A 226128-nucleotide genomic window follows, 5' to 3' on the forward strand; every position below is an offset into this window, starting at 1 on the left:
ACGCCGCGCCTGATGGCGATGCCGGAGTCAGCGCTAGAGGACGCGCGCGCGATCATCCTGGCCGCCCCGCCGCCCGAAACCGTGCGGGCGCAGCGCCGGTCGTCGCCGGACCTGCTCGATCAGCTGATGGCGGCCAAGTCGGCGGCGCTGGAAATCCGCCCCGAACCGGCGGAGCCGCAAATCAGCGCCGAGGACCTGGCAGAGCGGCGTGAGCGCGTCGACCGTGTCCTGCGCGCCATCCTGGCGCAGCCCGACGCGGGTTTTCGGGTGATCGGCGTGCTCTATCAGGAGTTCGTGGTCCGCTGCCGCATCGAGGGCTTGGCCTCGGTGGTGCCTGACCTGCCGGAGTTCCGCCGCATGCTGACGCGCGCCCGCGCCGGGCTGGGCTCCGACATGACAGCGGGCGATGACGCCCGGCAGGACGTCTCGGTGCGCGCCTCGCTGCTGCCCGACGACATGCAGGGCGTGTTCATGATGATCGCGCGCGCGGCGAAGGAAGGCTGGCCATGCCCGAGCGACGCCGCCATCGCCCGCGCCTATGGCTCGCACTCGCTGCGCCGCGCCCGGCGCCTCTTGACCTATATCGAGGAGCAGGGCCTCATCGTCTGCCAGCTAGACGGGACCGGAAGGCGCACCGTGACGCTGGTGGAACTCGCCTGGGCGACAGCACCGGGCGATCCCAATGCCGGGGAGGTGGAGCAGGGGAGTTTGGCACTGTGAGGGATAACAGGAAAATACCCTCAAGCCGTGGCAAACGGCAAATGCAGCGCCAAAATCTGCTTTGTGCCAGAAGCGGTCATTGACGAGCAGATGTTCTGATGTCGCCTTTGGGCACGAAGGCGGACTGGCGGCTCCCGGGCCGAAGTTACCGACAAGGAGCCGTGCCGCTGACGACCTCTTTCGGTCATTCAACGGATCCGCCGACAAACTGCTCGACCGAGTCAGACGTCCTTTTCTCCCTCGATGCCCCGTCCTGAACGAAGTAAGCCAAACGCCAAACAGCCGTCGAAACATGACATCCTGCTAGCGGCAGATGGGGTCATTCGCGGCTTTGGCCGCCGCATTCTATCCTTGACGGCCGGTGGACCCGACTCGCAGCTGACGAAAACGGCCAGCTGACTTGGGTTGAACCCTATTTTTTGGTGACCGCCACTCCCAATTCCGAATCGACCTCATCTTCAAATGCGCGCTTCTTGCTGGCGATGAACTCGCGATAACCCTCGGGATCCACCCATGCATTTACCCCCTCGGTGGCGGCGCGCTTGAGCTTGCCTTCCATGTTGAAGTACTCGGTATGGAAGCCAAACCAGATGTCTGGTTTCAGCATCTCGTGAAAATGATGCGTGCGGCGGAAATCATCGGCAATTCCCGGGTAATCGGCCTTCGGACCGACGAGACGATAGCCGGGGTTGAAGCCACCTCCGTCGGGAAAAACAACCTCATAAGTCTTGCCTGCTTCTGTGACGTGCGTGATCCAAGTCGTCGATCCCCGGGTATGTCCGGGCGTGTTGTAGCCAGTCAAAGTGACGTCGCCGAGGCTGACCCGATCGCCGTCACGTAACACGCGATCGACGTGGACCGGGTCCTGTCCCATCACTTCCCAGTCCTTGCCGTAGTGAAAATCGCTCTTGCCGCCGTCCTCGATCATTGCCACGTCTGGCTCCATGATCGCGAGTTGTGCATCGGACAATTTCTTCAGGTAGGCGAATCCGCCTGCGTGATCCGAATGGCCGTGACCATTTATCATGATCTTGATGTCTTCGGGCTTGAAGCCAAGCTTTTTGATGGAGGCCTCGATCATCGGGCCCGATTTGGTATCGCCGGTGTTGAGCAGAATATCCCCCTGAGACGTTACGAAAAGGAACGAACTCAGGCCGCGCGTGCCGACAAAATAAAGCGGCCCGGCAATGTGAAAGGGCTCCTGCGGTTCTTGCCAGTGCAAAAATTTTGTCGCGAGGGTGATGAAGAGCTTGTTGTCCTGGGCCAGTCTTTCCTTGGTGATTCCCTCCTTGGCGATATCCTCGGCAGTGAGTTTCTCTTCGCTGGAGATGTCTTGAGCCATCGCGATGCAAGAGATCATTGAAAAGCAAGCTATTAGAATGGAAAGCGGCATTTTGAACATGATCTTCCCCTTTCGGAGTACGTGAAGCATGATCGTGTTTGTGCCAGCGGGATCATCGCGTCCCGGACTATTCGCGATGCAATCATACCAGAGTATATAGCTCGGGACGAGTACACGCTCGATGGCATTGAAGTTCAGCAAACAACGCGAATGCTTGGCGAGGCAGTAGTGCTGGACCACGCTCGGAGCGACCACGCGCGTGGCTTAACCTCCAGCTGCGCGCACCGGGCTCTGTGAACTGGGCCTAGACGCAGGGCCTAAAGACGCCGACATCAACCATCATTGACTGGGATCGGCTTCAGCCGCACATTTAGTCTCGCCTGTCTCAGTGAGCTGTTTCACACCGGTGTCTTGCTGGTTGCAGTATTCAATGGCAACCAGGGCTGGAGAGTCATCGACTGGCAGCTGGAACAACCGCGGCTGGGATTATGAGATGGCTAGACTTGCTGTTTCCGACCTGAGGCGAGGAGTTTCAATCCTCCAGGCGAATCCGTCCGATCCCCCGGCTGATGTGCCGGCGCCCGCTGGTTTCGGCCTTCCGTATGGCTTGGCCCGCATTCCGGACGGACGGTTGTTGACAGCCGACCGCAGCCAAAGCCGGATCATCGCCTGCGCCGAAGACGGCACGAATTGGGAAAGTTTCGGGTCGCAGGGTGCCGGGGTAGGCCAGTTTCAAAACCCGATGGGAGTTGCCGTCTCCGACGAGGGACGGATTTTCGTCGCCGATACCGGCAATTTCCGAATAGTCGCCATGGATGCCTTTGACGGAACCGGTTGGCACACTTACGGCCAGAAAATTGCCGCAGGCTCGGTCGGGCCGGGCAGGTTCGCAGGTCCGGCCTGCATCCAGCACGGACCGGGTGGGCTGGTAGTGGCGGATCCAGCGGCGGCGCGTATCGTGCAGCTTGCTCAGCTCGACGATGCTTCTTGGGATGTGAGTTCGCAGGGCACGTTCCGAAATCCCGCCGCGGTCGCCGTGCTGCCCGACGGTACGATCATTGTGGGAGACCTGACACGCGAAGGACTATCCATCATGGCCTCGCCGTCAGGCGGGATCACGGAGACGATCCTCGGGGATGTCCTGCGCTATCCGGCGGCACTTGCCGTGACAAGCGCGGATTCCTTGGCTGCATTCTGCCTTCCTACGCTTGCGCTCTGCTCAGTTGTTCGCGACGCCTCGGGCTGGAATGTGTCCCTCGATGCCAGGCTCGATCAAGTCGGCATTCGCCGGCCAACCGCCCTCTGCCAGCTACCTTGAGGACAAGATGAGCGCGTCGATCAGAGTTCTGACCTACAATGTCCAGATGCGGTCGTGGGCCATGGAAGCCGGCGCGCAAGGATCCCTGACGCCATACGAGAACGTCGAGGACCGCGCCAAGCTAATCTCGAAGAGGGTTCTCGGCAGCGAATGGGACTACGACGTCTTGTGCTTCCAGGAAGTATTCGACGAGGACGGACGCGATGCGTTGATCTCGCATCTCAAGGGCAAATACCCGTTCCGCGTCGAGAAGGCGCAAGGTGACTCGGTTTCAACCGTGTGCGCGACGCTTTTGGGTGTTGCCGGCTATGCGGCGACCATTCCCGGCGGCGCCGCGCTGTCGATTGTCGCAGGCGTCATCGGACTGATCCTTATCCCTTTCAGCAAGTTCGAAGACTCGGGTCTGATGATTTTCAGCCGCATTCCGTTCGACGGCATACCGGTCCCAGCCGAGTTGCAGGACATTGTTGGACAGGACAAGATCCCCATCGTCGCGTTCGTGGAATACGAAGACTCGGTTTGGGACGATTCCGCCGCCTCCAAGGGAGTGCTGTACGCCAAGCTCGTGCAGGATGGGAAAGCATTCCATCTGCTGAACAGCCACACACAGGCCGACGCGACCGACAATGTCGAGGCACACAAGGACATACGCCGCAAGCAGCTCAACCAGGCCTTCGATCTCATCAAAACAATGACGGGCAACGTCGAGGATGCCGAGATCCTGATGTGCGGCGACCTCAACATCGACGGTATGAGCCATCCGACCACTGGTTTCCGGCAGGAGTGGACCGAGCGCTTCGACACGCCCGGCGCCCCTTTCACGAAGGTGCTGCACGACTCGTGGATGCACGAACAGTCGCCGGGCGACGTGCGCCTCGGCATGCTGACTTTGCCTGATTGGTTCGACCGGGGAATGACGGTGCACAACCAGCGACTCGACTACGCGTTGCGCGGCCGTGGCCCACTGAACGGACGGCGGGCGATGCAGCATATGTGCATCGCCTATGACATTGCGACAGACGCGACGAATCCGACGTCCTATGTTAGCGACCATCTTCCGGTCCGCATCGATCTCGACCTTGACCGACCCTTCGCGTCGATCGCCACGTCCGAGCAGATCAACATGCCGATCGGAAGCGGCGACAAGATATTCAACGGCTTCCTCGTTGAAGGCCAGATGCACTGGATCTGCATCAAGGATCCCGGCGGCTATGCGATCGACCTTACGCTCGGCGGCCCCGACGTGAGGATGGACATCTTCACCGCCGACAATCTTTCGGTTCCGGTGAAACCATTCAGCATCCAGGACGAAGGCGGGCCGCGCCAGGAAAAGATGACGCGCTTCGCATTGCCACTTGCTCCGTTCCTCATCCGCATCGCCCATCCAAGTCGGCGCGGCGAACGACGCTACAGGGTGCGCGTCCATCGCTATGCTGGCACGAGCCGCCTGGACGCCATTCCCCTGCAGCGCAACGTGCCGTTTGTTGCCCAAGCCAAGGTCGGTGCACCGCACTCGCTAAATGACCCGTCCACGCCCGATTTCGATGAGATGGACACGGTCTGGTTCTGCGCGGCGCTCGACACCGAGCCGGATGGCAGCCTGAACGCCAACTCGACCATATCTATAAGCAATTCGGACATGGATGCATTCGGCCTGCTCGTGGTCGCTTCCAAGCCCGGATCGACCGACTTGGCTCTATTGGACAAAGTGGATGCCGGTCCTGCTGTCGTCTCTCAGGTAGGCTATGACCGCCCGCTGAACGGCTATTTTCTGGCGCAACGTCGCGATCCAAGCTTTACTGCAGAGCGCTTCACCATCACGCTGAAGTCGAACGTCAGCTACCTCTACGGCAACCCGAACAACGCCGGCTCCCGCGCCCGGACGATGGCGCGCCTTTTCTGCCGCGACGAGACGGACGGCTTCCTGGGAAGCGAGGCTGGTTCCGATGACATCCAGATCAATGTCAGCGTTGGTGGTCAGCTTCGCGTTCATATCCCAAACAGCGACGAATTGGAGTTCGACGACGATTCGTTCCGCGACCTGCCTCAGATCAACATGGTTCGGTACATCGATTCGGCCGAATTCGAGTTGGTCGAACTGGACGACCTCAGCCCGGCTGACCGGACGTCAATCCAGATACCTTCCTTCGACATGCTGGCCAACACGGATAAAGTTCTGGAGGGAATAGGGGCCAGTCTCACAGTTCAGCTTTCCCTGGTCTTCAACCCGGCTGAAGACGACGATGACGACGATGACGGGGTATACGACCTTCAGATCACCGTATCGTGCGAGCCGCCCCCATAATTGGCGGCGAGTTTCCGTCTTTACCCCATAGACCGTCATCCCGCGGTAATCGCGGAGCGTTCGCTTCTGGGCGCGATCAAAGTTCAACTGAATGTCGGACTTGAGGCGCATTGCCGCCGGCACCATTGGGGCCGGGTGCAGACCGTCGACTTCAAGACGCGAATGAGTCCGAGGCGGGTGTTGAGGCACCCCGCCTGCATAGCCGTGAATGACCCGAAGCGGTCCTTGCGGATGCCAATTTGCTGCGGGGTGGCGGAAGAAAGATAAGTTCAGTCGAAGAAGCCCGCATCCTCTTCCCTGAGATACTTCCTGGCGGCTTCGGCGTCGATATCGAGGCCCAGCCCCGGCGCTTCCAGCAGGTCCACCATGCTGTCCTTCACGATCTGGGGCGGCAGGCCGATTACGAGGTCCTCCCACCAGGGGTCGGAGGCGCTCGGGTATTCGAAGGCGACGTAGTTGGCGGGCAAGGTGGCGCAGACATTGATCAGCGCGCCGAGACCGAGCAGGCCGTTCGCGGTGCCGTGCGGCGCCATCAGGATCGAGTGCATGTAGGCATGCTCGGCGACCCATTTGAGCTCGGCGATGCCGCCAATATCGGCGGGATCGGGGCCGATGACGCGCACCGCCTGCGTCTCGATCAGCTCCTTGAAATTGTGCCGCAGGTAGATCTGCTCGCCGGTGTGGATTGGCGTCGAGGTGGAGGTGGTCAGCTCCCGATAGGCCTGCGGATTGACCCACGGCACATAATCGCCGGTCAGCATGTCCTCCAGCCACATCAGATTGTACTTCTCGACCGCGCGAGCGAACTTGATCGCATCGGGCAGCATCCAGCCCGGGCCGCAGTCGAGCGCCAGGCTGACCTTGTCGCCCAGCACTTCCTTCATCGCGATCACGCAGTCGAGCATGTGATTGAAGCCGCGCTCGCTGATCACGCCCTGATCCATGGCACCGTGATAGCCGGCCTTCTTCTGCGTCACGCCGTAGTGGAAGCCGTCGACGGTGTCCTTCATGTTGGAGTGGAACGAGATTCCTTGCTTGACCATGAAGAAGTTCTGCGGCTGCTCCATCATCCATTTGACGTCGGCGGCATAGTCCTCCGGCCGGTCACCGGTGCGCTTCTGGCGGATCGAGCCATTGTAGACGCGCACCTTGTCGCGCACCTTGCCGCCAAGCAGTTTGTAGGCCGGAACGCCCGCCGCCTTGCCGGCGATGTCCCACAGCGCATGCTCGATGGCGGAGACGGCGGCGCCATAGGGCTTGAACGAACCGCGCTGGCGGATCTTCAGCATGACCCGCTCGACGTCGGTCGGATCCTCGCCGATCAGCGCCTCGCGGAAATGCAGCACGAAGGGCTTGAGGTAGGTCTTGGTGAACTCGACTTCGCCAAGGCCATAAAGGCCCTCGTCGGTCACGATGCGGACGATGGGATGCTTGCCGATGACGGCGCAGCGGAGGTCGGTGATCCTCATGGCGCGGTCCTATTTCACAGACGAGAAAGCTGTCGGCGTGAGCAGCTGGCTGCTGATATTGGCAATGATCTGCCCGTCGCGCTCAGACTCGTCCCGGGCCCTGTGCCATGCCGGATCGGTGACGAAGGCCGCCCATTTCGCCTCACGCTCGGCCAGCGATTCCCAGGCGAGGAAATAGGTGAGGCGATTGCTGTTTTCGCCGATCGTCGTGGTGAAGAACCCGGCTTGGCGGATGCCATGCCTCTCCCAGATGGCCAGCGTCTGGTCGGAAAAGCGCTTGAGCAAAGCCGGCAGCCTGCCCGGCAGGCAGTCATAGATACGCAGTTCGTAGATCATGGTTTCGTCCGTTTCTTTCTTTGCCTCTCCCTTGGGAGAGGTCGACACGAATGCTCGGTCGTTGGCCCTGTGGGCCTGGGGGAATGAGGGAAGGGGGTCTGGGCTAACTCCAGGTCCGGTCCCAGCTATATTCATTGTCCCAATGCTCGGTGGATTGCCATATCCCCGTGACACCCGGTTGCAGGTGCAGCGAGATTACCTCGTCGACCACGTCGTCGATCCCCAGGCCCGGCTTGTCCGGAACAGTGATAAAGCCGTCCTTAACGAGCGGCTTGGGCAGGCCGGTGACGATATCGTCCCACCAGTCGACATCGGCGGAATGGTATTCGAGCGCCATGAAGTTCTCGGTCGCGGTGGCGACATGTGCGGCGGCCATGGCAGCGATCGGGCTTTCTGCCATGTGGATCGCCATGGCGACGCCGTGGTCCTGCGCCATATCACCGATCTTCTTGGTCTCGAGGATGCCGCCGCTGGTGAGCAGGTCCGGGTGGATGACCGAGAGGCCGCCGCTCCTGAGCAAAGGCTCGAACCCCTCCTTGAGGTAGATATCCTCGCCGGTGCAGATCGGCACCGTGGTGGCGTCCTGCAACTGTCGGTACTGCTCGGTGTATTGCCAGGGAATCACATCCTCGAGCCAGGCAGGGACGTATTTCTCGATACGGCGCGACAGGCGTATGCCGTCCTGCAGCGAGATGTGGCCGACATGGTCGATGGCGAGCGGGACCTCGTATCCGATGACCTCGCGAACCTCGTGGATATACTGCTCGAGCAGGTCGATCCCCTTTTCGGTGAAATGCAGGCCCGTGAACGGGTGCTGCACGTTCTGCGCATCGTAAGCGAGATTGCGAGCCTTGCGCTCCTCGAGGGTGCCGCCACGGCCGCGTGGATTGGCGTGAAACCCTTCGAGCACGCCGGCGGGCGCGACCACGGCGCCCGGGACATGGGCGATCTGCATCAAGCCCAGGTCCATCTTGAGGAAGGTGAAACCGCGGTTCATGCGCTCCTTGAGGCGCTTTCCGGTTTCGGTGCCGCTCGGTTTCTCGGCGTCGGTATCGCAATAGACGCGCACCTTCTCGCGAAACTTGCCGCCGAGCATCTGGTAGACAGGGACGCCATAAGCCTTGCCGGCGAGATCCCACAAGGCGATCTCGACCGCCGAGACGCCGCCGCCTTGCCGGCCATGCCCGCCGAACTGCTTGATGCGGCGAAACAGGCGATCGATATCGCAAGGGTTCTCGCCAAGCAGCCGGCTCTTCAGCATCAGCGCGTAAGTGGCGCTGGCGCCGTCGCGCACCTCGCCAAGCCCGACGATGCCCTGGTTGGTGTAAATCTTGAGCAGCGCCGAGGTGAACGGCGCGCCGACGATCTCGGCTACCCGCATGTCGGTGATGCGAAGCTGGGAGGGCTTGGAGTTGGTGTTCACCCGATTGAGCGCCGCGTCGGCTCCACCCGTCTTTGGCATGACTTATCCTCCTTCTGGTGGCTTCTGGTGGCGAGGCTTGTCGCCCGCACGCTGGCGGCACAGAGCGTTGTTAGCCCAGCTCAATCTCGTGGGCCTGCAGGTACTCGCGGTTCATCTCAACGCCGAGACCAGGCTTCGACGTCAGCTTGAGGCTGCCGTTCGAAACGTCGAGCGGTGTGTCGATCAAGTGATCGTATTTGCCCAGGTTCCACTCCGACGTTTCGAGTTTGTAGAAGTTGGGAACGGTCATCATCACCTGCGCTCCCGCAACCACGTTGATCGGTCCCGCGGCGTCATGCGGCGAAACCGGGATGTAGTAGGCTTCGCACAGGGCGGAAATCTTCTTGAGTTCGGTAATGCCGCCGGTCCAGGTGACGTCAGGCATGATGTAGTCGGCGAGCTTGTTTTCGAGCACCGGCACGAAATCCCACTTGGTGTGGCCGCGTTCGCCCCACGAGATCGGGGCACTGACCTTGTCACGAACCTGCTTGAGGGCGTTCAGGCTCTCGGGCGGGCAAGGCTCCTCGAACCAGTCGATCTGGCCGGCTTCCTCGAGGCTCCGACAGAGGCGAATGGCGGTGGGAACGTCGAAGCGGCCATGCGCATCGATCAGAATATCGACATCGGGCCCCGCCGTTTCACGGATCAGCGCCGTGAGTTCGGCGGCCTCGCGCTCGTCCTTGCGGGTCATGCTGCCATCGAGATAGCCGTCGCGCTGTTCGCGGGACAGGCCATCGGCGGTGCGGCCCTGGTGCGGGAAAGGATCGAACTTGAGCGCGGTGTGTCCGGACTCGACGATGTCCAGGATTTCGCGGACCACAGCCTCCTTGCTGGTGAACTTGGCCTGGTTGGGATGGGTGTAGAGCGCGATTTCCTCGCGTACCGGTCCGCCCAGCAGCTCGTAAATCGGCTGGCCGAGGACTTTGCCGCGGATGTCCCAGAGGGCTATATCGATGGCGCTCACGCATTCGACGGCGGCGCCGCGGCTGCCCATATAGGTGAAGCTGCGGAAAATCTTGTGCCACAGATGCTCGATCCGCGCTGGATCCTCGCCGGTCACGGCGGCACCGATCTGCCGCAGGATCGTGCAGAGAGCGCGGTTGGCGAGCTTGGTGGTGGTGGTGATCTCTCCCCAGCCACTCACCCCCTCATCGGTCGTCACTTCGACGAACAGGTACTCTCCCCAATAAGAAGCATCGGATTTGATCAGCCACGGCCGAATGCTCGTGATTTTCATCTCTCAACTACCTTTATCTGATGGTCAGGCTAACGATGTCCTGAGGGGAAATTCTATCCGGCCCGAGCGGCGTTGCGCGCACGCATCTGTTCGAGAACATGCCGGCCGGAACCCTCGACATGACGGGAAATGAGTTCGGCGGCCTTGTCTGCCTCTCCCGCCTTGACGAGGGCGATGAGTTCGCGGTGCTCGCGCATGATCGCGGCACGCCGTGCGAGCGTGAAATTGAAACGACGGCTCACGGCTCGCAGCACTTCGCGATGCTTCCACCAAAGCTCGGCGGCATGGCGGTTGTAGTGCCGCTGGTACATCACCGTGTGGAAGGCGGTATCCAGCTCGCTGTGCCTGAACGTGTCGGCGAAGTTGTTTTCTTCGATCAGGCCCTGGAGACGTTCGAGTTCGGCGATGTCCTCGCTGGTGGCCATGTTCACGAACCATCGCGTCAGGGACGGCTCGATCAGAACACCGATCTCGTAGATATCCCGGACAAAATCCTGATCTATGGGCCGGACGCGCGCCCCGCGGTTGGCGACAAAGGTGACAAAGCCCTCTCCGCGTAGCAACTGCAAGGCCTCGCGGACGGGGTTGGTCGAGGTGCCGTGACGCCGGGCGAGGTCGGTGACCACAAGCCGTTCGTTGGCGGCGAGCCGCCCCTCGATGATGTCTTCCCTGATCCGTTCATAAAGCGAGGCGCCCTCGCTGGAGGCCCCGATAGGGTCAATCCCCGCCGGTGGCTTGGCTTTAAAATAACTTGTTTCGGCCAAGGCCCCGGCTCCCCAATTAATACATACTCTGCCCGATATCACACACGGTTTTCACAAACAATGTACGATCTAACGCGTTGACAGGCAATCTACGATCTGAAAACGTACGAAGTGATCGAAGGGATACATCGAAAGGAAACGTTGAGCAGAAAGACGCGTCCCCGCGGTTGAACAAGCAAGGACCGCTCGCCTCGATGCAGAGCGGCATGGGAGAGAACCTGGAGGATACCTATGACGAGGATTACACTCGGCGGTGCCGTCCTGCGCGGCACTGTCTCCGCTGCTTTAATGGTATCGCTTATGTCCGCGTCGGCGCTGGGTGCGGCGCCGGTCGATTTGAGCAAGTGGTCGCCGGAATATGTGCGCTCCATTGCGGGCACACAGGATTTTGATACGGCGGCCGATTGCGGCAAGGTCACCCCGCTCGACTACAAGGGGCGGCTGACTTTCTGGTATCAGGGCGTGTTCGAAGGCGACCCCGATCTCCTGCGCCAGTATTACAAGGAGTTCTTCGAGACCTTCCGCAAGACCTATCCGAACATCCAGCTCGAGGAACAGGCGCTCACCTACAACGACCTTCTCGACAAGTTCCGCACGGCGCTCCTGGGCAATGCCGCGCCGATGGCGGTGCGCCTGCAAATCCTGGGCGGTACCGAGTTCGCCGCAAAGGGCTATCTGCAGCCGCTGAAGCCCGAGGACGTGGGGTATTCGACCGAGGACTTCTGGCCCGGCGCCTTGAAAGCCGTGACCTGGGACGGGGTGAGCTACGGCATTCCGACCAACAACGAGACGATGGCGTTCATCTGGAACGCCGACATCTTCAAGCGCGCGGGCCTCGACCCGGACAAGGCTCCGGCAACCTGGGACGACGTCGTCAAGTATTCCAAGCAGATCCACGACAAGCTCGGCATTGCCGGCTACGGCCTCGTGGCCCGCAAGAATGCCGGCAACACCCCGTACCGCTTCATGCCGCAGCTGTGGGCCTATGGCGGCGGCGTCTTCGACGAAGCCACCGCGAGCCCGACCTACAAGGAGGTTCAGCTCGACAGCCCGCAGAGCAAGGCGGCGCTGCAAGCCTCCTACGACATGTATGTTCGCGACAAGTCGGTTCCGGTTTCGGCACTCACCAACCAGCAGGCCGATAACCAGCCGCTGTTCCTCGCCGGCCAGCTCGGCATGATGATCTCGCACCCGTCCGACTACAACGTCATGCTCGACCTGCAGAAGAAGGCGACGGGCACCGACAAGGACAAGGCGCAGACCGTCATCGACAACATGCGCTACGGGCTGATTCCGACCGGGCCCGACGGCAAGCGCGCCGTCGTCTTCGGCGGCTCGAACATTCACATCCTGAAGCCCGAATATGTCGAGGGCGGCAAGGTGGACGAGCCGGCTGCGAAGGCCATCATCTGCATGTGGACGAGCCCTGAATGGTCGCTCAAGATGGCCTACGCCGGCTCGAACCCGGGCAACCTCAACGGCTTCAAGACCAAGTGGATGAAGGAACGCCTGGACAGCATCAAGTTCCTTGATGTCACGACCTCGATGCTGCCTTACGGCATCCCGTTCCCAGCGCTGCCGCAGTCTCCCGAGATCATGAACATCATCATCCCGGACATGCTGCAGAATGCCCTGACCGGCGCGATGACCGTCGATCAGGCAGCGGACGACGCGGCCCAGAAGGTAAAAGACCTGATGGGCGGACTCTAGTCCGAGCCGGACCCACGATCTGACCGGCTGCGCCGAAGGTGCGGCCGGTTCGTTCCGAAGAACAAGGGCACGCCACAGTGACGATCGTGACCGGCAAGACCGAGGCTCGCCGAAGATTGCAACCCGGTATGTCCGGCGTGCCGCGGAAGATCTGGGAGCATCGCGCTGACTACGCGTATGTGCTGCCTGCGATCGCCATTATGCTCATCGTGATCGCCTATCCGATCTACTACACGATCGAGCTGTCGTTTTTCAGTACGCCGCCCGGCCTGCAACTCCGCGACAAGACCTTCATCGGCTTCGACAACTACACGGCCATCCTGACCAGCGCGGTGTTCTGGAAGGTCACCTGGAACACCCTGATCTGGACGGTGGGATCCACCTTGATCTCCTTTGTCCTGGGGTTCGCCGCCGCGCTGGCGCTCCACCGCGACTTCATCGGCCGTGGCGTCCTGCGCGCTATCCTGATCATTCCTTGGGTCATCAGCGCGGTCGCCGCCTCCTATATCTGGAAGTGGATCTACCATTCGGACTTCGGCATCATCGGCGCGGTGCTGGTCGGCCTCGGATTGGCCGATCGGCCACCGAATTTCATCGACAGCGTCAGCACGGTGCTGCCCTCCCTGATCGTCGTCAATATCTGGCGCGAATTTCCGTTTGCCATGATCATGATGATGGCCGGCCTGCAGACAGTCCCCGACCAGTTGCTGCGCGCCGCCAAGGTCGACGGGGCCAATGCGTGGCAGCGCTTCTGGCACGTCACCTTCCCACATCTGAGCAATGTCTCGACAGTGACGATCCTGCTGCTCGCAGTCGCCAACTTCAATTCCTTCATCATCCCCTGGATCATGACCGGCGGCGGGCCGTCGAACGCATCGCATATCTGGATCACCCACATTTATGAGCTTGCCTTCGGCCGGCAGCGCTGGGGGGTGGCATCGGCCTATTCGGTGCTCCTGTTCCTCATCCTGATGACGCTGGGCTACTTCTACGTCCGTGCGCTGAGCGGCAACGAGCGGAAAGAGGGGGGCGCATGAGCACGATTGCCGAGACAGCCCCGCGAGGCCAGACCCGCCGCCGCATGCGCGTCGACGGATGGCGGTGGGCCGGGCGCATCTTCCTCGTGTTCATGCTGCTTTACACCGCGTTGCCGATGATCTGGATGCTGATCACTTCGATCAAGTCCGGATTCGCGGCGATGCAATTCCCGCCGCAATGGTGGCCTGACGAGCCTACCCTTGCCAGCTACCAGAAGCTGCTCGATCCGCAGAACAGCGTCGGCCAGGACTTCCTCCGCTTCTTCTGGAACAGCCTTTACGTCTCGACCGTCACGACAATCCTGTCGGTGATCGTGGCTGTCCCCGCGGCCTACGCGTTTTCGCGCTTCACTTTCCCGGGCCGGAACTTCCTGTTCTTCGCCGTGCTGCTGCGCAACATGTTCCCGGCGGTGATCTTTCTGGTGCCGCTTTTCATCCTGATGCGCGCGCTCGGGCTGGTGAACACGCATGGCTCGCTGATCTTGACCTATCTCACCTTCGGCCTGCCGCTGGCGATCTGGCTGCTCAAGGGCTTCTACGACAACATCCCGGTGCAGCTCGAGCAGGCGGCGCGCATCGATGGGGCAACGCGGTTCCAGGCCTTCATCCTGATCGTGATGCCGCTCTCGACGCCTGGAATCATCGCCACGGCGATCTATTCCTTCATCGGCGCGTGGAACGAGTACATCTACGCCTACACCTTCCTCTCCAAGAACGAACAGTTGACGCTGCCGGTCGGCATCCAGCGCTTCTTCTCGGAAAATACAACGGACTTTCCAGGCCTGATGGCGGCCAGCTTCATGATGAGCGTGCCCGTCGTGGTGCTGTTCCTCGTCCTGCAACGATACTTCGTACGCGCCCTTACGGAAGGCGCGGTCAAGCATTAGGGAGTCCCGCCGATGGCCCACGTGGTCCTCAAAGATCTCGTCAAGACCTATGGCAATTTCAAAGCTGTCAACAACGTCTCGCTGACGGTCAATGACGGCGAGTTCGTTGCGCTCGTCGGCCCTTCAGGCTGCGGCAAGACAACCACGCTCAATCTTGTCGCCGGGCTGATCCCGATCACATCGGGCGACATCGTCATCGGGGACCGGGTGGTCAACGACCTCGACCCCAAGGACCGGGACATCGCGATGGTGTTCCAGAACTACGCGCTCTATCCGCAGAAATCGGTTTACAAGAACCTGGCGTTCCCGCTGCAGATGCGCAAACTGCCCAGGGACGAGATCGACAAGAAGGTCAGGGAAGCGGCGCGCGTGCTCGACATGACGCAGCTGCTCGAGCGCAAGCCACGCGAACTTTCGGGCGGGCAACAGCAGCGCGTGGCCCTGGGCCGCGCCCTCGTTCGAGATCCGGCGGTGTTGCTGATGGACGAACCGCTCTCCAATCTCGACGCAAAGCTGCGCGTGCAGATGCGGTCCGAAATCAAGCGGTTCCATCAGGACCTCAAGGCGACCATCATCTATGTGACGCACGACCAGCTCGAGGCCGTGACCATGGCCGACAGGATGGCCGTGATGAACGGCGGCTATCTGCAGCAATACGATTCGCCGGCGCAAGTTTTCGCCCATCCCGTCAACATGTTCGTCGCGAGCTTCATAGGCAGCCCGGCGATGAGCCTTATTCCGCTGGAAGCATCGACGGCAAACGGCAACACCGTTCTGACGAGCGCGGAAGGCTGGAGCCTCGAGCTGTCGCAACTCAACGCGCGCAAGGTCCAGAAAGCGACCACCAGGAAGGTCGTGCTCGGTGCGCGACACTCGACGATCAAGCTGCACAAGAGCGCGGTCCCCGGTGCCATTCCGGCCAAGGCCTATACGGTGGAACCAACCGGAGACGTCACCTTCGTGCAGGCGTTCCTCTCCGGCGCCATCGTCAACATCAGCGTGTCCCCCAACATCGCCGTCAAACCCGACGAGCAGATCTGGCTCGAGTTCGACCAGGAGCGGATACACCTGTTCGACGGCGAAACTGAAATGGCTCTCGAGGCCTCCTGAGACAGGGTGGATGCGTTTGGGACGGGGGGCGTGGATGACGACGAGGCTCAAGATCACCGCGATCAAGCCTTATCCAGTGTGGGTGGGAACGCGCAACCAGATGCTGGTCAAGGTCGAGACCGACCAGGGCATCTTCGGCTGGGGGAGAGCGGCTTGAGCGGCCGCGAGAGGGCCGTGGCCGGCGCGGTCGAGCACTATCGCGAGTTTCTCATCGGCCGCGACCCGATGCAGATCGGCCGGATCTGGCAGGAGCTCTATCGCAGCCAATACTTCGAAGGCGGGCGCGTTCTGCAGGCGGCGATTTCGGCCATCGACATCGCGCTGCACGACATCAAGGCCAAGGCGCTGGGGGTGCCGGTCCATGAACTGCTGGGCGGCAAGCAGCGCGACCGCGTCCCCACCTTCGCCTCGACCGGTGACGAGGCCGAGGGCGATGTTGCCATCGAGCGAGCCCGCGAGCTGCACGAACAGGGGTGGCAGGCGATCCGCTTCTTTCCCTTTGGGCAAAACAGCAAGGACATCTTCGAGCCGCGCGAGTCGATCGGCGCGACCGCGAGGATGCTGAACAAGGCACGCAAAGCGCTGGGCGACGACGTGGTCCTCGGCCTCGACTACCATCATCGGCTGTCGGTGGCAGAGGCGGCGAGCTTCTGCAACAAACTCGGCCGCGGCGTTCTCGATTTCCTCGAGGAGCCGATACGCGACGAGACACCGGAGGCCTACGAATCCCTGCGGACGATGACCGACATTCCCTTTGCCATCGGCGAGGAATTTGCCAGCAAGTGGCAGTTCCTGCCCTACATCGAGCGCGGCATCCATCAGTTCAACCGGCTCGATGTCTGCAATGTCGGCGGGCTCACCGAGGCGATGAAGGTCGCCGGCTGGAGCGAGGCGCACTATGTCGACCTGATGCCGCACAATCCGCTTGGTCCAGTGTGCACGGCCGCGACCGTGCATCTCGCCGCCGCGGTCCCCAACTTCGCGTGGCTGGAGACCAGGGTGCCCGAAACAAAGCTGGGCTTCGACAATTCCGACTTCTTCCCCGTGCAACCACGGCTCGACGGGACCGACTATCCGGTCGGCGATCTGCCGGGGCTCGGCGTCGAGGTCAACGAAGCGGCTGTCCAGGCGCAGAGCTTGCGTTTCTGGGAAGCGCCTCACCTCAAGCGCCGCGACGGTTCCGTCACGAACTGGTAGTTCCCTTTCAACCGGAGTCCGATAATGACGCATACCCCCGACATCACCCGGCCGCCCAAGGACCTGATCGACGCGCTAAGGGAGATCGGCGCCGCGACGGTTGCCGGCACGCTTGGCCACATGGGATTCCGCAATCCGCACATGGTCGGTCCGGTGGCGCAGAACCACGGCAAGTCGATCGTCGGGCCGGCGCTGACGCTGCAGTTCCTGCCGCAGCGGCCGGACCTCTTTAGCGAGGGAGAATATGCCGATCCGGAGACGCAACTGCACCGGCACGTGCTTTATCACGCGCGGGAGGGCGATGTGGTCGTGGTCGACGCGCGCGGCGACATGAGCTCTGGCGTCTTCGGCGATATGATGTCGACCTATTTCAAGGGCAGGGGCGGCGCGGGCATCGTCATCGATGGGTGCATGCGCGATCGGCCCAATGTCGAAAAGCTCGATCTGCCCCTGTGGCTGCGCGGCTGGACGCCCAACTACCATGTACAAACCAGCATCTATCCGAACGCCGTCAACGTTCCAATTGCCTGCGGCGGCGTCACGGTGATCCCCGGCGACATCATCGTCGCCGACGACGACGGGGTGGTCGTGCTTCCCGTCGCAATGGCCGCCAAGGTGATCGAAGAATCCCAGAAGCATCACGACTGGGAGGAATTCTCGCGAATGAAGCTCATGCAGGGGGCGCCGTTGCAACGCTATTATCCGCTGCATGACGATGCCCGCGGGGAGTACGAGGAGTGGCGCAAAACAAACCGCTTGGACAACGCAAGCTAGCGCATGGGTCACCCGGCCGTCGGGCGTCAGTTTCGATCTCGCGGCCGGGATAGGTGTATTGCCACCCGCGGCTTTTGGGCCGTTTGCGGACTGTCCGTCTTCGGGCATAGCGAGATTGGAAAGCGGACCGACGCGTCCAGCGTATTGCGCACCGCAACGCACCGGCGCCGGAGATAGCGCCCGATAATCTTCAGTTGCTGTGCTATTGCCCGGTTGGGTGGCAGGGCAACTTGCTGGCCGCCCCGCCACCTGGAAGAACAGTCATCGACGGGGCCGTCTCAGCCCGCTTTGCTGAGTTGGAGTTCGTCGGCAAGCACGCGTTCGTTGGGATCGATCGGACCCAGGTTCTTGACGACCCGGAAGCGACCGCCCTGCGCCTGCGCGATGTACATGTTCATGCGAACGTGGTGCTGGCCGGGAACCATTTCGGCGGGGCCACCCGGTCCCTCGCTGATCCGCGCGTGATCGAGCGCCCGGATGACCGTATCGCGCTCGACCGTGCCGGCCTCATTGACAGCCGCTTCCCACATCTTGATCGCCCGGTAGTGGCCGGTGCAGCCGCTGCCCGCTGTCAACATGGCGCTGCCGGGGAATCGGTCCTGGTAGCGACGCAAGAGCGCGCGGCCGAACGGATCCTCGAGTTCCTGATAGTAGTCGAGGCAGCTGTAGAGGCCCTCGATCTGCTCGGACGGCACGAGATTGAAGAAGTTTTCGTCGAAGTAGGTGCAGATGATCTTGCCGCCGCGTTTGCCGAAACCGGCCTTGTGCAGCTCCTCGAGGAACGGCGTCAGGCCCGGCGGGACGAGGGTGTTGAATACCACGTCGGCGCCGCTCGCCATGATCTGCTCGACCGTGCGCCGGAAATCGACTGTATCGAGCGGGAAATACTCCTCACCGACGATCTCGCCGCCGCTTGCGCGCACCACCCGGCTCGCCGCCTTGTTCAGCAGATGGGGCCAGATGTAGTCGGCCGATGGCAAGTAGAACTTCTTCGCTCCGGTGCTCTTCATGAACCATGGGATCAGCGGTTCGACCTGCTGCGCGGGCACCGGACCGGTGCAGAAGATCAGCGGATCGTTTTCCTGTCCCTCATACTGCTCGGTGTAGATGTAGAGCGTCCTGCCGCGCGCGACCGCCTCGCTCTTGATGGCTAGGCGGGTCGAGCTGTAGATGCCGCCGACGACCAGGTCGACCTTGTCGACATCTATCAGTTTCGCGGTCCTTGCCTTGGCGGCGCTGTCGTTGGTCTCGCCATCCTCGATGATGACTTTCACCGGCCGGCCCAGCAGGCCGCCTTTGGCGTTGATGTCGTCGACGAGCATGGTCGTCAGGTTTGCGTTGGCGACGCCCATGAAGGACAACGGGCCGGTGAGTTCGGCGATAAGGCCGATCTTGATGGGTTTCGGATCCATTTGATTTCTCCAAATCTGGGGGTTCGTCGGGGAGGCGCCGCCGCCGGTCGGCAGGCGGCGCGCAGTGCGGGACCTCAAGCCTCGTAGTGGCCGAGCAGCAGTGCCGCCTGTGGCTTGCCGACATGGCCGGCTTCCTGCAGGATCGCGGGCACCTCCGGATCCGACACGAAATTCTTCCAGCCCTCGGCGTCCCAGTCGAAGATCGCCCAGACGCGGTCGGGCTCGCTGGGGTCGCGGAAGACGGTTGCGCCGTTCGAGCCGTGCAGCCGGCGCTTGTCGGCGCCCTTGGTCGAAAAGATACGGATGAAGCGGTCGACGTCCGCCACCTTGGTTGTTGCGAGAAGCATCTGATTTCCTCCTGTCGGTCGCGGCCACCATCGGTCCGTCGACAGGATCACGATGCGCGCCCCGGAGCGGGCGCACATGGGGTGTATTCCCTATGCCTGCGTCTCGCCCGGCCGGACAAGGCCGTGCTCGACCGCGTAGAGTGCCGCGGCGGCGCGGGTGGTCACGCCGATCTTGGCATAGACGCTCTGGATATGGTGGTCCGCGGTCTTGGGCGAGATATCCAGCTTGCGCGCCGCTTCCTTCGCCGTGAGTCCAGCGGCGATCAGGCGCAGCACCTCGATCTCACGCGGCGTCATTCCGGCCAGCGGCCGGGGCGGCGCCCGGCGCGACGGCTGTCCGGCGAAGGACAGCACGGCCTCGGCGGCATCGGGGCAGATACAGCCCTCGCGAACGGCAGCGCGCAGCTGCGTTGCCGCCGCCCCGCTGGACAGCGCCTTGCGGTGCGGACGTTCCTCTCGCCACGTCTGGAAGGCTTCGGCAGCGGCCAGGATCCTTGCCGCCGGCGACAGGTCGGAGCCGTGAACCTTGCGGTGATAGCCCGAGCCATCCAGGCGTTCGTGATGGCGAAGGACGAGGGCGGCCATCGCATCGCCCTCGCGGCCGAACGAGGCCAGCGCCCGCTCGCCATAATAGGCGTGCAACTGCGCCGCGTCGCGCTCGCGGACCGACAGCGGACCGTTGCGCATCCAGGTCGCCACCGGCACCACGAGCTCGCCGATGTCATGGATGCAGCCCGACCAGCGCAGCGCGCGGACGTCAGGGTCGGGCAGCCCGATCCGCTTGCCCGCGCCCGTGGCCAGTTCCGACACCATCCTCGAATGGCCCTGCGTAAACGGCATGCGCATGTCGATCATGTCGGCGATGGCGAGGAACGCCTCGTCGCAAGCCTCCTCGTCCAGCGTCACCGGAGGATCGGGCTCGAGCGCCAGGATCGTCTCGCGGTCGACCGTCGCGCCGATGCCATCCATCAGCGCCGGCGCGTTGGCCGAGACGAGCCGGGCCAGTTCCGCTTCATATGGGCCGTCAGCACGGCTGGCGATGGTTTCGGCCATCCCTTCGATGCCGACGGCATCGCAGAGCGCAATGGCGTCCTGCGCCAATGTGATCAGGCGCACGGCTGGCAGGACATGCTCGCCGCTCAGCCCATGCGGCAGGCCCTTGCCGTCCCAGCGCTCGTAGATCTGTCCAAGATTGCGTCGTATCTCCTCCGACAGGCCCAACCGCTCGCCGATCCGCTGCGCGACCTCGCAATGCGCGGTCAGGACCGGGCGAGCCACGGCGATCGCCTGCGATAGCCCAGCCTCGATCGCCTTGGCCTGCACGTCGGGCTCAAGATCGTAGTAGAGCCGCTTGAAAGCCTGGACGAAAACCCTGCCCAGTTCCGCCCGGTTGCCCATATCGAGACCGACAAGATCCTGGCGGAGCGCAATTTCGTCGCCGAAGGTGGCCGACAGCAGGTCCGTGTCGGCATTGCAACCGACATAGCGGAGCATGGACTGGTGGTAGGCGTTGCGCCGAACCTCATCGGAAACGCCAGCAAGATCGGCGATCCGCATCGCAAGCACGCAGGATTTCAGTGCGAAGTCGCGAGAATGGCCGGTGGCAAGGTCCGAAGCATAGGCGAGGACCATCATGAAATCCGCCCGGCGGATCGAGACGTCTGTCATCGCCCACCTCCCAGTGGCTCTACGCTAGCCCCGCCTGCCGTTAATGCCTAGGGAAAAATCCCACCCTGGTTGTGCTACCCGACGAGAAACAGAACGTTCCGTGTTTGGGCCGATTGCAGACCGTCAGCTCTGGGCCGCGGATCTTCAGGAGCGGATATTCAAGTTGGGGTGGGCATCGTGCGGCCTGGCCCTTGGCAATATTGACGGCGTGCCGACGGACTGCGCGGTCCGCGAGATCTACCGCTCCGTGAAAGCGCGAGCGAAGGAATCGAGCATCGGCCGTGCGAGATACTCGAAGAAGGTCCGGTCGTCGGTGCTGATGAACGCCTCGACCGGCATTCCAGGGTAAAGCTGCTCCGCTTTCACGCCGGGCGGCAGGTCGGGGGCAATCTTCAGCCTGGCACGGAAATAGGGTTCATGCGTGGCCTCGTCGATAAGCCGGTCCGCGGAAACCTGTGTCACCTCGGCTGAAATCTCAGGCGTGAGCCGCATGTTCAACGCGGACAATCGCAGTTTTGCCGGCTGGCCGACACGAACCTGATCGATATCCTTCGTCCGCAGCCGTGCATCGACGATCAGGCCCGATGCCGTGGGCAGGATCTCCATGATCTTCTGTCCGGGGGCAATCACGCTTCCCTTGGAATTGTAGGTCGACGAAACCACGATGCCCGCGGCCGGCGCCTTGATCGTTGTCCGCCTCAGCACCGCCTCGGCTGCCCGGATCTGTTCCTCTATGTCGGCCAGGTTGGTACGGACGTCGTCCAGCTTGGTCAGCGCTTCCTCCACGCGTTGCGTGGTCGCACGCTCGATCTGCGCCTGCGCTTCGACGATCTGCGTGGCGGTCGCCGCAACATCCGCCTCCAGCGCCCCTGCCTGCCCGACCAGATCGGCCTCGCTGCGCAAAAGCTGCGAATATTCGCTGCGATTGGTGAGGCCCTTGTCCAACAGGCTGGTCTTGATGCCGAGCTCTTTCTTCACGATTTCGGCCTGTTGCTGGATGGCGAGTTTCTGGGCCTGCAATCCCACGACCGACTGGCGATGCATGGCAACCCGTTGCGTGAGGATCGATTGTTCCGATCGAAAGCGGGCGAGCCTGGCGTCGAATTCCTTCTGCTGTTCTCGAACCAGAGTCTCGAAATCGTGCTGGAACGGTGCCGGCGCGGTCCCTGTGACTGGCGCAAGCCGGTCCAATCCGTCGCGTTCCGCCTCGAGCCGCGAGGCGCTCGCCTTGAGCGCGATCGACTGTCTCGTCAGCCGGTTGAACTCGGCCTGCGCGGCTGTTCGATCGAGCAGGATCAGATCCTGGGCCTGTTGCACGCGATCACCTTCATGGACCAGCAACTCCTGGATGATGCCGCCTTCGGGGTGCTGGATGAGAATGTTTCCGCCCGTCGCCGAGATCGTGCCTTGCGTGATCACCGCTCCGGCCAGGGGCGCGCTGACGGCCCAATAGCCGAAGCACCCCGCCAACATTGCCGTTGCGGCGTAGCCAGTGAGGGCCACCCGTCGGATGTCGGTGCGTGGTCGGCCTTCCCAGGCCAGGCTCTGCGCCGCCATTCTCACGATCCAAAGCGGACGTTGTGCGAGGTGCCGCGGATCGTCGTGGCGAACGACCCTGTCACCACCGTGTTGCGCTGCGGGGGAAGGCCCTTGCCGGCGGTCGACTGCCGCAACACGTCGCCGCCTGGGCCGAAGGCTTCGACCACTCCACCGCGCAGAAGCATCACGCGGTCGCAGGCCGCGGCGATCGCAGGGCGGTGCGTTATCACGATTGTCGTGACGCCCGCCGCCTTGGCGGCGGAAAGCACCGCTTCGAGCGCCACTTCGCCGCTGCCGTCGAGATGGGTACTGGGCTCGTCCAGAACGAGAATGCGCGGATTGCCGTAGAAGGCGCGCGCCAGCCCGATCCGCTGGCGCTCGCCACCCGACAGCGTCGTGCCGGATGGACCGATGGTGGCCTGGTAGCCGTCGCGCAGCGCCAGGATCAACTCGTGCGCCTGGGCGCGCCTGGCGGCCTCGACGATCGCGGGGTCATCGGCATCGGGGTCGAAGCGGGCGACATTCTGCGCGATCGATCCGGGAAAAAGCTCCACTTCCTGCGCGAGGTAGCCGATGTGCTTTCCGAGCTGGTTTTCGTCCCAGGTCCTGAGGTCGGCGCCGTCGATCCTGACCGAGCCGCCGGTCGGCTGGAGCGCGCCGACAAGCAATTTCGCCAGCGTCGATTTGCCGGCGCCGCTCGGGCCGATGATTGCTACCGCCTCGCCGGCGCCGATCACAAAATTCAGCCGCTTGAGGATGGGTTCCGTGCCGAAGGAGGCATTCGGCGCGATGAAGAAGAGGTCCTGCGCGGTGATCGCGCCGGAGGGGTCCGGCAATGTCAGCTTCCGCGCTTCCGCCGGACGGGTCGCAAGCGCGGTCTCCAGCCGCTTCCACGAACGCCTGGCGTCGACGATCTGCCGCCAGGATCCGATCAACTGGTCGAGTGGCTGCAGCGCGCGCGACGACACCAGCGAGGACGCGAAGATCATGCCGGCTGTCATCTGCCCCTGCAGCACCAGCCATGCGCCGGCGCCCAGTATTGCCAGCTGCAGCATCATGCGCAGCGCCCGCGACGCCGCGCTGAAGATGGCGTTGGCGCCCGATGAACGGTCATGCAGGGCGAGCGCTTCCGCGACGTGCCTGCCCCATACCTCGGAGGCGTCTCGCACCATGCCCATGGCGCGCAGCGTTTCGGCATTGCGGGCAAAGGCCTGCTCCGCCTGGCTCGCGGCGGCCGAGCGTTCCGCCGACAGGGCATCGTTCCTGCCAATGGCAAGCTGATTGGCCACGACCAGAAGAAACAAAAGCACCGCGCCGGCGAGCGTCAGCCAGAACAGCACCGGATGGATGAGATAGAGCAGGGCGAGAAAGACAGGAGCAAAGGGCAGGTCGAACAGCACCGCCACGCCGCGCGACCTGATGAAGGCGCAGACCGAGGCAAGGTCGCGCAGCGGCGACAGGCCGCCGCCGGCATATTTGGCGCCAAGCGAGGCGGCGAATGTCGTCGCCCCCAGCTTCTGATCGACCGCAGCGGCGACGCGCTGCGTGTAAAAGGCGCGCACCGCGTCCAGCAAGCCGAGGAAGGCAAGCGCGACAACCGCCATGGCCGACAAATAAAGCAGCGTCTCGACGCTGGAGGATGGCAGCACGCGATCATAGACCTGCAGCAGATAGAGCGGGATCACCAACAGCAGGATGTTGATCAGCAGCGAGAAGACGCCGATATCGGCAATGGCGCGCATGAACACCGGCCGCAGGCCCTGCTGCCTCGTCGCATCCCTCAATGGCGCATGATCCCGCAACATCGCACTGGTCGCCTAGACCGTGTGCTCGCCTGTTATGCTCAGATGGTTCTGCTGCACATCGTCCAGCGTGTAGGCGCGGATATAGTCGATCTTCATTTGTGCCGGCGTTGCCAGATGGTCGGGAGGCACGCCGGCGAAACCGCCGACCGCGAGATCGACCAGCATATACATGGGGCTATGCATGTCCGACGGCGTCGCGGCTTCGGCGACCTTGACGCCATCGTAGGTCCAGATCAGCTGGTCCGGCGTCCACAGCAGGCCGTAGGTGTGGAAGCCGTCGGTGCTCGAAACATTCACCGAGGACGAAATCTTGGTGTGCTGTCCCGTCTCGTTGGTGTGCGCCGTCATCTGCAGCGTGTTCGGTTCCTGGCCGCGCATTTCGAGCACGTCCAGCTCCGGCGGCCACGAGCCGTCTTCCGGCAGCAGCCAGAAGGCCGGCCATGCTCCGGCGGTTTCGGGCAGGTCGGCGCGCATTTCGAAATAGCCATAGGTCTGCGAGAAGGTGTCGTGCGTCGTCAGGATTCCGGACGTGTATTCGTAGTTGTTGATGAGCGGCTTGATGTCGTCCGGGGCCTGCGCCGCGGTGATGGTGAGAACGCCGTTCGCCACGCTGAACGGGTGGACAGAGCTCGTCGGGCCGTAATTGGCGTCGATGTACCATTGCAGCTCGCCGTTCTGGGTCAGCGTGCTGCCGTTCGGAGCGCCCCACCAGAAGTTGGAATCCCAGGTGCCGCTGTGGCCGTTCCAGAGGCTCAGCGTGTTGAAGTAGTCGACGAAGGACACCGTCATGCCTGTTTTGTCGATCGGCAGTTCGAATTGGGCGGGCTGAAACTTGTCGATCGTGGTGTTGTTGAACACCAGAACCTCGCTGGAGCCGAGGTTGAGCTGCACATTCGCTCCCGCCTGGACCATGGCGACCTGCACGGCCTCGAACGAGGTGAGGGCGTAGCCATTGAGACGCACGGTGTCTGTCGCGCCGAAATCGAAGATCAGGTCGCTTCCATTGCCCTTCGAGACGATGAAGACATCGGCGCCGTCGCCGCCGATGAGGACATCATTGCCCTTGCCGCCATCCAGCGTCTGGCTGCCGGCGCCGCCCGTGATGATGTTGTTCAGCGTATTGCCGAACGCGTAGCGGCCATCGCCGGTGACGACGAGGTTTTCGAAATTGGCGGGCAGCTTGTAGCTCATCCAGGTGTCGATCGTGTCGACACCTGCCCCAGGATTTTCGACCGCCTTGTTGATCGTGGAATAGAGATGGTAGTAGTCGTCGCCCGCGCCACCATACATCGTGACATTGACACTGCTGTCTCCCCAGAAGGAGTCGTTGCCGGGAGTGCCGTACAGTTCCGGTCCGGACCCTGTCGCCGAGTACCAATGGGTGGAAGCACCGGTGTAGGGAAGAGGGATGCCTTTGGCGTTCGTGACGGTGCTCATCAGAAATCCTTCCTCGTGGTGCCTGGCCTGCTCAAATCATTCGATAAGAGTCCCGGCGACCGCTTCCCGAGCAACGTTGCAACGAACAATATCGTTCCAGGGAATCGTCACTCGATTCACCATAGCATTGGCTCTTCGGAAGACATACCCTGAATAAGTAGCAAAGAGTCAGCCCTGTTGCCGACAGCAAGACATAATGACCAGAAAGATATTTATTAAAATTTTGCATATCATGCCAAAATTATAGGCAGATTTGCTTGAACGAGGCCAATTAATATTAGTCTATGCTAACACTTTGAGGCGCACGTATCTGCGGTGGAGCAGGGGAGTTTGGCGGTGTGAGGCGAGGGTGCATTGGAAAACCACGCCTCATCAAAGGGAGTACTCCGCAACGTTGCCCTCCTCTGGTTCTCCAATCTTCCTGGCGAGGGATCGCCCGCGATCAGCAGTCCAGGCAGAAGTCCCGTCCCCATCTCGCGGGCTAAATTGTACGGCTCACGATAGGATCGTGCACCGCGTTCAGCCAGCCGCCCATCCGCGAAGGGTCGCCCTCCACCCGCATCTCCCCCGTGCTCAAAAAGCCCTGGAGCGCGGCGGTATAGTTCGGATCGGCACTACGCAATGTGTTCAGCTCGCGCGCCGCTGCGGCCGTTATCTCGATCATCACGTCCGCCCGCTCGTCCCGCCGCGCCCCGACCCTGAACGACGGCTTGCCACCGAGGATGTCGAAGCGAAGGCCTTGAACAAGGCCTTCGGACAATTCGACGCCGTCAGTGTAGCGCTCAACCAGCGACAGACTGAGTTCTGGCGAAAGTCCGGACTGCGAAGCCGCCTCGCTCATCAACGTTCCCACCATCTCGAACCAAGCCGTCGTTCCCTGGCAAACCTTCGCGTCCATGGTCATCAAACCGCTTCTTTCATCAGGTGTCACTTTCGCGACGAGGCGTCAGTCAAAGGACGATCCTTCAAGCTTCGGCCTTCAATCCACGTTGAGCACGATCTTGCCTTGAATGTGCCCTTGGGCCGCCCGCTCGTGCGCCTTGCGAGCGTCGGCGAGCGGATAGATGCTGTCCAGGACGACGCGAATTGTCCCGTCATCGAGCAAATGGGCGACTTCCCTCAACTGAGCCTCGCTCGAACGGACCTGGGTAGCCGAAACCGTGACGCCCAGCCTCTCGGCCTCCTCGGCACCGGAGAAGCCCAGGGGAAACACTGGGAACAATGCGCCGCCGCGCTTCAGCGTGCGCAGGAAACGACCGGTGCTCGGTCCGCCGAGGGCGTCGATGACAAGATCAATGTCATGCGCCAGGTTCTCGGGAGGCGTTTTTGTGTAGTCAATGAACTCGCCAGCACCGAGATCGCGCAGAAGTGACTCATGTTTAGCCGATGCCACGGCGATGACGTGCGCACCTTTCAGCTTCGCTATCTGCACCGCGAAGTGCCCCACACCGCCTGCGGCGCCGTTTACGAGGACGGTCTTCCCCTCGAGCGGCACCGGCTCATGCTGGTTCGGCTGAAGCGGGTTCGGCTCATTGTGCCCCAACTCCACCAGGAACTGCCACGCGGTGAGCAGCGACATCGGTGCTCCAGCGGCATGCACATGATCGATGCCGGTCGGTTTGAGCGCGACATCCGACGCTGGCGCGCTGACGTACTCGGCATAAGCCTTGCTGTCCCCCGCAAGGCCCACGGGGAAGCGAACCATTGAATACACTTCGTCTCCGACGGAGAAATTCTCAACATCGTCAGCGATCGCCTCGACAACGCCCGATATGTCTGTTCCCAGAATGACGGGGAACGACACCTGCGGTTGCCACTCGGGAGGGAGCATCTTGTACCCGTCGCGCAGATACCAGTCGGGGGGATTGATACCGATCGCGTGAACGCGGACGAGCACCTCGCCCGCCTTCAGCTCAGGTTTCGGCGCATCCTCGTAGCGCAGCACCTCGGGACCGCCGAATGCATGTAATCGGATCGCCTTCATCATATCGCTCACTAGAATCTCCGCGAGAACGCATCATTGCTCCAGCGGTCATATATGCCGTCACTATGGGGTTGATAATTGCAGCCAATTTCGTTTCAATAATGCCATGAAGGAACAAATGGCTTTCGAACGATTGACCGGCTTGATCGCTTTCGCGCGCGCTGGGTCGATGGGAAGCTACACCGCCGCCGCCCGGTCCCTGTCGATCTCGCCCTCGGCCGTCAGCAAGAGCGTGCAGCGGCTCGAGCAGCATCTGGGCATTTCGCTCTTCACCCGCACGACCCGCTCGCTGACGCTCACGCCAGAGGGCCGCGAGCTGCATGAGCGCGCGCTCAGACTGCTGCGCGACGCGGAAGAGATCGAGCAGGCGGCGATGACGGCGCGCTCAGAGCCGTCGGGTACCTTGCGGATAGCAGCGCCGTTGCCGATCGGCGTCCATGTGATAGCGCCCGCGCTGCCGTCGTTCCGCAAGCTCTACCCCAAGGTGATGGTCGATCTGCGGCTGAACGACCAGATCGTAGATATCATCGAGCAGGGGATCGACATCGCGGTACGCATTGGCGACCTCGCGGACTCGCGGTTGTTGTCGTGCCGGCTCGCACCGCATCGGCTCTGCGCCTTCGCTTCGCCAGCCTATCTGGCAGCGCGTGGCACCCCGATGCACCCGGACGAGTTGGAGGGGCACGACACCGTCAACCTTCGCTACCAGAGCACGGGCCAAGCCTTGCGCTGGCCTTTTCGGATCGGCGACCGGGTGATCGAGATCGTGCCGCGGTCCGGCCTCGTCGTCGACGTGAGCGATGCGCTGGTCGCGACACTCGTGGCCGGCGGTGGGATCGGCATCAGCGCGACCTTTATCGCGGCGCCCTATGTGGCGCGTGGCGAACTGGTCCCGGTGCTGTCCGAATTCGCCGTCGAGCGGCACAATATCACCGCGCTCTGGCCGGAAAGCCGCCGCACCAACCCCGCCGTGCGGGCCTTCCTGACCCGGTTGCAAGAGGTCTTTCAAGAGCGGATGAAGGCCGCGGCCAGAGTGTCGGTCTGACCGCGGCCTTGTCAGAGAGCGGGCAGTCCAACACTCGTTGCTGCTCAGTTGGCGCTGCCTGAACGGAAGGCAGCTATCAGGGTCTCGCGCGCCGAGCGACGGAGATGCCGTTCGCGGCGGCCTGGCTCAAAACCAGCCCTTCATTCGGCCCCCTACCGCTCCTCCACAATCCGCAAATACGCCGCCGTGACGAACAGCACGATCAGCCCGAACAGGATCCGCCTTGCCCCTTCGGGCATTTGCAGGATGGTCAGCAGGGTCGTCAGCACGGTGAGGATGAGGGCGCCGATGATGGTGCCGGTGTAGCCGCCGCGGCCGCCGAAGATCGAGGTGCCGCCGATCACGGCGGCGGCCACCGAGGGCAGTACCAGCGGTTCGGCGAGCGACAGAGAGGGGGCCTTGATCAGGCCGATATAGAGCAGGCCGGTGATGCCGGCGAGCAGGCTGGAGATGATGTAGAGCGCCGATATCACCTGCCAGTAGCGCACGCCGGACAGGCGCGTGGCATGCTCATTGTCGCCGACGGCGTAGAGCAGGCGGCCGAAGCCGGTGCGGCTGAGCGTGAAGACGATGAGGGCGGCCAGCGGCACGAACAGCAGCAGGGCGTTGGGGATGCCCCAGCTCAGCCCGGTGCCGAGCCAGGCGAGGAAGTCGGGGATCTTGGCGCCCGAGGCAATTACCGTGCGCTGGTAGACCTGCAGGCAGCCGGTGCCGATCAGGCTGGTACCCAGCGTCATGATCAGCGGGTGGACGCGGAAGACGCCGACGCCGATGCCGTTGACGAGGCCGATCAGCACCGCCGGCATCATCGCCAGCAGGAAGGCCACCGCCGGGTCCTGGTTGACCACTTGCGTGGCCATGATGAACGCGCTCATCGTCGCCACCGTGCCGACCGACAGGTCGATGCCGCCGGTCAGCATGGTCATGGTCTGGCAGCCGGCGAGGATCGCCAAGGGAATGGCGAACTTGATGGTGTTGGCGATCCAGCGCTCGTTGACGATGCCGGGGCGCAGGATCTGCAGGATCACCACCAGGATGACGAGCAGGATGATCAGCGGGATCAGCGGCCGGTCGGCCATGAAGCGTTTTACGCGGCGGCCGAGGGGGACGGGCGATGGCGTGATCGCGGTGGTGCTCATGGGGTTTGCTCGATGTGCTGGGAGGATTGTGCTCCACGGCGCCCCTCTCTGGCCTGCCGGCCATCTCCCCCACGGGTGGGGAGATTGGCAGCTTTGGCGCCGGCGCCCTTCTTGCGCCTTTGCAGATTGGCAAAAGCCGTGATGACATCCGATCTCCCCCTTGTGGGGGAGATGTCCGGCAGGACAAAGGGGGGCGCCGTAGAACGCCAACTTCATGCTGCTTTGCCACCCTCATTGTTGCCGCCCCCTCATGGTGATGAAGGCGCCGAACATCACCACGGCGACCATGATGGCGCCTTCGATGATGGCGGTGACGTTGGGGTCGATAGCGAGCAGCGTCAGGTCGGTGCGCACCAGGCGCAGCACGAAGACGGCGACGATGGGGCCGAGCAGGCCGCCCTTGCCGCCGCCGAGCGCCACGCCGCCCAGCACCACCGCCGCGACGCTGGCGAGCAGATAGGGGCCGGGGATGGGGGCGCCGATGCCGGTGCTCATGGTCAGCGCCAGCCCGCCAAAAGCGGCGAACAGGCCAGACAGCGCATAGGCGATGATGCGGGTGCGGGCGACTGGCACGCCGCTGCGGAACGCCGCCAGCTCGCTCGAGCCGATGGCGTAGATGGAGAGGCCGAGCTTTGAGCGCCGGAGCGGGATCCAGATGATGCAGATGCAGATGATGAGCAGCAGCAGCGCCTTCGGGATCCAGGCGTCGATGCCGTCGGGCAGGCCCGGTATCGGCACGGTGCCCGAGATCAGCGCCTTCAGCCATTCGGCGGCCGCACCGCCCGGCGCGTCGAGCACCAGCAGGGCAGCGCCCTGCAGCACGAACAAAGTGGCGAGCGTGACGACGATGTCGGGCACGCGGGTGACGACGATCAGCAGGCCGTTGACGGCGCCGATCACCAAACCCATGGCCAGCACGAAGGGCACCACGAACAGCGCGTATTCCTCCGAGGCACCATTCATCATCGAGGCGGCGGTGACGCTGGTCAGCGCCATCATGGCGGCGACCGACAGGTCGATGCCGCCGGCGATGACGACGACGGTCTGGGCGGCCACCGCGAAAGCGTAGGGCAAGACGGCGCGCACCAGCGAGCCGAAATCGCCACTGCCATAGGCCGGCTGGATCAGCCTGGTGATGACGAACAGGACGACGAAGAGGGCGAACAGGCCGGCGACCCAGCCCGGCGGCGCAGGAAGTGGCTCATGGAGTAGCCCCCGGCGCGGTCGAAGCGTTCGAGGTTTCCGGGGAAGAAGAGTGGGGATCGGCCAGAATGCCGATATCCGCCTTGGCGCCGCGCGGCAGGCCGTAGGCGGCGCGCATCAGCGCCGGTTCATCGGCCTCCTCGACCGGAAAGATATCGACGACGCGGCCGCCGAAGATGACGATGACGCGGTCGCAGACACGCTGCACCTCTTCGAGTTCGGAGGTGTAGAACAGCACCGACTTGCCGTTGCCGGCGAGCTCGCGCAGCAGCTTGTAGATTTCCTGCTTGGTGCCGACATCGATGCCGCGCGTCGGGTCGAAGCACAGGATGGTGCGCGCGTCGGCCGCGATCCAGCGGGCGATGGTCACCTTCTGCTGGTTGCCGCCGGACAGGCGCTGCACTTCCCCTTGCGCGCGGGTGTCGATCCGCAGCCGCTCGATGGCGCTGACCACTTTGGCGCGCTCCTGGCGCATGTTGATCGGGCCCCAGTTGCGGAGCGCGGCGCTGAAGGGCAGGGCGATGTTCTCGCGCACCGAGCGCTGCATGGCGAGCGCCTCGGCGCGGTCGCCCGGCACATAGGCGAGGCCGGCGCGGATGGCGTCGATCGGATGCGTGAATTTCACCGGCTGGCTGTCGACCTCTATTGTGCCGCCGGATGGTCGGATCGAGCCGGCAAGGGCGGCGAACAATTCGTCCTGGCCCTGGCCTTCGAGCGCGACGACGCCGGCGACTTCACCGTCAGCCAGATCGAAGGAGACGTCGTTGAGCTTGGTGCCGACGCGCAGATTGCGAACGCCGAGGCGCGGGCGGCTGGCGGCGGTCGCTGCGGCCTGACTGGTGCTGCGCGCCGCGACATGGGTCTTGACGATGCGGGCGCCGAGCATCAGCTCGACGATCTTTTCCTCCACGCCGGGCACGATGTCGACGACGCCGACGGTCTCGCCGTCGCGCAGCACGGTGGCGCGGTCGCACAGCGCCGAGATCTCGACGAAGCGGTGCGAGATGAAGATCACGGCGCGGCCGCTGTCGCCCTGGCGGCGCACGACTTCCAGCACCTTTTCGGCAAGATTGGCGGGCAGGGCCGCGGTCATCTCGTCAAGCAGCAGCACGTCGGGCTCGACGGCCAGCGCGCGGGCGAGATCGAGCACGCGCAGCACGGCCAGCGGAATGTCGCGCGCGGTGTCGCGGATGTCGAGGTCGGGAATGCCGAGTTCACGCACCCAGGCGCGGAACGGCTCGACCGGCGTGCCGGTGAGGCGCAGGTTGGAGAGCACGTCGAGATCGGGAATCAGCGACGGCTCCTGGTAGACGGGCAGCAGCCCGGCGCGGCGCGCGGCGGCGGGCGAGCGCACGTCGCGCGCCTCGCCACGGATCAGGATGCGCCCGGCGGAGGCAGGAACCGCGCCGGTCAGGATCTTCACCAGCGTCGACTTGCCGGCGCCATTGGCGCCCATCAGCGCATGAACTTCGCCCGGCAGCACCGACAGCGACGCGTTGCGCAGCGCTGCCACCGCGCCGTAATTCTTGGCGACGCCTGACGCGTCGAGGAGGGGGGTGCTGGTCAAATCGGGTTGTTCTCGATTCATGAGGCAGGGTTATCGCGTGTGGAGAGGCCCCCTCATCCGGCCGCTTCGCGTCCACCTTCTCCCCGTGGGGGAGAAGAGGTTGGCGCTTGTGCCGGCTCCCTCCTCTCCCCTCGGGGAGAGGTCGGATTGCCCCGAATTGCCCTTTGCAATTCGGTTGGCAATCCGGGTGAGGGGGCCTTTGCCATATGTGATATCCCCAACCCTTCTAAGGCAGGGGATATCGAGACTTACTCGCCCGGGCCCTTGCACGCCACGATCTGGTCCTTGGTGTAGGTGGTCCAGTCCGGGATCGAGATCGACACTGGCCATTCGGGGCTCAGCGACGGGTCGGCCGCCGCCTTCAGCTTGGCCTTGCCTTCCTCGGTGGCGTTCTCCCACAGCTGCGGCTCGACCAGCACGGTCTGCTGTGCCGGCTTCTTGCCGTCGAGGATCTGCAGCGCGAGCGTCACGCCGGCACCGCCGATCGAGCCGGGATTGGTCACCGCCGCGCCGACGAGGCCCTTGACCGAGCTGAGCTGGCCGACGAAGCCGGCATTGTCGGCGCCGACGATCGGCACCAGCGGCGCCTGCGATTCCACCAGCGCGTCGACGATGACGTTGTCGATGCCGGAGGTCCAGATGCCGTTGATCGGCGTTCCCGTCGACAGGAAGGAGAGGATCTGCTGCTTGGCCTGGTCCTGCTGCCAGCCGGTGAACACCTCCTGCGCCACCTTCACATCGGGGAATTCGGCCAGCGCCTTCTTGAAGCCCTTGTCGCGGTCGCTGTCGGCGGACGCGCCGGCGGCACCACGCATGTAGAACACCTCGCCCTTGCCGCCCATCTGCTGGAACAGCCACTTGGCGCCGAGATAGGCGTATTGCTCCTGGTTGTTGGAGATGATGTAGGCCGACGGTTCGGTGACCGCCTGGTCGACGGCGACGACGACGATGCCGGCCTTGGTGGCTTCCTCGAGGCCAGCCTTGATGCCGGCCGGATCGGCCGGGTTGACGACGATGGCGTCTACCTTGGCGCTGATCAGGTTGCGGATGTCTTCCAGCTGGCCGGCCGCGTCGGTGTTGCGGTGGGCGATGTTGAGCTTGGCGACTTCGCCGGAGGCCAGCGCCTGCGCCTTCATGGCGCAGACCATCTCCTCGCGCCAGCCATTGCCCTGCACGGTATTGGAGATGCCAATCGTGTATTTGCCCGCGGCGGACGAGGCGCCCACCGAAGCCATAAAGGCCGCGCCGGCAAGCAGCGGGACCATGGTCAGGTATTTCTTCATTTCAGACTTCCTCCACATTGATTTTCAGTTTCAATTCCAAGTCGTTGAAGCGCGTCGCTTAGAAAGAGAGTCAGGCGCCGTATTCAAGTCGTTGTCCTCCCCATGTCGTCGCCGACATGCGTTTTCCTCACCCATGTCGTTGTCCCAAAACCGCAATGCACTTTTGGGCGACATGCATATCCGCCGTCACTTGACGAAGGGACGCAACACATCGCGGGCGAGCAGGAATCCCCGCTTCACCTGATCGTCGCTGCCTTCGAACCGCCGGTCCTCGTGCTCGATGATGATGGGGCCGTCATAGCCGGCCCGGTAGAGGCCGGAGAAGAAGCCATTCCAGTCGACATCGCCGAGCCCCGGCATTCGCGGCACCTGCCAGCCTATGCCAGCCGAAAGGATTCCGCGCTCATAGAGTCCATCATGATCAATCATCAGGTCCTTGGCGTGGGCATGCAGCATGTAGGGGCCGAATTCCCGGATGAAGCGGGCCTGGTCGATCATCTGCCAGACCAGATGCGAGGGGTCGAAATTCATGCCGACTTCGCCGCCCCAGGCTTCGAGGATGCGGCGCCAGACCTGCGGCGAATAGGCGATGTTGTGGCCGCCCGGCCACTCGTCCTGGCTGAAGATCATCGGGCAGTTCTCGAAGGCGAGCTTGACGCCATGGTCGCGCGCATGGGCGACAATTTCGGGCCAGACCTTGAGCGCCTCCTGCCAGTTGACGTCGACGGTTTTCGAGGCGTCGCCGCCGCAGAAGGTGTTGACGACAGGCACGCCCATAGTGGCGGCCAGCACGATCACCTTCTTCAAATGGCCGATCACCGCCTCGCGGTGGGCGGCGTCCGGGTGAAGCGGATTGGGATAGTAGCCGAGGCCCGAGACTGACAGGTTCTTCGCCGCCAGCGAGGCGACGATCTCCTTCGCCTGCGTGGCGGAAGTCGAGGCGGCGTCGATATGGCTGGTGCCGGCATAGCGGCGGCTGGCGCCCGATGATTTCGGCCAGCAGGCGATTTCCAGCGCCTCGAAGCCGGCACCACTTGCCCAGCTGGCGACCTCGCCAAGCGGCGTCTGCGCGAATGGCGCGGTGAGCACTCCAAGTTTCATCGTGCCTCCCCTTGTCGTGAATTCACGGCCGATACCGATAATGCCGATTGTGAGGGCGGCTTCAACCGTGCGGCCTCGCCCTGTTTCAGACTATGCCTGACGGCTGCCATCGGATCGTTCGAAAGCAGCCCGTCGAGCGCTGAGGTGACGGCCCCGCGGAACGTCTCGTTCGCGGCGAGGCCGGGGTCGAAAATGGTGTCGATGGCAAGGATGCCGGCGGCCAGTGCCTTCGCGTCGTGGCCGGTCGCGTCGGCGATATCAGCGACCTTGCCGGCATAGGGGTCCGAAACCGGCCAGCGTGTGCCGAACCGTGCCGAAGCCTGGATCAGATAGGCCATCCAGCCGGCGACCGGCACCGACAGCAGCGCGATGCTTTCGCCCTGGCGCAGCCGGTCGCGGATCGGGTTGAGCAGGCGCTGCACGATCTTCTGCGAACCGTCGGTGGCGATCTGGTGGTTGCGGTGGCGGATCGCGGTGTTGCGCAACCGGCCGAGGCTCTGCTCGACATAGGCCAGCGGTGAAACGCCGGGCACCGGCGTCAGCGTCGGCAGCGTCTCTTCGACAAGCATGCGGCGGACGAAATCCGCCAGCAGCGGATCGGCGATGGCATCGAATGTGTGTTCGAGCCCGGCCAGCACGCCGAGCGTGGCGAGCGTCGTCTGGGCGCCATTGAGCACCCGCATCTTGAGATGCTCGTACGGCGTGACATCATCCACGAAACTGGCGCCGACCAGGTCCCAGCGCGGCGTGCGGCCGGCGAATTTCTGCTCGATGACCCACTGCCGGAACGGCTCGCCGACGACGACGGCTGCATCGCGGTAGCCGAAACGCTGCTCGACGCTGTCGAGGTCGGCCTGCGTGACCGCCGGCGCGATGCGGTCGACCATGGCCGAAGGGAAGGCGGCGTTGGCCGATATCCAGTCGGCAAGGCCATTGCCGCGCCGCTTGGCAAAGGCCTGCACGACATTGGCCAGGATGACGCCGTTGGTCGGGATGTTGTCGCAGGACAGCAGCGTCAGCGGCTGGCCGTGCGTGGCCCGGCGCAGTTCCAGCGCCCTCGCGAGGATGCCGGGCACGCTGCGCGGTGTCTCGGGGCTGGCGAGATCATGAACGATGTCGGGATGGTCGAGATCGAGTTCGCCGCTCGACGGGATGTGGCAATAGCCCTTCTCGGTCACCGTCATCGTCACCAGTTCGATGTCGGGTGAGGAGAGCACGTCGAGCGCGGGGACGGCACTGGACTGGCTGTCGACCACCTTGACGATGCTGCCGATGACGCGTGCCTCCATGCGTTGGTCTTCGCGGATCAGCCTTGTGTAGAGCCCGCCTTGCCGGCCAAGCGTGTCGGCGAGGCTGGGTGGCCGGATGTTGATGCCGACCACGCCCCAGCGGTCGAACCGGAGCGAGAGCAGATCGTCGGTGTATTCGGCCTGGTGGCAGCGGTGGAAGGCGCCGACGCCGAGATGCGCCATGCCGGGCGCCAGCGCCGCGCGGTCATAGGATGGCTTCTGGACAGCGGCAGGCAACCGGTCGAGCAATGCCGGCCCGAGGGTTTCCAGCGATGCGGAAGCACCGATCACCGGTTCGCCCCGATCACCGACTGCTCCTGGTCGATCACGGCGCCGGTCATCGGGCCGGCCGCGTCGGACAGCAGGAAGACGGCAAGGTTGGCGACGTCGCTTGGCGTCAGCAGCCGGCCGAAAGGCTGCGCGGCGTTTGCCGCATCGAGCCAGCCGGGACCATTGCCCAGCTTCTCGGCCTGCATGATGCGTTCAGCCGGTGTGTCGGTCCAGCCGACATTGATGCCGTTGACGCGGATGCGGTCGAAGCGGTGGGCGTTGGCGGCATTCTTGGTCAGCGTGGCGAGCGCGCCCTTGGTGGCGGAATAGACGGCAAGCTCGGGCGAGCCGCAATGGGCGTTGATCGACAGGATGTTGACGATGGCGCCGGGCTCCCCACGCTTCCTCATGTCGGCGATGGCAGCCTGCATCAGGAAGAACGGCGCGCGCGCGTTGACGGCGAACAGCGACGCCCAGTCGTCGAGGCTGGCATCGAGGAAGGAGGCGCGGTCGGTCAGTCCGGCGGCGTTGACGAGACCGTCGATGCGGCCGAAGCGCTCGATGCAGGCTTGTGCCAGCAGGGCGGGCGCTGTGGGGTCCCCCAGATCGGCGGCGACGAAGAGTGTCGGCGTACCGAGCCGCGAAAGCTCCGCCGCCACCGCGTCGCCGCGCGCCTTCTCGCGGCCGGTGACCAGAAGGCCAGCGGCACCGGAGCGCGCCAGCGTCTCGGCGATCGCGCGGCCGATGCCTTGTGTCGCGCCGGTGACCAGCACGACCTTGCCTTGAAGATGAAGCTCCATTCCTCCTCCCGGAACAAAGTTTCTATTTTTCCAAATATGGAACGGTAATTCCCGATAGTCAATTGTGCCAGCAGCGCCTCATGTGCCGCGGCGCGCGACGACGCCATGGACCAGTGCCATGCCGACGGCCAGCGACGCGGCCAGCGAACGGAAGCCGGCAAAGTCGGACTCCACCACCTCCAGCCAGCTGTCCGACAGCTTGATCAGCGGGCTGAAGGTGCTGTCGGTGATGGTGACGATGCGGGCATTGCGTTCATGTGCCACCGCGACGAGGTCGGGCGTGATCGAATTGTAGGGGCTGAAGGAGACCGCCAGCACGGCATCCTGCCTGCCGATGCAGCCGACCTGGTCGAGCGCGGTGGAGCCGACATTGTCGACCAGCACATTGCGCACGCCTTGCTGCGAGAGCGTCAGCGACAGATAGGTGGTGACCGGAAAGGCGCGCTTGGAGCCGATGACATAGATCAGGTCGGCGCCCGCCAGCAGCGCCACCATCTTCTCGAAGCTCTCGACGTCGAAGCCGCTCTCGATACGGCCAAGCGAGGCCTGCGAGGCGCCGACCATGCCGTGCAGGAAATGCAGGTCGGCATTGGGCTCGGCCGCCGTCCGTTCCTGGCCGCGTCCTTCCGGCCAGGACCCCTTGACGTGGTCCTTGAACAGGCCCTGGAAATCGGAAAAGCCGGAATAACCGAAGATCTGGGCAAAGCGCACCAGCGTCGACGGCTGCACGCCGGCCTGTTCGGCCACCTGGGCGATGGTGCCGAGCGCGACGTCGCTTGGATGCTGCCACAGGAAGATCGCGACCTGGCGCAGCCGCTTGGGGAAATGCACGGTGCCGGACGACAGCACCGCGCGCAGTTCCTCATAGGTTTGCGGCTTGATGTAGCCGAGGGCGGCAAGCGAGCGTCCGCGTTTGCGGGTCGCCGCCTCGTCGGCAGCCGATCGTCCCGATGATTTGCGCGCCCCACTCATGATTTCAGGCTAGCGCGATACGATCGTTTTACAATATGGAAATTGGAAATCCTGTTCGAAAGTGGTAGGGGGCTTGGTAGCGCGGAAGGTGGATTGGAGAATACTGTTGTCGCCGTACGCAGGGTTGGCGAAAGCCCTTCTGACGTCGTCATCCTAGGGCGAAGCAGGAGCGTAGCTCCGTCGCGGAGACCCTAGGATCCATGCCGCGACGGCTGTCGAGGAATGCGGCGGAAGAGAAGATTCTGCACGGCCACAACGCCTTGAAGCCACGGCATGGATCCTGGGGTCTCCGCGTCGCTGCGCTCCTTGCTCCGCCCCAGGATGACGAAGCGATAGGTGGAGGAGTTTGAAAATGGTCTATGCAACATCGGACGGATCGGCGCGCAAGCGCCTGAGGGTCGGCATGGTCGGCGGCGGGCGCAACGCCTTCATAGGCGCCGTGCACCGGTTGGCCATGCGCCTTGACGACCAGATCGCGCTGGTGGCCGGCGCGCTGTCCTCGGATCCCGACAACGCCGCCGCCTCGGCCGCCGAGATCGGCATCGCGCCGGAGCGCAGCTATGCCGACTATCGCGTGATGGCACGGGCGGAAGCGGCGCGGCCGGACGGCATCGAAGCCGTCGTCATCGTCACGCCCAACCATCTGCACGCGCCGATCGCCACCGCCTTCCTCGAGGCCGGCATCGACGTGATCTGCGACAAGCCGCTGTCGACGACACTGGCCGACGCGGAGGCACTGGTGGCGCTGGCGCGGGCGAGAAAGCGCCGCTTCGTCGTCACCCTCAACAACACCGGCTACGCCATGGTGCGGCAGGCGCGCGAGATGGTGGAGGCGGGCGAGCTTGGACGGATCGTGTCCGTGCACGGCGCCTACATCCAGGACTGGCTGACTAGGCCGATCGACGCCGAGGGCCAGAAGCAGGCGGAATGGCGCACGGATCCGGCACGCGCTGGGCAGTCGGCGGTGCTGGCCGATATCGGCGTGCATGCCTTCAACCTGGCGAGCTTCATCTCGGGCTGCGAGGCCGAGGCGGTGTCGGCCGACCTGTTTACCGCCGTGCCGGGGCGCCGGCTCGACGATAACGCGCATGTGATGATGCGCTGGACGGGCGGCGCACGCGGCACGATCCTGGCCAGCCAGACATCGCCCGGCCACTACAACGATCTCTCGGTGCGCATCTATGGCGACAAGGCGGGGCTCGAATGGTCGGGCGCGCGGCCGGAGGAACTGCGCTTCTCCCGCTATGGCGAGGAAACCCGCACGCTGGTGCGCGGCGGCCATGGCTCGACTGAGGAAAGCCGGCGCGTGTCGCGCATGCCGGCGGCGCATCCCGAGGGCTATATCGAGGCCTTCGCCAATTTCTATCGCGACGCCGCCGACATCATCCGCGCCCATCGCTCGGGCGGCGTGGTCGATCCGGTCCGCGCGGCGCAGGTGCCCGATGTCGTCGACGGCGCGCGCGGCGTGAAGTTCGTCGCGGCGGCTGTGGATTCGAGCGCGGCGGGCGGGGCGTGGACGCCGGCGCGGTTTGCCGGATAACAATACGATCCGGCCCTCACAGCGCCGACTGTCCCCGCAAATCCTTTGGCGTGGGCTTGCGCCGGGTGACTGCGATGCTATGTCAGGTGCACCTGCATTGCTCCTCAGCCGCCGGGCTGGCAATCTGATGCCATCTTCTGTTGGCGGCACCGAAAGCTAGGTGAGGCGTCTCGGATGCAACTCGGTCTTATTGGCTACTACAGCGACTTCGTGGTCTATCCGCTGGTGATCGCCGTGCTGGCGGTGGCCGGCCTGATCGAGGCCGGCGAAGAGAGTGCGCCAGGCTGGATGGGCACGGTTCTCGCCTGTCTTGGCCTGTGGACGTTGATCGAATACGTCCTGCACAGGTTCGTCCTTCATCACATCCCCTACATCAGGGACTTGCATGACCGCCACCATGTCGAGGAGCGCAGTTCGGTGGGGACGCCGACCTGGCTCAGCCTCGGGGTGCATGCGCTGGTGGCGTTTTTGCCGGTATGGATGGTGTCGGATTTCGCTACCGCGAGCGCGGCCAGTTGCGGGCTGATGCTGGGCTACCTCTGGTACATCAGCATCCACCACATGATCCATCACTGGCATCCCACCCATCCGAGCTATCTCTACACGCTCAAGCGCCGCCACGCCGTGCACCACCATGTCGACGAAACGGCCAATTTCGGCGTGACGTCAGCCTTGTGGGATCGGGTTTTCGGCACGGCGCGGCTCTAAGGGCAGTAGGCAGTAGGCAGTAGGACGGTCGTTCAGCGCCGCTTGCCGCGCACGGCGGGAGACTTGCCGCCGCGGGGCCCGCTCTGAACCGGCGTGTTGTGCTGGTTTTCGTCGGACAGTTTTCGCCAGCGGGCGAGGCGCTCGGGATCGAGCGTACCAGCCTTCAGGGCAGCCTGCACTGCGCAGCCCGGTTCGTGGACATGGGTGCAGTCGCGGAACTTGCACAGCGGGGCAAGCTCGGTGATTTCGGCGAACAGCGTGTCGATGCCGGAGGCTACGTCGCTGACATGCAGCGTGCGCATTCCCGGCGTGTCGATCACCCAGCCGCCACCGGCAATGGCGTGCAGCGATCGTGCGGTGGTGGTGTGGCGTCCCTTGGCATCGTGCTCGCGGATGCCAGCGGTCTGTTGCGGCAGTCGCTGCGCCGCGCCGGCCAGCGTGTTCACCAGCGTCGATTTGCCGACGCCGGAGGAACCGACCAGCGCGACCGTCTGTCCCGGGCCGCACCAGGCGGCCAGCGCAGCCGCGGCATCCGATGTGCGCGGGTTCAGCGTCACGACAGGCAATCCGCGCTGCAGCGCGCTCGCCTGCCTTTGGTATGCCTCGGCGTCTTCAGCGGTATCGGCCTTGGTCAGCAGGATCACCGGGGTCGTTCCAGCCTCGTTGGCCAGCGCCAGGTAGCGTTCGAGCCGGGCGATGTTGAAATCGGCATTGCAGGAGGTGACGATGAACAGCGTGTCGACATTGGCCGCGGCAAGCTGCGGCACCCTGCCGCCCTGGGTGCGGCGCTCCAGCACCGTCTTGCGGGTCAGGCGGCGCCGCAGCAGGTGGCTATGCGGCTCGACCAGCACCCAGTCGCCGACGGCATAGTCGCCGGTGTTGGCTTGCGGCGGCAGTGTCAGGTCCGTTTGCCCGGTCTGAGACAGGCCGCTCAGGCGGTCACGATGCACCATGGCAATGCGTGTCGGGACGAGGGTCGCCTCATCCGGATCGAGCTGATCGCCGAAAAAATCCGACCATCCGAGGCTTGCAAGCGACAGTGACGGGGTGTCGGGAGAGGGCTTCACGGCTTTGACCAAGGGTAGGGCGTCGCAGACATCGGACAGTATCCCCGGCGAAATGAGAGAGGGCGCGGACCTCTCGGGATAGGCGATCCACCCGAGAGGCTGTATGGGCGGCATGACGGGATTTGGCAAGCATTGCTGGCGAGAAGGGGCGGCTGGGATGGTTGGGTGAGGGGCGGGGCGAGACGTGGATCCGCCTCCCATGCAGACCTAACCGCTTCAATTCGGGCCAGAAAGACCAGGGACTAACGGCCGATGCCGGCTAGGGACCAGAATCCATTCCATCCCGATGGAATCGGGATGGGTTCTATCAAGGATCGCAGCCGTGCCGACCCTCGCCTCGCTCAGCCTGTCGAAGGGGCTGGCTGCGCCCCCGCCGTCTTGAAATAACGGGCTGCGTCATTCGCCATCCGGCCAGTGCACCAGCGTGCGTATGCATTCGCAAAGATCAGGCCAAGCCAACGGGCCGGCGCCGCTTCCGGCAGGTCGTATTCGATGAAGACCCGAAGCCGGGACCATTTCGCCTCGGGTACTATTTCAAAGCCCATCCGATAGCGGCCGACTACCCAGAGATTTGGTGTTCCGATGATCTCCCAGACCTTCAGTCTGGGAGGCATCCGGACTGTGACCACCTGTTCCGCAGACAGTGCAATTCCAAGTATTTTTCCATGGAAACCGAACTTGGAGCCGACCAAACGAGCTTTCCCTGCGTCGAACTCGTAGTCCATTTTCGAACCGAGCATCATCCAGGACGAGGCGCTCATGTGAGCCCCGAGGTGCCTGTGGTCGTCGAGATAGGCGAACACGGTCTCAGCCGTGGAGTCTATTGTGGCAGTAGCCTCGGTGGAACGCGAGAATGCCGGCATAATCTCACCTCCGGTTCATCCCCACATTTCAGGGAAACTTGGGAAAAATCCGATCCTGTCGAATGAGACTTGGCAAACTAGCGCTACCCAAGGTGCACGGCATTGATTTGTGTCAAGCAGCGATGCGCAATCGGTGCCGTGCTGAACAGTGTTCTCGGCTTGGTGTGTCGGTGGCCTCATGGCGGCGTCTTGTACGTTGCTCATGAGCACCCGACTGGCGCGCTCAGGGCACGGCTCACAATTCCTTCTCCGCCAGTTCCCTGAACTCGTCGGGCACCGAGCGCGCCGCCTCCAGCGCAACCGTGCCGTAGCCGACCGCCTGCTTGCCGAAGCGTTGGCGGATTTTGTCGATGGCGCGGTCGGCGCCGAAGCGCGCCAGGCCCTTGCGCGTACCGGGCCGGCGCTTCTCGTCGGCGAGGCCGAGCGGCAGTTCGAGCTGCAACTCGGCGCTTTCCTCGAGATGCGAGACCGAGATTGCCAGCAGCGAGATCGTTTTCTCTCGGCGGTGGTCGGCGAGCACGCCGCGCACCAGATCGCCGGCGATCTCGGCCAGCATCGTTGTCGCCGAGATCGGCTGGTCAAGCGTGATCGAACGGGTAACGGCGCTGAGATCGGCGAAGCGCACGCGCACCGTCACCGTGCGGCCCGGCCGCGCCTTGGCGCGCAGCCGGCTGGCGACACGGTCGGCCAGATGCAGCAGAGTGGGCACGTAGACGTCGGCCACGGCCGGTTTGCGGCCGAGCGCCGACTGGGCGCCCGCGGAGCGCGCCCTGCGCTTCGTCTCCAGCTTTCGCGGGTCGCGGTTCCAAGACAGCGCGGCGAGCTTTTCGCCGGCCGCCGGACCGAGCAGGCGCGTCAGCGCGCCGCTGTGCGTCCGGGCCAGCTGGCCGATGGTCTCGACGCCGATGTCGGCCAGCCGCGCCTTGGTCGCCGGGCCGACGCCCCACATCAGCGAGACCGGCAAATCATGCAGGAAGGCCAGTTCGGTGCCGGGATCGACCACCACCAGCCCGTCGGGCTTGGCGACCTGCGAGGCGATCTTGGCCAGATGCTTGGTGCGCGCCACGCCGATCGAGATCGGCAGTCCGAGTTCGGCGCGGACGCGGCGGCGGATGTTTTGGGCAATCTCCCGCGGTGAACCGAACAGATGCGTGCAGCCGGCGACATCGGCGAAGGCCTCGTCGATGGAGATGCGCTCGACCACGGGCGTGAAATCGTCGAGCACCTTGATCGCCGCGTCGCCCAGCCGCTGGTAATCGCCAAAATTGCCGCCGACGAAGATCAGTTGCGGGCAGAGCTCGCGGGCCTTGCGGCCTGGCATGCCGCCACGCACGCCGAAGGCGCGCGCTTCGTAGGAGGCGGCGAGCACGACGCCGCCGCCGACCGCGATCGGCTTGCCGCGCAGCGACGGATCGAGCAGCTGCTCGACCGAGGCATAGAAGGCGTCGAGATCGGCATGCAGGATGGTGGCTGTCGTTTCCATGCCGACCATTCGCTCGCGGCCGCACCGGCCGCATATCCGGAGTTGCTTATGAATATGAACAAATAGAGAACAAAGATAGCTCGCTGTCAAGCAGATGAGACCGGCGTTGGCGGGCTCGGCGGTTCATTTCCTCCGCGAGGGGAGGTGCAGTGCCTCAGCCTGTCGACTGGCCGACATGCTCGGTTCGCAACGCCATTTTCATGCGATCGAGCGCTGCCTCGCCACCCGCCGCCAGGTCGTCGGCGATCCGGGCGAGCCTGTCGTCGGCGTTGCGGTGCTTGCTCCCCCAGGCGCCGAGCGTTGCGAGCACGGGCAGAAGGTCGATGCCGGCCTCGGTCAACCGGTAGACCGTCTTCAGCCCATGCGTCGGGTCGTCGCTTCTGGTGAGGATACCTTCGTCCTGAAGCGTCTGCAGCCGCTCGGCCAGCGTGCGCGAGGAGATGCCCTCGTCGGACTGCAGGAATTCGCGAAAATGCTTTTTCCCGGCAAAGACCAGGTCGCGGATGATGAGCAGCGTCCAGCGGTCGCCGAGCAGTTCGAGCGACAGGTTGATCGGGCAGCCGGACTTTCCCCTGGTCGACATCCATATGCTTCCATTTGTAAATCACTTTACTATTGACACCATTACCGGCACGCGTCAAATGGTTCCAAAAGTAAATCGTTTCCAACCGTGACGGCTCGCCAGGAGCACAATTTCGCGCGCCCCCTTTTGATCGCAAACCGAACGAGGAGAATGGACGATGAGAAAGCTCATCCTTCAGATGCAGATGTCGGTCGACGGCTTCGTCGGCGCCTTCGAGGACCATCACTGGCAGCTGTGGGAATGGGGCGACGACAGCGCCTGGGACGACGAGCTGAAAAAGGACTTCAACGCCGTCTTCGCCGGTATCGACACCATCCTGCTGAGCCGCAAGATGGTCGAGGAGGGCTATCTGACCCATTGGGGCAACGCGGCGAGGAACTATCCGCGAGACCCTTTCCATGCCTTTGCGCAACGTGTCGTCGAGGTCGACAAGGTGGTGCTGAGCGACAGGCTCAAGGTCTCGCGGTGGGAACGCACCACGGTCGCCAGCGGCGACCTGCCGCGCGAGGTGGACGCGCTGAAGAAGACCAACGGCGGCGATATCGCGGTGTTCGGCGGGGCGGGGTTTGCGTCGGCGCTGATCGCGGCCGGGCTGGTCGACGAGTTTCAGCTGTTCATCAACCCGGCGGTGCTGGGCGAGGGGCGCCGGATCTTCGACCTGCGCGGTTTCCAGAAGCTGCGCCTGCTCGGTTCGAAGGCCTATGCCTGCGGCATGGTGGTCAACCGCTACGCGCCGGCCGGCTGATACGGAATGCCGCGCGAAGGCATCGCGCGGCGGAAAATAGTGTTTGGGTGGAATCGCTTGCCCGCTTTCCTTCGTTTTCAAGATGCGGTCGCCGTAAGGGCGGCCGCGTCGGATCGCGGAGGCCACTTACCTCGCGTCGTGAAAGATGATGCCGACGGTGTGGCGCATGCCTGAGCGCAGCCGGCTGACGCCGTGGCGCAAATTGACGCGGTAGCTCCCTTTCGTTCCCTGCACCGGCCGGTTGTGGACGGCGAAGGCAACGGCGTCGCCCTGGCGCAGCGGCACCACTTCGACCCGGCTCTGCATGCGCGGCCGCTGCTCGGTCAGCGCGAACTCGCCGCCGGTGAAATCCTCGCCCGGTTCGGAGAGCAGGATCGCCACCTGCAGCGGGAAGGCGAGGTCGCCATAGAGGTCCTGATGCAGGCAGTTGAAGTCGCACGGCACATATTGCAGCAGTAGCGGCGTCGGCCGCGTCTGGCCGGCGGCATGGCATTGTTCGAGAAACTCGGCATGCGTCGCGGGGTAGCGCATGGCGAGGCCCATGCGTTCGTTCCACCGGTTGGCGACCTCGGCCAGCCTGGGATAGAGCGCGCTGCGCAGGCCGCCGAGCAGGTCGGGCAAGGGATAGCGGAAATAGCGGTACTCGCCCTTGCCGAAGCCGTGCCTGGCCATATGGATGTGGCTGCGGAAATGTTCTTCCTCGGAATAGAGGCCGGCGATCCGCCGGCATTCCTGCGGCGAGAGCAGCTTTTCCATCACCGCGCAGCCGAAGCCGTCGAGTTCGGCGGTCAATGCCGGCCAGTCGTAACCGGCGACGCGTGTTTCCGCTGCCTCGACGACGGACGCGGCAACCTCGGTGTGGGTGTTCATATGGTGGCCTCCTTGTCGAGCAGAGCGCGCTTGCGTTCGGCACCCCAGCGGTAGCCGGCCAGCGTGCCGTCGGTGCGCAGGACACGGTGGCACGGAATGCCGAGCGCGATCGCGTTGGCGGCGCAAGCCGTCGCCACGGCGCGGGCGCCGTTCGGCTGGCCGAGACGCCGGGCAAGTGCCGTGTAGGTGATGGTGGCGCCGCACGGGATGGCGCGCAGCACGTCCCACACACGCTGCTGGAACGGCGTGCCGTGGCGCATGTCGAGCGGCAGGTCGAGACCGACGCCGGGCGTTTCGATGAAGCGGGCTATTGTCGCGAGATCGTCGCGCAACCCGGCCTCGTCCTCGACCAGCATCCAGCCGGGGAAGTGGTTGGCGAGGTCCTGCTCCAGCGCGTCGGCGTCGGAGCCGATCAGGATGGCGCAGACGCCGATATGGCTGCGGGCCGCCAGCACTTTTCCGATCTCGGATTCGCCGATGGCATAGGCGATGGTGTCGATGGGGGCAGCGTAGGGGGCAGCCGCTTTCCCATTGGTTTGCATGAGGTTCATTGCCTTCACTCCTTTGTGTGTGCCTGAACCCTAGCCAGGTGCCGGCCGGCCCTCACTCCGGTGCTTGCTTTCAAATTCAAATCTCAGGCTCTAAGGGTGAGCGGCAAGGCGCTGATTTTGAACCGTTCGCACTTCGCCCAAGGTGCCTCACGCGATACGAGTGACGGAGACCTCGCCGAGCAGGAACACTTCGCCGGTCAACAGCCGCAGCTCGATCTCGCCGGTCGCGGTGCGGTTCCACTCGGCTTTGCCGTCATCGACAAGCGCGCCGATGGTGGCCATCACCAGGGACTTCGCGTTGGAGGCGCGCCGGCTGCCGGCGGCTTGGGCCTGGCTCGTCGCATCGGCGCTGCTCTCGGGAGACCTTGCCATCGCGCCCATTGCCGCCAGACCCTCCTGCTCTCAGGCCCGTGAGGAGCGATATGCGTCATCGGGTGCCTTCACCGATCCGCCGGGCGCGGCCTCACGGTCGAGCAGCGCGCGCTTGCGCTCCGCTCCCCAAGCGTAGCCCGACAGCGCGCCGTCCTTGCGGATCACCCGGTGGCAGGGAATGGCCACGGCATGATTGTTGGCGGCGCAAGCGGCGGCGATGGCGCGGGTCGCCCTTGGCGACCCGATGCGCTGTGCGATCTCGGCATAGGAGACTGTCTGGCCGACCGGGATATCCTGCAAGGCTTGCCAGACACGCTGCTGGAACGCCGTGCCGCGCACGTCGAACGGCAGGTCGAGACCGAGCGCCGGCGCCTCGACGAAACCGACGACGCGAGCGACCAGCGCTTCATAGTCGCGGTCGCCGCCGATCAGACGCGCCTTGGGGAAACGGTCCTGCAGGTCGCGCACCAGCGCGTCGGGATCGTCGCCGAGCAGGATCGAGGCGACGCCCTTCTGACTCGACGCGACCAGGATGGCGCCGAGCGAGGATTCGCCGACGGCGAAGCGGATCTCCTGTTTGGCGCCGCCGGCGCGATAGCGTGTCGGCGTCATGCCGAGCATGCCGGTCGATTTCTCGTAAAAACGCCCGCTTGAATTGAAGCCGGCATCGTAGATCGCCGTTGTCACGCTGGCGCCGTCTTCCAGGCCCTGGCGGACCCGGGCGGCGCGGTGGGCGGCGGCATAGTCCTTCGGCGTCAGCCCGGTGACGGCCTTGAAGATGCGATGGAAATAGCCGGCGCTACGGCCGGCGGCGTCGGCCAGTTCGCCGAGCGACGGTTCTTCCTCGCTCTGTTCAATCAAGCGGCAGGCATCGGCGACCATCGCGGCGTTGCCGGCCTCGAGCGAAGGGCCATCCGGATTGCAGCGCCGGCACGGGCGAAAGCCGGTCGCCCGGCCTGATCCAGCGTGTCGTGCAGTTGGACATTCTTCGGGTTGGCGCGCCGCGACGGGCAGGAGGGCCGGCAATAGACGCCGGTCGTCGCCACCGAATACCAGAATTGTCCGTCGGCCGATTTGTCGCGCGCGACGATGCGCGCCCAGCGCGGATCCTCGGCAACCGGCAGCGGCTTGGCTTTCAGGTCTCTGGCCAGGATGATGAACATGGCCGCATTGAAGCCGCCAGAAGCCGGCCTCGCCACCCGTTTCCTGACAAGCGCCCCTCGGCTCTCCTACGCCGCGCGCTTGGGCTCGATCGCGAAGGGGCTGAGGCCGAGCCAGGTCTGCATCTTCTTGCCGATACCCTGGTCGCCGGTCAGGGAAACCTTCGCCCCAGCCTTCTCGACCGTAAGCAAGCCCATCCAGATCGCCGTCATCGTGTGCAGGTCGGTCGAGACGTAGAGGTCGACATCGAAGCCCGGATCGTACCAGCACAGATCGACCTCGCCGTGCTTTTCGACGATCAGCCACCACGACCGTTTGGACGCCGGCAGATCCTGATACAGAAATTGTATCACCGTGCGCCCCTCGGGCAGCGGCGAGGGGTTCAAGTTGCGCCGCATGTCCCACATCAGCAGCGACGGATCGAGGTTCTTGAGCGACAGCCGGGACTCGACCCATTTCTGCCCCCAGAAGCCCATCGCCTCGACGGCGCAAATCGCGGCCGGCCTCGGTCAGCCGATACTCGGAGATGCCTTTCTCGCCCGGCACTTCCTTGCGCTCGATGATCCCCGCCAGTTCGAGCTCCTTCAGCCGTTGCGACAGAAGGGTGGGCGACATTTTGGGCACGCCGCGGCGCAGGTCGTTGAAGCGAGTCGAACCCGCCACCAGTTCGCGCAGCAGGACCATCGTCCAGCGTGTGCACAGCACCTCGGCGGCCATCGATAGCGGGCAGAACTGTTTGTATCCGTGCTGGGCCATGATTTGTGGTCCTCCCTCGAAGCAGGGCCGAACATTAGCCCTTCATGATTGAGGCGGCGAGTACAGAAACTGTACCAGCCCAGTACAGATCGCGGACTGGTTGGCGCGGGCCCTGCCATGCGAGCCCTTTGGCCGGTTGCACGGGATATCCTGTGCGCCGCAACCAGGAGACCACCATGACCACTTACGTTATCGCAGACATCAAGATAAACGACCCGCAGTGGGTGCCGGCCTATGCCGCCTCGGTGCACGACCTCGTCCACAAGCACGGCGGCAGATATCTGTCGCGCAGCGGCAATGTGAAGACGCTTGAAGGCAAGCCGCTCGACACCACGCTGATCGCCCTGATGGCATTCCCGTCGGAAGCGGCGGCGCGCGCCTTCACCAACGATCCTGCCTATGCGCCTTTCGTTTCGGCCCGTCAGGATGGCAGCGACAGCCGTTTCCAGATGATCGACAACACCGATCTGGCCGGAACGATCCCGTATCTGCCGAAGGGATGATCGGCATTCGTCGCATCGGGATATCCAAGCAACAACAGCCACGGCGCTTGCCTGCCGGGCCTCCGTATTTTCGGCGGCCGGCCCGCTGTGCTTTTTCAAGAAGAATGGAATGAACATGATAACAAACTTTCGCAACAGGCTTCTCATGGCGGGGGCCATGCTGGCCGTCTGCACCACCTTCGCTCAGGCGCATCAGGAAGCAGTTGCGCCCGCAGCCGGCGCCAGTCCGCTGGCCGATAAGGTGCGTGCCGCCAACAGTCGGTTTCTCGACGTCAAGGCCGCGACGGCCGAGGGCTATGCGCCCATTCCCTGCGCCAGCGGCATCACCGGCGGCGCCATGGGCATCCACTACGTCAACGGCCAGTATCTTAAGGACGACAAGATCGACATCGCCCGCCCCGAGGCGGTGATGTACGAGCCGATGGCCGACGGCACGTTGCAATTGGTGGCGGTCGAATACATCACCTCGAAGGGGCCGGCGTCGCTGGAGGGACAGCTGTTCAACTTCAACAGCGCGCCCAACCGTTACGGCCTGGGTGAATTCTACGAACTGCATGTCTGGGCCTGGAAGGGCAACCCGACCGGTACCTTTGCCGACATGAACCCGAAAGTGTCGTGCGAACACACGATGGCGCCGAGCCAGTAGCCGGCAAGGCCAGGCGGCCAATGCCGTCTGGCCACTCTTCCACAGCCAACGGCGTCAGCTGAACTCGCTCACCGCGGCGCCGGGGTCGGGAAGCGCCAATCCCGCGTCGGCGGCGCCCCGGCTCGCTTGCGGCAGAACGAAACGCCCGGTCAGGTACCAGAGCAACGACACGACAAGGATCGAGAGGTAGCCATCCACGGCATAGTGCCAGCCGGCGTAAACCGAGCCGAACAGGATGAGCGCCGCGAAGGACCAGCCGGCCATGGCCCACCGGCGTCCGAAACCGGTCAGGAACAATGCGTTGAGCGTGACGAAGGCGACATGCATGCTTGGCATCGCCGAGATGCCGGTGCCCAGTTCCGGGCGGCCACTTTCGTAGGTTGCAAGCAGGTAGTTGGCATAGGCATGGACCGGCATGGCGTGGCCGTTCTGCGCCAGGGCGATTTGCAGCCCGGCAAACCGGTCACCGCCGTAGAGCTGGTCGTAGAATATCGGGCCAGCGGACGATAGCAGGGTGGCCAGAACGGTACCGCACAGGATCGTGGTCAGCGCGAACGCCCATAGATAGCGCAGGCGCCTGGCCGGGCTGTTCCAGAAGGCGACGAAGAGCAAGGTGCCGAACCATTGGGCGAACCAGCCAAACCCATAGCTGGCAAAAATTATGGCCGAGACCGGTTCTGGAACGAGGCCGTGCGCCCACGCCCAGGGATCGGTGCCATGCAGCCGAAGATCAAGCCCGGCCAGGACCCGGTCGGCATAGAATGGCACGATGTCGGGGATGGCGACCTTCAAGGTGGTGAAGGCGGTGATGCCGAGAAAGAACAAGACGATGACCGGCGCGGCGCCCAGCCAACGCTGCGTGAGCATGTCGAGCATGAACCTTGTTGGAGCATGCCGGGCAAATATCAGCGCCGCCACGCCAAGGCCAGCCGCCAGCAGCGAGGGCAAGAAGAAGACGAACGGCTCGGCATAGGACTGCGCCAGATGCAGGTAGCGATGCGGCTGCAGACAAAGAGCGGCCACGGCATAGGTCAGACACAGAGCAACCAGCAGCCAACCGCCCCTGGTTGCCGCCACGTCAAGATCAAGAATGGAGGCTGAGCGGCCATTGCCACCCCGCTGCTCGCCATACGCACTCATCGAAGGACATCCCGCCAGCTGTCCAGAAGACTGTTATGGGTATTTCACAGGCAATGTATTACCATCTGGTTACACTTGAAGTTTTGTTAAATTTCTAATATTTTTAGTCGATAATATTTTGTTTGACACCAACGAACCGTTGATGAAGAGGTTGCGTGGCAACGCAACAGCAACATTCGTGGCCGCCGCGATTTTCAACTGTAGAGCGGCCTTGTCATCGGGCTTCGACCGCGATTGAAAGTGGGCCATCGCCTGGACGGCGATGGCCCCGCAATCACGCGGCCTTGATCAGGCCGAGCTGGGTGAGGGCGGCAACGCCGTCGTCGAGGCCGATCTCCTCGACGATCCGGCCGTCGACAAGCTTCAGCACGGTGGTGCCGGTGAAGCGCATGGTGCGGCCGGTGCCGGCGGGCAGCGAGCCGACGAGGAAATCGCTGAACGCCGGGCCGGTATGCGTACCACCACCTTCCCACTGGCCGACGACATGGTCGCCCTCGGCGATGAGGTCGGCGGTGGCCCAGAAGTTGAGGTCCGGGAAGGCGGCGCGAAAGTCGGTCATGAAGGCCTTGATGTCGTCGCGGCCACGGCGCGGTTCATGCAGCGAGTATTTCAGCAGCATGTCGGGCGCGGCGATGTCGTCGACCACCGACAGGTCGCAGGTTTCACCCCAGAAGTCGGTGAACCATCTGACGACGACGGCCTTGTTGTCTTCCTGTTTGGTCATTGGGAGGTCCTCTTGTTGCTGTCCGGGATCGCCGGCTGGCCGGCGACCCCGGGATCACCGGACTTACCGGCGACCTCGGGCATCACTAGGACGATCCAGTGGCCGCAAAACTCCGGTTCTTGCCGGCCAATCGAAAGGCGAACGATGAGGATGGTGGAGGAGAGGCCGGGTCTGCCCTCCGTCCGCGACCAAGTAACGCTTTCTTCTCTGGTTTTGCTGCAGATTGCCGCTTGATGGAGGTGAGCGAAACAGAAGATGACGGGTCAGGACAAGAAAAATCGCAATGGGGCCTTCTGGGCGAAGGCGCTGGAACGCGCCCATCTCGGCGTCTGGGACTGGGATCTTCGGACCGGAGAATGCTTCTATTCCGCGACCTGGGCGCGGATGCTGGGCTATGATGAAAGCGAACTTGCCAACACCAGCGACCTGTGGCTGCAGCTGACCCATCCCGATGATCGCGAGCGGGCGCTGGCCAGCGGCGACCGTCACATCGCCGGACAGACCGACGCCATCGAGACCGAACTGCGGCTCCGGCACAAAGCCGGCCACTGGGTGTGGGTGCTCGATCGCGGTGGCATCGTCGAGCGCGACGCGTCCGGGAAACCCGTCAGGCTGATGGGCGTGCAGACCGACATCTCCAAGCAGAAAGCCGCCGAAGCCGAGCTCGAGCAGGTCAATGTGCGCTTCCGCCTGGCGCTCGCCGCCAGTGGCACCGGCATCTGGCATCACGACCTAGACACCAACAAAAGCTACTGGGACCAGCGCACGCGCGACATCTTCGGGCTGGTCTCCGATACCGACGAGGTGACCGACGACCTCTGGCATACGTTCCTGCATCCCGAGGACAAGGCGGTGACCGAGCAGGCGCATCTGGCACCGATCGGCACGCAGGACGTCGTCGCCGTGCAATACCGCATCATCAAGCGCGACGGCGAGGTCCGCCATGTCGAATCGCTGGTGCGGTTCATCGCCGACACGCAGTCGGCGGGCCAGATCCTCGGCACCGTGCGCGACATCACCGAGGAAAAACTGCGCGAGATGGAGCTTGCCTATGCGGCCCGTCATGATGCGCTGACCGGCCTGTGGAACCGCTCCGCCTTCGATCGGCTGCTCGCCGACCATATCGCGGCGGGTGCGCCGCTGGCGGTGTTCTATGTCGATCTCGACTACTTCAAGGCGCTCAACGACTTTGCCGGCCACGCGGCCGGCGACCAGGCGTTGAAGAGCGTTGCCGCTGGCATCCGCGCCAGCCTGCCGCGGGCGGCGCACGCGGCACGGCTGGGCGGCGACGAATTCGCGCTGCTGGTGCCGCATTGCGATGCCTCGCAGGCCGAGCGGATCGCAACCGCCGTGCTCGGCGCGGTGCGTGAGGCCGACCTTGGCACGGCCGCGTCGGCGCGCAAGCTGGCGGCCTCGATCGGCATCGCCTTCATCGACGACGCCACCACCACGGTCGCCGACGCCCTGGCTTGCGCCGACGACGCCTGCTACGCGGCGAAGGCTGCCGGGCGCAATCGTTTCGCGGTGTTCTCCGCGACGGTGGAATCGGGGTCCGGCGGGCTCAACGCGGCGCGCGTCGCCGCCGACACGGTCGACGCCATGGAAGACGGACGGCTGAAACTGTTCGGCCAGGAAATCCATCTGCTCGGCAGGCCCTGGCAAGAGAGCCGCCATGTCGAAGTGCTGGCCAGGCTTGTTGGGCGCAACGGGCGTCTGGTGCCGCCAGGCGAGTTCATTCCAGTTGCCGAGCGGTTCGGCATCGCCTCCAGGCTCGACCGCTGGATCATCCGCACCGTTCTGTCGCGGCATGGCGCGGCCCTGCGCTCGGGTGCGCTGACACTCGGTTTCAACCTGTCGGCGCAGACGCTGAGCGATCCGCAGCTCTGGGAGTTCGTCGACAGCGTCATCGACGAGACCGGCGCGCCGCATTCGGCCATCGGCTTCGAGATCACCGAGACCGCCGCCGTCACCAATTTCGACGCCGCCGAGCAGTTCGTGCGCAAGGCGCGCGAGCGCCGCTGCCGGGTCAGCCTCGACGATTTCGGCGCCGGCATGAGTTCGTTCGAATATCTCCGGCGCTTTCCTGTCGACACGATCAAGATCGATGGCTCTTTCATCCAGCACATCACGGAAAGTCGCTTCGACCGTGAGATCGTGCTGGCCATCACCAGCATCGCTCGCAGCCTCGGCTGCAATGTGGTGGGGGAAAAGATCGAACGGCACGACACACTGACGATGCTGAGCGACATGGGCGTCGCCTTCGGCCAGGGATTTTTGCTGCACCGGCCGGAGCCTCTGGAGCAGATTGTCGCGCGCGCGACCGGGGTGGCGACGGCCCGCAAGGCCTCGTGACCCGCGGCGTGTCGAGGTTCAGGTGAGGCCGGCCTCACCTGAACACGTTTCAGCCGGCTTGCCGCGCCGGCGATAGCGGAAACTCCAGCACACCGGCCTTGGGTCGCATGTGCTGGGCTTCCGTCACCGTTTCGATCAACAGATCGAGGGCGTCACATGCCGCGCGGCTCGTTTCGTCGTCGCCACGCAGATAGTAATAGGCTCGTTCGAGGTGGACACGGGCTGCCGAAAAATCGCTGGTCAAGGGTCCCTCCATGATCCCGCCCTAATATAGGTTGCCGGACGGGGCGGAACGCGAGGTAAATATCCACAGGCGGCTTTTATTCAAATGCCACCAAATCTTGCCAGGCCTGTCAGGAGTGGCGCCACCCAACTCTTTGCCGTGCCTTGCCGCGCGGCTAGAGTGCGGTCACTCTTGACCGAGGCGAGATCAATGATTGTCCAGGCCTGCATCAACGGCGCGCGCCCGCGTGATTTCCACCCGAGGCTGCCGCTCGACGCACAGGCGATGGCCATCGACGCGGCGGCCTGCGTCGCCGCCGGAGCGGCAGAACTGCACATCCATCCGCGCGGCGCCGATGGGCGCGAAAGCCTGGCGGCTGTCGATGCGACGGTCCTGGCCGTGCGTCAGGCCTGCCCGGGCACGCTCATGGGCGTGTCGACCGGCGCCTGGATCGAGAACGATGTCGAGCGGACCCGCGCGGCGATCGCCGGCTGGCGGGAACTGCCCGACTACGCCTCGGTCAATCTGTCGGAGGCCGACGCGCCCGGGGTGATGGAACTGCTGCGGCAGCGTGGCGTCGGTATCGAGGCCGGGCTTGCTTGCGTCGCCGATACCGAGCGCTTCGTCGGCCTTGCCGACCACGACCGGGTGCTGCGCATCCTGATCGAGATCGATATTCAGGACCTGCCGGCCGCGCTGGACGAGGCGCACGGCATCGCCGCCGTGCTCGAACGCGCCGGGGTGCGGCGGCCGATCCTGCTGCATGGCGTCGACGTTACGGTCTGGCGGTTCGTCGAGCTTGCGCGCCGCAAGCGCTGGTCGACGCGCGTCGGGCTGGAGGACGGCAAGACGGTCGCCGATGGCGGGACGGCGAGAGACAATGCGGCAATCGTTGAAGCGGCCGTGGCGATTTTTCGCGGCGCGCCGGCGGGCTGAATGGTGGTCTGCTTTAGTTGTGCCCGCTGGCTGGTGCTGTCCAGGTGTACAAAATGTGTTTCTGGATCTTGCCGGATGCGGTGCGGGGCAGGACATCCGTGATCAGGAATTCCTTCGGCACTTTGTAGCGGGCGATGCGGGTGCCGCAATGGCTGACCAGCGCCGCCGGATCGACAACACGACCTGGCTTCAGCACGACGAAGGCGCGCCCGACTTCGCCCCAGCGCCGATCGGCGACACCGATCACGGCTGCCTCGGCGATGTCGGGATGGTCGAGCAGCACCATCTCGATTTCGACCGGATAGACGTTCTCGCCACCGGAAATGAACATGTCCTTGCGGCGGTCGACAAGGGTGACGAAGCCTTCGTCGTCCCGCCGCGCGATATCGCCGGTGCGGAACCAGCCATCGGCAGTGAAGGCGGAGGCCGTCTCTTCCGGCCGGTTCCAGTAGCCTGATGTGATGGAGGGACCGGACAGCCATATCTCGCCTGGCTCGCCGGCGGCGACGTCGCGGCCATCCTCGTCGACGATGCGCAGGCCGATCGTTGGCGCCGGCAGGCCGGCCGAGCCCGCCTTGCGGGCGATCCGGTCGGCCTCGACCGGCATGCCAAGCACCGTGCCTGCTTCCGTCATGCCGAAGCCGTCGACCATGCACACGCCCTGTTCCAGCCACGAGTTGATATTGGCGGCCGGATTTGGCGCGCCGCCGGTGAAGATGGCGGTGAGCGATGTCCAGCGCGCCGGCGCAAAGTCCGGGTGTTCACGCAGCATCCTGGCCATCTGCGGGACACAGAAATAGTGGGTGACGCCAAGGGTCGGATCGGCGAGGCGACGGTTGGTGAGGCCGGCATCGAAGCCGGGTGAGATCAGCACCGTGCCGCCCTGCAGCAGCGGTGGACGCAGGCTGGTGATGAGGCCGATGACATGGAACATCGGCGCGTCGCAAAGGAAGACGCTGGCATTGCCGACCCGCCCCAGCACGCCGAAATTGACCGCGGTCGCCAACGCATTGCCTTCCGTGACGATGACGCCCTTTGGCCGACCCGACGTGCCCGATGTGTAGAGGATGATCGACGGCGCGTCGCTGGCCGACAAGGGACGGCGCGGCGCCGGTGCCCGCGCCGCGACCGCTTCAGCGAAGGCCGGGACTTCGATTGGCATGCAGCCCCTGGGCAACGCCATCTCGGGCGCGGCGTCATGCAGCAGCAATACCGGATCGCAGTCCTCGAGGATCGCCCGCTGTTCCGCACTGGCGAGCCGCCAGTTGAGCGGCACGAAGATGGCGCCGAGCCGCATGGCGGCCTGTTGCAGGATCAGGAGATCGGCGCTGTTGCGGGCAAGCGTGGCGATCCGTTGCCCCGGTTCGATGCCGTAGCGGGTTTCGAGAACGCTGACGGCGCGCTGGATGGCCTCGTCTAGCGCGGCATAGGTCCATTTTCGGCCCGATGCCAGGTCGACGCAGGCGACATGATCCGGCTGCGTCCGGGCGTGCAGGGCCACGGGATCTGGCGTCGTCCAGGCCGGCATTTCGCATCTCCTCCCAGATTGCGGCCACGGGTTTTTGTGGCGTCATCGGGCCTTGTCGTAAGCGCCGAGGCCCGGCTTGTAGCTCTTTTCGTCGATGAACTGGCGGATGCCTTCCTTGCGGCCCGAATTGTCATGGAAATTGGCCGCCTCCTGCGCCCGCACCAGATAATCCTCGGCATTGTCGTAGGTCATCTCGGCGACGCGACGGATGGCATCCTTGGTCGCCTTGAGCGCAATCGGGTTCTTCTTCAGCAAGATGTTCGCGACCTCGGTGACGCGCGCCTTCAGGTCGGCCAGAGGCAGGCTTTCATTGACCAGCTTCCAGGCGGCGGCCTTCCTGCCGTCGATGAGTTCGCCGGTCAGCGCGTGGTACATGGCATCGCGCATCGACAGCAGGTCGACAACCACCTTGGTGGCGCCGCCGCCCGGCAGGATGCCCCAGTTGATCTCGGACAAAGCGAACTGCGCCTCGTCGGCGGCGAAGGCGAGGTCGCAGGCGAAGAGTGGGCCATAGCCGCCGCCGAAACACCAGCCATTGACCATGGCGATGGTCGGCTTGCCGTACCAGCGCAGGCGCCGCCACCAGCCATAGGCTTCGGACTGCGCCTTGCGGACGGCGCCGAGCCCCTTGGCTTCGGTCTCGCGGAAATACTCCTTCAGGTCCATGCCCGCCGACCAGGCGCTGCCTTCGCCCGACAGTACGAGCACGCCGACATCGTCACGGAATTCCAGCCCGTCGAGAACCTCCATCATGCGCCGGTTGAGCGCCGGGTTCATGCAATTGCGCTTGTCCGGCCGGTTGAAGCGCACCCAGGCGATGCCATTCTCGACATCGAAGGCAACGGTCTCTTCGGTCATGGTCAGCGTCCTCCCGTTTCGCATCGACATTGATGAAAATCGCTATGCAGCATAGCTATCACGATTGCTATGTCGCATAGTCTTTTTCGCTTGACAAGAGGAGGCGATCGCGGTGATCGATTATACCATGGATGACACAGAGGTTCACGCCAGTACAGCCGCGCGGGGTGCGATGGCCGAGGACGCGCTCGACGCGCAGATCGGTTACAATCTGAGGCGCGCCTCGGCCTTCGCCTTGAATGATTTCGCGGTCGAGCTGGCCGATGCGGCGCTGCGCCCGGTCACTTATGGCATGCTGGCGCTGATCGACGAGAGGCCCGGCATCCGCGCCGCCGAACTGTGCCGCCTGCTCGGCATGAAGAGCGCCAACATGGCGCCGCTGCTGGCCGAGCTCGAGGAGCGCGGGCTGGTCGAGCGCGACGACCATGCCGAGGACAAACGCGTACGGGTGCTGACCCTGACGCCGGCCGCGAGGGAGGCTATGCCCAGATGGCGGCAACAGGTTCGCCGGCACGAGGATCGGTTCCTCCATCGGCTGACGAAAAAGGATCGGGCAACGCTGCTGCGCATGCTGCGCCTGATCTGGACGGACGAAGGCTGAGGAGCTGCCGCATTGCCTTCGATGTCGCTTGAGGAACGATTGAAATAGGGGCACGGTGCGGAGAGATCGTCCGCCGCTGCGTTCAGGAGTTCTCGCATGTCGCTATCTGGTACCGCAACCCGCTACGGAGGCCTCGCCCAGGCGCTTCACTGGCTGACGGCGCTGTTCGTGCTCATCGCCTTCCTGGTCTCGGAAGGTGGTCCTCCCACGCGCGTCTATTCAGCTGCCAACGCCTCGACGCTGCTGCTTCACGAGTCGCTCGGCTTCGCTGTTTTCTGGTTGCTGGTCATCCGCCTGATCTGGCGTTTGTTCGACCGCATTCCGGACGCCCCTCCCATGCCCGGGTGGATGGACATCGCCTCGAGGGCGACACACTGGGCGCTCTATGCGCTCCTGTTCGCGGTTCCGGCGACCGCCATGCTCGGCGCATGGTTTGGCGGCCACCCGGTGACGGTCTACGGCCTCGGAGCGATCGGCCCGTTTTCCGGCACATGGGGCACGTCGCTGGCGGAAATCCATGGCACGCTTGGCGACATCATCCTGTGGCTCGCGGGACTGCACGCCGCGGCTGCCATCTACCACCATGTCATCCTTCGCGATCGCGTGCTGAGCCAGATGGTGCCGGGCCTGGCCAACCCCTCGTCCGGGCTGGGGCGGCAAGCGCGGCCCTGATGCCCGCCCCGGAATGTCGAGAAGTGCCGGAACGGGATATTCCAACAGCTCCATCCCTTCGTCCTGACCCAATTCCGGACGGAGAACCGCTCACGCTTTTCCTGGGATTGCCTAGGCCACAGCCACGATTACATGCGCCTGAATCTTGGCGGCAACCTCGCCGCTGCCATGTCTGTCCGCAATCGCGGAGGCGGCATAGTCTGTTGCAGCTTCCAGCTTTCCCGGGTCCCTGGCCTCGATTTCGCTTCGAAGAACGGTTCCCTGGCAGTAAGCAACGGCCGGAAGGCGCGGCGAGGATGCTCGGCTTTGTTCGGCTCTCGTCTCGATCACCACGCGCGAGAAACCCGCGTCTTCCAGATCGCTGCGGATCAGTGCCGTATCGTGGTAGCCGTGCGGCGTGCGTGCCAGAAAGCGCGGCGGATCGTCCGGAAAAATCCTTGCGAGAGCATTCGTCACATCGTCCGCAAAGACATTCTCCTCGATGCGATCCCACACGTTGAACAAGAAATGTCCTCCGGGCTTCAGGACTCGCTTTGCCTCGCGGTAGGCGGATGTGCGGTTGGGGAAGAACATCGCGCCGAACTGACAACAGACGAGATCGAAGGCCGCATCTTCAAACGGCAGCGCCATGGCGTCCGCCTGGCGCCATTCGATGCGACTGTCGGGCGCTTGTCGCGAAGCGGCGTAGTCGAGCATCGGCTGGTTGAGGTCGGTCACGACATAGCTTGCGCCAGGGGACAGTCTTGGCGCCAGTGCGCGGGTGACAACCCCGGTGCCCGCGGCGATTTCCAGGACGGCGCCGGGCGACAAGGACGCTGCTTGTCGTGCAAGATCCGCGGCGAACGGCTCGAAAATCAACGGCACCATATAGCGGTCGTAGTTTTCCGGAATCGAGCCAGCAAAAACCTTGTCCGCTTCCAACATCGCTATCCTCCGCCGTCCGTTCGATGGCTCGCGAGATTAACATATAAATATTGCCCTGGGTCGCTTTCGACCGAAAGGCATCCAACAGCATAGGCGGCCATGTCGGCGATAACTCCGCGAAGGCGTCCGGGAGACCTACGCATCGATCGCCCATGTGAAGCCGGACGCCTTGTCGCCGATCCAGCCAGAGCATGATCCCGAGAGTGGGGGCCGGTTTTCGGAAAAGCTCAAACAGGCAGAGAGCAGGGGCTCACGACAAAGGCTGTTTCTCTCCCGCATCGAGCAGCCATTGCCGCACGGCCTGCGTCGGCTCGGGATGCCGCTGTTTTCTTGGCATCACGACGTGGAAATCCTGCGTGCCGCGCATTTCGCCGCTCACCGGCTGGACCAGCCGGCCGGCGGCGAGATCGGCGGCGACCAGGAAACGGCTGGCCAGCGCGATGCCCTGGCCGGCGATGGCGGCGTCGATGGCCAGGCTCGTCTGGTTGAAGCGCATGCGCTTCAGTTCGGTCGTCATCTTCAGGCCGACCACCTTTTCCATGAATTCCGGCCACAGATTGTGCGCGTCGTGCAGCAGGACATGATGCTGGATCTCGGCCGCCGCGATCTCGACGGCGCCGTGCGGCAGCAGGGCCGGGCTGCAGACGGCGATGATCTGCTGCGCGAACAACAGGTCGACGATCAGGCCGGCGCCGAAGGGCGGGCGGCCTTGCCGCACCGCGATGTCGACGCCATCGGCCTGAAAACTCGAAAGGCTTTCGCTAGCCAGGACACGCAGGTCGACCAGCGGATTGTGCGCCATGAAGTCCTGCAGCCTGGGGATCAGCCATTTGGTGGCGAAGCTCGGCGTCACGCTGATCGTCAGCCGCGCCGGCTCGGGGCGCAACAGCAGCGTCGCCTCCGAGATCAGGTCGAAGGCGCGGCGGATGTTGGGCACATAGGCGCGGCCCTCGTCGGTCAGCGCCAGGCCGCGCGGCAGCCGCTCGAACAGTTTTGTGCCGAGATCGGCCTCCAGCCCGCGAATGTGCTGGGCCACCGCGCCTTGCGTGACGTTCAATTCCTCGGCGGCGATGCGGAAGTTGAGATGGCGCGCCGAGGCCTCGAAGGCGCGCAGCGCATTCAGTGGCGGCAGGCTCAGGAAGGCTTCGGGCATACAGGAGTTTTTCTACAGGCTGATTTCAGGCATTCTGGTTCGAACTGGGCGAGAAAACCAGCTATATCACCGCCCGGATCCCGAACACACTGCTGGCAGAGTCCTGCCAACCCCGAGAGGAAAATCCAATGAGTGTAGAAAAAGTGGCTGTTGTGGTGGCTGGCGGCAGCGGCATGGGGGCGGCGGCGGCGAAGCGCCTGGCGGCGGACGGCTTCAAGATTGCCATCCTGTCCTCGTCGGGCAAGGGCGAGGCGCTGGCCAAGGAGTTGGGTGGGCTCGGCGTCACCGGCTCCAACCAGTCGAACGACGATTTGCAGCGCCTCGTCGACCTGACGCTCGAGCGCTTTGGCCGCATCGACGTGCTGGTCAACAGCGGCGGCCACGGGCCGCGCGCGCCGATCCTCGAAATCACAGACGAGCAATGGCACACCGGCCTCGATGTCTATCTGATGAATGTCATCCGGCCGGTGCGCATCGTGGCTCCCCACATGGTCAAGCAGAAGGGCGGCGCCATCATCAACATCTCGACGGCCTGGGTGGTCGAGCCGAGCCCGATGTTCCCGACCTCGGCGGTGTTCCGCGCCGGCCTTGCCGCCTACACCAAGATATTCGCCAATACCTATGCCGCCGACAATGTGCGCATGAACAACGTGCTGCCCGGCTGGATCGACAGCCTGCCGGCCACCGAGGAGCGCCGCGACAGCGTGCCGATGCAGCGCTATGGCACGAGCGAGGAAATCGCCGCGACCATCGCCTTCCTGGCCTCTGAAGGCGCCGGCTACATCACCGGCCAGAACATTCGTGTCGACGGGGGCATCATCCGCGCTATTTGATGGCAAGCCAATGACAGGTGCCGCATGTCGGCGGGCACTGACATCAAGTAGTGGTCGGACCTGGTCAATCGGCAGTCGGCCATTGCGTGACATGCTTCGAACCGTCATCCTCGACTCATGATGAGGAGGGGCCATGTCCGACACGTTTCTGCGCCTGGTGCCGAATGAACCGCACTGGCATCCCGACGAGACGGCTGCCACGGCGGCCGTGAAGGTTGCACGCGGTTTGTTCCCGATGGCCGAACATGTCGCCGTCGAATATGAGGAAGGCGTGACGTTCTTCGACGCCGGAGCCAACACGGAAAGCGTTCATTGCCCGTTCTGCGCCAGCGATCTGGAAGATTGGTGGGGTGAAGCGATGAATGAAGCCGCGGCGTCCCGCTTCGAAGATCTGTCCGTCACCATGCCATGCTGCCACAGGAATACCTCGCTGAACGACCTGCGGTATGTCTGGCCGGCGGCGTTCGGCGTCTGCGCTCTTACGGTCGTCAGCCCTGGGGTGACCTCCGTTGCCAGTGAGCAATTGCGGGCGATCGAGCAAGCCTTGGGCTCGCCGTTGAAGGTGATCTGGCAGCACCTTTGAGACGGCGAATTCCGATATCCTCAGGGAGCAAAAAAATGCGGCTTTTGATACTCGGCACCGGCTGGATGGCGCAGGAACATGCCCGCCGCTTCAGCGCCATCGAGGGCATCGACATCGTCGGTGCCGTCGATGTCGATGCGGCGCGCGTCGGCGAATTCGCCGACAGTTTCAAGATTCCCAACCGCTTCACCTCGCTGGAGGCGGCGCTGGAATGGGGTGCCTTCGACGCGGTGGCCAATGTCACGCCGGACCGCATCCATCACCCGACCACCATGGCGCTGATCGCCGCCGGCAAGCCGGTGCTGTGCGAAAAGCCGCTGGCCGAGAATTTCGGCAAGGCCACCGAGATGGCCGATGCTGCCGAGGCCGCCGGCATCGTCAACATGGTGAACCTCACCTATCGCAATGTCGCGGCGCTGCAGAAGGCCCGCCAGATGGTGCAGGCGGGCGAAATCGGCATGGTCCGCCATGTCGAGGCCTCCTACCTGCAGAGCTGGCTGGTGTCGAAATTCTGGGGCGACTGGCGCAGCGATCCGAAATGGCTCTGGCGCCTGTCGCGCGGCCACGGTTCCAATGGCGTGCTCGGCGATGTCGGCATCCACATCCTCGATTTCGCCAGCTACGGTGCCGCTCTCGACATCGATCACGTCTTCTGCCGGCTGCGCGCCTTCGACAAGGCACCCGGCAACCGCATCGGCGAATACGGGCTCGACGCCAATGACAGCTTCGCCATGACGCTGGATTTTTCCAACGGTGCCTTCGGCGTGGTGCATGCCAGCCGCTGGGCGACCGGCCATCTCAACGAACTTCGCCTGCGCATCTATGGCGACAAGGGCGGCATCGAGGTGGTGCACAATCTCGACGGTTCGGTGCTCAAGGCTTGCGTCGGCGAGAATGTCGAGAACGCCAAATGGGAAGTGCTCGACGCCGGCACGGTGGCGACCAACTACCAGCGTTTCGTCGAGGCGGTGAAGAGCGGCGTCCAGGCCGAGCCGTCCTTCCGCCATGCCGCCGGGCTGCAGAAGGTGCTGGACCTGGCGGTGGTGTCGGATGAGAAGCGCGCCGAGCTGAGGGCCAACGCGGATACGCAGTAGCTCCTTTCCTCGCCCTCGCCAGAGGCGGGGGAGAGGTGGCCGCGAAGCGGACGGAGAGGGGGCTTTCGTAGGGCGCGGCCCCTCTCCGTCTCGGCTTCGCCGAGCCACCTCTCCCCCACTTCGTGGGGGCGAGGAACCAGCTCCCGTGCAGCGCCGCGCAATTCTTTCAATCATTTCTTGAAACGGGGGCCGGTCGTTTCATGATTTGATGACGCTTGCCAATATGGGAGGCGTCATTGACCGACTTCATCGGACTGCCGAAGGCCGAAGTGCATATCCACGTCGAGGGCTGCTTCGAGGCCGACGATGTGATCAGGAACTGCGAGGAGGCCGGCATTCCGCTGCGTGCGCCGCGCGACAGGCTCTTCGAAGCCCATGACCTCAAGAGCTTCCTCGAGATGCTCGACTGGTTGTGCGGCACATTCCGGACGCGCGAGCAACTCGCCACCACGGCCTACAAGTTCGCGCAGCGCATGGGCCGAAGCGGCGTGCGTTACGCCGACGTCATCGTCAACCCGACGCACTGGCCGCATTGGCACAAGAACATCCCCGGGATGATCGACGCATTCGATGCCGGTTTCGCGGCCGCCGAAAAGGACGGGCACCCGCCGGTCGGACTTTGCGTCAGCCTGCTCCGCACCCAGTCGGCGGCGGAAGCGATCGAACTGGTGGAGTTGCTGAGTGCGATCAGGCACAAGCGCGTCGTTGCCCTGTCGATCGACGGCAACGAAGCGGCTGCCGGCCGCACCGGACCGCGCTTCGCCGAGGCGTTTCGCCGTGCCGGCGCGGCGGGCCTGCGGCGCACCGTTCATGCGGGCGAGTCGAGCGGCCCGGAAGGTGTTCGCGACGCGATCGAACTGCTTGGCGCCGACCGCATCGACCACGGCGTGCGGTCGATCGAGGACCCGGAACTCGTCGACTTGCTGGCGCGCAAGCGGATTCCCCTGGGCGTCTGTCCGATCTCCAATCTGGCGCTCGGCGTCTATCCGTCGCTTGCCGAACATCCGCTCGACGCCCTTCGCAAGGCCGGTGTCCTCGTCTCGATCAACACCGATGATCCGTCGCTGCTCGACACCACGCTCGAAGCCTCCTATGCCGCCTGCGCCGAGGCCTTCGCCTGGGACAGCGAAACCATCCGCCAACTCGCCGCGACATCCGTGCATGCGAGCTACGCCGACCCCGCGTTGAAGGCGCGAATCCTGGCCGATCTGGCGGTCTGGCGGAGCTAGGGGGCCGCTACCGGTTCCGGTTCCTGGCCATCCCGGCAGGAAGGACCTTGCCGTTCTTCCAGCCCAACCGGCCAGGATTCAATTCGCCGGTACCGCCTCGGCCTGCTGGTCCGCGTCGGTCAGCGTTTGCAGAAACGCGACGATGGCATCGATCTCGGGGTCGGTCAGTGCAGGCTTGTCGCTGGGCTTCCCGCCGAAGGGCGGATCCTGGTTGAGATTGGGCCAGTAAGCCTTTGGCAGATCGTCATATTCGCGCACCGTGCCATCGGCGTTTTTCGGGTACCAGCGGCCGGGATCGCTGTCGCGGCTGGCATAGAAGGCGACCGCGTCGCGCAGCGTGTGGAAGTATCCGTTGTGGAAGAAGCTCTTTCTCAGCGCGACGTTGCGCAGCGTCGGCGTCTTGAACAGGCCGCAATAGTCCGCCCGGCCGAGGAAGTCGGTGCGCAGCGGTCCGCACAGGCCAAGATCGAAATGAGTGGGATCGGCATTGGCCGATATGGCCGGGTTGCGCGGCACGGCGACGGCGATCAGGCCATAGTCGGTGAACTGCGGTGGTTCGCCGTCATTGGCGGGTTCGCTCAGATGGCAGCTGGCGCAATTGCCCTTGGTCTCGTCCTCGAACAGCGCGCGGCCGCGCAGTTCCTGCGCCGTGAGCCGCGCCTTGCCGGCGAGGAAGGCGTCGTAGCGGCTGGAGTAGGGATAGAAGTCGGCGGCACTCTGCTCGAAGGTGCCCAGCGCCTCGGCGGCGGCGTCGAAGGCGTCGTCCGGGTGGTCGAAAACCTGGTCGCCGAAAGCAGCCTTGAATGCACCGGCATAGGCGGCCTTGCGCAGGGCAGCGGTGACGGCGGCGGCGTCCTTGTTGGCCATCTCGAACGGCGACAGCAGCGGAATCTTGGCCTGATCCTTGCCGCGGTCGACGCGGCCGTCCCAGGTCAGGCCGCCGGTCGGGCCGTTGTCAACGCTCTCGTCGCCCTCGTCCTCGGAATCATGGAAATGCTCGGTGAAGGCGGGCACCGCCTGCAGGTAGCGAAGCGAAGGCACGGCGCGCAGCCCCGGCTGATCGAGACGCGGCCCGCCCATCTCGACCGGTGCCGCCGAGGCAGGGCCGAAGGCATGATGCGGGTCATGGCAGGACGAGCAGGCCTGTTTGCCCGAGGCAGACAGCGACGGGTCGAAGAACATTTTACGGCCGAGCGCCGTCAGGGCCTGCGCCCCGGCGAAGGCATCGGCTCGCGACATCGGCCCGGGATGGACGCTGCCGATCCCGGCGCGGCCAATGCTTGCCGAGGAAATCGCGGCGATGCCGAGCATCGATGCGGCGATGATGAGCCTCTTCCATTGTCCTGCCGCCATGTCGTCCGGTCCGCCTTTTTCGCCCGGGACTTAAGGCCGCACTGCTACGGATTCATGACCGGTCCGCCCGCTCACGCAACCGTGTTCGCAGGCAAGGCAAATGTCACAAAGGTGACAAGGCACCGAACTAACGTTTTTCATCCATGGCTCGTCGAGCGACCATGCACTGCCCCTCCAGCCATCCCCAAGCCACGAGGCAACCCGATGACGACGTTGAAGTTCCTTACCTCGCTATGCCTCGCCGGTACGGCGCTGGCCTCCGTTCCGGTCGTCGCTTCCGCGGCACCCCCCAACTACGACAAGATCGACACCGTCGTCGTCATCTATGCCGAGAATCGCAGCTTCGATAATCTCTATGGCGGCTTTCCCGGCGCCAACGGCCTGGCCAATCTCTCGGCCGACCAGGTGCGCCAGCTCGACCGCGACGGCAAGCCGCTCGCCGAACTGCCGCCGGCCTGGGGCGGCCTGACCGCCAAGGGGGTGACACCGCCGGTGACCGAGGAGCAGTCGGCGCACCGGCCAATGCCAGCTTCGCCATCGACGATCCCAAGGGCTTCAACGAACAGACCTCGGTGATCACGCGCGATCTCTGGCACCGTTTCTACCAGGAGCAGATGCAGATCGATGGCGGCCGCAACGACAAGTTCGTCGCCTGGGCCGATTCAGGCAGCCTGGTGATGGGCCATTATGACGGCTCCGGTTTGCCGATGTGGGCGGTGGCGAAGAAATACGTGCTGGCCGACAATTTCTTCCAGGGCGCCTTCGGCGGCTCCTTCCTCAACCATTTCATGCTCGCTTGCGCCTGTGTGCCGGTCTATCCCAATGCAGACACCAGCCCGGTCAAGGGCCAGATCGCCGTCGTCGAGGCCGACGGCACGACGCTGAAGGTCGCCGACAACTCGCCGGCCTCGGCGCTTGGCGGCGCGCCGAAATTCGTCAATGACGGCGCCATCACGCCCGACTTCCATGCCGTCAACACCATGCAGCCACCCTATCAGCCAAGCAACAACAAGCCGGCCGCGGGCGGCGATCCGGCCATGGCCGACCCGTCCGCGGCGAGCACGCTGCCGCCGCAGCACGACATCACCATCGGCGACCTGCTGTCGCTGAAGGGCGTCGGCTGGGCCTGGTATGCCGGCGCCTGGCAGGCAACGCTCGACGGCAAGAACGCGACGCCGGTGCCGAACTTCCAGTTCCACCACCAGCCTTTCAACTATTTCGCGGCTTACGCGCCTGGCACCGCCGCGCGGGCCGAGCATCTGCGGGATGGCGGCATGGACGGTGCTGCCTTCATCAAGGACATAGACGACGGCAAGCTGCCGGCCGTCACCTTCTACAAGCCGCAGGGCAACCTCAACGAACATGGCGGATATGCCGATGTGGCGAGCGGCGACCAGCATCTCGCCGATGTCGTCTCGCATCTCGAGAAAAGCCCGCAATGGAGCCACATGCTGGTGGTCGTCACCTATGACGAGAATGGCGGCTTCTGGGACCATGTCGCGCCGCCGAAGGCCGACCGCTGGGGGCCGGGCAACCGCATCCCCGCCTTCATCATCTCGCCCTACGCCAAGATGGGTACAGTCGACCACACGCAATACGACACGACATCGATCCTGCGCTTCATCACGGCGCGCTACGACCTGCCGGTGCTTCCCGGCATCGTCGCGCGCGACAAGGCACTGCGCAACAACGACCAGCCGCCGATGGGGGATCTCTCCGCCGCGCTCGACCTTAGCCGGTAGGGGCGGGCGGGCCTTTGGCACGATGTGTTTCTAGCCGCCATTCACCAGGGCGAGAATGAGCTTCTGGAGATTGCCGCCCTGGCCGAACTCGACGCGGTCGAAATCGCGGCTGGCCTGCCGCTGCGCCTGCGACAGTTCGGACAGGCGCCGGGTCATCTCGACCCGGATCTTGCTGCATTTGGGATCGTCGGCAACGCTGAGGCCGACGGTCGCCGCCTCGATCTTGCGTACCATGTCGACGATGGTCTCGCCGTGCACCTTCTCGTGGGCGCTGACGCCGGCGATGAAAACCTCCCAGTTCTTCTGGATGGCTGGCGGCAGGGGCGCGGACGGGCTGGGCAAGGTGTAGGTGATGATGAGCTTCGGCCTCGCCGACACCAGCACGCAGGCTTCGGCTCGTGCCTGATAATCCCTGGTCCAGGTCAGCTTGAAATTGGTGTGGGCGATGGCACGGACGACACCGAGCTTGGGGCCGTTCTCGCCGATCGATTGATAGAGCTCCGGCCCGGACTGGCCTGATATGGCGTAGGTCTCGACCTTCTCGACCGGCTTCCAGTCGGCACGGGCGGCCAGCGGCAAGGCCAGCAGGGCGGCCAGCAACAGACACAGACGAACACAGGCTCTCAACACCGCTCTCCGCGAAATCAGGACGACCCTGCCGCAGCGGGCAATGCCATCGGAAGACTTTTGCTATATGCTGCCAAGGGGTGAGGCCGCAAATGGGGAGGGGGAAAATCATGAGAGCGAACTGTCTCATAGTCGCCGGTGCGGTGGCGGCGCTGCAGGCCGCGCAGCCGGCGCTTGCCGCGTCGTGCAGCGGCTGGAGCGCCAAGATGGAGGAAGACGAGGGCGGCAAGGTGCTGACCGCTTCCGTCTGCGGCGGGCCGAAAGGCGATGCGCATCTGATGCTGGCCTGTTTCGACAAACCGGTGCTGAGCTACGACCTCGGCACCGCCGGCCAACAGTTGGAGCCCGGCATCAGCGGCGCGTTCGAGTTCAAGGCCGACGGCAAGACGGTGACGAAAACGCTGCAGCTGGAGGCCATGTACAACTATTTCACGGTGGACCTGGCCCGGGCCGATCCGCTGCTCGACCTGCTGCGTTCGAAGGGCGCGGTGAGCGTCAGCGCCGCCAAATACGGCCAGGCCAGCTTTCCGCTAAAGGGCTCGAGCGCGGCAATCGGCAAGGTGCTGGCGCAGTGCGGCAAGGCCAAGCCTGCGGATGGGGACTGATTGGCGGGCCTTCCGGCACCGCCAACGCCTCGTGTGACGAGGCATCTACCGCCTGGTCTCGCCATGCGCCGCGACATGGTCGATATCGGATCGGCTGATGCCGATGTCCTTCAGCATGAAGTCCGGCATCGCCTCCAGGTGACGCCGGTCACGACGGTGGCGCCAGCGGCGCAGCAGGCGGGCCAGCAAGATTGAGGCAAAACGCCATTGTCCGGCGCGGCTCGGAACGCTTTCGGTTTGGGTCATGGCTTCCTCGAAAATCCAGCGCGAAGGGTTTGCCGGCGTGGCGCCGGCAAGCCCTGACGGCTTCAATCGCCCATCTTCATCGCGTCGCACGACACGTTCGGGTTCATGTCGGCGAAGGTGCCGGTCGGGTTCTTCTTCCAGGCCCAGACATGCAGCTCATGGAACGGGCCGAGGCCGTAGCGGTTGGGGGCGCTGTTGAAGTTGAACAGCTGCCCTTCCAGCGACGCCGGGCCTTTCGAGGTGATGTATTCGACCGCCACGAGCTTGAGCTTTCCGTCGGCCATCGGCTCGTACATGACGGCCTCGGGCTTGGCGAGCTCGACCGCATCGTCCTTGAGATAGCCGGCATTGACATAGTGGATGCCCATCGCGCCGCCGGTGATGCCGCTGGCGCAGGGGATCGGTGCATAACCCTCGGACGTGGCCGTCGCCACGTTCTCGAAGCGGCCGTTGGCGGCACGCACCTTTTGCGCCAGGACATTCGTGTCACCCGCTACAGAGGTGTTGGTGTCATGGGCATGAACCGCCGTCGCCGCGACTGCGAGGGCGGACAGGAGGAACGGGGCGGCAAGGCGCCGGGTCCAAGGAAAGATAATCATGTTAGCTCCATAAGTTTGCTATCGCGCACCGCCCTCTTGGCCCGGGCGCCCCTGTCGTGGACGGACGCGTGGTCCGCCCGGATGCTGGTCAGGCTTCGGCGGTCCGCGGACCGATGAAGGCGGCGATCTCGGTCACCTTGTTGGCGGGAAAGCCGCCCTCGCGGGCATGCCTCTCGACCACGTCGGCGCTTTCGGCCTCATGAATGCAGTAGATCTTGTCGCCGGCGACATAGGAGGTGAGCCATTTGTAGGGCACGCCGAGCCCGGCCACGACCTCGTTGGACTTGGCCGAGATCTCCTTGAGTTCGCTGGCGCTCAATCTGTCGGCGCCAGCGATTTCGCGTTCGATGATGAAAGTTGGCATTGTCGGTCTCCGTTGTGATTGACGGCCCGATAAAACCGATCGACGTTGGACCCGGCGTGCCGCTCGCCAAGGAAACAGCGCGAGGATGGTCACACGCTTCGTCCCACGGCGGCGGCGCATGCCCCGTACGAGGATGGGCAAGCGCATATGGTGGGACAATTGGGTGGTACGATCAGGCTTCTCGGCGAACCCGCCATTCTCGATGCGGATGGGCGGAGCCAGCCGGTGCGTGGTCATCAGGCCTGGGCGCTGCTCGCCCGCGTGCTTTTGGCGCGCACGCCGCTCGACCGACGCGCACTCGCGATCGAGCTGTTTCCCGAAACCGTCGATCCGCTGGGTTCGTTGCGCTGGTGCCTGGCCTCGCTGCGCAAGGCGCTCAACACCTCCGACTGTCTGAATGGCGACCCGATCGAGGGTGGCTTTGCCGATGATATCGACATCGACGTTTTGCGGCTCGACCGCGACGATTTCGACATCGAGGCCGCCGGCCCGCTGCTCGGCGCGCTGGAGCCGCGCTGCAGTCCGGAATTCGCCACTTGGCTGCTGGTGGAGCGCGCGCGCATCGCCGGCATCGTCGAAGCCCGCATCCGGCAGGAAACCATCCGCGCCATGTCGGTCGAGGATCATGCCCGCGCCACGCGGCTGGCCGAACTTGGCGTGCGGCGCAATCCCTATGACGAAAGCGCGCATATATTGCTGGTGAAGAGCCTGGCGCTGGCCGGCCGCTACCAGGCGGCGCTCGATCAGGTCGAGGCGACCGAGGCGGTGTTCATGGCCGAGCTCGGCGAAAAGCCGTCCGCCGCGTTGCGCAGCGCCGCACGCCGCACCATCTCGTCGCCGCCCAGCGGCATCTCGCGCCAGGCCTTCGTCACCTCGCTCATGCAGTCGGGCCTGGCCGCGCTTTCGGCGGGTGCGGTGGATGCCGGCATCGATTGCCTGCGCCGCGCCGTTCGCGACGCGGAGAAACACAAGGACGCGCAACTGACGGCACGCGCCATGTTCGAACTGGGCACGGCGCTTGTGCATTCGGTCAAGGGCTATGATGACGAAGGCTCGGTGCTGCTGCGCCGGAGCACGGAACTGGCGCGCCAGGCGGGCAACGTGGCGATCGCCTCGGCGGGGTTTCGCGAACTCGGCTATGTCGAGGCGCTGGCGGGGCGGCGCCCGTCGGCCGCGACCTATCTGGCGCAGGCGCTGGAACTGGCCCTTGGGGGCGAGAATCTTGCCGGCATCCATGGCGTCATCGGTTTCAACCTGGTCGACTGGGGTCGGCTCGGCGAGGGGCTCGACCACTACGCGCTGTCGCTGGAGCATGCGCGCTCGGCCGGCAACCGCCGCCGCGAGATCTGGTCGCTGGGGCTTGGCGGCTGGGGTCTGCTCGCCGCCGACCGGCTGGAGGAGGCCGATCGCTGGCTGGAGGACTGCCTGGCGCTGGTCGAGGAGCAACGCTGGATATCGTTTCGGCCCTGGCCGGTGGCGGTGCTCAGCGAAGCCCGCACGCGACGGCAGGCGCGCCCGGATGATCTGCGTCCCCGGCTGGAGGAAGCCTTCGCCCTGAGCTGCCAGATGAACGATCCCTGCTGGGAAGGGGCGGTCGCCCGCGCGCTCGCGCTGACCTACGCGGCGGAAGGGGCATTCGTGCCGGCCATGGAATGGTTGGGCGAGGCGCGCCGGCGCTGCATGCGCGACACCGACAGCTATGCCGGGCTGCAGGTGGAGATCCTGGCGAGCCAGGTGGACATCAATCTGAAGCTGGACCGGCCTGAGATGGCCGACGCCATCGCGCGCGAATGGCTGGCGCTGGCGGCGCGCACGCATCGCGACGCGCATGTCGCCCGCGCCGCCGCGTTTATCGCGCGGCGCAACTGAACCGGCAGCCATCCCGGCTGCAAGATGACTTTACAGGCGCTCGCGACCTTCTGCCGGTTCCGGGCCGGCAGCGACTGGCGTATACCGGAAGTCGCTCAGGCTCTATTCAAATTGCCGGGGAGGGCTGATATAGGTCAGTCAGGTTGACCTATATCCAGTTGTCGCGGGAGGCGCGCTTTGACCTTGATGAATCTGCTGGCTTCGCGCTCGTCGCGCATGAAAGCGTCCGAAATCCGCGAGCTGCTGAAGCTGCTCGACCAGCCCGACATCATCTCGTTCGCCGGCGGCATTCCCGATCCCGCGCTGTTTCCGACCGAGGCGATCCGCGATGCCTATGCTTCGGTGCTGGGTGGCGGCGAGGCGGGGGCGGCGCTGCAGTACCAGGTCTCGGAGGGCTATCTGCCGTTGCGGCGCTGGCTGGCCGGGCAGATGGGCAAGCTCGGCGTTGCCTGCGACGAGGCCAACATCTTCATCACCTCCGGGTCGCAGCAGGCGCTGGATTATCTCGGCAAGCTGTTCCTGTCGCCGGGCGATACCGCACTGGTGACATGGCCGACCTATCTCGGCGCGCTGCAGGCCTTCAACGCCTACGAGCCACGCTACGACCGACTGCGGCCAGAAGGCGGCAACATGACGCCCGATGCCTATCGCGCGGCGGCGGCAGCGAATGGCGGCAAGGTCAAGTTCGCCTATCTGGTGCCGGATTTCGCCAACCCGACCGGCGAGACCCTGAACCGCCAGCAACGCGAGGCGGTGCTCGACCTCGCCGGCGAACTCGACATCGCCGTCATCGAGGATGCCGCCTATCGCGCGTTGCGCTACGACGGAGAGGGCGTGCCGCCGATCCTGGCGCTCGATTGCGCCCGCTCCGGCTCTATCGACAAGGCGCGCACGCTCTATTGCGGCTCGTTCTCGAAAATCCTGTCGCCGGGCATGCGCGTCGGCTGGGTGTGCGCGCCGCGCCACGTGGTCGAGAAGCTGGTGCTGATGAAGCAGGCCTCCGACCTGCACAGCCCGTCGATCAACCAGGTGGTGATGCACCGCGTGGCCGAGGCCGTGTTCGACCGCCAGGTGGACAAACTGATCGGCGCCTATCGCGAGCGCCGCGATGGCCTGCTTGCGGCACTCGAGGCCAACATGCCGAAAGGCGTGACCTGGAGCCGCCCGGAAGGCGGCATGTTCGTCTGGGTGACGCTGCCCGAAGGCTCCGATGCCACCGCGCTTCTGGCACGGTCGGTGAAGGAGGCGCGCGTCGCCTTCGTGCCCGGCAACGCCTTTTATGCCGACGGCAGCGGGCGCAACACGCTGCGGCTGTCGTTCACGCTGGCCGACCGCCGCGCGGTGAGCGAGGGCATCCCATGGCTGGCCGCCATCCTGAAGGGGTAAGGCCTGGTCTAGATGATGCGCCTCCGGTTTGTGCTGGGGGACGAGCTAATAGCCGAAGTTGGCGCCGCCCCTCATCGCCCTGCCGGGCACTTCTCCCCGTATAGTGACGGGGAGAAGGGGCTGGTCGCAACATTGGTGCCCTTCTTGCACCGGTTGCGATTGGCAAACCATCGATGGCAGCCCCCCTCTCCCCGTTCTACGGGGAGAGGATGCCGGCAGGCAGGTGAGGGGCAGCGCAAACGCCCGGAGATGACGAAGTCGCCCTGGCCCGCTAGTTCCCGCATTGACGGCGCCCCGTCCGAACCTAAATTCGCAGCCTTGCGAGGAGGAATTTGCATGGAAACCCAGGAACTGCATCGCGGCCGTCTCATCGATCATATCCATCTGGTGGTCAGGGATCTTCCTGCCAGCCGGCGTTTCTACGAGGCGGTCTTGCGGGCGCTCGATGTTCCGATCGGTGGTGTCGGCGAGGACTATTTCTGGGCCGATGAACTGTTCGTCTCCAGTGCCGACAGCCGGGCGGCCCCGGGACAACTCACCGGCCGCCACCATCTGGCGTTCCGGGCCGGGGACCGCGCCATGGTCGATGCCTTCCACAAGGCGGGGCTCGCCGATGGCGGCAAGGACAATGGCGCGCCGGGCGAGCGACCCTATCATCCCGGCTACTACGCCGCCTTCCTGCTCGATCCGGACGGCAACAACATCGAGGCCGTCCATCACGGGCCAGCCACGCGCAGCGCGGCCTCGGTGAAGATCACATTCTGAGGGACTGTTGGAAATTCCACTCCGGCGGAGCGGCGTTTTCCGCGCTTCCGGTTTCGTGCCGACTGAAATTCACCTCAGCACGGTCAGGTCGGGAAACGGTGACCCCGGAATTCTCTCGATTGGATGTTGCGCTCGACCGTCCAGCAGCAGACGCTATTGTGAACGATCACTTCAGGATTCCGGGAGGAAAGAGCCATGAACCCCATTGATCCTCCAATAGAGCGACGCTCACACCCACGTGGAATTGTTCTGAAGGATGCGACCATCATCACCGATGACGCGAGGATCAGCTGCTCCGTGAGAAATCAGCACCTTCACGGCGCGGAACTGAAGGTGGACCCTAGCGTGACAATTCCCGATCGCTTCGTCCTTCACGTGCCTGCTGATGAGGCCAACTATCGTGCCGTGGTGCGGTGGAGAAAGAACGGACGGCTTGGCGTGCAGTTCTATGGTGCCGACAATGGCCGTGGCTGAGAAGGACCAGGAACGCATCACATGGGCGTGGATGTGTGGTGCGCAGGCGCGCGTATGGCGAGGACTTATCTGCCGGCCACAAATGCCATCCGGCGTGCAGACGGCGCAGGTGGTCGCGCTCTGAGATAGGAGCGTGACAACACGACGGACGTCATGACGATCTGATAGGCGGTAACAATGGCGCCGACGACCGGCAGAACCAGGGACAGGGACCCTGGATTCTTGGCATCGATGCCCAACAGGGAGAACAGCAGCATCAATGTCGCTATGAACAGGACAGTGATCAGGCCGAACGAGATGAGCAGACGCGGAAACGCATAGCCGAACACCTTGGAACCGCGCTTGCCGGCAACCGCAAGTGTTTGATCATCATCGGCAATGACGGCAGGCAACATCGTACCCCATTTTGCGAACGCAGCGATGCCGGAAAAAACCCAGACAAGAAGTGCCGCCAACAGGGCGACGGACGGATGAACGCCGCCGACGACCATGGCAATCCCAACCGCAATGGGAGCTATCGCGCCGAGGAAGCCGAGCAAGAGGCAACGTCTTACGAAACTGAAAAATGCCTTAGGCCTTTCCTTCAGCCAATTGGATACCTGGTCGGCATCAAGCTGCGTCAAAACGGCGATGTGGGCAGGAATAGCCAAGAAGGTCGACGTCATTACGCCGATGAAGATTGAAGCTCCGGAATTGACTTTCACGAAGCTTTCAAGCGCCGCCAACCCGCCAGCCAAAACGATGTATCCGAGAACCCATTTCCGGTTGCGGATATAAATTTTGAGCGAAGCCACCCAGATATTGTCTTCGACCATCACCTAATCCCCCCTAGTCACCCCTGACGTGCAAGCAGTATCGGCACCGCGTTGCAGTTTTCTTAATTGCACGGACGAATCTTTATCTTTGCAAAAGGAGCTAATTAGGGACGGCTAACTAATACTACTTGCCGCGAATAAGTGGATAGGGCATTACTTTTTCACTGGACAGTCTCTACCGAACAATCCTCGTCGCCATCGGGCACTACGATGCCGGCACTCCCGAGTGATGCGGCCCAGACCTGCCGCGTTTCGCTGCGCTGGTGGCTTTTCACCAATCTCGTATTCTCGTATACGAGATTGAATTGAGCCCCAAGGAGCATGAAGCCCCTGACTGAAACCGTGCCGTTTTTCAGCCAGTGGGAAACTTCGGACCTGACGCTGGACGTGCTCGCCGAAGGCGCCGAAGTTGCCCTCAGGCGCGATCCGCTGTGGCGGGGTTCAGGCGCCGAAACGCTCGACGAATACGCGGCCTGGGCCGCAAACATCTGCGGCATGGCCTGCTTGAAGATGATCCTGGCGACGCGCGGCGAGATCGTTCCGACCATCGAACTCGCCAGGCAATGCACCAGATATGGCGGCTACGTCGTCAACGAGGGATCGATCAAGGGGCTGATCTACGCGCCCTTCGTCAGCTTCGTGAAGGAGGCCTTCGGCCTGCGGGCCGAGGTGATGACCAATATCGCGGTCTCGGACGTACCGGCGATCCTTTCACGATCGCGCTTCTTCATCGCTTCGGTCAGCAGCTGGATCCGCTGGCCCGAGCGCGAGCCGCCGTCGAAGGGCGGGCATCTGGTGCTGGTCACTTCCGCCTCGGACGAGGCTTTCCGCTTCCACAATCCATCCGGCCATATCCGCGCCACACAGGCAAACGCAGTGTTGGCGCCAGCCGATTTCGACCGTTTCTTTGCCAATCGCGGCATTGCGGTCGCCATTTGATTTTTTGAGGGATTTTCGATGAAGGACAAGACAAGCGTTGCCATCCTCTATGGCGGGCGCTCGGCCGAGCATGACGTGTCGCGCCTTTCGGCCGCCAATATGCTGAAGGCGATCGACCGGACGCGCTACGAGATCGTGCCGATCGCCATTTCCAGGGATGGCAAATGGCTGCTGCAACAGTCGTCGGTGGCAGCCGGTGACGGGGCAGGGGCTCCAGTGTCAGAGGATGGTGTAGAGGTCGCCTTGCTGCCTGGCGGCAAGGGCAGGCTGGTGGCCGCGCCGCATGGTGGCAAACAGCCCGATCTGCCGCCGGTCGATGTCGTCTTTCCCGTGCTGCACGGGCCGTTCGGCGAGGACGGCTCGGTGCAGGGCTATGCGGAAGTCGCCGATGTCGCCTATGTCGGCTGCGGCATCCTGGCCTCGGCCGCCGCCATGGACAAGGATGTCGCCAAGCGACTGCTGCGCGAGGCCGGGCTTGCCGTTGCGCGCTCCGTCACCTTGCATCGAAACGAGACGCATTCCTTCCAGGAGATTGCCGGGGCGCTTGGCCTGCCGTTCTTCGCCAAGCCGGCGCGCCAGGGCTCATCCTTCGGGGTGAGCAAGGTGAACGACCGGGACGGTTTCGAGGACGCTGTCGCAACGGCTTTCCGCTATGACGGCAAGGCGCTGATCGAGGAGTTCGTCGACGGCCGCGAGATCGAGTGCTCGGTGCTGCAGCGGGCCGATGGCTCGCTGACGGTGTCGCTGCCCGGCGAGATCATTCCGGCCGGCAAGCATGGCTTCTACACCTACGAGGCCAAGTATCTCGATGCCGACGGCGCGGTGGTGAAGGTGCCGGCCGATGTCCCGGCCACGGTCGCCGACAAGGCGAAGGAAATGGCCGCGCGGGCTTTCCGCGCGCTCGGCTGCGAAGCCATGGCGCGCGTCGACTTCTTCCTGCGCGCCGACGGCAGCCTGCTGGTCAACGAGGTCAACACGCTGCCCGGCTTCACCGACATCTCGATGTATGCCAAGGCGCTGGCGGCTATCGGCATCGGCTACAGCCAGATCATCGACGTGCTGATCGAGCACGCACTGGCAAGGCACGCAGCGCGCTGAGCTGCCCTGTCCAATCGCCGAGGTTTCCGTCAGCCTTGGAACGTCAATCCCGATGCGCAGCAGACTCATTCTTCTCCATTCCCTCGGACGGTGGGAACATACCGACCGGCCCGGCATTGAAGGTAACCAGCGGTTCGGCTGCAAAGGTTGCAAGCCGGCTCAATATGCAAGACCATGGCCGCCGGCAGGGGGAGACATCAAGTGGCGGCCAATCGTCGAAACGGCACGGCGTCTCCGGCACATGGGCTGGAGGAGATTCTTTCGGCCGCCGCGCCTCACCCGCGAACGTCATTGCCCACTGTGGCGACCATCGTCACGACGGTGGCGGCGCTGTATTTCGGGCGTGAGGTTTTCCTGCCGATCGCGATCGCGCTGCTGCTGACCTTCGCGCTCGCGCCCCTTGTGTCGGCGCTCAAACGGATCGGCATTCCCCGGATCGCCGCTGTCATCGCCAGCGTGCTGGGCGCTTTCGCGGCACTCGCCCTGTTCAGCTTCATTGTTGTGACGCAAGTCAGCGAACTGGCGCAGAACATCCCGGTCTACCAGACCAACATCGTGGCCAAGATCCGTTCGCTCAAGGAAACCGGGGTCGGGGGAGGGATCATCGCCAGACTGAGCCGCGTGGTCGAGCGTGTCGGCCAGGAGATCGACCGGCAGGATGCTTCGCTGCCGGCGGCCACCCAGGACAAGCCGCCGCGCGAGCCGATGCCCGTCGAGATCATCGCGCGCGAAAGGCCGCTCGAGGTGCTGCAGAACATAGTCGGTCCGCTGATCAGCCCGCTCGGATCGGCCGGGCTGATCATCGTCGTCGTCATATTCATGCTGCTCGAGCGGGAGGATTTGCGCGACCGTTTCATCCGGCTTGTCGGTTACGGAGACCTCCACCGCACCACCGAGGCGCTTCAGGATGCCGGCAAGCGGGTGGGCCGCTATTTGCTCATGCAATTGGTGGTCAACATCGTCTACGCCATACCGATCGCGATCGGGCTGTGGGTCCTGGGCATTCCAAATGCGCTGCTGTGGGGGTTGCTGGCGCTGGCGCTGCGTTTCGTTCCCTATATCGGCCCGGCCATAGGCATGCTGCTGCCGCTGCTCCTGGCGCTGGCCGTGGCGCCCGGCTGGTCGCTCGTGCTGTGGACGGCCGCTCTGTTCGTGGTGATGGAGCTGGTCACCGGCAACGTCGTCGAACCCTGGCTTTACGGTTCAAGAACGGGGCTGTCGCCGCTGGCGATCATCGTTGCGGCCATCTTCTGGACGTGGCTCTGGGGGCCGCTTGGACTGGTCCTGTCGACACCGCTCACCGTCTGCCTGGTGGTGCTGGGCAGGCACGTGCCGCAGTTTGAATTCCTCGACGTGCTGTTCGGCAACGAGCCCGTGCTCGAACCCCATGCGCGCCTCTACCAGCGGCTGCTGGCTGGCGATCCGGACGAAGCCACCGACCACGCCGAGGAGATGCTGGAGGAGAAATATCTAGTCGAATTCTACGACAAGGTCGCCATTCCGGCGCTTCTGCTGGGCGAACGGGACCGTGCGCGCGGCGTCATGGGCGACCTGCAAAGACGGCAGGTGGCGGCCAGCGCGCTGACGCTGGTGGCCAACCTCGACGACGACGCGCAAGAGGAAGCGGACGAGGAGGATATCCCGCCCGTGGAGGCGGGCGACCAAGGCGATGCCGCCGGCGAGGAAGAGGCCGACCTGCCCGATGGCACGGGTATGTCGGTGCTTTGCGCCGGCGGGCGTGGCGAACTCGACGATGCCGCCGCCGCGATGCTGGCGCAGGTGCTGGAAGTCCAGGGCGCGACAGCGACGAAGGCTGGCTTTGCCGATATGGAACCCTCGAACATCCGCCGCCTTGGGCTCGAAACGGTGAACACTGTCGTGGTCGGCTTCCTGAACCGGGATTCCGTCAAGCACGCCCGCTTCCTGGTTCGCCGGCTGAAGCGTGCGAAGGCGGCGCTGCGGGTGGGAATCGTGTTCTGGTCTGAGGCCGGAAACGGGGACAAGGAAACGGCCGCCAGGCTGGCCCATGACATGAACGCGGATTTCGTGGCGAATGGCATGGTGGATGCCGTGGTGGGCGCGCTGTCGAACGAGCCCCCCGTCACCCTCAAGCTCATCGCCAAACGCCGCGTGCGACGTCAGCGGGCCGCGCCGAAGAAGGTTCCGGCCGCGGCCGCGAGTTAGGGCACGCCTGCCGTCCGATCGTCGCCATGGTGCTTGGCGGCCGGTCGATCGGCTTCACGCAACAGGGCGGCGGATTTTCCGCCGCCCTGTTTTACCGGTCACGAATGATGGACATGCCCTTCGGCATCGACTTCTCCAACCGTGAGGCTCTGGAAGCCCGGCATGAGCTGCCATATGGCTGCAAGGCCGATGATCAGATAGGCCATGCGGGCCAGGGTGGCACCCCCGAAAGCCGTGCCGATTATGTCATAGCCGGTTAGGCCCATGGACAGCCAGTTGAGACCGCCAAGGATGATGAGGGCGAGAGTGACGAGGTTCATGATGCGCATAAACGCCTCCTGAATGTTGCCTGACAAAACGCCTGCCAAAAACGCCTGTCGTAAAAAAAACGCCTGTCGTTTCAGGCGGTTCCGTCGATCACAACATTGTGAACGGCGCAGACGTGCCGTGAACGCAGGCTCGCTTGATCAAGCTCATTCGAGAAGGATATGCGCCTCGCGCGCGGCCTCGACAAACGCCTCCCTGGCGACATCGGGGGCGACGTCGCCGCTTGTCGCCCGGCGGCAGGCGCGCAGCGCGGACTGATGTTTCTGGCTGCCGGTGTCGCGCCAATGTGTCGTGAGCAGTTCGATGGCCTGCTGTGTATTGGACAGATGGCGAATGGAGCCCGTGACGCCGACCGAAACCACCACGGGTTTGGAAAACCATGCGGTTTGGATTGGAACCTCGACTGCGTTGCAGTCGTAAAACGCCCCTCGCGACGCAAGGTTTCATCCCGGCCAATCACTGTGGCGTGAGGCCGCCGACATCCGCCGGCGGCGAAGGCATCGTCCCAAGCCGGCTAGGGAGAGGCATATCAGGCCGCCTTTCGACGGCCTCGCGCAATCACTCACATATTCGAAGCGACGTCACGGGCGGATTTCGGCTTGGGCTTGTGGACTGGACGCTGCCTTGTCGTCCGTTCGGCGAGGCGGGGAGCGGCCTTGACCGTCTTCACGTCGACCGTCTTCACGTTGTCGGGTGCTTGCGCCTTGCGGCGCTTCAGCCAGTTCGAAGACATTTCGACAAGGAGCCTGCGCAGGTCTTTCACGACGTCCTCCGCTTCCAAGACGCCATGGTAATTTCCGAAGACCGGGGTTGTTCCACGCCGGCATATATCAAGCGCTCGCCTGCGCGTACTGGCTCCGTCGCTCGGTTATTGCATCGAGGCTGGTTGAGGGAAATCGAGCGGGCCGGTTGCGTGCTCGTCACCATCCTCGACGAGGCCATCTCCAAGCAGAGCCAAATCGTTGCCCAGGCCGTCGAATTCGATTGCCGCGCCAATGAGTTGTGCCGCCTGCAGGACGAGGTGTTCGATGTCCTCGAGGGCAACATTCTCGGCCAGATTCCTGACCCTGACCTGCTCCGCGACCATGGTGATGTTGACGATGCCCGCTGTCTTGCACGCCCTCTGGACCGAGGAAATCACGTCTTGGCGCAGGCACTCCGAGTAATCATACCGCATTGAAACCTCCCTGGGGGAATGGGCTCTTTCCAGGTTCCAGCTTGCCTCTGTCGCTACGAAATGGCAAGTAACAATATAAATATTATCCAAATAAATCAACTAGTTAGCATAGTGATCAAAATGCGGGGACAACGCTTGATGCTCATCCTGTGCGTGATGCGCTCTTCACGCATCGCAGGCTCTTGACGCATTATGAGTAATTTCCTAATTTTGAGCTGAATGAGTTAAATACTAACTCGATGTATTTTTGGTCCTGAGCGAGGAAACGCACATGGCTGAACTGGAACGCCCGGAACGATTGCAGATCATGCTGACTTCGGATGAACTGGCGGCTCTGGAAAACTGGCGCTACGACAAGCGCATGCCGAGTCGCTCGGCCGCGGTGAGGGAGCTGTTGAGGCGCGGTCTTGCCTCCGACGGCTTCCTTACGGCGGAGCAAGGCCTCAAGTCGCAGGATTATGGAATCCTGCCCACCGACGGCGACGCGAAATAATCGCAATTTCGCTGTCGGCAGGGCTCTGCAACTTAGTGGCGCTTGATTTCGTAGAGCAGTAGTTGCTCCATTGTTCGCTGTACCGGAGCGACAGGCTCGCTGGGGAGGGTTGGGGTTGCCCCGGCGAGCTACAGCCTCGTCGATGATGCCGGCACCGCCTTGCGCGGTTTGGTGCTTGGCCTCGATTGCCAAGCCTGTTTTTATTTTGCCTCGCGCGGCCTGACGTGCAGGGGGCGGCTTTCAATTTTCCATGAAGGCGTCGGGAAGTACGTCGGCTTCAATCGCCGCGCTGATGAAAGCAATACGCACCTGTTTTGGACTGCATCGGCCGACGCGTTGCTCGACAAGGGCCGACAGCGCGGCGAGAAATTTGGGGCCGTTGGAGGGCCAGCTGCCGTCGGTGAGGATGTCATTCATTTCGAAGAGATTTCGAACGACGCGAACGCCGTGGATGCCTTTGATAGGCACGCCGCCGAATTGTTGGGTCATGGTCTACAACGGATCGAGGGGAATATGCGTTCCTTCGAGGGAGCATTCGCCAACAACTCGGCCCGAGCGCCCAACCCATTCATTGCGGTGTGCAGAGTTGCGACGACCGTAGCGAGGGGATCTTTTGGCGTGCCCTCAAGGCAACCAGCTCGATGGTTCGAATGTTGTCACAGGGCTGGTTAACCCGCTGGATTCATCCCCTCGCGATGATGATGAGTCAAATTCTTGACAGCCATGATCCCGCTTATCATATTTTTTGCGCCCAGGGCTGCGTCAAGCCGGGGCAGTTCGTCTCAAAAACTCGTTCAACGGATGGAGGAGTCTATGAACGGCAGGATTTTCGAGCGGCCCGTTCTGGTCAAAAACGGGCAGTTTGTCGTCGAGGAAATTGGAAGTTTGGCCGACGCGTTCGAGTTCCTGGAACGATGGCCCGAGAGCCGGCGGGGACCGACTTATCAGACCGCGCTTCGGGCCTGTCAGCGCGCCCATGACGGTCACGTGCCGCTTTCGGTGGCGCGCGACGCGTTCGCCGGGTTTGCCAGATCGGTCAAAATCCTCGAGCCCGTTTCCACCGCGTTACCCTGGATGGCTGGGGCGAAATCGGGTCGCGGTGGGGTGCCGGCATAATCCGCGAGCGGAGGGCCAAAAGGACGATGGGGCCACTTCCCCGCTGTGGGACAGCGGCCAGGGCGCGTTGCCGTTCCGAGCATTCGAATGGCAAACAGCTGGCTGCGGTGTTGCCCCATCACCATCGATACGCCGGGCTGACAGGCGGTCATGGCCACTACGTCGTTGCCATTGCCACAGCGGCATTCGCCGAGGCGAGCTGTCTTCATCAATCCAGGTGATTTCCGGACGCGGCCTGCGTTAGAATATCATCTTACCGAATGGAGACCCGTCGTGGCCAAGGCTGACAAGCACCCTTTCAATGTGAACGCCTTCCTCAATACGGTGGACGGCGGAAGGACCGTGGCGACGTATCAAAAGAATGAGACTGTCTATTCGCAGGGCGACCCGGCGGATTCCGTCTTCTACGTCCAGAAAGGCAAGGTCAAGGTCTGCATCGTATCAGAGCAGGGCAAGGAAGCGATCGTCGCCCTCCACGAGAGCGGAGACTTCTTCGGCGAAGGCTGCTTGTCCGGCCAGCCGTTACGGTTGGCTACAGTCTCCGCGATGGTGGACAGCGTCGTCACGCGGATTGACAAAGCATCCATCACGCGGGTGCTCCGTGAGGAGCCGAAGTTCTCGGAGATGTTCATATCGTACCTGCTGGCGAGGAACGCCCGCGTCGAAGAGGACTTGGTGGACCAGCTTTTCAATTCGAGCGAGAAGCGTCTCGCGAGGTTGCTGCTTCTGATGGCGAATTTTGGCAAGGAGGGGGACCCGCAAACCGTCATAGCGAAGATAAGCCAGGAGACGCTCGCCGAGATGGTTGGCACCACGAGGTCGCGCGTGAGCACCTTCATGAACAAATTCCGCAAGCTCGGGTTCATCGAATACAACGGACATTTGAAGGTTCATAATTCTCTGCTGAACGTGGTCCTGCACGACAATCCTCACCTCAGGGGCAGGGACCTTTGAGGCACCTGTTCCTTATGGAACAGTCGAACCACTTGGACCTGTGTTAAATTTTATGCCGGTCCAACCCTCTGGACCGGACCTGCAGCCCAAGATCGTCTTGATGCAACGACATGACTGCCGGCATAACAGCGGACCCCCCCGGTCATGTCCTTCGGCAAGATGGTGCGGCGTTGTCGGTGACCACACGGCGCGTCCGACCCAAGCCCCCCCAACGCCGGACGCGCCGGCCCCTCTTTTTGCGCCGTGGCCGATGGCAGTTGGAAAGCCCTTAGAGGGAACCCAGGGCGCCTGATCGGTGCGCCGCAAGACCACGAAGAATCCGCAAAGGATTGGATCAGGACGGACCTGGCTCATCCTGCGCCGCGTGCTGGTTCCCGCTCATGGGCTCGAACCACGATTCACGCCTTCAAAGGGCGCTGTCCTACCATTAGACGAAGCGGGAAAAGCGGGCAGGCGCACCACCCCTAGCCGGTTCGCGCGCCGGGATCAACGCATGCCGTCGGCCGGCGCCAACAATCAGTTCGGGAAGTTGGCGACCGGTTCCTCGCAGCGGTAGACCGGGCAGTTGCCGTCGCGGGTCGGAACATAGGCCGACATCGGCACCTCCGGCCAGTCGCATTCGTTGCCGAACTGCCTGACATAGCGGTCATAGGTGTTGGGCCCGGTGGTCAGCACCACGGCGCGGTGGCTCTGGATCAGTTGCCGAAGCTGCCCGCAACTCATCGTGCGCGTGTCGGGCCTGGCATTGGCAAGACCGGTCGCGGCCAGCATGATGGCTGCTGTCACAGGAACAATCCGGCGGATGGGCATGGCGATTATCTCGAACGGGCGTGTCACCGGAAACTCGCATCCCGGCCAGCGGTTCCGCAACAGCCAGAAGGCGGTCTTTTTGCGGCGCAACCAAATGGCACGTCGCGCATTGCTGGGGATGGACAGCAGAAAACCCTACGAGACACCGAAATGGTGGCCTGGCGGCGACGATCGCGAAGCCATGTGCTGTTCCTTCTGCGGGGGCCGCGACCACCGCTATGAGCAATGCCCGCAACGAGACCCCGAGGTCGATCCATCCTCCGACACCGCGGACGACACCATTCCCAGGTTCCCCAGGTTCTGAAGTCGAATCCAGGTTTGTCAGTGCGCAATGTTGCTCCCCCCTTGCAACCAAAATGTCCCGCCTGCATTGCAGGGAATGGGCGGAAATCCATCACGCAAGCCTGAAATACGCTTGAGAGGGCGAGGGCCAGGCGCGAGGCGGTTGGGCGTGACCGAGGGATGTCGGGGGCAATGACGGAATTGGCAAGCGTGAACGGCCCGATAGAAGCCACCGCCGACGCAAGGCTGGCGGCGATCGTCGATTCCTCCTTCGACGCCATCATCAGCAAGGATCTGAACAGCGTCATCACCAGCTGGAACGGCGCGGCGCAGCGGATGTTCGGCTACACTGCCGAGGAGGCTGTCGGCCAATCGGTGCTCATGCTTATTCCCGATCACCTCAGGGACGAAGAGGCCGACATCATCGGCCGTGTCCGCAATGGCGAACTCGTGGCCAGCTACGAGACGATCCGGCGCCGCAAGGATGGCGGGATCATTGCCGTGTCGCTGACCGTCTCGCCGATCAGAAATGGATCAGGCAAGATCATCGGCGCCTCGAAGATCGCACGCGACATCACCGCGACCAAGGAGAGCGAACGGCGGATCAGGCTTTTGATGCGGGAGGTAAATCATCGCGTCAAGAACCAGTTCGCGGTGATCCTCTCGATGGTCAGGGAAACAAGCAAACGCTCGACGGATCCGCATGAGTTCGAAGCGCTTGTCCGTTCCCGCATCATGGCGCTGTCGCGTTCGCACGATCTGCTGGTGAACTCGGAATGGGCGGGCGCCAGCCTCTTCGACCTCATCCAGGAACACCTCAAGCCGTTTGGCCATGAGGAGCAGGTATCGCTGTCCGGACCGCTTCTGACCCTGCAGCCGAACGCCGTGCAAAATCTCGGCATGGCATTTCATGAGCTCGGGACCAACTCATCCAAATATGGCGCGCTGTCGGGGGAAGCCGGGAGGATCGACATCACCTGGCTGATCGCCACCGGCGTCGCGGGCAAGCGGGAAATCCATCTCGTGTGGGAGGAAACCTCGCCAGTCCCTGCCGATGAGCGGCTAGACGACACCTCGCGCAAGGGTTTCGGCACCGTCGTCCTGCAGCGGGTTTCGCCACAATCGCTGAACGGCTCGGCGGTGCTGGATCGTCGCCCGGGCCGTCTCAGCTGGTCGCTGACGGCGCCGCTGGAATCGATCATCGTTGCGCAACTCGGCGACGAAATGCCTGTCGACGACAGAGATCCGTCCTTCAGCCCTTGAAGGGACCGGCATCGGCCAGGCGACGGCGGGGGAGAAATCCATCGGAGGCGTGATCCGATTTCCGCGCGGGCGGAAATGGCCAACCTTTTTCGTCGGCAGGCGTTGTTCCTGTGAAGGCAAGGCCGCCGCGGGCGGCCGTGACAGAAAAGGAGGCCGGGATGAGAAGTCTCGCCATCGTGCCGTTCAGCCTGGTGCTGGCACTGGCCGCGCCAGCCGCGGCCCAGACGGATCCGCAGCAGGACAGCCAGTCGCCGCAGGCGGACAAATGCCGGGCTCAGACAGAGCAAGGCAACAAACAGCAGCCTGGTGGCGGCGATCTGACGGAGACGCTCGGCGATTGCGGCGGCGTTCTGAAACCGCCCGCCACCGGTGACCAGGGGATGACGGCTCCGGCTCCAGACGAAGGCAAGACGCCGGTGATCAAGCCAGGCGAGGTGCCGGCCCAGCCGCCCGCGCAGTAGAAGCCGGTTTCGTCGACGGCGTCGCCGGGCGGGAACCTCGCACCGAACGAAACGTTTGCGTCACGAGTTGATTTTGAAAGGACGAGACCGTGAGAGATATCGCCGGCACCGCAACATTGCTTGCGTCCATCGCCATCGTGATCGTGGTGGTGCTGTTGGCGCCGAAGGGCTTCGGGCTCGAAACCACCCAGCCGATTGTACAGGGCGATCCGCTGGAACAGTAACCAGGGCGGATTCACCGCGAAAAAGCAGGCGAGGCATTGCGCCCCGCCTGCTTTTTTTCATGATTTTTCCAAGGCAATTCCAGGAAAGCGTGAAACGGAACCGGTCTAGCGAACCAGCACGCCCGCGTGATTGCACAGCGCCGTGAAAGCTTCGTGGGCCTGTGCGGCGCTTGTCTTGCTTTCCAGCGCGGCTTCAACCTGTTCGCGCGCCGCCTGATAGAAAGGGCCACGCTTGGCATGGGGCCAATCGATCAGGACTTCGCTGGCATCCTTCAGCGTAATGATGTCGCGGATCGTGTCCGTGCCATGTGGCTTGATCCGCAACGGCGGCGATAGCATCAGCTCAGCCATCTTTGTTTCCCGCTATTGGAGGAGCCGCGCTTCGCGCGCGGCGTCGATCATCGCCCGCATCGCCTTTTCCGGCGGAGTCCAGCCGTCCAGTGCATCGCGACAGCTGCGCAACGCCGCCCGGTACCGCCGACCCTGGCCCGCCGGCCAGTCGCCGAGGCACTCCAGGCCTTCCCAGGCGCTGCGCACGACGCGCTCCCGCTCGGGGGCAAATTTCAACCTGATGGGCCTTGGGAACATCTTGTCGTTCAAGCTCTCGTCTCCGGGTCTGTGAAGCGTCGTATAACGTACGCGACAGGGGAGGGTTCCGTGCTCGAAAATCAAAATTCGGTCGTGCAACATGCGTCCCGAAGGCTTGGGCGCGGCCAGACGCAAAAGGCCGGCAAAGCGCTGTTCCGGGCGGCGCGCCGCTGACCGTCAAGCGCACGCCGGCGCTGGCGGCGGCCGGTCCAGCGCATGGTGTCGGCCATGGTTGCGACCTCCATGCCATACCTCCCGAAGTGCGGGGGACTGGTTCGGCCGGAGGGCTCGCGGCTGCTCGGACACCGAGACGGGCGCCCACCCCGATCGCATCGGGATGGGGCAGGCTCTATCCCCGAGCGGCCATATAGGCGTCGAGCTTCTTTCTCGACGGCCCATAGCGCTTGATGATGGTCTGCGCTTCGCTTGGCGGAATGCCATATTTCTTGGCGAAGGCAGCAACCTCGTAAGGCTCCTCGCTCGAAACCAGCTTGCGGTCCTGCTTTGTTTTGGACTTGTCGTCAGCCATCTCAGGCCTCGCTTTCTGTTTTGGGTAGGCACATCGGCGCGGCCGTTGGCGGGCCCCACCTTGCGGCCAACAGGACATAACACAGATCGCCGTCGCGGGTTCCACGGGCATGACAATAATGCCGGCCAGGAAGGCCCTGTCGTCAGCCGGCTTTGTTCAAGCCGACCGCTGCATCGGATCGATATCGGAAAGGTGGCCGCCGTCACATTGGGCGCAGGGCGCGCTTACGCCCGGGCAGCCGCGCTGCTGGGTACCGGCGGGACAGCAATGGCCGTTGGAACTCGTCCAGCGCGGACACTCAAAGACCTGGCCCGCGCCGCCGCAGCCGCTGCACTCCAGCACCGTCGACCGGACGACATGGAATCTTGCCCCAAACCCGACGCTCGCGCCCAATTCTCAAACCCACCCAACAACCTGCACTGGCACCGCTGTGCATTAGCCCCAGCTTAACAATACCACGATGCTGGTTACGAACAAGTTTCGCGATCATTAATTGTTCGTGAAGGCCGCCGCGGCGGTGACGGGGCCTCAGACGGGCTTCAGCCGCATCGCGGCGAGATACATGAGCGCCGATGCGGCCTGCCCGCGGTCCCAGCCGGCCGCCTCGGCCTTGTCGAGCAAAGCGTCGAGATGGGGGACAAGCATGTCCCTGCATTCCTGTTCATAGGCGGTGGTCATCGCCGGATGTTGCGGCGCGCCGATGGTCAATGCCTTGGCCATGTCCGATTCCTCCCCTCTGAGCGGTGCGGTACTATACTATCAGCAAACCGAAATCGGCTTTTTTGCCGGCACTGTGCATGGAATCAAGGCGTTAGCTTCCTGGACATGCGGTGGAGCGGCGCAAAAGGCCGGGGCACTCGACATCATGGCAATCTTGGCGCCATGATTTCAGGCAAGTCCGGAATCGGACAGGGATAATTGGGGGGTGGGCAATGACCGACACGCAAGGCAATTCGAACCGTCTCCAGCAGCATGTCGTCGCCGGGTCGCGTCCGATCGGCAGCGGCATCGTCGCGCTGGCTATCGTGCTGGCGCTGATCGCCGCCGTCATGGGGTCCTGGTACACGATCGACCAGGGCGACCGCGGCGTGCTTCTGACCAATGGCGCGTTGAGTTCGGTCGTCGATCCAGGCCTGCATTTCAAATTGCCGTGGCTGCAGCGCGTCGAGAAGATCAGCCTGCGCCAGCAGGTCATCAAATGGGGCTGCGAGAACCAGAGCGACTGCGGCAATCTGCCGGCGATGCAGGCCTATTCGCGCGACCAGCAGCCGGCCAACATGCGCGTCACCGTCAACTTCCACGTGCCGGCGGCCGAGGTCAGCAACGTCTACATCAATTACGGGTCGATCGAGGCGCTGGCCGACCGCGTCATCGCCCGCAAGGCACCGCAGGAGATCAAGACGGTGTTCGGCCAGTATGACGCGGTGTCGGTGATCCAGAACCGGGCCAAGTTCAACAAGGATGTCGCCGACGCCATTTCGGCGGTGACCGACGGCCCGGTGATGATCGACAGCGTGCAGGTCGAGAACATCGACTTTTCCGACGCCTATGAACAGGCGGTCGAGGCGAGGATGACGGCGCAGGTGGAAGTGCAGAAGCAGGAGCAGAACCTGCAGCAGGAAAAGATCAAGGCCGACATCGCGGTGACGCAGGCCAAGGGCCGCGCCGACAGCGTCAAGGCGGAAGCCGAGGCCAGTGCCTACAAGACCAGGATCGAAGGCGAGGCGACGGCCGAAGCGATCAAGGCGCGCGCCGGCGCGCTCGCCAACAATCCGCTGCTGGTCGAACTGACCAAGGCCGAGAAGTGGGACGGGCAGTTGCCGAAATCGATGATCCCGGGCTCGACGGTGCCGTTCCTCGAACTCGGCGCGCCGGCGCCGGCGGCGAACTGAGGGCGGAGCGCCAACGATCCAAACCCATGATCCCGAACCTGTGGTTCGCGAGGGATCATGCCTTGGGTTCAAAAAGCTCGACCACGTTGCCGGACGGGTCTTCGCAAAGAATCTGGCGGCCGCCCGGGCCGTCGACGATCTCATTGCGGAACGGCACGCCGGCCTCGCGCATCCGGGCGGCGTGCGCCGGCAAGTCCTGAACCTCGAGGACGATGCGGTTCCATCCGCCGGGCTCCGGCGTGCGGCCATCCGGCATCGGTCTCGCGGCCGACGCCATCGGGCCCGCGAGCCAGAATGTGAGATCGCCGCGCTTCAGGATGGCCATCGCCGGACCGAACTGCTGCTGCAACGCGAACCCCAGATGCTTCGTGTAAAACGCTATGGACAACTCGACATCGCTGACGAGATACCGGACCGTCGCCATCCGCTGGCTCCTCACAACAGATCAAGCCCCCCGCAGGAAATAGCGTTCAGGGCAGGTCAGAGCAAGGTTCGGATGCCGTCGCGTGGTGAGCCGGTCCATCGTGCCGTGGGTGCCCGACAAAAAGTTTCCGGCCGGTGTCGGAACTGCCCAGGGTCATGCGTCCTTGGGTCGAAATCCATTGCAACCCTGGAGAGACAGCATGTCGGACCTCATTCAATCGCCGTGGCAGACCGCGGCCCTTCTCGTCGCCCGGCTGATCTTCGCCGCCGTCTTTCTCATGGCGGTGACCTTCAAGTTCATGGGCATGGAGGCGACCGCCGGCCACATCGCCGCCGCCGGTTTTCCGTTCCCGCTGGTGCTCGCCTGGTGCGCGGCGATCCTGGAGGTCGCGCTCGTGCTGTGCTTCCTGAGCGGCGCCTTCTTCACGCAGGCGGCGCTGGTCGCGGCGGCCTATGTGCTGTTCCTCGGCTTCGCCTTCCACGGACCGAGCCACTGGGCCGGCAACCAGGCGGAGTTCGGCTTCTTCGTCGACCATTTTTCCTTCCTGGCCGGCCTTCTGTTCGCCGCCGTGCACGGGCCGGGCAGGGTGCTGGCAATGAACCTGGGGTGGCCGGGCCGGGCGTGAGGCGAAGGCAGGAGGAACGCTCCGGTGGCTAATGTAGCCTGGCCGGTCTGAAGTCCGCCAGCGCTTCAAGTGCTTTCTCCACCAGCCACAGATGGGAGGGCGGTGTGCGACCGCGTGCCGCCAACAGCATCTTGTGCACGGGCGGGCCGAGCAGCCAGCGCCGCATGCGGTGGATCTCTGTTTCGTCCACGTAGCTCCAGATAGCGCGCTCGGAAGCATCGTTCTCGAACACAAATCTTGCGTCATGCTGCATGAACTGGGCAAGCTGCAAGGCGGCATCGATCGATGGCGTGACAAGCCATTGTTCTAGTATGGGCGCCAGATCAAGATCGAGGCATGCGTAGGCGCAAATCCAGTTCCCGGCTTCTTCTTCGTCAGGGTGCGCGAGGATCACTTGTGAGCACGCGGCGTCGAACAGCGCCCGGATTGCAGCCTGTTCGCGCGTCGGCCAGTCTAGCCACCGGGCCCTCTTCAGGCGAAGGACGATGCTGGTCGGCTGAGTCCCCGGCCAGCGTTGCTCATGAACCGCCAATTCGAGCATGCGTGGCAGGAAGTGCTTGTAGTCGTCAACATCGCCGACTGTCGTCAGCGCGTAGCTGGCGTAGGGATCGATTTGCTCGCCGGCCAGGTTCCGCAACGGGGCCGAGCTCAGCGTCTTCAACAGCGCGACGGTATCGCGCAATGACGAGGCATGCATGGTATGCGGCCGTGGATAGGGCGAGAATGCCGCGTAGCAGTCGTCGATCAGGCGCTGAAGCTGGTCGTCGGGCTGCATGGCCTATTACCGCCTCAGCCGGTTGGCGAGCAACGTCATCGTGATGGCGGGAATGCCGTGGACCGGCGCGCCCAGGCGATTACGGGGGAGGTGGGCTTTTGCGGGCATTTGGCTGTTATATGCGAAGGCGCGTGATGACGGATAGGCGCAACGACTCCGGGCGCGGAGCAGGCCGGCCTCAAGTGCTCGACAGCTAAGTCTTCGCCTCACATCTGGTCGTTGTATGGCTCCTTTATCTGGCCGACCATGCGCGCAAGCTTCGAAAAGGAGGGGATGTCCGCCTCCGGCTGGCATTGATTGGCGAGTTCCAGCAGCCGGATCGGAAAGTTGACGGCGTCACGGCTCGACGCCGACATGCCGCCGGATCGCTCCTGGCTGGTTTCGCTGGCTTCGGCCTTGCGCAGGGCGATGTCGATCTCCTCAGCCGTCAGCACCCCCTTGCGAACCAGCACGTGGTTGATCGATGCGACGGCCATGAGCAGGCCTTCGAGTTGCAGATTAGCGACATTCATGACGATTGCTCCCGTGGCTAGGCTCGAAACGCGCGAACGGCGTTTCCGATCCGGAAGATGGCGCGGAACTTCGGCTGGGGATGGACGACCGGGAGCAGCCCGCGGTCAAATGGCCTATTCCAGCGTCCAGTGCTCGCCATATTCACGCCATAGCGCCTTCGCTTCCAGGCTGCCGAGGCGCGGGGCCGACGGATCGCCAGGGATGATGGCGACGGCGCTGATATCATAGTTTGGAAAGGCATTGGCGACGAAGCGGATCGCTTCGCCAAGCGAGCGCACGCGGATGATCGGATCGGCCTGGCCCTGGCCGGTGCTGCGCACACCGGAAACCGTGGCTGGCGCGTGCCGCATCCTGAATACGGATGCCATGGTTGGTCTGTCCATCGTCCTCTCCCACAAGGCGACGCGAATCATTCCATGAGCTCTAGCTTATGATTCCACAGTTGCCGGCTCATGAAAAGCCGGTCGAAAAGTCGGTCCTCGGGGTCCGGCATGGTGTCGATCGGGTTGTCCGGTGAGGGCAGTTGTGCTATTTTTTCAGCCATGGTGCTGATTTGCGCCAACGACCTCTGGACCCGCCGCGAAGGCGGGTTTTTGTTTTCCCGCCACCTTTCAGCGATGCCGGTCACCGCTGGTGCCGGAAAAACGGAGGAGGAATTTTTTCCTAGAAAACCGTTGACCGGGTGAGGGCAGCCATGCTACATATTTGTCCATGGTGCTGATTTGCGCCAACGACCCGCCGCCGAGGCGGGTTTTGTGTTTCTGGCGCCTTCTTGACTTCGGCTGCCAACTTGTGTGCCAGCGCTCCACGGCGAAGGAACGCGACATTTGCGAGAAGTTCCCATGCCCCATCGCTACGCCACCATCATCACGGACGATGACGGCCGCGAGATCGTCAGCGCCATTGGCGAGTTCGAGGGTGCGGCGCCACGTCCGCGTCTGGGCCGTGTCGAGCAGGTGGCGCCCGGCGTGATGATCGGCATGGTGCGGGACGCGGCTGGTGGCTTCTCTTTCCCGCAAGCAGGGATCGGTGGCCTCGCCATGGCGCGCCTCATGGCCGGCCCGGCAAAGCCTGCCCGGGCGGCGAAGCCTGCCCAGGTGGCGAAGCCTGCCGGGACGGCAAGGCCGAAGCGTGCCAAGAGGGCCGGGAAGAACCGCTCGAAGAAGCCGGCCAGATCGATGGCGAAGGCTGGCATCTCCGCCAGCGATGCCGGCGCCATGGGGCAGGCCGATGGCTGACGATACCGCCGGGCCAAGGCGCGGCAAGGCGAAGCCGGCACGGCGTCAGCCCGCTGCCGGCCCGGCGTCCCGCCCGAAGCGGACGAAGAAGACGCTGGGCGATGATTTCCTGGCCGCCGTGCGCGCCGATTTCCGCGCCCATGGCGCCGGCGTCATCGCCGAGGTGCGCGCCGACAAGCCGGACCAATATCTGAAGATCGTGCTTTCGGTGCTGCCCAAGGATTTTCCCGGGGGTGTGCATGTTTCCCTCAACCAACTGGACGCGCTGAGCGATGAGGAGATCCGCAGCCGCATCCGTGGCCTCGAAGCCGTCCTCAGGCCGTTCCTCGAAGCACCCGCTGATGGCGGCGAGGGCGGAATATCTGGCGCTGCTGGCGGAGCTTGACCGCAGGCGCCGCACAAATCTTCTGGTGGCCTACAAACCGTATCAACGCCAGGCGGAATTCCATGCGGCAGGCGCGGTCAATCGCGAGCGGCTGTTCATGGCCGGCAACCAGCTTGGCAAGACCAGGGCCGGCGGCGCCGAATGGGCGATGCACCTCACCGGCCGCTATCCCGCGTGGTGGCAAGGCAAGGTCTTCGACACGGCGGTCCGGCTGTGGGCCGCCGGCGTCACCGGCGAGGGCACGCGCGACAACCCGCAGCGCGTGCTGGTCGGCCCGCCGCAGCAGCAGGCGGCCTGGGGCACCGGCATGATCCCGGCCGACGCCATCGTCGACACCATTCTGGGCCGCGGCGCGCCCGGCGCGCTCGACAGCGTCATCGTGCGCCATGGCGGCGGCGGCGATGTGCAGGCCGGCGAGAGCGTGCTGTCGTTCAAGAGCTTCGAGAAGGGCCGCGAGAAGTGGCAGGGCGAGACGCTGCACGGTGTCTGGTTCGACGAGGAGCCGCCGCTCGACATCTATTCCGAAGGCCTGACCCGCACCAACGCGACAGGCGGCATCACCATCGTCACCTTCACGCCGCTGCTCGGCATGTCGGATGTGGTGCTGTTGTTTCTCTCCGCCGAGCAGGTCGAAGGGATGGCAACCCACCTGAAACCATGATCCGCGATGCCGCTTGGAATGCAACCGAGGGGCGAGTAGCGTCCGCCGCGATCGGAGGCCGACATGCGCAATCCTGCAAGACTGTTCCTGCTGTGCGGGGTCATCAGCCTTGCCGCCTGTACTGCAAAGGACTGGCGCGCCGAGGCGATCGCCAATGCCCAAGACACGATCCGCGCGCAGGTGAATGACCCGGCGGCGGAATTCTCGCACCTGCAGATCACCGGCGACAGCTCGTCAGGGCAGACATGCGGCTTCGTCACCGCGAAGGTCGGCGCTCTGACGAAGGGAGCCCGCTTCATTGTCTACATCGATGGCGCCGGACCATTCGTCGAGGCCGGCATGGGCCGCACGCTCATGTCGAAGGCCGATTTCGACTGGGCCTGGCAGAACGACTGCCTGAAGGAAGGCTATAAATCCTGAGCGCTGACGGTTTCACTCCGTCTCCTGCGCCACCATGCGGTCGAGATTTTCGTTCAGCCGCCGCGTCAGGCCAATCAGCGTCGTCACCTCGTCCTCGCTGAAACCGGCCAGCGCCTGCTCCGAGCCTTCATGCAGCGCCTCGCGCGCGGCGGGCAGGCTCGCGAGCGCTGCTTTTGTCAGTGAAATGAGGCTGCTGCGGCCATCGTTCGGATCTGGCATGCGGCGGATCAGGCCGTCGCGCTCCATGCGCGCCAGCATCTGCGCCATCGAAGGCTGCGCGCCAGCTCCTTCTGTGACATCGCTCCGCCGTCGCGCAGGAGATAGAAGTGGGGGGAGGTGGCCGCGCAGCGGCTGGAGAGGGGCCTTCGGAGGACGCTGGACGCGCTAGGACCGGCTCAAGCAGCGTCGCCCCCGTGATGTTCCCGATGGCCGATCAGGTCGAGCTGGGGGTCAAAAGGTGGATGGAGTCGAATCAAGGGTATTGGCTGCCCGCAAGCTGCCTGGCGCGGGCCTTCGGATCGGTTGCTTTCCGGGTGAGCGGTTGGCACCATATCCTTTCGTCGCCCGAAATCGGATTGAACCAGACATTGCATACTTTGTTCGGCGTGTCCGGGGCACAAACTTTGTGTTGGTGCCCGCTGAGCTCGTACATCTTGCAGGTCTGCTTACTTGTATCGTATGGAACGTTCGATTGGCATGCTGATGTACTGGCGGCAATGGCCACAACGATTGCTATGCGGATCATGTATCTCCCCCGATTCATCAGCAACTTCGCATTGATGAACAGTATTATCAATGGCTGCAAATCGTCACGGCGGCTAATTACGGCAAGCTCATATGACCCGTCACGTCACCTTCATGACCATCGACGATGCCGAGCATTATTCGCCCGGGGAGCGCGCGGCGATCGTTGCCGCCTCTCGGACATTCTGTTCGAGTTCGTGGTGAGGAGGTTCAAGCCGTCCGTGGAAGAGTAGCTCCGACTTCAGTACGGTCCACGCAAGCGTGTGCGAGTGCTTTCGACTGCGACGGCGATTTGCCTAACGGAAGGTCCGCAACTCCGGCCGAGCGACACCCCTAAATCCGCCTCGGCCCGAGCTGGGGCGGATTTTTTGCTCTTCAGGGATGGGCCGACCAGGGCAAGATTGCCGCGCTGAACGATCTCCTCGGTTGCAACAACATCCTGGGCGGCAACGTTGTCTCGGGCATTCTCAACCGCATCAAGACCAGCCTTGTCGGCGGCGTTCTGAGCGGAATTGGCGTCAACCTGCCTGGCGGTAACAGCTTCAGGCTGGGTAAGCGCCACCAACGCGTCTCCATCTTTCGAAGGCAATTCAATAGCCCGTCCGGTTCGCCGGGCGGGCTATTTTTCGTTTCGGCCCTAGAAGCCCTGGCCATCCGCTCAACGAGCTTTGCGTCAGCGACCCGGCCTGGCAAGCCTCAAGCCAGGATGTTGACCGCGCGCGCGGCGACCAGCGCGATGGTCAGCAGCGAGATGATGGCCTCCGCCATCATCAGCAGCTTGGCGCGCTGGGAGAGCGGCAAGGTATCGGTGGGGGAAAATGCTGTCGCATTGGTGAAGGCAAGGAAGACATAGTCGACGAAACCTGGCAGCCAGTCGCGAAGCTCGCGGTCGTTCAGGGTCATCTGCGCGAACAGGAAATCGACCTGGGCGAGCTTGACGAGGCCGCAGGTCGGCGGTCCGCCACGATCGGTGCTCCAGAACCACAAGGCGAAGACGATGACATTGGTCACCCAGATGTTGAGCGCGTCGATCAGGAGCGTCGTGCCGCTGCTGCCGGCATGGCCCTCCAGCAAGGCACGCACCAGCAAGACCAGCGAACCGCAATTCATGATGCTGATGACGGCTGTCATGGTCAGTGCCGTTCTGCGGATCATGACGCGAAACTGACCGATCGCGTGCCACTCGTGATCCTCGACCGCCTTCCTGGTGGCGGCCTGCGTCCAGGCCGTTGCCACCGACAAGGGCAGCAACAGGGCGGCTTCCAGTGCCGGCGCCAGCCAGCGTGGCCCGAATGACAGGTTGTTGATGACCAGAAGCTGCAGGCAGATGATGATGAGGACGGCCGCACGGGCCATCCAGAAGTCGAGCGCTCGGTAGTGAATGACGGCATGCTGGTGGCGCATTGTAGATCCTGGCGACTTTGAAGGGTTTGGAGCGCGGCGGGCTGATCCGCTCAGGCGCAGGCGACGTCCGCCGCCATCTCGCCCGTGGCTGGGATCACAGGCGTCGGGGGTCAGAATGAACCGCCCGGATGCGTGGCTTGTTCGCAGGCCCGACACTTTCGGCGGGCTGCCCGGTGGTGTCTTCCATGGCTGTTCTGCTTGTATTTCGAGGTGAGGGTCAGCATCAGGGCGCGAAACTCTGCCTCAATCTTGGTTTTGCAATGGTCATGTAAGTATACATTTTCGTAAGCTTCCATTTCTGGGCTGTTCGGAAAATGGTCCGGTGTGATTTACCCACCGCATGGCGAGAATCGATGAATCCATGGACAGCTGGCTGCCGGTCGGCCTGCCTGTTGCGAGTGGCCGGCACCAGTCGTCGATCTGGTCGACCCTGGTCCGTTTTCCGGAAGTCGTTCTCGCGCTTTTGTGCCTGATGCAGATCCTGTGCTGGACCGTGGTACCGGCGCTTGTCGACGCCGCGCCGCCTGGCGATGTCGTCGAGGGCTTCATGTGGGGACGCGAATGGGTGCTGTTGACCTACAAGCACCCGCAGCTTCCGGCATGGCTGCTCGAGGCCAGCCATCTTCTCACCGGATCGTTCCGCTGGCCGCAATATCTGCTTTCGCAGCTTGTCGTTTCGGCAACCTTCATCTTCGTCTATCTGCTGGCCCGCGACATGCTTGGGCGAACCCGAGCTCTGGCCGCCGTGCTTTTGATGCCGTCGATCTATTTCTTCGGCTGGCCCACCCCGCAGTTCAATCATGACTACGCGCAGATGCCTTTCTGGGCCGCCATCTCATGGCTTTTGTGGCGCGCAACCCGGGACCCTGGCTCGAAATGGTGGTGGATTGTGCTGGGGCTGGTGTCCGGGGTCGGGCTCTACGCCAAGTTTTCCACCGGCCTGCTGTTGCTGTTCGGCGCGATCTGGCTGTTGTCGGACACACGGGCACGCACTCGGCTCGCCACGCTTTGGCCATGGCTCGGGCTCGCCGTGTTCCTTGTCGTCGCCGCGCCGTTGGCCGTCCAACTCTACCGCATCGACTTCCTGCCGCTGACCTATGTCGCCGGTCGCGATGACTGGGTGATGGCCCACCGCGCCCGTCTCTACTACATCGGTGTGCAATTGGCCGGGCTGACAGGCTTCCTTGCCGTTCTCGCCATATCCGGGCTGTTGCGGCGCGAGCCGCCGCGCAAGGTCGTGGCATTGCGCATGGCGCCAATCGGGCCGAGGGCGTTCACTTATCTGCTGTGGATCGGGCTTGGTCCGGCTATTCTCGTCATGGTGGCTTCGCTGTTCACGGGAGCGGGGGAGGCGTGGGGGGCGCCGATGTACAATCTTGTCGGCGTCGTGGCCATTGCCTGTCTTGGTGACAGGCTCGGCATCGCCGAGATGCGCAGGCTGGCGATCTGCGCGCTCGTCTGCGTCATCGGCGTATCCGGAGCCTACGCGACGATCCGATCGACAAGCTGCAATGTCCTCGGACACATGCAACCCGTCTGCTGGCCGGCGCAATTGGTGTCCGATGAAGCGGAAACTGTCTGGCACGAGGCCAGCAAAGGTCGGCTGGGCATCGTCGGCGGCGACACAGGGCTGGCCATGCTTGCCGGGCTGAATGCCTATGACGAGCCCTCGATCTTTACCGGCCTCGACATGCGGTTTGCGCCATGGATCACGCCAAAACGGCTGCAGGACCAGGGCATGCTGCTGATCTGGCAAGGCAGCCAAACGCCGCCGCGGCGGCTCATGCCATGGATCAAGGCACTTCCGGTCAAGACCGTCATGCTCGGCTGGTCACGCCAGGCGCCGCCCGTGGCCATCAACTTCGTCGTCATTCCCCCGGGCACACACGATCTGCCGAGTGATCCGCCGGCCCCGCCTGAAGATCAGGACAATTGACTGCTGCCCGCCGCGTCCTACGTTGGCGACTGGACGAAGCCGGCGACAATGCCCATTTATGGGAAATCCAATTCATTTTTGCGCAATTCCGGACGGAAAACCGCTAGACACTTTTCCTGGAATTGCTTTGAGAGGAGACGTGATATGGCGACTTCGACCGAACGCGCAGTGCTTGCCGGTGGCTGCTTCTGGGGCATGCAGGATTTGATACGGCGCTATCCCGGCGTCATTTCCACCCGTGTCGGGTACAGTGGCGGCGACGTGCCCAACGCCACCTACCGCAACCATGGTACCCATGCCGAAGCCATCGAGATCAATTTCGATCCGGCCACGATCAGCTATCGCACATTGCTGGAGCGGTTTTTCCAGATCCACGATCCGACGACGCGCAACCGCCAGGGCAACGATGTCGGGATGAGCTATCGCTCGGCGATCTATTACACCAGCGACGAGCAGAAGCGCGTTGCCGAAGACACCATCGCCGATGTCGATGCCTCTGGTCAGTGGCCGGGCAAGGTCGTGACCGAAGTCGCGCCGGCCGGTCCCTTCTGGGAAGCCGAACCCGAGCATCAGGACTATCTGGAGAAATACCCCAACGGCTATACCTGCCATTTCGTCAGGCCGGGCTGGAAGCTGCCCGTTCGCGAGAAGGCCGTTTCATAAGGTTCACAGGATCGGGGTCAAGGTCCCGATCCTCGCCTTGCCGTCTGTCGCGGATCAAGCCTGTTGTGTCGGGTAGAGCGTCAGGATGTTGACGTTGACCCGTGGCGGCTGGGACACCGCATAGAGCATCGCGGTGGCGATATCCTCGCTCTCCAACTGCCCCATGTCGCCCAGCCGATGCTCGACCGCTAACCGCACATCGTCGCGCATGTTGGCGGTGAATTCGGTCTTCACCGCGCCCGGTTCGATTACGGTAACCCGGATGCCGTCCATGCCGATTTCGCGGCGCAGCGATTCCGCCATGGCGCTCACCGCGTGCTTGGTGCCGGAATAGACCACCGAAGGGTGGATGTAGCGGCCGGTGCCCGACGAAACGATGACGATATGGCCTGACCCCTGCCGCTTCATCGCTGGCAGCGCCGCGTTGATCGTGTAGAGCAGACCCAGGATGTTGATGTCGACCATCTCCCGGTATTCACGGGTGGTGGTGTTCTGGAAGGGGGCGGCGACACCGACGCCGGCAACGTTGAACAGCATGTCCAGCCGACCCTGGCTTTCCAGCACACGCCGAACCATGGCGGTGGCTTGTGCCTCGTCGGTGAGGTCGGCCTCGATGGTGAGCGCATCGCCGCCGGCATCACTGATGCGCATGGCCAGGTCATCAAGCCGCTGCCTGCGCCGCGCCGCGATGGCGACGATAGCCCCTTCTGCCGCCAGCGCCAGCGCGGTTGCCGCGCCGATGCCAGAGGACGCGCCGGCCACCAGAGCGATTTTTCCGTTGAGTTTCCGCATGTTCGTTGCTCCTGCTCAGAAGGAGATTCAGATGCGCTCGATGCCGGACCGATCCTGATCGGATGCCGTTCGAGCGTCTCCGCAAAACTAGGTGACAGACGCCGTGCGGAAAATGCGGTAGAATTTGACGACACTCATTGGAGAATCTACCATAATGCGCGGCAGCGACTATGCGGAACTGAAGGCCTTTGCCACTGTTGTCACGCATGGCAGCTTGTGCGCGCCTTCGTCGATTTCCTGCGGCATGCCAATGCCGGCCGCCAAACCCTGCCTGGCGGTTGACAGTTTGCTGTGCCGCTGGCGAACTGCGGATGCTGATTTGATTTCAGTTTGCTTTCGGGGGTGGACATGAAGAAGATCTACGAAAAGCCGGTGCTGGTGAAACGCGAACGACTTTCGGTCGTCACCGCCGTGGGGGCGCTTTCACCCAAACCGGCCGGCTGACAGGCGCGGCTCGACCCTGCTCGGGCGGTTCGCGAGGTCGTCCTGGATCGCCGGTCGCAGAATGATGGCGAGGGAAGGCACTGTTTGACCGGACGCCGGAAGATGAATTCGACTGACCCCGCCGGTCGTGGGGGGCCGATCAGCGCCGCTTTCATGCTGGACATCTCTGCTTACACCGGACCGCTGCTTGCCGGCTCGGTGGAGGCGGGAAACCGTATCGGCGCGATCGTCGTGCCTGGCTTCCGGCGGCGACCCACCGACCGCGATGCGGATGCTCGTGGGCGAGGCGGCGCCGGCCTACTGCAAGGGCGCCTTGTCAGGGGCGCCGCAGCCAGGTCAGGCGGCTAGGCCTGCCAACCGGCAGGGCGCCGGTCAGGCGATGGGGAGGCGTGGAGTTCGACCTTGCCGACGGCAGGGTTTTGCATCGCACCTACAGCCGTCTGCTGAAACGGCTCCTGAAAGTGCGAAGTATGTTCGCACGCGCTCCAGTCACGGAAGCGCGCCCGGTAATGCGACTTTTCGGCAAAGTGGAAAGCAAGCCCGGGCAGAGATGATCGTCCGCCGCAGGCCTGTAGCCCACTTGCCACAATTGCTGTCGGCGAGGTGGTGTCCAGCGGGCTGCCGTCGGCGCCTGGCGCAATAGTTTTGGCGCAGTACGCTGAAAAAACGGCTTTCCCAATCGCTCGAATGGTGCTTTAACCCCCGCATCCACAGGGGTGCTCCGTACGGTCGGGGCTGAGACGGGGGCGGCAAGCCCACAGACCCTAGAAGCTGATCTGGGTAATACCAGCGGAGCGAGGCGGGCGATGTTTTCAGGCGCACAAATTTCCCTGTATCCCATGGCCGACGATTTCGTCGGCGTCATTCTTGGTGCGCTCGGTGCGCTCGATCCCTACCGCGACAGGCTCAGGATCGAGACCGATGATATCTCGACCTTGCTTGTCGGGCCGCCCGAAGTCCTGTTCCCGGCTCTTCGCGATCTGTTCGTGGCGGCAGCGCGCAGCGGCAAGCATTGCGTCCTGTCGGCGGCCATTTCGCGCGGCTGTCCGGGCGAGCCGGACGATCCGATCTGCCGCTCCGATGCGTTTGACGGACCTGTCGGGCCGCTCGGCCCGCGCAAGGAGGCTGCCATCCGCGCGGTGCGTGAAACCGCTGTCGCTGGCCAGCCGGCGGCAGCGCAGTTCTCGCTCTATGTGATGGGCACCGACGACCACATGGACGAGATCTATGGCTGCATCGATTTCCTGAAGCAGTCCGGCGTCTATGAGCGCTCCAAGAATTTCTGCACCAAATTGCGCGGAGATGCCGGCGCGATCTTCGTGGCGCTGAACGAGGCTTTCTGCCGCTTCGGGCCAGGCGCCGGCCACGTAACCCTCGACGTCACGGTCTCAGCCAACAGCCCCACCGCTGTCTGAGCCTGCCCGCGCTTGCGCGCGAGCGCCCGTCCAAGGACATCTCCCGTGGTCTCATCGTCGTCCAGCCGCTCGCGTCAACTCGCTGGTCTCTTCGCCAAGGCAGCGCCGGCGGTGACCTCGGTCGGGCTGCTCCTGCTGGCGTGGGAGCTTTGCGCCCGTTATTCGGGCATCAAGCCGACGATACTGCCGGCGCCGTCGCGCGTCTTCGCGCAGGCGATGCTCAATCGCGAAGCGCTGGTCGACAATGCCATTCCCACCATCCGCGCCACGCTATTCGGCTTTGCCTGTTCGCTCAGCGCTGCCTTCGCGCTGTCGATGCTGGTCGACTTTTTCCAGCCGCTGCGGCGCGCGCTGTTTCCCGTGTTCGTCATCAGCCAGACCTTGCCGCTGGTCGCCATCGCGCCGCTGGTCGTGCTGTGGTTCGGCTTCGGGCTGATGCCCAAGATCCTACTGGTGGCGCTGGTCACCTTCTTTCCGATGCTGGTGGCTCTGGTGCAGGGCTACGAGGCGACCGAGGCCGAGATCGGCCAGGTGCTGCGCGCCATGGGGGCAGGGCGCTGGCGCGTCTTCGTGCTGGCGCGGCTGCCTTCGGCGCTGCCCTATTTCTTCGCCGGCTTGAGGATCTCCATCACCTATGCCGTGGTCGGCGCCATCTTCGCCGAATATGCCGGTGCCGCGAAGGGGCTGGGCATCTACATGCTCAATGCCAAGAACAATTTCCGCCCCGATCTGGTGCTGGCCGCCGTCGGCGTCAGCGCCGCGCTCACGCTTGTCCTGTTTGGACTGACGGTGCTGCTGCAGCACCTGGCCGTGCCCTGGGAACGGGCCGACAGGCAAGCTCAGGGGAAGGGGCCACGGCGATGAGCCGGCTCGAACTGCGGCATGTGCGCAAGGCGTTCGGCGGGCTGGAGGTACTCGCCGACATTTCGCTTCGCGTCGGCGCCGGAGAATTCGTCTCCATCCTTGGTCCTTCGGGCGCCGGCAAGTCGACGCTGTTCCAGCTCCTGACCGGCGCGCAGCACGGCGATGGCGAGATGTTCTTCGACGGCACGCCGCTCGACGATCACGGCAGGTATTTCGCCTTCATGCCGCAAGGCGACGCGCTGATGCCATGGCGGCGCATCCTCGACAACGTGACGCTCGGGCTCGAAGTGCAAGGCGTCAGGCGAAAGGCAGCGCGGGCGCGTGTCGCACCGCTCTTTGCCGAGTTCGGGCTTGCCGGCTTCGAGCGGCATTTTCCGGCGCAGCTTTCGGGCGGCATGCGCCAGCGTGCAGCGCTGTTGCGAACAGTGGTGCAGGAGCGCGACATGCTGCTGCTCGACGAGCCGTTCGGCGCGCTCGACGCACTGACCCGCACCGCCATGCAGCGCTGGCTGGAGCAGATGTGGGGCCACCACCGCTGGACCGCGCTGCTGATCACCCACGACGTGCGCGAAGCCGTGTTCCTGTCTGACCGCATCTATGTGCTGTCGGCGCGCCCGGCCCGCATCGCCCGTGAAATCAAGGTGCCCCTGCCGCGCCCGCGCGGCCTTGGCGGCGATGCCGCGCGGCAGGCGAGCGCGCTCGAAGCCGAGATCCTCGACACCATTCTCAATCCCGAACTCGACCCGCAACCACCCGAAGGATACGATCATGACTGAATTGACGCGCCGCCAGGCCCTGTTGCTGACCCTTGCCAGCAGTCTTCCGCTTGCTGCCGGAGCGGGCCAGGCTCAAGCGCAATCGGCGGCACAAAAGGTCACCGTCGCACTCGACTGGACGGTCAACACCAACCACATTGGGCTGTTTGTCGCCCGCGACAAGGGGTTCTACCGCGAGGCTGGCCTCGAGGTCGATATCCTGCCCTACAGCGACACCGGCGCCGGCACGCTCGTCGCCAACCGCGTCGCCGATTTCGGCATCAACGGCACCATCAGCCTCTTCACCCAGAAAACCGCCGGGGCCGACTTGAAGGCCGTCTATGCCGTGGTGCAATCAGAAACCGGCCGAGTGGTCTTCAATGCGGCGCGCGGCGAGATCAAAAGCCCGAGGGACCTTGACGGCTTGACCTATGGCGGCTTCGGCAGCGCCTGGGAAAACGCGCTGATCGGCACCATCATCCGCCACGACGGCGGCAAGGGCAATTTCGAGACGGTGACGCTCGGCACCTCGGCCTATGAAGCGCTGGCCAACGGCTCGGTCGATTTCACGCTCGAGGTCGCGACCTGGGAGGGTGTCGAAGCCGAGCTCAAAGGCATCAAGCAGCGCAGCTTCGTCTATGCCGACCATGGCGTGCCCGACGAGCACACGACGCTGATCTCGTCGAGCGAAGCCTATCTCCAGGCCAATCCGAAAGTCGCGGCCGGCTTCGTCCAGGCGACGCGGCGCGGCTATCAGTTCGCCGTCGATCATCCCGATGAGGCTGCCGCACTGTTGATCGCGGCCAACAAGGATGCCTTGACCAATCCGGCGCTGATCCGCGCTTCGCTGAAGGCACTGATCGATGGTCACTTCTTGCGCAGCCAAAGTGGCGCCATCGCCACCATGGATCCGGCCAAGATGGAAGCAATCGGCGACTACCTGTTCGCCGCCGGCATTTTGCGTGACCCCGATGGCAACGTTGTCAAGCAACGTCCGAATTTTGCGGGGTATTTCAACAATGCGTATCTGGGGTAGGGCAGGATTCTTGAACTCAAAAGTCGCATGAGGAGCACATCGTCACGCGTCGACGGACGATGACGCTGAGGCGGCCCTTAATAGGGACTGGACGAGCTTTGTATCGCGAAGCTGCCAAGGCAGGAACGTCCAATCCCGTACGCCGCATAGATTGCATGAATAGAGGAAGGCAACCCCTGCCTGGTTTCGGTGATATATATCCGGTTTAATACCGATCTGATCTTGTCAATTAACTGCCCGGCAATGGTTGCGTGCAAAGGTCGGCCCGAGGGGAACATCGGGGTGCTTGCATTGCTTCTGTCAAAAAGTGAAACGCTTTCGCGGGCCAATGAGGACGAGATTTTGTCCGCGGCGCGAAAGCGCGAAATCCTGATCGACCTGCGGGAGGGCTTCTTTCGCGCCTGCGCGCTGGCTTTCGCGGCGCTCTTTGTCTACCGCGGCGTGTATCACTTCGTGCAGGATCCGACCCGGCTCAACATCGCGCTGATGGCGATTTCCGAGGTGTTGACCTTCACTTGGCTGCTGCTGTCACGGCGGCCGGTGACGCGCGACTGGAACCCGCTCACCGTGGTCGTCTCCGTAATCGCCAGTTTTGGCGCCGCCTTCATCACCCTTGAGCCGGGCATCACCATTATCCCGGTTTATGTCGCCGCACCTCTGCAGTTCCTGGCGTTGTGGTTCGTCATCTGGGGGAAGATATCGTTGGGGCGTTCCTTTGCCATCCTGCCCGCCAATCGCGGCGTGATGACCGGCGGTGCCTACCGTCTGGTGCGACACCCGATCTATGCCGGCTACCTTGCTGGCCATATTCTGTTCCTGCTGTCGGCTTTTTCCTTCTACAATTTGGCCGTCTACGCCGTGATCACTTACCTCCAGCTGTATCGCATCCTGCGTGAAGAGGCCCTGCTGGCCACCTTGCCGGAATACCGCGCTTACATGCATCGCGTGCCCTACAGGCTGTTCTACGGGATCGCCTGACAACAAGGCCGCATGAACGCTGACGCCTGCTGCCCGCCCGCCCGCCGCCGAGGCCAAAAGAGCACCGGGATCGGAAGTACAGAAGCAGCCGTGGGGCTTTGACCGCACTCTCCTGGCATCCGGCCGATCGGAAGGCCCGCCACTCCAGGCGGGCATTCCGCGTGAATCAGGTTTTTTCCGCCGATTCCGCTACCGACAGGTCGCGCGGAACGCTAACGCGCTGAAAGCGTTCATTCCCAGCAACATGCGAATGGCGCGATGTTGAGACCGGCGCATCAGCGCCTACAGGAGCGGGAAAACCCATGAGCTTAGGCACCATACTAATCATCATTCTTATCATTGCACTGCTCGGCGGGTTCAGTGGCCTTGGCGGCGGTCCGTTCTACGGAACCGGATATTATGGCGGCGGTGGGCTTGGACTGGTGCTGCTGATCATCATCGTGCTTGTCGTGCTCGGACGCATCTAGCCGTTCCGCCCGGTCATCGCCGGGCTCGCAATCTCGTGACCGCGCCAACACCGCGGCGCACCGGATTGTGATGAGTTCAGGTCGGCTTGTGATCCGGCGTTCCGCAAGGATCTCTTATGGTGGTTGCGGTCCACACCCCCCGTGGAAACAAGAGGAGAGGGTCCCACCCCTTGTCCTCCCCCAAGGCCCGCTCCGGTTCTGCCGTGGCGGGCTTTGCTTTTTGCGGTCGAGGGAACCGGCTTGCGTCGGTACCGTTGAGTTGTGGAAGGCTGATAATGCCCCTGACGCTCCGGACAACACTCTGCGAAATTCGCGATGATCTTCACGCCCTGCGACGGATGGTGGCAGCGCGCGGCCATATCGAGACCATCCAGGGAATCGATGCGCTGATTGGGGTGGCGGAGGCAGAGACCATCAAGGCCATCCGCCGTATTGATCGCACTGTCTGATCAAAAAAGAATCGGATGAACGCCAGGGAAGATGACGCTGCAAATTTGCCTGGTCGCTGCTGGCAATGCGCGGCAGTTTACCAGGGCCGGATGCGCTGAAGTCCCGACGGTTTTGGGCAGCCATCCCCTCAACCAGATCAGCACTCGGGAGGCATGTATCGTGGCAGTGGTTTCAAGCCGCCCGCGGCACCCGTGAGGTAAACGTCGCCCGGGTCACCGACACGCTGGTGCCGTCGGTGTCGCTGACGACTTCCACCTTGGCCTCCAGTTGCTTCACCAGAGCCTCGACGATGGCCGTTCCAAGGCCGGTGGCCGGCAAGTCATTGGCGATCTTGCCAACGCCATTGTCCGAAACCGTCAGCTTCCAATCGCTGCCCGCGGTCTCGAACGTTACCTGGATACGGGCGTCGGTCTTCTCCTTGGGGAAGGCATATTTGATGGCGTTCAGAACGAGTTCGGTGACGATCAGGCCGAGGCTGACGGCGCGCTGCGAATCGATCCTGCCGCCTTCGGCGATAACGGTAACGTCGATCGGCTGGACTTCGCCAATCATCGATGCGGCAAGGCTGCCGCACAGTTTCGAAAGGTAGGACCCAACGTCGATCTCGTCGATGCCAGCCGAAGTGTGAAGATGGCGCTGCACTTCGGCCACGGACAGAACCCGTTGATGGGCGTCCTTGAGATGCTGGCGCGTCTCTTCCGACGTGACCGAGCGCGCCTTCAGCAACAGGATGCTGGCAATGATCTGCAGGCTGTTGGCAACCCGGTGCTCCATTTCGCGCAGCAGGACGTCTTTCTGGTGGAGCAGATCTTCGGTGCGCTTGAGCAGATCTTCCTTTTCCCGCTCAATGACACGACGGGCGGTTATGTCGTTGAAGGCCAGAAGGATGGTGATGGCTGAACTATGGTCGTAAAGCACCTTGCGGGCATTGAGCAGCATGGTGCGGCGGCCAATCCGCGGGAAATCATGCTCGACCTCGAAACCGTCCATGGCGGTCTTCTCGGGAATGATCGTCTCCAGCAACAAGCGAAGGGCGGGAATATCCCACTGACCGTCACCGAGCGCGTAGAGCAGCGAGCCCTGGGTCTGCGCGGGGTCGACTTCGAATGTCTTGTAGAAGGAGCGGCTGGCCGCCAGCACGCGAAACTGCTCGTCGAGGACGAGAAACGGCTCGTTGATCGTGTTGACGATGGCCTGCGCCAGCGTCTGCGCGTCTTCGATATTCGCGATGGGTTGAAACATGGGGCACTAAGCCAGACGAGCGGCGTTTTGCCTCTCCAAACGTGGACATATACCTTTACCCGCCCGTTGTCGCGAATTGAATCCGCCTGGCACGGTGATGTGATTCCACATCGCGTTGAAAATAGGCGGGCACTTGGCCCGCCTATTTCGGCTGTCTTGGGGCATGCGCCGGAAGCGAAGTGCGTCAGTTCGCGCCGCCGAGCTGCTTGGTCATTTTGCAGAAATTGTCATGGGACTTGGCAATGGCCTCGTCGCCACATTCCTTCATCATGCCTGCACGATCTTCTTCCTTCATGGCCATCCAGGCGGCCTTGAATTCCGCCTCGGACTTCATGGTCTTCATACCGGCGTCGGTGAAGAAGGGCGACATCTTTGCCGGATCGTCGAGCGCGGATGTTCCGGTGCTGCCGCCGGCAAGGGCCGAACCAGTCATCATTGCAAGCGCCATCGCGCCCATAGCGAGCATCTTGAAGTTCATCTGGATATTCCTCTCTGTGGAGGTCATTGGAATAAACGACCTAGAAACAAACGGGACCGAGAGAAAACAGTTCCTTCAAGCGAGCAAATATTAAAACGAGATTTTATTTTTTCGGCTTGGCCTAGTGCGCCGCCTAGCCAGTATCGGCGTTTTGGCGATATTTCCGGGCTTGGCCGTCCGTATTAAGTGCGGGCCAGCATCCAGGCGCCGATCCTTTACTCCATGTCCGGTACGTCGCCGCTGACAAACAGCGTGTTCGGCGGGCCGTATTCGCCCATCGTTGGGTCGGCGTCGCGGCTCCAGGCGATGACGCCGGCATGTTTTGACGCCAGAGCCCTGGCGGTGCGTATGGCGCGGTCCTCGCTCTGCTGGTCGGCAGGGCCGAAGGCCGCAAACAATTCGCCGTCCTCGCCACGATCGAACGCGACCACGACGATCAGCTTGGGACTTTTCTGGCCATTGGAATCGGACATCTTGCACCTTCCTTCCGGAACCTATCACAATAGCGGAAATTAGGTTGGCACGTTCGATTTCGGGAGGTGAGGTGGTGCGGGACCAGCGTTTCGACGAGCCGGTCAGGATTGCGCTCGGCCGCTCGGGGAACACGATCTTCAACGTGGAGAGGGTCGCTCAAGCTGCCGACATTCTGATGAACCGGTGGCCGGTTGCGACAGGGCAAAGGCACATGGTCGCTCGCAAGGCCTGCCTGGCCGTGCTTGAAGGGAAGAAAGAGGCCTCGGTGGCGCGCGCGGCGTTCATCAATGCCGCGATCGAGGCCGACATCCTCATCGAGCCCCGTGAGGTGTCTATGCCTGCGCCAGTTCGATCAAGCTGATTCAGGATTTGCCTCTATCCCCCTGATTGATCGGGATTTTTCGGCAACCATGTTAGGGCTTTCGGCGTCTTGCCGTCCGGCCGCATAACCCGCTTTGTCCGCATTTCCGCAGCGTTCGCTGCCCGTTTGGCCTGCCTCGGCATCCCGTTGACACGAGACCCATGTCAATATATTGAACAGGACTATACAGGTTCACTGAACAGGTGCCCATATGAAACGGCGTGCGGTTCAACTGTCTCCCGGCACGGGAAAGCCCGAGCAGATAGCCACCGTTCTGGAGCATGAAATCCGCTCCGGGGTTCTCGGTTTCGGCGACCGTCTGCAAAGCGAGAACGAGCTCGTCCAGCGCTTTTCCGTCAGCCGCAACACCGTGCGCAAAGGCCTCGAGGAGCTGTTGAGCCGTGGGTTGATTACCACCAAGGTCGGTATCGGCTCCTTCGTCACCTTCGATGGCAAGCCAGTCGACGACGCGGTCGGCTGGTCGCGGGCGCTGGCCAATGCGGGCGCCAATGCCGAGACCCGCACGCTGCGACTGGAGGTCATCGAGGACGCCGATCTGGCATCCCTGCTTGGCATCGAAAGCCCTTTCTTCATCGCCGTCGACCGGGTGCGCACCAATGCCAGCGATGGCCACGCGATCTCCATCGAGCGCAGCCGCCTGCCACTGTCGCCCGAACTGGAAGACGTGCCGTTGCGTGGCCTGCGCGAAGGGTCACTGCACCAGACGCTGCGCGGCGCCGGGCTCATTCCCGACCATGGCGAGGAATGGGTCGGCATCGAAATGCTCAATGCCGAGGATGCCGCCATTCTCGGCTGCCCGCAAGGCACGCCGTTCCTGCGCGGCCGCCGGCTGACGCGTGCCGCCGACGATCGGCCGATCGAATATGTGACCAGCCTGCTCAACCCGGCGCATTTCGCGCTGCATATGAGGTTCTGAGCGATGCCGGACACCACCAGGGACACGCTCGATCGCGCCATGGGCGCACTTGTCGGCGGAGCGCTGGGAGACGCGCTCGGCATGCCGACGCAGCTTTTGTCGCCAGCACGGATTGCCGACCTCTACGGACATGTCGAGGATTTCATCGCACCCTTCGCCGATCATCCGGTGTCGAAGGGACTGCTCGCCGGCACCATTACCGATGATACCGAGCAGGCGCTGCTGCTCGGCCGCATTCTCGTTGAATCGGGCGAGCGCTTCGACCACACGCGCTGGGTCAACGCGCTGCTCGACTGGGAGCGTGAGGTCAAGGCGCGCGGCAGCTACGATCTGCTGGGGCCGTCGACCAAACGCGCCATCGACGCCATCAACAACGGCGTGCCGGCGGAAGAGGCGGGGCGCGGCGGCGATACCAATGGCGCGGCCATGCGCATCGCGCCGGTCGGCATCATGATGCCGCCGGAGCCACTCGACGCGCTGGTCGCCAAAGTCGCCGAGACCTGCCGGGCGACACACAACACCTCGATCGCGATTGCGTCGGCCTCCGCCGTCGCGGCCGCCGTCAGCCGTGGCGTTGCCGGTGGTGACTGGCGCGCCGCTTCCGACAGCGCCGTCGCGGCGGCGAGGCAAGGGGCGACGCTCGGCCATTGGGTGACCGGTGGCGACATCGCCGCGCGTATCGTCTGGGCGCAGGATACAGTGCGCGGCAAGGCGACGGGGGATGCGATCCGGCTGATCACCGACCTGGTCGGCACCGGCGTCGCCAGCCAGGAATCCATTCCTGCCGCCTTCGCGGTACTGGAAGTCGCCGGCGGCAATCCGTGGCAGGCGGCGGTCATCAGCGCCAATCTCGGCGGCGACACCGACACGATCGGCGCCATCGCGGCCGGCATGGCCGGCGCCTGCATGGGCTTTTCCCAACTGCCGCAGCAGCATATCGCGCGGCTAAAGGGCATCGACTTGGCTGAGGTTCGCGCGCTGGCCACCGACCTCGTGGCGGCAAGAGTGGCGAAAGCCGGGTCCGGCAAGGACGTAGCGGCATGAGCGGGCGTCTCGTCCATATCGGCAGCGCGGTGGTGGATTATGTCTACCGCATCGATGCCTTGCCGGCGCCCGGCATGGAAAAAACCGCATCGAGCTTCGCCCGGGTCGCCGGCGGCGGCTTCAACATGATGGTCGCGGCGGCCCGCACCGGCATGAAAGTGGTGTTCGGCGGCCAGCTCGGCAGTGGGCCGAACGGAGATTTCCTGCGCGCTGCCTTCGCCGCCGAGGGTATCGAGATGCTGACGCCGCCATCGCCCGTCATGGACAGCGGCAATTGCGTCGCCATGATCTCGAGGGACGCCGAACGCACCTTCGTCTCGTGGCCCGGCGCGGAAAGCGTGCTCAGCCTTGACATGATGGCGCCTGTCTCGGTCGCGCCGGGAGACTGGGTGTTCACCTCCGGCTACACGCTGAGCTATCCCAGGAGCCGCGACGCGCTGACCGACTGGATCGAAGCGCTGCCGTCCGAAATTCCCTTCGTCTTTGATCCGACGCCGATCGTATCGGACATTCCACGCCCGATCCTGTCGCGGGTGCTCGCCCGCACGACATGGCTGAGCTGCAACACGGCGGAGGCGGTCGAGATCGCCGGTCCGGGCGATGTCGACGCGGTCGCCGCACGGCTGCTGGCCGATCACTGCCCGAAGGCAGCGGGCGTCATCATCCGCGCCGGCGCGAAGGGCTGTCATGCGTGGCTGGCCGACGGCACTGCGCAAACCATTGCCGGATTCGAGGTCGCCGCCATCGACACCAACGGCGCCGGCGATACCCATATCGGCGCTTTCGTCAGTGCGTTGGCGCGCGGCGTGCCGCCGTTCGAGGCAGCGCGCTACGCCAATGCGGCGGCGGCCATTTCGGTCACCCGCCACGGCGGGTCATCGGCGCCGACCGACGACGAGATCCAGACATTCCTGAGCCATGCCGACGGTCCGTCGACCGGCGATCCTGGCCAGAACCGGAAGGCCCATCAGACAGCCTGACAAGCCCGGGAAGCGGGCAAACCAAAGAGAGGAACGAACATGCGCATGCCTGATTTGACTGCCCTGTTGACGGCGACCGCCGTCTTCACCTCAGCACTCGCCTTCGCAGCCAAGGCCGACGAAGTGCATGTGCTCAACTGGAAGGGCTATGGTGCCGACGAACCATGGGCCATCGCCGCCTTCGAGAAGGCGACGGGCCACAAGGTCGTCAACGACTTCTTCAATTCCGAACAGGAAATGCTGACCAAAATCCGGACCAATCCCGGCCTCTACGACGTCGTCATGATCAATGCCGCCTTCAACGACCAGGCGATGGCCGAAAAGCTGATCCAGCCGATCGATACGTCCAAGCTGCCGAACTATGCCGACATCAGCAAGGACAAGGCCAGCTCGCCGATGCTCGACCATGACGGCAAGGTCTATGGCGTGCCGTGGGTCTGGGGCCTGACCGCGCTCGCCATCAACGAAAAGTCGTTCGACAAGCCACCGACGAGCATCGCCGAAATGTGGGACCCCGCCCACAAGGGCCGCGTCGTCATCCGCGACGACGCCGTCGAGGCGGTCCAGTTCGGTGCCATCGCCACCGGCCAGAACATCAACGACATCAAGGATATGGACGCGGTCAAGACGAAGCTCACCTCGCTGATGCCGCAGATCAAGACCTTCTGGAGCTCGGAGAACGACTGGAACCAGATGGTCGCCTCCAACCAGATCGACATCGGCACCTACTGGAGCGGCTCGGCGGATCGTGCCAAGACGCACTTCAAGCTGCCGGTCTCGCTGGTCATCCCCCAGGAAGGCGCCGTCGCCTGGCTCGACGCTTTTTCCATTCCGGCAGGCTCCAAGAATGTCGCCGGCGCCGAGGCTTTCATCAACTACATGATCGACCCGAAATTCTATGTCGAATGGGTCACCAAGGTCGGCGCTCCAGTGTCCGCCAACACCAAGGCGGTGGAAGCACTGCCCCAGGATGCCTTTAACCGCAAGGTGATGGGTGATCCCGAGGTTGCCAAGCGCATCCAGTTCCAGGCGCCGATAACCGACGCGCAACGCGAGGCCTATCTGGCGCTGTGGCAGCAGCTCAAGGTCGACGTGAAGTAAAGTCGACGTCCGGGCCGGCCGGCTCACGCCGGCTGGTTCTTCCAATCCTGGGGAGGAGGGTATCATGGCAGCGCAGGGTGCGACCGCATCGCGCGGCGGGCTGAGATCGGCACTACCGCTGCTTGCGCCCGCCTATCTCTGGCTGACGGTGGCGATCTTCCTGCCATTGTCGGCCATGGTGTTCTTCTCCTTCATGACCGAGCTGCCGCTGTCGGGAAAGCCGTGGGCGTTCACGCTCGGCAACTACACCGCCTTCTTCTCGCAGGGCCTTTATCTGACGCTGCTCCTGGCCTCGCTGCGGCTTGGCCTCGAAGTGACTTTGTGGTGCATCGTCATCGGCTATCCCGCTGCCTACGTGCTCGCCAAGGTGTTGAAGGGCCGTAGCCGCGAGGCGATCTTCCTGCTCGTCATCCTGCCGTTCTGGTCGAACGGGCTGGTGCGCATCTTCTCCTGGGCGATGGTGCTGCGTGAAGGCGGCATTCTCGACACCGCACTCAACGCGGTGCTGCCGTTCAAGATCAACATTGATCTGATGTATTCCTATCCGGCCGTCATCATCGGGCTGGTGCACTCCTATGTGCCCTACATGGTGCTGACCTGCTACCTCACCCTGCAGGCGATCGACGACTCGCTGATCGAGGCGGGGCGCTCGCTCGGCGCCTCGCGGCTGCAGGTGCTGAAGCGGGTGATCATCCCGCTGTCGATGCCGGGGCTGGTGGCGGGCGCGGCGCTCATCTTCGTACCTGTCGTCGGCTCGTTCATGGAGCCGCGCATCCTTGGCGGGCGCACCGGCACCTTTTACGGCACGGTCATCGAGGACCAGTTCGTCGCGGTGTTCAACTGGCCGCTCGGTGCCGCGCTCTCCTTCATCCTGCTGGCCGTCGTACTGGTCATCCTGGCGCTGGCGGCGCCGGTGCTGCGGAGGGCTGCCTGATGATGACGACACGCATCCTCGAATGGCTCGGCCGCCTCTACATCGGGCTGCTGCTCGCCTTCCTCTATCTGCCGATCATCATCATGGCGCTGATGTCGTTCAACGTCTCGCCTTTCTACCAATTGCCGTTCGAATGGACGACGGAATGGTACGCCTCGCTGTGGCAGAACGACCAGCTGATCTCCGCCACCTGGAACAGCCTCGAAATCGCCGTCATCACCACCATCATCTGCACCGTCCTCGGTTCGGCGGCGTCGCTGGCGCTCTATCGCTATGAATTCCGTGGCAAGAAATTCCTGCAGGCGCTGCTGTTTCCGCCGATCGCCATTCCGTGGCTGATCACCGGCACGGCAATGCTGATCTTCTTCTTCGGTGTCGGCATCGGGCGCGGCCTGTTCGCCATCCTGCTCGGCCATGTCGCGTTGGCCTTGCCCTACGTCATCGTCGTCGTCTCGGCCCGGCTGCAGACCTTCGCGCCAGAGCTTGAAGAGGCGGCGCGCTCGCTCGGTGCCAACCAGTGGCAAGTGACGAACCGCGTCACGCTGCCCTGGATCATGCCCGGCGTCATCGCCGGCGGGCTGTTTGCGTTTGCCGTATCGTTCGACCAATTCGTCGTCTCCTACTTCCTGGCGACGCCCGGCCAGACGACGCTGCCGGTCGAAATCTATGCCGCAATCCGCAAGGGTTTCACACCCGAGATCAATGCGGTCTCGACGATCATCATCGTCGTGTCGATGGCGCTCATGCTGCTCACGGCGCGCTTCTTCAAATTCGGCGGAGAAAAATAATGGCCGGCGTGCAGGTATCGAATGTCTCCCGCAGCTTTGGCGCGCACAAGGCGCTGGACGATGTCTCCATCGATTTCGCCGATGGCGGCTTCTATGCGCTGCTCGGGCCCTCGGGTAGCGGCAAGACCACACTGCTGCGCCAGATCGCCGGTTTCGATTTTCCCGATTCCGGCCGCATCGCCATCGGCGGCGAAAGCGTCGAGCGGGTGCCGGTCGAAAAGCGGCGTATCGGCATGGTGTTCCAGAACTATGCGCTGTTCCCCAATATGAGCGTCGCAGACAATGTCGCCTTCGGCCTTTCGGTGCGTGGTGAGGCCAAGGCAGTGATTGCAACGGAAGTGCAACGTGCGCTCGACCTCGTGCAACTCGGCAAGCTCGGCGGCCGACGGCCACATCAACTGTCCGGCGGCCAGCGCCAGCGTGTGGCACTCGCCCGCGCCATCGTCACCAAGCCCCGCGTGCTTTTGCTCGACGAGCCGCTCGGCGCGCTCGACAAGGCGCTGCGCGTCGACATGCAGATCGAACTGAAACGCATCCAGCGCGAGATCGGCATCACCACCATCTTCGTCACCCACGACCAGGAAGAGGCGCTGACGATGAGCGACCGCATCGGCATATTGCGCGATGGCAGGCTGGTGCAGGAAGGGCCGCCGGAGGAGATCTACGACCGGCCAAAGAGCGAGTTCGCCGCCACCTTCCTTGGCGACGCCAACATCTTTCGCGGCGACGCGACGGGCAACGGCATTCGCCTGCCGGACGGCACCGCGATTGCCGCTGGAGCGGGTGCCAAGCTTGCCGCCGGCGCCAAGGCGAGCTGTGCCGTGCGCCCCGAACGCATCCGCATCGCCACCGATGCCGGGGCTCCGGATACGGCCAACGCCAACATGCTGAAGGGGCAAGTGTCGAAGCGCATCTTCGCCGGCAACAACAGCACCTATTTTGTCGAGCGTGCCGGCCAGACGCTGAAGGTGATCGTGCAGAATACCGGCGCTGACAGGCTGGCGGAGGGGCAGGACGTGGTTCTGCGCTGGTCGCCGGATAGCACGGTGCTGATCGCGGCGGGCTGATGCTCACGCCGGCTCTTGCCAGACTGTTCGCAATCAGGGACAGCATAACCGGGCACAAGCCGGAGCATACCGATGACCTTGGAACTGAGTGCGCGAGACCGATCCATGCTCGACGGCGAACAAGGTTCGTCGGCTGCCGCCGCGATGAAAATCCTGGTCGCGTTTTCCAATGCGGTCGGGGCAGGCAGCCTGCTCGATATTTCCGGCTCCCATATCGATGGCTGCCTCTACCATGGCAAGGCAGGGCTTGATTTCGTCGAACGGCTGGTCGAGGGCGGCGGTCGTGTCCAGGTGCCGACGACGCTTAATGTCGGCTCGTTCGATCTCATCCATCCCGGCATGGTGAAGATGCCGGCGGCGGAAGAGGCGCCGGCGCGGCGGCTGATGACGGCGCATATGGAGCTCGGCTGCCAGGCGACCTTCACCTGCGCGCCCTACCAGACGCGGTTTCGGCCAGCATTTGGCGAGCAGATCGCCTGGGGTGAATCCAACGCCATCGTCTTTGCCAATTCCGTGATCGGCGCGCGCACCAACCGCTATGGCGATTTCATCGATCTGTGCTGCGCCATGACCGGGCGGGCGCCGGCCTGGGGTCTGCATCTGAGCGGCAACCGGCGCGGGCGGATCTTGTTCGAGCTGGCCGTTCCCGAGCCGGAGCCGAGTGACAGCCTGTTCGTCGGCGTCGGGCTGATCATCGGGCAAGCCAGCGGCGACCGCATTCCGGTGATCTCAGGCCTGCCTCGGCCCCGCGACGAAGACCAGTTGAAGGCGCTGGGGGCGGCGGCGGCAACGACCGGTGCGGTGGCGTTGTTCCATGCGGTCGGCATCACGCCCGAGGCGAGGACGCTCGATGAAGCGTTCGATGGCCAAGCTCCGGAGGAAACGGTCCGCATCACCCGCGCCGACATCGACCATGCGCTGGCCAGGCTGTCGACCGTGCCGGATGGCGTGCCGTTGGCGGCCGTGTCGCTCGGGACGCCGCATTTCTCGCATGAGGAATGGATGCGCCTGTTGCCGTTGCTGCGCGCGGTCGCTCCGGGCAGGGGCATCCCGATATACGTCAACACCGGGCGCGCGACGCTGACGCGATTGCAGGAGGAGGGCGCGCTGACCGGCATGGAAGCATTCGGCCTCATCCCCGTCGCCGACACCTGCACCTATGTCACCTCGATCCTCGAGCGTCTCGACGGGGTGGTGATGACCAATTCCGGCAAATGGGCGCACTACGCGCCAGGCAATATCGGCGTGTCCGTCGCCTTCGCCGAGATGAAGGATTGCATCCGCTCCGCGGCAGTCGGGCATGTCGTGCGGAGCGGCTCATGACGCAGCCGGTGGAAACAAAGTCCGTCGAACGGACCGGCACTTTCCAACTGGCCGGGGAAGCTGCAGGACAGGCCCTGGTGTTTTCGCAGGCGCTCAGCTTCTGGGGCGGCATAGATGCGGAGACCGGCGACGTCATCGATCATTCGCATCCGGACCTTGGCCAGAATGTCGCCGGCAGCATCCTGGTCATGCCGAGCGGGCGCGGTTCGTCGTCCTCATCCTCGGTTCTGGCCGAGGCGATCCGCAGGGGCACCGCGCCGGCGGCCATCCTGATGAAACGGCCGGACCCGATCCTGGCTGTGGGCGCCATCGTCGCCGAGTTTCTCTACGATATTCGCATGCCGCTGGTGGTGTGCGATATTTCGAGCATCGCCTCCGGCGACCGGATCACAATCAGCTCGAGCGAGGGTGGCCGGGCGATCGTCGGCGTTCAGCCAGCCATCAAACCGGCGGAGCCACGACGCCAGTAGGCAGCGGCGAGCGTCTGATCGCGGCCAAGCACCAGCGTGTCGCGCCAGTGCTCGCGGACGATCTTCGCGGCGGCGGCTTCCGCCGCGAACCAGCCGAAGGTCGAAACGTCCTTCGGCCACGCCACCGAGCGGACGGCCTCGGCCAGCAGCTTGTCCTCGCCTGCCGGTGCGCCGTCCCTTGTTAGCCAGTGCAGCTCAATGGCGGTGGCGTTGGCGATCTCCTGTCTTTCGGCATGATCGGCGATTTCGACGAAGGCAACGCCCTTGGTTTGCGCGGGCAGCGTCTCCAGCAGCCGCGCCAGCGCCGGCAGGCCGGTTTCGTCGGCGCCCATGACGTACCATTGTGCCGGTCGCACCGGGCGGCCGACTGGCCCCATGATACCGACCTTCATGCCGGGTGCCGCCTGCATGGCCCAGGCCGAGCCGACGCTCTCGCCGGGATGGACGAGGAAGTCGACATCGATGATGCCCTTGTCCGCGTCGAGCGCGCGGATGGTGTAGACGCGCGCCACCGGCCGCCGGTCATCGCCAGGCCAGACCGGCAGGCCATTGTCGCCGAGCATCGGCCATAGTGGATCGGGGACCTCCCGGGTCGGAAACAGCATGCGGATATGCATGCCGCCGAACTTGGCGAAGCGGGTGAGATCGTCGCCCGCCAAGCGGATGCGGCTCATATGCGGGGTGAGGTGGCGAACATCGGTCACCACCATCTCGCGGAACTGGGCGAGGCGGGTCTCGCCGGCGAGATCGCCTGTCCAGACGATCTCGGGATTTTCCTCCTCGGCATACACCTCCACCGCCGTAGCGAGCAGGTCCTTGATGCGGGCGAGGCCGTCTCGGTCGGTGGCGTTGGCCCGCATCACCAGACGCTCCATGTCGAAGGAGGCGCCGCCGAAGGCAAAGCGGAAATCGATGCGCTGCCCATGCTGCGAAGCATCGGCCTCGAAACTCCGCAGCCTGTCGCTGATGCGGCCCATGTAGTCGGGCAGGTGCCGCAGGTCGAGACGCGCCTCGCAGGTCAGTTCGCTCGCCGATGCCTTGCTCATTGTCAGCCTCCGATCCTGCCTGTGAGGGCCACCTTGAAGGTGCGGCCCTTGCCTTGTTCGGTAGCCGCCGTGGTTGACCATGCGCTTTGCGGGTCGGTGTAGGCGGTGTTAAAGACGTTATCGACAGCGAAATCGAGCCTGGCGTTGTCGTTGATGCGCCAGTTGGCGAAGACGTTGACCAGATCGAAACCGTCATCGACGACCGGCACGGCGCCGGGATTGCTGCGGCTGGTGCGGGTGATCTTGCCGACGCTGAGATATTGCGCGCCGACTGTGAGCTGATCCTCCAGCATGCGGAACCCGAGCGTGACCGAGAACCGGTCGAGCGGCGTGTTGTTGAGCGCCTGGCCGGCGTAGACGCCGCTGATGACCTTGGCGTTTATCAGCGCGCCGGCGAGATTCACGAAACCCCGGCCGTAGTCATAGACCATCTCGGCCTCGACGCCCTTCTGACGCGCATCGCCGATGTTGATCGCCGTGCGCGGCAGGACGGTGAGATCGACGTCGATATAGTCCTCGACATCGGTGTGGAAGACGTTGAGTTTGGCGCGCAGCCGGTCGCCCGCCGTCAGCACATCGTCGTATTTCATGTTGATGCCGGCCTCCCAGTTCTTCGCCGTCTCGGGCTGCAGCAGGAGATTGGGCCGGTAGCTGTCGGCGCCGCCATGCGCGCCGCCGCCACGGAAGACATCCTGCAGGCCCGGTGCCCGGTAGCCTTCGGAGTAGGTGCCGTAGAGCTGGAAGCCTTCGAAGAGTGTGACACCGACGGTCAGGCGCGGCGACCAGCGGTCGCCGGAGATCGACGCCTGTTCCGGCGGCACGGAGCGGGTCTCGCCGTCGAGCTGGTAGCCGTCATAGCGCAGGGCCGTGATCACCTGCAGCCAGGTCTCATAGTCGCCTTGCCACTGCAGGAAGCCGCCATAGCCCTGCTGCTCGCCGGCGCCGAAATGCGCGGCTTCCGAGGACGCCTCGAGATAGTAATAGTCGAGCCCGTAAGTCAGCGTATGGGCTAACCCCCAGGCGTCGAAGCGCGAGGAGTTCTTCACATTGAAGCCCGACGTGGCGACGTCGTAGAAGCGGAAATTGCCGATCGCCGAGGTGGGCCAGACCTGCGTCTGCTCGGCACGGGTGCGGTTGTGGTAGGCATTGGCGCTGAGGTCGATCAGCTGGTTGTCGTCAGGCTTCCAGGTGTAGGCGGCCGTGTAGGTCTGGTTGGTGGTGTTGGTATCGTAGCGGCTCAGCGTCGGCGAGGTCGAGCCGCTCGAGCCGGTGATCTGGTCGTTGTAGCGCTGCAGGATGGCGCCGAGCTTCAGCTCGTGGCCGTCGGCTGGCCGCAGTGTCGTCTTCAAATAGCCGCTGGTCACCCGCTCGCCGGTCCAGGGCACGGTTTCACCATTGCCGTCGGTGTAGCTGTCGCGGTTGCGATAGACGAGGTTGCCGATGATGTCGGCATCGTCGCTGAAGCGGTAGGCGCCGGTGGTGCTGGTGGTGAAGCCGTCGCCATTGTCCTCGTAGCCGAGCTTCTCGCTCAGCGCCCAGCGCTCGTCCTTCTTGAGGAAATCGCCGGCATCCTTGGTCTCGAAGGAGACGACGCCGCCAATGCCGCCCGAACCATAGGCATTCGACACCGGGCCGCGAATGACGGTGGCTTCCTTGATCAGGTCCGGCTCCACGTAGAACGAGCCTGAACCGTGGCCGACGCGCCAGTAATCCTGGCGGGCGCCGTCGAGCGTCACCACGACGCGGCCATACTGTTCCAAGCCGCGAATGTTGATGGCTGTCGCGGGGTCGTCGCCGTTCATCGAGGCGGCGACGCCGGGCGTGGTGCGGAAGATGTCGGCGGCGGTCTCGGGTTGGATGCGGTCGAGCTCGTCGGAATCGACGGCGCTGATGGCGGCCATCGATTCGATGACGGCGGTCTTGATCATCGTCGCCGAGATGGTGATGAGGTCGAGCACCGTTGCAGGCTGGTTCTGCTTGGCAGTGGCTGGTGCCAGGCGGGCGGTCTTGGCGGTCGCCCCCTTCTGCTCTTGCGCGCTGGCCTGCGGCGCCGCGTACAGGCCGAGCACGAAGGCAAGCGCAGTGCTCGCCATCAAGGTCGTGTTTGTTGTCGTTGTCATGCAGCCCCCAAGCAAAAGCGAAACTGCTGGCGATGGCTGAACGGGCCTTGGCTGGCATGATGGAATCCCTCGACCCAAGTGGCGGGGACCAGGCTCACATATTAAAACATGATGACATAAGTCAACTTTAAATTTATAGGCCCGACATCTTCATCGAAAAGGCAATTGGACAGGAGCAGAAGCATGGTCGGGAGTGTGGGTGAGGGCAGGCGGATCGGTTGGTTCCAGCCAGGCAGGATCGCAGCGATGCTGCTTCTGGCGCTGTCGGTGCTGGCGCCTTCCTGCGGCTTCAAGGCCCTGGCCGGTGAAAGTGTTGTCGACGCGCTGGGACGAACCGTCGCGCCGGGAGCGGCAACCAGAATCCTGACGCTTGGCTCCGACGTCACCGAGATCGTCCATGCGCTCGGTGCCGGCGAACGGATCATTGCCGTCGACCGGGGCAGCAAGTATCCGCCATCGGTGACTGGGAAGCCCAATGTCGGCTATCGCCGCCAGCTTTCGGCGGAAGGGCTGGCCGGACTGCGTCCCGATCTGATCCTGGCGGCCGAGGATTGCGGGCCGCCCGAAGCGCTTGAGGTGCTGAAGTCGCTGGCATTCCCGATCGTCTTCATCCCGCAGGACAACAGCCCGCAAGGCATCGAGCGCAAGATCGCGTTGATCGCTGCCAGCCTGGGGCTCGAGGAAAAGGGCAGGACTGTTTCCGCCGAGGTGCTGACGGCCTTTCAGGCGGCCGCCGATCTGGCTGCAAGAATCCCGCCGGAACGGCGCAGAAAGGTGGTGTTCTTCCATGGTCTCGAGAAGTTGAGCGCCGCCGGCGCCGGCACCTCGGCTAATGCCATTATCCGCTATGCCGGTGGCCTCAACCCGATGGATGTGGTCGAGGGCTACAAGGCGGCGTCGGAGGAAAAGCTGATCGAGATGGCGCCTGACGTGATCCTGATGATGAGCGACGGCAAGGGTGGACCGACGCCCGAGCAGGTGTTCGGCAACCGTGCGCTGGCGGCAACGCCGGCGGCGGCAAACAAGGCACTGATCGTGCTCGACGGCGCCTACATGATTGGCTTCGGCCCACGCACCGCCGACGCAATCCGCGACCTGGCGAAGGCGCTTTATCCGGAAACGGAGAGCCCCGACTAGGCCTGCCCATCAAATCTCCGGAATGTTCTCCTTGAAGATCACCTGCAGCCTTGGCTGGTGCAATTCGTAGGGCAGCCCCCTGACCGCATGGGTCAAGGTGTTGAGCGCCTCACGCGCCTCGACGCGCGGGTTCTGGTCGATGACCGCGTCGAGCGTGCCGTCGAGCAGAAGATCCTTGGTGCCTTCAGTCACCTCATGGCCGAGGAAAACCATGGACTGCGCGCGGCCGCGCTCCTTGAGCGCGCGGGCGATGCCGGTGTTGCCGGCGCCGACATTGTAGATCGCGGCAAGATCCGGGTGCCGTTCCAGAAGGGCGGACGCCTCCGAATAGGCCTTCTCGCGGTCGTCGAGCATTTCGCGCATCTCGACGATCTGCAGATTCGGCGATTCCTCGGTCAGGATATGGCGGAACCCCATCTCGCGTTCTTCGTGGCCGCGATAGGAAAGCGAGCCGGCGAACAGCGCCACCTTGCCCGGACGCCCTGATCCCATGAAGCGGTTGAGCAGATAGCCGGCCAGGCGGCCGGCGGCGCGGTTGTCGATGCCGATATAGGCGACCCTCGGCACATGCAAGATGTCGGAGGCGATGGTCACCACCTTGATGTCGTTGGCCGACAACGAGCGGATCGCCTCGCGCACCGTCGGATGGTCGAGCGCGATGACGCCGACGCCTTGCGTCTGTCCGCGCAGGTCCTGCAGCAAACGGGCGAGCCGGTCGGGATTGAAGCCCTCTATGGTGGCGATGTGCACATCGAGATCGGGGCGCGCAAGGGCCTGCGCCTCGATCTGGCGGTGCAGCATCTTGATGAAGGAATTGGTGCCGGCGGGCAGCGCGAAATCGAGCCGGATGATGTCGCCTGGCAAGGGCCTTGGCGGCGCCCCGTTCGGGCCCTCGGCGATGTAGCCAAGCCGCTGCGCCATTTCGAGCACGATTTCACGCGTGCGCGCCCGAACGCCGGGGCGGTTGTTGAGCACACGGTCGACCGTGGCGGGCGAGACACCAGCTTCCCGGGCTATGTCAGTCAGGGTGGACCGCACCGTCTTTCATCTCCTGCATGCGTCAGGTCGTCTGGCGACGGCTTCCGTGCCATCCGCGATTCTGATGGGAAATGATGTATCCGGCCTTGGCCGATGTGCAAGCTGCGGGGCTAAATCAATTCGTCCGACAGGAATGAGTGGGGTTTGGAAGGGGAGCTTCCCATCAAATCGAGGCATCAGAAGTGGTGTGTGGACCCCGGAACGATGCATTTTCTCGCCTTTTTTGCAATGTTGTGAGGTGTTTTGATTATTTATGATGTTGACAGCCTTACCGTGCTGCCGTCAATATCCCTCATAGGGTCGTGGAGGAAACGTGGCCCTGAGGGAGGAGTTCCAATGTCCAATTTGATCCGCATGTCGCGGCGCCGCTTGTTGGCGTCCGGAGGAAAGGCGGCCGTCATCATGGCTGCCGCAGGCATTGCACCGAAATTCATTCGTCCCAGCCGCGCCTACGCGGCGGACGCGCTGGCGCCAGGCATGATCGGCGGCCCGACGGGCTTCGACGGAGCCGAGCGCTACCAGTATGGCGCCGACACACCGGAAGGCCGCGCCATCGAGGCCACCAAGGCGTTGAAGGGCGCCGGCAAGGCACCAGCCAAGATCGTGCTCGGTCTCTCGGATGGTTCGATCGGCCAGCTGACGCAGCCTTTTCCGGCCGGCGCGCCGTCGATCAAGGATCTGTGGGAAAAGGAGACCGGCATTCCGATCGAAATCGTCGGTCTGCCGAACGGCCAGGAATTCACCAAGACGATGCAGGACATCTCCACCAAGGGTGGGGCCTACGACATCTATTCGACCGAATGGAACCGTCTCGGCGACCTCGCCGAGACCGGCGGCATCGCCAAGCTCGACGACTTTGTCGCGCAATACAAGCCGGAATGGGACGATCCCAAGACCGGCTATGTCGACGGCGCCAAGGGCGTATCGCTGCTCAACAAATATCGCGGCTCGAACTATGGCGTGTCGCTCGACGGCGACTTCCAGACCTTGGTCTACCGCACCGACCTGTTCGGCGACGAAGCCGAGAAGAAGGCCTTCAAGGACAAGTACGGCTACGATCTGGCGCCGCCGAAGACATGGAAGCAGCATGGCGACATCGCCGCCTTCTTCCAGCGCCCGGACAAGGGCCTGTTCGGCTCGACCGACCTGCGCAACCAGGGCTGGGGCTACACCAACTGGTATCAGCGCTACGTCTCCATGGCTTCGCCCAACCAGTTCCTGTTTGGCGATGACGGCAAGCCGCTGATCAATTCCGAGCAAGGCATCGCCGCCACCAACGAATATGTCGCGTCGCTCGCGCACCATTCGCCGGACGCGATCTCGTGGGGCTGGCCGGAACAGTATGGCAATTTCGCCAAGGGCGGGGCGGCGATGACCTGCGCCTTCTCAAACCTGCCGAAGTTCCTCGACAATGCCGGCAACAAGGATTCGGCTGTCACCGGCAAGATCGGCTCGATGCTGCCGCCCGGTCGCGAGATCGACGGCAAGCTGATCAGCCGTTCCGTGCTGTGGTTCTCGCTGACCGGCATGGTCTCGTCGCAGTCGAAAAACCAGGAGGTCGCCTATCTCCTGCTGCAATGGCTGGGCTCCGCCCGCATCTACGCCTGGATGAGCGCCAACCCAGGCGGCTATCTGGATCCATTCCGGCTTTCGGATTTCTCCGATCCGCTGGTGCGCCAGACCTACCATGCCTACCACATGGACATTGTGCGCGAGACGGTCGCCCGCACGGTGCCGACCATCAACTATCCCGGCGCCACCGCCTTCCACAATGCGTTGGACGAAAACCTCATGGCCTCGCTGACCAAGGCGAAGACATCAGAGCAGTCCATGGCCGACACCGAGACCGAGTGGAAGAAGATCGCCCGGCGCATCGGCGAGGACAAGCTTCTCGAAGCCATCAAGACCAACAAGGAGGCCTGGCCGACCGTTCTCGATCCGATCAGCTGATCCGTCTCCCTAGATCAGAGCCGGAGGGGAGGAGCACCTGCTCTTCCCCTCCGCAACCGACGCCACCAGCAAAAGCAGCCAGATGAAGCGTTCCATCCCCTTCGAGATTTTCCGCTACGCCGCGATCCTCGCGGCGATGGCGGTGACGCTGGTGCCGATCCTGTGGATGGTGTCGATGGCCTTCAAGCCGATCGCCGAATGGTCGGCGACCGGGGCCGACCTGACATGGTGGCCGAAGAACCCGACGCTCAGCAATTTCCGCTTCGTCTTCGGCGAGTCGACCAACAATCTGATCGTCGCGCTCGACCGCACGGCGCTGAAGCCGATCCTCTCATCGCTGCTGTCGGCGGTGTTCGGAACGGCAATCGCCATGTCGGCTGGTACGGCCGCGGCTTACGGGCTGTCGCGCTTCGGCTCCGGCCAGAACCTGCCGCTGGCGCTGATCCAGCTCAGGCTGTTTCCGCCGATGGCGGTCATGATCCCGGTGATGATCATGTGGTCGTTCCTCAATTTCACCGACAGCTGGTGGGGGCTGTCGCTGATCTACGGCATCGTCACCCTGCCATTCGCCTTCTGGCTGATGAAGGCCTTCTTCGACGACATGCCGCGCGAGATCGAGGAGGCGGCCCTGGTCGAGGGCTGTTCGCGGTTGCGCGTCTTCACCCGCATCACGCTGCCGATGATGCGCGCGCCGCTGGCCAGTGCCGCGCTCTTCGTCTTCATCCTCAACTGGTCGGACTATCTGATCGCGCTGCTGTTAACGACGCGCGAATGGGTGACGATCCCCGTCTACATGGCCTCGCTGTCATCCTCGATGACCGGACAGCTCTACGGCGCCAAGGCAGCGCTCGGCCTGATCGCCGCCGTGCCGCCAGTCATCATGGGCATCGCCATCCAGCGCCATCTGGTGCGAGGGCTGACCTTCGGGGCGCTCAAGCAATGAGCGCGGTGACTGGGACGATTTCGGAGGACGTGATGAAAGCCGTCCAGGCAAGACCGGCTCCGCGTGACGAGGGCGCTAGGCTCGGCTTCCGGCTGACGCTGCCGGCGCAGGTCCTCGTCCTGTTCATCTCGGCCTTCCCGCTGTTGATGCAGCTCTACATCAGCGTCACCGACTGGTCGCCGCTGTCGGGCCTCGGCTGGTGGAACGCCTGGTCGCTGTGGAACAGTTTTGCCAACTACACCGACCTTGCCGCCGATGCGCGCTTCTGGAGCGCGCTGAAGCGCACGGCCATCGTCATGGTCGTCTGCGTGCCGGCGGAATTCCTGCTTGGTTTGGCGCTGGCGACGCTGTTTGCAGACGATTTTCCGGGCAAGCGGATATTCTACTCGATCCTGCTGATGCCGATGATGGTGGTGCCAGCGGTCGCCGGCTACATGTTCTTCATGCTGTTCCAGTCGGGCGGCCCTGTGAACGACATCCTGTCGTCGCTCACCGGTTCTCCCGTCACCATCGCCTGGCTGTCGGATCCGACGCTGGCGTTGATCGCCGTCATGGTCGCCGACATCTGGCAATGGACACCGCTGATGTTCCTCATCCTGCTTGCCGGCCTGGTCGGCGTGCCGGAGGACCAGATCAAGGCGGCGACGCTGCTCGGCGCCAATCCCTGGCAACGCTTTGTCACCATCGTGCTGCCGAAGATGAAGACGATCATCATCATCGCGCTGGCGATCCGGGTGATCGAGAACTTCAAGATCTTCGACACGCTCTACATCATGACCGGTGGTGGCCCCGGCGTCGCCACCGAGACCATCTCCGTCTACATCTACAAGCTCACCACGCAGGACCTGATCTGGGGCTATGTGGCGGCGATCGCGCTGGCCATACTGATCGTGCTCTCTATCGTCGCCGTGTTCGCGATTAAGCGCATGGCGCGGGCAAGGCAGGTGCCGGCATGAGCGCGATCCACCTGCAGAACCTGGTCAAGAAATTCGGCGATTTCACCGCGCTGAAGACGATGGATCTGGCCATCGCCGACGGCGAGTTCATGGCGCTGCTCGGGCCGTCGGGCTGCGGCAAGTCGACAACGATGAACATGATCGCCGGCATGGAGGAGCCGACCGGCGGCAGGATTCTGTTCGGCGAACGCGATATGGCAGGCGTGCCGATGGGGCGGCGCGGTGTCGGCTTCGTCTTCCAGAACTACGCCATCTTCACCCATATGACGGTGCGCCAGAACCTCGCCTACGGACCGAGGATGCGTGGCGCGGCGAAAGCCGAGATCGACCGCCGTGTCGGCGCCATCGCCGAAATGCTGCAACTGACGCGGCTGCTCGACCGCAAGGCCGACCGGCTGTCGGTCAACATCTTGCAGCGCGTGGCGATCGGCCGTTCGGCGATCATGGAGCCGGCGATCTTCCTGCTCGATGAACCGCTCTCCAATGTCGATGCCGCCTTCCGGGCTGTCATGCGCACCGAGCTGAAACAGTTGCAGCGCCAGTTCCGCCAGACCATGGTCTACGTCACCCATGACCAGCTCGAGGCGATGACCATGGCCGACCGCATCGCGGTCATGGACCATGGCGTACTGCAACAGGTCGGCACGCCGCTCGAGGTCTACAACGATCCGGCCAATGTCTTCGTCGCGCGCTTCATCGGCGCGCCCGGCATGAATCTTCTCAAGGGCAGGCCGGCGGAGAGCGACCGGGGGGTGGTCGTCGATCTCGGACCCCTGGGCGTCACGCCGCCGCTGCCGGGCGAACTCGCGGCCGCATTGCGTGGCGCGCGCGGCGACGTGCTTTACGGATTTCGGCCGGAACAGGCCTCGCTGGTGCAAGACGGGCAGGGCCTCGCCATGCAGGTCAGCTTCGTCGAACGGATCGGTGCACGCACCATCGTTCATCTCGGCCAGAGCGAGGCTGCCGTGAAGACGGTGTTCGACAATGACGTCGGACTGGTGATCGGCGACATCGCCGTCGTCGCGCCCGCCGCGTCGTCGGTGCGTATCTTCGATGCCGCTACCGGCGTTGCGATGAAGGCGGGTTGAAGCATGGCTGATATCGTCTTTCGCAATGTGACCAAGCGCTACGGCGGCACGCTCGCCGTCGACGACGCCTCGTTCACGGTCAACGACAACGAGTTCTTCTGCTTCTTCGGGCCGCCGCTGTCGGGCAAGTCGACAATCCTGCGCCTGGTGCTCGGGCTGGAGACGCCGGATACCGGAGACATCCTGATCGGTGGCAAGCTGGTCAACACGGTGTCGCCGGCCGAGCGCAACGTCGCCATGGTGTTCCAGAACCTGGCGCTGTTCCCGCATATGAGCGCACTCGACAATGTGCGCTTCCCCCTGGTCGAACGCGGGGTCGCCGAGGCCGCGATCGGCAAGCGGGTCGCCGATGTCGCGGCGAAGCTGCATATAGGCCACATCCTGCACAAGCCGCCGGCGCAGCTTTCGGGCGGCGAGCGGCAGCGCGTGGCGATCGCGCGTGCGCTGGTGCGCGATCCCAATGCGTATCTGATGGACGATCCGATCTCGGCGCTTGACGCCAGGCTGCGCGAGGAGACGCGGGTCGAGTTGAAGCGCATCCAGCGCGAACTCGGCAAGACGCTGATCTATGTCACGCATGACCAGGAAGAGGCGATGTCGGTCGCCGACCGCATCGCCATCCTGGAGCATGGCAGGATCAGGCAGATCGGAGCTCCGGCCGAGATCTACGACCGCCCGGCCAGCACCTATGTGGCGCGGCTGCTCGGCTCGCCGATGATGAACATATTGAAATCGGCGCGCGGCGAGGGCGGCGTCGAGGCCGCCGAAGGCACGATCCGCATTGCAGACAAGACGGCTCCCGCCGATGCCGTCGAGATCGGGCTCAGGCCGGAAGACATCAAGGTCAGACCGTGGGCGGAGGGGGGCGGGGCTGACGGGGTGTCAGGCCGCCCGGCGCGGGTGTTCGAGGTCGAGCCGCTCGGTGGCTACACCGTGGTGACCCTCGAAGCCGGGCAGGCACGGCTGAAGGCGCTGTTGCGCGGCCAGCCCGACATCAGGCCCGATGCAATGGTGGCGATATCCTGCGAGCCGGCCAGAGTGCATTATTTCGGACAGAGCGGGGGAGCGCTGGCACGATGATTGCGGCCGCGAGGAAAGAGTTTCGGGAGGATAACATGGCAGGCAAAGGCTTCGAGCCGGACGTGAAGGTCCGCACGAAAGAATACAGGATCGGTTGCGTCGGCGCCGGCATGATCATGGCCGAGTGCCATCTCGCTGCCTACAAGGAAGCGGGCTTCCCGGTGGTGGCGATTGCCTCGCGCACCAGGGCGAATGCACAGAAGGTGGCCACGCGCTGGGGCATCCCGATCGTGCACGACACGCCGGAACGGCTGATCGAGGACACCAATGTCGAGATCATCGACCTTGCCTTTCCGCCCGATCAGCAGCCGGCGTTGATCCGCCATGCGCTGAAGCAGAAGCACATCAAGGCTGTCCTGGCGCAGAAGCCATTGGCGCTGTCGGTCGAGGAAGCGGTCAAGCTGCGTGACGAGGCGGCGAAGGCCGGCAAGATCCTCTCCGTCAATCAGAACATGCGCTACGACCAGTCGATGCGCGTGCTGAAGCAGATCATCGACAGCGGTGCGCTTGGCGACATTGTCTTCGCGCAGATCGACATGCACGCCATCCCGCACTGGCAGGCCTTCCTCGAGGATTACGACCGGCTGACGCTCGCCAATATGAGCGTGCACCATCTCGACGTGCTGCGTTTCCTGTTCGGCGACCCGGATGAAATCACGACGCTGACGCGCAAGGATCCGCGCACGAAATTCGACCATTCCGACGGCATCACCGTCTCGACGCTGCGCTTCCCGTCCGGCGTGCTCGCCGTGTCGCTGGAGGATGTGTGGTCCGGCCCGCGCCAGGACGGCTACAAGGACGACCAGCATATAAATTGGCGCGTCGACGGCACCAAGGGCGTCGCCAAGGGCACGATCGGCTGGCCGACAGGTTCCGCCTCGACGCTGACCTACGCCTCGACCGAGACCACCGACGGCAAATGGGTGACGCCCAGCTGGGACACGATGTGGTTCCCGCATGCCTTCATTGGCGTGATGGAGCAGCTCCAGCACGCGGTGAAGACCGGCACGCCGCCGGCGCTGTCGGTCGCCGACAACGTCAAGACCATGGCGCTTGTGGAGGCGGGTTATCGCTCGATCGACGAGGGCCGCACGGTCAGGCTTTCCGAAATCGCCATCTGATCAACGCAGCTGAAACACCAGACAACTGAATCGCTTACAGGGAGGAATTCACACCATGATGCAGGCAGGTATTTTCACGGGCTATTTTCCGCACGGTCTCGAAGAGACAGCGAAGAAGATCCGCGGGCTCGGTTTCAACACGGTGCAACTCGACCTCCACTTCAAGGATGTCGACCTGTCGGCAGGCCAGATCACCAAGGACAAGGCGAAGAAGGTGCGCGACGTCTTCCGTGACAACAACCTGCCGGTCTGCTGCGTGTCGGGCTACACCAACATCATTCATCCCGACAAGGCCGAGCGCGACAAGCGCGTCGGCTATCTGAAGGAAATCATCCGTAACGCCCGCCATTTCGGCTCGCCTTACGTGATCTCGGAGACCGGCACCTACAACACCGAATCCGACTGGGTGCATCACCCCAAGAACAAGACCGAGGAAGGGTTCGAGGAATGCCGCAAGGTGATCGCCGACCTCGCCCAGACCGCCTATGACCACGGCGCGGTGTTCCTGCTCGAGACCTATGTCAACAACGTCGTCGGTTCGGTCGAGGAGACGGTGAAGATGTTCGCGCAGGTCGACCATCCTGGCCTCGGCCTGTTGATGGATCCGACCAACTATTTCGAGACGCACAACATCGACAAGATGGACCAGATCCTCAACCAGGTGTTCGACACGCTGACCGACAAGATCAAGATTGCACACGCCAAGGACGTCAAGCGCTCGGGCGGCGACAAGTCCGAGAAGCACGCCGATATCGGCGACGAGGACGCGCTGGAAAGCCACACTTTCCGCGGCGTTGGTGAAATCGAATTGCCGGCGCCTGGCCTCGGCTCGCTGAACTACGACCTTTATCTCAAGCGGCTCTCGGAGAAGCATCCGAACATCCCGGTCATCATCGAGCATCTCTCGGAAGACGACGTGCCGCGCGCCAAGAAGTTCCTCGACGGGAAGTTCCGCGCCAACGGCCTGTGATGGCCGGTTGCGGCGCCGGCTGAAGGGACGACAGTGCAGTGAATGAAGCGGCCGTCACATGGTAGAGCTCTACGGCAAGACGCTTTCGCGCCGGCAGGTCCGGGAACGCTCCGGCATGCTGTCGCAATTCGCCGGCGTGCGGCTGATGACACTCGGCGACGGGGTGGAGCGCGGCATCCGGATGCTGGAGTTCCGCACCGGTTCGGGCCTGCGCTTCACCGCGCTGGCCGACCGTGCGCTCGACATCGCCGATTGCGATTTCAAGGGCCAGGCGATCGGCTGGCATTCGCCGAGCGGCTTTCGTCATCCGGGCCTGCACGACTATGAAGGGGAAGGGGGGCTGGCCTGGGCGCGCTCCTTTTCCGGCCTGCTTGTCACCTGCGGCCTCGACCACATACTGGGCCGGGAAGAAGTGCCGGCCGACAGCTACAACTACCCTGGCAGGAAGACCGTGGTTCATTCCCTGCATGGCCGCGTTGGCACCATTCCCGCACGGCTGACGGGCTATGGCGAGACCTGGGACGGCGACCGCTGCGTGCTGTGGGCCGAAGGCATCGTTCAGCAGTCGGCCGTGTTCGGCGAAGACCTGCATCTCATCCGCCGTATCGAGGCCGATGTCGGCGGCAACGAGATCCGGCTCTTCGACCGTGTCGTCAATCACGGCTTCAGCCGCACGCCGCATATGTATTTCTACCACGTCAATGTCAGCCATCCCCTGCTTGACGAGGGTTCGCGCTATCTGGCGCCGATCCGGGACGTTGTCTGGGCCGGCCATGATGGCGAGTGTTACCGGGCGCAAAAGGTCGGTTACCGCACCGTGCCGGCGCCGCAGCTGGGTTTCAGCGAACAGGTCTGGCAGCATGAGATGACGGCCGATGGCAATGGCGAGGTGCCGGTCGCGCTGGTCAACGATCGCATCGGCCTTGGCTTCGAAGTGGTGACGCGCAAGGACCAACTGCCTTGCGCCTATCAATGGCAGAATTTCCAGGCGGGGCAGTATGCGTTGGGCATCGAACCTTCGACGCACCATGTGCTGGGCAATCTCGCCGCGCGCGAACGCGACGAGATGATCTGGCTGGAGCATGGCGAAGGCCGCTCCTATGATGCGGTGTTCCGCGTTCTCGACGGCGCCAGCGAAATCGCCGCCAGCGAACGGCGGATCGCGGCGATCGCGATGCAGCCGCAAGAGGATTACCCTGCGCCGTCGGGCAATTTTCCGACCTTGAGGAGCAGGCCGTGATGTCGATGACGAGCCCATGCCGCGGCAAATGGCAGGTTGTGGATCAGCCTGCCCGATTTACTATCCGGAGGCCATGATGACGAAGCGCGACTACAGCCTGGTTGGGGAAAGCACGCGGATCGCGATCGAAACCGGGCTGGCCTCGGCGGAATGGTATCACACCGATGTCCCGCGCAAGGCGATGAAGGAGCTGATGCAGCGTTCCGACGGCCCGGCGATCCGCGACACGCTGATCTGGATCGTCGCCATATTGGCTTCCGCCGCCGGTATCGTCTGGTTCTGGGGCACGTGGTGGGTCGTGCCGTTCCTCTTCGTCTACGGCGTGCTCTACGGCTCCTCGAGCGACTCGCGCTGGCACGAATGCAGCCACGGTACCGCTTTCCGCACACGATGGATGAACGACGTGGTCTACCAGATCGCCAGCTTCATGCTGATGCGCAATCCCGTGCAATGGCGCTGGAGCCATGCCCGCCACCATACCGATACGATCATCGTCGGCCGCGACGCCGAGATCGCCGTCATGCGTCCGCCAGACCTCCTGAAGGCGGCACTGGCCTTCACCGGCATCCTCGATTTCCGCTATTCACTGCCGATCTTGGTGCGCCAGGCGTTCGGCAGACTGTCGGACGACGAGAAGAGCTATATTCCCGAGATGGAGCAGGGCAAGGCGGTTGTCGCGGCCCGTTGGCACATCGCCATCTACATCGCGACGATTGCGCTGGCGCTCTACACGCGCTCGTGGCTGCCGCTGGTGCTGATTGGCCTGCCACGCCTTTACGGCACCTGGCACATGGTGACGACCGGCCTGCTGCAGCATATCGGGCTCGCCGACAATGTCGTCGACCACCGGCTCAACACGCGCACCGTCTACATGAACCCGATCAGCCGGTTCATCTACTGGAACATGAACTATCATGTGGAGCACCACATGTTTCCGATGGTGCCGTATCACGCGCTGCCCAGGTTGCACGAACTGATCAAGCACGATCTGCCGCAGCCCAACCCGTCGATGTGGCATGCCTATCGAGAGGTCTGGCCGGTCCTGCTCAGGCAGCTGAAATACGAGGACTTTTACCTCAAGCGCGAATTGCCGCCGACGGCCAGGCCCTATCGTGGCGAATTCCACAAGGTCGATATGTCGGCGGCCGCCGAATAGTATGAAGGGCCGCACAGGCTGGACCACGAGGAGACGCAAATGGCCGACTGGGTAGAAGCGTGCGCCGTGAGCGACGTCGACGAAGAGGACGTCATCCGCTTCGACCATGGCGGACGAACCTTCGCCATCTATCGCAGCCCGGATGACGAGTTCTTCGCCACCGACGGATACTGCACGCATGAGAAGGCGCATCTGGCCGAAGGTCTGGTGATGGACGACATCATCGAATGCCCCAAGCACAATGGCCGCTTCAACTACAAGACGGGTGCCGCCAAGGGCGCGCCGGTCTGCGTCAACCTCAAAACCTATCCAGTGAAGATCGAAGCTGGCAAGGTCATGGTCGAGATCTAGAGCAACACCTGCGGCCGTACCCCAAGCAACAAGAGGAACCATGCCGATGAGCCGAAAGAGACCGACGGTGGCGGACCTGCGCGCCATGAAGGGCAAACGCCAGCTGACCATGCTGCGCGTGCTGACGATGGATGAGGCCGAGGCCGCCGAGCGGGCAGGGATCGACATCGTCTCGGTGCCGCCCGAACTGGTGCTCAACCCTGAGTACCGCGATGCGGCACCCAGCCTGTTCACCATGCCGGGCGAGAACTTTTTCGAGATCGGCACCGCCGACGACTTCGTGCGCTGGGCCTTTCGGCTCTACAAGGCCAGCGCCGACGCCGTCTATTGCAGCGCCGGCTATGCCACCATCAAGCGAATGGCGGACGACGCGATTCCCGTCATCGGTCATGTCGGGCTGATCCCGTCGCGCGCCACATGGACCGGTGGCTTCAAGGCGGTCGGCAAGACCGCCGACACCGCGATGCAGGTCTTCGAGGCGGTCAAGCAACTGGAGGCCGCCGGCGCCATCGGCGCCGAGATCGAAGTGGTGCCGGTGGAGGTGGCGAAAGCGATCTCGGAGCGCACCTCGCTGATCATGCTGTCGATGGGGGCGGGCACCGGCTGCGACGCGCAATATCTGTTCGCCGACGATATCCTCGGCCAGAATCGCGGCCACATGCCCCGCCATTCCAAGGTCTACCGCAATTTCGCGGCCGAATACGACCGCCTGCAAGCGGAACGGATCGCCGCTTTTTCCGAATATGTCGCCGACGTCAACAGTCTGGCCTATCCCGAAGACAAGCATGTGGTGCATATGGATCCGGCTGAGCTCAGCCTGTTCATGAAGAGGGTCGACGGGGCGTGAAATCTCAAGGCAATGATGCGACGGCCGAGGCAGCGCCGGTATATACTCTGACCCTGTCCTGCGAGGACCGGCCGGGGATCGTCGCCGCGGTGACGGCGGAGCTTGCCGCCAACGGCGCCAACATCGCCGAAAGCAGCCAGTTCTGGGACCGGCAGACGAACCGCTTTTTCATGCGGATCGCCTTCACCAGCCCGCCGGGCTCGAGCAGGGACAGTCTGGAGCGGGCCCTGAAATCAAGCGTTGACCGCTTCGGCATGAAGACCGCGCTGGTCGACCAGGCGCGCCGCCCGAAGATCATCGTCATGGTCTCGAAATTCGACCACGCGCTTCTCCACCTGCTGTACCAGATCAGAGTCGGCTGGCTGAACGCGGAGGTTGCCGCCGTCGTCTCCAACCACGAGGATGCCCGCCGCTTCGCCGAGCTGGAGGGCATCACCTACCACCATTGGCCGACCACCAAGGAAAACAAGGCCGAACAGGAACAGAAGCTGCTGGACCTGGTGCAACGGACGGGGGCCGAGCTGGTGATCCTGGCGCGCTACATGCAGGTCTTTTCAAAAGGCCTGTCGGACCGGCTGTTCGGACGGGCGATCAACATCCACCATTCCTTCCTGCCGAGCTTCAAGGGCGCCAAGCCGTACCACCAGGCCTTCGACCGCGGCGTCAAGCTGATCGGCGCGACAGCGCATTATGTCACCTCCGACCTCGACGAGGGCCCGATCATCGAGCAGGAGACCGAACGCGTCACCCATGCGATGAGCGCCGAGGACTTCGTCGCGGTCGGACGCGACATCGAGAGCCGTGTGCTGGCGCGCGCCGTCAAGCTGCATCTCGAGGCACGCGTGATGCTCAACGGCCACAAGACCATCGTGTTCTGAGATCATTCGGCTGGCCGCCGTTACCCCTGCCAGCTGCCATTGGCCAGCGCTGCGTAGAGCGCCTCGGCGTCGATGCCGAGCGGCCGGTCCTCTTTCAGGGCAGGGACGAGCGCGCGTGTTGCCGTGTGAACCGTGGTGGTGCGGGGCGCTAACGCGAACCCGTCGCGCAGGTCGACTGCCTGCGCGGCCGCCATCAGCTCGAAGGCGATCAGCCGCCGCCACAGCGCGATCATCGCGGCACATTTGGCAACCGCCAGCGGCGTCTGCGCGGCGTGGTCCTCGACGCCTTCCGATACGGCCAAGAAATCGAGCATCATCGGATTGGCCTTGTGGCGGATGGCGGCGAGGACCGATGTCACCGTCTTCTGCAACGGCACGAAGCCGGCCGAGGCGCCACCGACCGGCGACAGATATTTCGGCAGGCCGTTGCGGCCCGACCCGGTGAGCTGGATGAAGCGCGCGGCACTTGCGGCGGCGCATTGAGCGATCGCCGGGCCGAGCGTCTCGAAGGCGAGCGACAGCGCGGCGGTGTGGAAATTGCCGGTCGACAGCACCAGCTCGTCGTCGCTTAGCACCAATGGGTTGTCGGCGGCGGCATTGAGCTCGATCTCGACGGCTTGTCTCGCCTGACCGATCGCCTCGATCAACGCGCCATGGATCGACGGCATGCAGCGGATCGACAGCGGGTCCTGCAAGGTGGTCGGCGCCGGCGCCTCGTCGCGGGCGAGCAGATCGTGAAGGACCTTGGCGGCCTCCTGCTGGCCGGCCGCCGGACGCGCCATATGCAGCCGCGGATCGAGGATGGTGCGGTTGGCGCCGATGCCTTCCATGGTCAGCGCGCCGGCCTGCTGCTGCTGGGCAAGGGCGGATAGCGCATCCGTCACCGCCAGTGCGCCGCTGCCGGCGGACACCGAGGAAGCATTGATCAGTGACAGCCCGTCCTTGGGCGCCAGGGTGACCGGGGCGAGGCGGGCCATCATCAGCGCCTTGGCGGCCGGCATGCGCCGGCCCTGATATTCGGCTTCGCCTTCGCCGATCAGCAGGCGCGCAAGGGACGTCATCAGCACCAGGTCGCCGGCGCCGACCGAGCCAAGCGACGGCATCACCGGATGAACGCCGGCATTGAGCGCGTCGACCAGGGCGACAAACACGGCAGGAGAAAGGCCGGAGCCGCCGACGGAGAGCATCGCTACCCGGGCAAACATGGTTGCCCGCACGGCCTCGACCGGCAGCGCTTCGCCGACGGCGCCGCTGCGTCCCTCCAGCAACTGGCGCTGGAAGGCCCTGGCATCGCCCTCCACCGCAGTGCCGAGATTGGCGCCAAGCCCGGTGTTCAGGCCATAGATCTGCTGGCCGGACGCGGCAGCCTGGTCGAGCACTTTTCGCGCCTTCGCCAATCTGCCGATGATTTCGGGCGCGATCTCCACCTTGCGTGCCGCGCGCGCGACGGCGACGACATCGCCAACACCGACCCTGGCTCCGGTCAGGACGAGCGCGCTCATGCGAAGCGCAGCCTCTGGCCGATGCCTTGCGCCTGCGCCTTCGCCAACATCGCCTTGCCGAGCGCGATGTCGGACAGCGACAGGCCGCGATGCCAGAACAGGATCGTCTCGCCGTCATTCTCTCGCCCGATCTTGATCCCGGCGGCGATCTGGCCGAGTTCGGCATGCAGCGTCTTCTCACTCAGCCGTCCGGTCTCGACATGGGCACGCAGCGAGCCGAATTTGCCGCCCTTGCACTGGCCCCAATCGTCGACGACCATCTTCTGCATGATGTCGGTCAGCGACAGTTCCACCGCGCTCATCGTGCCATAGGGCACGACCAGCGCGCCGGGCTTGATCCATTCGGTCTTCAGCAATGGTTGTGGTTCCGGCAGCCGCGAGGCCTCGACAACGATGTCGGCGCCCTCGACACAACTCTTCCAGTCGGCCACCGCGGTCACTGTCTTGCCAAGGTCGGCGGAGAGCTTGGCGGCAAAACCGTCGCGGCTTTCCGGGCGGCGCGAATGGACGCGGATCTCGTCGAAATCAAAGAGATGGTCGAGCAGGCGGACGTTCCAGTAGGCGGTGCCGCGGGCGCCGATATGGGCCAGCACCTTCGAATTCTTGCGCGCCAGATGTTTGGCGCCGATGGCGGTGACTGCGCCGGTGCGCATGTCGGTGATGACGGTGGCGTCGAGGATGGCGCGCGGCGTGCCGGTGCGCGGATCGAACAGATTGAGGATGCCGAACTCCGAAGGCAGCCCATGCAGGTAGTTGTCGACATAGTCGCCGACGATCTTGACGCCGGCCGTGTCGAGCGGGGCGACGTAGCCGCGCAAGACATTGAAATGACCATGGAAGGACGGGTCGGGCTCGAGATGGACGCGTGGCTCGATCACCGTCTGGCCCTTGCCTTGCGCGACCAGGCCAGCCTCGACGGCGGCAATGATTTCACCATCGGTCATGGCAAGCGCATCGATGTCGAGGGCATTGAGGTAGTCGATATAGATGGGCTTCATTTTGCGTGCACACTTTCCTCGGTCGCCCCGCTCATCCCATAGCAGCCCGCGGCGCGACACGAAAGTTTGTTGCGCCATCTCTGGACGCAGCCGGCTAAATGCTGTTCAAACCGGTTCCGTCATGACTGCCATTCCCGAGACCGAAGCCTTACCCGAAACGGCCACGAATGCGCGGCGCGTGGCGCTGATCGTCGCCATCGCCTTCTTCATGCAGCTGCTGGATTCGACGATCATCTCGACCTCGCTGCCGCAGATGGGCGCCTCGTTCGGCGTGCCGGCGGTGGCGATGAGCATCGGCATAACCGTCTACATGCTGACCATGGCGGTGTTCGTGCCGCTGTCGGGCTGGCTCGCCGACCGTTTCGGCGCGCGCAACATCTTCCTCGTGGCGATCGCGCTGTTCACGCTGGCCTCGCTCGCCTGCGGCTTCTCGCAGAACCTGACCGAGTTCGTCGCTGCCCGCGCCGTGCAGGGCCTGGGCAGCGCACTGATGACGCCGGTCGGCCGTATCCTGGTGCTGCGCAACGCCTCGAAGTCGGAACTGCTCAACGCCACGGCGCTGATCACATGGCCGGCGTTGTTCGCGCCCGTGGTCGGACCGGTGCTTGGCGGCTTCATCACCACCGCGCTGTCCTGGCACTGGAATTTCTTCATCAACATCCCGCTCGGGGCGGTTGGGCTGGCGCTGGTCGCCCGCTTCATTCCGGATGACCGCGAAGCCGATCCCAAACCTCTCGACTGGCCCGGCTTCGTGCTGACGTCGGCGGGGCTCGCCTCGATGCTCTACGGTCTCGAACGTATCGCGCATCCAGAGGATGGCGTCCTGCCGACGGTGCTGCTGATCGCCGCCGGCGTCGTCATTGGCTGGCTGGCGGTACGCCACCTCTTGCGCGCCCGGCATCCACTGCTCGACCTCTCGTCGTTCAAGGTGCTGACCTTCGCCATCTCGACGCTGTCGGCTGGCACCAACTTCCGGGTGGCGATCAACGCCACGCCGTTCCTGTTGCCGCTGCTGTTCCAGGTCGGCTTCGGGCTCAGCCCGATCGACGCCGGCATGATGATCCTTGCCTATTTCCTTGGTAATCTCGGCATGAAAACGGTGACGACGCCGACGTTGCGGCGCTTCGGCTTTCGCCGGGTTCTGGTCATCAATGGACTGATCGCCTCCGCATCGATCATGGCTTGCGCGGCGATCTCGCCGCAGACGCCGCAAGCGATGGTGATCGTGTTGATGCTGGTCGCCGGCCTGTCGCGCTCGATGCAGTTCACCGCGCTCAACACGCTGGCCTTCGCCGATGTCGCGGCATCCCAGCGCAGTTCTGCGGCGACCTTGTCCAGCATGCTGCAGCAGGTGGCGATGCTGTTCGGCGTCGCGGTGGCGGCGGCGATCCTCAACCTGTCGCAGATCGCCAGGGGCCGGACGGCGCTCGACCTCGTCGATTTTCGAATCGCGTTCCTGGTGATCGGCGCCGTCGGGCTGGTGACGTCATTCCGTTTCCTCGCGCTGCCGCCGGGTGCGGGCGCCGAGGTTTCCGGCCACGCGCCGGGGAATTGAAATCGAATTTTTCCGCCTGATGCGGAGATAAATTCCGCGTTGTCCCTTCGCCTTGAGGCGGAGCTTTCGCGAGCCGCCGCAACGACGCAATCAATTGTCAAAAATGCAGGAGTTTCCGGGCATTGCGCCAGTTTTGGCAATCGATGCGTCCACTCGATGAATATCGCCGTGGACGAGGCTTTCGAGCGCGGATTCATTTGACGAACCGGCGCTGAGCCGATTAGCTTTTGTTCTTCGGGATGGCAGCGCTGCCATCGGGGCGAAAGCAGACATGAACTCGATAGGCTGGCCGAATTTCAGGAGCCTGAATCAGGAAGGCATTGTCTTTGCCATCGCGGTGGTGCTGTTCGTTGCTGCGGCAATAGGCCTGCCGGGCTTCATCGATCCCAACAATCTCGTCGCCATCGTCCGTTCGGTGTCGGTGCTGGGCATCCTGGCGCTTGGCATGGCCGTCGTCATCATCGGCCGCGGCATCGACCTCTCCGCCGTTGCGATCATGGCGATGTCGGTCGCCTGGTACCTGCAGCTGCTCAACACCGGGACCTCGGATGAGCTGGCCTTTGCCTATGTGCTGGCCGGCGTGTTGGCCATCGGTCTGCTCAACGGCTTTCTCGTCGCCTATGCCGACGTGCCGGCGATTTTCGTGACGCTGGCGACCGGCTCCTTCGTCTTCGGCTATGTGCGCTCGCAACTGATTACACAGGACGCCGTGCCGGTGCCGCAAGGGCATTGGGTCGAGTTGCTCGGCGGCCTGCGCTTCCTCGACATTCCCATCGAGGTGTTCGTCTTCGCCGGCCTGGCCTTCCTGTTCTTCCTGTTCCTGCGCTACACCAAATGGGGCCGCTACATCTATTTCGCCGGTGACAATCCGACCGCTGCGCGCAACATCGGCATCCCGGTGCGGCCGATGCTGGTGCTGCGCTATGTGCTCTCCGCCTCCGTCGCTCTGATCGCCGGCCTGCTAACGGCGGCCAGCCTGCATTCGATCAACACCCGTGTCGTCAATTCGACGCTGCTCTACGACATCGTGCTGGTGGCGGTGATCGGCGGCATCGGCCTGTCCGGCGGGCGCGGCGGGGTGCGCAACGTGCTGGTGGGGGCGGCGCTGATCGGCATCCTGCTCAACGCCATGACCATCATCGACATTCCGTTGCTCTACCAGAACCTGATCAAGGCGGCGATCCTGCTGGGGGCGATCATCGTCGACGGCATCATCAATCCACGTGACGAGCAGACCGCCCAGCAGGGCGATATCTAGACCAGACGCGGACGGTAGGGGCCGGCCGTGAACAACAACAGCAAAACAGAGGATGTGACATGAAACTGATCAGAACACTCATGGCCGCCGCCACGGCGCTTGCCGTTACCGCCTTCGTGGCGCCAACCTTCGCCGCCGACGATCCGGGCCCGGCCGCCTACGCGCAGGCGCTCAAGGGCAAGCGCGTGATGCTGGTGCCGCTGGCGATGGGCTTCGACCTGGCGCAGGGCTGGGCCCATTACCTGAAGAAGGAAGTCGAGGCGTGGGGCGGCACTTTCGAAACGCGCGATCCGAACTGGGTCGTCGATGCCGGCGCGCAGGCGATCACCGACGCCATCTCCTCGGACACAAGGCCTGATGTGCTGATCATCCATGCGCCGGATCTCAACTCCTATTCCAAGCTGATGAAGAAGGCGCAGGCCGCCGGCACCTATGTGCTCTTGGTCGACAATCCCGCCAACTTCCCGGCCGATGCCTTTGTCGGCAGCGACTGGGACCGGCTTGGCCAGCTTGAGGCTGAAGCGGCGATCAAGGGCTGCGGCGAGAACTCGTCGAAGAAGATCGGACTGGTGCAGGGCGACCAGGCGAACTCGTCGAGCCTCTACCAGTATGCCGGCATCATGAAGGTGCTGGACAAGCATCCCGACTTCAAGGTGGTGGCCAAGCCCGATTCCAACTGGGACGCGACGACCTCGCGCAACGTGACGACGACGATGCTGCAGCAGAACCCGGACATCTGCTCGATCATCGATTTCTGGGATGGTGACGCCACCGGCGCGTCCGCCGCGATCCGCGACGCCAAGCTCGACGGCAAGGTGTTTTTGGTCACCACCGGCGGCGGCGAGAAGGCGGCTGACTGCGACAAGCTGCAGGACGGCACCTATGGCGCGGTGGTGATGACCGAGCTGGCTCGCCAGTCGGGCGACATGAATGCGATCATCAAGTTCCTGCTGCAGAGCGGCCAGCCGGCCGGCACCTCGCACACCTACATCTATACGCTGGAGAAGGCGACGACCAAGGCTGACCTCAAGCCAGACAGCTGCTGGGACCTGAAGGCGCTGCAGGCAGAAGCAGCGGCGAAGTAAGCCGATCCTCGCCAATCGATATCAACGAGGTGGCCGGACTGCCGGCCACCTCTTTTTCCTTTTCTCTCGCGGCAGCAGTGACCTGATGTCCTTTCGCGAACGCCTCCAGTCCTGGCGCTACAATCTCGTGCCCGACCATCTCGTCGGTGAGATCCTGACCAAACGCTGGACCGATAACGCCATTCCGTTCCTGGCGCTGGTGGTGACATTGGCGACCTTCGGCTCGGTCATTCCAGGCTTCTTCAAGCTGACCTCGCTGCAGGAATCGACCCGCCAGCTCGGCGAGTTCTCGATGGTCGTCACCGGCATGACGGTGGTGATGCTGGGCGGCGGCATCGACCTGTCGGTCGGTTCGATCTTCGCGCTGTCCTGCTTTTCCGCCGTCTATGTCTTCTTCATCCTCGAACAGTCGATCTGGCTGGCGCTGGCCGCGTCGATCGCCACCGGCCTCGTGTTCGGCGCCATCAACGGCTATCTAGTCGGGTATCTGCGGCTGCGCGCCTTCCTCACCACGCTGGTCACCTTCATCTTCGGGCGGGCGCTGTTCGACATCCTCGTCACCACCTACGCCGCCGACGTGCAGCTTTCGACCGCCACATCGGATGTGCTCGATTTCATCGGCGACAGCACCTTCTGGGGGCTCTCCGTCTCGGTGTGGCTGGCCATAATCCTGGCCATCGTCACCCACATCGCGCTGACGCGCTCGCGGCCCGGCTGGCATGTGGTGGCGGTCGGCGGCTCCAGGCGCTCGGCCCACAATGCCGGCATTCGCGTGCGGCGCACCGTGTTCATGACCTATGTCTTCTCCGGCTTCTGCGCCTCGATCGGCGGCTTTCTCATCGCCTGCCGCTTGAGCGGGGCGGGGCCCGGAACCGGCCTAAACCTCGAGATCATGGCGCTGACGGCGGCGGTGGTCGGCGGCGTCAGCCTTGGCGGCGGGCGCGGTTCGGTGATCAAGGGCCTGATGGGTGCCATCATCGTGCTGACCATGACCAACGGGCTGATCCGGCTTGGCTACGGCACCGGCACCAACCAGATGGTCCTCGGCATCATGCTGGCCGTGGCGGTGACCATCGACATCCGCTGGCTGAAGAACCGCCACAAGGTGCTGAACGAGGTCTATGTCGCACCGGTCTATCTCAAGATGGGCGCGACACAGTCGGCCGCACCCGGCTCCGGCACGCCCTACGAACTCGACAACAGGTTGTCGGCAGCCGACCATATCGGGCTTGGTGAACTGGAGGGACCGGAGGACGTCATCCTCGACCGCGACGACCACCTCTATTGCGGCACGCGGCATGGCGAGATCGTTCGTTTCTTCGCGCCGGACTACGTCAAGGCGGAAGTGTTTGCCCATATTGGCGGCTTTCCGCTGGGGCTCGCCTTCGACAGATCAGGCAATCTGATCAGCTGCGTCGGCGCCATGGGACTCTATTCCGTATCCCCGGATCGCGAGGTGAAACGGCTGTCGGCCGAGACGTCGCGCTCCTGGACTTCGATCATTGACGATGCGCGGCTGCGAGACCCCAATGATTGCGACATCGCTCCCGATGGCCGCATCTATTTTACGGACTCCACGAAGCGCTACGATGCGCATGATTGGGCGCTGGACTCGATCGAGAACCGCGCCACCGGCCGCCTGCTGGTCTATGACCCGAAGGACGGTTCGACGAAGACGCTGCTCGATGGCTATCGCTACACCAATGGTGTCTGCATAGCGCATGACGGCAAGTCGCTGTTCTTCGCCGAAAGCTGGGCCTGCCGGGTGCATCGCTACTGGTTGGAAGGGCCGAAAGCCGGCACCGCCGAATGCGTCATCCGCGACATGCCGGGCTACCCCGACAACATCAACCGCGCGTCCGACGGCAATTACTGGATGGCCTGGCTCGGCATGCGCACGCCGAGCTTCGACCTGTCGCTGCGCCACCCCGACATGCGCAAGCGCATGACGCGCCGGCTGCCGCAGGACGAATGGCTGTTCCCCAACATCAACACCGGCGGCGTGGTCAAATTCAACGAGAAGGGCGGCATCGTCGAGGCCATGGGCGACCTCACAGGTGGTGCGCATCCAATGGTCACCTCGATGCGCGAACACAAGGGATATCTCTTCGTCGGCGGTATCCTCAACAACCGCATCGGCCGCTACAGGATTTCGGGCGCCGACCCGAACTGGACCAGCCCGGCTTCCTATTGGGGGGCAAAACCATGATCCTCGATCCGATCCTGGATATCTTTCGCGGCAAGGCCGTCACCATCCCGCCGCTCGACGGCGCCTTTCGGCCCAACACGCGGCTCGATGATGCGCCGGCTTTCGCCGAACTGTCCGAGCCGGATAATCTGCTGGTCTCCGGCGACAGGCTGCTCGCCTCCAGCGGCAACGCCATCTATTCGATTGCTGTCGGCGCCGCGCCCGTCGTGGCCGAGACCTTTCCATCTCCCGTCACGGCGCTGGCGCTGTCACCATCGGGCGAACTGACTGTGGGGCTGGAAAGCGGCAAGCTGCTGATTGCCGGCAAGGAAGTCTTGCTCCCGGCTGATGTGCGCTGCATCACGGCGCTTGCCTATGCGGACGATGGCACGCTTTGGCTGGCCAACGGTTCGGCCGAGCACGCGCCGTCGCAATGGGCCGCCGACTTGATGAAGAAGGGCGCGTCCGGTTCGCTGTGGAGGCGGGACGCGGCGAGCGGTGCATTCCGCAAAGTCGCCGGTGACATCGCGTTCCCATACGGTCTTCATCCGATCGGCAAAGATGTGCTGTTCAGTGAAAGCTGGCGCCATCAACTGGTGCGTTTCGACGGCGCGACAGGCAACCGTTCGACCGTTTTGACGCATCTGCCCGGCTATCCCGCGCGGCTGTCGCCCTCCGCCGATGGCGGGGCGTGGCTGACCTTGTTCGCGCCGCGCAACCGGCTGATCGAATTCGTGCTGCAGGAAACACATTACCGGCAGGACATGCTCGAACAGGTGCCGCCGGCCTACTGGATCGCGCCGGCGCTGGCTTCCAGCCGCAGCTTCCTCGAACCGCTGCAATGCGGCGGCATCCGCACCATGGGCATTCACAAGCCGTGGTCGCCGAGCCGCTCCTACGGGCTGGTGGTCAGGCTCGACCGGGAGATGCAGCCGCAGTTCAGCCTGCACAGCCGAGCCAACAGCACGCGCCACGGCATCTGCAGCGTGGCGGAAAAAGACAGCCGGCTGTTCATCGCCACCAGGGGCGGCGATTGCGTGCTGGCTGTCGACACGGGAGGTTTTTGATGGAACCGATCGTCCGCCTGGAGAATGTCACCAAGACTTATCGCGGCGTGCCCGCGGTGAAGAATGTCAGCTTCGAATTGCGCAAGGGCGAGATCCACGCACTGCTCGGCGAGAACGGCGCCGGCAAATCGACGCTGACCAAGATCATCGCCGGTGTGGTCGATGCCACCTCGGGCAAGATGTTCCACAAAGGCGCCGAGATCGCTTACGCCTCGCCGCATGCCGCCCTCGAGGCAGGCATTGCCATGGTGTTCCAAGAGACCAGCCTTGTGCCGTCGATGACCGTGGCACAGAACCTGTATCTCGGTACTGAAAAATTCCTCAACCGACTGCGCGGCACGTATATTTCAGCACAGCAGTTCCTGCAGTCGCTGAATTTTCCGGTCGATCCGAACGCCATGGTCGCGACGCTGGGAGCGGCCAAGCGGCAAATGATCGAGATCGCGCGCGCGGTTCACCACAATGCCGAGATCATCATCTTCGACGAGCCGACCGCGACACTGACGCCGGAAGAAAAGCGCCACTTCTTCGCGTTGATCCGCCGGCTGAAGGCCAGCGGCGTTTCCATCGTCTTCATCAGCCACGCGCTGGAAGAAGCGCTGATGATTGCCGACCGCATCACCATCCTGCGCGACGGCGAGCTTGTGATCACCGACGACACATCGGCCTTCGACCGCGACAGGATTGTCGCCGCCATGGTCGGGCGCACCTTGTCGGGGCAGATCTACCGGCAGCGCGATGAGGCGAAGCTGCGCAAGGCCGGCAAGAAGGTGCTGTCGGTGCAGGACATCTCAATGAGCAATGTCGTGCGCAACAATTCCTTCTCGATCTTCGAGGGCCAGATCACCGGCGTGTTCGGGCTGATCGGCTCGGGCCGCACCGAGACGTTCAAGATCGTCTCCGGCATCTACAAGCGCGATTTCCTGCGTGGTGGCGCCATCGAGCTGGACGACAGGCCGGTGCGCTATCTCGTGCCGAGCGAGGCGGTGGCCGACGGCATCGTCTACGTCACCGAGGACCGCAAGAGCGAAGGCATCTTCGAGACGATGGGCATTGCAGAGAACCTGTTCGGCGGGCTGCTGGCGGCGGGCCGCGAAAAGGCCTGGGTGATCAACCAGCAGGAGATGCGCACCCTTTCGGCCGAATGGACGAAGACGCTGAACATCAAGGCGATCAACGACAATGCGCGCGTGGTCGAGCTTTCCGGCGGCAACCAGCAGAAGGTGGTGATCGGCAAGGGACTGGTGCAGCAGCCGCGCATCGTCATCTTCGACGAGCCGACGCGCGGCGTCGATGTCGGCGCGATCGCCGAGATCCACCAGATCATCAACCGGCTGGCCGATGAGGGCCTCGCCGTCGTCGTCATCTCGTCCTACCTGCCGGAGATCATGAACCTGTCCGACCGCATCCTGGTCTGCCGCCAGGGCCGCATCGTCGAGGAGTTTTCGCCGGCGGAGGCGACGGAGGAGAAGATCATGTACGCGGCGGTGCATTAGGTTTCTGGCTGGTGCCTGGTGGGTGCGTATACGTTGGCAATTGGCGAAAACGCCTGTCCCTTCGTCATCCTGGGGCGTAGCAAGGAGCGAAGCGACGCGGCGCAGACCCCAGGATCCATGCCGGGACTCGGAAGTGCCACCACGGTGCAGGATTCTGCTCCGCTGCACACTTCGAGAGACGTCACGGAATGGATCCTAGGGTCTCCGCGACGGAGCTTCGCTCCTGCTTCGCCCTAGGATGACGAAAGTGAGGGTTCGCCAGATTTCCACTGTGTTGTGCTCAGCAAAAACTGAATCATCCAAGTCGATTGCCTGCAATTGCTCAAGACCTGATTCAATTCATATGAAAGGACCCAATCATGGCCACCACAAGACTTCTCAGCGATGCCGAGGTGGAGAAAATCCCGGCCGTGAAGGCCGTGTTCGAAGACATCCGCGCGACGCGCAAATCCGATTTCGTCAACAATTTCTGGCGCGGGCTGGCCAATGATCCCCCAGCGCTGAAGCGGATCTGGGAACAGCTAAAGGTGGTGATGGTGGCCGACAGTGCCATCGACCCACTCACCAAGGAGATGATCTACATCGCGGTGTCGACCGCCAATGGCTGTTCCTATTGTGTCCACTCGCACACGGCGGCGGCCCGCGCCAAGGGCATGACCGACGCGCAGCATGGCGAGCTGGTGTCGATCATCGGCCTTGCGGGGCAGACCAACCATCTGGTCACGGCAATGCAGATCCCGGTCGATCCGCAGTTCGAGGTGAAGTGAGGCGGCGGCGCTACACCGGCCGATAAACCTTCTCCGCCGTGTCCCAGAAAATATCCGCCTCCGCTGCCGCGCCGTGCACGGCCACCGCATCCCGATGCGCCTTGATAAGTTCGGTGTGGCTGGTCCACAGCTTCTCGATCGGGAAGTTCGAGCCGAACATCAGGTGGTCGCTGCCAAGGATGTCGATCGCATTGTCGACGATGTAGGCAATCAGCGCCGGGTCGTTGCGGTGGACGAAGGTGCCGAGGCCGGACAGCTTGGCGTAGAAATTAGGAGCCGCCGAGAGGGTGCGCAGTCCGGCCTTCCAGGGTTCGGTGGTTTCCGGCTCCATGCCGGTCAGCATGCCCGCATGGGTGAGGATGAAATTGGTTTCGGGGTTCTCGCCGACCAGCGTCAGCCCGTCCTTCATTTGGGTTGGGAAGAGCTGCAGGTCGAAGGACAGGCCATAATCCTTCAGCCGGGCGACATTGGCGCGCACCTTGGGATCGATGACCTGGTCGGCCGAAGCGGCGAAGCGGAAGGCCGGCGTCTCGTGCCAGTGCAGTTGCATGCGCACGCCGCGCAGCAGCGGATATTTCTTCAGCCGGTCGATTTGCGGCCTGATATCGTCGACGGTCATGTCGGTGTAGCCGACAATGGCATGCGGCCAGCCGGTCTCGTCAGCGGTCTTCTGCAGGAAGGCGACCTCCTTCTCGAAATCCTCCTTGGCCCAGTTGGTCTGGACATAGACAGCCTTCTCGATGCCGGAGCCCTGCTGGTCGGCCAGAAATTCCTCGATCGGGTAGTCGCGACGGATTGGCTCGTAGGGGCCGAAGATGCGTGGCACCATCGGTCCCACCAGCCAAGGCTGGTCCTGCTGGCGCCAGATGTGGAAATGCGCGTCGATGGCTTTCTGCATCATGAAACCCTCTTCCAGATTGCCGCCGCCGCTGGGGCCGGGCGGGCAAGCGACAGGATGAAATCGGTGAGACCGGCGAGCGACGAGCCGTCGACGAGATCGTCGAGCACCGGCAGGATGGCGCGAAGTGCCGCCGTTGCCGGCCGGAAGCGTGGGTCGCCGGCCAGCGGTGTCGCCAACGAGAGCCGGAAGGCGCGGGCGCTCAGCCGGCGCATCGCCGTCTCCAGCTCGGCATGATCGCCGCGCTCCAGTGCGTCCGAAAGGATGACGACTGCAGCACCGCGTGCGAAGGCCGAGAAGCGCGGCACCGAGAGGAAGGCGAGCAGGGTTGGCCCCATTCGGGTGCCGCCGTCCCAATCGTCGACCAAGGCCGTCGCACGCGCCAGCGCCTGGTCGCGGTCGCGAATACGCAGCGCTGAGGTGATGCGGGTCAGCCGTGTGCCGAAGGTGAAGATCTCGACGCGATCTCCACCTTGCACGGCGGCATGGGCGAGCTTGAGATAGTCCGCGGTGTGCAGTTTCATCGATCCAGAGACGTCGATGAGCATTAGCAGCTTGCGCGGCACGGTCTGACGGCGGCGCAGCAGCGGCGAGGGGACGTCGCCATCGGCGCCGATGATTTCCCTGAGCGACCGGCGCAGGTCGAGCTTGCCGCGCGCGTGGGTGCGCACGGTGCGGAAGGAGCGGCGGGCGGGTAGGGCAGAGGCGAGCTTGCGTCGAAAACCGGTCAGCCTGTCGTCGTCGCGCTGGAAGTCGCGCGTGCTCAGCTGTTCGGCGCCGGAGGACAGTTCGCCGCCTTCCTGCGGGCTGACCACCTCGATCTCTTGCTGATCCGAGCCGCCATCATCCTTGATGCGGGTTTCCTCGTCAGTGTCGCCTTCGACCACGGCCGATGTGTGGCCGTAGAAATGGCTTTGGAAATGCGCTTCGAATTCGTCGCGGCGGTCGGGTGGCGGTGCGAGCGTAGCAAGGGCGGCCTCGCGGATATCGGCCATGGAGCGCGGCCCGAGCAGGGTCACAGCCTGCATGAAGCCGGAAACTTGCTCCGGCGCGACAGCGAAGCCGTAGCGGCGCAGAAGGCGACCGAAGCCTAGGAAGGGTGCGGCGGCGCGGGGTAGGGCGCTCACGCCAGTGCCTCCTCGACGATCCGGCCAAACTCCGGCGCGATGTAGGAGAGGTCTTCCTCATCCTTGATCAGCACGCCGATGGCGCGGCGAAACGCCTCCGGCCACGGGCTGCCGCCCTTTTCCAGGATGGTGGCGGCATTGGCCCATTCGACTGCCTCGGCGATGCCGGGCGGCTTGGCGAGCGGCCGGGCGCGGATGGCCTGCACCGCTGCCGCAGCGGCGCGCGCCGTCGCCTCGGCCACATCGCCGGCGCGCAGCATGATGATGGCGGCTTCGCGCTCGGCGTCGGGATAGCCGATCCAGTGATAGACGCAGCGGCGGCGTAGCGCCTCGGCCAACTCCCGGGTGCGGTTCGAGGTCAGGATGACGATCGGCTGCGCGGCAGCGCGGATGGTGCCGCGCTCGGGAATGCTGATCTGGAAATCGGAGAGAAATTCCAGCAGCAGCGCCTCGAATTCATGGTCGGAACGGTCGATCTCGTCGACCAGCAGCACGCGCTGCTCCGGCGCCCTCAAAACCTGCAGCAGCGGCCGGGCGATCAGGAAACGGTCGTCATAGATGTCGATTTCCTTGTCGCCGGCATGGCGGATGGCGAGCAATTGGCGCTGGTAATTCCATTCGTAGAGCGCATGCGCGGCGTCGATGCCTTCGTAACACTGCAGCCGCACCAGGGTCGCGGCCGAGTAGGCCGGCGATCGCCTTGGCCGCTTCCGTCTTGCCGACGCCAGGCGCGCCTTCGAGCAGCAGCGGCTTGCCCAGCCGGATGGCCAGGAAGATGGCGGTGGCCAGGCTCTCATCGGCCAGATAGCGCGAGGCGGCGAGGTGCTGCGCCACCGCCTCCGGCGAGGTCGCGACAGTCTCGGCGTTCACCTCAGGCATTGTCAGCACTCAATTCGGTGCTTGCGCCTTGAGCGCGCGCAGGATGCGTTCCGGTGTGATCGGCAGCGTGTCGACGCGCACGCCGACCGCGTCGAAGACGGCATTGGCGACCGCTGGAATCTGTGGATTGGCGCACATTTCGCCCGGTCCCTTGGCACCGTAAGGTCCGTCGGCGGAAGGCCGTTCCAGCACGATGATCTCGGTTTCGGCGAGATCACCGGGACCCGGCATCAAATACTGGTTGAAATCGGTGCCGCCATGGTCGCGGTCGGGATAGTAAGGCTCGGTCGTCTCGTAGAGCGCGTGGCTGATGCCCATCCACGAGCCGCCGACGAGCTGCTGTTCGACCATTTTCGGGTTCAGCGCGCGGCCGATCTCGAAAATGTTCTTGACCGTCAGCACGGTGACTTCGCCGGTCTCGTCATCGACCTCGACCTCGGCCACCGTGCAGGCATGCGCGTAGCAGGTCGACGGCTTCATCGCGCCGGTCTCCTTCTCCGGATAGGAGCGCGGGATCAGGAACATGCCGCGGCCGGAGATCGAGCGGCCGCGCTTGAAATGCGCCGACAGCGCGACATCGAAGATCGAGATCGATTTTTGCGGGGCGCCCTTGACCAGGATGTTGCCTTGGCCGTCGGTCTCGAGGTCGGACGCATTGACCTCCAACTCCTCGGCCGCCACTTCCAGCATCACCTGGCGCGCTTCCCTGGCGGCCTGGATGACGGCGTTGCCGGCACGATGCGTGCCGCGCGAGGCAAACGTGCCCATGCAGTGCGGGCCGGTGTCGGTGTCGGCGGTGTCGACGACGACGCGGTCGGTCGGCACGCCGATTGTCTCGGCGCAGATCTGCGCCATGATCTGCTTCATGCCCTGGCCGAGATCGACCGATGACAGCGTCACCATGAAATTGCCGGTCGGTGTCGAATGGACCAGCGCCTGGGTTGGATCGCCGCCGAGGTTCATGCCGGTCGGATAGTTGATCGCGGCGACGCCGCGTCCGCGCCTGATCGCCATCTCAAGCTCCCTTCGCGTAGGAGGACATCGCCATGTACTTCTCCGCCACCGGCCAGTTGGCGGCGCGCGAGGCTTCCTGCATGCATTCGATCAGCGCCGCCCCCTCCGTCGGCTGGCGATGCGCCTTCATGTCACCGTCGCGATAGGCGTTGATGAAGCGGAATTCGAGCGGGTCCATGCCGATCAGCCGCGCCAGCTTGTCCATCTGCACTTCCAGCGCGAAGTCGCCGATGGTGACGCCGAAGCCACGCATCGCGGAGGAGGGCGTGCGGTTGGTGTAGACGCAATAGGTGTCGATCCAGACATTGGGGATCGTGTAGGGGCCGGGGTAATGCCCGGCGCCTTTCTGGGCGCCATAGGGCGAGTGGCGCGAATAGGCGCCGGCATCGGTAAAGCCGGTGACTTTGCGGGCGACGATGCGGCCGTCCTTCATGACGCCGTCCTTGATGACCACCTTTTCGGCGGCGCGCGGCGAGGAGATCTGCATCTCCTCCTCGCGGCTATAGATGAAGGAGACCGGCCGGCCAGTCAGCTTGGCGCCGAGAATGGCGATCGGCTCGACGATGACGTCGACCTTGCCGCCAAAGCCGCCGCCGACGGTGCCGCCGACGAAATGCAGCTTGTTGCCGGGCATCTGCAGGATGATCGAGGCATTGTCGAGGGTGAAGAACATCGCCTGCGTGTTGGTGTAGCAGGTGAAGCGGTCATTACCCTCGGGCGCGACCACGCAGCCGGTGGTCTCGGTCGGTGCATGCTCGATCGGCGAGGACTGGTAAGTCTGCTCCAGCACATGATCGGCGCCGGCAAAGCCCGCCTCGACATCGCCGAAGCGCACCTTGCGGCACTCGCCGCTGTCATAGAGATAGTAGTTCTGGCCGTGGTACTCGTTGACCAGCGGCGCGCCGGGCTTCAGCGCTTCCTCCATGTCGAAGACGGCCGGCAGCACCTCATAGTCGACCTTGACCTTGGCCGCCGCCTCCTGCGCCGCGCGCTCGGTCTCGGCCAGCACCGCCACCACGGCCTCGCCCTTCCAGCGCACCTTGCCATCGGCCAGCACGGTTTCGTCCTCCGGCCCGATCTGGATCAGGATCAGGATGGTGTAGACATTGTGCGGCACGTCCCTGGCGGTCAGTATTTTGACGACGCCCGGATGTTTCTCGGCCTCCGACGTGTCGATCGAGCGGATGCGGGCATGGTGGTGCGGGCTGCGCACCATCTTCAGGTGCAGCATGCCGGGGAAATTGCGGTCGGCGAAAAAGGCGGTCTTGCCGGTGACGTGGCCGGGGGAATCCGAGCGCGGCCGTGGCTGGCCGATCTCGTGCAGATCGTCCTTGCGCACATCGGCGAAATAGTTCTTGCGCAGTTCCATGGTTGCTTCCCTCAGGCCGCGTTCTGCGAATTGGCGCGGGCCGCAAGCAGCACCGCCTGGATGATCGGTTCGTAGCCGGTGCAGCGGCAGATGTTGCCCGACAGCGCCTCGACCACCTCGTCGCGGCTGGGATTGGGCGTGTGGTCGAGCAGCACCTTGGCGGCCATGATCATGCCAGGCGTGCAGAAACCGCATTGCGTGGCGAAGGTGTCGAGGAAGGCGCGCTGCAGAGGATGCAGGACGCCGCCCTCCGAAAGCCCCGATGTCGTGGTGATCGCTGCGCCATTGCAGGTCTCGGCCAGCGTCAGGCAGGAGAGCCTGAGCTCGCCATCGATGATGACCGAGCAGGCGCCGCAGGTGCCCTGATGGCAGCCGCCTTTCGGCGAGGTGTCACCGATCTTGTCGCGCAAGGCGTTGAGCAGCGTCGTGCCGCTGTCGATGAATTCGGCCTTTTCAGAACCGTTGAGCGTGAATTGAACCGGGACCTTTGCCATGTTTCCTCCTTGCGCGCCTGCCCGAACGATCGGACAGACGCGCGCCCCCCGACAGGTGATTAGCTGAGCAACAGCCGGCGCAGATGGACCGGCAGGACTTCCGCGCGATACCAGGCGCTGGCGATCGGATCGGTGATCGGCGAGGTGCCTTCACCGGCGGCGGCCAGCGCCGGCGCGATGCCGTCCTGGTCAAGCCTCCTGCCGAGCAGCGCCTTCTCCGCCGCCCTGGCGCGCATTGGTCGGTCGGCCATGCAGCCAAGTGCTATCCGCGCCGACGACACGGTGCCGTCACCAGCCTGTTCGAGCATGGCGGCGATGCTGAGCACCGAGATGCCTTTCGGCTTGACCCGCGACACTTTCAGGAAGCGAAAATCGCCAGCCTTCGGAAGCGTGAAGCCGACCGAGGTGACGATGGCGCGGCTGTCGTCCCGATTGGTCAGGAAGGTCTCGATCGGCGTTTCGCCATCGTCGGTGCTGACCGTGGCGCCAAGCGCCAGCAAGGCAACGGCGAAATCGCCATAGGGTGCCGGTGCGAACAAATTGCCGCCGACGGTCGCCATGTTGCGGATCGCCGGGCCACCGACGGCGCGGGCGGCCATGGCAAGGGTGCCGAGGTCCGGATGGCGGGCGATCGCCGCCATCGTCACCGAAGCGCCGATGCGGACCTTGCCGCCGGTAACCTCGATGGCCGAGAGGGCCGGGTCGGTCGACCTGATCAAGCCGGAGACCGAAACATCGCCTTCATTGGCCGCGCGGACCACGAGTGTACCGCCGCCGAGGTAGCAGGTGCCCTGGGCCTTCAGCGCCACGTTGGCGTCTTTCACGGTTGCAAAAGTCTGCAGCGCCAGCGCCATGGCCCGCTCCCTCAGCTCTGCCCGGCGAAATGGCTCTTCAGGGCGTTGAAGCCGCCCTGGAAGACATTGGCACCCATGCCCTCGGCCAGCTTGTCGGCTTCCTCGGGTGCCGCGTCGAAGCTGGCGGTCCATTCGGCATAGGTGCGGTCACCATCGGTGACGCGCCGCAGTTGCAGTGTCGCCTTGTGATTGGTCAGCGGCTGCGGCGTCTCCAGGATGGAATAGCTGACGAGGAAGTTCGCATCGGAGAAGTCGAGCAGCTTTTCACGGATGCGGGCGCCGCTGGCGAGCTGGAAGTTGCGCACGCAGCCGATCGTGCCGGCGTCCTTGCCGTCCTCGATATGGCTTTCGACCATGCGCGGATGCCAGCTCGGCAGTCCGTTGAAGTCGCGTATGCGCGCCCAGACCTGTTCGACCGGCGCGTCGATGACGCTGGAGATGGTGACTTTCGCCATATGGATGTTCCCTTGCAATGCGACAGTTGGGCAAGGGTAGGGCGGCCGTCTCCGGGGCGCTTATCAATGCGTCTTGAGTGCGTATCAAGGAGTCTGAAAAACGGTCGACCTCCGAATTTCTTTCTTTGCCACGCTTCATGGTGCGTGAAGCCTTTGATTGCGCCGTTTGGGTCTGTTTTGCGCCAAGCGACCTCCGGAGCGCATTCAGCCGGCTAGAGAGGGGCGGTGCTATAGACCGCCCCTTTCTGGACCTCAGTTCCGGCAGTTGGGACTGACAGGGTCATACATTCGTGGGCTCACCCCGAGACACTTGGACGTCGACTGGGCGCCGGCATTCCCGATGGTCCCTGCCTGGACAGGATCCACCATGCCTTTAGCGACGAATGAATCTCGAGTCGCCGGGTCACCCCAGGTGTCGAAGTCGCCATTGTCGGCACGTAGACTGTGAACACCGACGAAGGGGGCGGCGTTCGAATAGGCAGCTTCGCTCACGATCGAGTTCGCCAAAAGGCCGAACACTACAAGCGAAACCGTACGAGTGATGCGAGTCGTCTGGTTGGAAGCAAAGTACAACATATCATCCTCCTTTTGTTAGTCTCTCGTGATTGAGAAACTGCATGGAGGTTACGAACGGGTCCGGTGCCTTCCGTGAAAAAATGAAGCCCCGATCGTGAAAACTCGAAACCGGAAATTTTTGATTTGGCGAGTGGTGGCTGCCGGAAAAGGACTAAAGACCCAAGACGTGATACATGATAATGAGCTAAATTACACGATGTGAGGCGTCGTGACCTATGGTCGGAGCAGCTGAACCAGACACGCGGCCGTACCTAAAGTTGCTGGGCAGGGTTGCCTTGCACGATTGCGATGGGCGCGACCTGACTCCAAAATCCAGAAGGTCTGTCTGCTTACTCGCTTTTCTGGCGCTCCAGCGCGATGGGCAAGCTACACGAGAGAAAATCTGCGGATTGCTATGGAGCAGCAGAGGTGACGAACAAGCGCGCGACTCGCTTCGCCAAACCTTGGCCGACCTCAGACGCACATTCGGAGAAAGAGCCAAACAGCTCCTTCGAGCCACAAGAGACACGATTGGAATCGATCTGGGAGAACTCCGCGTCGATGTGCGGATAGCCGAACAGATGTTGGCCCAGGGGAACTCCGAAGCAATCCTCTTTGCGGCGGACCATTGGGATGGTGGACTCTTGGAGGGCCTGCTTTCTCCGGACCCCGAATTCGACGTCTGGTTGAGCATCGAGCGGATGCACATAACAGAAATTTTCGTACGTTCGGCTGGCGTGGCTCTTGCGGTCGCTGTTCGAACGGGATGCGAGCCGGACCTTCATAAGCTGGCGGAGTTTCTCATTCGAATTGAGCCAACAAACGAGGCTGCTCACTCGGCTTTGATTGGATGGGCGCTAGACAAAGGCAATATATCCGCAGCACTTCGACGCTATGAGGCATGCCGCGAGGCATTTAGACGTGATCTCGATTCCGAGCCTCCAGCGGCTTTGCTGCGGCTCGCCGAGGCCGCGCAGAGTCCCAAGCGCGAAGCTTTGAACCAACAAGCATCAGGCGGGTCATTGACCTGCCGGCGGCTGCCTTCCGTCGTGTTGGTTGCCAGGCCACCAGTAGGACCCCCGGAGTTAGCCAACGGGCTTGCTGGTTTCCTGTTTGAAGAGCTGGTGGGAGCATTGGGACGATCGCACAGTCTTGCATTGTTGCTCCCAACGCACCCCGGGGAACGCCTCGATGCGACTTACGCGCTCATGATGAATATTTGGGTCGACGAAAGGCGACTGCAGGCGTCCTTCAGATTGAGCAGGAACATCGATAGGACGCATCTGCTTTCGGAGCGAATGGACAATGAAAACCTGGGCATTGTTACAGCGTCGCTGGCAGATTTGGATCGGATTGTCAGCCACGTTGAATACGCAATCGCAACCGACCATCTACAAGCAGGAAAAAAGCTGGATGATGCTTACAGTATATGGTTGGACGCCGACCGATTAACCGAAAGCTTTCGTTCGCATGATCTCGATGGCGCTGTTTCCATGTTACGTCGAGCCGCCGCCCTGGATCCGGGATTTTCTCGCCCTATCGCAGGGCTCGCTTCCATTCAACTTTGTCAGCCAATGGCAAACCCTAGCAGCGAGGTCACCTCACTTTCGTTCAGCGGAGCACTCGCCTTGGCCAAGAATGCTGTGGCGATCGATCCGTGGGACGCCAGGAACCGTGGCGTTCTAGGGTGGGCTTATTACCGCATGGGGCTTTACACCCAGGGAGAAAAGGAATTCAGGCGCGCCGTCGAGCTTGACCCCTATGACCCCGCCGTTTTGATATCCGCTTCCGAGGGACTCGCCTGCTATGGTGACGGCAATGCGGCTGTTACGTATGCAGAGAGGGCGTTTCACCTCCACCCCGCGACGCCAGACTTTTTCCATTTCTTCGGACTTCAGGCATTTGCCATGGCCGGAGCCTATGAACGAGCCCTCGATCATGGCTCAGCCCTCTGGTCATTCGGACTGGCCGAGCCGCTGGCATGGAATGCGTTCGCGTTGACCAAGAGTGCCCGCCACGACGAAGCTCATACATCCACGATTGCATTCCTGAAAATAGTTGAAACACGTTGGGAAGGCGGATGCTTTAGCCCGGTCGCAGCGATGCAGTGGTTGGATCAGATCACTCTCGTCTCTGATCGGCATAGACGCGAGGAATTTCTGACTTGCTTGGCCAAGCTCATTTCAGAAATCACCGGATGCCCGCTTCAGAGATTGCTACCTACACCCCATGATCGTCACGAAACCCAACTCCTGAAGATAAATATCTAAAGTCCCTTTGTGTTCATTTACCACCGGTATCACAATATGTACCGTAGATTCATCGTCACGAACTACATTAATCTTCAATTTATCCAATTGCGCCGGATCTATACCGGCAGCCTTCAAGGCTGCTATTGGATCCGCGACAAAATTCTGAAATTCACCTTGGTCAGTGGCCGCTTTATATATCAGTTTTCCTACCTTTAGACACGCCCCGGGGTCTGTTGCAAAAGTGAGCGAGCCGCCGTCGTCCTCACTGTCTCTCTTCACGGTAGGAATGGTCCGAAGCCGCATCTCATACCTCCCTGGTAAGCTTTCAAGCTTCCGTAAGTCTAGAATGAATGGCTCAGAGTAATTTAGGGAACTCTAACACATAAGCCTGTCAGCACAAAGAGGGCGTACTGAACCGGTGAACAGAAATTTCGACTTACTTCATCTGACCCATACCGATGCTCCTGCGGAGTTCATCGTCGCTGCACGGGAGTCCGCTGGCAAAGCCGAGATACTCGGCTCGGGACGGGGTCTGACGCGCGAGAATGCGCTGGCATCCTGTCTCGGCGAAATGGCGGAGCGAGCGGCGGCTTCTCAAATCGGCGCTCTCCAAATTATTGAGGCGCGTGCAACCGATCTGCCAGGACGTTCTATCGCGCCCAACCAATTTTGGCAGTTTTCGGACGTTCAACTCCGAGATGGTCCCAATCCAGGTGAATTGATTACGCCGCGCGCATGGTCGGTCGTCAAGGAACATGTCTCCAACTGCACCAGCTGGTGCTTGGCGAAGCCAAATCGCGCTGGCCCAGACGTATTCGTGCCAATCGTCAACGTCGTGCTCGGGGAGGGACCGACAGATAGCAATGGTCTTGCCGCCGGCATTGACCGCTCCACTGCCCAGGTCACCGCGCTGCTGGAACTTGTGGAACGAGATGCAGTTGCTATCTGGTGGTACGGGCGCATAAGACGTCCTTCGGTGTCGCTCGGAACGCTTAATGAACCGGCCCAATCGGATCTGCGACGTTGGCTGGAGCGGCGGCAACGACGCACCTGGCTCCTGGATCTAACGAACGACCTCGGCGTGCCAGTCATCGCCGCCATTTCGGCCGATCAGAACGGCTCAAATATCGCCTATGGTTTCGCAGCGCATTTGTCGGTCCGGCAAGCTAGTCAGTCGGCCGTCTTGGAGATGTTGCAGAGTGAGCTATCGCTTATCCTCGCCGAGAAGAGGGCGTTGCAGTCCGGTAGGCCAGAAGGCCCAGCCGGACGGTTCTTGTCTTGGTCGCGCTCCGCATCGGTTTCACGCATGGCCCACCTCTTGCCCGATCTCGACGCACCTGCCATTCCTTCTACCAACACGCCAGCCGCGGATCTGAGCGATGTAGTTGGGAAAAAGACAGGGGTACCAGTAGTATTTGTGGACCTTGATCTGCCGGACGATACATTCAAGGTTGTTCGTGCATTATCACCTTGCCTCCGGTCATGGCGGCCTAGATTTCGAAAAGGTCGACTTCAGTCTGTACCTCGGACTCTTGGTTGGGCGCGCGAGGCATTCGACGAGACCTCTTTTGATGGCAACGTCATTCTAATCTAGAGCCAGGGATCGCAATCGACTGATGCTGAAGCCGGTTGGCTCCGCCAGCTGACAAGCGAGAGGTAGCGCCGTCATCGCAACATTGGCGCGGCGCGGTAATTCAATGCCCGCTGGGATGCTCGGCAATTCGGCCCAACGATACGCGACGGGTCCTGATGGCTATCCCGCACGTCCGGAGAGGGCGCAAATGAGACATCGCTTCCCGACTCCATTCGATGTCGGCTATACGGTGGGTGTCTCAAAAAGGTGGCGGCAGGTGGTTCAGGCGATCGCCCGCGCCGCCTCGCGATAAAGCGTCGGCGGCACGCCGACATGGTCCCGGAAGAAGCGCGAGAAATTGCCCTGGGTCGTAAAGCCGAGATTGCAGGCGACCGAGATCAGCGGCTCCTGCGACCACTGCAACTGCCGTACCGCTTCTTCCATGCGCAGCGTGTTCCAGTAGACATTGGGCGTCAGGTTTGTCTGTTCCTTGAACAGGGCGAAGAAGTGGGGCCGCGACAGGCCGACGCTGCGCGCCACCTCATCGAAGCAGATGCGCTCGCAGACATTGGCCCTCATCAGCTGGATCGCCTTGCGGACGCGGAAATCCTGCATGGTGTTTATGCGGATGCGCGCCTCTTGTGGCGCCGAGGCGTCGGCGGCATCGAGCACGCTGTCGATGAAGCGTTCGATCTCGTAGTTGGCGACATCGTCGACGCTCTCATTGTCGCTGAGATGGTCAAGCAGGTTGGCGGCGGCCTGGTGCAGCCACGGCTCGAGGTTGATTGCCGCCTGTGAGAACAACGGCGCCGATGAAGGCAGGTCGCGGCGGCGGCGAGCCCAGTCCGGATCGATGTAGAAGGCGAGGAACAGGCCCGGCGTGCCGTTCTGTGACAGGACGTGGCTGTGCGGCTGGAAGGAGTTGATGCCGGCGGCGGTGCGGGGGCCGAGCCGTACCGTCTCGCGGCCGACGGTCATCTCGCCGGCGGTGCCTTCCAACCAGATGATCAGATGTGCCTCGCCATGGGCATGGGTGACGAAGTCGCTTGCGACATTCAGGACAGAAACATGTCCGAACCGGCCCCAGTAGAGCCTGATCGCTTCCGTCATGGGTATATCCTCCCGCAGACGACTGGCCTCCCTTCGCCTGCAGTGGGGATTGTGCGGCCGAGTTCGGGCGCGCGTCAAGGCGGGGTCGCTGTGCGGACACCCACAGCCGGCCACGACAGAGGATTTTCAGACTGAGCGATAGGTAGCAGAACGAATAGCGCCCGGGAGCGAATTGCCTCTCAGACCGAGGCCGTCATGCCGCCATCCACATAGAGTGTGTGACCGTTGACGAAGGACGATGCATCGGAGGCCAGGAACACGGCGGCGCCGATCAGCTCGTCGACATTGCCCCAACGCCCGGCCGGCGTGCGCTTTTCCAGCCAGGCGGAAAACTCCGGATTGTCGACCAGCGCCTGGTTCATCTCGGTGCGGAAATAGCCGGGCGCGATGGCATTGATCTGCAGGCCATGTTTCGCCCAGTCGGTGCACATGCCCCGGGTCAGGTTGCGGATCGCGCCCTTGGTCGCGGTGTAGGGCGCGATGTTCGGCCGGGCCAGTTCGCTCTGCACCGAGCCGATGTTGATGATCTTGCCCTTGCCGCGCGGGATCATGTGGCGGGCGACGGCCTTGCCGGCATGGAAGGCGCCCGACACATTGGTCTTGAACAGCCGCTCCCATTGCTCCTCGGGAAAGTCCTCGAGCGGCGCGCGGACCTGTATGCCGGCATTGTTGACGAGGATGTCGATGGCGCCGATCTCGGCCTCGATGCGGGCGACGTCGGCGTTCACTGCCTGAAAGTCGGTGACATCGAAGACCGAGGCATGCGCCTTGAAGCCGGCATCGCGCAGCTTTTCGACGGCGCTGTCGATCCCGGCGCGGTCGCGGCCGTTGAGCACCACGCTCGCCCCGTGTTCGGCGAGGCCGCGCGCCAGGGCGAAGCCTATGCCCTGGCCGGCGCCGGTCACAAGCGCCAGCCGGCCCTCGAGACTGAACAGGGAGCTTGCCATGGACCGTTTCGGCCTAGTCGCTGCGGCGGAAATTGCGGATGCGGTCGAACAGCACCGCCAGCAGAATGGCGCCGCCGATGAACACCCCTTGCCAGAAGGCATTGATGCCGAGCAGGCCGAGGCTGTTGCGGATCACTTCGATGAGGGCCGCACCGACGATGGCGCCGAAGGCGGTGCCGACGCCGCCGGCAAGGTTGGCCCCGCCGATGACGGTGGCGGCAATCACCTGCAGCTCCATGCCGGTGCCGATGTTGGTGGTGACGGCGCCGAGCCAGCCGGTTTCGATGACGCCGGCGATGCCCGCCGAAAGCGCCGAGATCATGTAGACCGCAACCTTGATCTGGCGCACCGGAACGCCGGTCAGCGTCGCCGCATGCTCGTTGCCGCCGATGGCGAAGATGTGCCGGCCGAACTTGGTCCAACGCAGGATGAAGCCGGTGATCAGCGCCAGAACGATGGTGTAGAGCACCGGATTGGCGATGCCGAACACCCAGGCGCCGCCGCCCAGCGACAAGAGCTTGGCATGGTCCGGTCCGAACTGGAAGACGACTGTGTTGTTGGAAGCGACCATGGCCAGGCTGCGGGCGATCGACAGCATGCCGAGCGTCACCACGAACGGTGGAAAGCCGAGATAGGCGATCATAATGCCGTTGAAGGCGCCGATGGCGAGCGCGGTGGAGATGGAGGCCAGGATGCCGACCTCGATCGAGTAGCCGGCATGCATGGTGACGGCCAGCACCATCGACGACAGGCACAGCACCGAGCCGACCGACAGGTCGATGCCACCGGTGATGATGACGAAGGTCATGCCGAGCGCGACGATGGCGACGAAGGTGACGTTGCGGGTGATGTTGTAGAGGTTCTTCGAGGTGGCGAAGGCGTCGGTGGCGAACGACAGGAACAGGCAGGCGAGGATGACCGCGATCACCACCCAGAAGGTCTGGCTGGCAAACATCCGTGCCGGCAAGGATTGCTGCTTGTGTTCGATCGGCTGGTCAATTGTCAGTGCCATCGTCGACCTTCATCTGCTGTGCGTGGTAAAAACGCCTGAAATCAAACCTGTTCGATGGCGCCGGTGATCAGCCCGGTGACTTCCTCGGGCGAGCTCGACGCGATCGTCTTGTCGGCGACCTTGCGGCCGCGCCGCATGACGATGACGCGATCGGCGACGGTGAAGACATCGGGCATGCGGTGGCTGATCAGCACCACGGCGATGCCCTGGTCGCGCAGATGGCGGATCAGGTTCAGCACTTCCGCCACCTGCCGCACCGAGATCGCCGCCGTCGGCTCGTCCATCAGCACGATCTTGGCTTGCGACAGCATGGTACGGGCGATCGCCACCGCCTGGCGCTGACCACCGGACATCTGCTTGACGAGGTCGCGTGGGCGGGTTTCGGACTTCAATTCGGCGAAGATCTGGCCGGCGCGCTTGTACATCGCGGCATAGTCGAGAATGCGAAACGGGCCAACGCCCTTGCGCAGTTCGCGGCCGAGATAGACATTCGCCGCCGCCGTCAGGTTGTTGCACAGAGCGAGGTCCTGGTGGACGATCTCGATGCCGTGCTGGCGCGCCTCGACCGGCTTGTGCAGGATCAGCTCCTTGCCGTCCATCTGCATGGCGCCATGGCTCGGGCGGAAATTGCCGGCGATCATCTTGACCAGCGTCGACTTGCCGGCGCCATTGTCGCCCATCAGGCCGACCACCTGGCCGGGCTCGATCGACAGCGACACGTCGTTGACCGCCTGGATGGCGCCGAAATGCTTCGATATATTGGTGAGTTCGAGAACCGCCACCAGCCTGCTGCCTCCCCGTGCTTTGTGACCCGCCGCTGTTCCCGGCGTGGATGCCGGCGCTGCTTTGGCCTTCGCTCTCCCCAGCTCCTCCCGGAAACAGCGTTAGCGTTCTTTTACGCAAAAGCCGGCGCGCGTCAATCAATTGTCGGACGAATCAAGGTCGGATTATTTCAAAAATCCGTTTTGTAGGACAAATAGCATTGACGTTGGCGGCGAGCCGATATTAGCTAAGCATCGGAGGAGATTATGCCGATCCCTTCGGGCGGTTCGCCCGGTGGAATCGGCGAAGGTTTATCGGTCGAGGTTCCGGCTGGACCCGTGTGGTTGAGCCGGTCCGAAACCGCATCTGGAAATGCTTATCGATCTGTCTTGGCGACACGAGTGCTCGCGAAACGAACCTCTGTCATCACGCGTCCGGTCGATTTGTGTGGCGGGCACGCCGTGTCCGTCTGTTTCAAGGGAGGACTAACATGAGGAAATCACTTTTGCTCGCCGCCGCCGCCATGATGGCGCTTGGCGCCGGGCCGGCATTGGCCAAGAAACAGCTCGTCATTGTGGTGAAAGGTCTCGACAATCCGTTCTTCGAAGCCATCCACCAGGGCTGCGAGAAGTGGAACAAGGAAAACGCCAGCTCGGAATATGAATGCTTCTACACCGGTCCGGCGTCGACTTCCGACGAAGCCGGCGAGGCACAGATCGTCCAGGATATGCTGAGCAAGGCCGACACCGTGGCGATGGCGATTTCGCCGTCCAACGCGCCGCTGATCGCGCAGACGATCAAGACCGCCAATCCGACGATCCCGATCATGACCGTCGATGCCGACCTCAGCAAGGAAGATGCCGCGCTGCGCAAGACCTATCTCGGCACCGACAATTACCTGATGGGCAAGAAGATCGGCGAATACATCAAGAAGGCAAAGCCGAATGGCGGCACGATCTGCACCATCGAGGGCAACCCGGCGGCCGACAACATCCTCCGCCGCGCGCAAGGCATGCGCGACGCCCTGACGGGCAAGGAGGGCCTCGCGGCACTTGCCGGCGAAGGTGGCTGGACCGAAGTCGCCGGCTGCCCGGTGTTCACCAATGACGACGGTGCCAAGGGCGTGCAGGCGATGACCGACATCCTCGCCGCCAACCCCAAGCTCGATGCATTCGGCATCATGGGCGGCTGGCCGCTGTTCGGCGCACCGCAGCCCTATCGCGATCTGGTCGGGCCGCTGAAGGACAAGCTGGCCAGCAACGACTTCGTCATCGGCGCCGCCGACACGATCGGCGATGAAGTGGCGATCGCCAAGGACGGCCTGGTGACCGCTTTGGTCGGCCAGCGGCCGTTCGAAATGGGCTACAAGGCACCGTCGGTGATGATTGATCTCATCGAAGGCAAGGCCGTCGCCGATCCGGTGTTCACCGGCCTCGACGAATGCACCAAGGACACGGTCGACACCTGCATCCAGAAGTAGGTTCTCGATTTCGGGGCGCCCGGCAACGGGCGCCCCGCCAACTCTCGAACGGGACGCGGTGGTTGGGGGCAACGGGCTCCAGCTTTGGCGCGCCCAGGGTTTGGATTTTTCGGCAACGAGATCGGCGCGCCGCGCAGGTTCGGACCATTCCGGACGACAGACGGCCGACGTATTGGAACGTGGATGCCGGACAAAAAGTCAAAGAAGCGGCCCAGCCGGACCAAGGCGCAAACCAGTCGCCATCCGGCCGCCGTGCGCGGTGCCGGTTCGGCGCATGTGCCTGGAGCGAGCGTCCATGCCTCGCTGGCCAGCGAGATTGGACTGAGGATCGTGCGTGGCGACTACCCGCCCGGCACGATCCTGCCCAACGAGGCCAAATGGGCGCAGACCTTCAATGTCAGCCGGTCAGCGGTGCGCGAAGCCATCAAGATGCTGATGGCCAAGAGCCTTTTGGCGTCACGCCCCAAGATCGGCAGCTGGGTCGAACCGAAAGAGCGCTGGAACCTGCTCGATCGCGACGTGCTGGCCTGGTACGCGACCGCGCCCGATCGTGAGGCTTTCCTGCGCACAGTGCAGGAGTTCCGCCACATCATCGAACCGGAAGCATCGGCCTTCGCCGCCCTGCGGCACAGCGACGAACAGATGGCCGAGATCAGCCTGGCCTGCCGCGAGATGGGCGAGGCCTTGAGCCTGCCGGAGCGTATCCGCGCCGACACGCGCTTCCATCTCGCCATCCTGCGCGCCTCCGGCAACGACCTTCTGGTGCCGCTCGGTGTGCTGATCGAGATCGGCGCTTGACCATCTCTTCGCGTTCACGACGCAACAGGTCGGCGATCAGCGCCAGGCACAGAAGCTGCACGAGGCGATCGAGAAGAACATCCGCCTGCGACGTCCGGCAGCTGCGCGCAGCGCCGTGCACAGGCTGCTGGCCAACACCGACGACGGCATCGGACGGTCAAGGCGGTGATTGGCGCCCGCGCTCGGCGATCCCTCAAATCGTCTGTTTCTTGCCATCCTTGGTCGGCATCAGGTCTATGCCGTTGACCTTGGCGATGTGCGTGGCCAGCATCGGCACGAACTGCTCGGCCGGACCGGTGGCATGGGCGCCGGCGAAGGAATTCTTGGTGGCATTGCCGAGCGGGTTGGCGATGCCGGCCGCACCGGCCATCGATTCGAGATAGGTCAAGTCCTTGAAGGCGTTGGCGATGGAGAATTTGTGGGCGTCGCGGTCGCCCTCCAGCGTCCAGCGCATGAAGGTCTGGTAGAAGCCGCAATCCATGCGGCCGTTGCGGATGACGCTATCGAAGCGCGGCGGCGAGATGCCGACCTTCTGCGCCAGCGCCAGCGCCTCGGAATAGATCGCGGCGTAGCCCAGCGAAATGAAGTTGTTGAGAAGCTTCATGCGGTGGCCATCGCCGGTGTCGCCGATATGGACGATGCGTCCGGCCCAGGTTTCGAGCACCGGCTTCAGCCGCGCAAAGACGGCGTCCGGCGCGCCGACCATGGCATCGAGCGTGCCTTCCCAGGCTTCCTTCGGCGTGCGGCTCAGCGGTGCATCGACATAGTCGACGCCGAGCGCCTTGAGCTCGGCGGCAATCGCCACCGTCGAGACCGGATCGGAGGTCGAGCAGTCGACGACGACCGAGCCTTTCTTCAAGCCCTCCTTGAGGCCGCCGGGACCGCGAATGATGGCCTCGACTTCGCGCGAGCCGGTGACGCAGATGAAGACGATGTCGGATGCCGCTGCCACGTCGCGCGAGGTGGCCGCTTCCACGGCGCCCCGGCCAGCCAAGTCTTCCGCGGGCTTGCGGTTCTTGCGGCCGAGAAAGGTCAGGCTGTAGCCCTTGTCGACGATGTTCTTGGCGATCCCGTGTCCCATCAGGCCAAGGCCGATGAAGCCGATCTTTTCGCTCGCGGCGGTCGTGTTCATGTCGTGTCGTCCTGTTTGCAATGATTGATATTCAGCGCTGCCATTTTCGCAGGCGAGGCGGGTTTTTGCCGCAGGCGGTGGCAGGTGATTGCGGAATGCCTTATTGTCTGACAATACACATAAATCCCAGAGGATGTGGAGAGCAAAATGGCGAAGCGGATCATGTTCACCGGCGGCAGCGGCAAGGCAGGGCGACATGTCGTGCAATATCTGGTCGAGCAGGGCTGCCAGGTGCTCAACATCGACACCAAGCCGCTCGACAATCCCAAGGTGCGCACGCTGATCACCGACATCACCGACAGCGGCCAGGTGTTTAACGCGCTGTCGAGCTATATGGGCCTGCATGAGTTCGACCCGTCGCTGCGCGCCCAGCCGGTCGATGCCGTGGTGCATTTCGCCGCCATCCCGCGCATCATGATTACACCCGACAATGAAGTGTTCCGCATCAATGCGCTCGGCACCTACAATGTCATCGAGGCGGCGGTAAAGCTCGGCATCCGCAAGATCATCATCGCCTCCAGCGAGACGACCTATGGGCTCGTCTTCGCCAACGAGCCGCGCGACCCCAAATATTTCCCGCTCGACGAGGAGTATGACGTCGACCCGATGGACAGCTACGCGCTGTCCAAGATCGTCAACGAGAAGACGGCCCGTGCCTTCGCGCAGCGCAATGGCACCGACATCTATGCCCTGCGTATCGGCAACGTCATCGAGCCGCACGAATATTCGCTGTTTCCGAAATGGTTCGCCGATCCCGGTTTCCGCAAGCGGATCGCCTGGAGCTATGTCGACGCGCGCGACCTCGGCCAGATCACCCTGCGCGCCGTCGAGAAGGATGGCCTTGGCTACCAGGTGTTCAACGCCGCCAATGACGACACCTCGTCCGACCTACCGACGGCCGAACTCCTGAAGCGGTTCTATCCTGGCGTGCCGGTCAAGGGCGAGCTTGGCGAATACGAGACCCTGCTGTCGAACCGCAAGGCGCGCGACGTGCTCGGCTTCCGCCCGGAGCATAGCTGGCGCAAATACGTCAAGATCGCTTGAGCGGGGGAGCAATTCGCGGGTGAATTGTGCATAGCCGCCGGCTTTGCGGGTCAACCCGCTTGCTGCGCTTGACAGCTTGCCCAAACCGGACTTTCTGGTGCCCATGCGGGACGCAAAGCCGAACAAGGAAAAATCGCCGTCGAAAGCGGCGGCCGCCGAGCGCCCGGCCGGCGTTCGCCGGCCCGACGCGGCGCGCATTCCGGGCGCCAGCGTGCACACGTCGCTGGCCAACGAGATTGGCCTGAGGATCGTGCGCGGCGACTATCCGCCCGGCACCATCTTGCCCAATGAAGCCAAATGGTCGGAGACCTTCAGCGTCAGCCGCTCGGCGGTGCGCGAGGCGATCAAGATGCTGATGGCCAAGAGCCTTTTGGCCTCGCGCCCCAAGATCGGCAGCTGGGTCGAGCCGAAGGAGCGCTGGAATCTCCTCGACCGCGATGTGCTCGCCTGGTACGCGACCTCGCCGGACCGCGAGGTGTTCCTGAAAACCGTGCAGGAGTTTCGCCATATCATAGAGCCGGAAGCGAGCGCCTTTGCCGCCATGCGGCGGACCGACGAGCAGATGGCCGAGATCAGCCAGGCTTGCCGCGAGATGGGCGAGGCGGCCAGCCTGCAGGAACGCACCCGCGCCGACACCCGGTTCCATCTGGCGATCCTGCGCGCCTCCGGCAACGATCTTCTGGTGCCGCTCGGCGTGCTGATCGAATCCGCGTTCGATCATCTGTTCGCCTTCACCACCCGGGCCGTTGACGATCTCAATCATGCGCAGAAGTTGCATGAGGCGATCGAAAAGAACATCCGGCTGCAGCGCCCGGACGCGGCGCGCAACGCGGTGCGCAAGCTGCTCGCCAACACCGACGGCGTCATCCGATCCAGGTAAGTCGATAGCCAACCCCCGTAGCGGTGCAGGTCCTCGACGAAGGCTTCGCCATAGCCGGCGCGCGGATCCCTTGTCGATAGCGTGTGACGGACGGGATTGATGCCGATCCCGACTGTCTTGCCGCCAGACCCTTGCAGCCTCTGGATGGGGCCCAGCCTCCAAGGTGGCGGCAGAGGGTGGCGCGGGCGACTAACCTTCCTTGTCACGCCCAAAGGCGGCGCGCAGTTCGTCCTTGGCGTCCTCGAGCACTTGCTTGCGCCTGGCGGGCAGGTTCTTGCCGGCGCGGTTGATGTAGAAATTCAGCATCGACATCGCGGACTGGAAGGGTTCGGCCTTGCGCCGGTGGCTGTGTTCGGCGGATCGCTTGAGAGAGGCGGCAATCTTCCTGGCGTCGTCGGATTCAAAGATGTGATCCTCAAGATCCATCGCGTCGCTGTGCTCGGTCACCTCGGCCGACCATTTCTTCTTCGCCGTCATGGCAGGACTCCCTTACAGGTTGGCTTGTCGGAAAACTCAGCACGTTGGCGTCGGTTCCGCGTGGGAAGTCTGGAGCCACGGATTTGCCCGCTGTGGCGCTGCTGCGCGCGGCGAATGCGCCGATAGTGGTGCAAACGGCAGCCGGTTTTCGAGCCCGCCGACAGGAAACGCCTTGACCCGAACCGATACCAGCCGGCCGAGCCCCGGCATCGACAGCCCCTATGCCTGGATGCGGCTTGCCATCTCGATGCTGCTGGCGACGATCGGCGCCGTCGGCATGTGGGCGGTGGTCGTGGTGCTGCCCGCCGTGCAGGCCGAGTTCGGCGTTGATCGCGCCGCGGCCTCCATGCCCTACACCGCGACCATGGTCGGCTTTGCCGCCGGCAACGTGCTGATCGGCCGCGCCATCGACCGTATGGGCTACTGGATCCCCGCGCTGCTCTCCTCGGTCGCGCTCGCCGCCGGCCTTTTGCTCGCGGCGCTGTCGACCTCGATCCTGCAGTTCACCCTTGCCCAAGGGGTGCTGATCGGTGTCGGCACCTCGGTGATCTTCGGGCCGCTGATTGCCGATATCTCGCACTGGTTCAACCGTCGGCGCGGTGTCGCGGTGACCGCGGCGGCGGCCGGCAACTACCTTGCCGGAGCGATCTGGCCGACCATCATTCCGACGCTGATGAAGGCGGAAGGCTGGCGATTCACCTATGCAGCCATCGGCGTCTTCTGCCTGGTGACCATGGTGCCGCTGGTGCTGATGCTGCGGCGCGGCGCTCCGGCGGCGGCCGCCGCCGGTTCGCCGGGAAGCCGGCCGGTGCAACCGATCTCGCTGTCGCCGGCGGCCTTGCAGGTGCTGCTGGTCGTTGCCGGCCTCGGCTGCTGCGTGGCGATGTCGATGCCGCAGGTGCATATCGTCGCCTATTGCATGGATCTCGGCTACGGCGTGGCGCACGGCGCCGACATGCTGTCGATCATGATGGCAGGCGGCGTCGTCAGTCGGTTGGCGTCCGGCTTCATTGCCGACCGCATCGGCGGCGTGAAGACACTGCTGATCGGTTCGGTGCTGCAATGCCTGTCGTTGCTGTTCTACATTCCCTTCGACGGGCTCGCCTCACTCTATGTCGTGTCGCTGGTGTTCGGCCTGTCGCAAGGCGGCATCGTGCCTTGTTACGCGATCATCGTGCGCGACTACATGCCGGCCAAAGAAGCCGGCCAGCGTATCGGCATCGTGATGATGGCCACCATCTTCGGCATGGCGATCGGCGGCTGGATGTCGGGCTGGATCTACGACCTGACCGGCTCCTATGCCGCGGCCTTCCTCAATGGCATCGCCTGGAATGTGCTGAACCTGCTGGCGATCGGGCTGTTGGTGTGGAGGGCAAGGCGCAGCGCCGCCGTGATGGCCTGAAGCGTCTCTCCACCATATCGCCAGGGAACCGCGCGCCTTGACATCCACCCAAGGCTGCGCGACCCCAGAAACCGGGTGGGTGCGGCAACAGGCCGGTTTGGCATGGCGACAGTGGCAAAGACGCTGAACTTGGTTTCGCGATTGCGTGGCGGCACCGGCCTGGCGCGTGGAGCGCGCCCTTGATCAAGCCGCGCTCACGCCGCGGCGGCGGCCGCCCCACGATTGCCGATGTCGCGCGCAAGGCCGGCGTCGGCGCCATAACCGTGTCGCGCGCCTTGCGCGAGCCGGAGCGTGTCTCGGAAGAACTGCGTCGCCAGATCCAGGCCGCTATCGACGAACTCGGCTATGTGCCGGACCCGAATGCGCGGGCGCTGGCCTCGGCGCGCGCCGAGGTGTTCGGCGTGCTGGTGCCTTCGCTCACCAACAACGTCTTTGCCGAGGTGGTGCGCGGCATCTATGACAGCCTGTCGGACAGCCCGTTCCGCATCCAGCTTGGCAACACCCATTATTCCGGCCTCGAGGAGGAGCGGCTGCTGCAGGTGTTCGCGCCGCAACGGCCGGCAGCGCTGATTGTGGCCGGCATCGACCAGACGCCAACCTCGCGAAAATTGCTTGAGAATGCGGGCTGCCCCGTGGTTCAGGTCATGGAGACCGGGCCCGATCCGGTCGACATGATGGTCGGCTTCTCGCATTTCGATGGCGGCAGGACGGCGACCGAACATCTGATCGAGGCGGGTTACCGCCGGATCGGCTTCATGGGCGCGCGCATGGACCCGCGCTCGCAGCGGCGCCTGGCAGGCTATCGCGCGGCGATGGAGGCCGCCGGCCTGTTCGACCCGCGCCTTGTCACCACCACGCCGGTGCCGTCCAGCGTGTCGCTCGGGCGTGAACTGTTCCGCGACGCGCTGGCCAAGGTGCCGACGCTCGACGCAGTGTTCTGCAACAATGACGACATCGCGCTTGGCGTGCTGTTCGAATGCCATCGCGCCTCGATCGCCGTGCCGAAGACGATCGGCATCGTCGGCTTCAACGACCTCGACATGATGCAGGTGGCGTTTCCATCGATCACCAGCATCCGCACCCACCGCTATGAGATCGGCAGGCGCGCGGTGGCCATGGCGCTGGCGACGATCGCCGGCAACAGGCCGGAACAACGGGTCGTCGACCTTGGCTTCGAGCTCAAGCGCCGCGAGAGCTCCGCTCGTTGAAACACACAGAAGCGACTGTGCGAATGCCGGTTTACAGGCCGATTTGGTAGCGCTACCATTCTGGTCGAGCAGGCGTGGAGCATAGAGGGTAGCGCCTGTTTATTATACATAAGTAACAACTAATTCTTGTTTATTATGTATAATATGATAGTTTTCGCCATGCTGGCGACGACGAGGGGAGGGACCGGGTCGGCCATCACCGGCGACCAAAACGTGCTTGGCAAGGCAGGAGGTGCCGGCCCATCGCGCGAGACTTCGCAAAGCGAAAACAACAATCAGAACTGCAACTGGGAGGAATATCGATGATCAAGTCACTTGTTGGTGGCATCGTTGCCGCCACTGCATTCGTCATGTTGAGCTCGTCGGCGATCGCCGCCGGCCCGGAAATCGTCAAGGGCCCGGCTGCCGAGCCGGATTGCTTCGCACCGTGGGCAGCCGACACGCAGTTCTTCAAGTTTCCCAAGAAGGAAGGCCCGTATCGCATCGCGCTTGCCAACGGCTATATCGCCAACACCTGGCGTATCCAGATGGTGCAGACCGCCAAGGCCTATGCGGCACAGAAGGACGTTGCCGCGAAGCTGAAGGAATTCAAGGTCGTATCGACTGGCGAGGATGTGCCGGCGCAGATCTCCGCAATCAACAACTTCATCGATTCCGGCTTTGACGCGATCGTCGTCAACGCACAGAACCCGACCGCGTTCGGGCCGGTCATCAAGCGCGCCAAGGAAGCCGGCGTCGTGCTGGTCGCCTTCGACAACATCCTCGACACCAAGGACGCCATCAACGTCAACGTCGACCAGAAGGGCCTTGGCGAATTGTGGGGCAAGTGGCTGGTCTCGCATGTGCCGAACGGCGGCAAGGTGCTCGAGGTACGCGGCGTTGCTGGCACGTCCGTCGATACGGATCGTCACGCCGGCATCCATGAGGTCTTCGACGCGTCCGGCAAGAAGTGGGACGTCACCGAGGTCGTCGGCAAGTGGGACGACGGGGTGGCCCAGAAAGCGACGGCCGACGCGATTGCCACCAACGGGCCCTTCGACGGCATCACCGGGCAGGGTGGCGATACCGGCATCGTGCAGGCGATGATCGATGCCAAGCATCCGTTCGTTCCGTTCGGCGGCGAGACGGAAAACGGCTTCCGCAAATTTTGTGCCGCGCATGCCGGCGACGGATTGAAGTGCTCTTCGGCCGGCACCGGCCCGGCCCAGGTGGCGGTTGCCATCAAGACAGCGATTGCCGCGCTCGAAGGCAATGTCGTGCCGCAATCGGTGAAGCTGCCGCTCGCCATTGTCGAGGATCCGAACTTCAAGGAAGGCCAGGATTTCTTCCCCGACCAGTCCGACAATTTCTTCGTCGGTAACTCCTTCCCGACCTGCGGCATCAATTTCACCGCGCAGGAGATCATGGGTCAGACCAAGGAAAACAAATAGTCTGACCAGCCGATGCCGCGGGAGAAACCCGCGGCATCGGCTGCCTGATGTCAATCGCAAATGCCTGGGAGGGCTGATGGACGGCGCGGTTCCGCTCTTGCGCATGGAAGGCATATCCAAGCGCTACGGAGGCGTGCGGGCGCTTGAGAAGGCTGATCTGTCGGTCTCGGCCGGCAGCATCCATGCCATCCTTGGTGAAAACGGCGCCGGCAAATCGACGCTGATCAAGGTCATGGCCGGTGTCGTGGCGCCCGACGAGGGCCGAATGATGCTGGACGGCCGCGAGGTAACCTTCGCTTCACCCGGTGCGGCGAACAAGGCCGGCATCGTCTGCATCTTCCAGGAGCTGTCGCTGGTTCCCGAACTCAGCGTCGCCGACAACATCGTCATTTCCGACCCCCCGACCCGCTTCGGCATGATCGACCGCAAGGCGCAGCGCCGTATCGCGGAAGAGGCGCTGGCGCGCGCGGGTGCCGCCGACATCCATCCGCTGGCGCTGGTCAAGGACCTGCCGTTGTCGCGCCGGCAGATGGTCGAGATCGCCAAGGCGCTGGCACGCAAGCCACGCATCCTCATTCTCGACGAGGCGACGTCGGCGCTGACAGCGGCGGACGTCTCGAAGATATTCGCGGTGCTGAAGCGGCTGCGCTCGGAAGGGCTGGCGCTGCTCTACATTTCGCACCGCATGAACGAGATCGCCGAACTGGCCGACCAGTGTACCGTTTTTCGCAACGGCCGTAACGTCGCCAGCTATCCGGCGGGCTCGAAGAGCGACAATGAAGTGGTCGAGCTGATGATCGGCCGCGAATACAGCCATATCTTTCCACCCAAGCCGGCGGCGGCACCCGCCACCACAGCGCCGGTGCTCGAAGCCCGCAAGCTCTCCTGGGCCGACCGGCTGCACGACGTCTCGCTGACCGTCAAGGCCGGCGAGGTGGTCGGCCTCGGTGGCCTCGACGGCCAGGGCCAGCGCGAGTTGCTGCTGGCCTTCTTCGGCGTGCTGCGCGGCCTGTCGGGCCAGATCCTCATCGACGGCAAGCCGGTCGCCATCGCCAGCCCCGCGGCCGCGCGGGAAGATAGCATCGGCATGGCGCTCATTCCCGAGGACCGCAAGACCGAAGGCCTGATGCTGCCGATGACGGTGCGTGAAAACCTGTCCTTCGCCGCCCTCGACAGGCTGTCGAAAGCCGGCGTCATCGACCGGGCCGCCGAGCAGCGACTGATCGACGACATGGTCGGCCTGCTTGCGATCAAGACGGCGGGCCTCGACATTCCCGTCGGCGCGCTGTCGGGCGGCAACCAGCAGAAGGTGGTGATCGCCAAATGGCTGATGCGGCAACCGCGCATCATCCTGCTCAACGATCCAACGCGCGGCATCGACGTCGGCACCAAGCAGGAGCTCTACCTGCTGATGCGCAAGCTCGCCGATGCCGGCGCCGCGATCCTGTTCTATTCGACCGATTATGACGAGCTGATCGGCTGCTGCGATCGCGTGCTTGTGCTCTATGATGGGGCGGTCAAGCGCGAACTGGTCGGCGCCGGGATCACCGAGCGGGCGCTGATCGCCAGCGCGCTCAACATCCATGGCGAGGACAGCCCGGTGACCCAGGGAGCGGACGCGTGAAGGATTGGCGCTATTGGCTGGCCGAACAACGCGGGACGCTGCTGGCGCTTGGCATCTTCATCGCCATGTTCGCCATCTACACCTCGAACCACCCGGCGGGCTTCACCGCCAATGTCGTGCAGACGGCGGCGAACAAGGGCGTGCTGCTCGCCTTCGTCGCCATGGCGCAGACGTTGGTGGTGATCACCGCCGGCATCGACTTGTCGGTGGGCATGATCTTCCTTTTGACCAACTGCCTGGCTTCCTGGCTGGTGGTGGGCACGCCGATGCAGACGACGCTCGGCGTCATCGCCGTGCTGGCGGTCGGCCTGCTCTGCGGCGCCATCAATGGCGCCATCGTCATCTATGGGCGGCTGCAGCCGATCGTCGCCACCATTGCCACCGGGGCCGTCTATTACGGCATCGGCCTGTTGCTGCGGCCATTCCCCGGCGGTTCCGTCAATGAGAACCTGGCCGATGCGCTGACGGGCCGCGTGTTCGACGTGGTGCCGGCGAGCCTTGTTGCCCTGCTTGCCATCGTGCTGGTGATCTGGGTGCCATTCAGCCGCTCGGTGCTAGGCCGCGCCGCATATGCGGCGGGATCATCGGAAACCGCGGCCTACATGTCCGGCGTGCCGATCCGACGCGGCAAGTTCGCCGCCTACACGCTGGCCGGATTGCTGGCAGCGATCGGCGGGCTGTTTCTTACCTTCTTCACCTATACGGGCGATGCGGCCTATGCCAGCGGCAACGCCTACACCCTGTTCTCGATCGCCGCCGTGGTGCTCGGCGGCGTCTCGCTGTTCGGCGGCAAGGGCAGCGCCATCGGCGCCATCTTCGGCGCGCTCGCCTTCCGCACCATCGGCGACCTCTTGTTCGTCTTCGATTTCGATCCGCTCTGGCAGCCTTTGTTCCAGGGGGTTATCCTTTTGGTCGCGGTCAGCCTCGGCGCCTTCGCCCTGTTCAGGGTCCGCAACCGGCTGGAGTGGTTCCTGTGAGCGAAACGACCATCGGCGGTATTGCCGGACGCATGCCGAAATTCATCCGCCGCGCCGATCCGGCCGTCGTCACCGCATTTGCCTGCATCGTGCTGCTGCTATTTCTCGGCAGCCTCTATTCGCGCAGCTTCCTGTCGCCTGAGTATCTGCTGCAGCAGCTCAAGGTGGCGTCGTTCCTCGGCGTCATCGCCACCGGCATGATGCTGGTCATCCTGCTCGGCCAGATCGACCTGTCGGTGCCGTGGTCGGTGGCGGCGGGTGCCATGATGGCCTGCGCGGCCGCCGCCTATGGTCCGGCCGGCGTGGCGCTGGCGATCCCGTTCGGCATCTTCTGCGGCGTGCTGATCGGCGTCGTCAACGGCATCGGCGTCGCCTATCTGCGCATCCCCTCGATGATCATCACGCTGGCCACCAATGCCGTCGCGCAAGGGCTTATGGTGGTCTACACCGGCGGCTTCTCGCCGCAGGATTCCGCGACGGGCGCGATGCGCTATCTGGCGACCGGTTTTGCCATTCCGGGCGTGCCCAACGCAGTCGTCATCTGGGCGCTGATCGGGGCGGCGATGGTGTTCGTGCTGACCCGCACCAGCTTCGGCCGCACTGTCTACGGCATCGGCAACCGCGAGCGCGCCGCCTATCTCTCGGGCATCGACACACGGCGTGTGGTGATGATCGCCTTCGCCGTCTCCGGCGGCCTGTCGGCCTTTGGCGGCGTGCTGCTGGCCGGCTATGCCTCCAAGGCGGCGCAGTCGATGGGAGACGCCTATCTCTTGCCGTCGATCGCGGCCGTCGTGCTTGGCGGCACCTCGATCCTCGGCGGGCGCGGCTCCTATCTCGGCACCGTTGCCGGCGTCATCCTGATCACGCTGCTGCAGTCCATTCTTTCAGTCATGCAGATGCCGGAGGCGGGGCGGCAGATCATCTATGGCGTTGTCATCGTCGCCATGCTGTTGCTCTACGGCCGCGCGCCAGCAAGCCGCTGACAGTGGACGAAAAGGCAGCACAGGCGCCGACTGGCGCTCCCGGCTCGGTGCCTCCGGCCATCGTGGTGATGGGTGTCGCCGGTTGCGGCAAGTCAGCCGTCGGCACCGCGCTGGCGGCCGCGCTGGGCGCAGTGTTCGTCGAGGGCGACAGGCTGCATCCACCCGAAAATGTCGCCCGCATGGCAAGCGGCGAGCCGCTCACCGATCAATTGCGCGAAGGCTGGCTCGACGCGATCGGCGAGCGCATCGCGACGCTGGCGGGGCAGGGACAAGGGGTGGTTGCCGCCTGCTCGGCGCTGAAGCGCAGCTATCGCATGCGCCTGAGCGGCTTCCGGCAGGATATTGTCTTCCTCTATCTGGAGATCGACCCTGCCACCGCGCGGCGGCGTGTCGGCAACCGCAAAGGCCATTTCATGCCGGCGAGCCTTGTCGACAGCCAGTTCGCCATCCTCGAGCCGCCGGCGGTGGATGAGCGGGCCTTGACGCTCGACGCGACGCGCCCGGTCGGCGAACTCGTCGCTGACGCGGTTCGTCGGATACGCCGGTCATGAGCCTTCATCATCAGTGCCGAGGCTGGTGCTGTCCTGGCGCTCGGTCAGCCGCTGGTGGCGAGACCACGACATCATCTGCTCGGGATAAAGCTTCAGGGCCTCGATCAGGCGGTCGCGCTTGAGCAGGATGTAACCCGCCTGCAACGCCATGCTCTTGGCACCGTCCCCGGCCATGCCCGCGGCCGAGACGGTCGATGGCGCCGGCACCAGCTCCTGGCTCAGGACGGCCCGGTATTCGCGGAAGGGAACCACTTCGAAAGTCGACATGGCAAACAACGCCGTCTTGCCCCTGGCGGCGAAATTCGCCGGTGCCGAGGCGAGATACGTCCAACCGCTCTCGCCCATGGCGACCTCGGCGAAGGTCGAGCCGGCATGAATGGTGTTGGTCATCATCACCACACCATTCTCCTTCAGGATCCTCTGGATGCGGATCGTGACCTGATAGGCGCCGTCGCGGTCAAAGACGATCCGACTTTTGAGGAACCGGTTCTCGACATTGATCAGCGGCGGGTTCAGGAAACGCAGGCCGAATGCCGTTTCGGAAACACCGTGCGTGTTGACGCTCACCTGATGTGCTTCGACACCGGCTTCGTGCAGGGCGCGCTTGCCGATCATGGTCTGGGCGGTGAACTGATCGCACCAGAGGATGGCGCCGTGGCCGCGCAGCAAAGCTGACCTCAGCCCATCGAGCCCCTCCAGGCGGATCGTTGGCGACCAGCGGCCAGCGACCAGATGCGCGGCCAGCTGCAGATGGCGGCGGTGGCGTGCCGCCAGCAACGCCTCGAACAGCTTGCGCGGATCGATGCCGTCGCCGAGCACCGCGCGCGTGGCGGCGGCATAGTCCGTAAATTCCTTGAGCATATGGCGCTTCAGGCGAAACCTCGACACCCGGTCGCAGACCGGTGCCCACCAGCGCACCGGCAGCGCCGCCGCCACCGTGATATAGAAGACCGACAGCAGGCTTTCGCGAAGATCCCTGTTCGAGAAACGGCGAAGCCTGCCAGGGTGCACCAGCTTGCGGCTGAAGAAGCGGACATCCTCGGCATGGTCGGGGACGAAGACGTCGGCGATGATTTCAGTACGGAATGTGGCTGCCGATGTCAGCTTGCGGTTGCGGGATTTTGCGAACCACGACAGCCTCATCGGTCTATCCTGTCTTCTAAACCCGCTGTACCGCGTCGGCATGGGCCGCTCAGCCTTGCGACGGGAAACGTCGCGTGGTGGTCTAGATTTGCGACGTCAGCTCGACCGGGAAATCGTCATTGTCGGCATCGCGCATGGCGGCGAGGCTGCGATTGTCCAGCACTTCGGCGATCGCCTGGCGCACCTCCAGCATCATGTGCCGGACCTGGCAGGTCGCCTCGTCGCAGTCCTCGCAGCGCTGATACTGCGTCCGGCTGGCGCATGGGATCGGCGCCAGCGGCCCGTCAAGCACGCGCACGACATGGCCGATCTTGATTTCGGAGGCTGGCCGGGCGAGGCGATAGCCGCCTTCCTTGCCCTTGCGGCTCTGCACGAAGCCTGCGTTGCGCAACTCGCCAAGGATGGCATCCAGGAATTTCTTCGGGATGTTGTTGGCCACCGCGATGTCATTGACGAATGCGAGTTGGCCGGCCGGCAGGCCAGACAGATGCACGAGGGCCTTGAGGCCGTATTTGCCTTTTTTCGTCAGCATGCCCGAGTCAACCCATAAAGCCCCAACCACTCGCCTCTGGCGACTGTTTGTGTGCAAATGATGACGTTTTTATCACGCGATGAGGTTTCGCCCAAAAACAAGCCGTCCGATGACACGTTAGGCACAAACGCGTTGATTCTTTGTAACGTTTTGCACGGATGACGCCGATATTTCGCCGGAAACCGGGTTTGCGGCATATGGAACGAAAAAGCCGGCAAAGCGCCGGCTTCCTTATTGATCGCGGATGTTGCCGATGTCAGCGGCTGCCGTAGGTCTGGTCGAGCAGGCCGCCGGCGGCGAAATGCTCCTTCTGGATCTTGTCCCAGCCGCCGAAGACGTCTTCCACCGTCAGCAGGCGGACATCGGGAAACTGGGCCTTGTATTTGGCGGCGACGGCTGCGTCACGGACCCGGTTGCCGTTCTGGGCGAGGATGTCCTGGCCTTCAGGCGTGTAGAGGAAGTCGAGATAGGTCTTGGCGAGATCGCGGGTGCCGTGCTCGTCGGCGACCTTGTCGACGATCGCCACCGGGAATTCGGCCAGCAGGCTGACCGAAGGCGTGACCTGCTCGAACTTGTCATCGCCATATTCCTTGCGGATGCCGCGTGTCTCCGACTCGAAGGTGATCAGCACGTCGCCGATCTCGCGCTGCACGAAGGTGGTGGTCGCGGCGCGGCCGCCGGTGTCGAAGATCGGCACGTTGTTGAACAGCTTGGTGACGAATTCCTTCACCTTGGCGTCGTCGCCCTTGAAGGCTTCCTTGGCGTAGGCGGTTGCCGCCAGGTAGGTGTAGCGCGCATTGCCCGAGGTTTTCGGGTTGGGGAAGATTACCTGCACGTCGTGGCGCACGAGATCGTTCCAGTCCTTGATGTGCTTGGGATTGCCGGCGCGAACCAGGAAGGACGGCAGCGAATAGAAGGGCGAGGCGTTGTTTGGGAAATCCTTCTGCCAGTCGGCGGAGACAAGACCCTTCTTGACCAGGAAGTCGATGTCGATAACCTGGTTGAAGGTGACGACATCGGCGCCAAGGCCCTCGGCGATGGCGCGTGCCTGCGCCGAGGTGCCGGCATGCGACTGGTCGATGGTGACGCCCGGATGGCCTGCTATGAAGGCCTTGTTGACCTGAACGAACAGTTCGCGGCCGACATCATAGGAAGCGTTGAGCAGCTTGTCGGCCGACCAGGCTTGGGAGGATGCGAGGAACAGGCCGGCGACGGTGACAACGCCAAGGAAAAATCGCTTCATGAAAACGGGCTCCGGATGCAATGCGTTTGTGGCTCGAAGATAGCCGTGATGCATGGTCCGCGACGAGGCACACTCCGCGGCTCCGTGGCCGCACCCCGAGAAAAGATATCGCTGGAACAGCCTGTTGTTAGGATTTCCTTCCAAGGAGAGTCATTCTGGGCACCTTGGCAGCGGCGCCGACGCCCCTTGTGCGCACAATCCTTCTAGAAGCGATGGAACGGCTGAGAGATCAAGCGGGCGGGAAGAGGGTCCATCGACCGGGCCGGAAGGCGACGCGGCTTTTCTGCGCGGCGGGATGGTCGACGGGCAGTTCGATCTCGACCCGCTGGCGGTCGCCGCCGATTTCGAGCTCGACGCGCCTGGTGCCGGCGACGCGGCGGCTGGCGGCCACGGTGCCGACGATGCAGCCGCTGCAGCCATCCAGCAGTTCGACATCGTGCGGGCGGAAGTACAGCGTCGCCTCGCCCGGGGGCTGGTTGGGCGCGGCAAGCCCGATCGGCCGGTCGGCGATCCAGACCTCGCCATTCTCGATCTTGACGGGAAGCGAGCTCGATTCGCCGATGAAACCGTAGACGAACGGCGAGTTCGGCGTGTCGTAGATGTCGTCGGCGGTGCCGACCTGCTCGATGCGGCCCTGGCTCATCACCACGACACGGTCGGCAAGCTCGAGCGCCTCTTCCTGGTCGTGGGTGACGAAGACGGTGGTGTGGCCGGTGGCGTCATGGATATCGCGCAGCCAGCGGCGCAGTTCCCGGCGCACCTGCGCGTCGAGCGCGCCGAACGGCTCGTCGAGCAGCAGCACCTTGGGTTCGATCGCCATGGCGCGCGCCAGCGCCACGCGCTGGCGCTGGCCGCCGGAGAGCTGCGCCGGATAGCGCTTCTCCAGCCCCGAAAGCTGCACCAGATCGAGAAGCTCGGAGGCACGGCGGCGGATCTCCTGCGCCGGCGGGCGCGACGGTCCGTGCCGGACCTTCAGGCCGAAGCCGATATTGTCGGCCACCGTCATGTGCCGGAACAGCGCATAGTGCTGGAAGACGAAGCCGACATTGCGCTCCTGGATCGACCGGTGCGAGGCGTCCTCGTCGCCGAAGAAGATCTTTCCCCGCGTCGGCCGCTCCAGCCCGGCGATCAGCCTGAGCAGCGTCGTCTTGCCGGAACCGGATGGCCCCAGCAACGCGATCAGCTCGCCCGACTTGATGTCGAGCGAGACGTCGTGGAGCGCCGGAAACCGCTCGAACTCCTTGCGCACGTTGGCAACGCGAACTTCCATCTACAGTCCCTCAGCAGGCGATGCCTGTCATTGTCCCAAAACCGCTACACACTTTTGGGCGACAGGCATCTAGTGTCCGCGCGCCGCGGCGATCTCGGCGCCGTAGCGCATCTCCAGAAGTGTTTTCAAGACCAGCGTGACGAGCGCCAGGCCGGCAAGCAAGGAAGCGACGGCAAAGGCGCCGACGGCGTTGTACTCGTTGTAGAGGATCTCGACATGCAGCGGCATGGTGTTGGTCAGGCCGCGGATGTGGCCCGACACCACCGAGACCGCGCCGAACTCGCCCATGGCGCGGGCGTTGCACAAAAGCACGCCGTAGAGCAGCCCCCATTTGACGTTGGGCAGCGTCACATACCAGAAGGCCTGCCAGCCATTGGCACCAAGCGAGAGGGCCGCCTCCTCGTCGCCACTGCCCTGTTCCTGCATCAGCGGGATCAGTTCGCGGGCGACGAAGGGGAAGGTGACGAAGATGGTGGCCAGCACGATGCCCGGCACGGCGAACAGGATGACGATGCCATGCGCCTTCAGCCAGCCGCCGAGCAGCCCCTGGGCGCCGAACAGAAGCACATAGACCAGGCCCGATATGACCGGCGAAACCGAGAAGGGCAGGTCGATCAGCGTGGTCAGGAAGGCCTTGCCCTTGAACTCGAACTTGGCGATGGCCCAGGCGGCGGAGAGGCCGAAGACGATGTTGAGCGGCACCGCGATCGCCGCCACCAGCAGCGTCAGCCGGATCGCCGAGCGGGTGTCGGGATTGCCTAGCGCCTCGGTGTAGGCGCCGATGCCCTTGGCCAGCGCCTCGTTGAAGACGACGATCAGCGGCAGCAGCAGGAAGATGCCGAGGAAGGCGAAGGCGATGGCCATCAGCACGGCCTGCGCCGGGCGGCTTTCGGTCACCGCCGCCGACTGGCTCTCATGGTGCGGTTCGTAGGATTTGATCTCGGGATCAGCCATAGCGCTTGCGGCTCCATGACTGCGCCAGATTGACGACCAGGAGCATGACGAACGACAGGGCCAGCATGAGCGCGGCGATCGCGGTCGCCGCCGGGTAATTGTATTCCTCAAGCCGGATGACGATCAGAAGCGGCGCGATCTCGGATTTGTAGGGCAGATTGCCGGCGATGAAGATGACCGAGCCGTATTCGCCGACGCCACGGGCGAAAGCCAGCGCGAAGCCGGTGACGATGGCCGGCGCCAGGCCCGGAAACAGGATGCGGGTGATGATCTGGAAGCGGCTGGCGCCAAGCGTGGCGGCGGCTTCCTCCACCTCCTTGTCGATCTCCTCCATGATCGGCTGCACGGTGCGCACGACGAAGGGCAGGCCGATGAAGACCAGCGCGATGACGATGCCGAGCGGCGTGTAGGCGACCTTGATGCCGAGCGGCATCAGCAGTTTGCCGATCCAGCCGTTGGGCGCGTAGAGCGTGGTCAGCGCGATGCCGGCCACCGCCGTCGGCAGCGCGAAGGGCAGGTCGACCATGGCATCGACGATGCGGCGGCCGGGAAAGCGGTAGCGCACCAGAACCCAGGCGACGAGCGTGCCGAAGACGACGTTGACGGCCGCCGCAACGAAGGCGGTGCCGAAGCTGATCTCCAGCGCGTTGACGGTGCGCCGGTCGGCGGCGATGGCCCAGAACTCGGTCCAGCCAAGTGCGGCCGAGCGCCAGACCAGCCCCGACAAGGGAATGAGAATGATCAGCGTCAGGTAGGCAAGCGAGAAGCCGAGCGTCAATCCGAAACCCGGAATGACACTCGGCTGTCTGAACCGCCACCCCGCAGGAGCGGGTGCTATGGTCATATCGTCCTGAATATCGACTGCTTACTGGGGCTTGTAGATCTGGTCGAATATACCACCGTCGCCGAAATGATAAGGCTGGGCCTTCTTCCAGCCGCCGAACAGCGGATCGTCGATGGTGATCAGCTTGATTGGCGGCAGCTTGGCGAGGTCCTCGGCCGGCACCAGGTCTGGCTTGGACGGACGATAGTGGTTCCTGGCGATGATCGTCTGCGCTTCCTTGGAATAGAGCCAGCCCAGATAGGCTTCGGCGACCTTGCGCGTGCCCTTGGCGTCGACATTGGCGTCGACCACCGCCACCGGCGGCTCGGCCAGGATGGAGGTCGGCGGGTAGACGATGTCGAAATTGTCGGCGCCGAACTCGTCGAGCGCCAGATAGGCCTCGTTCTCCCAGGCGATCAGCACGTCGCCGAGGCCTTTTTGCGCGAAGGTCACGGTCGAGCCGCGCGCGCCGGTGTCGAGCACCGGAACATTGGCGTAGAGCTTGCCGACGAATTCCTTGGTCTTGGCTTCGTCGCCGCCATCATTGGCGTTGGCGTAGGCCCAGGCGGCAAGATAGTTCCAGCGCGCGCCGCCCGAGGTCTTGGGGTTGGGGGTGATCACCTGGACGCCGTCCTTGACCAGGTCGTTCCAGTCGTGGATGGCCTTGGGATTGCCCTTGCGGACAAGGAAGATGATGGTCGAGGTGTAGGGCGCCGAGTTGTTGTCGAATTTGCCGCGCCAGTCCGCATTGATCTTCTTCGACTTGGCGACGATGGCGTTGATGTCGCCTTCGAGCGCCAGCGTCACCACATCGGCGTCGAGGCCGTCGATCACGGCGCGGGCCTGGGCACCCGATCCGCCATGCGATTGCTGGATGGTGACCGTCTCGCCGGTCTCGGCCTTCCAGTGCGCGGCGAAGGCTTCGTCATAGGCCTTGTAGAGCTCGCGTGTCGGATCGTAGGACACGTTGAGGATGGTGGTGTCGGCGAACGCGAAACCGAGCGTGCCGAACTGGACAGACGTGGCGACCAGCGCGCCGAGCAGTTTCCGGAAATGAGGTTTGGTCATTTCTGCCTCCGTTGAACCCGCGCCAAATCTACCGAATTGATAGAAATAAGATGCATTGAATGTTGCCTTTTTTGCCCCCTTGAAGAAAATTTTCGACGGAATTTCGCCATGCTGGGAAATATTTTCCTCGGTGCACCCCTGTGTGACGAATCCGTGCCGCCACTTTCGCCTATCTAGAAATGAGGCGTGTTGAGGCAAGGTCGTATGGAACTGGTCCCGCGATTTACTCTGCGGTAACCGGAAAATCGAAGCGCTCTTTCGCGAACGGTTCATCTGCCAGCGTGAAGTGCCACCATTCGCGGGCATAGTTCACAAAACCGCCGGCGCGCATGGCATCGACAAGCATCTTGCGGTTTGCCGGCGCTTCCTTGCCGAGCGGGCGGTGGGCGGTTTCACTCATCGGGTCAAAGCAGTCGAAGCCGGTGCCGAAATCGAGTGTGTCGGCATCGACAGCGCCGCAGGCCGGTTTCGGGCTGGACCCGCGGCCGGTTCGGGCGATGGCGAGATCGACGGTCGAGCCGCGCGAATGCGCCGACAGACGGGCGACATAGCCCTTGGCGATGAGATCGCCGCGCCTGACTTTCGGATACCATTGCGGATCGGGTGGTCCGCCTTTTCTGGTCCATTCGCCTATGTCGGCCACAGCGCGGACAGGGCGATAGCAGTCGAACACAACCAGCGTCAGGCCCCTGGCGGCAATTGCCTTCTGAACGCCGGAAAGGGCTTCCGCCGCCTGACGGGTGAGGATGCAGACCGGCGCGTCGTAGCCGGTCACCTTGCGGTGCAGGAAATTGTCGGATCCGGCGTAGCGGATGTCCTGGCGGATCGAGGCATCGATATGGGCAAGCCGAACAAAACCGGCGGGCAGGGCATCCGCGAAGGCGGGGAAAGAGGTTGCCGTTAGAAGAGCTGTTGCTGAGAACGCCAACCCCACCGACAATCGAGGATTGCGCGAGACACCCCCCTCTGCCCTGCCAGGCATCTCCCCCGCAAGGGGGGAGATTGAGCGCTCAGCCGCTTTCGCCAGTCTCCACCGTCGCAGGAGTGGGCTAGGCGCTGGAACTGCTGATCTCCCTCCTTGCGGGGGAGATGGCCGGTAGGCCAGAGGGGGGTGCCTCGCAACAGATATCAAAACCGAAGTATCCCTCTACGCAACAAGCGTCCAGAAAGCCAATTCAATGAGTCGCTTGGCTCGGTCTATTCGACGAACACCTTCACGCTGGCCGCACGTCCCGCGGCGTCGATGACCGTCAGGGTCGAATAGCCGGTGCCGTCCGGCTGCCAGGTCGCGGTGCGGCGGCGGTCGATGCCGGTGAGCGGCTTGCCATTGGCCAGCCAGCGGAACGGTGCGCGGCCGCCTTGCAGCTTCAGCACCAGGGGCGAGGCATCGGCGGAGTTGGTGGCGAGATCGACCCGGGCGCCGTCAGGCGGGAAGATAATGGTCGGCGCGGGTTCGGTCACCGTTGCCTGCACCAGGCCGTCCGCGCCGGCGCCGAAGCGGGCGAGCGTTACCGGGAGGTCCTCCCGCTTGGGACTGAACACGCCGGGCGGCTTGCCCGGCAACGGCACGGTGACCAGGCCCGAACGGACGAAGCCCTCGAACAGGATGGGGGCGGCCGAGACATAGCCGGACAGGCCCGGCACCGCGCCGGCATCGGGGCGGCCGACCCAGACGCCCAGCACATAACGGCCGTCGAAGCCGACCGACCAGGCATCGCGGTAGCCGTAAGAGGTGCCGGTCTTGTAGGCGATGCCGCGCTGCGAGGCACCCTCGGGCGGCTTGACGCCCGACAGGATGTCGATGATCTGCCAGTTCGCCTGATCGTCGAGGATGGTGGCGGTGGTGCGCTCGGCGTTTGCCGGCTCGGTGCCGTCATGCAGCGTGTGCGTCTTGCCGCCATTGGCGAGCCCTGTGTAGAGTTGGACGAGATCACGCAATGTGACGCCGACGCCGCCAAGGCCGATGGCAAGGCCCGGAGCCTCGTTGACCGGCAGTATGGGGTTTACACCGGCCTGGCGGAAACATGCGGTCAGGCGTGCCGGGCCGACCGCGTCGAGCACGCGGATCGCCGGCACGTTGAGCGACAGTTGCAGCGCCTGGCGGATGCTGACATCGCCCTGGTAACCCATGTCGAAATTCTTCGGCCGGTAGCCGCCGAAATCGACCGGGCTGTCCTCGATCAGCGTTTCCTGCGCCACCAGGCCTTGCTCGAAGGCAAGCCCGTAGATGAACGGCTTCAGCGTCGAGCCGGGCGAGCGCACGACCTTGGTCATGTCGATCCAGCCAGAGCGGCTGGCGTCGAAGAAATTGGCCGAGCCGACCTCGCCAAGGATATCGCCGGTGCGGGCGTCGGCCAGCACCATGGCGACGGACAGGCGGGGTCCAAGCTTGGTGGCGGCGTCCCTCGCCACCTGTTCCAGCCCTTCCTGGACGCTTTTGCGGATGGTCAATCGCAAGGGCTGGCCGGGCACCGCCTTGGGCAGCATCGCATAGGCGGCGTGGGCGGCGAGCGTCGGCAGCGTGCGGCGCAGGCCCGACACATCATCGAGCGCGGCGCGCGCCGCCTCGCGTTCGCCCAGCAGGCCGGAGGACACCATGCGGGTCAGCACCCGGTCGCGCGCGGCATGCGCAATCCGCAGATTGCGGTCGGGCCGGCGCTTTTCCGGCAGCTGCGGCAGAGCGACGAGCAGGGCGGCTTCCGAAACGGTCAGCCGCTTCGGCTCCTTGCCGAAATAGGCTAGCGAGGCGGCGCGCACGCCTTCGAGATTGCCGCCATAAGGCGCCAGTGTGAGGTAGCGTTCGAGGATCTCGCGCTTGGACAGCCGCCGCTCGATCTGGATGGCGCGCAGCATCTGCTTGATCTTGGAGCCGAGGCTGCGGCTTTCGCGGGGTTCGATCAGCCGGGCCAATTGCATCGACAGCGTCGAGCCGCCGGAGACGATATGGCCGCTGCTGGCGAACTGGCCGGCGGCACGGGCCAGCGCCAGCACGTCGACGCCCTCATGATCCCAGAAGCGCTTGTCCTCATAGGTGACCAGCATGTCGACGAACTGCTTGTCGACCTGGTCGAGCCGGGTTTCGAGCCGCCAGTAACCGTCCGGCGTGGCGAAGGCGCGCAACAGCTGGCCATCGCGGTCCTGGACTTCGGTGGAGACGGTGAGTTCTGCCGGGAGCGGGGGCGGGAAGGCGCGGTCGAGCTCCCACAGGCCAACGGTAGCGACTGCCATGAGGCCGGCGAGGGAGGCGCCCGTGATGGCGGCCCGGCGCAGGAATCTTCTGGAGAGCATGGCGCCGCCCCTCACCCTTACCCTCTCCCCGTGAAGAACGGGGAGAGGGGGGCACCAACGTTGGAGCTTGACCCTTCTCCCCGTTTTTCACGGGGAGAAGGGTCCGGTAGGCGGATGAGGGGCAGCGCAATCGCCACTGTCATGATCGTTACCATCGGGCCTTACGGCGCCTTGATCTCCATCATGCCGGTGGCGGTGCGGGCCGAATATTGCGGCCGGTACATGTCCTCCACCGTTGCCGCCGGATGGGCATAGGTGCCCGGCGTCACCGCGCGCACGACATAGGCGAGCGTGATGTTGCGGTCGCCGTCGCCCTCATTGGGGTTGAAGGCCGCGACGAAACGGTCGTCGCGGAATTCGAGGTGGGCGGCATCGGTCTGCGCCAGCCAGGAGAAGTTCGACAGTTGCGCGCTGGAGACCAGGCCCGGATTGTCGATCTCGAAACCTGCCGGCAACAGGTCGGTGATCAGCAGACGCGAAGGCCAGCTGTTCTGCTCGTAGATCTTGAGCACGACAACATAGCGTTCGTTCTGGGTCGCCTCGGTGACGTTGGCTTCGGTGCCATCGAGCTTGTAGTAGGTGCGGTCGATGGTGAAGCCGTCGCCGCTTGCCGGCAAGGGCTGGATCGGCGACGCCACCGTGGTGACGACAGCCTGCAGCGGGGTCTTGCCGGTGTTGGCGATGGTCAGCGGGCTGTCGACCAGGTCGCTACCGTTGATCTGGTCGGAATAGCCGCCGGCATGCGGCGCGCCATTGACGGTCAGCGTGATCGAATCATTGCCTTCCTTCAATGCACGGGCCGCCAGCAGCATCCAGGAATCGTCCTGAGTGCTGGTCCAGCGGGCTTCGGCGCGTTCCCTGGTCACCAGCTTGATCAGCTCCGGCACGATCGTCGGCACCGGCTTCGATTCCGCCGCCAGCGCCAGCATCGCCGCGCCGTCACGCAGCGGCGAGCCATAGTCGGAGCGGTAGTAATCATACTCGGTGGTCGACTTGGCGAGCTGCAGGGCAGTCCGGAACGTCGCTTCCGAGCGCGGCGTGTCGCCGTAGAGCGCCAGGCTGGCCGCCAGCTGGGCAACCGCCATCGGGCTCGAGAAGGCTTCGAGCTGCGTGTCGGCATAGTAGCGCAGATCGCCGATCGAGGCCTTCTTGTTGCGGGCCAGGACGTAGAGGGCGTAGGCGATCTCGCTGCCACGGTCCTGGACGCTCTGGTCGTAGCCCAGCGAGTTCTGCAGGTTGCCCAGCGCCTGGTTCATGGCCAGGCTCGGCACGTCGTATTTCTGCTCGCGCGCCCTGGTCAGGAAGTCGGTGACATAGGCGTCGAGCCACAAATCGCCGGAGCCCGGACCCCACAGGCCGAAGCTGCCGCCCGCGGCCTGGTAGCTCAGCACCTTGTAGATGGCGTCCTGGACACGGCCATGCAGGTCGGGGTCGCTGGCCATGCCGATGCCGGATGCCATCTCGTTGACATAGAGAAGCGGCATGGCACGGCTGGTGGTCTGCTCGGCGCAACCATAGGGGTAGCGGTCGAGCGTCATCAGCAGCGACGGCACGTCGAAGGCCGCCGCCTGCGAAACGCCGACACTGACCGAAGCGCCGCCAAGCAGGCTTGCCGCCGAGGAGCTCCTTGTCGACGCGCAGCGCGCCGCCATTGCCCTTGAGGTCGACGACCAGGCGGGTGGTGACCGGCAGCTGCGCCGGGCGCACCGGCACATAGAGCGTCTGTTCGACAGCTGTGCCGTCGGCATGGGCAAGCTTGATGGTGATCGAGGCATTGCCCGCCGTCTGGGCGACCAGCGGCACGGTCAGCGTCTGGCTTTTGCCTTTCGCGAGCGTCAGCTTTTCGGGCAGCGGCCTGTCGCCGGTCGACAGATCACCCGTCGTATCGATCGACAGCTTGTAGTCGCCAGCCGGACCATCGGTGTCGGCGACATCGAGGCGCATGACGGCGGCGTCACCAGGCGAAAGGAAGCGTGGCAGGCCGGCGGTGATCACGATGGGATCACGCACGATGACGTCCGTCTGGGCATGGCCGACCGCTTCCTTGGTCCAAGCGACAGCCATGACGCGCACGGTGCCGTTGAACTGCGGGATGTCGAAGTCGATCCGCGCCTTGCCTTCGGCGTCGAGCTGGACGGGGCCGGAGAAGAAGGCGACCAGCTTTTCGGTCGGCGGGCTGCCTTGCGCCTGCATGTTGGCGCCGTCGCCGCCGGTCCTGAGCTTGCCGGCATTGCCCAGCGAGCCGTCGATCAGGCGGCCGTAGATGTCGCGGATCTCCATGCCCAGCATGCGCTGGCCGAAGAACCAGTTTTCCGGGTCCGGCGCCTTGTAATTGGTCAGGTTGAGGATGCCGACATCGACGGCGGCAACCATGACATAGGCGTTGCTGCCGGGCTGCACGCCGGCCACGGAAACCGGGATCGACAGTTGCTGGCGCGGCATGGTCTTGTCCGGCGGCGTCAGGGCAACAGTGAGTTTCTTCGAGCCCGGATCGACCTTCAGCCATTTCACGCCGATGGCGCGGGCCGGCATGCGCGTTTCCTGCGCATCGCCGGGCCGGAACAGGGTTGCCGTGACATAGGCGCCGGCCCCCCAATCATCACCAACCGGGATGTCGACGGTGCTGCCGCCGGCCGGCACGGTTGCCGTGACGGTTTTCAACAGCTTGTCGGCGCCGATGTTGATCAGGAGTTCGCCGGCAAAATGCGGCGAGACCTTGAGTTTGGCCACTTCGCCGGCGGCGTAGGTGTCCTTGTCGAGGGCGATTTCCAGGCCATCGGGCGTTTCGGTGGTGGTCGAGGCGACGTACCAGCCGGCATCGAACTCGTAGCTGGTCGCCGGTCCCTCGGGATCGGATGTCTCGACCTCGAGCCGGTACTGGCCCCAATCGACCGGCACGGAGACTGTCGCGTCGCCATCGGCGCCGAGGTCGACCTGGCCGTTGGCGATCGACTTGGTGAAGGTGACCGGCTCGTAGTTCCAGGAGTTGTTGGAGCGGTACCACTGATAATTGCGCTCGACCTTGACCAGCGTCCACAGCGCGCCTTTCAGCGCTTCGCGCTTGCCGTCGGGGTCGACGGCGATCAGGCTGAACTTGGCCGTGCCGCCTTGCGGCACTTCATTGTCGGCGAAATCCGGACGGATGCCGATCATATGGCCCTGTGGGCGGATGCCGATGTTGAGCGAACGCTCGATGGCGCGGCCACCGGTTTCGCGCATGCGCACCGTCACCTTGGCGTCGACCAGCTTGGTGGTCGAGGGCAGTTGCTCGACCGAGACCGGGAAGGTCACCTTGCCGTCATCGCCAACCACAGGCAGACCGGTGAGGGGGTGACCGAGGGTTCGGCCGACTGCTCGTCGGCGAGGCCGAAGGAAAAGCCCTGGAAGCGGTCCCAATCGCGCGACGTCGACAGCGTCAACTCGCCTTCCAGGGCAAGGCCCGCCGCCGGAGCGCCATAGAGGAAGCGGCCGTCAATGTTGATGTTAGCGGTTTCGCCCTGCGCGATCTCCTTTTTGTCGGCGGTCATGTCGAATTCGATGCGATCCGGCACGAAATCCTCGACCAGGAACATCTGGCTGGCCACAGCCGGCTGCTTGGGATCGGTGTAGATCGACACCGACCAGGTGCCGCGCATGGCGTTGGGCTCGAGCGGCAGGTCGACGGCATGGCCGCCAGCCGATGCGCCGTCGCTGACGATGCGGCGGTCCTCGACGCCGTCGGGGCGCGAGAAGATGAAGGTCAGCGGCAGGTTATCGACCGCCTTGGCAGCGCCGTCGCGGGCAAGGGCGGCGACATGAACATCCTCGCCGGCGCGGTAGATGCCGCGTTCGGTCCAGGCATAGACGTCGAGCGCGCCGGGCGCCGCGCGTCCGGTGACGCCGCGGTCGGACAGGTCGAAGCCGGCTTTGGACATGTCGAGGAAGACAAAATCATTGTCTCCCTGCTTCGCCATCAATACGGCCGGCACCATGCCGCCATCGCCGCGCGTCAGGCCGGGGTTGAAGACGGCATGGCCGTCGGCATCCGATGTCGCGGTGCCGAGAACCTCGTTGTTCCGGGCGACCAGCGTCAGTTCGGCGCCCGCTATCGGCTTGGCGCTGCCCAGCGAACGGGCAAAGACATTGAGCCCATCCTGGCCGGTATAGGTCGACAGACCGATATCGGAGACGACGAACCACTGCGTGGCCATCGAATTGTAGTCATCGCTCTTGTCGTTGACGGCCTGGGCGGTCAGCACATAGACGCCCGGCTTGCGCTGCGGCAGCGCTTCGTCGACCGGGAAGGAGGTGGTTACCTCCTTGTTGAGGTCATTGACGATGTCGAGCTGGCCCTGCCAGACCGGCGCGCCCATCTGCTCCGAAATGTTGGAGATGTCATAGCCGTCGAGCTGGTGGAGGAACTGGTAGCCCGACAGAAGCTGGGCCAGCGAGCGGTCGCCGATGCGGTAGAGCTTCATCTCGGCTGCGTTCATGTTGACGGTGACGACCGGAATGCCGCGGCGCGCGCCGGCCGGCAGCACGAAGCTGTCGCCGGTGAAGCGGGCCGACGGCGCCCGGTCCTGTACATAGATCGACAGCACCACGGGTGCGGCGGTCACTTCGCCTATTGCCGCCGGCAGGCCGGCGCGGAAGGTGACGTCGTAATGCTGCCCGTGCTCCAGTCCCTCGACGCAGATCTGCTTGTCCTTGGCCTCGACGCCCTTGGGCGGCGCGTTGTCGACGGTGACGAACTGCGCGTAGTCGACGCCGGTCTTGACCAGGTCTTCGGAGAATTGCGCGCAGATGCGCGGCGCGCTGGTGTCGGCATCGACGGTGTGGTCGATGACGCGGAAACCCTTGCGGGATTTCAGATCGGCATAGTCGGCCTGGACGGCCGGCGAGGGCACCAGCGCAAGGCTCGCCTCATAGGCCTGCAATGCCGGCCGGTAAAGGTCGCGCTTGTCGAGGCCGTTGCCGAGCAAAGCCAGGACCTCGGCGCGCGTCTTGGCGGTGCGCAGCAACTTGTAGGCGTTGAAGGCGGCAGAAGTGCCGTTTGCCGGCAAAGTGGAGGCATCGGATGTGTTGGCGGCGGGCTGCACGGCCAGCGTTTCGCGCGCCAGGGCAAGCCATAGCTGGCCATCATCGGGCATGACCGACACGGCGCCTTCGTATCTGAGCATGGCGGAGCGGTGGTCGCCGGTAAGCACGGACTGCTCGGCGGCGCTCGTCAGCGCAGCCAGCCCGTCGGTCGGCTTGATATAGGCCGGGCCGAGCAGCTTGTTGCGGTACTGCTGGGCCTGGTCGGCCATCCAGTTGGGGAAGAAGGCGAGTTCCGGCGGCGCGCCGATGTCGGGGTCGCCGTCGACTTTGACGACCTTGCCGGCGACCGCGCCGTTGAAGGGCTTGAGCTGGTTATAGTCGGATTTGAGGAAACACCATTTGGCCTTGGTGTTGTATGTGAATGCGCGGCAGGCCGGATCGCCCAGGCATGTCGTCTTGCACTGATCGAGCGTGACATTCTGGTCGGACCTGAGGTCAAAGCCGAAATAGTCGGAATTGACGGTCGTTGCGATTCGCCGGGCTTCGGCCGCTTGCGCGACGCCACTCCAGGCGAAGACATTGGCCCAGGCGAAAAAGAGAAGGATCAGGATCGACAGACCACGAGCCGCGCGCATTGTCATAACACCCTCCAGACACTGCTGACGTCCGGGCATGATCAAGCTTCAGTCAAGCTTGTCAACACAGGGACGCGGCAGGGTTCCGCCTGCCAACGGTTTCCTTTCCGGCCAATGACCGGTAGTACCTCCATAGGACAGGGGATCACGCTTTCTTGCGGCAACGCAAAGAGGTGTGAATTCCAAGCCCGTGCTATTTCAGACAATTGGATTGTGGCCCCTTTACGAGCGCTTCAGAACTTCATTCCAATTTTAGTTTTATAACCTAGGTTGTCTTAATGCCGGCGCATGAAGAGCAGATGTCAGGAGGTACCGCGCCAGGGCGTGTGCTTTCGCGCGCCCTGCTTTTGGCCGTGATTTGCTCGACCGCGCTTGTCGCCGAATCGAGGCCGGCGGCCGCTTTCGAGCTTTTCGGCATCAAGCTGTGGGGTTCCTCCAGCGACGCGGACGCCGACATCGTCGATCCGCTGCGCTATGCCGTGACCATCAATGCGCCCGACGCCGACAAGGATCTGGTCAAGAGGCTCGAAAACGCCTCGACGCTCAAGGGCGACGAGGGGCACCCGGTCTCCGGGTCGCTGGGGCTGCTGGCCAAGGCGCGCAGCGATCGCGAACAGCTTGTCGCCGCCCTCTATGCCGATGCACGCTACGAGGGCGTCGTCACCATCACCATCGACGGGAAGCTGCTTGACGATTTGCCGCCGGATGCCGAATTCAAGGGCCCGCAGCCGATCCCGGTGGTCGTCGACGTCGCCAGCGGCCCGAAATTCACCCTCGGCAATATAAGGCTGGAAGGCGATGCGGCGGGGCTGATGAGCGCCGACTACGGCCTGATCACCGGCGGTGACGCCGGGTCCGGCGCGGTGCTCAAGGCCGAGGCGCTGATCGTGCTGGCGCTGAAGCAGGAAGGCAGGCCTCTGGCCAAGGTGACGGATCGGCAGATCGTCGCCGATCATGCCACCTCGACGCTCGACGTGACGCTGACGGTCGCCGCCGGCCCGGTCGCCGGCTACGGCGATACCACGGTGGAGGGCACCGAGAAGGTCGACCGCGACTTCACCGAATACATGACCGGCCTCAAGCGCGGCCGGCAATACTCTCCCAGGAGATCAGCGATGCGCGCGACAGGCTGCTGGGGCTCGAGGTCTTCAACAGCGTGACGTTGAAGGAAGCCGACAAGCTCGACGCCGACGGCAACATTCCGATCGGCGTCCAGGTCAGCGAGCGCAAGCCGCGCTATTTCGGGCTTGGTGGTACCGTTTCCAACACCGAGGGGCTCGGCCTGGAAGGCTATTGGGGCCACCGCAATCTGTTCGGCCGGGCCGAAAAGCTGCGCATCGACGGCGCCATCAGCGGCATCGGCAGCAATGATCTCTCCAAGCTCAACTACAATGCCGGCGTCATGTTCGAAAAGCCGGGCGTGATCGGGCCGGCGTCCAAATTCTTCGCCCGCTTCAAGACCGTGCTCGAGCATCCGGACGCCTACGACCATTTCTCGGTCAAGGGCAGCACCGGCCTGTCCTATGAACTGACCAAGAAACAGACGGTGTCGGCCGAGGTCGCGCTCGACTATTCACGGATCCATGACGCCTTCGGCAAGCACAAATATCTGATCGCCAGCATTCCGCTGCAATATGTCTATGACAACAGGGACAATCGGCTGAACCCAACCAGCGGCTTCAGGTTGCTGGCCTACGCCGAACCGAGCTACGACATCTTGAGCGGCGCCGCCTTCCTCAAGCTGAAGGGTGAAGGATCGGCCTATCAGTCGCTGGACACGGCTTCGAAATTCGTTCTGGCCGAACGTGTTACGGTTGGCTCGATCGTCGGCACCGGGCTTCAGAATGTTCCGGCCGACCGACGCTTCTACTCCGGCGGCGGCGGCTCGGTGCGCGGCTACGCCTATCAGGGCATCGGTCCCAAGGATTCCACCGGCCAGCCGATCGGCGGCCTGTCCTTCTTCGAGACCTCGGTCGAGATGCGTATTGCCGTCACCGACACGATCGGCATCGTGCCGTTCGTCGATGCCGGCACGGTGTCAACCAGATCGGTGCCCAACTTCTCCGACGTCAAGGTCGGCGCCGGTGTCGGCCTGCGCTATGTCACGCCGTTCGGGCCGCTGCGCATCGACGCCGCCGTGCCGCTCAACCGGGATCCGGGCGACCCGCATTTCGGCATCTATGCCGGCATCGGACAGGCGTTCTGAGCGATGAAGATACTCAAGCGCATCCTTCGCATTGTCCTTTACACACTGCTCATCGTGGTCGCCGGGGCGATCGGCGCGCTCGTCGTGCTGACCAAGACCGAGCGCGGCCGCGACAATCTCGCCGGCATCATTTCGCGCCCGGCATCGAGCGACGACCGCAAGATCACGGTCAGCGGCATCAACGGTATCTGGTCGGGCGCCTTGACGGTGGATGATGTCGTACTGGAAGACCGCGAGGGCGCCTGGCTGGTTGCCCGCAAGGTCGAGGTTAACTGGTCACCGCTGGCGCTGCTGTCGAAGAACTTCAGTGCCGACCGCATTGCCGCCGACCGTATCGAACTGGCGCGGCTGCCGGTGGCAGGTACGCAACAGCCGGCGCAGAGCGGTACCGCGACGCTGCCTGTCTCCATCGACATCAAGCAGATCGACCTGCCTGAAATCGCGCTTGGCCAGCAGCTGGCCGGCAGCGGCATCGCCGAACTTGCCGCCAAAGGAATGCTCAAGGCCGATGCCGCGCCGCTGGCGGTCGAGACGAAACTCAACATCGCCCGTCATGACGGCAAGCAGGGCAATGTCGACGCCAAGATCCACTTTGCGCCAGCGGACAACAGGCTCGACCTCGACCTCAAGGCCTCGGAGCCGGCAGGCGGTATCATCGCCAACCTGCTCAAGCTGCCCGATACGCCGCCAGTCGACATAACCGTCTCGGGCACGGGGCCGCTCGCCAACTGGAACGGCATCGCCACGTTCACGGTCGACGGCAAGATTGTCACTCAGCTGACGGGCCGCCACCAGTCGACCGACAAGGGCAGCCATGTCGAGGCCAAGGGCGACGGTGAGTTCGAGCGTTTCCTGCCCGAAAATCTGAGGCCGCTGTTTGCCGGCAAGACCAGCTTCGATGTCGCTGGCACCGCAACATCAGCCGGTGGCATCAGTATCGATCGGGCCAGCATCGACACGGATGCCGTGCATGGCACCGCGACCGGCATCGCCGATCCTGCCGGCGCCAGCGATCTCTCGGTTGAACTCGCCGCCAAGGGCGCGCCCGTGCAGATCACCGTGGGAAGCGCCGCGCAGCCGATCGCGCTGGCGATCAGGAATGCCACCGCCCGTGCATTCGGCGACGGCAAGGCGCCGATCGTCGATATCAGCGCCTCGCTGGCTTCAGTGGTGGCGGGCGGCACCCAGCTGAACGATCTGGCGGCGCAGATACACTCCGACGGCTTCGATATCCAGAACCGTGCCGGGCCGGTTGCCGTCAAGCTGCAGGCGGGCGGTCTGAAGACCGATGTCGCGACGCTGGCGCCGCTGATTACCGGCAAGGTCGATGTCGACCTGGCCGGATCGATCAGCAAGGATGCCATCGCCATCGACCAGGGTACGTTGCGCTCCGACGCGCTCAACGCCTCGCTCACCATGACGGTCGCGCTTGCCGATCTGTCGATGCAGCTCAAGATGAATGCCGACGCCGTGTCGACGGCCTTGCCGCCACAGATCAGCTCGGTGCTCGGCGAACGGGTGAAATTCTCGGCCGCCGCGACGCGCGATCCGCAGGGGTCTTTTTCCGCCAATTCGATTTCATTCACGTCCGGTTCGCTCAGCGCCAGTGGCACCGCCAGCGTGCAAGGCACCGACATCCAGGCCGATATCAAAGGCAGGCTGGGCGACGTCTCGGTGCTGTCGCCGATGGTCGGCGTGCCGGTTGCCGGCGGCGTCGATTTCGCGCTGTCGGCCAGCGGACCCAGGACCGCTCCGGATTTCACGGTTTCCGCCGACAGCGACAGCCTGACGGCGTCTGGACGAACGGTGAAGGCGATCAAGCTCACCGCGAGCGGCAAGGCAGACATATCAAGCCCTTCCGCTGACGTTTCGCTGACCGGCTCCGTCAACAACCAGCCGCTCGACATCAAGGCTGCGCTGGTGACCAGCGAGGGCAGGCGTTCGATCAATGGCTTCCTGGTTTCGTTGGGCGACAACAAGGTTTCGGGCGACCTGGCGCTGGACGACAAATTCATGCCGTTGGGCACGCTTACGCTCGACGCGCCTGCCATCGATCAGTTGGCTGCACTTGCCGGCCAGGCGGTGACGGGCGACATCAATGGCACCATCCGCTTCGCCAAGGAGGGCGACGCGCCCTCCGTCGCCATCGATGCGAAGAGCACGTCGATCGCGCGTGGCGAGGTGACGGCCAAGGCCATCACCGTCAACGCGCTGATCGCCAACTATCTCAAGGCGCCGGCGATCTCCGGCACCATCAAGGCTGATACCGTCACTTCGGGCACCACTGAAATCAGCGGCATCGGCGTCGACCTGAAACGCGATGGCGACTGGACCAATTTCACCGGTGGCGCCACCATAGCAGGCATTCCGGCGACCGCGGCCGGCCGGGTGAAGATCGCCCAGGGCACCACCAGCGTCGAAATCGCCTCGGGCGAGGCCACCGTTCGCGGCATCAAGGCGGCAATCGCGGCACCGTCGACGCTGACCATCGCCAACGGCACGACCAGCGTCGAAAAACTGGCGCTCGATGTCGGCGGTGGCTCGGTGGCCTTGTCCGGCACCGCCGGCCAGACGCTCGATCTGGCGGCACAATTCTCCGCGCTGCCGGCAGCGCTTGCCAATGATTTTTCGCCCGGCCTCGATGCCGTGGGCATACTCGGCGGCACGGCACAGGTTACCGGTTCGCCGTCCGCTCCCGAGGTTCGGTTCAACGCGCAACTGGCTGGCGTCGAGACCAGCCAGACCCGCCAGGCCGGGCTCGGGCCGCTCGCAATCGACGCGGTCGGCAGCTACACCATGGCCGGCGGCGTCGTTCTCGACCATGCGACGTTGTCCGGCGACAAGATTTCAGGCAAGGCAGCCGGCACCATCAATCCGAACGGCAGCAGCGATTTCGCCGTCGATCTTACCTCGTCCGGTCCCAGCCTGCCGCTGACGTTCGGCAGTGCCGCGAGCCCGGTGAAGATCGAGATCCAGTCCCTGTCGGCAAAGGTTGCGGGCGAAAGCACGAAGGCCCGCCTGGATGTCTCCGCGATCCTGCCGTCAGTCACAACCAGCCCGGCCAAGGTGGACGGGCTCGTCCTGGCATTGCATTCGGACGCGTTCGATCTCAAGAGCCGCGCCGGACCGGTTTCCGGCACGGTGTCCGTGGATAAGGTTGGTCTCGACAATGCCACGATCGCGCCGCTGATCGCCGGCAAGGTGACGGCAGCGCTCAACGCCCGGCTGACATCGGACGCCGTCGCCATCGACAGCGGTTCGCTCAAGAGCGATGCGCTCAACAGCCAGGTCGCCGGCCAGGTATCCCTCAGCGACGGCGCCATCGACCTCAAGCTGAGCGCGGATGCCCCGTCATCGGCCTTGCCGGCGGCGGCGCGGGGCATGCTTGGCGAACGCGCGCAGATCAGCGCCACACTGAAGCGCGACCCGAACGGCGGCATCAATGTCGATGGGCTGAAACTGGTCTCGGGCGCACTGACCGCACAAGGGCAGGCGAGCCTTGCCGACAACAAGCTGGCCGCTGCCATCACCGGCTCTCTTACCGATATCTCGTTGCTGTCCAAAGACGCCAAGGGGGCCATTGCCTTTGCGCTGAACGCACAGGGGCCGGCCATCGCACCGGATTTGTCGCTGACGGTCAACAGTGATCGGCTGCTGGTGGCGGAGCGCGAGATCACCGGGCTGAAACTCACCGCCACCGGCAAGGCGGATGCGGCCAATCCGGCGGCGAATGTGCAACTGACCGGCAATGTCGCGGGACAGGCGCTGCAGGGCAGCGCTGTGCTGGCTACCGCCGACGGCAAGAGCGCCATCAACGGCCTGCTGCTGTCGCTCGGCAAGAACAGGATTTCCGGCGATCTGGCGCTGGACGAGAAGTTCGTGCCGGTCGGCACCATCTCGCTCGATCTGCCGGATATCGGACCGCTTGCAGCACTGGCGCTGGAAAAGGCCGAAGGCGACGTGCGCGGCACGATTGCCTTCTCGAAGAATGGCACGGCACCCCAAGTCGCGATCAAGGCGGCGGCTGCCTCGATCACGCGCGGCGACCTCCAGGCGAAGGCCGTCTCGGTCGATGCGCTGATCGCCAATTATCTGGCGGCACCGGTGATCTCCGGAAAGATCCGCGCCGACACCGTCATCTCAGGCGCCACCGTGATCAGCGGCATCGACGTCGACCTGACGCGGGACGGCGACTGGACCGGTTTTTCCGGTGGCGCCACCGTCAAGGGCATTCCGGCCAAGGCCGCGGGTCGGGTGAAGGTTGTCAACGGCACCACCACCATCGAGCTTGCATCCGGCCAGGCCACCGTCCAGGGCATCAAGGCGGCCATCGCCCAAGCCTCGACGATCAGCATCGTCAATGGCACGACGACCCTGGACAGGCTGGTGCTCAATCTCGGCGGCGGGACGGCGACGGTGACCGGCAAGGTCGGTCAGGCGCTCGACATCAACGCGGCGCTGGCGCGGGTGCCGATGTCACTCGCCAACGGTTTCTCGCCGGGGCTCGACGCCGCCGGTTCGATTTCGGGTACGGTAAAGGTGACGGGCGCGCCTGCAAACCCCGCCGTTGCCTTCAATATCGACGCGGCCGGCGTGCAGACGTCGCAGACCCGTGCCGCGGGTCTCACCGCGCTGAGCGTTTCCTCTTCCGGTGCCTTTGCTGCCAACAAGCTGACCTTCAATGCCAATATCGGCGACGGCGCCGGCCTTGGCCTCAAGGGCGGTGGCACGGTGACGACGTCGGGCACGCCGGCGCTGGTGCTCGACTTCAATGGCGGCGTGCCGTTTGGTATCCTGAGCCAGAAGCTCGCGGCACTGGGCCTGTCGCTGAGCGGGACGGCCAATGTCAATGTGCAGGTGCGCGGTCCCGCGACATCGCCTGTCATTGGCGGCAGCGTCAGCACGTCCGGCGCCCGCCTGATCGATGCGCGCTCGGGGCTTGCCGTCAACAACATCACGGCCGACGTGTCGATCGGCGGCGGCGTCGCCGGGATCAACCGGCTGACCGGAACGCTGTCGACGCGCGGCAGCCTGTCGGCCAGCGGCACGGTCGGTATCAATCCGGCGCAGGGCTTCCCGGCCGACCTGTCGATCAAGCTGGTCGACGGCCGCTATACGGACGGCCGAGTGGTGACCGCCAATCTCGGTGGGGACCTGACCATCAAGGGACCGCTGACGTCGGCGCCGGTGATTGCCGGAACCATCAATCTCGCCAAGACCGTGATCACGGTTCCAGACAAGCTGCCGGGCTCGCTGGCAGCGCTCGACGTCAAGCACAAGAATGCGCCGGGTGCGGTGCGGGCGCAGGACAAGGCGTTGCGCCCGGCGACGACCAGCGGCGGTGGCGGCGGCAGCGGTCTCGCTCTTGATGTCACGGTCAACGCGCCGAACCAGATCTTCATTCAGGGCAGGGGCGTCGATGCCGAACTCGGCGGCTCGCTCAAGTTGACCGGCCCGGCCTCGTCGCCGCAAGCGGTCGGGACCTTCACCCTGCAGCGCGGACGGCTTTCGATCCTCGGCAAGCGGCTGACCTTCACTGAAGGCACGGTCGGCTTTTCCGGCTCGCTGGTGCCCTATCTCAATCTGACGGCGACAACGACGACGACCAGCGCCACCGTCACCATCGTGGTGTCGGGCGAAGCGACCAATCCGAAATTCACTTTCTCCTCTGTACCGGCATTGCCGGAGGACGAGGTGCTGGCGCAATTGATCTTCGGTCGCTCGATGTCGAACCTGTCGCCGCTGCAGATTGCTCAGCTCGCTGAAGCGGCCGGGCAGTTGGCCGGCGTCGGCGGCTCGACGTCGCTGCTCGAAAACCTGCGCAGCGCCATCGGCGTCGACGATCTCGACGTTACCACCGACGACAAGGGCGGCACCGCGGTCTCGGCGGGCAAGTATCTGAACGACCGCACCTATGTGACGATCCAGAAAGGCGACAAGCCGGGTTCGGGCAAGGCGACCATCGACCTCAATGTCGGGCGCGGCGTCAAGCTGCGCGGCGAGGCCAACGACGCCGGCGAAGCCAAGGGCGGCATCTTCTACGAGAAGGAATATTGATGTTTCGGCCGGGTTTTGGCCTTATCGCGGCTTGAGACTGGCGCTGTCCGGGCGTGGGCAAATGTCTCAGTCTAATCAACTATCGAGATTCCAGCGGAATCCGTCGGGCAGTAGCAATTTTGCGCCAAGACTGTCGTTATCACGCGAACCGCCCCCCTTCCAAAGTTGCACATTCCTGGACATGTTCCCAATCCATGTCGTCTTTGACATCAGGGCCTGGATGCGGAATGTTAAAAGGCGGAAAGCCAACAATGGGAGTTAAGTCATGACGATCTACAAGAGTAATGGCGATCGCGTTCCGGATCACATCCTGGCCATGGCCGAAGAAGCCAAGGCAGGTAAGGTCGATCGCCGCGAATTCCTGGCCATGGCCAGCGTGTTCGGTGCATCGACGGCGATGGCCTACGGCCTGCTCGGCCTCGCCGACCCGACGCCGGCCAAGGCCGAAGAGGTAAAGGGCAAGAAGGGCGGCACGCTGAAGGTCGCGCAGTGGATCAAGGATCCGAAGGACCCGCGCAAGTCCGACTGGTCGGAAATCGCCAATGCCGAGCGCCAGGCGCTCGAGCCACTGGTCAAGTACACCACCGAATACACGTTCCGCCCCTATCTGCTGGAAAGCTGGGACGTGAACGACGACGCCACCGAATACACGCTGCATGTGCGCAAGGGCGTGACGTGGTCGAACGGCGATGCATTCACCGCGGACGACGTCATCTTCAACCTGAAGCGCTGGGGCGACAAGAAAGCCGAAGGCAATTCCATGCCCGGCCGTCTCGGCTCGCTGGTCAAGGACGACAAGCTCGACGAAAGCGCAGTGACCAAGAAGGACGATCACACGGTCGTGCTGAAGCTCAGCAAGCCCGACATCGCGCTCATCCCGAACATGTGCGACTATCCCGGCCTCATCGTCCACAAGAGCTTCGACGAGAAGGGTGGCGACTTCAAATCCTGCCCGATCGGCACTGGACCGTTCGAGCTCGTCTCCTACGATGTCGGCCAGAAGGTGGTCTACAAGCGCCGCGCCGACGACAAGTGGTGGGATGGCGAGGTGTTCCTCGACGGCATCGAGTTCATCGACTACGGCACCGATCCGGCGGCCATGGTCAGCGCCTTCGAAGCCGGCGAAGTGCACACCAACTTCGAAACCTCGGCCGACTATGTGTCGATCCTCGACGGCATGGACCTGGTGAAGTCGGAAGTGGTGACCGCGGCGACCATCGTGTGCCGCACCAACATCAAGAACAAGCCCTATGACGACCAGAAGGTGCGCAACGCGTTGCAGCTCGGTGTCGACAACAATGTCGTCCTCCAGCTTGGTTACGGCAATGCCGGCACCGTCGCCGAGAACCACCATGTCTGCGCCATTCATCCGGAATACTTCCAACTGCCGCCGATCAAGCGCGACCCGGCCAAGGCGAAGGCCCTGATGGCCGAGGCCGGCCAGGCCGATTTCGAGCACGAGCTGATCACCGTGGACGAGGACTGGCACAAGAACACCGGCGACGCGATCGCCGCCCAGCTTCGCGACGCCGGCATCAAGGTGAAGCGCACCGTGCTCCCGGGCTCGACATTCTGGAACGACTGGACGAAGTATCCGCTGTCGATGACCAACTGGAACATGCGCCCGCTCGGCGTTCAGGTTCTGGCCATCGCCTACCGCACCGGCGAAGCCTGGAACGAGGCGGCCTGGTCGAATCCTGACTGGGATGCCAAGCTCAACGCCGCGCTTTCGGTCGCCGATGCGGCCAAGCGCAAGGAGATGATGAAGGATATCGAGCAGGTGCTGCAGGATTCCGGCATCATCATCCAGCCGTACTGGCGCAAGCTCTTCAGCCACTCGGTCAAGGCGGTGCAGAACTACAAGATGCACCCGACCTATGAGCATGACTACGGCAAGGTCTGGCTCGACCAGGCCTGATCCGGATCGAAGGGGGAGGGGGCGTAGCCCCTTTCCCCTCACTCTTTCGCAGCGATCTGACGCCACGAGTGTGCACTGCAAAAAAATTGCGGACTCCCCGGACAGGATCGTGCAATAAATCAAGAGCGGATCGCATCCGAGGGCCTGTTTGACAGCCGCCCCGCCGGCAACGGCAGGCAAGGCTTTGGAGCCGGCTCAAACCCCAACCCCATCGGCAGGGGGCCGCCATGCTTTCTTTCGTTATCAGGCGTCTCGGCACCATGGCATTGACGATGCTGTGCCTGACGATGATCGTCTTCTTCCTGATCAATCTCGAGCCCAATCTGAAGAAGCTGGCGATCAGCCAGACGGAGATGCACACGTCGGCCGAGCAACTCGAAGGATGGTTGGCCAATCACGGCTACCGGCAGAACTTCTTCGTCCGCTACGGGCAGTGGCTGGGCATCCTGCCCAAGCAGCCGGTGACCGATCCGACGACAGGCAAGCCGGCGCAGCGTTTCACCTTTTGCAACGATCCGGTCGTGCCGACCTTCTCCGGCGTTCTCGAAGGCGATTTCGGCTGTTCGACCAAGTTCAAGGCGACGGTTGCCTCGAAGCTGTTCCCCGCTCTTGGCGCCACCGGCATTCTGATGTTCTGGGTGCTTGCGGTGATGGTGCCGATCTCGCTCTTGATCGGCATCCTGGCCGGCATGCGCGAGGGGTCGCGAACGGACCGGGTGCTTTCGGTGGCCTCGATCGCCTCGACGGCGACACCTGAATATGTGTCGGGCGTCATCTTCACCGTCATCTTCGCCTCATGGCTCGGCTGGCTGAACGGTTCGGCCGCATCGGCCAGCCAGGGCATCACCTTCTATAATTTCACGCTGCCCGTCATGACGCTGGCGATCTACGGCATCGGCTATATCGCCCGCATGACGCGCGCTTCGATGGTCGAGGTAATGACGCAACAATATATCCGCACGGCCCGATTGAAGGGTCTCTCCTTCGGCAGCGTGGTGGTGAAACATGCGTTGCGCAATGCGTTGATCGCGCCCTTCACGGTCATCATGCTGCAGTTTCCGTGGCTGCTCACCGGCGTCGTCATCGTCGAGGTGATGTTCCGCTACCAGGGCTTTGGCTACACGCTGGTCGAGGCGGCCGGCAACAACGACATCGATCTGCTGCTTGGCTGCTCGCTGGTCTCGGTGTTCATCGTCTTGATCACGCAGCTCATTTCCGATGTCGGCTACGCGTTTCTCAATCCGCGTATCAGAGTCCAGTAGGAGATCAGGCGGATGCAGATCGAATATATCAGCGCCGTCAGTGTCGTGCTCGGAGTGCTGTCGCGCTTCTGGCCGGTGTGGATCGCGCTCATCATCGTCATGGGGGCAAGCTTCGCCTACAAGAAGAAGCTGGCGCTCTACGGCCAGCTGTTCGACAGCGGCGTCGGCATTGTCGGTGTCGGCATCTGCCTGTTCTGGCTGTTCACGGCGATCTTCGCATCGACCATCTCGCCTTTCGATCCGCTGGCCCAGGTCCCGGAGATGAAGGATACGCTGCCGGGTGCCATCGAGGCGAAATCGGGACTGGTCTATCTGTTCGGCGGCGACAAGCTGGCCCGCGATGTCTTCTCGCGCATGGTCTATGGCAGCCAGATCGTGCTGATCATCGCGCCGGCAGCGACCGGCTTCGCGCTGATGGTCGGCATCACGCTCGGCCTGCCGGCCGGCTATTACGGCGGCAAGATCGATACCGTGCTGTCGTTCCTGGCCAATCTCGTGCTGGCTTTCCCGGTCATCCTGCTGTTCTACCTGCTGGTGACGCCGGGCATCATGGACACGCCGATCCCGTATGGGTTGGCCGGCGTCTTCTTCCTGTTTCCGATCATCTTTTTCAGCGTGCTGTTCTGGACGCGCTTCAAGAACCGGCCCGACCGGCTCTATATCCTGCTCGGCCTGACGCTTGTCATCGGCGGCTGGATCTATGTCGGCCTCGTGTTCGACCGTGACCCGCTGCACATCGTGCATATCGATCCCAACCAGCTCAACATCTTCGTGGCGGTGGTGTTCGCCTCCAGCCCCGGCGTGTTCCGCATCGTGCGCGGCCTGGTGATGGACATCAAGACACGCGACTATGTGGCGGCGGCGCAGACGCGCGGTGAATCGCCCTGGTACATCATGCTGTGGGAGATCCTGCCCAATGCGCGCGGGCCGCTGATCGTCGATGCCTGCCTGCGCATCGGCTACACCACCATCCTGCTCGGCACGCTCGGCTATTTCGGCCTGGGCCTGGCGCCGGAAAGCCCGGACTGGGGCACCGCGATCAAGGACGCCAGCCGCCTGCTGCGCTCCTTCATTCACCCGGCGCTGCCGCCGACGATCGCGCTGATGTCGTTCGTGCTGGGCCTCAATTTGCTCGCCGACTCTTTGCGCGAACAATCGATGAAAGACTGATGGGCTGGCCTTCGACCCCAAGAGCGAAGAGCCGGACCTGAGAACCAAGGATTGGAGCGACCCATGAATGAGGCAGTTCGAAATCCCGGCAAGCCGACCCCTGGGCCGACCAATGGGCCGATCATCGAGATCGAGAACCTGTCGATCTCCTTCTTCACCCGCAAGGGCGAGATACCGGCGGTCATGGATTTTTCCTGCACCGTCATGCCGGGCGAGGCGATGGGCATCGTCGGCGAATCCGGCTGCGGCAAGTCGACCGTGTCGCTCGGCATCATGCGCGACCTCTCCAACATCGGGAAGATCGTCGGCGGCAAGATCAAGTTCCAGGGCAAGGACATGGGCGAGCTCTCCGACGAGGAGCTGCGCTCCATCCGTGGCAACAAGATCGCCATGATCTACCAGGAGCCGATGGCAAGCCTCAATCCGGCGATGAAGGTCGGCCAGCAGCTGATGGAAGTGCCACTGATCCACGACAAGGTGTCGAAGGAAGAGGCTTATAAACGAGCGCTCGAAATGGTGCGCTCGGTGAAGCTTCCCGACCCCGAGCGCATGATGCGCTCCTATCCGCACCAGCTGTCAGGCGGCCAGCAGCAGCGCATCGTCATCGCCATGGCGCTGCTGTCGAAGCCGGCGCTGCTGCTGCTCGACGAGCCGACGACGGCGCTCGACGTAACGGTGGAGGCGGGCATTGTCGATCTGGTCAAGGGGCTGGGCGAGAAGTTCGGCACCTCGATGATCTTCGTGTCGCACAATCTGGGTCTCATCCTGGAGACCTGCGACCGCATCACGGTGATGTATTCGGGCGAGGCGGTCGAGACCGGCAAGATCAAGGACGTGTTCGACCGGATGCGCCATCCCTACACGCAAGGTCTGTTCCGCTCGATCCCGCTGCACGGCGCCGACAAGAATTCGCGGCCGTTGATCTCCATCCCCGGGCAATTGCCGCTGCCGCACGAACGGCCGAAGGGCTGCAATTTCGGCCCGCGCTGCCACCATTTCGTCGAAGGCGTCTGCAACGCCGCCGAAATCCCGATGATCGAGGTCGCGGGCCACGAGGGCCATTTCTCACGCTGCGTGCGCTTCAACGAGATCGACTGGGAAGCGCTGCCGCCCGGCGCCAAGAAGGTCAATGAGCGCGTCGTTCCGGGCGCGCCGGTGCTGAAGATCGAGGACCTCCGGAAGTACTACAAGGTCGGCGGCAACGAGGTGTTCGGCTCGAGCGAGGGGCGTGTGGTCAAGGCAAACGAGACGATCTCGTTCATGGCGCGCGAATCCGAGACCGTCGCCATTGTCGGCGAATCCGGCTGCGGAAAGTCGACGCTGGCCAAGGTCCTGCTCGGACTGGAGACGGCAAGCTCGGGCACTGTCACGCTGGGCAACAAGGAAATCCAGTCGACCGGCATCGAGAGCCGCAGCGTCGATACCGTGTCGTCGATCCAGATGGTGTTCCAGAACCCGTTCGACACGCTCAACCCCAGCCATTCGGTCGGCTCGCAGATCATCCGCACGCTAGAGAAATTCAAGGTCGGCAAGACGGTTGCCGACCGCCGCAAGCGGATGCTGGAACTGCTCGACCTGGTGAAGCTGCCGCGGGCTTTCGAGACCCGCAAGCCGCGCCAGCTTTCGGGTGGCCAGAAGCAGCGCATCGGCGTGGCGCGCGCCTTTGCCGGCGACGCCAAGGTGGTGGTGGCCGACGAGCCGGTCTCGGCGCTCGACGTGTCGGTGCAGGCCGCCGTGACGGAACTCTTGATGGACATCCAGCGCAAGAACAAGACGACGATGCTGTTCATCAGCCACGACCTGTCCGTCGTGCGCTACATCGCCGACCGCGTCGTCGTCATGTATCTCGGCTATATCGTCGAGCAGGGCACGACCGACCAGATCTTCGCGCCACCCTATCACCCCTATACCGAGGCGCTGCTGTCGGCGATCCCGATCGCCGACACCAGCGTGGTGAAGCGGCACATCGTGCTGGAGGGCGACATCCCGTCGGCAATGAACCCGCCGTCCGGCTGTCCGTTCCAGACGCGCTGCGGCTACAAGAAGCTGGTGCCGGACAATCTCTGTGAGACCAAGGTGCCGCCGGTCAAGCATCTCGGCAACGGCCATATGAGCCTGTGCTGGCTTTCCGACGACGTGCTGGCCAAGATGGAGCCGGTGATCAAGTTCGACAAGGAGCATGCCGCGCATGAGGGCGTGCCGGAAGACGCGCCGCATGCCAGCGGCCCGGGTTTTGCCGGCGAGCCACCGAAGCGTCCGCGCGGCAAGAAGCCGAGCTGACCGATCGAGGTTAGAGGCGCGGCGCGTTCAGTTGCCGCACTGGCTTAGCTGCTGCGCATAGTCCCGCGCCATCTTTTCGGTGGCCCGGGCATAGCCCTGGACGCCGGCGTCGCCGCGGTTGCCGCGGCCATAGGCGGTCCAGCCGAGATAGTAGGCGAGATAGAGATTGTAGGTGTCGTTGCGGGCGACACCGTAGGTGTCGGCGGTCTTGGAATGGTACCAGCCGACGAAATCGACGGCATCGGCGAATTTCGTCCGCCGCGCCGCCCAGTTGCCGGTTTCGCTCTGATATTGCGACCAGGTGCCGTCCAGCGCCTGCGAGAAGCCGGTGGCCGACGAGACGTGCGTCCACGGAATGAAGCCGAGCAGCTTGGTGCGCGGCGGCCGGGCATTGCTCTTGAAGCCGGATTCCTTGCGCACCGTCGCCATAAGCACGGGAACCGGCACGCCGTATTTCTGCTGCGTGCGCTCGGCCGCCGACTGCCAGTTGTCGAACCAGCCGTCGTTCTGATCGAAGACAGCACAGACATTGTTGATATGGCTGGGTGCCGTCGCGCAGGCCGAAAGTGCCAGCAGCACGCCAACCGCTACAATTTTACTAAAACTCGACCTACGCATTGGCAGAGCAATAGGCCGAAATCATAAAGGGAATCTTGCTGCCGGCGTTAACGTTTCGTCGGCGCATCTGCCCGGGAAGATATCGTATTGATAATCCGACGCAATTCGTCGTTTTTTCTAAATAGATATTGCAGAAATGCCGCCTTGGCTAAAATCGCGCCCGCAAGCGGCGTATTTTTGACAGCTTGGCTGGTTGCCCGGGGCTTTGATGCCGGGCATGAACGAGCCAAGACGCAAACGCGGTGCCGAGCGCACCAGCAACAGGGGCCCGACGCCCATTCCGCAACTGCCGCTGCGGCGGGTAACCAATCCCTATCCGCCGATGGCCCTGCTGTCGTCCGACCAGATCGAGCAGATCCACCAGGCGTCGATGCACATATTGGAGAATTTCGGCATCGAGGTGATGAGCCCGCGGGCGCTGTCGCTGTTCGAGAAGGCAGGGGCCACAGTCGATCATGCGACGGCCAATGTCCGCATCGATCGAGGCATGGTCGACGAAGCGCTGAAAACGACACGGTCCAATTACATTCTGACGCCACGCAACCCGGCCAACACCGTTCATCTCGGCGGCAACACCATCAACTTCACGCTGGTTGCCGGGCCGCCCAATGTGCACGACATGGAGCGCGGCCGCCGCGCCGGCAATCTGCGCGACTATGCTGATCTCACCCGTCTGGCGCAGCATTTCAACTGCATCCACATGCTCGGCAACCAGGTTTGCGCGCCGGTGGAGCTGCCGGCGAATTCCCGTCATCTCGACACCTATTTCACCAACCTGACGCTGACCGACAAGAGTTTCCATGTCTCGGCGATCGGCCGGGGCAGGGCGCTGGACGGCATCGAGATGATGGCGATCGCGCGCGGGCTGACACTGGACCAGATGCGCGACGATCCCGGCATCACCACCATCATCTCGGTCAACTCGCCACGACGCTTCGACGAGATGATGGCGGAGGGGCTGATGACGATGGCCGAGTTCGGCCAGTCGGTGGCGGTGACGCCGTTCACGCTGATGGGGGCGATGAGCCCGGTGACGCTGGCCGGCGCGCTGGCACAGCAGAATGCCGAGGCGCTGTTCGGCGTGGTGCTGACGCAGCTGGTGCGTCCCGGTGCGCCGGTCATGTATGGCGCCTTCACCTCCAATGTCGACATGAAGTCGGGCGCGCCGGCCTTTGGCACGCCGGAGAACACCAAGGCCAACGTCGCGTCGGGGCAACTGGCGCGGCGCTATGGGCTGCCTTACCGCACGACGCCGGGCTCGGCCTCCAACGCCGCCGACGCGCAAGGCGCCTATGAGACGCTGATGGCGTTATGGGGCGCGGTGCTCGGCCACGGCAACCTCGTCTATCACGCCGCCGGATGGCAGGAGGGTGGGCTGACGGCATCGTTCGAGAAGTTCATCATCGATGTCGAGATGATCCAGCACATGATGGAGTTCTTGCGCCCGATCGAGGTCAACGAGGCCGAGCTTGCCGTCGAGGCGCTGGGCGCGGTGCCGACCGGTGGCCATTTCTTCGGCGAGCCGCATACGCTGGAGCGCTATGCCACCGCCTTCTACCAGCCGATGCTCTCCAACTGGCAGAACTACGAAGCCTGGCAGGAGGCTGGCGGGCTCGACGCCACGGCGCGCGCGACGCGGCTGTGGAAGAAGGCGCTGGAAGAGTACGCCGAGCCGGTGATGGATGTCGCCGTGCGCGAGGCGCTGGAGGCCTATGTGGCCAAGCGCAAGGAAGCGATCGGGCAGGGCGAGCCGTGATGCGCCAGTCTTCCTGCCTTGATTCACTTCCTTCATCCAACTCACTGAAATAACGAGAAAACCTATGAAGTCGCATGCAAAGGTCGTGGTCATTGGCGGTGGCGTCGTCGGGTGCTCCGTGCTGTTCCATCTCGCCCGCCACGGCTGGACCGACGTCGTGTTGTTGGAGCGCGATGAGCTGACCTCCGGCTCGACCTGGCACGCGGCCGGCGGCATGCATACGATCAATGGCGACCCCAACGTTGCCAAGCTGCAGAAATACACCATCAGCCTCTACAAGGAGATCGAGGAGCTTTCCGGCCAGGCAACCGGCGTGCACCTGACCGGCGGCGTGCTTCTGGCGGCGACCGAGGCACGCCTCGACTGGCTGCGCGGCGTCGTCGCCAAAGGCCGCTATCTCGGCATCGAACTGGAAGTGATTTCGCCGAAAGAGGCGGCCGAACTGATGCCGCTGCTCGACCCCAAGCAGTTCGTTGGCGCCGTCAGAAACAAGGAGGACGGCCATCTCGATCCCTCCGGCGTCACCCATGCCTATGCCAAGGCCGCGCGCAAACTCGGCGCCGAGGTCGAGCGCTTCACCAAGGTCGAGGACATCGTGCGGCGTGCCGACGGGATGTGGCGTGTCATCACCAACAAGGGCGAAGTGGTGGCCGAGCACGTCGTCAACGCCGGCGGCCTGTGGGCGCGCGAGGTCGGCCGCATGGTTGGCCTCGAACTGCCGGTGCTGGCGATGGAGCACATGTACCTGATCACCGAGGACATGCCGGAAGTCGCCGCCTGGAACCAGAAGACCGGTACCGAGATCATGCATGCGGTCGATTTCGACGGCGAGCTCTATCTACGCCAGGAGCGCGGCGGCATGTTGATGGGCACCTATGAGAAGGCCAACAAGCCGTGGTCCGAATTCCAGACGCCATGGAATTTCGGTCATGAACTGCTGGCGCCCGACATCGACCGCATCGCGCCGTCGCTGGAGGTCGGCTTCCGGCATTTCCCGGCTTTCCAGAACACCGGCATCAAGCAGATTATCAACGGCCCGTTCACCTTCGCGCCGGACGGCAACCCGCTGGTCGGGCCGGTGCGCGGTCTGCCGGGCTTCTGGGTGGCCTGCGGCGTCATGGCCGGCTTTTCACAGGGCGGCGGCGTTGGCCTGGCGCTGTCCAACTGGATGATCGAGGGCGATCCCGGCGCCGACATCTGGGCGATGGATGTCGCGCGCTATGGCGACTGGGCGACGATGGCCTATACCAACGCCAAGGTGCGCGAGAACTACTCGCGCCGCTTCTCGATCCGCTTTCCCAATGAGGAGCTGCCAGCGGGGCGGCCGCTGAAGACGACGCCGGTCTATGATTGGTTGTCGGCCAAAGGCGCACAGTGGGGTGTCGCCTATGGGCTGGAGGTGCCGCTTTGGTATGCACCCGAAGGCGTCAAGGATGAGTTCTCCTGGCGCCGCTCGAGCGATTTCACGCATGTGGCCAACGAGGTGAAGACCGTTCGCACCGGTGTCGGCCTGTCGGAGATTTCGAGCTTCGCCAAATACAAGGTGACGGGTGAGGGGGCGGCGGCGTGGCTTGATCGCCTGCTTGCCTGCAAACTGCCGAAGCCCGGGCGCATGACGCTGGCGCCGATGCTGAAGGAAGATGGCAAGCTGATAGGCGATTTCACGCTGGCCAATCTCGGCAGTGACGGCTGGTTCCTCGCCGGCTCGGGTGTTGCCGAGCAATACCACATGCGGTGGTTCGAAAAGCACCTGCCTGACCAAGGCTCTGTCCGCATCGAGGCGCTGGGGCAGAAGCTCACCGGCTTGTCGATCGCCGGGCCGAAGGCGCGCGATGTGCTGGCGAAGGCCACGCGCTCGGATGTTTCGAATGCGGCGTTTCCGTTCATGGCCATTGCCAGGATGGATATCGGCATGGCGCCGTGCCTGGTCGGGCGTGTCAGCTACACCGGCGATCTCGGCTACGAGATGTGGGTGGCGCCGGAGTATCAGCGCGCCGCATTCCAGTCCCTGATGGCGGCCGGTGAGGAATTCGGCATCGGCCTGTTCGGTTCGCGCGCGCTCAACGCATTGCGGCTGGAGAAGAATTACGGCTCATGGGCGCGCGAATACCGGCCGATTTACGGGCCGCTTGAAGCCGGCCTCGACCGCTTTGTCGCCTATGGCAAGGAGGCCGATTTCATCGGCAAGGCAGGAGCGCTGGCCGAGCGCAAACAAGGCGGCAAGCTGCGCCTGCGTGCCTTCATCCTCGATGCCGACGACGCCGATGTCATCGGCGACGAGCCGATCTGGTTCGGCGGTGCCGTACGCGGCTGGGTCACCTCGGGCGGCTACGCGCATCATTCGAAAAAGTCTGTCGCCGTCGGCTATGTGCCGAAGGAGATCGCCGACGAGAGCGACGGGTTCGAAATCGAGTTGCTTGGCAAGCGTCACGCGGCGCGCATGCAGGCTGCGCCGCTCTTCGATGCGAATTTCGAGCGCATGAGAGGGTGAAGGCTCACCCTCTGCTCCGGCCTCACCTGTTATCGCGGTTGTCCAGCGCGAAGGCGCCGGCGCCGGCAAAGAACAGATAGAGGAAGATGAAGCAGAAAGAGATTGCCGAATCGCCACCATTGTTGACCGGGAAGAAGTCACGCGGCATGTGCGCCATGAAATAGGCGATCGCCATTTCGCCGGCCAGAAGGAATGCCACCGGCCGAGTGAAGAGCCCCAGCGCCAGCAGGATGCCGCCGGCGAATTCGAGGACGGCGGCGGTGAGCGTCAGCCCGGAGAGGGCGTGGGGATCGGCACTGACGGGGAAATTGAACAGTTTCTGGCTGCCATGTTCAATGAACTGCAGCGCGGTCATGATGCGCAGCACGCCGAGCGCCTGCGGCTGGTATCTGGCAAGGCCTTCAAAAAGCTTCATCTAAAACTCCATTTCACCCTCCCGACCCGGCCATAGATTATCGCCCGGCAATGGACCATTCACTTCCCGTGGAGTGCCATCAACAATCGGTGAGTGGAAATGTTCCCCAGTCCGACTCTCAAATGTTCTCGTCAGGGTTGCATTCATATCGCTATGGTTGTATTAGTAGGGACACTCTAAACATCTGGGTCCCTTCGCCATGAAAAAAGTCATCATCAGCCTATTCGCAATCCTTGCAGGCACCAGCTTCGCCATGGCCGAAGACGCCGGCTGCGAGGCCTTCAAATGGCCGGTGACGCGGGAACAGGCGCTGTTTGCCGCGGCGCCCGCAACGCCGTCTGGAGCGACGCTGGCGGTGGGTGCCGCCGCGGATCTGGCACTGGTCCCGGCGGAGAAAGCCGGTTTTACGCTGCCGCCCGAACGCGCCCCGGCAGAGGGAACGTTTGGCGCCGTCGCCAGCGTCGAGGTGCCGTCCGAGGGGGCCATTCAGATCAGCCTCTCAGGCGAGGCCTGGATCGATGTCATCCAGGACGGCCACGCCATCAAGTCGGCGGGTTATAGCGGCGTGAAGACCTGCCCCGGCATCCGCAAGAGCGTGCGCTTCAAGCTCGCGGCCGGCCCGGCCACCGTCCAGTTTAGTGGCGCGAAAAAGGCTGAGCTGAAGGTCGCGGTGCTGACCCCGGAATAGGACGGGCCAGGCAGAGGAACGCGGCCTTTCATCCGTGGTGCGATGAAAGCCGTCGCTTCGTACCAGCGGTGTTTATCGCCGTCAGCGCATCGGCGCCATCAGTGCGAAATGCGCGCCTTGCGGGTCCTGGCATTGCACGATCCAGCTGCCGCCGGGGACTTCCATTGGCCCCATCAAGATCTTGCCGCCATTGTCGGTGACGCGTTTGGCCGCCGCGTCGATGGCCGGGACGTTGAAGTAGAACTGCCAGACCGGTACCGGGATCTGCTCGGGCTTGTTCATGATGCCGCCGCCGGATTCGGGGCCGGCCGTAAAGGTCTGGTAGATGCCCATCGGGCCCATGTCGAAGTCACCCGCATTGGCCCAGCCGAACTGGCCGGAATAGAAATCGAACGCGGCCTTCCAGTCCGAGGTGTACAGCTCGTGCCAGCCGATATGGCCCGGCGTTGCGGCCGGCACGATGGGCTGGTCGGGGCCATTCGGCTGCAGGAACATGAATGTTGCGCCTTGCGGATCGGCGACGACGGCAAAGCGGCCGACGCCCGGAATTTCGTCGGGCTCGCGGTGGACAGCTCCGCCGGCAGCCTTCAGTGCCTTGGTCGAGGCATCAACATCCTTGGTGTGGATATAACCGAGCCAGGCGGGCGGCATGCCCATCTTGGCGGCGTCCTCGGGCATCGTCATCAGGCCACCTACGCCACGCTCGCCGACATTCATGACGATATAGCGCGGCATGCCGGGGGCCTTGTCGAAAGGCTGCGCCGTCCAGCCGACCACCTTGGTGTAGAACGCCTCGGCGGCGTCGAGGTCTGATGTCATCAATTCGTACCAGAAGAAGGGCATCGGGGTTTTCGGCATTGTCGGTCTCCTCACCTTTCATGCATCGATCGTCGGCCGATCCATCCTAGGACGATCTTCACGACGGAATTCCGACACCCGCCCGGACAACAATCGTCGACCCGGAGCAAATGTTCCCAGGCTTGCGCGCGCCGCTGTTTTCGATTTCTCTGCGACAAAGACAAAGAGGGGACGTCGTTTCATGCGCCGGATGTCGCTCACGCCCGAGCTTGTCGCACTGTGCCATCGGGAAGAGGCCGATCCCGGCCCGGATCCGAGCTGGACGCCGTTGGACGACGAGGATTTCCGGACCCTTGCTTCGCGGCTGTCCGATGAAGCGGACGCGGGGCCGCTATGGGTGTTTGCCTACGGATCGCTGATCTGGAAGCCGGAATTCGAGTCGGTCGAGCAACAGCTCGCCACGGCCTTCGGCTGGCACCGCTCCTTTTGTCTCGACATGGTGCGTTGGCGCGGCAGCGCCGAGCAGCCGGGGCTGATGATGGCGCTCGAACGGGGCGGACGCTGCAACGGGGTCATCTACCGCTTGCCCGAGGGCGAAAAACCGACCCAGATCGAAAGGCTGCTGCGGCGTGAGATCAACGACCACGAAAGCATCGACTCGGTCAGGTGGCTGCCGGTGCATACGGGCCAGGGCGCGCTGCGAGCGCTTGGCTTCTGGGTCGGCGTGAAGGGCAGGGGAACGTCACTGAGCCAGCCGCTGGAGAGGGTGGCCGGCGTGCTGGCCAGGGCTTGCGGACATATCGGATCCGGCGCCGAATATCTCTACAACACGGTCAGTCATCTCGAAGCGTTCGGCATCCACGACCGCAATCTGTGGCGGCTGCAGGAGCTGGTCGCCGACGAGGTCCGGGCCATTCATGGCCACGCGCTCGATTTCGGTCGTCCGACGATGCTGTAAACGCAACCTCTTGCGCATAACATGAGTGAAAAAATCATGTTATTGCACAGTCTTTTCAGTGCTTTGCGCCGAAAATTGACCAATTGATAAAAAAATAAAACGTGCTAGCCTTTCCCAAAACGAAAACATGGGGAACTGAGAATGCCAGAAGGCCAGTTCAGGGAAGGCATTGCAGGCGGCAGGCTCGCGGCCGACCAGTACGCGGACAATTTTTCCGACCTGCACCCGCCGCTCGATCACCACGAGGCTCTGGTCGAATCCGACCGCTGTTATTTCTGCTACGACGCGCCGTGCATGAATGCGTGCCCGACCTCGATCGACATTCCGCTGTTCATCCGCCAGATATCGACCGGCAATCCGATCGGTTCGGCCAAGACGATCTTCGACCAGAATATTCTGGGCGGCATGTGCGCCCGCGTCTGCCCGACCGAGACGCTGTGCGAGGAGGTCTGCGTGCGCGAGGTGGCGGAAGGCAAGCCGGTGCAGATCGGCCGTCTGCAGCGCTACGCCACTGATATCGCCATGGCCGAGAACAAGCAGTTTTATCCACGCGCCACGCCGACCGGCAAGACGGTGGCCGTGGTCGGCGCAGGGCCGGCCGGCCTTGCCGCCGCGCACAGGCTCGCCCGCCATGGCCATGACGTCACCATCCTGGAAGCGCGGCCGAAGGCCGGCGGCCTCAACGAATACGGCATCGCAGCCTACAAGAGCGTCGACAATTTCGCCCAGGCCGAGGTCGAATACGTGACCGCCATCGGCGGCATCGACATCCAGAACGGCAAGGCGCTTGGCCGTGACTATCAACTGTCCGACCTGATCCGCAACTACGACGCGGTGTTTCTCGGCATGGGGCTAGGCGGCGTCAACGCGCTGCGCGCCGAGGGCGAGAACGCCGACGGCGTCACCAATGCGGTGGAGTTCATCGCCGAACTGCGCCAGGCCAGCGATCTCGCCAGCCTGCCGGTTGGCCGCCGCGTCGTAGTCATCGGTGGCGGCATGACGGCGATCGACGCCGCCGTGCAGTCGAAACTGCTTGGCGCCGAGGAGGTGACGATCTGCTACCGGCGTGGCCAGGAGCACATGAACGCTTCCGAATTCGAGCAGGATCTGGCCGCCGCCAACGGTGTCACCATCCGCCACTGGCTGCAGCCGAAGCGGGTCATTGCCGAAGGCGGCAAGGTGTCGGGCATCGAACTCGAATACACCGCGCTCACCGGCGACAAGCTCGCCGGCACCGGCGAGACGCTGACGCTTACCGCCGACCAGGTGTTCAAGGCGATCGGCCAGAGCTTTGTGCCGGCAGCGCTCAATGGCAGCAGTGCGGCGATCGAGCTTGAAGCCGGCCGCATCAAAGTCGATGCGGAAGGTCGTACTTCGCTGGCCAATGTCTGGGCCGGCGGCGACTGCATCTTCGGTGGCGACGACCTGACCGTCTCGGCCGTCGCGCAAGGCCGCGACGCGGCGGAGAGCATGCACAGGAGTCTGATGCAGGGATAGGGATCATGGCCACGCTGGAACCGGGCATCGCCCGTCACTACGACATATCGGGCCTGGAGGAACGGATCCTTGCCGCGCTCGCCGATACCGGCGTGGACGTTGCCCATCTGCGCGCCGGCGATCTCGAAGCGGCCGACGAATTCCATATTGGCGGCGTGGCCGCCACCAAGGAACTCGTCGATCAGATGGACCTCAAGCCCGCAGCCAAGCTTCTCGACATCGGATCCGGCATCGGCGGTCCGGCCCGCTTCGTCGCGAACAGCGCCGGCGCCGAGGTCACCGGCATCGACCTGACGCAGAGCTATGTCGATATCGCGACAAGCCTGTCGAAGCGAACCGGAATGGCTGGCAAGACGCGCTTCGTGCAGGGCAGCGCGCTGGACATGCCATTCGCAAACGACAGCTTCGATGCGGCTGTCATCCTGCATGTCGGCATGAACCTTCCCGACAAGCCGAAGCTGATGAGCGAGACTGCCCGCGTGCTCAAGCCGGGCGGCATCTTTGCCGTCTACGACGTGATGCGGCTGAAGGACGGAGCGCTATCCTATCCCTTGCCTTGGGCGTCCGATGAAACCATGTCCTTCGTCGCCACGCCCGACGACTATCGCGCGGCTGCCGCCGCGGCGGGTTTCTTGGTGAAGGCAGAGCGGCGACGTGGCGCCTTCGCCGTCGAATTCTTCGCCACGATGCGTGCCCGGATGACCGCCGCGCAAGCGGAAGGCAGGAAGCCGCCGCCCGGCGTCGGCCTCGTCATGGGCGAGAACGCCCGGACCAAGATCGCCAACCTTACCGCCGCGCTTGAAGGCGGCATTCTCGCACCCGTCGAATTGATCCTTCGTCTCGGCTGAAAGGGACCTGTCATGGCAGACATCCGCAACAATTTCGTGGGCATCAAGTCGCCAAATCCGTTCTGGCTGGCCTCGGCGCCGCCGACCGACAAGGCCTACAACGTCATCCGCGCCTTCAAGGCCGGGTGGGGCGGCGTGGTGTGGAAGACGCTGGGCGAGGAAGGCCCTCCGGTGGTCAATGTCAACGGCCCGCGCTACGGCGCCATCTGGGGCGCCGACCGCCGCCTGCTCGGCCTCAACAACATCGAGCTGATCACCGACCGCGACCTGCAGGTCAATCTGCGCGAGATCAAGCAGGTCAAGAAGGATTGGCCCGACCGCGCCATCGTCGTCTCGCTGATGGTGCCATGCGTCGAGGAGGCCTGGAAGGCGATCCTGCCGGTGGTCGAGGAGACCGGCGCCGACGGTATCGAGCTCAATTTCGGTTGTCCGCACGGCATGTCGGAACGCGGCATGGGCGCCGCCGTCGGCCAGGTGCCGGAATACATCGAAATGGTGGTGCGCTGGTGCAAGCAGAACACCCGCATGCCGGTCATCACCAAGCTGACGCCCAACATCACCGATGTGCGCAAGCCGGCGAGGGCAGCGCTTGCCGGCGGCACCGACGCGGTGTCGCTGATCAACACCATCAATTCGATCACCGGCGTTGACCTCGACAGTTTCGCGCCACAGCCGACCATCGACGGCAAGGGCTCGCATGGCGGCTATTGCGGCCCGGCGGTGAAGCCGATCGCCATGAACATGGTGGCCGAAATCGCGCGCGATCCCGAAACGCATGGGCTGCCGATCTCCGGCATCGGCGGCATCACCACCTGGCGTGACGCGGCCGAATTCATGGCGCTGGGCGCCGGCAATGTGCAGGTGTGCACGGCGGCGATGACCTACGGCTTCAAGATCGTGCAGGAGATGATCGCCGGCCTGGAAAACTGGATGGACGAGAAGGGCCATGCCTCGCTCGACGACATTGTCGGCCGCGCCACGCCAAACGTCACAGACTGGCAGTATCTCAACCTCAACTATGTCGCCAAGGCGCGTATCGACCAGGACGCCTGCATCAAGTGTGGCCGCTGCCACATCGCCTGCGAGGACACCTCGCACCAGGCGATCACCAGCATGGTCGACGGCGTCAGGCACTTCGAGGTGATCGAGGCCGAATGCGTTGGCTGCAATCTGTGCGTCAATGTCTGCCCGGTCGAGAACTGCATCACCATGGAGCCGCTGGCGGCGGGCGTGATGGACCAGCGCACCGGCAAGCCGGTGTCGCCGATCTACGCCAACTGGACGACGCACCCGAACAACCCGATGGCCAAGGTGGCGGCGGAGTAGCCGCGCCTTCTGATGAAAAAGCGGCGCCTTCGGGCGCCGTTTTTCACTTTCCTATTGCAGATAAAAATTATCCACGATAAAAGATATCCATGAATAGGAGGGCCACACCATGAAGCTGGGCGAGGGCGTTGAGGCGGCCATCCACTGCGCGGCCACGCTGGCGAGTGTCGAGGGCAACAGCACCATGCCCGGCTCGGCCCTGGCCGAGTCCTTCGGCCTGTCGCCGAGCTATCTCCTGAAGCATCTCAATATGCTGACCGCCGAGCGCATCCTGGAATCGGTATCGGGTCCGGCGGGCGGCTACCGACTGGCGCGGCCGGCCGAACGCATCACGCTGCTCGACATCGTGCTGGCGGTCGAAGGGCGCGAACCGGCATTTCGCTGTGGCGAGATTCGCCGCAACGGTCCGGTCAAGCTCGATGCATCCGCCTACGTCAAACCCTGCGGCATCAATGCAGCGATGCTCAGGGCTGAGCGCGCCTATCGGGCAGCGCTCGCCGAAACAAAGCTGTCCGACATCGTGGCGGACTACGCGGCGGAGGGCGATCCGAGATCCTTTGCCGCGAGCTGCGCCTTCGTGGCGCGCCATCAGCGCCCGCAGAAATCCAGTTCAACCAAGCAGACGTGAAAGGAAGACGATGAAACAGAGGCTGCAATTTTTCGCCAAGGCGCCGGAAATCATGAGGGCGGTGTCGGCGCTCAACAAGGCGGTGGACGAATGCGGGCTCGAGGAAAGCCTGCTGCACCTGATCAAGCTCAGGGCCTCGCAGATCAATGGCTGCTCCTACTGCGTCGAGATGCACAGCCGCGAGGCGAGGCGCGACGGCGAGACCGAGCAGCGGCTCTATCTGGTTTCGGCCTGGAAGGAATCGCCGCTGTTCTCCGAGCGTGAGCGCGCCGCCTTCGCCTGGACCGAGGCCGTGACCCTGATCGCCAACAACGGCGTATCGGACGAACTCTACGCACGCACGCTCGAGCATTTCTCGGAAGAGGAACTGGTCAAGCTGTCGGTGGCGCTTGGCATGATCAACACCTGGAACCGGCTGTGCATCCCGTTCCAGGCCATTCATCCGATGCCGGCGGCCAAGGCTGCCTGATCGACCGATTATGTCTTGGGAGCGCCGTCGAGAGGCGGCGCTCCAACTGTTTTCAAAGGGAGAGTTTGGTGTCCACCGATTTGCCTTCGACCTTGTTGTTTCTCGGCCGCCTGTTGCTCGGCGGCGCCTTCGTCTTCGCCGGCCTGCGCAACATCCAGAACAGAGCCTTCCTGACGGGGCTTATGGCCGCGCGTGGCGTGCCGCAGGCGCGATTGGCACTGTGGGCCGGCATCGTCCTGCAGATCATTGCCGGCCTGTTGGTGATGGCTGGCCTGTGGACCGCGACTGCCTGTGCGGTGCTGGTGCTGTTCCTGATCGTCGCCACGCCGATGTTCCACAATTTCTGGGACCATCAGGGTCCGGATCGCGCCGCGCGCATCAATGGCTTCGTCGGCAACGTCGCGTTGAGCGGTGGTTTTCTGACCCTGATCGCGCAGTCTGTTTGACAAGTCCGCTGGCGGCCAAAAGGCCGCTGTCATTTTCTGCATGGGCGTTTCCCTAACGACGGCAGACGTGCAGCGCCGCCGGGATCGGTCATTAAATCGGAACCAATCTCGCCGTTGACGCATTTCGCACCTGTATGCCGAGCATCCAGGATGAAATATGAAGATCGCCCATATCGCGCCGCTTTATGAATCGGTGCCGCCCAGACTCTATGGCGGCACGGAGCGCATCGTTTCGTATCTGACCGAAGCGCTGGTCGATATGGGCCATGAGGTGACGCTGTTTGCCAGCGGCGACAGTCAAACCTCCGCAAAGCTGGTGGCTGGCCGCGAATGCGCGCTGCGCCTCGATCCGCGCCCGTTGAAATCCGAGACGGCGGCGCATCTTTCGATGCTTGCCGAGGTGAGGCAACGCGCGAGCGAGTTTGATGTCATCCATTTCCACCTCAGCCACTTCCTGCATTTTTCCTTCTTCGAGGACATGGCGCAGCGGACGGTGACGACGCCGCATGGTAGGCTCGACTACGTCGACCTGATGCCGGCCTATGAGCGGTTCCCGCGCTTTCCGATGATTTCCATTTCGCGCAGCCAAAGGGCAGGCCTCGCCAAGGCCAACTGGCTGGCGACGATCCACCACGGATTGCCGACCGATATCTACGAACCGACTTTCGAGGCCACGGCGGAAGAACCCTATCTTGTCTTCCTCGGCCGGTTTTCACGCGACAAGCGCCCCGACCGCGCCATCGAGATCGCCTTGCGTTCGGGGCTGAGGCTGAAGCTTGCGGCAAAGATCGGTGATGACGATCGCGCCTATTTCCACGAGGTGGTCGAGCCTTTGATCGATGGCGATCGCATCGACTATGTCGGCGAGATCGAGGAGGACCAGAAAGCGGAGTTTCTCGGCAAAGCGGCCGGCCTGCTGTTCCCGATCGACTGGCCGGAGCCGTTCGGCCTCGTCGCCATCGAGGCAATCGCCTGCGGCACGCCGGTGATCGCCTGGAATTGCGGCGCGCTGCCCGAGATCATCGATCACGGCGTCACCGGCTTTATCGCGGATTCGGTGGATGCCGCCGTCGCCGCCGTGCCGGATTTGCTGCGGCTCGACAGGCGGAAAGTGAGAGCCGTTTTCGAGAATCGGTTTTCCGCCAGAAGAATGGCCGGCGACTATCTGGCTGCCTATGCGCGCCTGGTCGGTGTCTCGACGCAAGCGAAGGCGTCGTGAACAGCGCCGCGTCCTGGCGACGGGAACGAAACGACAGGGATCTGTGACGAATGGCCCAACTCGACGAGCGCCAACTCGATCCCGCCGTAGCGCTTGCTTCGCTCGACGAGACCGCTCCGCGTGAGCCGCACCGGCTGTTCGCGCTCAAGCAGGGCGACTGCTTTGTCGTCGCCGATGCCTATGGCGACATACGTGGCGCCGGCGATGGTTTCTTCCGCGACGACACACGCGTGCTCTCCGAATTCCGGCTGACAGTCGGCGGCAGGCAGACATCGTTGCTGGGCGCGTCGCTCAGCCAGGACAATGTGCTGTTCACCACCAACCTGACCAACCTGCCGATGCTAAGTGCCGGCGGCCACGACATTCCGCAGGGCGCGATCCATGTCGAACGCGTCCGGCTGCTTTGGCAGGACAGGCTGTTCGAACGCATCACCCTTTCCAACTACAGCCGGGAGAACTCGACGATCGGGGTTTCCCTGCACTTTGCCGCCGATTTCCGCGATATGTTCGAAGTGCGCGGCTCGACACGACTCAGGCGGGGCATGTCCCATGCGGCCGAGACGGGTGTGGCATCGGTCCTGTTGCGCTACGACGGCTTGGACGGGCTGGCACGCGCATCGGCGATATCGTTTTCGCAGGCACCGGATCAATTGACAGCCGACCGCGCCGATTTCCTGCTCGCGGTGACCAAGCGCACCAGCAAGGTGCTCTATGTCGAAGTCGGTGCCGAGGCGGCGGACGCGCCTGATCGCGACCGGTTTCGTGCCGCCGCCGCTCGGGCGCGCTTTGGCATGCGGGCCAAGCGTCGCCATGGCGCGACGGTGCACAGCTCCGGCCGCGTCTTCAACGACTGGGTCGAACGAGCCCGCGCCGATGTCGCGCTGCTGACCACCGAGCTTGCGACCGGACCCTACCCCTATGCCGGAATTCCTTGGTTCTCCACGGCGTTCGGACGCGACGGCGTCATCTCGGCGCTGCAGATGCTCTGGCTCAATCCGGGCCTTGCACGAGGCGTACTGGCCTTCCTTGCCCAGCATCAGGCGACCGAGACGTCGCCGTTCAGCGATTCGCAGCCTGGCAAGATCATGCATGAGACTCGCAAGGGCGAAATGGCGGCGCTGCTGGAGCTTCCCTTCGGCCGCTATTATGGTGGCGTCGACACGACGCCGCTCTACATCCATCTCGCCTGTGCCTATGCCGATCGAACCGGTGACATGGCGTTCATCGACAGCCTTTGGCCGTCGCTGTGCGCCGCGGCCGAATGGACGGAGGAGGCCGGCCGCGAGACCGGGTTCGTGACCTATCTGCGGGCGGCGGAGTCCGGCCTCGCCAACCAGGGGTGGAAGGACAGCTTCGATTCCATCTTTCATGCCGATGGCCGCATCCCCAAGGGGCCGATCGCCCTGGTCGAGGTGCAGGGCTATGTCTTTGCCGCCTTCCGGGGCCTGGCGAAACTTGCCCGTCGCCGTGGCGAGGACGAGAGAGCCGATCACTGGGACGGCGCCGCCGAGGCCATGCGGGTCGCGGTGGAACGCGATTTCTGGCTGGATGATCTCGGCTTCTATGCCGTGGCGATCGACGGTTCCGGGGAGCCTTGCAAGGTGCGGACCTCGAATGCGGGACATCTGCTGTTTGTCGGGCTTCCCGAGCCGGCGCGGGCGCAGATGGTCGCCGAACAGCTTCTTTCCGCCTCCTTCCATTCCGGCTGGGGCTTGAGGACGCTTGCCGACGATGCCGTGTTCTTCAACCCGATGTCGTACCATAATGGTTCGATCTGGCCGCATGACACCGCACTCTGCGGTGCCGGCTTGGCGCGCTATGGCGAGCGCGAGAGCGTGGTTCGCCTGATGAGCGGCACGTTCGAGTCGGCGGTCCATTTCAACATGCGGCTGCCCGAACTGTTCTGCGGTTTTACGCGCGCCCCGGGCGAAGCACCGATCGCCTATCCCGTAGCCTGCCTGCCGCAAGCGTGGTCGGCGGGTTCGGCTTTCATGCTGATGCAAGCCTGCCTTGGCCTGGAGATCGACGGCTGGGACGGGGAAATCCGCGTTACCCGCCCCAGGCTGCCGATCGGCATCGATACGCTCACGCTGCGGCATCTGGGCGTTGGCGACACAAAGGTTGACCTGACGTTCCAGCGGGTCGGCGATCGGGTCGTCGCTTTTCTCGCCGACCGGCATGAAGGGCTGGTGCCGCTCATCGTCAGGACATGATCCGGGTCAGTACATGATCCGGGCCAAAATTGGCCGGAACCGATCCCGTCCTTGTGCGTTGCAAAAATGCGGGTCCGAACGGCGGCCAAGTCGCCGACGGACAACTTCAGACCAGAAACACGAACAAATCGGCCGCCGAACGGCCGGAAACGAGTTGGCATTCAATGACGGACTATGGCGTGGACCTGCTTTGGGTTCTGATTCTTGCGAGCCTCGGCTTTTCCGCTTTTGCTGTTTACTTCTCCATATCGCGGCAACGCCGCAGTCATCCTCCGGCGGTTATACATCCCGCCGGCGAAGACGTCGCGGCGGAGGCGGCGCGCAAGGTGATACGCGAGTTCGAAAAGAACGGCCAATCGGTTGATGCCGCCCTGGTGACATGGTCGCCCGAAACCCTGCGCAAGATCCTGGCCGACGATCTGCCGGATGCCCAGGTCATCGTGGTGTCCAACCGCGAGCCCTACATCCACAACAGCAAGGATGATGGCATTGAATTGCTGGTGCCTGCCAGCGGCCTGGTTTCGGCGCTCGAGCCGATCACCCGCGCCTGTGCCGGCACCTGGATCGCCTATGGCGGCGGAACGGCGGACCGTCTCACGGTCGACAAGGACGACCGCGTACAGGTGCCACCCGGCAATCCCTCCTACACGCTGCGCCGGGTCTGGCTGACGGAGGAAGAGCATCAGGGCTACTATCTCGGCTTCGCCAATGAGGGCCTCTGGCCACTTTGTCATATCGCCTTTACCCGGCCGATCTTTCGCGCCTCGGACTGGGAGGCCTATGAAGCCGTCAACCGGAAGTTCGCCGATACGGTGGTTGCCGAAGCACGCAACGAGCGGCCGATCGTGTTGGTCCAGGACTACCATTTCGCGCTGTTGCCACGGATGATCCGCGAGCGCCTGCCCGAGGCGATCGTCATCACCTTCTGGCACATCCCGTGGCCGAACTCGGAGGTGTACAGTATCTGCCCGTGGCGTGAGCGCATTCTCGAGGGGTTGCTCGGCAGCTCGATCATCGGCTTCCACACCCAGTTCCACGCCAACAATTTCACCGAGAGCGTCGACCGCTTCCTGGAAAGCCGCATCGAGCGGGCCGATGCGGCCATCTCCTATGGCGGACAAACAACGCTGGTGCACGCCTACCCCATCTCCATAGAGTGGCCGGCGGAA

The 226128-nt window shown here is 63.7% G+C and carries 209 protein-coding genes, 1 tRNA gene, 8 pseudogenes and 1 riboswitch (2 of these 219 cut by a window edge); of the genes and pseudogenes, 120 read left to right on the forward strand and 98 right to left on the reverse strand.

Annotated features, from left to right (window positions below; genetic code table 11):
- On the forward strand, nt 1–720 hold the 3' end of the coding sequence (locus AC56QQ_RS13105) for a helicase HerA domain-containing protein (protein ID WP_497127722.1). 783 nt of this gene lie to the left of the window's left edge; only the last 720 of its 1503 coding nucleotides appear in the window; its start codon lies off the left edge, out of view; its stop codon occupies nt 718–720.
- 412 nt (nt 721–1132) lie between these two features.
- On the opposite strand, the gene bla is transcribed toward AC56QQ_RS13105, so the two are convergent.
- Nucleotides 1133–2122: a subclass B3 metallo-beta-lactamase gene (gene bla / locus AC56QQ_RS13110; protein ID WP_497127724.1), complete on the reverse strand. Its 990-nt coding sequence runs from the start codon at nt 2120–2122 to the stop codon at nt 1133–1135.
- Between the two features lie 433 nt (nt 2123–2555).
- Between bla and AC56QQ_RS13115 the strand changes: the two genes are divergently transcribed.
- Nucleotides 2556–3380 carry an NHL repeat-containing protein gene (locus tag AC56QQ_RS13115; protein ID WP_497127726.1) on the forward strand — a complete coding sequence of 275 codons (825 nt, stop codon included), beginning with the start codon at nt 2556–2558 and terminating at the stop codon, nt 3378–3380.
- Nucleotides 3322–5685 carry an endonuclease/exonuclease/phosphatase family protein gene (locus AC56QQ_RS13120; RefSeq protein ID WP_497127728.1) on the forward strand — a complete coding sequence of 788 codons (2364 nt, stop codon included), beginning with the start codon at nt 3322–3324 and terminating at the stop codon, nt 5683–5685. The genes AC56QQ_RS13115 and AC56QQ_RS13120 overlap by 59 nt, the downstream gene beginning before the upstream one ends.
- A gap of 269 nt (nt 5686–5954) precedes the next feature.
- Here AC56QQ_RS13120 and AC56QQ_RS13125 read toward each other — a convergent pair whose 3' ends face one another.
- The 5 genes from AC56QQ_RS13125 to AC56QQ_RS13145 all read right to left on the reverse strand — a co-directional run bounded on the left by AC56QQ_RS13125 (nt 5955) and on the right by AC56QQ_RS13145 (nt 10953).
- Nucleotides 5955–7154 carry a mandelate racemase/muconate lactonizing enzyme family protein gene (locus tag AC56QQ_RS13125; RefSeq protein WP_497127730.1) on the reverse strand — a complete coding sequence of 400 codons (1200 nt, stop codon included), beginning with the start codon at nt 7152–7154 and terminating at the stop codon, nt 5955–5957.
- Between the two features lie 9 nt (nt 7155–7163).
- Nucleotides 7164–7490, reverse strand: coding sequence for an NIPSNAP family protein (locus AC56QQ_RS13130; protein WP_489862328.1), 327 nt, complete (start codon nt 7488–7490; stop codon nt 7164–7166).
- A 103-nt stretch (nt 7491–7593) separates the two neighbouring features.
- Complete coding sequence (locus AC56QQ_RS13135) at nt 7594–8952, reverse strand: mandelate racemase/muconate lactonizing enzyme family protein (protein ID WP_497127731.1); 1359 nt, start codon at nt 8950–8952, stop codon at nt 7594–7596.
- A gap of 70 nt (nt 8953–9022) precedes the next feature.
- The gene (locus tag AC56QQ_RS13140; RefSeq protein WP_489862326.1) at nt 9023–10189 is read right to left on the reverse strand and encodes a mandelate racemase/muconate lactonizing enzyme family protein; all 1167 of its coding nucleotides are present in this window, start codon (nt 10187–10189) and stop codon (nt 9023–9025) included.
- Nucleotides 10190–10242: 53 nt separating this feature from the next.
- Nucleotides 10243–10953 (reverse strand): GntR family transcriptional regulator, encoded by a 711-nt coding sequence (locus tag AC56QQ_RS13145; RefSeq protein WP_497127733.1) that lies wholly within the window; start codon nt 10951–10953, stop codon nt 10243–10245.
- 231 nt (nt 10954–11184) lie between these two features.
- On the opposite strand from AC56QQ_RS13145, the gene AC56QQ_RS13150 reads away from it, so the two are divergent.
- The 6 genes and pseudogenes from AC56QQ_RS13150 (at nt 11185) to AC56QQ_RS13175 (ending at nt 17668) form a co-directional block, all read left to right on the forward strand.
- A complete protein-coding gene (locus AC56QQ_RS13150; protein ID WP_497127735.1) occupies nt 11185–12663 on the forward strand; it encodes an ABC transporter substrate-binding protein in 1479 nt (492 codons plus the stop codon).
- A 77-nt stretch (nt 12664–12740) separates the two neighbouring features.
- Nucleotides 12741–13700, forward strand: coding sequence for a carbohydrate ABC transporter permease (locus tag AC56QQ_RS13155; protein ID WP_497127737.1), 960 nt, complete (start codon nt 12741–12743; stop codon nt 13698–13700).
- On the forward strand, nt 13697–14587 hold the full coding sequence (locus AC56QQ_RS13160) for a carbohydrate ABC transporter permease (RefSeq protein ID WP_091581481.1): 891 nt from the start codon (nt 13697–13699) through the stop codon (nt 14585–14587). The genes AC56QQ_RS13155 and AC56QQ_RS13160 overlap by 4 nt, the downstream gene beginning before the upstream one ends.
- A 12-nt stretch (nt 14588–14599) precedes the next feature.
- Nucleotides 14600–15697, forward strand: coding sequence for an ABC transporter ATP-binding protein (locus AC56QQ_RS13165; RefSeq protein ID WP_497127739.1), 1098 nt, complete (start codon nt 14600–14602; stop codon nt 15695–15697).
- A gap of 34 nt (nt 15698–15731) precedes the next feature.
- Nucleotides 15732–16894, forward strand: a pseudogene (locus AC56QQ_RS13170) (mandelate racemase/muconate lactonizing enzyme family protein).
- Between the two features lie 24 nt (nt 16895–16918).
- Nucleotides 16919–17668, forward strand: a complete 750-nt coding sequence (locus AC56QQ_RS13175) for a ribonuclease activity regulator RraA (protein WP_489862320.1) — start codon at nt 16919–16921, stop codon at nt 17666–17668.
- A 278-nt stretch (nt 17669–17946) separates the two neighbouring features.
- Here the strand turns inward: AC56QQ_RS13175 and AC56QQ_RS13180 are convergent, their stop codons facing one another.
- The 8 genes from AC56QQ_RS13180 to AC56QQ_RS13215 form a co-directional block, all read right to left on the reverse strand.
- Nucleotides 17947–19080, reverse strand: coding sequence for a substrate-binding protein (locus AC56QQ_RS13180; protein WP_497127741.1), 1134 nt, complete (start codon nt 19078–19080; stop codon nt 17947–17949).
- Nucleotides 19081–19154: 74 nt separating this feature from the next.
- Nucleotides 19155–19427, reverse strand: a complete 273-nt coding sequence (locus tag AC56QQ_RS13185; protein ID WP_091581466.1) for a hypothetical protein — start codon at nt 19425–19427, stop codon at nt 19155–19157.
- Between the two features lie 90 nt (nt 19428–19517).
- Nucleotides 19518–21095: an HD domain-containing phosphohydrolase gene (locus AC56QQ_RS13190; protein ID WP_497127743.1), complete on the reverse strand. Its 1578-nt coding sequence runs from the start codon at nt 21093–21095 to the stop codon at nt 19518–19520.
- Between the two features lie 237 nt (nt 21096–21332).
- The gene (locus tag AC56QQ_RS13195; protein WP_497127745.1) at nt 21333–22652 is read right to left on the reverse strand and encodes an HlyD family type I secretion periplasmic adaptor subunit; all 1320 of its coding nucleotides are present in this window, start codon (nt 22650–22652) and stop codon (nt 21333–21335) included.
- 2 nt (nt 22653–22654) lie between these two features.
- Nucleotides 22655–24439 carry a type I secretion system permease/ATPase gene (locus AC56QQ_RS13200; protein ID WP_497127747.1) on the reverse strand — a complete coding sequence of 595 codons (1785 nt, stop codon included), beginning with the start codon at nt 24437–24439 and terminating at the stop codon, nt 22655–22657.
- Between the two features lie 12 nt (nt 24440–24451).
- Entirely contained in the window at nt 24452–25876 is a 1425-nt protein-coding gene (eglC, locus tag AC56QQ_RS13205) for an endo-1,3-1,4-beta-glycanase EglC (RefSeq protein ID WP_497127749.1), read from the reverse strand.
- Nucleotides 25877–26357: 481 nt separating this feature from the next.
- On the reverse strand, nt 26358–26780 hold the full coding sequence (locus AC56QQ_RS13210) for a hypothetical protein (protein ID WP_497127751.1): 423 nt from the start codon (nt 26778–26780) through the stop codon (nt 26358–26360).
- Between the two features lie 75 nt (nt 26781–26855).
- A complete protein-coding gene (locus AC56QQ_RS13215; protein WP_497128985.1) occupies nt 26856–27863 on the reverse strand; it encodes an NADP-dependent oxidoreductase in 1008 nt (335 codons plus the stop codon).
- Nucleotides 27864–27966: 103 nt separating this feature from the next.
- Between AC56QQ_RS13215 and AC56QQ_RS13220 the strand changes: the two genes are divergently transcribed.
- Nucleotides 27967–28905 (forward strand): LysR family transcriptional regulator, encoded by a 939-nt coding sequence (locus AC56QQ_RS13220; protein ID WP_497127753.1) that lies wholly within the window; start codon nt 27967–27969, stop codon nt 28903–28905.
- Between the two features lie 152 nt (nt 28906–29057).
- On the opposite strand, the gene AC56QQ_RS13225 is transcribed toward AC56QQ_RS13220, so the two are convergent.
- From AC56QQ_RS13225 to AC56QQ_RS13260, 8 genes are all read right to left on the reverse strand, one after another.
- Complete coding sequence (locus tag AC56QQ_RS13225; protein ID WP_497127755.1) at nt 29058–30044, reverse strand: ABC transporter permease; 987 nt, start codon at nt 30042–30044, stop codon at nt 29058–29060.
- A 231-nt stretch (nt 30045–30275) separates the two neighbouring features.
- Complete coding sequence (locus AC56QQ_RS13230; protein ID WP_497127757.1) at nt 30276–31118, reverse strand: ABC transporter permease; 843 nt, start codon at nt 31116–31118, stop codon at nt 30276–30278.
- 127 nt (nt 31119–31245) lie between these two features.
- Nucleotides 31246–32814 (reverse strand): sugar ABC transporter ATP-binding protein, encoded by a 1569-nt coding sequence (locus tag AC56QQ_RS13235; RefSeq protein ID WP_497127759.1) that lies wholly within the window; start codon nt 32812–32814, stop codon nt 31246–31248.
- 248 nt (nt 32815–33062) lie between these two features.
- Nucleotides 33063–34097, reverse strand: coding sequence for an ABC transporter substrate-binding protein (locus AC56QQ_RS13240; protein WP_497127761.1), 1035 nt, complete (start codon nt 34095–34097; stop codon nt 33063–33065).
- A gap of 186 nt (nt 34098–34283) precedes the next feature.
- Nucleotides 34284–35198, reverse strand: coding sequence for a sugar phosphate isomerase/epimerase family protein (locus AC56QQ_RS13245; RefSeq protein WP_497127764.1), 915 nt, complete (start codon nt 35196–35198; stop codon nt 34284–34286).
- Complete coding sequence (locus tag AC56QQ_RS13250) at nt 35195–36778, reverse strand: mannitol dehydrogenase family protein (RefSeq protein WP_497127766.1); 1584 nt, start codon at nt 36776–36778, stop codon at nt 35195–35197. Before AC56QQ_RS13250 ends, AC56QQ_RS13245 begins: the two co-directional genes overlap by 4 nt.
- Nucleotides 36775–37557 (reverse strand): SDR family oxidoreductase, encoded by a 783-nt coding sequence (locus AC56QQ_RS13255; protein WP_497127768.1) that lies wholly within the window; start codon nt 37555–37557, stop codon nt 36775–36777. Before AC56QQ_RS13255 ends, AC56QQ_RS13250 begins: the two co-directional genes overlap by 4 nt.
- A gap of 78 nt (nt 37558–37635) precedes the next feature.
- Entirely contained in the window at nt 37636–38529 is an 894-nt protein-coding gene (locus tag AC56QQ_RS13260; RefSeq protein ID WP_489862305.1) for a MurR/RpiR family transcriptional regulator, read from the reverse strand.
- A 352-nt stretch (nt 38530–38881) separates the two neighbouring features.
- Here AC56QQ_RS13260 and AC56QQ_RS13265 point away from each other — a divergent pair, with 352 nt between their 5' ends.
- Nucleotides 38882–40069, forward strand: coding sequence for a Gfo/Idh/MocA family protein (locus AC56QQ_RS13265; RefSeq protein WP_497127770.1), 1188 nt, complete (start codon nt 38882–38884; stop codon nt 40067–40069).
- A gap of 174 nt (nt 40070–40243) precedes the next feature.
- Nucleotides 40244–40777: a sterol desaturase family protein gene (locus tag AC56QQ_RS13270; RefSeq protein WP_489862303.1), complete on the forward strand. Its 534-nt coding sequence runs from the start codon at nt 40244–40246 to the stop codon at nt 40775–40777.
- A gap of 32 nt (nt 40778–40809) precedes the next feature.
- On the opposite strand, the gene rsgA is transcribed toward AC56QQ_RS13270, so the two are convergent.
- The 4 genes from rsgA to AC56QQ_RS13290 all read right to left on the reverse strand — a co-directional run bounded on the left by rsgA (nt 40810) and on the right by AC56QQ_RS13290 (nt 44773).
- Complete coding sequence (gene rsgA, locus AC56QQ_RS13275) at nt 40810–41856, reverse strand: ribosome small subunit-dependent GTPase A (protein ID WP_497127772.1); 1047 nt, start codon at nt 41854–41856, stop codon at nt 40810–40812.
- A 329-nt stretch (nt 41857–42185) separates the two neighbouring features.
- A complete protein-coding gene (locus AC56QQ_RS13280; RefSeq protein ID WP_497127775.1) occupies nt 42186–42707 on the reverse strand; it encodes an SRPBCC family protein in 522 nt (173 codons plus the stop codon).
- Nucleotides 42708–42942: 235 nt separating this feature from the next.
- Nucleotides 42943–44190, reverse strand: a complete 1248-nt coding sequence (gene dinB, locus AC56QQ_RS13285) for a DNA polymerase IV (RefSeq protein WP_497127776.1) — start codon at nt 44188–44190, stop codon at nt 42943–42945.
- Between the two features lie 154 nt (nt 44191–44344).
- Nucleotides 44345–44773: a winged helix-turn-helix transcriptional regulator gene (locus tag AC56QQ_RS13290; protein WP_497127777.1), complete on the reverse strand. Its 429-nt coding sequence runs from the start codon at nt 44771–44773 to the stop codon at nt 44345–44347.
- Between the two features lie 157 nt (nt 44774–44930).
- Here AC56QQ_RS13290 and AC56QQ_RS13295 point away from each other — a divergent pair, with 157 nt between their 5' ends.
- Nucleotides 44931–45518 (forward strand): dihydrofolate reductase family protein, encoded by a 588-nt coding sequence (locus AC56QQ_RS13295; protein WP_489862298.1) that lies wholly within the window; start codon nt 44931–44933, stop codon nt 45516–45518.
- Between the two features lie 126 nt (nt 45519–45644).
- On the opposite strand, the gene AC56QQ_RS13300 is transcribed toward AC56QQ_RS13295, so the two are convergent.
- The 5 genes and pseudogenes from AC56QQ_RS13300 to AC56QQ_RS13320 all read right to left on the reverse strand — a co-directional run bounded on the left by AC56QQ_RS13300 (nt 45645) and on the right by AC56QQ_RS13320 (nt 49228).
- Nucleotides 45645–46388, reverse strand: a complete 744-nt coding sequence (locus AC56QQ_RS13300; RefSeq protein WP_497127778.1) for a 2OG-Fe(II) oxygenase — start codon at nt 46386–46388, stop codon at nt 45645–45647.
- Nucleotides 46385–46939 (reverse strand): methylated-DNA--[protein]-cysteine S-methyltransferase, encoded by a 555-nt coding sequence (locus AC56QQ_RS13305; RefSeq protein WP_497127779.1) that lies wholly within the window; start codon nt 46937–46939, stop codon nt 46385–46387. Before AC56QQ_RS13305 ends, AC56QQ_RS13300 begins: the two co-directional genes overlap by 4 nt.
- Before the next feature lie 147 nt (nt 46940–47086).
- A complete protein-coding gene (locus AC56QQ_RS13310) occupies nt 47087–47320 on the reverse strand; it encodes a hypothetical protein (protein ID WP_497127781.1) in 234 nt (77 codons plus the stop codon).
- Nucleotides 47321–47341: 21 nt separating this feature from the next.
- Nucleotides 47342–48474 (reverse strand): annotated as a pseudogene (gene ada / locus AC56QQ_RS13315) (bifunctional DNA-binding transcriptional regulator/O6-methylguanine-DNA methyltransferase Ada).
- A 66-nt stretch (nt 48475–48540) separates the two neighbouring features.
- Nucleotides 48541–49228: pseudogene (locus AC56QQ_RS13320) on the reverse strand (winged helix-turn-helix transcriptional regulator).
- A 176-nt stretch (nt 49229–49404) separates the two neighbouring features.
- Between AC56QQ_RS13320 and AC56QQ_RS13325 the strand changes: the two are divergent.
- Nucleotides 49405–49731 (forward strand): DUF1330 domain-containing protein, encoded by a 327-nt coding sequence (locus tag AC56QQ_RS13325; protein WP_497127783.1) that lies wholly within the window; start codon nt 49405–49407, stop codon nt 49729–49731.
- 109 nt (nt 49732–49840) lie between these two features.
- The gene (locus tag AC56QQ_RS13330) at nt 49841–50377 is read left to right on the forward strand and encodes a hypothetical protein (RefSeq protein ID WP_497127785.1); all 537 of its coding nucleotides are present in this window, start codon (nt 49841–49843) and stop codon (nt 50375–50377) included.
- 54 nt (nt 50378–50431) lie between these two features.
- On the opposite strand, the gene AC56QQ_RS13335 is transcribed toward AC56QQ_RS13330, so the two are convergent.
- Entirely contained in the window at nt 50432–51517 is a 1086-nt protein-coding gene (locus tag AC56QQ_RS13335; RefSeq protein WP_497127787.1) for a phosphatase PAP2 family protein, read from the reverse strand.
- A 274-nt stretch (nt 51518–51791) separates the two neighbouring features.
- Nucleotides 51792–52241, reverse strand: a complete 450-nt coding sequence (locus tag AC56QQ_RS13340; protein ID WP_497127789.1) for an ester cyclase — start codon at nt 52239–52241, stop codon at nt 51792–51794.
- A gap of 255 nt (nt 52242–52496) precedes the next feature.
- Here AC56QQ_RS13340 and AC56QQ_RS13345 point away from each other — a divergent pair, with 255 nt between their 5' ends.
- A complete protein-coding gene (locus AC56QQ_RS13345) occupies nt 52497–54593 on the forward strand; it encodes an EAL domain-containing protein (RefSeq protein ID WP_497127791.1) in 2097 nt (698 codons plus the stop codon).
- Between the two features lie 49 nt (nt 54594–54642).
- Here the strand turns inward: AC56QQ_RS13345 and AC56QQ_RS13350 are convergent, their stop codons facing one another.
- On the reverse strand, nt 54643–54837 hold the full coding sequence (locus AC56QQ_RS13350) for a hypothetical protein (RefSeq protein WP_497127793.1): 195 nt from the start codon (nt 54835–54837) through the stop codon (nt 54643–54645).
- Nucleotides 54838–55026: 189 nt separating this feature from the next.
- On the opposite strand from AC56QQ_RS13350, the gene AC56QQ_RS13355 reads away from it, so the two are divergent.
- Nucleotides 55027–55752 carry a 3-keto-5-aminohexanoate cleavage protein gene (locus AC56QQ_RS13355; protein WP_497127795.1) on the forward strand — a complete coding sequence of 242 codons (726 nt, stop codon included), beginning with the start codon at nt 55027–55029 and terminating at the stop codon, nt 55750–55752.
- Nucleotides 55753–55765: 13 nt separating this feature from the next.
- On the opposite strand, the gene AC56QQ_RS13360 is transcribed toward AC56QQ_RS13355, so the two are convergent.
- Both AC56QQ_RS13360 and AC56QQ_RS13365 read right to left on the reverse strand, forming a co-directional pair.
- A complete protein-coding gene (locus tag AC56QQ_RS13360; RefSeq protein WP_497127797.1) occupies nt 55766–57280 on the reverse strand; it encodes an AMP-binding protein in 1515 nt (504 codons plus the stop codon).
- Between the two features lie 42 nt (nt 57281–57322).
- Entirely contained in the window at nt 57323–58138 is an 816-nt protein-coding gene (locus AC56QQ_RS13365) for a p-hydroxycinnamoyl CoA hydratase/lyase (RefSeq protein WP_497127799.1), read from the reverse strand.
- Between the two features lie 112 nt (nt 58139–58250).
- On the opposite strand from AC56QQ_RS13365, the gene AC56QQ_RS13370 reads away from it, so the two are divergent.
- Nucleotides 58251–58739: a MarR family winged helix-turn-helix transcriptional regulator gene (locus AC56QQ_RS13370; RefSeq protein WP_497127801.1), complete on the forward strand. Its 489-nt coding sequence runs from the start codon at nt 58251–58253 to the stop codon at nt 58737–58739.
- Nucleotides 58740–58835: 96 nt separating this feature from the next.
- Complete coding sequence (locus AC56QQ_RS13375) at nt 58836–59411, forward strand: cytochrome b (protein WP_497127803.1); 576 nt, start codon at nt 58836–58838, stop codon at nt 59409–59411.
- Between the two features lie 111 nt (nt 59412–59522).
- Here AC56QQ_RS13375 and AC56QQ_RS13380 read toward each other — a convergent pair whose 3' ends face one another.
- Both AC56QQ_RS13380 and gcvA read right to left on the reverse strand, forming a co-directional pair.
- The gene (locus AC56QQ_RS13380; RefSeq protein WP_497127805.1) at nt 59523–60335 is read right to left on the reverse strand and encodes a class I SAM-dependent methyltransferase; all 813 of its coding nucleotides are present in this window, start codon (nt 60333–60335) and stop codon (nt 59523–59525) included.
- A 250-nt stretch (nt 60336–60585) separates the two neighbouring features.
- On the reverse strand, nt 60586–61488 hold the full coding sequence (gene gcvA / locus AC56QQ_RS13385; RefSeq protein ID WP_497127807.1) for a transcriptional regulator GcvA: 903 nt from the start codon (nt 61486–61488) through the stop codon (nt 60586–60588).
- Between the two features lie 128 nt (nt 61489–61616).
- On the opposite strand from gcvA, the gene AC56QQ_RS13390 reads away from it, so the two are divergent.
- The 4 genes from AC56QQ_RS13390 (at nt 61617) to add (ending at nt 65227) form a co-directional block, all read left to right on the forward strand.
- Nucleotides 61617–62321, forward strand: a complete 705-nt coding sequence (locus AC56QQ_RS13390; RefSeq protein ID WP_497100947.1) for an SDR family oxidoreductase — start codon at nt 61617–61619, stop codon at nt 62319–62321.
- Nucleotides 62322–62454: 133 nt separating this feature from the next.
- On the forward strand, nt 62455–62904 hold the full coding sequence (locus AC56QQ_RS13395; RefSeq protein ID WP_497127809.1) for a hypothetical protein: 450 nt from the start codon (nt 62455–62457) through the stop codon (nt 62902–62904).
- 35 nt (nt 62905–62939) lie between these two features.
- The gene (locus tag AC56QQ_RS13400; protein WP_497127811.1) at nt 62940–63998 is read left to right on the forward strand and encodes a Gfo/Idh/MocA family protein; all 1059 of its coding nucleotides are present in this window, start codon (nt 62940–62942) and stop codon (nt 63996–63998) included.
- A gap of 236 nt (nt 63999–64234) precedes the next feature.
- Nucleotides 64235–65227 (forward strand): adenosine deaminase, encoded by a 993-nt coding sequence (add, locus tag AC56QQ_RS13405; protein WP_497127813.1) that lies wholly within the window; start codon nt 64235–64237, stop codon nt 65225–65227.
- 78 nt (nt 65228–65305) lie between these two features.
- Here add and AC56QQ_RS13410 read toward each other — a convergent pair whose 3' ends face one another.
- Nucleotides 65306–66538: a cytochrome-c peroxidase gene (locus AC56QQ_RS13410; RefSeq protein WP_497128989.1), complete on the reverse strand. Its 1233-nt coding sequence runs from the start codon at nt 66536–66538 to the stop codon at nt 65306–65308.
- 246 nt (nt 66539–66784) lie between these two features.
- Between AC56QQ_RS13410 and AC56QQ_RS13415 the strand changes: the two are divergent.
- Nucleotides 66785–68322 (forward strand): annotated as a pseudogene (locus AC56QQ_RS13415) (acid phosphatase).
- Between the two features lie 30 nt (nt 68323–68352).
- On the opposite strand, the gene AC56QQ_RS13420 reads toward AC56QQ_RS13415, so the two are convergent.
- Entirely contained in the window at nt 68353–68949 is a 597-nt protein-coding gene (locus AC56QQ_RS13420; protein ID WP_497127815.1) for a DUF922 domain-containing Zn-dependent protease, read from the reverse strand.
- Between the two features lie 110 nt (nt 68950–69059).
- On the opposite strand from AC56QQ_RS13420, the gene AC56QQ_RS13425 reads away from it, so the two are divergent.
- A complete protein-coding gene (locus AC56QQ_RS13425) occupies nt 69060–69554 on the forward strand; it encodes a hypothetical protein (protein ID WP_497127817.1) in 495 nt (164 codons plus the stop codon).
- A 45-nt stretch (nt 69555–69599) separates the two neighbouring features.
- Here AC56QQ_RS13425 and AC56QQ_RS13430 read toward each other — a convergent pair whose 3' ends face one another.
- The 3 genes from AC56QQ_RS13430 to AC56QQ_RS13440 form a co-directional block, all read right to left on the reverse strand.
- A complete protein-coding gene (locus AC56QQ_RS13430; protein ID WP_497127819.1) occupies nt 69600–69800 on the reverse strand; it encodes a YjiS-like domain-containing protein in 201 nt (66 codons plus the stop codon).
- A gap of 62 nt (nt 69801–69862) precedes the next feature.
- Nucleotides 69863–70399 (reverse strand): hypothetical protein, encoded by a 537-nt coding sequence (locus AC56QQ_RS13435; protein ID WP_497127821.1) that lies wholly within the window; start codon nt 70397–70399, stop codon nt 69863–69865.
- Between the two features lie 88 nt (nt 70400–70487).
- Nucleotides 70488–70763, reverse strand: coding sequence for a DUF4242 domain-containing protein (locus AC56QQ_RS13440; RefSeq protein ID WP_497127823.1), 276 nt, complete (start codon nt 70761–70763; stop codon nt 70488–70490).
- A gap of 147 nt (nt 70764–70910) precedes the next feature.
- On the opposite strand from AC56QQ_RS13440, the gene AC56QQ_RS13445 reads away from it, so the two are divergent.
- From AC56QQ_RS13445 to AC56QQ_RS13460, 4 genes are all read left to right on the forward strand, one after another.
- Nucleotides 70911–72632: an AfsR/SARP family transcriptional regulator gene (locus tag AC56QQ_RS13445; RefSeq protein WP_497127825.1), complete on the forward strand. Its 1722-nt coding sequence runs from the start codon at nt 70911–70913 to the stop codon at nt 72630–72632.
- 186 nt (nt 72633–72818) lie between these two features.
- Nucleotides 72819–74018 carry an aminotransferase-like domain-containing protein gene (locus tag AC56QQ_RS13450; RefSeq protein WP_497128992.1) on the forward strand — a complete coding sequence of 400 codons (1200 nt, stop codon included), beginning with the start codon at nt 72819–72821 and terminating at the stop codon, nt 74016–74018.
- A gap of 336 nt (nt 74019–74354) precedes the next feature.
- Nucleotides 74355–74783, forward strand: a complete 429-nt coding sequence (locus tag AC56QQ_RS13455; protein ID WP_497127827.1) for a VOC family protein — start codon at nt 74355–74357, stop codon at nt 74781–74783.
- A 195-nt stretch (nt 74784–74978) separates the two neighbouring features.
- Complete coding sequence (locus tag AC56QQ_RS13460; protein ID WP_497127829.1) at nt 74979–75257, forward strand: PilZ domain-containing protein; 279 nt, start codon at nt 74979–74981, stop codon at nt 75255–75257.
- Nucleotides 75258–75322: 65 nt separating this feature from the next.
- Here AC56QQ_RS13460 and AC56QQ_RS13465 read toward each other — a convergent pair whose 3' ends face one another.
- Entirely contained in the window at nt 75323–76072 is a 750-nt protein-coding gene (locus tag AC56QQ_RS13465) for a hypothetical protein (protein ID WP_497127831.1), read from the reverse strand.
- Between the two features lie 321 nt (nt 76073–76393).
- Here AC56QQ_RS13465 and AC56QQ_RS13470 point away from each other — a divergent pair, with 321 nt between their 5' ends.
- The 3 genes from AC56QQ_RS13470 (at nt 76394) to AC56QQ_RS13480 (ending at nt 80293) form a co-directional block, all read left to right on the forward strand.
- The gene (locus AC56QQ_RS13470; RefSeq protein ID WP_497127833.1) at nt 76394–77011 is read left to right on the forward strand and encodes a cysteine peptidase family C39 domain-containing protein; all 618 of its coding nucleotides are present in this window, start codon (nt 76394–76396) and stop codon (nt 77009–77011) included.
- An 18-nt stretch (nt 77012–77029) separates the two neighbouring features.
- Entirely contained in the window at nt 77030–78109 is a 1080-nt protein-coding gene (locus tag AC56QQ_RS13475) for a D-alanine--D-alanine ligase family protein (RefSeq protein ID WP_497127835.1), read from the forward strand.
- 201 nt (nt 78110–78310) lie between these two features.
- Nucleotides 78311–80293 carry an AI-2E family transporter gene (locus AC56QQ_RS13480; protein ID WP_497127837.1) on the forward strand — a complete coding sequence of 661 codons (1983 nt, stop codon included), beginning with the start codon at nt 78311–78313 and terminating at the stop codon, nt 80291–80293.
- Nucleotides 80294–80391: 98 nt separating this feature from the next.
- Here the strand turns inward: AC56QQ_RS13480 and AC56QQ_RS13485 are convergent, their stop codons facing one another.
- From AC56QQ_RS13485 to AC56QQ_RS13500, 4 genes are all read right to left on the reverse strand, one after another.
- Nucleotides 80392–80622 (reverse strand): DUF378 domain-containing protein, encoded by a 231-nt coding sequence (locus AC56QQ_RS13485; protein WP_489862268.1) that lies wholly within the window; start codon nt 80620–80622, stop codon nt 80392–80394.
- A 144-nt stretch (nt 80623–80766) separates the two neighbouring features.
- Nucleotides 80767–80985 carry a DUF982 domain-containing protein gene (locus AC56QQ_RS13490; protein WP_497127839.1) on the reverse strand — a complete coding sequence of 73 codons (219 nt, stop codon included), beginning with the start codon at nt 80983–80985 and terminating at the stop codon, nt 80767–80769.
- A 197-nt stretch (nt 80986–81182) separates the two neighbouring features.
- On the reverse strand, nt 81183–81383 hold the full coding sequence (locus AC56QQ_RS13495; RefSeq protein WP_489862267.1) for a hypothetical protein: 201 nt from the start codon (nt 81381–81383) through the stop codon (nt 81183–81185).
- Nucleotides 81384–81488: 105 nt separating this feature from the next.
- A complete protein-coding gene (locus AC56QQ_RS13500) occupies nt 81489–81797 on the reverse strand; it encodes a hypothetical protein (protein WP_497127841.1) in 309 nt (102 codons plus the stop codon).
- Nucleotides 81798–82068: 271 nt separating this feature from the next.
- Here AC56QQ_RS13500 and AC56QQ_RS13505 point away from each other — a divergent pair, with 271 nt between their 5' ends.
- A complete protein-coding gene (locus AC56QQ_RS13505; protein WP_489862265.1) occupies nt 82069–82290 on the forward strand; it encodes a hypothetical protein in 222 nt (73 codons plus the stop codon).
- 240 nt (nt 82291–82530) lie between these two features.
- Here the strand turns inward: AC56QQ_RS13505 and AC56QQ_RS13510 are convergent, their stop codons facing one another.
- Entirely contained in the window at nt 82531–82779 is a 249-nt protein-coding gene (locus AC56QQ_RS13510; protein ID WP_497127844.1) for a DUF982 domain-containing protein, read from the reverse strand.
- Between the two features lie 324 nt (nt 82780–83103).
- Between AC56QQ_RS13510 and AC56QQ_RS13515 the strand changes: the two genes are divergently transcribed.
- On the forward strand, nt 83104–83406 hold the full coding sequence (locus tag AC56QQ_RS13515) for a DUF982 domain-containing protein (protein WP_497127846.1): 303 nt from the start codon (nt 83104–83106) through the stop codon (nt 83404–83406).
- 273 nt (nt 83407–83679) lie between these two features.
- The gene (locus AC56QQ_RS13520) at nt 83680–84360 is read left to right on the forward strand and encodes a Crp/Fnr family transcriptional regulator (protein WP_497127847.1); all 681 of its coding nucleotides are present in this window, start codon (nt 83680–83682) and stop codon (nt 84358–84360) included.
- A gap of 368 nt (nt 84361–84728) precedes the next feature.
- Here AC56QQ_RS13520 and AC56QQ_RS13525 read toward each other — a convergent pair.
- Nucleotides 84729–84802 (reverse strand) — tRNA-Gln (locus tag AC56QQ_RS13525).
- A gap of 74 nt (nt 84803–84876) precedes the next feature.
- Nucleotides 84877–85170, reverse strand: coding sequence for a hypothetical protein (locus tag AC56QQ_RS13530; protein WP_497127849.1), 294 nt, complete (start codon nt 85168–85170; stop codon nt 84877–84879).
- On the opposite strand from AC56QQ_RS13530, the gene AC56QQ_RS13535 reads away from it, so the two are divergent.
- The 4 genes from AC56QQ_RS13535 to AC56QQ_RS13550 all read left to right on the forward strand — a co-directional run bounded on the left by AC56QQ_RS13535 (nt 85169) and on the right by AC56QQ_RS13550 (nt 87400).
- Nucleotides 85169–85474 carry a hypothetical protein gene (locus AC56QQ_RS13535; protein ID WP_497103803.1) on the forward strand — a complete coding sequence of 102 codons (306 nt, stop codon included), beginning with the start codon at nt 85169–85171 and terminating at the stop codon, nt 85472–85474. The genes AC56QQ_RS13530 and AC56QQ_RS13535 overlap by 2 nt on opposite strands.
- A gap of 170 nt (nt 85475–85644) precedes the next feature.
- Nucleotides 85645–86715, forward strand: coding sequence for a sensor histidine kinase (locus tag AC56QQ_RS13540; RefSeq protein WP_497127851.1), 1071 nt, complete (start codon nt 85645–85647; stop codon nt 86713–86715).
- A gap of 158 nt (nt 86716–86873) precedes the next feature.
- Nucleotides 86874–87176, forward strand: a complete 303-nt coding sequence (locus AC56QQ_RS13545; protein WP_497127853.1) for a hypothetical protein — start codon at nt 86874–86876, stop codon at nt 87174–87176.
- An 89-nt stretch (nt 87177–87265) separates the two neighbouring features.
- Complete coding sequence (locus AC56QQ_RS13550; RefSeq protein ID WP_489862257.1) at nt 87266–87400, forward strand: hypothetical protein; 135 nt, start codon at nt 87266–87268, stop codon at nt 87398–87400.
- 105 nt (nt 87401–87505) lie between these two features.
- Here the strand turns inward: AC56QQ_RS13550 and AC56QQ_RS13555 are convergent, their stop codons facing one another.
- The 4 genes from AC56QQ_RS13555 to AC56QQ_RS13570 all read right to left on the reverse strand — a co-directional run bounded on the left by AC56QQ_RS13555 (nt 87506) and on the right by AC56QQ_RS13570 (nt 89237).
- Entirely contained in the window at nt 87506–87751 is a 246-nt protein-coding gene (locus tag AC56QQ_RS13555) for a DUF982 domain-containing protein (RefSeq protein WP_489862256.1), read from the reverse strand.
- A gap of 12 nt (nt 87752–87763) precedes the next feature.
- Nucleotides 87764–88000 (reverse strand): DUF982 domain-containing protein, encoded by a 237-nt coding sequence (locus tag AC56QQ_RS13560; RefSeq protein ID WP_256754068.1) that lies wholly within the window; start codon nt 87998–88000, stop codon nt 87764–87766.
- 337 nt (nt 88001–88337) lie between these two features.
- Entirely contained in the window at nt 88338–88517 is a 180-nt protein-coding gene (locus AC56QQ_RS13565) for a DUF3606 domain-containing protein (RefSeq protein ID WP_489862254.1), read from the reverse strand.
- Between the two features lie 528 nt (nt 88518–89045).
- Nucleotides 89046–89237, reverse strand: coding sequence for a hypothetical protein (locus AC56QQ_RS13570; protein WP_497127855.1), 192 nt, complete (start codon nt 89235–89237; stop codon nt 89046–89048).
- 212 nt (nt 89238–89449) lie between these two features.
- Here AC56QQ_RS13570 and AC56QQ_RS13575 point away from each other — a divergent pair, with 212 nt between their 5' ends.
- On the forward strand, nt 89450–90409 hold the full coding sequence (locus AC56QQ_RS13575; protein WP_497127857.1) for a prohibitin family protein: 960 nt from the start codon (nt 89450–89452) through the stop codon (nt 90407–90409).
- A gap of 55 nt (nt 90410–90464) precedes the next feature.
- On the opposite strand, the gene AC56QQ_RS13580 is transcribed toward AC56QQ_RS13575, so the two are convergent.
- Nucleotides 90465–90833: a VOC family protein gene (locus tag AC56QQ_RS13580; RefSeq protein WP_497127859.1), complete on the reverse strand. Its 369-nt coding sequence runs from the start codon at nt 90831–90833 to the stop codon at nt 90465–90467.
- A gap of 199 nt (nt 90834–91032) precedes the next feature.
- Here AC56QQ_RS13580 and AC56QQ_RS13585 point away from each other — a divergent pair, with 199 nt between their 5' ends.
- The gene (locus AC56QQ_RS13585) at nt 91033–91458 is read left to right on the forward strand and encodes a DoxX family protein (RefSeq protein WP_497127861.1); all 426 of its coding nucleotides are present in this window, start codon (nt 91033–91035) and stop codon (nt 91456–91458) included.
- A gap of 28 nt (nt 91459–91486) precedes the next feature.
- Here the strand turns inward: AC56QQ_RS13585 and AC56QQ_RS13590 are convergent, their stop codons facing one another.
- From AC56QQ_RS13590 to AC56QQ_RS13600, 3 genes are all read right to left on the reverse strand, one after another.
- Nucleotides 91487–92233, reverse strand: a complete 747-nt coding sequence (locus AC56QQ_RS13590; RefSeq protein WP_497127863.1) for a hypothetical protein — start codon at nt 92231–92233, stop codon at nt 91487–91489.
- 206 nt (nt 92234–92439) lie between these two features.
- On the reverse strand, nt 92440–92745 hold the full coding sequence (locus AC56QQ_RS13595) for a hypothetical protein (protein WP_497127866.1): 306 nt from the start codon (nt 92743–92745) through the stop codon (nt 92440–92442).
- Nucleotides 92746–92859: 114 nt separating this feature from the next.
- Nucleotides 92860–93129, reverse strand: coding sequence for a hypothetical protein (locus tag AC56QQ_RS13600; protein ID WP_256754060.1), 270 nt, complete (start codon nt 93127–93129; stop codon nt 92860–92862).
- Nucleotides 93130–93237: 108 nt separating this feature from the next.
- Here AC56QQ_RS13600 and AC56QQ_RS13605 point away from each other — a divergent pair, with 108 nt between their 5' ends.
- From AC56QQ_RS13605 to AC56QQ_RS13625, 5 genes are all read left to right on the forward strand, one after another.
- Entirely contained in the window at nt 93238–93432 is a 195-nt protein-coding gene (locus AC56QQ_RS13605) for a hypothetical protein (RefSeq protein ID WP_497127868.1), read from the forward strand.
- A 156-nt stretch (nt 93433–93588) separates the two neighbouring features.
- Nucleotides 93589–93984 (forward strand): hypothetical protein, encoded by a 396-nt coding sequence (locus AC56QQ_RS13610; protein WP_497127870.1) that lies wholly within the window; start codon nt 93589–93591, stop codon nt 93982–93984.
- Nucleotides 93977–94369 carry a hypothetical protein gene (locus AC56QQ_RS13615; protein WP_497127872.1) on the forward strand — a complete coding sequence of 131 codons (393 nt, stop codon included), beginning with the start codon at nt 93977–93979 and terminating at the stop codon, nt 94367–94369. The genes AC56QQ_RS13610 and AC56QQ_RS13615 overlap by 8 nt, the downstream gene beginning before the upstream one ends.
- Complete coding sequence (locus tag AC56QQ_RS13620; RefSeq protein ID WP_497127874.1) at nt 94326–95030, forward strand: terminase large subunit domain-containing protein; 705 nt, start codon at nt 94326–94328, stop codon at nt 95028–95030. The genes AC56QQ_RS13615 and AC56QQ_RS13620 overlap by 44 nt, the downstream gene beginning before the upstream one ends.
- Before the next feature lie 63 nt (nt 95031–95093).
- On the forward strand, nt 95094–95450 hold the full coding sequence (locus tag AC56QQ_RS13625) for a hypothetical protein (protein WP_497127876.1): 357 nt from the start codon (nt 95094–95096) through the stop codon (nt 95448–95450).
- A 12-nt stretch (nt 95451–95462) separates the two neighbouring features.
- On the opposite strand, the gene AC56QQ_RS13630 is transcribed toward AC56QQ_RS13625, so the two are convergent.
- From AC56QQ_RS13630 to AC56QQ_RS13640, 3 genes are all read right to left on the reverse strand, one after another.
- Nucleotides 95463–95717 (reverse strand): MarR family winged helix-turn-helix transcriptional regulator, encoded by a 255-nt coding sequence (locus tag AC56QQ_RS13630; protein ID WP_497127878.1) that lies wholly within the window; start codon nt 95715–95717, stop codon nt 95463–95465.
- A 718-nt stretch (nt 95718–96435) separates the two neighbouring features.
- Entirely contained in the window at nt 96436–96756 is a 321-nt protein-coding gene (locus AC56QQ_RS13635; RefSeq protein ID WP_497127880.1) for a hypothetical protein, read from the reverse strand.
- A 134-nt stretch (nt 96757–96890) separates the two neighbouring features.
- Nucleotides 96891–97598, reverse strand: coding sequence for a hypothetical protein (locus tag AC56QQ_RS13640; protein WP_497127882.1), 708 nt, complete (start codon nt 97596–97598; stop codon nt 96891–96893).
- Between the two features lie 361 nt (nt 97599–97959).
- Between AC56QQ_RS13640 and AC56QQ_RS13645 the strand changes: the two genes are divergently transcribed.
- Together AC56QQ_RS13645 and msrA are read left to right on the forward strand one after the other, a co-directional pair.
- The gene (locus tag AC56QQ_RS13645) at nt 97960–99534 is read left to right on the forward strand and encodes a glycosyltransferase family 39 protein (protein WP_497127884.1); all 1575 of its coding nucleotides are present in this window, start codon (nt 97960–97962) and stop codon (nt 99532–99534) included.
- Between the two features lie 144 nt (nt 99535–99678).
- Nucleotides 99679–100197, forward strand: a complete 519-nt coding sequence (gene msrA / locus AC56QQ_RS13650; protein ID WP_497127886.1) for a peptide-methionine (S)-S-oxide reductase MsrA — start codon at nt 99679–99681, stop codon at nt 100195–100197.
- Nucleotides 100198–100251: 54 nt separating this feature from the next.
- Here the strand turns inward: msrA and AC56QQ_RS13655 are convergent, their stop codons facing one another.
- Nucleotides 100252–100989 (reverse strand): SDR family NAD(P)-dependent oxidoreductase, encoded by a 738-nt coding sequence (locus AC56QQ_RS13655; protein ID WP_497127888.1) that lies wholly within the window; start codon nt 100987–100989, stop codon nt 100252–100254.
- 154 nt (nt 100990–101143) lie between these two features.
- Between AC56QQ_RS13655 and AC56QQ_RS13660 the strand changes: the two genes are divergently transcribed.
- The 10 genes from AC56QQ_RS13660 to AC56QQ_RS13705 all read left to right on the forward strand — a co-directional run bounded on the left by AC56QQ_RS13660 (nt 101144) and on the right by AC56QQ_RS13705 (nt 107397).
- On the forward strand, nt 101144–101341 hold the full coding sequence (locus tag AC56QQ_RS13660) for a hypothetical protein (RefSeq protein ID WP_497127890.1): 198 nt from the start codon (nt 101144–101146) through the stop codon (nt 101339–101341).
- The gene (locus tag AC56QQ_RS13665) at nt 101338–101433 is read left to right on the forward strand and encodes a putative RiPP precursor (protein WP_256753522.1); all 96 of its coding nucleotides are present in this window, start codon (nt 101338–101340) and stop codon (nt 101431–101433) included. The genes AC56QQ_RS13660 and AC56QQ_RS13665 overlap by 4 nt, the downstream gene beginning before the upstream one ends.
- A gap of 102 nt (nt 101434–101535) precedes the next feature.
- Nucleotides 101536–101781 carry a hypothetical protein gene (locus AC56QQ_RS13670; RefSeq protein WP_497127892.1) on the forward strand — a complete coding sequence of 82 codons (246 nt, stop codon included), beginning with the start codon at nt 101536–101538 and terminating at the stop codon, nt 101779–101781.
- 354 nt (nt 101782–102135) lie between these two features.
- Nucleotides 102136–102249, forward strand: a riboswitch (TPP riboswitch).
- The gene (locus AC56QQ_RS13675) at nt 102240–102848 is read left to right on the forward strand and encodes a YkoF family thiamine/hydroxymethylpyrimidine-binding protein (protein ID WP_497127894.1); all 609 of its coding nucleotides are present in this window, start codon (nt 102240–102242) and stop codon (nt 102846–102848) included. (Overlaps the previous riboswitch by 10 nt.)
- 45 nt (nt 102849–102893) lie before the next feature.
- The gene (locus AC56QQ_RS13680) at nt 102894–103712 is read left to right on the forward strand and encodes an ABC transporter permease (protein WP_497127895.1); all 819 of its coding nucleotides are present in this window, start codon (nt 102894–102896) and stop codon (nt 103710–103712) included.
- On the forward strand, nt 103709–104488 hold the full coding sequence (locus AC56QQ_RS13685; RefSeq protein WP_497127897.1) for an ABC transporter ATP-binding protein: 780 nt from the start codon (nt 103709–103711) through the stop codon (nt 104486–104488). Before AC56QQ_RS13680 ends, AC56QQ_RS13685 begins: the two co-directional genes overlap by 4 nt.
- Complete coding sequence (locus AC56QQ_RS13690) at nt 104481–105503, forward strand: ABC transporter substrate-binding protein (protein ID WP_497127899.1); 1023 nt, start codon at nt 104481–104483, stop codon at nt 105501–105503. The genes AC56QQ_RS13685 and AC56QQ_RS13690 overlap by 8 nt, the downstream gene beginning before the upstream one ends.
- Nucleotides 105504–105692: 189 nt before the next feature.
- On the forward strand, nt 105693–106481 hold the full coding sequence (locus tag AC56QQ_RS13695; protein WP_489862232.1) for a methyltransferase family protein: 789 nt from the start codon (nt 105693–105695) through the stop codon (nt 106479–106481).
- Nucleotides 106482–106783: 302 nt separating this feature from the next.
- Entirely contained in the window at nt 106784–106948 is a 165-nt protein-coding gene (locus AC56QQ_RS13700; protein ID WP_091581271.1) for a DUF3309 family protein, read from the forward strand.
- Nucleotides 106949–107223: 275 nt separating this feature from the next.
- On the forward strand, nt 107224–107397 hold the full coding sequence (locus AC56QQ_RS13705) for a hypothetical protein (RefSeq protein WP_489862231.1): 174 nt from the start codon (nt 107224–107226) through the stop codon (nt 107395–107397).
- A 172-nt stretch (nt 107398–107569) separates the two neighbouring features.
- On the opposite strand, the gene AC56QQ_RS13710 is transcribed toward AC56QQ_RS13705, so the two are convergent.
- The 3 genes from AC56QQ_RS13710 to AC56QQ_RS13720 all read right to left on the reverse strand — a co-directional run bounded on the left by AC56QQ_RS13710 (nt 107570) and on the right by AC56QQ_RS13720 (nt 109591).
- Nucleotides 107570–108640: a sensor histidine kinase gene (locus AC56QQ_RS13710; RefSeq protein WP_497127901.1), complete on the reverse strand. Its 1071-nt coding sequence runs from the start codon at nt 108638–108640 to the stop codon at nt 107570–107572.
- Nucleotides 108641–108824: 184 nt separating this feature from the next.
- Nucleotides 108825–109118, reverse strand: coding sequence for a hypothetical protein (locus tag AC56QQ_RS13715; protein ID WP_489862229.1), 294 nt, complete (start codon nt 109116–109118; stop codon nt 108825–108827).
- 215 nt (nt 109119–109333) lie between these two features.
- Entirely contained in the window at nt 109334–109591 is a 258-nt protein-coding gene (locus AC56QQ_RS13720; protein ID WP_497127903.1) for a hypothetical protein, read from the reverse strand.
- Nucleotides 109592–109665: 74 nt separating this feature from the next.
- On the opposite strand from AC56QQ_RS13720, the gene AC56QQ_RS13725 reads away from it, so the two are divergent.
- The 10 genes from AC56QQ_RS13725 (at nt 109666) to AC56QQ_RS13770 (ending at nt 118597) form a co-directional block, all read left to right on the forward strand.
- On the forward strand, nt 109666–109953 hold the full coding sequence (locus AC56QQ_RS13725) for a DUF982 domain-containing protein (protein WP_497127905.1): 288 nt from the start codon (nt 109666–109668) through the stop codon (nt 109951–109953).
- 211 nt (nt 109954–110164) lie between these two features.
- A complete protein-coding gene (locus AC56QQ_RS13730) occupies nt 110165–110890 on the forward strand; it encodes a GntR family transcriptional regulator (protein WP_256753534.1) in 726 nt (241 codons plus the stop codon).
- A gap of 3 nt (nt 110891–110893) precedes the next feature.
- Nucleotides 110894–111934 (forward strand): ADP-ribosylglycohydrolase family protein, encoded by a 1041-nt coding sequence (locus tag AC56QQ_RS13735; protein WP_497127907.1) that lies wholly within the window; start codon nt 110894–110896, stop codon nt 111932–111934.
- Nucleotides 111931–112914 (forward strand): PfkB family carbohydrate kinase, encoded by a 984-nt coding sequence (locus tag AC56QQ_RS13740; protein WP_497127909.1) that lies wholly within the window; start codon nt 111931–111933, stop codon nt 112912–112914. The genes AC56QQ_RS13735 and AC56QQ_RS13740 overlap by 4 nt, the downstream gene beginning before the upstream one ends.
- A 39-nt stretch (nt 112915–112953) precedes the next feature.
- Nucleotides 112954–114015: an ABC transporter substrate-binding protein gene (locus AC56QQ_RS13745; protein WP_497127911.1), complete on the forward strand. Its 1062-nt coding sequence runs from the start codon at nt 112954–112956 to the stop codon at nt 114013–114015.
- A gap of 64 nt (nt 114016–114079) precedes the next feature.
- Nucleotides 114080–114949, forward strand: coding sequence for an ABC transporter permease (locus AC56QQ_RS13750; RefSeq protein ID WP_497127912.1), 870 nt, complete (start codon nt 114080–114082; stop codon nt 114947–114949).
- Nucleotides 114949–115737: an ABC transporter permease gene (locus AC56QQ_RS13755; RefSeq protein ID WP_497127913.1), complete on the forward strand. Its 789-nt coding sequence runs from the start codon at nt 114949–114951 to the stop codon at nt 115735–115737. The genes AC56QQ_RS13750 and AC56QQ_RS13755 overlap by 1 nt, the downstream gene beginning before the upstream one ends.
- Nucleotides 115737–116804, forward strand: a complete 1068-nt coding sequence (locus AC56QQ_RS13760; RefSeq protein ID WP_497127914.1) for an ABC transporter ATP-binding protein — start codon at nt 115737–115739, stop codon at nt 116802–116804. The genes AC56QQ_RS13755 and AC56QQ_RS13760 overlap by 1 nt, the downstream gene beginning before the upstream one ends.
- 72 nt (nt 116805–116876) lie before the next feature.
- A complete protein-coding gene (locus tag AC56QQ_RS13765; protein WP_497127915.1) occupies nt 116877–118127 on the forward strand; it encodes an aconitase X in 1251 nt (416 codons plus the stop codon).
- Nucleotides 118124–118597, forward strand: a complete 474-nt coding sequence (locus AC56QQ_RS13770; protein ID WP_497127916.1) for an aconitase X swivel domain-containing protein — start codon at nt 118124–118126, stop codon at nt 118595–118597. The genes AC56QQ_RS13765 and AC56QQ_RS13770 overlap by 4 nt, the downstream gene beginning before the upstream one ends.
- Here AC56QQ_RS13770 and AC56QQ_RS13775 read toward each other — a convergent pair.
- Together AC56QQ_RS13775 and AC56QQ_RS13780 are read right to left on the reverse strand one after the other, a co-directional pair.
- Complete coding sequence (locus tag AC56QQ_RS13775) at nt 118558–119643, reverse strand: SIP domain-containing protein (RefSeq protein WP_497127917.1); 1086 nt, start codon at nt 119641–119643, stop codon at nt 118558–118560. The two genes, AC56QQ_RS13770 and AC56QQ_RS13775, sit on opposite strands and share 40 nt — an antisense overlap.
- 2 nt (nt 119644–119645) lie before the next feature.
- Entirely contained in the window at nt 119646–121763 is a 2118-nt protein-coding gene (locus tag AC56QQ_RS13780; protein ID WP_497127918.1) for a TonB-dependent hemoglobin/transferrin/lactoferrin family receptor, read from the reverse strand.
- Nucleotides 121764–121946: 183 nt separating this feature from the next.
- On the opposite strand from AC56QQ_RS13780, the gene AC56QQ_RS13785 reads away from it, so the two are divergent.
- A complete protein-coding gene (locus tag AC56QQ_RS13785; protein WP_497127919.1) occupies nt 121947–122900 on the forward strand; it encodes a heme/hemin ABC transporter substrate-binding protein in 954 nt (317 codons plus the stop codon).
- Between the two features lie 9 nt (nt 122901–122909).
- Here the strand turns inward: AC56QQ_RS13785 and AC56QQ_RS13790 are convergent, their stop codons facing one another.
- On the reverse strand, nt 122910–123938 hold the full coding sequence (locus AC56QQ_RS13790; protein WP_497127920.1) for a LacI family DNA-binding transcriptional regulator: 1029 nt from the start codon (nt 123936–123938) through the stop codon (nt 122910–122912).
- Nucleotides 123939–124274: 336 nt separating this feature from the next.
- Here AC56QQ_RS13790 and AC56QQ_RS13795 point away from each other — a divergent pair, with 336 nt between their 5' ends.
- The 12 genes from AC56QQ_RS13795 to purU all read left to right on the forward strand — a co-directional run bounded on the left by AC56QQ_RS13795 (nt 124275) and on the right by purU (nt 136518).
- Complete coding sequence (locus tag AC56QQ_RS13795) at nt 124275–125888, forward strand: ABC transporter substrate-binding protein (protein WP_497127921.1); 1614 nt, start codon at nt 124275–124277, stop codon at nt 125886–125888.
- Nucleotides 125889–125970: 82 nt separating this feature from the next.
- Entirely contained in the window at nt 125971–126831 is an 861-nt protein-coding gene (locus tag AC56QQ_RS13800) for a carbohydrate ABC transporter permease (protein WP_497127922.1), read from the forward strand.
- Complete coding sequence (locus AC56QQ_RS13805; protein ID WP_497127923.1) at nt 126828–127787, forward strand: carbohydrate ABC transporter permease; 960 nt, start codon at nt 126828–126830, stop codon at nt 127785–127787. The genes AC56QQ_RS13800 and AC56QQ_RS13805 overlap by 4 nt, the downstream gene beginning before the upstream one ends.
- The gene (locus AC56QQ_RS13810) at nt 127784–128875 is read left to right on the forward strand and encodes an ABC transporter ATP-binding protein (RefSeq protein ID WP_497127925.1); all 1092 of its coding nucleotides are present in this window, start codon (nt 127784–127786) and stop codon (nt 128873–128875) included. The genes AC56QQ_RS13805 and AC56QQ_RS13810 overlap by 4 nt, the downstream gene beginning before the upstream one ends.
- A 3-nt stretch (nt 128876–128878) precedes the next feature.
- Entirely contained in the window at nt 128879–129955 is a 1077-nt protein-coding gene (locus AC56QQ_RS13815) for an ABC transporter ATP-binding protein (protein ID WP_489862210.1), read from the forward strand.
- A 35-nt stretch (nt 129956–129990) separates the two neighbouring features.
- On the forward strand, nt 129991–131076 hold the full coding sequence (locus tag AC56QQ_RS13820) for a Gfo/Idh/MocA family protein (protein WP_497127927.1): 1086 nt from the start codon (nt 129991–129993) through the stop codon (nt 131074–131076).
- 55 nt (nt 131077–131131) lie between these two features.
- Entirely contained in the window at nt 131132–132046 is a 915-nt protein-coding gene (locus AC56QQ_RS13825) for a sugar phosphate isomerase/epimerase family protein (RefSeq protein ID WP_497127929.1), read from the forward strand.
- 58 nt (nt 132047–132104) lie between these two features.
- Complete coding sequence (locus AC56QQ_RS13830; protein ID WP_497127931.1) at nt 132105–133286, forward strand: aldose 1-epimerase family protein; 1182 nt, start codon at nt 132105–132107, stop codon at nt 133284–133286.
- A 73-nt stretch (nt 133287–133359) separates the two neighbouring features.
- A complete protein-coding gene (locus tag AC56QQ_RS13835; RefSeq protein ID WP_497127933.1) occupies nt 133360–134442 on the forward strand; it encodes a fatty acid desaturase family protein in 1083 nt (360 codons plus the stop codon).
- 39 nt (nt 134443–134481) lie between these two features.
- On the forward strand, nt 134482–134793 hold the full coding sequence (locus AC56QQ_RS13840) for a MocE family 2Fe-2S type ferredoxin (RefSeq protein WP_497127935.1): 312 nt from the start codon (nt 134482–134484) through the stop codon (nt 134791–134793).
- Between the two features lie 46 nt (nt 134794–134839).
- Nucleotides 134840–135640, forward strand: a complete 801-nt coding sequence (locus AC56QQ_RS13845; RefSeq protein ID WP_497127937.1) for a 3-methyl-2-oxobutanoate hydroxymethyltransferase — start codon at nt 134840–134842, stop codon at nt 135638–135640.
- Nucleotides 135637–136518 (forward strand): formyltetrahydrofolate deformylase, encoded by an 882-nt coding sequence (purU, locus tag AC56QQ_RS13850; RefSeq protein WP_497127939.1) that lies wholly within the window; start codon nt 135637–135639, stop codon nt 136516–136518. The genes AC56QQ_RS13845 and purU overlap by 4 nt, the downstream gene beginning before the upstream one ends.
- 20 nt (nt 136519–136538) lie before the next feature.
- On the opposite strand, the gene AC56QQ_RS13855 is transcribed toward purU, so the two are convergent.
- Nucleotides 136539–138020, reverse strand: a complete 1482-nt coding sequence (locus AC56QQ_RS13855; protein ID WP_497127941.1) for an HAL/PAL/TAL family ammonia-lyase — start codon at nt 138018–138020, stop codon at nt 136539–136541.
- A complete protein-coding gene (locus AC56QQ_RS13860; protein WP_497127943.1) occupies nt 138017–139018 on the reverse strand; it encodes an ornithine cyclodeaminase family protein in 1002 nt (333 codons plus the stop codon). The genes AC56QQ_RS13855 and AC56QQ_RS13860 overlap by 4 nt, the downstream gene beginning before the upstream one ends.
- Before the next feature lie 121 nt (nt 139019–139139).
- On the opposite strand from AC56QQ_RS13860, the gene AC56QQ_RS13865 reads away from it, so the two are divergent.
- From AC56QQ_RS13865 to AC56QQ_RS13895, 7 genes are all read left to right on the forward strand, one after another.
- Nucleotides 139140–140573, forward strand: a complete 1434-nt coding sequence (locus tag AC56QQ_RS13865) for a DHA2 family efflux MFS transporter permease subunit (protein WP_497127945.1) — start codon at nt 139140–139142, stop codon at nt 140571–140573.
- A 271-nt stretch (nt 140574–140844) separates the two neighbouring features.
- Complete coding sequence (locus AC56QQ_RS13870) at nt 140845–141831, forward strand: ABC transporter permease (protein WP_497127947.1); 987 nt, start codon at nt 140845–140847, stop codon at nt 141829–141831.
- 59 nt (nt 141832–141890) lie between these two features.
- Complete coding sequence (locus tag AC56QQ_RS13875) at nt 141891–142916, forward strand: sugar ABC transporter substrate-binding protein (RefSeq protein WP_489862198.1); 1026 nt, start codon at nt 141891–141893, stop codon at nt 142914–142916.
- An 85-nt stretch (nt 142917–143001) separates the two neighbouring features.
- Entirely contained in the window at nt 143002–145125 is a 2124-nt protein-coding gene (locus AC56QQ_RS13880) for an ABC transporter permease (RefSeq protein ID WP_497127949.1), read from the forward strand.
- Nucleotides 145122–146171: an SMP-30/gluconolactonase/LRE family protein gene (locus tag AC56QQ_RS13885; protein WP_497127951.1), complete on the forward strand. Its 1050-nt coding sequence runs from the start codon at nt 145122–145124 to the stop codon at nt 146169–146171. The genes AC56QQ_RS13880 and AC56QQ_RS13885 overlap by 4 nt, the downstream gene beginning before the upstream one ends.
- A complete protein-coding gene (locus AC56QQ_RS13890; protein ID WP_497127953.1) occupies nt 146171–147667 on the forward strand; it encodes a sugar ABC transporter ATP-binding protein in 1497 nt (498 codons plus the stop codon). Before AC56QQ_RS13885 ends, AC56QQ_RS13890 begins: the two co-directional genes overlap by 1 nt.
- Nucleotides 147668–148026: 359 nt before the next feature.
- Nucleotides 148027–148434 carry a carboxymuconolactone decarboxylase family protein gene (locus AC56QQ_RS13895; RefSeq protein WP_489862196.1) on the forward strand — a complete coding sequence of 136 codons (408 nt, stop codon included), beginning with the start codon at nt 148027–148029 and terminating at the stop codon, nt 148432–148434.
- 10 nt (nt 148435–148444) lie between these two features.
- On the opposite strand, the gene AC56QQ_RS13900 is transcribed toward AC56QQ_RS13895, so the two are convergent.
- From AC56QQ_RS13900 to AC56QQ_RS13935, 8 genes and pseudogenes are all read right to left on the reverse strand, one after another.
- Entirely contained in the window at nt 148445–149332 is an 888-nt protein-coding gene (locus tag AC56QQ_RS13900; RefSeq protein WP_497128994.1) for an amidohydrolase family protein, read from the reverse strand.
- Nucleotides 149332–150459 carry a vWA domain-containing protein gene (locus AC56QQ_RS13905; RefSeq protein ID WP_497127955.1) on the reverse strand — a complete coding sequence of 376 codons (1128 nt, stop codon included), beginning with the start codon at nt 150457–150459 and terminating at the stop codon, nt 149332–149334. Before AC56QQ_RS13905 ends, AC56QQ_RS13900 begins: the two co-directional genes overlap by 1 nt.
- Nucleotides 150456–151338, reverse strand: a pseudogene (locus AC56QQ_RS13910) (AAA family ATPase). Before AC56QQ_RS13910 ends, AC56QQ_RS13905 begins: the two are co-directional and overlap by 4 nt.
- A gap of 9 nt (nt 151339–151347) precedes the next feature.
- Nucleotides 151348–152352: a xanthine dehydrogenase family protein molybdopterin-binding subunit gene (locus tag AC56QQ_RS13915; RefSeq protein WP_497127957.1), complete on the reverse strand. Its 1005-nt coding sequence runs from the start codon at nt 152350–152352 to the stop codon at nt 151348–151350.
- 1 nt (nt 152353) lies between these two features.
- Complete coding sequence (locus AC56QQ_RS13920; protein ID WP_497127959.1) at nt 152354–153721, reverse strand: xanthine dehydrogenase family protein molybdopterin-binding subunit; 1368 nt, start codon at nt 153719–153721, stop codon at nt 152354–152356.
- A gap of 11 nt (nt 153722–153732) precedes the next feature.
- Nucleotides 153733–154215 (reverse strand): (2Fe-2S)-binding protein, encoded by a 483-nt coding sequence (locus AC56QQ_RS13925; protein ID WP_497127961.1) that lies wholly within the window; start codon nt 154213–154215, stop codon nt 153733–153735.
- A 59-nt stretch (nt 154216–154274) separates the two neighbouring features.
- On the reverse strand, nt 154275–155069 hold the full coding sequence (locus AC56QQ_RS13930) for an FAD binding domain-containing protein (RefSeq protein ID WP_497127963.1): 795 nt from the start codon (nt 155067–155069) through the stop codon (nt 154275–154277).
- A gap of 11 nt (nt 155070–155080) precedes the next feature.
- Entirely contained in the window at nt 155081–155524 is a 444-nt protein-coding gene (locus AC56QQ_RS13935) for an SRPBCC family protein (RefSeq protein WP_497127965.1), read from the reverse strand.
- A gap of 1118 nt (nt 155525–156642) precedes the next feature.
- Here AC56QQ_RS13935 and AC56QQ_RS13940 point away from each other — a divergent pair.
- Both AC56QQ_RS13940 and AC56QQ_RS13945 read left to right on the forward strand, forming a co-directional pair.
- Entirely contained in the window at nt 156643–158349 is a 1707-nt protein-coding gene (locus AC56QQ_RS13940; RefSeq protein WP_497127967.1) for a BTAD domain-containing putative transcriptional regulator, read from the forward strand.
- Between the two features lie 400 nt (nt 158350–158749).
- On the forward strand, nt 158750–159925 hold the full coding sequence (locus AC56QQ_RS13945) for a YcaO-like family protein (protein ID WP_497127969.1): 1176 nt from the start codon (nt 158750–158752) through the stop codon (nt 159923–159925).
- A 261-nt stretch (nt 159926–160186) separates the two neighbouring features.
- On the opposite strand, the gene AC56QQ_RS13950 is transcribed toward AC56QQ_RS13945, so the two are convergent.
- From AC56QQ_RS13950 to AC56QQ_RS13965, 4 genes are all read right to left on the reverse strand, one after another.
- Nucleotides 160187–161014 carry a helix-turn-helix domain-containing protein gene (locus AC56QQ_RS13950; protein WP_497127971.1) on the reverse strand — a complete coding sequence of 276 codons (828 nt, stop codon included), beginning with the start codon at nt 161012–161014 and terminating at the stop codon, nt 160187–160189.
- Between the two features lie 179 nt (nt 161015–161193).
- Nucleotides 161194–161961, reverse strand: coding sequence for an SDR family oxidoreductase (locus AC56QQ_RS13955; RefSeq protein ID WP_497127973.1), 768 nt, complete (start codon nt 161959–161961; stop codon nt 161194–161196).
- Between the two features lie 13 nt (nt 161962–161974).
- On the reverse strand, nt 161975–162973 hold the full coding sequence (locus AC56QQ_RS13960; protein ID WP_497127974.1) for an ABC transporter permease: 999 nt from the start codon (nt 162971–162973) through the stop codon (nt 161975–161977).
- A 41-nt stretch (nt 162974–163014) separates the two neighbouring features.
- A complete protein-coding gene (locus tag AC56QQ_RS13965; protein WP_489862186.1) occupies nt 163015–163755 on the reverse strand; it encodes an ATP-binding cassette domain-containing protein in 741 nt (246 codons plus the stop codon).
- Nucleotides 163756–164225: 470 nt separating this feature from the next.
- Here AC56QQ_RS13965 and AC56QQ_RS13970 point away from each other — a divergent pair, with 470 nt between their 5' ends.
- Together AC56QQ_RS13970 and AC56QQ_RS13975 are read left to right on the forward strand one after the other, a co-directional pair.
- A complete protein-coding gene (locus tag AC56QQ_RS13970) occupies nt 164226–165215 on the forward strand; it encodes a sugar-binding protein (RefSeq protein WP_256753587.1) in 990 nt (329 codons plus the stop codon).
- Nucleotides 165216–165398: 183 nt separating this feature from the next.
- A pseudogene (locus AC56QQ_RS13975) lies at nt 165399–166182 on the forward strand (FadR/GntR family transcriptional regulator).
- 24 nt (nt 166183–166206) lie between these two features.
- Here AC56QQ_RS13975 and AC56QQ_RS13980 read toward each other — a convergent pair.
- Entirely contained in the window at nt 166207–167145 is a 939-nt protein-coding gene (locus tag AC56QQ_RS13980; protein ID WP_489862184.1) for an NAD(P)-dependent oxidoreductase, read from the reverse strand.
- Nucleotides 167146–167292: 147 nt separating this feature from the next.
- Between AC56QQ_RS13980 and AC56QQ_RS13985 the strand changes: the two genes are divergently transcribed.
- Nucleotides 167293–168189, forward strand: coding sequence for an NAD-dependent epimerase/dehydratase family protein (locus AC56QQ_RS13985; protein WP_497127976.1), 897 nt, complete (start codon nt 167293–167295; stop codon nt 168187–168189).
- 103 nt (nt 168190–168292) lie between these two features.
- Nucleotides 168293–169069: a FadR/GntR family transcriptional regulator gene (locus tag AC56QQ_RS13990; protein WP_489863482.1), complete on the forward strand. Its 777-nt coding sequence runs from the start codon at nt 168293–168295 to the stop codon at nt 169067–169069.
- Nucleotides 169070–169258: 189 nt separating this feature from the next.
- Here the strand turns inward: AC56QQ_RS13990 and AC56QQ_RS13995 are convergent, their stop codons facing one another.
- Nucleotides 169259–169546: a DUF3175 domain-containing protein gene (locus AC56QQ_RS13995; protein WP_497127978.1), complete on the reverse strand. Its 288-nt coding sequence runs from the start codon at nt 169544–169546 to the stop codon at nt 169259–169261.
- 172 nt (nt 169547–169718) lie between these two features.
- Here AC56QQ_RS13995 and AC56QQ_RS14000 point away from each other — a divergent pair, with 172 nt between their 5' ends.
- From AC56QQ_RS14000 to AC56QQ_RS14030, 7 genes are all read left to right on the forward strand, one after another.
- Nucleotides 169719–170948: an MFS transporter gene (locus tag AC56QQ_RS14000; protein WP_497127980.1), complete on the forward strand. Its 1230-nt coding sequence runs from the start codon at nt 169719–169721 to the stop codon at nt 170946–170948.
- Nucleotides 170949–171127: 179 nt separating this feature from the next.
- Nucleotides 171128–172156 carry an HTH-type transcriptional regulator GntR gene (gene gntR / locus AC56QQ_RS14005; RefSeq protein WP_497127982.1) on the forward strand — a complete coding sequence of 343 codons (1029 nt, stop codon included), beginning with the start codon at nt 171128–171130 and terminating at the stop codon, nt 172154–172156.
- A gap of 302 nt (nt 172157–172458) precedes the next feature.
- The gene (locus AC56QQ_RS14010; RefSeq protein ID WP_497127984.1) at nt 172459–173586 is read left to right on the forward strand and encodes a sugar ABC transporter substrate-binding protein; all 1128 of its coding nucleotides are present in this window, start codon (nt 172459–172461) and stop codon (nt 173584–173586) included.
- A 76-nt stretch (nt 173587–173662) separates the two neighbouring features.
- Nucleotides 173663–175210: a sugar ABC transporter ATP-binding protein gene (locus tag AC56QQ_RS14015; protein ID WP_497127986.1), complete on the forward strand. Its 1548-nt coding sequence runs from the start codon at nt 173663–173665 to the stop codon at nt 175208–175210.
- Nucleotides 175207–176187 (forward strand): ABC transporter permease, encoded by a 981-nt coding sequence (locus AC56QQ_RS14020; protein ID WP_489862177.1) that lies wholly within the window; start codon nt 175207–175209, stop codon nt 176185–176187. The genes AC56QQ_RS14015 and AC56QQ_RS14020 overlap by 4 nt, the downstream gene beginning before the upstream one ends.
- The gene (locus AC56QQ_RS14025) at nt 176184–177170 is read left to right on the forward strand and encodes an ABC transporter permease (RefSeq protein ID WP_497127988.1); all 987 of its coding nucleotides are present in this window, start codon (nt 176184–176186) and stop codon (nt 177168–177170) included. Before AC56QQ_RS14020 ends, AC56QQ_RS14025 begins: the two co-directional genes overlap by 4 nt.
- 2 nt (nt 177171–177172) lie before the next feature.
- Nucleotides 177173–177721, forward strand: coding sequence for a gluconokinase (locus tag AC56QQ_RS14030; protein WP_497127990.1), 549 nt, complete (start codon nt 177173–177175; stop codon nt 177719–177721).
- On the opposite strand, the gene AC56QQ_RS14035 is transcribed toward AC56QQ_RS14030, so the two are convergent.
- The 10 genes and pseudogenes from AC56QQ_RS14035 to AC56QQ_RS14080 all read right to left on the reverse strand — a co-directional run bounded on the left by AC56QQ_RS14035 (nt 177716) and on the right by AC56QQ_RS14080 (nt 193702).
- Nucleotides 177716–178864 carry a hypothetical protein gene (locus AC56QQ_RS14035; protein ID WP_497127992.1) on the reverse strand — a complete coding sequence of 383 codons (1149 nt, stop codon included), beginning with the start codon at nt 178862–178864 and terminating at the stop codon, nt 177716–177718. The two genes, AC56QQ_RS14030 and AC56QQ_RS14035, sit on opposite strands and share 6 nt — an antisense overlap.
- An 82-nt stretch (nt 178865–178946) precedes the next feature.
- On the reverse strand, nt 178947–179396 hold the full coding sequence (locus tag AC56QQ_RS14040) for an RrF2 family transcriptional regulator (RefSeq protein ID WP_013530871.1): 450 nt from the start codon (nt 179394–179396) through the stop codon (nt 178947–178949).
- A gap of 256 nt (nt 179397–179652) precedes the next feature.
- Nucleotides 179653–180639 (reverse strand): sulfate ABC transporter substrate-binding protein, encoded by a 987-nt coding sequence (locus tag AC56QQ_RS14045; protein WP_497127994.1) that lies wholly within the window; start codon nt 180637–180639, stop codon nt 179653–179655.
- Nucleotides 180640–180868: 229 nt separating this feature from the next.
- Nucleotides 180869–181909: a sulfate/molybdate ABC transporter ATP-binding protein gene (locus AC56QQ_RS14050; RefSeq protein ID WP_497127996.1), complete on the reverse strand. Its 1041-nt coding sequence runs from the start codon at nt 181907–181909 to the stop codon at nt 180869–180871.
- A gap of 69 nt (nt 181910–181978) precedes the next feature.
- The gene (cysW, locus tag AC56QQ_RS14055) at nt 181979–182863 is read right to left on the reverse strand and encodes a sulfate ABC transporter permease subunit CysW (protein WP_489862171.1); all 885 of its coding nucleotides are present in this window, start codon (nt 182861–182863) and stop codon (nt 181979–181981) included.
- On the reverse strand, nt 182856–183707 hold the full coding sequence (cysT, locus tag AC56QQ_RS14060; RefSeq protein WP_497127997.1) for a sulfate ABC transporter permease subunit CysT: 852 nt from the start codon (nt 183705–183707) through the stop codon (nt 182856–182858). The genes cysW and cysT overlap by 8 nt, the downstream gene beginning before the upstream one ends.
- Nucleotides 183708–183728: 21 nt before the next feature.
- Nucleotides 183729–184754: a sulfate ABC transporter substrate-binding protein gene (locus AC56QQ_RS14065; RefSeq protein WP_489859980.1), complete on the reverse strand. Its 1026-nt coding sequence runs from the start codon at nt 184752–184754 to the stop codon at nt 183729–183731.
- Nucleotides 184755–184977: 223 nt separating this feature from the next.
- Complete coding sequence (locus AC56QQ_RS14070) at nt 184978–185736, reverse strand: M15 family metallopeptidase (protein WP_497127999.1); 759 nt, start codon at nt 185734–185736, stop codon at nt 184978–184980.
- Between the two features lie 215 nt (nt 185737–185951).
- Complete coding sequence (gene pbpC / locus AC56QQ_RS14075; RefSeq protein WP_497128001.1) at nt 185952–188042, reverse strand: penicillin-binding protein 1C; 2091 nt, start codon at nt 188040–188042, stop codon at nt 185952–185954.
- A 161-nt stretch (nt 188043–188203) separates the two neighbouring features.
- Nucleotides 188204–193702 (reverse strand): annotated as a pseudogene (locus AC56QQ_RS14080) (alpha-2-macroglobulin family protein).
- 272 nt (nt 193703–193974) lie between these two features.
- Between AC56QQ_RS14080 and AC56QQ_RS14085 the strand changes: the two are divergent.
- The 6 genes and pseudogenes from AC56QQ_RS14085 to AC56QQ_RS14110 all read left to right on the forward strand — a co-directional run bounded on the left by AC56QQ_RS14085 (nt 193975) and on the right by AC56QQ_RS14110 (nt 208589).
- Nucleotides 193975–195902, forward strand: a pseudogene (locus AC56QQ_RS14085) (autotransporter assembly complex protein TamA).
- Between the two features lie 3 nt (nt 195903–195905).
- Nucleotides 195906–201959: a translocation/assembly module TamB domain-containing protein gene (locus AC56QQ_RS14090; protein ID WP_497128003.1), complete on the forward strand. Its 6054-nt coding sequence runs from the start codon at nt 195906–195908 to the stop codon at nt 201957–201959.
- Nucleotides 201960–202224: 265 nt separating this feature from the next.
- Nucleotides 202225–203877, forward strand: coding sequence for an ABC transporter substrate-binding protein (locus AC56QQ_RS14095; RefSeq protein ID WP_489862164.1), 1653 nt, complete (start codon nt 202225–202227; stop codon nt 203875–203877).
- Nucleotides 203878–204104: 227 nt separating this feature from the next.
- Nucleotides 204105–205139, forward strand: a complete 1035-nt coding sequence (locus AC56QQ_RS14100) for an ABC transporter permease (protein WP_489862163.1) — start codon at nt 204105–204107, stop codon at nt 205137–205139.
- A 12-nt stretch (nt 205140–205151) separates the two neighbouring features.
- A complete protein-coding gene (locus tag AC56QQ_RS14105; protein ID WP_489862162.1) occupies nt 205152–206309 on the forward strand; it encodes an ABC transporter permease in 1158 nt (385 codons plus the stop codon).
- A 63-nt stretch (nt 206310–206372) separates the two neighbouring features.
- On the forward strand, nt 206373–208589 hold the full coding sequence (locus AC56QQ_RS14110; RefSeq protein ID WP_497128005.1) for a dipeptide ABC transporter ATP-binding protein: 2217 nt from the start codon (nt 206373–206375) through the stop codon (nt 208587–208589).
- A 27-nt stretch (nt 208590–208616) separates the two neighbouring features.
- On the opposite strand, the gene AC56QQ_RS14115 is transcribed toward AC56QQ_RS14110, so the two are convergent.
- On the reverse strand, nt 208617–209207 hold the full coding sequence (locus tag AC56QQ_RS14115; RefSeq protein WP_497128007.1) for a transglycosylase SLT domain-containing protein: 591 nt from the start codon (nt 209205–209207) through the stop codon (nt 208617–208619).
- 217 nt (nt 209208–209424) lie between these two features.
- On the opposite strand from AC56QQ_RS14115, the gene AC56QQ_RS14120 reads away from it, so the two are divergent.
- On the forward strand, nt 209425–210963 hold the full coding sequence (locus tag AC56QQ_RS14120; protein ID WP_497128009.1) for a trimethylamine methyltransferase family protein: 1539 nt from the start codon (nt 209425–209427) through the stop codon (nt 210961–210963).
- A 64-nt stretch (nt 210964–211027) separates the two neighbouring features.
- On the forward strand, nt 211028–213454 hold the full coding sequence (locus AC56QQ_RS14125) for a GcvT family protein (protein ID WP_497128011.1): 2427 nt from the start codon (nt 211028–211030) through the stop codon (nt 213452–213454).
- 22 nt (nt 213455–213476) lie between these two features.
- Here AC56QQ_RS14125 and AC56QQ_RS14130 read toward each other — a convergent pair whose 3' ends face one another.
- Nucleotides 213477–213869, reverse strand: coding sequence for a DoxX family protein (locus tag AC56QQ_RS14130; protein WP_497128013.1), 393 nt, complete (start codon nt 213867–213869; stop codon nt 213477–213479).
- 199 nt (nt 213870–214068) lie between these two features.
- On the opposite strand from AC56QQ_RS14130, the gene AC56QQ_RS14135 reads away from it, so the two are divergent.
- Complete coding sequence (locus AC56QQ_RS14135) at nt 214069–214557, forward strand: hypothetical protein (RefSeq protein WP_497128015.1); 489 nt, start codon at nt 214069–214071, stop codon at nt 214555–214557.
- 81 nt (nt 214558–214638) lie between these two features.
- On the opposite strand, the gene AC56QQ_RS14140 is transcribed toward AC56QQ_RS14135, so the two are convergent.
- Nucleotides 214639–215415 carry a VOC family protein gene (locus AC56QQ_RS14140; protein WP_497128017.1) on the reverse strand — a complete coding sequence of 259 codons (777 nt, stop codon included), beginning with the start codon at nt 215413–215415 and terminating at the stop codon, nt 214639–214641.
- A gap of 181 nt (nt 215416–215596) precedes the next feature.
- On the opposite strand from AC56QQ_RS14140, the gene AC56QQ_RS14145 reads away from it, so the two are divergent.
- The 10 genes from AC56QQ_RS14145 to AC56QQ_RS14190 all read left to right on the forward strand — a co-directional run.
- Nucleotides 215597–216313: a gamma-glutamylcyclotransferase gene (locus AC56QQ_RS14145; RefSeq protein WP_497128019.1), complete on the forward strand. Its 717-nt coding sequence runs from the start codon at nt 215597–215599 to the stop codon at nt 216311–216313.
- Between the two features lie 141 nt (nt 216314–216454).
- Complete coding sequence (locus tag AC56QQ_RS14150; RefSeq protein ID WP_497128021.1) at nt 216455–217810, forward strand: NAD(P)-dependent oxidoreductase; 1356 nt, start codon at nt 216455–216457, stop codon at nt 217808–217810.
- A 5-nt stretch (nt 217811–217815) separates the two neighbouring features.
- Nucleotides 217816–218658, forward strand: coding sequence for a class I SAM-dependent methyltransferase (locus AC56QQ_RS14155; protein ID WP_497128023.1), 843 nt, complete (start codon nt 217816–217818; stop codon nt 218656–218658).
- A 12-nt stretch (nt 218659–218670) separates the two neighbouring features.
- Nucleotides 218671–219984: an NAD-dependent dihydropyrimidine dehydrogenase subunit PreA gene (gene preA / locus AC56QQ_RS14160; protein WP_489862151.1), complete on the forward strand. Its 1314-nt coding sequence runs from the start codon at nt 218671–218673 to the stop codon at nt 219982–219984.
- Nucleotides 219985–220093: 109 nt separating this feature from the next.
- On the forward strand, nt 220094–220612 hold the full coding sequence (locus AC56QQ_RS14165) for an RrF2 family transcriptional regulator (protein WP_497128025.1): 519 nt from the start codon (nt 220094–220096) through the stop codon (nt 220610–220612).
- 10 nt (nt 220613–220622) lie between these two features.
- A complete protein-coding gene (locus tag AC56QQ_RS14170; protein ID WP_497128027.1) occupies nt 220623–221081 on the forward strand; it encodes a carboxymuconolactone decarboxylase family protein in 459 nt (152 codons plus the stop codon).
- 68 nt (nt 221082–221149) lie between these two features.
- Nucleotides 221150–221527 carry a DoxX family protein gene (locus AC56QQ_RS14175; RefSeq protein ID WP_497128029.1) on the forward strand — a complete coding sequence of 126 codons (378 nt, stop codon included), beginning with the start codon at nt 221150–221152 and terminating at the stop codon, nt 221525–221527.
- A gap of 157 nt (nt 221528–221684) precedes the next feature.
- A complete protein-coding gene (locus AC56QQ_RS14180; protein ID WP_497128031.1) occupies nt 221685–222746 on the forward strand; it encodes a glycosyltransferase family 4 protein in 1062 nt (353 codons plus the stop codon).
- 50 nt (nt 222747–222796) lie between these two features.
- A complete protein-coding gene (locus AC56QQ_RS14185; protein ID WP_497128033.1) occupies nt 222797–224959 on the forward strand; it encodes an amylo-alpha-1,6-glucosidase in 2163 nt (720 codons plus the stop codon).
- 164 nt (nt 224960–225123) lie between these two features.
- A protein-coding gene (locus AC56QQ_RS14190) for an alpha,alpha-trehalose-phosphate synthase (UDP-forming) (protein ID WP_497128035.1) crosses the window boundary here: on the forward strand, nt 225124–226128 show its 5' portion. It continues 774 nt past the right edge of the window; only the first 1005 of its 1779 coding nucleotides appear in the window; the start codon lies at nt 225124–225126; the stop codon falls past the right edge of the window.

The organism is Mesorhizobium sp. RCAM 05099, assembly GCF_059683685.1.

What these genes read in the sequence shown, in the direction of transcription:
- AC56QQ_RS13510 (WP_497127844.1), bottom strand. Translation starts at nt 82,779, where the DNA reads ATGACCCAACAATTCGGCGGCGTGCCTATCAAAGGCATCCACGGCGTT.
- AC56QQ_RS13225 (WP_497127755.1), bottom strand. Translation starts at nt 30,044, where the DNA reads ATGAGCACCACCGCGATCACGCCATCGCCCGTCCCCCTCGGCCGCCGC.
- AC56QQ_RS13210 (WP_497127751.1), bottom strand. Translation starts at nt 26,780, where the DNA reads ATGACCATGGACGCGAAGGTTTGCCAGGGAACGACGGCTTGGTTCGAG.
- AC56QQ_RS13265 (WP_497127770.1), top strand. Translation starts at nt 38,882, where the DNA reads ATGGTCTATGCAACATCGGACGGATCGGCGCGCAAGCGCCTGAGGGTC.
- AC56QQ_RS14090 (WP_497128003.1), top strand. Translation starts at nt 195,906, where the DNA reads ATGAAGATACTCAAGCGCATCCTTCGCATTGTCCTTTACACACTGCTC.
- AC56QQ_RS13580 (WP_497127859.1), bottom strand. Translation starts at nt 90,833, where the DNA reads ATGGCGACGGTCCGGTATCTCGTCAGCGATGTCGAGTTGTCCATAGCG.
- AC56QQ_RS14100 (WP_489862163.1), top strand. Translation starts at nt 204,105, where the DNA reads ATGCTTTCTTTCGTTATCAGGCGTCTCGGCACCATGGCATTGACGATG.
- AC56QQ_RS13195 (WP_497127745.1), bottom strand. Translation starts at nt 22,652, where the DNA reads ATGGCGGCGCAGAGCCTGGCCTGGGAAGGCCGACCACGCACCGACATC.
- AC56QQ_RS13855 (WP_497127941.1), bottom strand. Translation starts at nt 138,020, where the DNA reads ATGAGCGCGCTCGTCCTGACCGGAGCCAGGGTCGGTGTTGGCGATGTC.
- AC56QQ_RS13920 (WP_497127959.1), bottom strand. Translation starts at nt 153,721, where the DNA reads ATGGAACTGCGCAAGAACTATTTCGCCGATGTGCGCAAGGACGATCTG.
- AC56QQ_RS13295 (WP_489862298.1), top strand. Translation starts at nt 44,931, where the DNA reads ATGAGAAAGCTCATCCTTCAGATGCAGATGTCGGTCGACGGCTTCGTC.
- AC56QQ_RS13200 (WP_497127747.1), bottom strand. Translation starts at nt 24,439, where the DNA reads ATGTTGCGGGATCATGCGCCATTGAGGGATGCGACGAGGCAGCAGGGC.
- AC56QQ_RS13700 (WP_091581271.1), top strand. Translation starts at nt 106,784, where the DNA reads ATGAGCTTAGGCACCATACTAATCATCATTCTTATCATTGCACTGCTC.
- AC56QQ_RS13175 (WP_489862320.1), top strand. Translation starts at nt 16,919, where the DNA reads ATGACGCATACCCCCGACATCACCCGGCCGCCCAAGGACCTGATCGAC.
- AC56QQ_RS13160 (WP_091581481.1), top strand. Translation starts at nt 13,697, where the DNA reads ATGAGCACGATTGCCGAGACAGCCCCGCGAGGCCAGACCCGCCGCCGC.
- AC56QQ_RS13240 (WP_497127761.1), bottom strand. Translation starts at nt 34,097, where the DNA reads ATGAAGAAATACCTGACCATGGTCCCGCTGCTTGCCGGCGCGGCCTTT.
- AC56QQ_RS13180 (WP_497127741.1), bottom strand. Translation starts at nt 19,080, where the DNA reads ATGGATCCGAAACCCATCAAGATCGGCCTTATCGCCGAACTCACCGGC.
- AC56QQ_RS13380 (WP_497127805.1), bottom strand. Translation starts at nt 60,335, where the DNA reads ATGTTGGAAGCGGACAAGGTTTTTGCTGGCTCGATTCCGGAAAACTAC.
- AC56QQ_RS13625 (WP_497127876.1), top strand. Translation starts at nt 95,094, where the DNA reads ATGCGCAATCCTGCAAGACTGTTCCTGCTGTGCGGGGTCATCAGCCTT.
- AC56QQ_RS13605 (WP_497127868.1), top strand. Translation starts at nt 93,238, where the DNA reads ATGGTGTCGATCGGGTTGTCCGGTGAGGGCAGTTGTGCTATTTTTTCA.
- AC56QQ_RS14165 (WP_497128025.1), top strand. Translation starts at nt 220,094, where the DNA reads ATGAAGCTGGGCGAGGGCGTTGAGGCGGCCATCCACTGCGCGGCCACG.
- AC56QQ_RS14050 (WP_497127996.1), bottom strand. Translation starts at nt 181,909, where the DNA reads ATGGAAGTTCGCGTTGCCAACGTGCGCAAGGAGTTCGAGCGGTTTCCG.
- AC56QQ_RS13305 (WP_497127779.1), bottom strand. Translation starts at nt 46,939, where the DNA reads ATGAACCTCATGCAAACCAATGGGAAAGCGGCTGCCCCCTACGCTGCC.
- AC56QQ_RS13950 (WP_497127971.1), bottom strand. Translation starts at nt 161,014, where the DNA reads ATGACGGAAGCGATCAGGCTCTACTGGGGCCGGTTCGGACATGTTTCT.
- AC56QQ_RS14035 (WP_497127992.1), bottom strand. Translation starts at nt 178,864, where the DNA reads ATGAGGCTGTCGTGGTTCGCAAAATCCCGCAACCGCAAGCTGACATCG.
- AC56QQ_RS13575 (WP_497127857.1), top strand. Translation starts at nt 89,450, where the DNA reads ATGACCGACACGCAAGGCAATTCGAACCGTCTCCAGCAGCATGTCGTC.
- AC56QQ_RS13715 (WP_489862229.1), bottom strand. Translation starts at nt 109,118, where the DNA reads ATGAACTTCAAGATGCTCGCTATGGGCGCGATGGCGCTTGCAATGATG.
- AC56QQ_RS13475 (WP_497127835.1), top strand. Translation starts at nt 77,030, where the DNA reads ATGAAGGACAAGACAAGCGTTGCCATCCTCTATGGCGGGCGCTCGGCC.
- AC56QQ_RS13165 (WP_497127739.1), top strand. Translation starts at nt 14,600, where the DNA reads ATGGCCCACGTGGTCCTCAAAGATCTCGTCAAGACCTATGGCAATTTC.
- AC56QQ_RS14145 (WP_497128019.1), top strand. Translation starts at nt 215,597, where the DNA reads ATGCGCCGGATGTCGCTCACGCCCGAGCTTGTCGCACTGTGCCATCGG.
- AC56QQ_RS13120 (WP_497127728.1), top strand. Translation starts at nt 3,322, where the DNA reads ATGCCAGGCTCGATCAAGTCGGCATTCGCCGGCCAACCGCCCTCTGCC.
- AC56QQ_RS14185 (WP_497128033.1), top strand. Translation starts at nt 222,797, where the DNA reads ATGGCCCAACTCGACGAGCGCCAACTCGATCCCGCCGTAGCGCTTGCT.
- AC56QQ_RS14150 (WP_497128021.1), top strand. Translation starts at nt 216,455, where the DNA reads ATGCCAGAAGGCCAGTTCAGGGAAGGCATTGCAGGCGGCAGGCTCGCG.
- AC56QQ_RS13760 (WP_497127914.1), top strand. Translation starts at nt 115,737, where the DNA reads ATGGCCGGCGTGCAGGTATCGAATGTCTCCCGCAGCTTTGGCGCGCAC.
- AC56QQ_RS13270 (WP_489862303.1), top strand. Translation starts at nt 40,244, where the DNA reads ATGCAACTCGGTCTTATTGGCTACTACAGCGACTTCGTGGTCTATCCG.
- AC56QQ_RS13555 (WP_489862256.1), bottom strand. Translation starts at nt 87,751, where the DNA reads ATGGCTGAGCTGATGCTATCGCCGCCGTTGCGGATCAAGCCACATGGC.
- AC56QQ_RS13545 (WP_497127853.1), top strand. Translation starts at nt 86,874, where the DNA reads ATGAGAAGTCTCGCCATCGTGCCGTTCAGCCTGGTGCTGGCACTGGCC.
- AC56QQ_RS13150 (WP_497127735.1), top strand. Translation starts at nt 11,185, where the DNA reads ATGACGAGGATTACACTCGGCGGTGCCGTCCTGCGCGGCACTGTCTCC.
- AC56QQ_RS13245 (WP_497127764.1), bottom strand. Translation starts at nt 35,198, where the DNA reads ATGAAACTTGGAGTGCTCACCGCGCCATTCGCGCAGACGCCGCTTGGC.
- AC56QQ_RS13450 (WP_497128992.1), top strand. Translation starts at nt 72,819, where the DNA reads ATGAATCTGCTGGCTTCGCGCTCGTCGCGCATGAAAGCGTCCGAAATC.
- AC56QQ_RS13730 (WP_256753534.1), top strand. Translation starts at nt 110,165, where the DNA reads ATGAAACGGCGTGCGGTTCAACTGTCTCCCGGCACGGGAAAGCCCGAG.
- AC56QQ_RS13815 (WP_489862210.1), top strand. Translation starts at nt 128,879, where the DNA reads ATGGCTGATATCGTCTTTCGCAATGTGACCAAGCGCTACGGCGGCACG.
- AC56QQ_RS13585 (WP_497127861.1), top strand. Translation starts at nt 91,033, where the DNA reads ATGTCGGACCTCATTCAATCGCCGTGGCAGACCGCGGCCCTTCTCGTC.
- AC56QQ_RS13310 (WP_497127781.1), bottom strand. Translation starts at nt 47,320, where the DNA reads ATGGGCGCGATGGCAAGGTCTCCCGAGAGCAGCGCCGATGCGACGAGC.
- AC56QQ_RS13130 (WP_489862328.1), bottom strand. Translation starts at nt 7,490, where the DNA reads ATGATCTACGAACTGCGTATCTATGACTGCCTGCCGGGCAGGCTGCCG.
- preA (WP_489862151.1), top strand. Translation starts at nt 218,671, where the DNA reads ATGGCAGACATCCGCAACAATTTCGTGGGCATCAAGTCGCCAAATCCG.
- AC56QQ_RS13190 (WP_497127743.1), bottom strand. Translation starts at nt 21,095, where the DNA reads ATGACAGACGTCTCGATCCGCCGGGCGGATTTCATGATGGTCCTCGCC.
- AC56QQ_RS13595 (WP_497127866.1), bottom strand. Translation starts at nt 92,745, where the DNA reads ATGAATGTCGCTAATCTGCAACTCGAAGGCCTGCTCATGGCCGTCGCA.
- AC56QQ_RS13895 (WP_489862196.1), top strand. Translation starts at nt 148,027, where the DNA reads ATGGCCACCACAAGACTTCTCAGCGATGCCGAGGTGGAGAAAATCCCG.
- AC56QQ_RS13460 (WP_497127829.1), top strand. Translation starts at nt 74,979, where the DNA reads ATGAACCCCATTGATCCTCCAATAGAGCGACGCTCACACCCACGTGGA.
- AC56QQ_RS13675 (WP_497127894.1), top strand. Translation starts at nt 102,240, where the DNA reads ATGTTTTCAGGCGCACAAATTTCCCTGTATCCCATGGCCGACGATTTC.
- AC56QQ_RS14115 (WP_497128007.1), bottom strand. Translation starts at nt 209,207, where the DNA reads ATGCGTAGGTCGAGTTTTAGTAAAATTGTAGCGGTTGGCGTGCTGCTG.
- AC56QQ_RS13125 (WP_497127730.1), bottom strand. Translation starts at nt 7,154, where the DNA reads ATGAGGATCACCGACCTCCGCTGCGCCGTCATCGGCAAGCATCCCATC.
- AC56QQ_RS13985 (WP_497127976.1), top strand. Translation starts at nt 167,293, where the DNA reads ATGGCGAAGCGGATCATGTTCACCGGCGGCAGCGGCAAGGCAGGGCGA.
- AC56QQ_RS13915 (WP_497127957.1), bottom strand. Translation starts at nt 152,352, where the DNA reads ATGGCGATCAGGCGCGGACGCGGCGTCGCCGCGATCAACTATCCGACC.
- AC56QQ_RS13865 (WP_497127945.1), top strand. Translation starts at nt 139,140, where the DNA reads ATGACTGCCATTCCCGAGACCGAAGCCTTACCCGAAACGGCCACGAAT.
- AC56QQ_RS13390 (WP_497100947.1), top strand. Translation starts at nt 61,617, where the DNA reads ATGAGTGTAGAAAAAGTGGCTGTTGTGGTGGCTGGCGGCAGCGGCATG.
- AC56QQ_RS13955 (WP_497127973.1), bottom strand. Translation starts at nt 161,961, where the DNA reads ATGGCAAGCTCCCTGTTCAGTCTCGAGGGCCGGCTGGCGCTTGTGACC.
- AC56QQ_RS14130 (WP_497128013.1), bottom strand. Translation starts at nt 213,869, where the DNA reads ATGAAGCTTTTTGAAGGCCTTGCCAGATACCAGCCGCAGGCGCTCGGC.
- AC56QQ_RS13735 (WP_497127907.1), top strand. Translation starts at nt 110,894, where the DNA reads ATGCCGGACACCACCAGGGACACGCTCGATCGCGCCATGGGCGCACTT.
- msrA (WP_497127886.1), top strand. Translation starts at nt 99,679, where the DNA reads ATGGCGACTTCGACCGAACGCGCAGTGCTTGCCGGTGGCTGCTTCTGG.
- AC56QQ_RS14180 (WP_497128031.1), top strand. Translation starts at nt 221,685, where the DNA reads ATGAAGATCGCCCATATCGCGCCGCTTTATGAATCGGTGCCGCCCAGA.
- AC56QQ_RS13220 (WP_497127753.1), top strand. Translation starts at nt 27,967, where the DNA reads ATGAAGGAACAAATGGCTTTCGAACGATTGACCGGCTTGATCGCTTTC.
- AC56QQ_RS13655 (WP_497127888.1), bottom strand. Translation starts at nt 100,989, where the DNA reads ATGCGGAAACTCAACGGAAAAATCGCTCTGGTGGCCGGCGCGTCCTCT.
- AC56QQ_RS13615 (WP_497127872.1), top strand. Translation starts at nt 93,977, where the DNA reads ATGGCTGACGATACCGCCGGGCCAAGGCGCGGCAAGGCGAAGCCGGCA.
- AC56QQ_RS13535 (WP_497103803.1), top strand. Translation starts at nt 85,169, where the DNA reads ATGGCGATTATCTCGAACGGGCGTGTCACCGGAAACTCGCATCCCGGC.
- AC56QQ_RS13805 (WP_497127923.1), top strand. Translation starts at nt 126,828, where the DNA reads ATGAGCGCGGTGACTGGGACGATTTCGGAGGACGTGATGAAAGCCGTC.
- AC56QQ_RS13825 (WP_497127929.1), top strand. Translation starts at nt 131,132, where the DNA reads ATGATGCAGGCAGGTATTTTCACGGGCTATTTTCCGCACGGTCTCGAA.
- AC56QQ_RS13515 (WP_497127846.1), top strand. Translation starts at nt 83,104, where the DNA reads ATGAACGGCAGGATTTTCGAGCGGCCCGTTCTGGTCAAAAACGGGCAG.
- AC56QQ_RS13185 (WP_091581466.1), bottom strand. Translation starts at nt 19,427, where the DNA reads ATGCTTCTCGCAACAACCAAGGTGGCGGACGTCGACCGCTTCATCCGT.
- AC56QQ_RS13565 (WP_489862254.1), bottom strand. Translation starts at nt 88,517, where the DNA reads ATGGCTGACGACAAGTCCAAAACAAAGCAGGACCGCAAGCTGGTTTCG.
- AC56QQ_RS14125 (WP_497128011.1), top strand. Translation starts at nt 211,028, where the DNA reads ATGAAGTCGCATGCAAAGGTCGTGGTCATTGGCGGTGGCGTCGTCGGG.
- AC56QQ_RS13835 (WP_497127933.1), top strand. Translation starts at nt 133,360, where the DNA reads ATGATGACGAAGCGCGACTACAGCCTGGTTGGGGAAAGCACGCGGATC.
- AC56QQ_RS13640 (WP_497127882.1), bottom strand. Translation starts at nt 97,598, where the DNA reads ATGCGCCACCAGCATGCCGTCATTCACTACCGAGCGCTCGACTTCTGG.
- AC56QQ_RS13290 (WP_497127777.1), bottom strand. Translation starts at nt 44,773, where the DNA reads ATGTCGACCAGGGGAAAGTCCGGCTGCCCGATCAACCTGTCGCTCGAA.
- AC56QQ_RS13115 (WP_497127726.1), top strand. Translation starts at nt 2,556, where the DNA reads ATGGCTAGACTTGCTGTTTCCGACCTGAGGCGAGGAGTTTCAATCCTC.
- AC56QQ_RS13810 (WP_497127925.1), top strand. Translation starts at nt 127,784, where the DNA reads ATGAGCGCGATCCACCTGCAGAACCTGGTCAAGAAATTCGGCGATTTC.
- AC56QQ_RS13885 (WP_497127951.1), top strand. Translation starts at nt 145,122, where the DNA reads ATGATCCTCGATCCGATCCTGGATATCTTTCGCGGCAAGGCCGTCACC.
- AC56QQ_RS13935 (WP_497127965.1), bottom strand. Translation starts at nt 155,524, where the DNA reads ATGGCGAAAGTCACCATCTCCAGCGTCATCGACGCGCCGGTCGAACAG.
- AC56QQ_RS13395 (WP_497127809.1), top strand. Translation starts at nt 62,455, where the DNA reads ATGTCCGACACGTTTCTGCGCCTGGTGCCGAATGAACCGCACTGGCAT.
- AC56QQ_RS13360 (WP_497127797.1), bottom strand. Translation starts at nt 57,280, where the DNA reads ATGCCGGCCTGGACGACGCCAGATCCCGTGGCCCTGCACGCCCGGACG.
- AC56QQ_RS13435 (WP_497127821.1), bottom strand. Translation starts at nt 70,399, where the DNA reads ATGATTATCTTTCCTTGGACCCGGCGCCTTGCCGCCCCGTTCCTCCTG.
- AC56QQ_RS13880 (WP_497127949.1), top strand. Translation starts at nt 143,002, where the DNA reads ATGTCCTTTCGCGAACGCCTCCAGTCCTGGCGCTACAATCTCGTGCCC.
- AC56QQ_RS13780 (WP_497127918.1), bottom strand. Translation starts at nt 121,763, where the DNA reads ATGACAACGACAACAAACACGACCTTGATGGCGAGCACTGCGCTTGCC.
- AC56QQ_RS13570 (WP_497127855.1), bottom strand. Translation starts at nt 89,237, where the DNA reads ATGGCCAAGGCATTGACCATCGGCGCGCCGCAACATCCGGCGATGACC.
- AC56QQ_RS14015 (WP_497127986.1), top strand. Translation starts at nt 173,663, where the DNA reads ATGGACGGCGCGGTTCCGCTCTTGCGCATGGAAGGCATATCCAAGCGC.
- AC56QQ_RS14065 (WP_489859980.1), bottom strand. Translation starts at nt 184,754, where the DNA reads ATGACCAAACCTCATTTCCGGAAACTGCTCGGCGCGCTGGTCGCCACG.
- AC56QQ_RS13630 (WP_497127878.1), bottom strand. Translation starts at nt 95,717, where the DNA reads ATGGCGCAGATGCTGGCGCGCATGGAGCGCGACGGCCTGATCCGCCGC.
- AC56QQ_RS13255 (WP_497127768.1), bottom strand. Translation starts at nt 37,557, where the DNA reads ATGGAGCTTCATCTTCAAGGCAAGGTCGTGCTGGTCACCGGCGCGACA.
- AC56QQ_RS13755 (WP_497127913.1), top strand. Translation starts at nt 114,949, where the DNA reads ATGATGACGACACGCATCCTCGAATGGCTCGGCCGCCTCTACATCGGG.
- AC56QQ_RS13740 (WP_497127909.1), top strand. Translation starts at nt 111,931, where the DNA reads ATGAGCGGGCGTCTCGTCCATATCGGCAGCGCGGTGGTGGATTATGTC.
- AC56QQ_RS13980 (WP_489862184.1), bottom strand. Translation starts at nt 167,145, where the DNA reads ATGAACACGACCGCCGCGAGCGAAAAGATCGGCTTCATCGGCCTTGGC.
- AC56QQ_RS13340 (WP_497127789.1), bottom strand. Translation starts at nt 52,241, where the DNA reads ATGACCAAACAGGAAGACAACAAGGCCGTCGTCGTCAGATGGTTCACC.
- AC56QQ_RS13455 (WP_497127827.1), top strand. Translation starts at nt 74,355, where the DNA reads ATGGAAACCCAGGAACTGCATCGCGGCCGTCTCATCGATCATATCCAT.
- gcvA (WP_497127807.1), bottom strand. Translation starts at nt 61,488, where the DNA reads ATGCCCGAAGCCTTCCTGAGCCTGCCGCCACTGAATGCGCTGCGCGCC.
- AC56QQ_RS13705 (WP_489862231.1), top strand. Translation starts at nt 107,224, where the DNA reads ATGCCCCTGACGCTCCGGACAACACTCTGCGAAATTCGCGATGATCTT.
- AC56QQ_RS13830 (WP_497127931.1), top strand. Translation starts at nt 132,105, where the DNA reads ATGGTAGAGCTCTACGGCAAGACGCTTTCGCGCCGGCAGGTCCGGGAA.
- AC56QQ_RS13845 (WP_497127937.1), top strand. Translation starts at nt 134,840, where the DNA reads ATGAGCCGAAAGAGACCGACGGTGGCGGACCTGCGCGCCATGAAGGGC.
- AC56QQ_RS13720 (WP_497127903.1), bottom strand. Translation starts at nt 109,591, where the DNA reads ATGTCCGATTCCAATGGCCAGAAAAGTCCCAAGCTGATCGTCGTGGTC.
- AC56QQ_RS14170 (WP_497128027.1), top strand. Translation starts at nt 220,623, where the DNA reads ATGAAACAGAGGCTGCAATTTTTCGCCAAGGCGCCGGAAATCATGAGG.
- AC56QQ_RS13300 (WP_497127778.1), bottom strand. Translation starts at nt 46,388, where the DNA reads ATGAACACCCACACCGAGGTTGCCGCGTCCGTCGTCGAGGCAGCGGAA.
- AC56QQ_RS13775 (WP_497127917.1), bottom strand. Translation starts at nt 119,643, where the DNA reads ATGAGCAAGGCATCGGCGAGCGAACTGACCTGCGAGGCGCGTCTCGAC.
- AC56QQ_RS13800 (WP_497127922.1), top strand. Translation starts at nt 125,971, where the DNA reads ATGAAGCGTTCCATCCCCTTCGAGATTTTCCGCTACGCCGCGATCCTC.
- AC56QQ_RS13590 (WP_497127863.1), bottom strand. Translation starts at nt 92,233, where the DNA reads ATGCAGCCCGACGACCAGCTTCAGCGCCTGATCGACGACTGCTACGCG.
- AC56QQ_RS13960 (WP_497127974.1), bottom strand. Translation starts at nt 162,973, where the DNA reads ATGGCACTGACAATTGACCAGCCGATCGAACACAAGCAGCAATCCTTG.
- AC56QQ_RS14140 (WP_497128017.1), bottom strand. Translation starts at nt 215,415, where the DNA reads ATGCCGAAAACCCCGATGCCCTTCTTCTGGTACGAATTGATGACATCA.
- AC56QQ_RS13280 (WP_497127775.1), bottom strand. Translation starts at nt 42,707, where the DNA reads ATGCCGGCATTCTCGCGTTCCACCGAGGCTACTGCCACAATAGACTCC.
- AC56QQ_RS13620 (WP_497127874.1), top strand. Translation starts at nt 94,326, where the DNA reads ATGGCGGCGAGGGCGGAATATCTGGCGCTGCTGGCGGAGCTTGACCGC.
- pbpC (WP_497128001.1), bottom strand. Translation starts at nt 188,042, where the DNA reads ATGCTCTCCAGAAGATTCCTGCGCCGGGCCGCCATCACGGGCGCCTCC.
- AC56QQ_RS14045 (WP_497127994.1), bottom strand. Translation starts at nt 180,639, where the DNA reads ATGAAGCGATTTTTCCTTGGCGTTGTCACCGTCGCCGGCCTGTTCCTC.
- AC56QQ_RS14095 (WP_489862164.1), top strand. Translation starts at nt 202,225, where the DNA reads ATGACGATCTACAAGAGTAATGGCGATCGCGTTCCGGATCACATCCTG.
- AC56QQ_RS13970 (WP_256753587.1), top strand. Translation starts at nt 164,226, where the DNA reads ATGAGGAAATCACTTTTGCTCGCCGCCGCCGCCATGATGGCGCTTGGC.
- AC56QQ_RS13330 (WP_497127785.1), top strand. Translation starts at nt 49,841, where the DNA reads ATGAACATGATAACAAACTTTCGCAACAGGCTTCTCATGGCGGGGGCC.
- AC56QQ_RS13485 (WP_489862268.1), bottom strand. Translation starts at nt 80,622, where the DNA reads ATGCGCATCATGAACCTCGTCACTCTCGCCCTCATCATCCTTGGCGGT.
- AC56QQ_RS14070 (WP_497127999.1), bottom strand. Translation starts at nt 185,736, where the DNA reads ATGCCTGGCAGGGCAGAGGGGGGTGTCTCGCGCAATCCTCGATTGTCG.
- AC56QQ_RS13325 (WP_497127783.1), top strand. Translation starts at nt 49,405, where the DNA reads ATGACCACTTACGTTATCGCAGACATCAAGATAAACGACCCGCAGTGG.
- AC56QQ_RS13665 (WP_256753522.1), top strand. Translation starts at nt 101,338, where the DNA reads ATGAAGAAGATCTACGAAAAGCCGGTGCTGGTGAAACGCGAACGACTT.
- AC56QQ_RS13600 (WP_256754060.1), bottom strand. Translation starts at nt 93,129, where the DNA reads ATGGACAGACCAACCATGGCATCCGTATTCAGGATGCGGCACGCGCCA.
- AC56QQ_RS14105 (WP_489862162.1), top strand. Translation starts at nt 205,152, where the DNA reads ATGCAGATCGAATATATCAGCGCCGTCAGTGTCGTGCTCGGAGTGCTG.
- AC56QQ_RS13505 (WP_489862265.1), top strand. Translation starts at nt 82,069, where the DNA reads ATGGCTGAACTGGAACGCCCGGAACGATTGCAGATCATGCTGACTTCG.
- AC56QQ_RS13925 (WP_497127961.1), bottom strand. Translation starts at nt 154,215, where the DNA reads ATGGCAAAGGTCCCGGTTCAATTCACGCTCAACGGTTCTGAAAAGGCC.
- AC56QQ_RS13425 (WP_497127817.1), top strand. Translation starts at nt 69,060, where the DNA reads ATGAGAGCGAACTGTCTCATAGTCGCCGGTGCGGTGGCGGCGCTGCAG.
- AC56QQ_RS13335 (WP_497127787.1), bottom strand. Translation starts at nt 51,517, where the DNA reads ATGAGTGCGTATGGCGAGCAGCGGGGTGGCAATGGCCGCTCAGCCTCC.
- AC56QQ_RS13890 (WP_497127953.1), top strand. Translation starts at nt 146,171, where the DNA reads ATGGAACCGATCGTCCGCCTGGAGAATGTCACCAAGACTTATCGCGGC.
- AC56QQ_RS13530 (WP_497127849.1), bottom strand. Translation starts at nt 85,170, where the DNA reads ATGCCCATCCGCCGGATTGTTCCTGTGACAGCAGCCATCATGCTGGCC.
- AC56QQ_RS13540 (WP_497127851.1), top strand. Translation starts at nt 85,645, where the DNA reads ATGACGGAATTGGCAAGCGTGAACGGCCCGATAGAAGCCACCGCCGAC.
- AC56QQ_RS13135 (WP_497127731.1), bottom strand. Translation starts at nt 8,952, where the DNA reads ATGCCAAAGACGGGTGGAGCCGACGCGGCGCTCAATCGGGTGAACACC.
- AC56QQ_RS13765 (WP_497127915.1), top strand. Translation starts at nt 116,877, where the DNA reads ATGACCTTGGAACTGAGTGCGCGAGACCGATCCATGCTCGACGGCGAA.
- AC56QQ_RS13610 (WP_497127870.1), top strand. Translation starts at nt 93,589, where the DNA reads ATGCCCCATCGCTACGCCACCATCATCACGGACGATGACGGCCGCGAG.
- AC56QQ_RS14110 (WP_497128005.1), top strand. Translation starts at nt 206,373, where the DNA reads ATGAATGAGGCAGTTCGAAATCCCGGCAAGCCGACCCCTGGGCCGACC.
- AC56QQ_RS13345 (WP_497127791.1), top strand. Translation starts at nt 52,497, where the DNA reads ATGACGGGTCAGGACAAGAAAAATCGCAATGGGGCCTTCTGGGCGAAG.
- AC56QQ_RS13670 (WP_497127892.1), top strand. Translation starts at nt 101,536, where the DNA reads ATGAATTCGACTGACCCCGCCGGTCGTGGGGGGCCGATCAGCGCCGCT.
- AC56QQ_RS13445 (WP_497127825.1), top strand. Translation starts at nt 70,911, where the DNA reads ATGGTGGGACAATTGGGTGGTACGATCAGGCTTCTCGGCGAACCCGCC.
- AC56QQ_RS13795 (WP_497127921.1), top strand. Translation starts at nt 124,275, where the DNA reads ATGTCCAATTTGATCCGCATGTCGCGGCGCCGCTTGTTGGCGTCCGGA.
- AC56QQ_RS13140 (WP_489862326.1), bottom strand. Translation starts at nt 10,189, where the DNA reads ATGAAAATCACGAGCATTCGGCCGTGGCTGATCAAATCCGATGCTTCT.
- AC56QQ_RS14010 (WP_497127984.1), top strand. Translation starts at nt 172,459, where the DNA reads ATGATCAAGTCACTTGTTGGTGGCATCGTTGCCGCCACTGCATTCGTC.
- AC56QQ_RS14135 (WP_497128015.1), top strand. Translation starts at nt 214,069, where the DNA reads ATGAAAAAAGTCATCATCAGCCTATTCGCAATCCTTGCAGGCACCAGC.
- AC56QQ_RS13900 (WP_497128994.1), bottom strand. Translation starts at nt 149,332, where the DNA reads ATGCAGAAAGCCATCGACGCGCATTTCCACATCTGGCGCCAGCAGGAC.
- AC56QQ_RS13500 (WP_497127841.1), bottom strand. Translation starts at nt 81,797, where the DNA reads ATGCGGTATGATTACTCGGAGTGCCTGCGCCAAGACGTGATTTCCTCG.
- AC56QQ_RS13875 (WP_489862198.1), top strand. Translation starts at nt 141,891, where the DNA reads ATGAAACTGATCAGAACACTCATGGCCGCCGCCACGGCGCTTGCCGTT.
- AC56QQ_RS13355 (WP_497127795.1), top strand. Translation starts at nt 55,027, where the DNA reads ATGATTGTCCAGGCCTGCATCAACGGCGCGCGCCCGCGTGATTTCCAC.
- cysT (WP_497127997.1), bottom strand. Translation starts at nt 183,707, where the DNA reads ATGACCATAGCACCCGCTCCTGCGGGGTGGCGGTTCAGACAGCCGAGT.
- AC56QQ_RS13465 (WP_497127831.1), bottom strand. Translation starts at nt 76,072, where the DNA reads ATGGTCGAAGACAATATCTGGGTGGCTTCGCTCAAAATTTATATCCGC.
- dinB (WP_497127776.1), bottom strand. Translation starts at nt 44,190, where the DNA reads ATGGAAACGACAGCCACCATCCTGCATGCCGATCTCGACGCCTTCTAT.
- AC56QQ_RS14155 (WP_497128023.1), top strand. Translation starts at nt 217,816, where the DNA reads ATGGCCACGCTGGAACCGGGCATCGCCCGTCACTACGACATATCGGGC.
- AC56QQ_RS13430 (WP_497127819.1), bottom strand. Translation starts at nt 69,800, where the DNA reads ATGACCCAAACCGAAAGCGTTCCGAGCCGCGCCGGACAATGGCGTTTT.
- AC56QQ_RS13260 (WP_489862305.1), bottom strand. Translation starts at nt 38,529, where the DNA reads ATGAGTGGGGCGCGCAAATCATCGGGACGATCGGCTGCCGACGAGGCG.
- AC56QQ_RS13685 (WP_497127897.1), top strand. Translation starts at nt 103,709, where the DNA reads ATGAGCCGGCTCGAACTGCGGCATGTGCGCAAGGCGTTCGGCGGGCTG.
- AC56QQ_RS13375 (WP_497127803.1), top strand. Translation starts at nt 58,836, where the DNA reads ATGTCGCTATCTGGTACCGCAACCCGCTACGGAGGCCTCGCCCAGGCG.
- AC56QQ_RS13745 (WP_497127911.1), top strand. Translation starts at nt 112,954, where the DNA reads ATGCGCATGCCTGATTTGACTGCCCTGTTGACGGCGACCGCCGTCTTC.
- AC56QQ_RS13860 (WP_497127943.1), bottom strand. Translation starts at nt 139,018, where the DNA reads ATGAAGCCCATCTATATCGACTACCTCAATGCCCTCGACATCGATGCG.
- AC56QQ_RS13440 (WP_497127823.1), bottom strand. Translation starts at nt 70,763, where the DNA reads ATGCCAACTTTCATCATCGAACGCGAAATCGCTGGCGCCGACAGATTG.
- AC56QQ_RS13400 (WP_497127811.1), top strand. Translation starts at nt 62,940, where the DNA reads ATGCGGCTTTTGATACTCGGCACCGGCTGGATGGCGCAGGAACATGCC.
- AC56QQ_RS13215 (WP_497128985.1), bottom strand. Translation starts at nt 27,863, where the DNA reads ATGATGAAGGCGATCCGATTACATGCATTCGGCGGTCCCGAGGTGCTG.
- AC56QQ_RS13930 (WP_497127963.1), bottom strand. Translation starts at nt 155,069, where the DNA reads ATGGCGCTGGCGCTGCAGACTTTTGCAACCGTGAAAGACGCCAACGTG.
- AC56QQ_RS14040 (WP_013530871.1), bottom strand. Translation starts at nt 179,396, where the DNA reads ATGCTGACGAAAAAAGGCAAATACGGCCTCAAGGCCCTCGTGCATCTG.
- AC56QQ_RS13690 (WP_497127899.1), top strand. Translation starts at nt 104,481, where the DNA reads ATGACTGAATTGACGCGCCGCCAGGCCCTGTTGCTGACCCTTGCCAGC.
- AC56QQ_RS13410 (WP_497128989.1), bottom strand. Translation starts at nt 66,538, where the DNA reads ATGCTCGGCATCGCCGCGATTTCCTCGGCAAGCATTGGCCGCGCCGGG.
- bla (WP_497127724.1), bottom strand. Translation starts at nt 2,122, where the DNA reads ATGTTCAAAATGCCGCTTTCCATTCTAATAGCTTGCTTTTCAATGATC.
- AC56QQ_RS13710 (WP_497127901.1), bottom strand. Translation starts at nt 108,640, where the DNA reads ATGTTTCAACCCATCGCGAATATCGAAGACGCGCAGACGCTGGCGCAG.
- AC56QQ_RS13645 (WP_497127884.1), top strand. Translation starts at nt 97,960, where the DNA reads ATGGACAGCTGGCTGCCGGTCGGCCTGCCTGTTGCGAGTGGCCGGCAC.
- cysW (WP_489862171.1), bottom strand. Translation starts at nt 182,863, where the DNA reads ATGGCTGATCCCGAGATCAAATCCTACGAACCGCACCATGAGAGCCAG.
- AC56QQ_RS13365 (WP_497127799.1), bottom strand. Translation starts at nt 58,138, where the DNA reads ATGACCGAAGAGACCGTTGCCTTCGATGTCGAGAATGGCATCGCCTGG.
- AC56QQ_RS13995 (WP_497127978.1), bottom strand. Translation starts at nt 169,546, where the DNA reads ATGACGGCGAAGAAGAAATGGTCGGCCGAGGTGACCGAGCACAGCGAC.
- AC56QQ_RS13785 (WP_497127919.1), top strand. Translation starts at nt 121,947, where the DNA reads ATGGTCGGGAGTGTGGGTGAGGGCAGGCGGATCGGTTGGTTCCAGCCA.
- AC56QQ_RS13820 (WP_497127927.1), top strand. Translation starts at nt 129,991, where the DNA reads ATGGCAGGCAAAGGCTTCGAGCCGGACGTGAAGGTCCGCACGAAAGAA.
- AC56QQ_RS14120 (WP_497128009.1), top strand. Translation starts at nt 209,425, where the DNA reads ATGAACGAGCCAAGACGCAAACGCGGTGCCGAGCGCACCAGCAACAGG.
- AC56QQ_RS13870 (WP_497127947.1), top strand. Translation starts at nt 140,845, where the DNA reads ATGAACTCGATAGGCTGGCCGAATTTCAGGAGCCTGAATCAGGAAGGC.
- AC56QQ_RS13840 (WP_497127935.1), top strand. Translation starts at nt 134,482, where the DNA reads ATGGCCGACTGGGTAGAAGCGTGCGCCGTGAGCGACGTCGACGAAGAG.
- AC56QQ_RS13660 (WP_497127890.1), top strand. Translation starts at nt 101,144, where the DNA reads ATGCGCGGCAGCGACTATGCGGAACTGAAGGCCTTTGCCACTGTTGTC.
- eglC (WP_497127749.1), bottom strand. Translation starts at nt 25,876, where the DNA reads ATGAGCACCGTCACGAACGCCAAAGGCATCCCTCTTCCCTACACCGGT.
- AC56QQ_RS13470 (WP_497127833.1), top strand. Translation starts at nt 76,394, where the DNA reads ATGAAGCCCCTGACTGAAACCGTGCCGTTTTTCAGCCAGTGGGAAACT.
- AC56QQ_RS13990 (WP_489863482.1), top strand. Translation starts at nt 168,293, where the DNA reads ATGCGGGACGCAAAGCCGAACAAGGAAAAATCGCCGTCGAAAGCGGCG.
- AC56QQ_RS13750 (WP_497127912.1), top strand. Translation starts at nt 114,080, where the DNA reads ATGGCAGCGCAGGGTGCGACCGCATCGCGCGGCGGGCTGAGATCGGCA.
- AC56QQ_RS13770 (WP_497127916.1), top strand. Translation starts at nt 118,124, where the DNA reads ATGACGCAGCCGGTGGAAACAAAGTCCGTCGAACGGACCGGCACTTTC.